The sequence below is a fragment of the Bdellovibrio sp. HAGR004 genome, assembly GCF_055397015.1.
The window spans coordinates 2948019-3169173 of the sequence record NZ_AP029176.1 but is presented as its reverse complement, the minus strand read 5'-3'; the positions used below and the strand labels follow the sequence as shown (position 1 = coordinate 3169173).

The following is a 221155-nucleotide window of genomic DNA, read 5'->3' as shown; positions in this document are numbered from 1 at the left end:
GAAAAGGCGTTATTCGCGTTATCTGCGAGAACCCTAAACATAAGCAAAGGCAGGGTTAATCATGGCACGTATTCTTGGTGTCGACTTACCTAGAAATAAGCGCGTTGAAATCGCGTTGACCTACATCTACGGCATTGGCCGCCCTCGTGCTGCCATGATCTGCAAGCAAGTTGGTATTCCTTCCGAACTAAGAACTGAAGGTTTGACTGATGAGCACATTGCTAAAATTCGTAGCATCGTTGAAGCTAACTTCAAAGTTGAAGGTGACTTGCGTCGTGAAATCGGCTTGTCCATCAAACGTTTGATGGATTTGAACTGCTTCCGTGGTATCCGCCATCGTAAAGGCTTGCCTGTTCGTGGTCAGAACACTCGTTCTAATGCACGCACTCGCAAAGGTCCTAAGAAGACGGTAGCTAACAAGAAAAAAGCCGTATAATTGAGGTCACGTAAATGAACACTGATAAAAAAGCTGTTGCTAAGAAAAAAGTAAAAAGAAACGTTCCTCAAGGGAACTGCTATATCCAAGCTGGGTTCGGTAACGTTATCGTAACGATGACAGATCCAACCGGAGCTACTGTGGCTTGGTCCTCTGCAGGCCACCTCGGTTTCAAAGGAAGCCGTAAAGGTACTCCATACGCAGCTCAGTCCGCGGCAGAAGACGCTGCTAAGAAGGCTATGGAAGCAGGTATGAAATCTGTGGACGTTTACTTGAAAGGTCCAGGCGCTGGTCGTGAGCCTGCAATTCGTGCATTGGCTGCTACAGGAATGAGAGTTTTGTCTCTTAAAGACGTGACTCCAGTTCCTCATAACGGTTGCCGTCCACCTAAGCGTAGAAGAATTTAATAGGAGTATATCGTGAGCTGCATTAACGAAAGCGTTTGTAAGCTTTGCCGTCGCGAAAACGTGAAACTTTTCTTGAAAGGTGACCGTTGTTACACTGATAAGTGTTCCTTCGAAAGAAGACCTTATCCGCCAGGACAACATGGCCAATCTCGTTTGAAGTTCTCTGAATTTGCGCTTCAATTGCGTGAGAAACAAAAAGCTAAGAGATACTACGGTGTTTCTGAGAAACAATTTGTAAAATATGTTGGAGAAGCCAACCGTTCAAAAGAATTGACTGGTCATGCGCTTCTTAAGTTCCTTGAGACTCGTCTTGATAACGTTGTGTACACTTTGGGGTACGCAAATTCACGTCGCGAAGCAAGACAGCTTGTTAAGCACAACCATTTCCTGTTGAATGGTAAAAGAGCTAACATTCCAAGCATTCTTGTGAATAAAGGCGACGTTATTCAAGTTGCTGAATCAAGCCGCGAAATGGCTAAGATCCAGTCTGCTATCCAAGCGGTGGCTAGACGCTCTGTGCCAGCATGGCTTGAAGCCGATCATGCGAAGTTCACTGGAACTGTTAAAGATCTTCCTAATCGTGAAGACGTAGCAGTTGCTGTTGAAGAAAACATGATCGTTGAATACTACTCAAGATAATTTTACCTCTCGGGGGAGCTATGCAAGAGCATTATTATAAGTTTTGGAGAGAAATGATCAAACCAAAGGGATTTGAGGTTGATCGTGATTCTCTTCGTGATGACTACGCTAAATTCATTATCCGTCCCCTCGAAAGAGGCTTTGGGGTTACCTTGGGTAACTCCCTAAGAAGAATTCTTCTTAGCTCCATGATGGGTTCTGCAATTACAGCTGTTAAGTTCGAAGGCGTATTGCACGAGTTCACTACGATCCCAGATGTTCTTGAGGACGTCACTGACATCATCTTGAACCTCAAAGAAGTGCGCTTTAAACAATATACTGCAGATTCTTTGACTCTGAAGATCTCCAAAAAAGGTCCAGGTAAAGTAACTGCAGCTGATATCCAAACTAGCGATAAGATCGAAGTTTTGAACCCAGATCTTCCAATTGCTACTTTGGGCGCGAATGCAAACTTCAATGCAGAAATCGTTGTTAGTTTCGGTCGTGGCTATGTTCCAGTAGAGAACAGAGAAACAGACCTTCCAGTTGGCTTTATCGGCGTTGACGCTCTTTACAGCCCAATTAGAAAAGTAAACTACAACGTGTCCAATGCGCGTGTTGGTCAAAGAACTGACTACGATGCATTGACGCTTGAAGTTTGGACTGATGGTTCTTTGAAACCTGAAGAGGCAGTAGCTCTTTCATCTAAAATCATGAAAGAACAACTGCAAATCTTCCTTACTTTCGACGAGACTATGGAGCCTGCAGAAGAAGCACGCGAAATGGGTTCTCCAACACTGAACGAGAACTTGTTCCGTTCTGTTGATGACCTTGAGCTGTCTGTTCGTTCTGCAAACTGCTTGAAAAACGCTAACATCCGTTACATCGGCGAGTTGGTTGTTCGTTCTGAAGCAGAAATGCTTAAGACCAAAAACTTTGGTCGTAAGTCATTGAACGAGATCAAAGAGATCTTGGGCGAAATGGGTCTTGGTTTGGGTATGAAGATCGAAGGCTGGCCTCCAGCTGGTTGGGACCCAAGTCAACCTCCTCAAAAGAGAGAGACTCAACAATAAAGAAAACGGTACCATGAATGGTGCTTGAACACGCGGCCCTGCGGGGCTGCGAGGGCACGGAGCCCTGAAAAGTAACACTCGACCAAATTAACAAAGAGTGTTCTATCGTGTTGATACCTGATACGGTCAGCACGTTTAAACCGGAGAATAAAATGAGTTCACACAGAAGAAGAGTTAAACATTTTGATCGTAAATCTGGCCCAAGAAAAGCTTTGTTGAGAGGTCTTGTGACTTCTTTGATCGAGCACGGCCGTATCACTACAACTGTTGACCGTGCTAAAGAAGTACGTCGTCACGTTGAAAAGGCGATCACACTTGGTAAAAAAGGTGACTTGGCTGCAACTCGTTTGTTGCTTTCTCGTTTCCCTAACAAAGAAGCAGTTGCGACTATCGTAAAAGATTTGTCTCCACGTTTCAAAACACGTCCAGGTGGTTACACTCGTATCATCAAAATCGGTCGTCGCCCTGGTGACACTGCTGAGATGGCGTTCCTTGAGTTCGTAGACTACGATTTCGAAGCTAAAACTGCGAAAACTGAAGAAGCAGCTCCGAAAGCGAAAAAAGCTGATGCTAAAACTGCGGCAAAACCAGCAGCTAAAGCAAAAAAAGCTTCTACTAAGCTTGTAGCAGCTAAGAAAAAAGCTGTTAAAAAGACTCAAAAGAAAGCAAGAGCAGCAGCTCGCGCTTAATTGAGACTCAAAGATACATCTTCAAAAGAAGGCTCAAGGAAACTTGGGCCTTTTTTATTTTCTGATAGCTATCATCGTCGGCCGCAATTTTCGACCAAGCCTGAAGCCTAAAGCGCTCTCTTTCCTTCCGATGAACGTCACAAATTTATCTTGTGGGCCATAATACTAAAAGTAGACGGAGCCCACGCAGGGCTTCCCCGGATTGCGTCTTGCCAACGGGGACGGGGGCTTCTATTTTGAAGTTGTTCTTGCCCATGTGTCGGAGGTTCTTATGAAACAACATCTAAAAGCATTTGTTATTGTCGCCGTTTTAGCGATGGCCGGACTGTGGGCGTATACCACCTACTTTGCCAACAAGCTGAACCAGGCGCCCTCTGATTATTCAACCATCGAGGCGATGGAAAAAGAGGGTGTCGCGAGCTTCGCGATGAAGAACCTGGATGGTCAAGAGTTCCAGCTTCAGGACTATAAAGGCAAAGTGGTCATTCTGAACTTCTGGGCTTCTTGGTGTGGACCTTGTATCGAGGAAGTCCCTTCATTGATCAAGCTGGTAAAGGAGTTCAAAGGCAACGTGCAGTTGATCGCGATTTCAGGTGACAGCAGTCGTGAGGATATCGACGTCTTTATGAAGTCTTTCCCGGAAATGAAAGGCGAGAATATTCATATCGTCTTTGACGAAGACCGATCATTGATGAAGAAGTTCCAAGTCGCAAGATTGCCAGAGTCCCTGGTGTTAGGAACGGATCATAAGCTGGTAAAAAAAGTTGTGGGATCTATTGAGTGGTATAACAAGGATTCGGTGGCCTACATCGAGTCCCTGCTAAAGAAGCAGGAGTAACCCCAGTAAAAGCATAAAACGGCCATTCTTGGCCGTTTGTCGCTTCAAGGCCTCTCAGTGGCCAAGTCTTATCATTCGATTCAACAGAGCCTGTTGTGGGGGCTCCAGCGCCAGCCCATTAAGGAATGCCTTCCAAGCAATCATATTGCAGATCGATTTTAGTTCCTTCGATCAGTGAATAGGTGAACTTCAGCAGATTTTTATCCACTTTAAAGTTCAGAATAGGAAGCCCGTCGATGCTGACTTTCAACGATGAAGGCACAGGTTGGCATTCCAAAGTCAGGTGCGACAATGAGTTTACGATCTTGTCTTTAAACGTGTTTAGGTTCGCGCTGTAGTCAGCATCACAGATACTGCCCACGCCCCCGTCGGTGAGTTTGGAGAGCTCTTCATAGACATGGCCCGCATGACTGGGGGAGGTGTCCTTATCCTGTTCGGCCTCGCAGACGGCATCACCCGGTTTCACGATGATGGAGCTGAAGGTAAAGCGAACGTCCTCGCCAAAGGTGGATTTGGATTTTGCCACCAGATTTTCCGGAAGATCTTCAGGTTCCATAGGTTGCAGGACGGCTGCGGCATCTTTTGCTTTCACGCGTGAAGCCACACCGCCGACAGATCGTTCGTCTTCGTCTGAAATCAGGATCACAGAAATCGCAGCTCCATCACGATAGCATCCATGTGCATCTTTGCTGGCAAAGTGATCATGGGCCGCCTTGATGCCACGTTCATCCCCCGAACTGCCGCCGCCGATGGTCAGCGTGTCAATGGTGGAGGTGAAGATGGTGTTCAGGTTGCCAGTGCCTTTTTTCAAAAGGTAAGCCGGAACCCCTGACGGAGGAGTATAGTTAGCCCAGTTATAGGGGCTGCCATAGGCCAGGCTGCCACCGGAGGAGAGGCCGCGAGTGGTCGTTAAACACATCTGCCAGTCGATATTGCTGGCGTCCAGAGAACTCACGAAGGTCGACATGCGTGCTGCCAGTTTTTTTAGTTCCGGTAACATGGAGTTGGAATCGTCCAATACAAACAGAAAGTCGACCTGCTTGTTGCCGTAGGCCACCACTTCCGTTGTGGAGACAGTCTTGTTGGGGGCTGGAGTTGGGGGCGGTGTGATCGCCGTTGACTCCTGCTCAGGGACGGGAGTGAAGTTCATCTTCGCGCATCCTGCAGTGAGAGTCATAACCACACAGCCCAGAACTATAAAATGTGTATTAAGCGATGCTTTCATACCTACCTCTTCGTCAAGACTAGCATGAAAATGAATGCTTAAAATAGAGGCAACATCAAAAAGCGAGGAAAATTGATAAGTGAAAACAAGAAGTTAGAAGTTAGCGTCGAAGCTTTCGACAGGACCTGTTGAAAGCTTCGACGAAAAAGACAGAGAGAAAACTGACTGTTTGAGAGCTAGTCAGAAATCCAAAAAAACTTACCAGCCGAATTTTTTCTTCAACTCGTCGACAGCTTTCTGTCCTTCTTTTTCGAGTTGTTTGCGGCCTTGGTTTTCTGCATCTTTCTTGGCTTGATTGATGCGGGCTTCGGCCTGTTTTTTCTGTTCATTCAGCTGAGTCTCAGCTTTTTTGATCTCGCTGTCGAACTGGCTTTTAAGCTTGTTGATCTCGGCTTCCACGCGGGCTTTTTGTTTGCCGATTTCTTCGTTTACGTAAGCTTCGATTTTCTTGCGAGCTTCATCAATCTTGGCCTGAATCTGTTTTTCAAAGCCTTTTTGCAGCTCGGGGCCCAGATTCGAGTTGATCGACAACGGCACATTCGGGAAGACGCCCTGACCATCCACGGTCAAAGTCACTACGGGGATGCCATTAAAGACGGCCTTCAGAATCTGATCGGCGATGTCATTTTTAGACGACACCTTATAGTCAATTTGTGTGAACTTATTGTCCATTGCCAAGGTCACGTTCTTAAGGGCCACCAGCTTGCCTTCGATGCCCAAAGCTCCTTTGGCTTTGTTGAAGGCGATCTCAACATCCGGTGTTTTCACCAGGTCCTTACCATCGATCGAATAGGAGTCGACTTTGAATTTATAGTCGATCACGCTGTCGGCTTTGGTGTTATCCAATGACAAGCGCACCAGGAAACCGAAGATTTCCTTGGAAGGGAAGTCCCCCGCCAGTGTTGCCACTGTGGGCTTTCCGATCAATGCCTGATTTGAGGTGATGTTCAGGATTTCACCTTTGATGTTACCCGCATCCGGAGTCAGACCGGCTTGTGAACTGACGGCCGTGCGTTTGATCCAAAACAGCGGATAAGAGTTCGGGCGACCAAATTCATAGCTGATACCTTTTTCGCGCGGATGAGGCTGAATAGCCACCTCGGTTTCTGATGGGGTTTTCTTCTTCATCAGATTTGGTGGAATGTATTTTTCAGCCATGGCTTTATAGCGGAAGAACTTGGCTTTGTAAGGTCCCAGATAACGGTTGAAGATTGCCATGGACAAAGACTTGGCATCCAGCTTCGGAATACGGAAGTGCTGTTCCAGACTTTTGATGTCCAGCTTCACTTGTTTTTCGATTTCCTTGTACTGCGTCTCCAGTCCTTTGAGATCTTTTTTCAGATCATCGCCAGTGGACTGAACCTGCTTGTACATCGCATCGCCATCCTTGAAGACCTTATCCAGCTCTTGCAGAGAGGTTTGCAGTTCTTGAGGAGTTTTGAAGTCTTTGGTTTTGATTTTTCCCAGACGGGCGTTCAAAGCCTCAATGTCTTTGCCCTGAGGCAGAGTTTTCAGGCGTGCGTCCCATTCGGTTTGTTTGCCTTTCAAATCCTTTTCGAACTTTTCCAGCATCGCTTTGGAGGGCAATGAGTCCTGCAGTTTTTGCAGTTGTACGTTGGCGTCCGTGCCTGTCAGCATCGCGATCACATCGCCGAGGACGTTGTCGCCAGCCTGTTCTTTGGCTTCTTGAATGGCCTGCTCTTTGATTTTTTCTGCCATGCCAGGTTCATTGGAGACGGGCTCAGGTGGAGCCACCTTTCCAGGGCGCTTTCTTTTGTTGCCGAATTCGATTTGTTCAACGGCGGCTTCGTTGACAACGGCTTTGGCGCGCAACAGGGCATCCCAAAGCATGGAGAAGCGAATGTCGCCAATTTTGATCGAATTGTGTGTCGGCTTTTCGGCGTCAGTGACCTCGATGCCTTGAATACGCAGGCTGGCATTAAAGAAGCTGGTTCTTACGCTGGCGATATTTACTTCCGCGCCGACAGCTTTGTATCCGGCCCATTCCATTCCACGACGCAGGTGAGTGTCGAAGAAGAAGTGGAAATACAAACCAATCAATGCACAGATAATCACAAAGGGAATGATGGCTTCCCAGCGGATCGGGCCTTTTTCTTTTTTCTTTTTTACGGGTGTTGTTTCTGGTGTTGTCATGATGCTGTCGTCCTATCCGTAAAGATTGTCGTAAGTGCAGTACCAGTTATAAAGCTTCGTGGCGGTGAAGGCCTTCCAGAACTTTGTGCCTTTGAATCGGGCCACAACGGTCGCACGATATTTCAGAATCGCGATCTTAAAGCCAAAGAACGCAAAAGGCAGAAGCAGAATGGAGACAATCATGGAGCCCATGACGATGGAGTTGTTAAAGCGGGTCATCGGCACAAACGGCATGTTGTACATGGTGACAAACAGCGGGCGCAGGGCTTCGTTTTCCAAAACAGCTTTTCCCAGGAAGTGGGCCGGCTGATCAAACAGGAAGGCCACAAACTTGAAGAAGAAGGCGGAAAGAAAAGCGGCGCCCAGTTGCACTCTGAAAAAGAAAATCAAGGCGAAGACTAAAAGTGTCTGAATGGAAATGAACGGGGCAAAACCCAGAATCAGTCCCAGTGAAAGTCCCCACGCGAGCTGATTGGTGCCGGTGTCCGAGTTGAGGAGTTTCAGAAAGTTGAATATCTGCTTGAGTAACGCTGTCATGGATTCCTCCTGCAGCGATTTTAATAAGCATAAATGCAAGGCGGCAAGTAGAAACCCGAGGACAGGGGGATTGGTCTGTTGTAAACTGGGGCCCTATGTCACATCCGTTGGAGCTTTTGATTCTTGAAACAGTTCAACTGGGAGGAAACCTGGTCTTCCTTGCCGATAAGGCTCCGTCAACATTGGTTACCTGGACTGAGTCCCTGCAGAAGCACTTTGGTGCCGAGATTCCCTTCACCATTCGACGCGTCCAGGATCTGGTGGCAAGACGCTTTGTGACTCGCTCAGAGGATTTGATTTTGTTCTTCAAGGAGCAGGAAAGTTTGCTGCCAGAGCTGGAAAGTCTTCTGTCCGGTCAAAGGGCTTTGGTGGGGACGGACGCGGCACCTCGACTGAAGGATTCCTGGGATTTTGTTTTTTCTGATGTGACGATCGAGATCTGGAGAGCTTTATTGCAAAGCTTGTACAATCAGTGGAATCAAACTTCAGTCCTGCAGGGATTGCCTGGGGAGCATCAGACTCCGTGTCTGTTCCTGGATCGAGACAATGTGGTTGTGAAGGATGTTCCTTACAATAAAGATCCAGAGGCTGTCGTGTTGATGCCGGGTATAGCGGATTTGATCAATCGTGCTCATGCTCTGGGCTGGTGGGTGGCCTTGGTGACAAATCAGTCAGGATTGGGGCGTGGCCGTATCGCTTGGGACGAATATCAGGGTGTGCATCAACAGATGCTGCGCCTTTTGGCGGAGCAGAATGCCTGGATTGATGACTGCGAGTGGTCAGCCTTTATCAGCGAATCCGTCACACTGCGCGGTCGTCTGTTGGCGGGCTTAAGAAAACCCCGCAACGGGATGTTCTTGAAAATCAATGATAAGCTGAAAGTGAATTTGGGTCTTTCCATGATGGTGGGGGACAGTGCTTCGGATTTGAAGGCTGCTTATGCTGCCGGGGTGAGGAAGTTATATCTGCTGGCCTCTGATAAAACCTCAAAGCAGGAGGAAAGCCTGAAAATCTATCAGACGCTTCATCCTGAGTTCTCTTACGACACCGTCGAATCTTTGATGGATATTTCTTTATAAATAAAAACCAAGGCCGGATTGAGTATCTGGCGGGTTCTTTTACATCTTTTCCAAAGCCGCCGTGCTGACGCGTTCTTTGATGCGCAGATAGAAGAAGGCTCCCGTCAAACTGACCACGAAAGTTGTGACCTGGAAGGCTGTGATGACGGTGGGGCCGACTTCAGAAGTATTTCCATTATAAATATTAAACAGGAAATAGAAGGCCGCTTGCCCGACGCCGACTCCAGCAGGAGAGATGGGTATTGCTGTGGCCATGTACCCCAGAGGAGCAACCAGAAAATAGGTCTTCGCTGCGATATCAGTGAAGCCTGCGGCATTGCCGGCCAGAATCAGGAACAGGATCGAGCAGACTTGGGACAAAAGACTGAGGCACAAGACCAAGACGAAACGTTTTCCGTCTTTGCCATACAGGTGCATACTTTCGTAAAGCTTCATGAACTTTTCAGACAGAGGTAACATGTGGATGATTTTTTTCAGAATGGATCTGTCATAGACCTTTTGTGAAAAGATCAGCGCCAGGGCGACGATAAATGCAAAGAACAGGCTAAGAATAAACCAGAACAGCGTGGTCAGTGCAGGCACGGTCAGGATGTGATTCAAGTCATAGACCATCACAAGCAAAGCCAGCAGCAACATTGCAAACAGCCCCAGCACCCGGTCCATCAGGACGCTGGTAACAGCAACAACTTTGGACCCGGGATTTTCCCGGGTAAAGTAAAAGGCCTTGATGACGTCGCCGCCGACTCCACCGGGCATGGCGAAATTAAAAAAGGACCCGATGAGGCTTAAGCGAAAGACCTTCAACGGACTGACCTTGAGCCCTTGGGACTTGATCAAGGCGCGCCAGCGTTCGCTGGCCAGGAAAAGGTTCAGCACCACCAAAAGCAAGGCCACGGAGGCCGCCGCCGGAGTCAGAAGATTTTTAAGAGCTGCAAAGTTCAGCTTTCCGGATTGGACCAGCCAATAGATGATACCGGCCGAGAAGAGAATCTTGGAAGTTTGAACCAGGAGCTTTTTGGTGTGTTTAACCATAGGGGTCTGTCTTACTTGAAAACAGATCAGAACTCCAGAGAAATGGCTTATTTAAGGGCCATCGGAGCTGCTATTTCAGAGGCTTTCTCAAGGGAACTCAGATTTTTGACGAATCGAGCCATGACGCGGCTAAAAATACTCACTCTCCTCGAATAGTGCTATAAAAGAGAGCTTATTTTGGAGGTCGTCTTGATACCAGTAATCCTATCCGGTGGCAGTGGAACGCGATTGTGGCCCGTATCCCGTCAGCAGATGCCCAAGCAATTCTGCGATATTTTTGGTGAGCCCTTGCAGACTCTGACGTTGAAGCGATGCCTTCGTATGGGAACGCCGTGGATTGTGACGTCCAAAGCCTTGCAGACCCTGACAGAGCTGAATCTGAAGCAAAACAAAGCCGACGGCGTTCAGGTGGTTTATGAGCCGATCGGCAAAAACACGGCCCCTGCGATTGCGGCCTTATGCAAGCTTTTGTTGGATCAGGGAAAAGGTTCTGAGGTCGTGGGTATTTTCCCTTCGGATCACTTGATTGCAAAAGATGATGTTTTTCTGAAAGTGGTGGATTTTGCCAACACTGTTGCAATGGAAGACCGTGTGGTGACCCTGGGGATCACGCCATCATACCCAGAAACAGGGTATGGTTATATTCAGACTAAAGCCGTCAGTTTGAAAGACGGCCCGGGCAGTTTGAAGGCCTATTCAGTTGTGAAGTTCCACGAAAAGCCGGATCTGCAAAAGGCCAAAGAGTTTATTGCCCAGGGCAGTTTCAGCTGGAATGCGGGGATCTTCGTTTTCAAGGTTTCCCATATGGCAAGTCTCTTTGAAAAACATCAGCCGGCCTTGTGGAAGCAGATTCTGGCTTTGAAAGCTGATGCCTCGAATCTGGGCGAAATCTACGCTCAGGTGCAGAGTATCTCCATCGATTATGCCATTATGGAAAAGCTCAATGATCAGGAGCTGGCGTGTATTCCGGCGGATTTTGGCTGGAATGACGTGGGCTCTTGGGATGCGGTGGCAGCCTTGCAAAAGGGCCAGGACATCATCAACGTCAAAGGTCAGGAAAATTTTGTTTTCGGGGATCCGGCAAAGAACTACTCCATGATCGGCATGGAAGATGTCATCGTTGTTGATACGAAAGATGCCCTTATGTTGGTGAAAAAGGGGCAGTCTCAAGATGTGCGCCACGTGGTGGAAAAGCTGACTCAAGCACAGTCACCTTTAGTGAAAGAGCACGTGTTCGAATATCGTCCTTGGGGTTACTTTGAGATTCTTAAAGACACAGAGAATTTTAAATCCAAAGTGATCCGTGTGAATCCCCATTCGCAGTTGTCATACCAGTCCCATGCCAAAAGAGAAGAGCACTGGACTATTACACAGGGTTCGGGGGAAGTGGTCCTCAATGATCAGGTGATTCCTGTGAAGGCGGGCAGCCATATTCATATTCCACTGGGAGCAAAGCACCGCATGCGCAACAACTCGGATGAAATGCTGGAGTTTGTAGAGGTTCAGTTGGGAACATACTTCGGCGAGGATGATATTGTCCGTTATCAGGATGACTATAAAAGAGAGTAGTCACTTGCATCGTCTGGATCTGAAATAAAAAAAGCCCCGAAGTTCTTTCGGGGCTTTTTTTATTTTACCTGGTGAGTTCCAAATCAGATTACTGCTGAGGTGCTGAAGCGGCTGACTGGCCCTTTCTGACGCTTTCTTCTTCATCTGGCAAATCCACGTCTTCATCGTCTTTTTCGCCGGATTGAACTTCCTGCAGTGTTGGATCTTTGGCGGCGACTGGGATCAAATCTTTGTGGTAAGCATAGATCAGTCCGCCTTCTTTAAAGTTATTCAGCATCTTTTTAATGATTCCAGGTGCCACTGCCGGACAGCCCCAGCTGCGGCCCAGGCGACCTTGGCTTTTCACGTAGTCCTCGGAAACATAGCTTGCAGCGTGTACGACGATATCGCGCTCTGCCGCCTTGCTGTTCGAAGCTTCAAGACCATACAGATTCAAAGATTCGCCATGGCCGCCATAATACGTATTGCCACCAAGATACATGCCTAAAGAAGACATTTTGGAGCCGTCGATATTTGAAAACTTGGCAGCCACGCGGACGCCAGAGCCTTTGCCGTGAGCGACGAAGTGTTTTGAGACAGCACCGTCTTTCAGATTCATCACATACAGGCGTCGTTCACTGGAAGGCTTTGAGAAGTCGATGACGGCCACGAAGTCGTTGCGGATCGTGACTTCACGGTCGTCCATGAAGGTTCTTTCTTTGCCACGGACTTTGGAACGGACCTTGATGGTTTTGCCGGCATTGACATCGAGGAACTCAAAAGTTCTTTGTAAGGCGGCCTCTGGGACGCCTTGCTTGATAAACATATCGTAGAGGCGAACGTCCTTGACCTTTTTGTCGTACAGACTTTCTGCGAAGCTCTGTGAGCTGATAAGGGTGACTACTAGGGCAGTGATAAACTTCTGCAATTTCATTTCAGGTCCCAACTTTCCAATTAACGTTCGGTTATGATTCCGTTGTTTCTCTATACAAGGCACGTGCCATAATTTGGGGGCTTATGGACCCCCTTAAATCGAATTGAGTCAGCCTGGAGTGCCGTATATTGGCTTAGTGTGCAGAAGATATTCAGGGGGCTTGGGCCTTGGCAATATGCTCTTAAACAGTTTTCCGAGTTCGTGATTGAGGCTCCGCCTGGGCTGGAGATATGACTGTTCGGGAGGTATGAAAGTCACTTCGCCCTGATGTTGAAGTCGTCGGGATGTGGAGCATTGTTGCCGCTTCGAAAGCTAGTTGATAGAAACGTAATTCATCTTACAGCAAACGAGATTGCTAGGGGAATCTTCCGTCGGCTATCTATTCTGATGCTTGATACATCAAGGTAGGTGCCAATGGCGATTTTTAAGAAGTCTTTGATTTCGGCTTTTATTGCGGTCCATGTGATCATGATGGTTACGGCAGCACTTCCGGATCGAAGTGCGGTGGGGGATCAGGTCTTAAGATTTTTGTCTCCCTACCAGGTGTTCTTTGGCCTGGATCAAACTTGGAGCATGTTTGCTCCCAATCCCGCCTCGGTGAACTCATATTTAACAGCGACTTTGACGTTTAAAGATGGCTCCACTGAACGCTGGACCTTCCCACGGGCTTCTCAGCTTGACCCGCTGGAGCGCTTCACTGCCGGTGAGCGATATCGCAAGTATCAGCAGGAAAATCTTTTGCCAATGGAAAAAGAAGAACTTTGGTTTGATCTGTCCCGCTATGTGGCCCGAGAGGTTGCGGCCATAGAGCAGCAGGGGCGTGGGCGTGAGCTGCAGGAGCTTTACTTCTATCGGCATTTCAATGTCGTGAAGCCTCCAGCACAATTGTTTATTCCCCACGGGCAGTTGAGCACCCAATACAATACCGAGACAGTTTTTCATTTCAAGCCCACGGGAGGGCCCCGCTATGAAGCTAGCAACAGTCACTAAGTCTTTAAATAATTTTTTCTTTAAGCCACAGCCTTCACACAGCGTCGCACTGATGAGGATTCTTTTTGGTGCGGTCTTGCTGATCAATTGGTACATGATCTGGAGTCACCTGGAAACTTTCTGGGGAATAGATGGCCTGTTTTCCATGGAAAGCGCTCTGAAGTACAGTCACCCTTATCGCTTCAGTCTGTTTGAGCTGCTGCCGCCGGATGCCCGGGTTCCTATCTTGCTGGCATTAGTGAATTTGGTGGCGTCACTGGGGGTCTTTTTCGGTTTGTTCACCAGAACTTCTATTGCGCTAGCTTTTTTTACTCTTCTTTCCTTTCACAACAGAAACGTCTTTATTTTAAACAGTTCTGATATCGTTATCAGGAACTTTGTCTTTTTGCTGTTCTTTACTCCCTGTGCGGATTTGTACTCTCTGGATCGTTGGATTGGGTTGAAGCGGGGGACTGTGCCTCGGATTCCGGTCGAAAAGAGTCCTTGGGCCTTACGTTTAATGCAGATCCAGTTCAGTTTAATTTATATTGCGACGGTGATGTTTAAAATGAAGGGAACAATGTGGGCTGATGGAACGGCTGTTTACATTGCGACTCGCTTGGATGAGTTTGTACGAATGCCTTTGGAAATTTTAAACAATCTGATTATCGTCAAGTTTTTGACTTGGTCCACACTGGTGGTGGAATTGGCATTAGGAACTTTAGTGTGGATCAAAGAACTGCGCTATTGGGTTCTTTTGGCTGGCATGGGACTGCATTTGGGAATTGAAGTCACGATGAATATCCCGATGTTTGAGTGGGTGATGATCTTTTCCATGCTGTGTATGGTAGATTCCCGTGATCTTCAGTCGTGGTTGCAATCTGCCAAGGAAGGCCGTCTGATTCAAAGAATTCAATGGCCTTCCTGGTCTTTACGCTACGCTAAGGATAAGTAGTTTTTAGGCGCTTTGGATCGTTTTCAGGCGCAGTCTTTGAAGGCGATCCATCCAGCTTTTTATGTCTCGAGAGTCCACCATACTGACCATAAGAACAATCATGGCCCATTCAAAGACCGGGATCGACATTGTGTATTCGATACCCAGATGAAAGCCGACTCCCGCCAACAAAACCCAGTAACGAAGTTCTTTGACCCATACCAGGGTGCCCAACGCGAATTCAATAGCCAGTGTTGCCCAGGTCATCACTTTGATGAAGAGCATGCTGTTAAGCAATGGAAGTTCGAAGCGGATAAAGTCATCCAGACGGGTGGCGATGTAAACAGCGGTGCCGTCAACCCAACGATCGCCTTTAATTTTAAATAGAACAGTAGCAATGTAGATGATGCAGAACTGAATCTGAATCAAGCGAAGAGCCCAAGGGCTCTTCTCTTCTGGTATTTCAGGAGCACGTCCTTGTTGCCGCAAGCGCCAGCGATCCACAGACAGCCAATCTGCGCAGTGTGTGAAAAAGAGAAAGAAAAGGAAGATCCTTAGCACCGAATCTGCACTGTTTAAGATAAAGCCGTTGCGGTGATGAAACGAAACAAGAGTCACAAAGGCAATAAAGATGGATGTGCGGGTCCAGGCTCCGACGATGATTCCCAGAACAGCCAAAAGATTTACAAAGGCCAGTGTGGTTGTCACTTTTGCAGTGTTCGGTAAGTAATCAAATAGGGAAAAGCGCAAAGGATTTCCAAGTTGCTGCGCGGTCTGCAAGGACACAATGCCGTTAGGTCCGTAAAGGACATCGAGGTCCGTATAGAGCATCACCCAATTTAGGAGTAAAAGCAGTCCCAAGCCGATACGGAGAAGGGCGACACTATAGACGGGCTGTGGAATAAAGAGAAAATCATCAATGGCTTTGCTGATTGTTTTGAGCTTCATAGCGAATCCTTTCATAGGTTGGGACGTAGTGGAAGACATGAGTGACGTCAAAACGTTGGCTGCGCTGGCCGTGAGGTATGAAGGACCCCTCGGGCGGTAGATGAACACGGCTTTCAAATCGTTTGAATTGAATCTCTTTCAGCAATCGGCCTGAATTTTTGCTGGTCTCTTGCTGCATGATTTCGCGGGTGATGTAGCGGGACAGGTCGAACCAGACCAGATCATTATGCTCAGGCAGTAACGTTTCCTGCCCCAGGATACGATAACGATCTCCGGTCAGAATTTTTCTAAAGAAGGGGAGGTCATTGGGGCGAGGAAGCTTCCAGACAGAAGTGCTTCCGTCGTCGAATCGGAGGTCGGCTTCTATGAACGCCGTTGTGTTCATGGGGTTTGGAGCAAACATCGACCAAGGCTGATACAGCATCGCCCACGCCTGATAGCGCGACACCAACGAGATGAATCTGCCCCCCAGGGCACTTTGATCCGGCAAACCATCGGCGATCATGATACCTACGTTCAGGGTAAAGAAGATCAGTATTAAAAGCTTCTTAATCGGAGGAATTAATGCATGGATCTTTTCAGATATATTCATTGGCCGGCTCCCGTGCGTTTAAGACCTTGAGTATTAACATAGATGGTTTGAAAAAGTGCTTTACGCTTTTGAAAGATCAGCAACTTTCCACCGAGGGGATATATTTCGGGGGAGCAAGAAATATGTTTTTCTGTGCGGATTACTTTTAAAGAGCAAGTTGTTTTTTGCGGTGTTTTCTCTATGAAAAGTGTTGTGATCGCTTGTTGTGGAGTCGCCAAGGATTGGGGAGATTCATTAATTCTGTCATTAGACAGACCAAGTTGTGTCAATTAAATGGATGAAATTATTGTTTATGTAAGTGTCCAAAAAAATGCGTGCGTTCTAAAAAACTTAGTCAGCTTAAACAATTAATAACGCCCTGAAGATGAGGCCGCGGGGGCGGCGTCGTCAGGGGTGTCAAACTAAGGAGAATGCAATGAGTGGGTCAAGGAAGGTTCTTTTCTTGGCGGGCTTGTCGATGCTGGCGAACGTCGCATGGGCGAAGACGTCGGCAACCGCAAACGCAAAGAATGAGTCGCATCAGATTCTATCAGACGTAAAAGGTCAGGGAGGATTTGTCAGCTTTAACTCGGCAGATGGTCGAGCAAGAAGCATGTGTTTGATTAACAAGACATGGGTTCCTTGTGAGGGAGCGCCTTCTGTTCAGGCCGTTAACGGAACAAATGGTAATAACGGCAACAACGTTAACAACGGGAATAACGGTAATAACGTAAATAACGGGAATAATGGTAATAACGTAAATAACGGTAATAACGGTAATAACGTAAATAACGGGAATAACGGAAACAACGGGAATGTAGTGCTCCCCATTTAAACCGGACATGACGGTCCGCTCCTAATGATAGGAGTATGACTATGAATAATGATAGTTCTTATGAGTTGCCCAGAGGGCGTAAAGTTGAGGTTATCACCTCGGTCCAGCGCCGCAGAAGGTGGGCGCCAGCAGAGAAAAAGCTAATGGTTGAAGAGACTTACGAACCTGGGCATACGGTCTCGTATGTGGCCAGGAAGTATGGTATATCTCCTGCGCAACTATTCAATTGGAAGAGGCAGATGGAAAACGGAGCTCTTACGGCAATCGACAAAGAAGAACGTGTGATTCCAGAGTCTGAGCTAAATAAGGCTCAAGAGCGGATCAAACGCCTTGAGCGCCTTCTTGGACAGAAAACTGAAGAAGTTGAAGTCCTTAAAGAAGCTGTTCGGATCGGTCGCGAAAAAAAACTTATCTCGCGCAAACCGTTGCCCGGAGTCGAAGATTTCGAATAACGACAGTTTGTCGTGCCCTCGAAGTCTCTCGGAGCCACTTAGCAGAGAAAATCAAAAACAATCAGGTTTTGAAAATGAAAAAGAAAATCGTAAAAGACGATGATAGTCGCCTATTGCCATTAATACGGGAAATTGTCGATCAAAGGGCTACTTACGGATATCGCAGAGTAACGGCTTTACTACGGAAGAAGGTCGACGAGAAGATCAACTACAAGCGTGTCTACAGAATCATGAAGCAGAACGGTCTCCTGTTGCAACGCCACACTGGCCGACCTATTCGAAGCCATGATGGCAAGGTTTCAACGATCAAATCAGATGTCAGATGGTGCAGCGATGCCTTCGGAATTCAATGCTGGAATGGGGAACAGGTTCAAGTGGCCTTCTCTCTCGATTGCCATGACCGAGAGTCGATTACATATGTCGCAAGCACAAGAGGAATTGATGGAGGTTTGGTTCGCGATCTCATGATGGAAACGGTTGAGCAGCGCTTTGGTAAAGTCAAAAGAGTGCCTCATGTCGTACAATGGCTAACCGACAATGGGCCCGGCTATACTGCGCATGAAACCGTTCGCTTCGGACATTCACTGGGTCTGGATATCAGAACAACTCCGAGCTACAGCCCAGAAAGCAATGGCATGGCGGAAGCCTTCGTGAAAACCTTCAAAAGGGATTACGTGTGGCTTGGGGATCTTTCGTCAGCAGCCCGGGTTATTGAGCAATTAGATGCTTGGTTTGAGGACTACAATGAAAACGCACCACATAAAGCATTGCGAATGAAGTCACCCAGGCAGTACAGAAGAGAAATTAACCGAGCGGTCTGACCTGTCCGTTTTTATAGGGGCAACTCCACATAGCATGATGTGCCGTCGGCCTGCTTCATTTGGAAGATCACCGCATTGCTTGAGCCTCCTGCCACAGCCCCTAGCCTGATAGTTTTTACAGTAGACCCATCGGGAAACGCCGCCGCTGCCAGAGGTTTTACTTCATTGAGTTGGCCCTCAGTTGCGCTTTGTGCATTTGCTAAAGATGGAACCAATAAGAACATTGCTAATAGTTTATTCATAAACACTCCTTTGTTTTCAAGCATCTGCAAAACATTTTTCTGTGTCAATTTAAAAAAACAAAAGTTTATTTATTTATAATTTGTCACCGAGCATTATGCGTACTGAAGGAGGAGAGTTTTTTGGATGATTAGAAAGTAGGGATGGTTTATGACCCTTTTATGGATCTTTTTTCTGCGTCCCAGGCCTCTACAGGAATATCCCCTTTGTCCGAGATTCTTCGCCCGAAGAATCTGGATGAAATCTTTGGTCAGGAAAAGACCTTAGGGCCGAAATCCAAGTTGGGCCAGATGCTGCGCAAAGGGTATTTGCCCAGTTTGATCATCTGGGGGCCTCCGGGAACGGGGAAGACCACTTTTGCGTTGGCTCTATCCCAGCATTTCAATGCGCACTATGTGCATCTCAACGCCGTGGATTCCGGCGCCAAGGCGTTGCGTGAAGTGGGTGAGGCCGGAAAAGATCGCCGCATTCAGTTCCAGCAAAAGACAATCCTGTTTGTGGATGAAATCCATCGCTTTAATAAAGCCCAGCAGGACGTGCTGTTACCGTTCGTGGAAAAAGGGGATTTGGTTTTGGTCGGGGCCACCACTGAAAATCCCAGCTATGAATTGAACCGGGCCTTGCTCAGTCGGTGCCGTGTGGTGGTCTTTGAACGGCTGTCCGATGACGATCTGAATAAAATCGTCACCCGGGCCGAAGCTCACTATGCCAAGTCCTTGGATCAGATCCTGACTGCGGCCGCACGACAGAATCTGATTGAGTATTCAGACGGGGATGCCCGTCGCCTGATCAACAGTCTTGAGATCCTGTACACCTTCACCAAGGATGAGGATCAAGCTGAGCTTCTTGATGTGAACGACATGCGTGAGCTGCTTCAGCAGAATCCGCTGGGTTACGACAAGAACTCCGAAATGCACTACGATACGATCTCGGCTTTTATTAAAAGTATTCGTGGCAGCGATCCGGATGCAGCCATGTACTATCTGGCACGCATGCTGGATGGTGGGGAAGACCCGATCTTTATTGCACGTCGTTTGATCGTGTTGGCCAGTGAAGATATCGGGAATGCAGATCCGCGGGCTATTTCTGTTGCTATTGCGGGCCTTCAAGCGGTGGAGGCGATTGGTCTTCCCGAGGGGGCGATCACATTATCTCAAGTGACGACCTATCTGGCATCGTGCCCGAAATCCAACGCGTCTTATATGGCTTTGCATAAGGCTCGCGAACTGGTTGAAAAGACTCGCACGCTGCCGATTCCACTGCACTTGCGCTCCGCTAAAACAGCCCTGGCGAAAGACTTGGGGTACGGCCGCGACTATAAGTATCCCCACAACTATCCTACGGGCTGGGTGGAGCAAAGCTATCTGCCAGACGAAATCGAAGAAAAGCCATCACTCTATGAACCCACCGCACGTGGCTTTGAAAAGAACATCAAAGAGTATTTGAACTGGATGAAGCTGAAGAAGGATCCCAAAGAATAGCCCTGCGGGGTTGTTCCTCTTAGGTGGTTGCCCTATGCTGGCAGTATGAATGACCATCCCGAGTTTCTTAATTTAAATATCATTGAAAAGTGCATACATGTGATCCCTATTTCTGAAGGGTGGTCCGGCGATCTTAAGTTTCAACTGGTCACCGATCAGGAAAGCTATCTTTTAAGGCTGACAGAGAAAGATCTCCTGGCAAAAAAGAAAGAACAGTTTAAGGCGTTGTTGCCCCTGCGGAAACTGGGACTTCCGGTGAGCACTCCCTTGGATTTTGGAATATGCCAGTATAGGGATCAAGATTACTGCTATACCTTGCTATCCTGGGTGCCGGGGCAAAGTGCGGGAGATGCTCTTCGGGGGATGGCAGCGGATTCGCAGTATAAGTTAGGTTATCAGGCCGGAAAAATTTTAAAGGCACTTCATTCAATCCCGATCGCACGCCAGTATCAGGAGCTAAATTGGGATCTCTATTTTAATAGAAAGCTGGACCGAAATATTCGAGTGTCCGGAGACTGTGTTATTAAGTGTGTCGGAAGAGACAAGATTATTTCCTATATAGAAAGCAACCGGCATTTGCTTATGGAGCGCCCAGTGAGTTTTCACCATGGCGACTATCATATTGGAAATATGCTTGTGCATAACCAGCAAGAGTTGGGGATTATTGATTTTAACAGGCAGGACCATGGGGACCCCTGGGAAGAGTTCAACCGTATCACCTGGTGTGCGAAACTAAGTCCGCCTTTTGCGACGGGTAGAATTAATGGCTATTTTGACGACGTTGTCCCAGAGGCGTTTTTTAGATTGCTGGCATTGTATATAGCCAGCAATCAACTTTCTTCGCTGCCTTGGGCCCTTCAGTTTGGACAAGAGCAGGTGAATGTGATGCTTGCTGAAATTGAGAGTGTGCTATCCAGCTACGATAATTTCAGCAAGTTTATTCCGGATTGGTACTTGGGGGAGTTTGGTTTTTAGATGGCTCTTTGAGCGCAAACGCTGACACAAGGTTCGCTGCCTTGAGCAACGTAAGAAAAGCGGGTGTTGCCCGGAATTTCCACGCGGTCCCCCGGGCGCAGAACAAACTGATTGCCAGAAACGTTGAAAATCATTTCCCCACTGATGATGACACGAACTTCAGCAAAGGGCTTGCGGTGATCGCTGATTTTTTTGTGGGGCTCCAGAATCTGCTCATAGGGCTCCATGCCTTCGGATTCCAGGATCAGATTTACCTGCTGTTTGTTCGGAACAATGGGTGCTTGCCAACGTGTGATGATCATAATAGTGCGCCTCTTTCGGCCCTCGTTATCTCAAATCGGCACAGGCTTTACAAGTCACGGTGCCGATGAATCTCGCCTTGAAACAGTATCACGAAAAAATATCCGAAATGCGACAGGATAAGAGGCCTGATTCTCAACTTTTTTTGTTTTCTCGTTAAGTCCTTTTGTGGATTGTCGATATCTCTATTGTTGGAAGGACCCTATTTATAGGGGAGGGTAATTTGAGCAGTTCTAAAACTAAGTCGACACACGCTGAGCTAGACAACATTCTGAATTTTGTCGATTCCTCTAAGGGTCTTAGAGCGAAGATTCACGAGTCTGGCAAAGTACAAATCCGCCAGGACCTCGATGGTAAAGTATTCTCCTTCAATACCCAGGAAGTCAGTGAGGTTTTGCATCGCGCGGACTCTGAAGGGAAGCCGTTTATTCAGGTGAACTTTAAGAATGGAACGAAGGTGCTACTGACGGAAACACTGGTGGGCTTTAAGCCGCTAGAGACCTTGGGATTGGATATGTCCCGTATTCCGAAAGTGGTCACAACCCCGGATCTTTTAAGTGTCTATGAAGCCATTGAAGAGTCCATGGGAGCTGATAATGGCCTGGATCATGAGGTCGAAATCCTAAAAAAGGTCTATACGGCGATTGTTTCTGGTGGTGAGAAGGTCGGGTTCGACCTTAGTTTTGAAAGAGCCTGGCTAAATAGACTTCTAGCGTCAAAATTCAAAGCAAGCGCTTAAATACACGTAAATTCAATAGTTTAGTAATGTATTTTGCCATAACCGAGGCCCCTGCCTCGGTTATTTATTGAGCAACTTCTGGTGGGTTATTAAAATTTCGAAAAAAAGCTATTGACCTTTTTCGGCCCTTACGAGAAAACAGCTCCACTTCGTTTGGGGGCATAGCTCAGCTGGGAGAGCATCTGATTTGCATTCAGAAGGTCGCAGGTTCGATCCCTGTTGCCTCCACCAAATTTCTCATATAAGAACTTTTCGAAGTTCCGCTGTATCGAGATTCTTTTCTTCTTTAAGACTTTTGTCTCGATGAAGAAAAAATAAAAAAGATTGTTGACGAGAAACAAGAAATCGATAAGATTGGTTCCTCTCGCTTCGATAGCGAAGTGAATGAAAAGAAATTTTCGCTCTTTGAAAACTGAATAGCTAGATAAAATAGATTTTTGGGCTCTTTGAATACTGAGTAATTAGTATTCACAATTTCAAAAAATATTCGAACAAACAATAGCGTAAAAGCTAGCTGTTTGCTTCTAACAGAATTTAAACTGGAGAGTTTGATTCTGGCTCAGAACAAACGCTGGCGGCGTGCCTAATACATGCAAGTCGAACGGGGTAGCAATACCTAGTGGCGCACGGGTGAGTAACGCGTGGATAATCTGCCTTAGAGTGGGGGATAACTAGTCGAAAGATTAGCTAATACCGCATAAGACCACAAGAGCTGCGGCTCAAGGGGTCAAAGGTTTTTCGCTCTAAGATGAGTCCGCGTAAGATTAGCTAGTTGGTGAGGTAATGGCTCACCAAGGCGACGATCTTTAACTGGTCTGAGAGGATGATCAGTCACACTGGAACTGAGACACGGTCCAGACTCCTACGGGAGGCAGCAGTAGGGAATATTGCACAATGGAGGAAACTCTGATGCAGCGACGCCGCGTGAGTGATGAAGGCCTTCGGGTCGTAAAGCTCTGTCGCAGGGGAATAACACAATGAATGTACCCTGTAAGAAAGGATCGGCTAACTTCGTGCCAGCAGCCGCGGTAAGACGAGGGATCCTAGCGTTGTTCGGAATCATTGGGCGTAAAGCGGATGTAGGTGGCTTTGTAAGTCAGGTGTGAAAGCCTGGGGCTCAACCCCAGAAGTGCATTTGATACTGCGAAGCTTGAGTGTCGGAGAGGTTACTAGAATTGTTGGTGTAGTGGTGAAATACGTAGATATCAACAGGAATACCGGAGGCGAAGGCGGGTAACTGGCCGAACACTGACACTGAGATCCGAAAGCGTGGGGATCAAACAGGATTAGATACCCTGGTAGTCCACGCCGTAAACGATGGATACTTGTTGTTGGAGGTATTGACCCCTTCAGTGACGAAGCTAACGCGTTAAGTATCCCGCCTGGGGAGTACGGTCGCAAGATTAAAACTCAAAGAAATTGACGGGGGCCCGCACAAGCGGTGGAGCATGTGGTTTAATTCGATGCAACGCGAAGAACCTTACCTAGGCTTGACATGTACTGGAAGATTGGCAGAAATGTCGTCGCCCGCAAGGGTCGGTACACAGGTGCTGCATGGCTGTCGTCAGCTCGTGTCGTGAGATGTTGGGTTAAGTCCCGCAACGAGCGCAACCCCTGCATTTAGTTGCCAGCATTCAGTTGGGCACTCTAGATGGACTGCCGGTGTTAAACCGGAGGAAGGTGGGGATGACGTCAAGTCCTCATGGCCCTTATGCCTAGGGCTACACACGTGCTACAATGGTAGTCACAGAGCGAAGCTAAGCCGCGAGGTAGAGCAAATCGCTTAAAAGCTATCTAAGTTCAGATTGATCTCTGCAACTCGAGATCATGAAGTTGGAATCGCTAGTAATCGCGGATCAGAATGCCGCGGTGAATACGTTCCCGGGCCTTGTACACACCGCCCGTCACACCATGAAAGTCGGCTGTACCAGAAGTCGCTGCGCTAACCGCAAGGAGGCAGGCGCCCAAGGTATGGTCGATGATTGGGGTGAAGTCGTAACAAGGTAGCCGTAGGGGAACCTGCGGCTGGATCACCTCCTTTCTAAGGATTATCCGGTCAATCTTCATCAAGACTTGTTCTTGATAAGTTAAAATGACCCAATCTTAGGTCAACTTACTCTTCCCGAGTAAGTGAGTCCCAAAAATCTATCTAGCTGTTTAGTTTTGAGAGAGTGAAGCCTAACGGGCCTGTAGCTCAGTTGGTTAGAGCACACGCTTGATAAGCGTGGGGTCGGAAGTTCGAGTCTTCCCAGGCCCACCAAGTTCTACTGACGGTTGAATGCGGTGTAAGTTAGAGTTTTACGTGAACAAGTTTTTGTTCTTTGACAATTGAATAGATTGATTTAGTTGATTTTTAGCGAGGTTAGTTCCATTTTTTTAAGCTACAAAGGGCTTACGGTGGATGCCTTTGGCACTAAGAAGCGATGAAGGACGTGGTAAGCTGCGATAAGCTTCGGGGAGTGGCACACACACTTTGATCCGGAGATTTCCGAATGGGGAAACCCACCATTTATGGTATCACTCAATGAATACATAGTTGTTTGAAGCGAACGAGGGGAAGTGAAACATCTCAGTACCCTCAGGAAGAGAAATCAATTCCGAGATTCCCCCAGTAGTGGCGAGCGAACGGGGAACAGCCTAAACCTTCTTCATTAATTTGAAGGAGGGGTCGTGGGACCGCGATGTGGGACCGGAGAAGTTAGAGTAACAGTCTGGAAAGTCTGGCAAGATAGGGTGATAGCCCCGTACTCGAAAACTTCGAAGGCCCTAGCGGCATCCCGAGTACCACAGGACACGTGAAATCCTGTGGGAATCTGTGAGGACCACCTCATAAGGCTAAATATTCCTTAGTGACCGATAGTGAACAAGTACCGTGAGGGAAAGGTGAAAAGAACCCCGAGAGGGGAGTGAAATAGAACCTGAAACCGTAAGTCTACAAGCAGTTAGAGCCCCTTAAGTGGGCGATAGCGTACCTTTTGCATAATGAGTCAGCGAGTTATGTTTGCATGCGAGGTTAAGCCGTTGCAGGTGGAGCCGTAGCGAAAGCGAGTCTGAATAGGGCGATTTAGTATGCAGGCATAGACCCGAAACCCGGTGATCTAATCATGGACAGGTTGAAGCGAGGGTAACACCTCGTGGAGGACCGAACAAGTTGAGGTTGAAAACTCTTTTGATGATCTGTGATTAGGGGTGAAAGGCCAATCAAACTGGGTGATAGCTGGTTCTCCCCGAAATATATTTAGGTATAGCGTCAGGTAAAAAATATCATGGAGGTAGAGCACTGAATGGGCTAGGGGTCTTTACCGGATTACCAAACCCAAATAAACTCCGAATGCCATAGATATGTTCCCTGGCAGGCAGACTCAGGGTGATAAGGTCATGAGTCGAGAGGGAAAGAGCCCAGACCAACAGCTAAGGTCCCTAAATGCACGCTCAGTGGAGAACGTTGTGGAGTTACTTTGACAACTAGGAGGTTGGCTTAGAAGCAGCAATCCTTTAAAGAAAGCGTAATAGCTCACTAGTCTAGTGACTCTGCGCGGAAGATACAACGGGGCTAAGCGTGTTACCGAAGCTTTGGATTAAGATATTTTATATTTTAGTGGTAGGGGAGCGTTCTAGTGTAGGATGAAGATTGACCGGTAGGACAGTTGGACGAACTAGAAGTGATCATGCTGACATAAGTAGCGTTGAACTCGGGTGAAAAACCCGGGCGCCGAAAACTCAAGGATTCCTGGGTAAAGATAATCTTCCCAGGGTTAGTCGAGCCCTAAGACGAGGCCAAATGGCGTAGTCGATGGCAAAACGGTTAATATTCCGTTACCTAATAAATCGCGCTTAAGGAATGACGGTGTAGGATATCACAGCCTCTTATTGGATTGAGGTGTAAGCATGTAGGAGGATCAGTAGGCAAATCCGCTGGTCGTAACTCTGAGGTGTGAATGCGAGGGACTTGTCCCGGAAGTGTGAAAAGCCATGCATCCAAGAAAAGTTTCGTAAGTTTAGTTTTATTAGCTCGTACCGTAAACCGACTCAGGTGAGTGGGGTGAATATCCTAAGGCGATGGGGTGAATTTTGGTCAAGGAACTCGGCAACTTAACACCGTAACTTCGGGAAAAGGTGTGCCCGCGAGAGTGTAAGGATTTACTCCCCAAGCTTTTTCGGGTCGCAGAGAAATGGGAGTAGCGACTGTTTATCAAAAACACAGGTATGTGCAAAGTCTCAAGACGAAGTATACATACTGACGCCTGCCCGGTGCTGGAAGGTTAAGAGGATTTGTTAGCGCAAGCGAAGCAGAGAATCGAAGCCCCAGTAAACGGCGGCCGTAACTATAACGGTCCTAAGGTAGCGAAATTCCTTGTCGGGTAAGTTCCGACCTGCACGAATGGCGTAACGACTTCTCCGGTGTCTCGACCAAATGCCTCGCGAAATTGAATTCTCGGTGAAAATGCCGAGTACCCGCAGAAAGACGGAAAGACCCCGTGAACCTTTACTGTAGCTTGGCAGTGATTTTAGAGTTGGCATGTGTAGGATAGGTGGGAGACTTTGAAGCAGTGGCGCTAGCCATTGTGGAGTCAACCTTGAAATACCACCCTTGGCACCTTTGAAATCTAACCTGCTGCTCTTTACGAGCAGAGGGACACTGTCTGGTGGGCAGTTTGACTGGGGCGGTCGCCTCCCAAAAAGTAACGGAGGCGCGCGATGGTCCCCTCAGCCTGATTGGAAACCAGGCGTCGAGTGCATTGGCATAAGGGGGCTTGACTGCGAGACCTACAAGTCGAGCAGGTGCGAAAGCAGGCCAAAGTGATCCGGTGGTCCCGCGTGGAAGGGCCATCGCTCAACGGATAAAAGGTACTCCGGGGATAACAGGCTTATTCCATCCAAGAGTCCATATCGACGATGGAGTTTGGCACCTCGATGTCGGCTCATCACATCCTGGGGCTGGAGCAGGTCCCAAGGGTTTAGCTGTTCGCTAATTAAAGTGGTACGCGAGCTGGGTTCAGAACGTCGTGAGACAGTTTGGTCCTTATCTTCTGTGGGCGTATGAGATTTGAGTAGACCTGTCCTTAGTACGAGAGGACCGGGATGGACGAACCTCTGGTGTTTCTGTTGTCGCGCCAGCGGCAATGCAGAGTAGCTATGTTCGGAATTGATAACCGCTGAAAGCATCTAAGCGGGAAGCAAACTACAAGATTAGATCTCACTGGGGCTTCGGCCCCCTAAAGACTCCTTGGAGACTACGAGGTTGATAGGCTGAAGGTGTAAGTGTGGTAACACATTGAGCTGATCAGTACTAATAGGTCGTGAGGCTTTTTTAAATTTTTTCTTCTCAGGCTTCGGCTTGACGAAGATTTCGTCTCAAAGACTTCCTTTTAAAGGAACGAGAGACTAGCTCTCTGAATAAGTAAGAGAGTGATTGATGGGACTAACCGTTAATCGCTAAAAATCAATTAAATCAATCATTCGATTGTAACTAAAAGAAGTAACTTCTCCATTTGTGTTGGAAGCAAGTTGCAAAGAACAGAAAGGTTAGTGTAAGAAGCTAACCACTTTGACTTAATAAACGCTTTGCTGGTGTTTATAGCAGAGGGGCCACACCTGATCCCATTCCGAACTCAGAAGTTAAGTCCTCTTGCGGCGATGGTATTGCATGGGCGACCATGTGGGAGAGTAGCACGATGCCAGCTCTTTTTTACTCGAACCCGACTTACGAAAGTAAGCCGGGTTTTTTTTGCCTAAAAATTGGATCTAGATATAAAAAAGCCCGGCAGTGCCCGGGCTTTTTCTGTTTTTGAATAGGTGTTTGTCTATCAAAGATGTCTTTTGAAGGCTTTCCAGAAGGCTGAATAGTCTTCGATGAAAGGCATGTGTCCAAGGCCTTTAAGTTCTTCCAGCTTTGCCTGCGGAATGAGGCGAGCGGCTTGTTTTCCTAGGGTGGGATAGTTTCCCATTTTCTTTTTCATCTTCTCTGGTGCCCAGGCTTTTCCTATCGCCGTTCTATCGCGTTGGCCGATAATCAGAACAGTTGGCACTTTAACATTTTTAAATTCATAAAAGACCGGCTGTGTGAAAATCATGTCAGCGGTTAAGGCAGAATTCCAGGCAATCACCGGATAGTCTGGCCCCTGAATCCATCCCGTGGGAATCTCCAACCACTTGTCATATTCAGACTTCCATTTTCCATCGTAGTAACTATCTAACTGGTACTGTTTAATTTTCTCAGCAGAGCTGGCAAGTTCCGAGCGATAGATGTCCTCCACTGGCCGGTAAGCTGTCATGGTCTTCCAATCCTCAAGACCGATTGGATTGACTAGGAAAAGTTGGCTGACAGATTCCGGGAACATTAACGCCATTCGGGTGGCCACCATGCCGCCCATCGAGTGTCCGAGAAGTTTGTATCTGTCGACTTCCAGATACTTTAGAAGATTCTGAGTGTTTTGTCCCAATGTGTGGAAACTGTATTGGTAGTAGCTGGGTTTGGTGGATTTTCCGAAGCCGATTTGATCAGGCACGATGATGCGGAAGCCTTCGGCCTTTAAAGAATTAATGAGCTGTTCAAAATAGGCTCCGGGAAAGTTCTTTCCATGAAGAAGAACAATAACACCTTTGCTTTCTTTTTCCGGCTTGATGTCCATATAGGCCATCTTCAGCTCTTGACCTTGCGACTTGAAGTTGTAGTAGCGCACCGGGAATGGATATTTGTACTGCGACAATACGGCATCGAAGCCCTTCGTTGGGGAAGTCTCTTGCTGAGTTATAGATTCTATTTTTCTTGGCTGAGATGCGCAGGCCGAAAGCAGCATCAAAGCGGGCAGAAGGAAGAGGCGCTTTTTCATCATAAAAGGTTCTCCTTGTTGATTTTTTTAACGAGTCACTGAGAAGGACTCGTTCTTTTAATAGCACTGACCGAAAAACTATTTCCGTGGTTGCTGCGGACTTTGGGGTGTTGGCGGAGCCGTGGTTTCTTCAACAGGGGCGGCTGTTGCAGTTGGAGATGTATCTGTTCCAGGGACATCTTGTAGAGAAGTTGTGGCGTCTTTTTTTGCCGGACCTTCAGTGGTTTTTTCCGGAATGATCTTGTTAAGATCATTCATCGTGTAAGTGCGACCGATCTCAAAGATTTTGTTTTTTGATTTGATATTGAACAGACTGGCTTGAATGATCACGCCGGGATTCTCGTCGTCAGGCAGATCCACGATTTCCAGCTCCAGATAGTTGGCACCTTGTTTTACCCGCTGGATGTTCGGGCGTTCTTTTCCAAGAATTGTTCGGGCGAGGGTGGAGTTCATGCGGATTTCCACGGTGGCGATGTCCTTCCACTCCGCTGGGAGTTGGCCTTCGGCTTCAAGATTCTGAAAGTCATCGTTGATCATTTTTGCTAGTTGCTGGGCCGGAGTCAGTTGCACGCAAACCGCAGATTCTTTCTTTCCGGATGTTTTAGGCAGATCCAGGTCCTCTTTCAAGATGGTATATCCAATCGTAAGGGCTGCCAGAATGATGAGTGTGCCAAGAAGCTTTGCGACCATGATGCCGACTCCTGTATGTAAGAGCCCTCTACCAATGAGCTTTGTGTAGGGGCAGAGAATATAGCTGCTCATTTATTATGTGAAAGAACGAAAGGCGCGACAAAGCCTTTACCCCAGACAGACGAAAATCGCTCCTTCGGCCTAGGCCTCCAGAAAAAACTAACCCCTTGAAATTGCAGTCAAAAAAGTGTCCTTCGCGGGCTTCTGTCAAAGATATCGACAAACCTGGAGGTGCAGGGGTCTTGAAATGAAACATAAAAATTCCAGTGATTTCAGTGGTTTGTAAAAAACACCCGGTCTTGGCACTGAGATTGGAAGTAAAGGGGTGAGAGAGGTGTGTCTATGAAAACACTCACTAAGATGGCTGCCATTTCCTTCTTCGTAGGACTTTACGTGGGATGTTCCCCTGTGAAGTTCTCTTTGGACGACAGCAAATGTAAAGACTCCGGGTGTGTGGTGGAGAACGGCAAGTACGCCTTTAATTACACGCAAACGGCGGGTCGTGGAAAGGTCGATATTTTGATCGTCAACGACAACTCCGCTTCGATGTCTTTTGAGCAGGCACGCCTGGCGCCGCGATTTAGAAACTTTATTGCGGAACTCGACAATCAAAAAATTGACTATCGTATCGCAATGACGACAACGGATGTGAGCGGTTCCCGCGGTGGAAATTTGATTTATTATAAAGAGGGGACTCCTTATATCACTCCGGCTCACACCGATCGTATGTCCCTGTTCGACAATACAATTCAGCGCCCGGAGACTTTGGCGTGTGAAAAGTTTATTGCAAAGTGGATTCGGGATCGTGGTGGTGATGTGAACTCCATAAACTCCTCAGAGTACTCCACGAAGTACTCTCAGAACTGTCCTTCCGGGGACGAACGCGGTGTTTATGCTGCAAATATGGTTGTGAAGAACAATCCATCAAGCTTTATCCGCAACGATGCTCACTTGGCGGTGATTTTCCTTGCTGATGAAGATGAGAGAAGCGGCCTTTATGGCGAAAACGGATATGTTCTGGATCAAATGGATCAGCCGAACTATCTGATCACGAATGTTAAAAACAGCCTGGGAGCTGACAAGTTCAACTCTTTGAGTGTGCACTCTATTGTTGTTAAAGATAATACTTGTTTGACTCAACAAAACAGCCAGGCGCTGGATGGATATGCTCCAACCACAGGCCTTGTGACTGGCAGCATTGGCAATGTCTACCTGTCCTTCGCAACAGCCGGTTGGGGTGTGGCAGCAGACATTTGTTCCTCTGACTATACTTCCCAGTTGGGTCAGATCCGATCTAAAATCACGGATCGTATCAAGGATATTATGCTGAACTGTGCAAATCCGAGTGATCTGATTGTGACGGTTTCAGGGACACCTGTGGGTTACTACCTGGATGGTAAAACACTGCGCTTTAATCAGTATCTGTCGCCGGGTACCAGTGTGAACTTGTCCTATAAGTGCGATGCCCTTCAGTAAGAAGAGGACGATTTAAAATCACCAAAAGGCAAAGCTGTAAATCGGCTTTGCCTGTTTTCATTTTGAGACTCTGCTCTGTAAAAGTCAGACTGCTTCTTTTAAAGACAGCAGGATCCACACAAAATGAGACGTTTTACAGTGAAGTTGTGTAAAAGTGATGAAATTCAAAACTTTGTAAATGCGAGTTGGTTTCAAACTGGATCAAACTTTTTTGATCAGACATTTTGGCGATCCAGGTGCTTTAGTCCTGCATTACGTTTCCGATAAACTAGATATGGGTATGTTAGACAGATACAAGAAAAAGGGCGGCTTTTATCAACTATTGCAACTTCTGGAAACTTCTCCAACGGCGAAGCGAGAGCAGTTCCTGGGGTTGATTGGCGGGGAAAGCCCAGCATGGGAAGAGGCACTTCGCAAGCGCATCCTGACGATCACACGCGTTTACAGCTGGGACGGTCAATACCTGGTGGAGATTTTCTCTCGCGTTCAGCCCCTGACGTTGGCCAATGCTCTGCATGGAAATCCTCAGGAGCAGGTGGACAGTCTTTTAAGCTGCCTGCCGCCCATTTCAAAAAGAAAAATCACTGATATGATGGCCGAGTCATCGCCAACGCCGGCGGAAAAGTCGACTTGTATTTCAAAAATGCTGTCGGAAGTTCGTGGCTTTGTTTCTCAAGGTATTATTCGCCTGGAGAAAGTGGATCCTGAACTGCACATTCCTGAAAACATCGAAGAGCTTCTGAGTGTGAATGCCTTTGCCACACCGACATTTGATGCGTCTGCGCCAACACCGGTCAAGTCTGACTCTAAACCCAATATCGTGGGCGAGTCAGATCCTGCGGCCCAGCAGGAAAATGAGTTCCTGAAACGCAAAGTGAATCAGCTTTCCTCGGAAATAAATGCCCTGAAGCATGAAAATTCGGTTCTTAAAGACAAGCTTTCGCAAATTAAGAAAATTGCATAGAGCACTTTCTAAAGATGAACATAAAACACAAAAACCGCTCTATAACGAGCGGTTTTTTGTTTCAGGATGGAGCAATTCCCGAGCACGGCTGGCACAGGGCCAACGAGTTTATTACTCAAATCCTGTCCTTTCATTATTGCCCCCTTTCTGGAATTGTTTGGGAAAATGTCGAGACTTTAGACAATCTGAGTTTTTTCTAAACAAGCTAAAAACCGCCCCCGATAAGCCTTTCGAAGTACGTGAGGTAGAAAAATGGCAACGCAGTTTAGCAGCGTGTTTATCGGTACGATGGCGGTGTTATCAATTTGTGCGGCATCTTTGGCTCAAGCCCAGGTTCCAACAGTCGATCTTGAAACTCAGTTCTATCAGGAGCTGGCAAAAGAGTCCGGTCAGGATGTCCCTTCTGCCAAAGGCCTCTTTGAGGAAGTGCCCGATGGTCTGAGTACGAAAGAGATCTCCCCAGGCTGTGATCCTCGTCGCTTTGAAGACAGTGTGGTGGGTCGCAAACTGACCACTGCTCAATACTACAATGTGGCGCGGGCGTATTTCAAAAAATGTTCAGGTGAATTGACTCAACGTTCTTGGACCGGAATGTTGGGCTTGCTGAAGTTTTCCAAGTATCAGTATCCCTTCCTGTCTCATCCACAGGTGAAAGAATTCACTGTGAAACTTCCGGATGGAACAAGAGTTCCAGGAATTCTGGCGCTGAAGCAGGATACTCGCCCACGTCCTTTGGTGATTGTGAAGTGCGGTGTCTTCTGTTCTGCGGCTCAGACAGCTTCCATGAAAAGCTATCTGATGCACTTGTTTGACCAGTCTCCTTTCAATGTTCTGTTGCTGGCGAATCAAACGGGCATGGACTATATCTATTTGAACAAACGTGTCACCTTGGGCGGATGGTCTGAAGGCTTCGAGGCCATCGAGGTGGGTAAATGGATGCTTCAGAAGTGGGAGCATAAGGACCGCATTTCCAGTCTGCACTTTATGGGAATCAGCCTGGGCGGCAATGCCGCTGTTCTGGGGGCTGCTTACAATGACAAGTATCTGTTGCCAAATGGTGGCAAGGTCTATAATTCGGTGACGGCGATTTGCCCGGTGATCAGTTTGCGTCCGACGTTGGATCATCTGTACGGGACCCAGACCGTCGGCCGAGCTTTTGCGAAAATGACCAAAGAGCATTTCAAAGAGGCCCGTAACTACGTCACTGATGTACCGGATCTTATCAGCGACAGTAAAATTCCCTCAAATCGCAGAGACATGCCGGACTATATTGCAACACTGGCCTCCACTTCATTGCAGCGTCGTGGGATTGCCAGCACGCCATCGGCCTTTATGAAAAGCAACAACTTCTGGAACTGGAAGGATGAGGTTAAAACACCTCTGATGATCTGGGCTTCCAAAGACGATATGGTTGTAAATAATGGCATCAACGCCGAAGTGATGGAGCATGATGATGTCTACGAAAAGTCCGCACAAGTGGGTGTCCTGAATCTTAAATACGGCAATCACTGTGGCTTCTCTTCCTCTTATGGTGCACAGGCTTCAGCGGCCGTGCTACGCACCTTTGTTCTGACCCACAGTCCTGAGTTTGTGGATAGCTATGATACCAAACAACAGCTTCCATGGAGCTGGGGTTTCAAGAAGCTGAGTTCCCAGTACGAGCATATTGGTCAGAACTGGCATTTCTTCTCTAACTCAAATCAGGCCAAGGTTGTCTTCCGTTTGTTCAATTGGAACGGGGGTCGTGACTGTGCGGAAAATGGCCCGTGGTCCGGCAATGGCACTTGCGTCAGCACTCGTGAATATTGGATTCCGATTTCCCAGCTTAAACAGATGGGGGCTCGTGTGCCTCGAACAGATGCTGAAGCACAGGCCTTGACCCGTGAGTTTAACACGAAAGTGGAATTCCGTATCAAAGGTCATCCTTTGAATGGTACATACAGTAACGACTTCTATATGACATGGAGAAGTCACTTCGAGTAATGAAAGAAAAAAGAATTCTTATCACCGGCTTTTTGCCCTTTCTGGGAGAAAGCATGAATCCCAGCCAAGTCCTTCTTGAAAGAATCAAGAGGGATTTGGCTTTTCAGGATCGGATCGACACCTTGCTGTTGCCGGTGTCTTTTCAACAGGCTAGTCCGTTGTTAGTGCGGCAGCTGGGGCTTCAAGGGTATGAAGCTGTTCTGATGCTGGGGCAAGCTGGTGGGCGCAAAAAAATATCTTTAGAGCAGGTGGCTCTGAATTGGATTGAAACCGAACACCCTGATGAAGACGGGTTTGTTCCCCATAGGGGAGTCATTGAACCTCAATCCGAAGGCGCCTATTTCACTGACCTGCCATTGCCTTTGTGGAAACTGCTGCTTGAAGCAAATCAAATCCCCGCAGAGATCTCCCTTAGTGCCGGGGGGTATGTTTGCAATCACCTGTACTACCAGACCTTAAAGACCATCCGCGACCGGGGTTTGTCCGTCCAGGCTTGTTTTATCCATGTCCCTTATTTGCCCGAGCAGACAGCAGACAAGGCTCCCGGGACGCCATTTATGGAGCTGGACCAAATGGAGAAAGCGATTCATTTAATCCTCAAAGCTCTTATAGAGAAGCCTATCTCAAAATAAACGCCACCGAATTTCCTGAACCTTTACTGAAGATGCTTCGTCTAAAGTTTCAATAGGAGGATAGACATGATGCAAAACCTCATAATAGCAGTCGCAATGGCCATGACCTTGAGTGCGGGAACAGCCTGGGCTCGCGGCGAGGGGCACGGCCGGGGTCATCACAAAGGGGATGAGATTTCTCCCTTGGAAAAGCATTTCAGTCCTAAGAACATGAAGGATCTGGGGCTGACTGACGAACAAAAAGAAAAATTAAAAGCCATTCGACAGGCAAATCGTGTGGAGTCCGAGAAGATCCGAGAGGAAATGAAGGCGGCCCGCAAGGCGTTCAAGGAGTCCCTACGCACCAGTGCAACAAAAGAGGATGTGACGAAGGCCTATCAGTTGATGTTGGATAAGAAGAATCAGTTGTCCAAGAGCCGTCTGGATTCATTGTTGAACGCTCGGGATATTCTGACGGACGAGCAAAAAGCCAAGCTTTTCGGCAAGACTGCAAAAGAGGATTAGGTCTTTTGTGAGTTTGCACGAGGCTGAACAGTTTTCCGAGTTTTATAAGGCCCATGCCACAAAAGTGCGGGGTCTTCTATTCCGTCTGGTCGGAGAGAGCGTGTTGAATGATCTGACTCAGGAGGCCTTTCTGAAGGCCTGGGAAAACCGTCATCGCTTTCGCGGGGACAGTGAGGCTTCCACTTGGCTGTACCGAATCACCTATAACTGTGCTGTTGATTATCTTCGTAAAAACAGGAAAAGCGCGGAGATTGAGACAGACGATCTTGAAGAGCGCTTGGAGCAGGACGTTTCCAATCGCGAAATTGTGGATCTGGTGCTGAGATCCCTGGAAACTGATCTGCGCGTCGTGGTTGTATTATTTTATCTGGAGGAACAATCGCTGCGGGATATCTCAACGATCCTGGATATTCCAGAGGGCACAGTGAAGTCGCGGCTGAACACGGCCCGACAAAGAATGAATGACCTTTTGCAAAAGAAAGGAGTCAAACTATGAGCGACGATCTTAAGATATTTTTGAAAGAAAATGCCTCGCCCGTGCCACCTAGTCCTCTGGGAGAGGACAGAGCCATATGGCGCAAGATTGAAGATAAAAAACGCAAGCGCAGGGGGGCTTGGCTGGTTCTGGTACCTCTTTTGACGGCCTCCATGGCTGTCGTGGTGATGGTTGGAAATCCTCGACCGGTAACGGCTCCTGAGGTTTCAGGGGAGGAGGATTATCTGTATCAGGAGTGGCAGGATTTCGCCAAAGAGGTGGATTCGGATTATGATCAGGAGATGATCATAATGTTTGCTGAAAAATAAAGACGCGACTCCAACGAAGGAAGTCGCGTCTTGTATTCTAAGATCTAGGTGACATTAACGAATTTCTGATAGAGCTCTTCTTAGAGCCTCTTCATCTTTAACTCCGACAAATATCAATTCAGCTCTGCGGTCACGGGACTTGATTCCGGTGGAATCGGTGGCCCCTTTACCCACGGCTTCAACGTTGGTGAAACCATTTCGCTCAATGATAGCTTTCACGGAATCAGCGCGGGCTTGGGAAATTCTTTGGTTGGTTTCTTCAGAGCCTGAAGCGTCGGCAAAGCCGTGAACCTCCACTCTTTCAACCAGGTCAGGATTTTCATTCAGTACCTTGGCCACCTGGGACAGCTTACGTCGGTCGGCGCCAGAGATCGCGTACTGAGAAGAACGGAACTGAATCGCACTGCCAGCACCGGCAATCATGTTCATGTTCACGTCTTTAAGGGCGGATTCTGGAGCCTCCATGGCGGCCACAGGACGCGCAGGCTCGGTTCGCTGGTATGTAGGTTCAGCAGGTTCTGCCGGCTCTGTTGCCGCAGTGGAGCGAACGGAGGTTTTGTAAGCGCCGGGGTTCCAACCGATTTGCAAATCGATCAGGTACATATTCACCAGACCATCAGTATTGTTGGTCAGGGACTCGGCACGCAGACCCAGGCGGGCCAGCCAGCTTGGCGTCATATTGAACTCTCGGAGCAGTTGCAGCCCGACGAAGTGAGCATCGGCCTGGTCTGCCAGATAGTTTTCCCCTTGATTGTACAGCTGGTTAGCAACCACACCCAGTTGCCAGCGGTTGTCAAATCTGTAGCGGGCCGCGAACTCCAGGGCGCCATCGGTGATGGCCGTTTCCTGGCCGTCGCCGGCTTGAGAGAACTGCTGGTTGTTCACGCCATACCCTAGATCCATCACCCAGGGACTTTCCAGATACCATGAACCCAAGAGTTTAATTGTCGATGGTGTCCCCTCTGCGGCACCGTTGGTGTCATAACCCGTATAACCACCGCCAAGGCCAATGAACGGAAGAACTCCGCGAGGTGCGACTTCAGCCTCCTCTTTGGAGAATTCCAATGCACTCGTTGTTGCTGAGTCTTGGTTGGCCTGTGCCGTCAGGCCGACACTAAGCAAAGCTGTTAGAATGATCGTTTTCATAGTCTTCTCCTTTTTTATGGAACGCCTTCAGTATTGATCTTGGGTTTCATGGGTCAATTTTTTGAAGGAAGATTGAGGTTATTTTGTCGAGATAAATAGAATTGGATATATCCAAAGTAGGGGCGTTGAGCCTATAATTGTTGAATGCCACATGTAAGATTTCGTGCTATTAAGAAAGAAGACGTCCAAAAACTCAGTCAATCCCTGACCACCGAATTGGCGCGTTCAATGAACACACCTCCGGACAATTTTACCTTTGAACTGGTGCAAACACAGTTTTTCAGTGGGGGTGGTGAGACTACATCCTATCCTTTTATTGAGGTGCTGTGGTTTGCACGCCCTCAGGAAGTGCAAAATGAATGTGCCGGGATTATCACCCGACAAATGAAGCAGCTGGGGCCCTATGAGGATGTTGTGGTAGTTTTCCACGTGCTGGCAAAAGAGGCCTATTACGAAAACGGCCGTCATTTCTAGGTCTCCCATAGGAAGTGTCAAAAGATTGGACAGGTCTTTAGAAGGCTGAAGGTGCCTTCATTGAGCTTCGTCAGGTATTTCTTTCATGGGGAGTGGGGCGGAGGCCCTCTAAATTCGTTTTCAAGATGCCATCTCTGTAACATGCTTCTTGCTCTACTGGCAGGTGCAAACGAATGGAGATGACATGAAAGCTTCTTTAGTTGGGGCCGCAGCGGCCGTACTTATGAGTGTTTTAACTGGCAGCTTTGCTGGAGCCCAGGACTCTGTGGCGCAGGTGGTGAGCAAGAGCCAGTTGATCGTTGGAAAGCAGTACTACATTTCTACTGACATGTTGAATGTTAGATCCAGCAACTCCACAACGGCCAGCAATATCGTTGGAAAACTAAATCGCAACGACGTGGTGGAGATCTATGATCTTTTAAATGAGGCCTCTCCTCTGGTTCAGGTGAAAATCATCAGCTCCTCGACCGTGTCCCCCTATCTGGCATCTGAATTCTACGTGTCTAAAGACTATCTTAGCGATAAGCAAATCACATTGCCGACATCGCGCTATTTCGTGATTCAGAATATTGCGACGGAAAAGACTCGTATCTATGAGCGTTGCACAACCTCCCCTGGGTGCCCGCACAAAATGGTTATGGAAACAGACACCGTGGTCGGTCGTCCTGAAGAGGGTGATAAAAATGATCCAAACGCCTACAAAACCTGGGTGGGACATTCTCGTATTTCTGAATGGGTAAAGTTCTATCAGGATGGCAAAGGTTTCTATCCGCGTTGGTATACTCCAGGGCAGTCCTTGAAAGACATCCCAGGTCCAGTGACAGACAGCATGAGTTTGTACATGGGTGCAAGAAAGTGGTCTGTTAGAAATGATCAGGGCAAATCCTCCATCCACGGTGCGTTTGGTTGGTATGCCGCTAAGTTGACGCCGGCGGGTGAAAACGGTGGAGTTAACTATCAGTGGATCCACGGTACCATTGGCTGGGGTAAAGATGGTGCCAAGCCCATTGAAATCACTCGAATGAAGATGATCAACTTCTTCAGCAACCCGGGTTCTCACGGTTGCACGCGTTTGGAAAATCAGGCCGTGGCCTACATGAGACACCTGTTGGGTCCGGGCACAGACATCTACCGTGTTTATGCGCGTGAGGCGACTCGTGATGCATCCTTGTCCAGATACCGTGATGCTCAGATCCCACTTCCTTGGGATTGGATGTTGTTGACGAACGGCGCGGCTCAGTCCAATGGTTTGACGGCGGATGCGGCGACGATTCGTGCGCAGGGTATCTCGGTTCACAGTGGTAACTTGATTGAAAAAGGGACATACCGTGTGGATCGTTATCCGACAGTGGCTGGTCTGAACTATAAGAAGTCCGCTTCTTCTGGCTTGTCAGGTGACCGCTATGAGATCGACGAGAAAGCGAAGAACGGCCAAACAAACTTCCGTGGCTACTTCCTGATCGATGAAGGTCGTTTCGTGGACTACGCTCATCCGAATTACAAAGCGACTGGCGGTGCGGTTCGTATCGGTGGTCTGCCTGACTTCACGAATTCTGTTCCGGAAATCCTGCAGTCGGCACGTGGCAATATCGTGATCCCTGAGGTTGTTCGCTAAGATTTCACTTACAGATGACTGCTGAAGGCCAAGGATGATGTCCTTGGCCTTTCTTATTTGTCCGAAGAGTTGTTAAATCCCATAAACAAAGTTCGCAGCAGGGTGCCTTTGGGAAATAACAAATTGAGACCCTTTCCGAGCTGAGGGACAATCAGGATTCTGGAAGGAGAGACCTCATGATCAGTCAAATCGATTTGCTGAGAAAGCGCAGTCATCCTGTCGACCAAGCCCTGGTTCCTGAAGAGATCGATCAGTATCTGGCGGTTCTGGATGGATGGGTTTTAATGGGCCCGCACATTGCCAAGACCTTCCACTTTAGCAATTACTACCAAACAATGGCCTTTGTGAATGCGATTGCCTATGTCGCGCACACGGAGGACCACCATCCCGAGTTGGAGGTATCCTACAATCGCTGCCTGGTAAAGTTTAACACTCACTCAGTCAACGAGGGCTTTGGTGGCCTTTCTGAAAATGATTTTATTTGTGCTGCCAAGGTGGATGCCGTGGCGGCAAGCCAATACGCGCCGGTGTCGCATTAGCGCAGTATTTTCTGCAACTGCAGGGCATCCCGGGGAGCTTTGATCTTCAGGTCGTTAGCGAAGTAAACGAAGGCGATTTTTACGTCGGGGAAAGACGTGCCGTCGTCCACATTTTGCCAATGACGGGGCCGTTGGTGATGCGCCCATGTATTCAGTCTTTGGGCCCAGAACTTCAAAGCCTCTGAGTCGTAGCCGTTCTGATAGAATGTTTCATCCCCATGCAGACGCAAGTACAAAAAATCACTAGTGATGTCTTCCATGTAAGGCCACTTGCCCGCCGTGTCTGCAAAGACCAGGGCCACTCGGTACTTGCGCAGAAGCTCAATGAAAGCTGGACTTTCAAAACTGTGGTGACGGACCTCCAGGGCATGACGTAAGGGTTGGATGGACTCGACGATCTCTTGAGGATAAGTCGCGGTGAAACGTTTGGACTTTTTCGCAAGTCTTGCGGCCTCAGAGAAAGTTTTTGGCAGTCTGCGGAAGAAGGATTCCAGACGTTGGCTTTTTTCCTCGTTAAAAACAAAACTGGGGGGCAGCTGCCAAAGAATGCAGCCCAGCTTTTCTTTTAAAAGCAATACACCCGAGGCCATAAAGTTACATAGAGAGTCTTCGACATTCTTCAGTCGGTTGATGTGGGTGATATACTGAGGCCCCTTCACCGAGAAGATAAAACTCGGCGGAGTTTCCTCATACCAGTGCTGATAGGTTGAAGGCTTTTGATAGGAGTAAAAGGAGCCATTGATTTCCAGTGAGGTCAGGTGACGACTGGCATGGAAGAGCTCCTTCTTTTGCGGAAGCTCCTCGGGGTAGAAAGTTTTTCGCCAGGGCGGATAAACCCAGCCGGACGTACCTATACGAATTTCCATTCTTCAAGTAATAGCTCATCGCATGATGGATGATAATTTCAATGAGCATTTCGAAGTAAGAAACAATCCGTCTGAAATGGGTCTTGCAGTCCTGCATTAAGCGCAAAAATTTGACGTTTTAAAATGAGGATTCTAAGCTTTCCAAACCCATGTGGAGGAAAATATGCGGTCTATAGTTTTTGCTTTTGTTGCCCTGTCTCTTGTTGGATGTGCGTCTCAACATAAGGCCAAAGATGTTGATACGAAGGTGGATATGTCAGCTCCAGTCCGTGGGGACTCTGTTGTCGGCGTCAAAGATGGTGATATGGTTTATCAGCGCAAAGTCGCCATGAATGAAGAACTGCGTCGTTTGGAACTGGATGTGTATAATCTGGAGGCCAATGTTTTTGGTGGTCCCCGTTATCTGGACAACCGCGGATTGTACGGAGTTTTGCGCGACTGCCGGGTTCAACTCGGAGACATTAAGAACGGTGGAGATGGCAAGGTTCGCTGGACCGAATCTCGGGAGTACGTGACTCCGGATGAGGATTTTTCCTCTATTGGTGTTGAGGATAAAAAGCGCATCGTCGGGGTTTCAGAGGAATTCCTGAAAGATCGTATGAACCGTTTCCGCGGCTACAAGGCCACGCTGGAAAAGCGCCAGGATGAGTACGAGACCAAAGTGAAAGTCTGCCAGATGGAGTTGACGGCCCAAAAACAAAAAGCCTCGCAATAGCGGGGCCTTTTTTTAGGAGAAAATCCTGGAGCAGCGAAGGATGAACTTGTCCTCGGCTTTAACCGGCTGTTTGCGGAACATTTCAAACATGTCTTTGAAGTATTCATTATAGAATGGGTCAAAGAGCCCGCCAGGGAGCTTGTTGTATTCCCATGAGCTGGGGCCAATCTTGGCAGCCCGGGTGATGTACATGCGAAGCTTTTTGTCGGAGGAAAAACCCAAGAACCGGGGCAGCCATTGATCCAAAAGAACGGGTTCACCCACGACCGTATCCAGTGCATACCAGCCATCTTTGTCTTTGGCTCTGACGATCGTGGCCACATGAAACTGCCAATTAATACCACCGGCCTTCATCGGTCCAACGACGAAGACTTTTTTGATTGAGGCGGCGTCGACTCCATGACGAAGAAGCTCCAGATGGGCATACAAAGCCCGTCCGAAGCAGAATCCTCGAGAACCATCAGGATCATATTTCCTGTCACCGCGAGAACCGGTGATTTCATTCTTACTGATCATAGATAAAATCTTTTGTGCCTGTACGAAGGTGACACCTTCTGCGCGGCCGTTGGAAGTGGGACGGAAGTTCTTAATTTCCTCAAGCAGGTCGGCATTCTTTTGGGCCACGTTCTCGCCGCGGGCGATTTCTTGGTCTCGTGTAAAGTAAAGATTTTCCCGATAATCGATCTTATCCCAGGAGTGTTCATTTTTTGCCTGGGCAAAGTGGGTCCCCAGAAGCAATGCGACGACGACAAGGAATTTTACCCGACGACTTTGCCGCTTTGTAAGAAAACTGCTTTGAAATGGTTTCTGAGGCATAAGAATCTTCTATCCAAGAGCCATGCCCGACGGGGATGCACCTTAAGGCTCCTGAGGTGTTAAAGCTTTTGACAGGGGAAACAAAAAGGCTCTGCCCTTGACGGGAAGGCAAGGTCTCAACTGCGGCAGATTGAATTTATTTAATTCTTGGGCCTTTGACTCTGGGGTGGGTCTTCCCTAAAGCTGATTTCCTAAAAAAGGAGATATGTAGTGAAACCATTGATTCAAAAAACTTTGTCTTTCTTGTTGGTCGGATCTTCCCTGGCAGTTGCCGCAGGCCTTATTACAAAGGAAGAAGTTAATAAACGAGTTTCCGCCATTACTGCGCCCTACAACAATCAAACCACCTCGATGGATCTGCAGTTCACGGATCTTTTGGTGGATGATGTGCGTGCTTTGGATTTTGGTGTGAAAGTTGCCATCACGAAGAAAGGTCCGGAGAACAGCCTGGCGTTGACCATTGAAAATGCGAAGTACCAGTATGGTGATGGTACCGCCCCGATGGCAACGGCGGATCTGTTAATGCAAGCGGATCTGAAAAAAGCCTTCGGTAAAGAGACTCTGGACCAGTTTGGTGAAGAGCTTGATCAATTGGCCGAAGAACTTGCCGCCGACTATATCAAAAAGTATGGCGAAGCGGCAGTGTTGGATATCGCCATGGAAGATGTCCAGAAGGACCAGCAGGGTCATTTGAAATCAGTCAGCATGCGCATGAATGCGACCATCGACATGGAAAAACTGCCAGCAGACATGAAAGTGGAGGATGTGGAGGTTCGTTCTATTCAGGCAGCATTGCGCATTTCCACCGGTGGTGCGCGGGGCTCGATTCAAGTTGCAATCAATCCCAAATACAAAGGATTTGAATCTGATCAGACTGGGATGAAAGAGCTGATTGAAAAGCTTTTGAACGAGGATCAAGAGACCTACAGTGTTCTTGCCAAGGTTGTGGAGTCATTGGATGGCTTCGCCACGTGGTTTGTGAATCAAAAAGCTGAAGAAGCCCCATAATCTTATGGTAAGTTCCAAGCCCTCTTAGAGAAGAGGGCTTTTTTCTTTTCGAGGATCTTCTCGATCAACGACGTAGCTTAAGCTGTGAACTTTTTTGTGCATTATTTGCTGCGAGCAAGAACCCTCTTGATCCAAGGCAGGGCATAGGAAACAGCAGCATAACCAGCCACTGAAGACCCCTGGGCCCGGAAACCAGAGCACGCGGAACCCCAACTGACCACGCCGACCTGCACATACCGGCCGTTCTGTTCAAGGAACATGGGCCCTCCACTGTCGCCTGGACAGGTGGACTTTTGATGTTGGTAGGTTTCAATGCAGAGTGTTTCTGGACCCAGCTCATAACCTCGTTTTTTGGGGAAGTCATCCAGAGCACACTGTGAGCGAGGTAATAGCAGCGCTTTAAGCTTTTGCAACCAGGCACTGTCTTTGTGGCCCTCACTGTCAGTCAGACCCCAGCCAGCCAGAAAGACGTTGGCAGTGGAGTTTCCCAGATCCTCTTCGTTCAAAGTGATCGGAGTGATGTCGGTCACCGCTTCCGCCAATTCGATCAGGGCAATATCAACCCGAGGCCAGACAAATTCAGGGTGGGTTTGAATGGAGCGGACCTTCAGTTCGCGGCCGTCGCGCCCGGATTGTTCGATACCGCCGATAAACAGTCTTAGTTTTCCTGGTGCAACTAGACGCTGACGGGTTTCAGATTCATCTTCTAAAACGCAGTGAGCGGCCGTTAGCACCCAACGGGAATCAATCAAACTGCCACCGCAGTGATGGGAGACATAGTTTTCTTTGGGGTCATTAAACCAGATATTCACCGTAAAAGGGAATTCCCCCAAAGCTGCGGGGGTTCCCCCAATGATGGCTTGGGGGTGGGCTGCCTCTGTGGTTAGCGGTTGCTTCGCTGGTTGGCAGGCTGTTAAGGCAAGGATAGGGATCAAAATAGGATAAAGACCGCGACGTAACATGCCATTGTCTTATTCGAATCCGGGAAAGACTTCACACGAAATGTTCAGGGCCTAGCTGGGTTCTGAATATTTTTCCAGACTTTTACGAGGTCTTTGGGCCCTGTGTTTGAATAGTCGGGTACGGACCGCCTTCTGCAGGCAGAAGTGTTAGAAAAATGATCTGAATCAATGAGACAGGTGATCATTAGAGCTAATCTATCCGCAGAGATAGAGGTTCGTCCGATGCATTATCCAAAACTTCCCGATTACATTACAGGACTTCCAGAAAGCCACTCTTTACGGGTTTACTTCGAAGAAAATGAGTTTATCAAAAGACTTCTGGTGGAGCTGCAAATGTCTCCACCACATCAGGACTTTCAAAAATTCGTGAATGTCTTTAATCATGTATGTGAAATTGAAAAGCGCTATGCACGTAAAGAAAACCAGTTATTTCCTTATCTGGAAAAGCGGGGATGGTTTGGTCCCAGTCAGGGGATGTGGTCTTTCCATGACAGCATTCGTGATATCCTTCGTACAATCCGCGGGCAGATAGACAACAAAGAAATCAAAAGCCTGAGCGAAAGCGTTCGTCTTCTGATTGAGAATATGCATCACATGATCCATGTCGAGGAAAACCGACTGTTCCCGAATGCTCTTCAGCTTTTGCAACCGGAAGACTGGGCAGCGATGACCACCGGGGATGAAGAAATCGGCTGGGTGGATCGGGATCGCCGTGCGACGACGGCACCAGCAACAGAGTCAATTGCAGAAAGATCCCAGACGGCGGCCGTAGAATTTCCGGATGTCTCCAAACTTAAAATGGATGAAGGAGTGTTGAACTTAGAGCAGATCAATCTGATTTTAAAGTTCCTTCCTGTGGATGTGACCTTTGTCGATGAAAACGACAAGGTGGCCTTTTACAACCGGGGAGAGGAGCGGGTCTTTCCGCGCAGTGCCGGGGTGATCGGTCGTGAAGTGCGTTTCTGTCATCCTCCGAAAAGTGTGGATACGGTTTTGCGTATTCTGGAAGAGTTCAAAGCCGGTCGTAAGGATGAAGCGGAGTTTTGGATTCAGTTTAAGGGCCGCACCATTCATATCAGATACTTTGCGGTTCGTGATAAAGAAAAGAAATATAAAGGTGTTTTGGAGATGTCCCAGGACATCACGGACATTCAGAAAATTCAGGGCGAAAAAAGACTGTTGAGCTGGGACCAATAGCCTTGTCGTTTTAAGCAGGGGGCCATATGGAAGACAGAATCATGATGACAGCAGAGGACATGAAGCAGCTGAAAATTCCGGTGCATGAGCCCTTTGCTCACTTTCTTAAGGCGGATCCAGAGGAGCACGCTTTTCCAATTTCACTCTTGGATGTGGTGCGGTTTGCCGGACATGCCTGTCCTTCGATGGTCGGGGCCTTTGTAATTTCTCAGCGTGCGGTCCGCGAGCTTTTTCCTGAAACAGGGGTGTTAGTTCGCGGTCAGGTGGCCGTGGAACTGGGCTCTTCCGTGGACCGGGGGGCGACCGGACCTATATCGAATGTGTTTTCAATGATTTTCGGAGCCTGGGAAAAAAGTGGTTTTGGTGGCATTCAGGGGAACTTTGTACGTCGGGGACTTCTTTCTTATCAGGTTCCGGATCTTCCTCCGGGCACATACCGATTCACACATTTGGGTACCGGGAAAAAGGTAGAGATCTTTTATGATTCCTCCACCGTTGATCTGAAGGGGGATCTGTCAGATCTGTCCTTTCAAGAAATCTGGCGAATGAAGATTCGAAGAATTGTGCTGGAGGCTGACAAGGTCTTGAGTGTTCGAATAATCCACCCGGGCGTTGGATTCCAGAAGTAAGGGATTTTGCTAAGGTGGGCATCTATGAAACACCAACTCGAAGAAATCGTGCCGTTATGCCTGTCCGAGGAAGCCGCCTTAAAGGGGCTTTTTCTGGGGCCACAGGCAGAAAACAGTCAGTGGGTTGCCACACAGATAAACACACTTTTAAATTCCTGGTTTGACTGGCGTCGCAGATTTCGACCTGGGGACGGTCAGGCGGTTTCCCGCAGTGACATGGAGTCCGCGGATTACATCAAACGTCGCCAGCACACAGCCGATGTCCTGCAAGAACTGGCATCACGCTTTGAACGAGAGATTCCCAAATTTTCCCCACGCTACATTGGGCACATGTTTTCCGAGACCTCTTTGCCGGCATTGTTTGGTCATATCCTGACATTGTTGCATAATCCGAATAACATCTCAGGTGAATCCTCTTGGGTCGGTGTTTCGATTGAAGAGGAGGCGATTGCGGCCTTGTCCCAGATGATGGGTCTGGAAAAAGCAGTTGGTCACTTCACTTCCGGGGGAACCATCGCAAATTTTGAGGCCGTCTATCGCGCCCGGACTCGCTGTTACAGCTGGATGGTAGCGGGGCTGGAGCAGGGCTGTTGTTCCGCTTTTGCCAGTGCCTCGATGGGGTATCGAAGTTATAAAGAGATCTCGGAGGCCGTCAAAGTTTCTGCGGAAAAGCTGAATCCGTTTGAAGGCAATCCCTTTATTGCAGCTCGTGCAATTTCCAAAAAAATCGGGCGCGATTTCCTTGGTCCGGTTCTTTTAATTCCTGAGCACAAGCATTATTCCTGGACCAAATCAGCCAATATTTTTGGCCTGGGGGCCGAGGCTCTTTGGCCTGTTCAGTTGGATTCTCGCGGGCATCTGGATTTGCGAAGTTTAACGGCACAAATTCAGCGCGCTCAGCGCGAGGACCGGCCGATCTTGATGGTGGTTTCCGTCCTGGGAACGACGGAACTGGGGATGGTCGACCCCATCCACGAAATTCAAGAGCTTCTGGATATGTATCGTCAGGTGGAAGGCTGGCACATATGGCATCACGTGGATGCGGCCTATGGTGGCTTCCTGTGTTCTTTACGGGGAAAGAACTCTGAAGTCAGCAGTGTGTTGTCATCACAAAGTTTAAAGGCGATTGAGGCCATGGGACGAGTGACTTCGGTGACCATTGATCCTCACAAGCTGGGGTATGTGCCTTATTCTTCGGGGGCCTTTATTGCCGCGGATGAAAGGGACTACTTCCAACGATCCTTCGGTGCGCCGTATGTGAACTTTGCTGTCAACAAAGACAAAGGACCATTTACTTTGGAAGGATCTCGTTCCGCAGCCGGAGCGGTGGCGACCTGGATGACAGCCCAATGTGTAGGTTTTTCCCAGGAAGGCTATGGGCGTCTGATCGCACGCACCATTCGCCTGCGAAAAGAGCTGGAGGATCGGCTGCACTCTGAAGTTCCGAATCTTCGCGTGGCTCCCAGCGGGGATGCCAATCTTCTGGGGTTCTGTGTGGCAAAGCCTGGAGACTCTTTGCAAGAGGTGAACGAAAGAACCCTGCGCCTTTTTGAATCTTTCGCTGCTGACAAAGAAAGTGACTTTTTCATCTCGAAGACGAAAATCTATAAAAAATGTTATGCGAAGTACTTTGAAAGTTTTGTCAGTTCGTGGCAGGGGAAAATGGATTCGGAGGAGCTGGTTCTGGCTCGAATCTGTATTATGAATCCGTTCTTTAAGACCAAAGAGATGAACGTGGATTTTCAAAATCTTTTCGTCAGTTCTTTGCGAGAACGCCTGAAAGCGCTCGACCGGAGTTAAGGCCCCTAGTTCAAGTAATGATGATATCCCAACATGTTGTTTCCAGCTGAAGCCACAGAGCCTCCTGGCCGTCCCATCGAATGGCGCTTATGTCGTTGGATAGAGGGGGCCGGGCGTGGGTTGTCAGGGGGCGGATCAACAGCGCCCAGTAAGGGGATATTTTTTTATAACTTAGTTGCTGTTCCAGTGCTGTTTCCCGATTCCGAAAATAGACGGAGGCGGGTAGGTCAAGACGGGAAATCCGTTCTTTTGCAGTAACCTGATCCTCAACTAAAAAACCTTCAAGGGTAAAATGAGGGGAATGCTTCGGCACGGGCTGGGGCAGGTTTTGCGCAAAGTCAGGCCAAAGTGGAAATTCTTTGCGAGGTTCATGCTGCGGAAGATGTCGTTCATCGATGATCTCGATAAAGCGTGAACAAAAAAGGCCCGTTTGAGAGTTGAGCCACAGATCACAAACCAGCAATCCATTGTCGTCGGGTCCTTGAGTCAAATCTAAGCCACAGGCTGCCATCACCTGATAGGCTCTCGGGGTAAAAGTGTAACTGTAAGTCAGATGACACATTTCCATTTCCCTTCTTTATGTATCCCTGAGGAGAAAATAGAATGAAACCATGAATCACCCTGCAATCAAGCTTGATCATGTCACAATTGTTTTGGGCGGAGAAGTTGTATTAAGTGACGTTTCTCTGGAGGTTGAGCGAGGGGAAACCCTGGTGATTATTGGGCCCAGTGGCGCTGGGAAAACGGTCTTGCTAAAGACCATGGCCGGAATTTACAAGCCCCAGCATGGTCATGTCTACTGCGAGGGAGAAGATTGGCAGGATCTGCAGTCCGAAGAGAAAATACGATTGGCCCGTAAAATAGGAATGCAGTTTCAAAAAAGTGCTCTTTTTGATTCGATGAACGCCTATGAAAATGTGGCATTTCCCTTGCGGGAGCACACTTCCATGACCGAGGAGGAAATTGAAGTGCGAGTTCGTGAATGTCTTGCTGATGTGGGACTGTCCCAGGCACAGAATATGATGCCCCATGAGCTGTCTGGTGGCATGAAGCAACGCTTGGGGATCGCCCGGTCTTTGGCGCTTCATCCTGAAATTATATTCTATGATGATCCCACTGCCGGACTGGATCCGATCAACACAGATATTCTTCTGGATCTGATCCTGAATCTGAAACGAGAGCATGGTTCGACTATCATCATGGTTACTCACAGCCTTTTGTGTGCTTATAAAATGGCGGATCAGATTGTACTTGTTGGCAATAAACAGGTCATCATGGCAGGAACTCCCGAGCAGGCCCGACAATCATCGCATCCACTGGTGCATCAGTTTGTTGAGGGGATAATGGAGGGGCCTTTGAAGTGGGATTGAAACGGAGTTAAAATGAAGACCATCTCTTTCGAAAACATCAAAGGACTTCGACGTCGGGATGGTGGCTTGACTCTAGCGGATGTGGCAGAGCAAAGGGAGCGCTTCGGACCCAATAACATTGTCGAAGTTTCCGGGAGCCCTTGGATCGATCTCCTGACTGATACATTGAAAGATCCAATGATTTGGTTTCTGCTAGCGGTCGGCTCGGCCTTCTTTTTGGTTGGGGAGCCGACGGACGGCATAACTCTGTATGTTGCTATTTTTCCACTCTTATTTATGGATGCCTTTTTACACTGGAGAACTCAAGCCTCGACGTCGACATTGAGGGGGCAGTTGTCCAGCCGTGTTCAAGTCTATCGTGAATCCAGGGAGATTGAGATTGATGCCCGGGATTTGGTGCCAGGCGATTTGGTGCTATTAGTACACGGGGTGGTTGTTCCCGCTGACGGAGTTTTTGAAAGGACCCAGGATATTCAGTTGGATGAATCAGTTCTGACGGGAGAGTCGCAGCCGGTCAAGAAAATGCCAAGCACTCTGGATCTCTTTGCGATGTCTGCTCTGGAAGAGGTCCGAGTTCCTTCTGAGACCTTGGGTTATGCGGGTACAAGAGTACTGACAGGCAGTGGTGCTTTGAGAGTCTTGCTCACCGGTTCCAGCACGTCTTACGGTGAAATTGTGCGCTCTGTGGTCCGCATGCCGCATGAGCGCACACCGCTGCAGGCTTCGATCGGGCGGTTGGTACAGATTCTGGTTGTGGGGTCGGTCCTGCTTTGTCTAGTTCTGGCTGCAGTCCGGATCTATCAAGGGCATGGCTGGCTGGATGCTCTGTTAAGTGCCGCAACGATGGCAGTGGCGGCGATGCCAGAAGAGTTTCCTGTCGTATTTACATTCTTCCTGGGAGTCGGGGTCTATCGCCTGGCAAAAAAGCGTGCGCTTGTTCGGCGAGCTGTCAGCGTTGAGAATATTGGTCGGATAACTCATATTTGCACGGATAAGACGGGTACAATCACGCATGGCCGTTTGACTTTGACACATTGGGAGCCGAACAAGGGGGATGTCTTGTCCCTGTTAAGGACGGCGTTGGCTGCATCAAGCTCCGATTCGGATCCTGTTGATACTGCCATCAGGCAGGTCGCGCAACAAATGAACTTGGACAGTCCATTGAGGTTGCGAGTCTTTCCATTTACAGAGGACAGAAAACGAGAAACCGTGCTGACTCAGGAATCCGGTGGCGATTTTATGGCGCATGTAAAGGGCTCCCCTGAGAGGATTCTTGCAATGTCCGGCCTTGCTGTGAATGAAAGAGCCTTGTGGGGGGAGCGAGTCTCTCAGTGGGCGAGAACTGGGCACAAGGTCATTGGGGTTGCCAAGAAGAGGTCTGCTGCGCTCTTTGAAAACGAACCGGAGGGGGGTCTGGAGTTTTGCGGCTTACTGGCTTTTGAGGATCCGGCGCGCCCGGAGGTTGCTGACGCCATGGCATACTGCCGCAGCAATGGCATCCGAGTGTTAATGATTACCGGGGACCATCCTGAGACGTCGGCTGCGATCGCTAAGGATGCAGGCCTGACCTTGACCGAGCCGGTTGTCGTTTCCGCGGAAGAGGAGTCTGAAAAGTTTCAGGAGGAGTGGCTGAATCACAATGCGGGCTATTTGAAGACCGTGGATGTAGTGGCTCGTTGTACTCCGATGCAGAAGCTGAGGATCGTAATGGCACTTAAGCGTTTGGGTGAGCTTGTCGCTGTTACAGGGGATGGCGTGAACGATGTTCCAGCCTTGAAGGCGGCTGATATCGGAATTGCCATGGGCGAAAGAGGTTCGCGAAGTGCAAAAGAAGTTTCGTCAATTATTCTGGCGGACGACAACTTTAGCACGATCATCAATGCAATTCGGGAAGGCCGACAGCTTTTTTTAAATCTGAAAATGAGTTTTGAATATCTTCTGCTTCTTCATGTTCCGCTTGTCTTAACTGCGGCTATTTTACCTTTGGCTGGGTATCCCTTGGTCTATCTTCCTGTTCATATAGTGTGGCTGGAACTATTAATTCACCCGACGGCACTTTTGGCTTTCCAAGCCGCAGCGACCGCAGCGCCAGAAGAGCCGAACAATCCAAAGATCTTTTCTTCTCAACAAATGATAAGCATCTGCCTTGCTGGGGTGCTTTTGGCCGGAGCAATGGGATGGGGATTCACGCATACTCTGGAAGAGTCCGGTGATCCCGAGCGGGCTCGCGCAATGGCGATGGCGCTTTTGACTTTCTGGAGTGGCGGAGTGGCTTTGTATCTCACTCGTTTCAAGTCCAAGGTTGCCACCGCTCTGGCGCTCACAACATTCCTTTCATCGGTGGGGCTTATTCACTTTTCGGATTCCCTTAGCTTCCTCCGGCTGTCTCCTTTGCGACCGGAGGATTGGGTTGTGACCAGCACGCTGGTGCTGCTTCTTTTAAGTGGTTTAATGTGGGTAAGAAAGTCGCGTCTGTAAGCTGGCAAACAGGCCGCATTTGATACAGGTCAGTCGTTTTTTATGGTTGGTTGTTTCTATGCAAATGCTGAGGAATTCTATAAAGAACTCCAGGTGTCTTGTTTTAGTCTACTGTCTAACCAAGGAGTTACTATGGTGAATCTACCAAGTTTATGGCGCGAAAGATCTTTAGCGAACCCATTTAGAGAGATGAGTCGGCAACAAAGTCGGATTGATCGTCTGCTGAACGAACTGATGGAGCTGAGAAGTGGGGAATTGGGTGAAGAGTTGAGTCTGATGCCCTCCAGCGAGCTTATTGAGGAGGATAAGAATTACCTTTTGAAGGTGGATCTTCCTGGCATAAAAAAAGAAGATGTGAAGGTGGAGGTCGAGGGTGATCGACTTACCATTCGGGCAGAAAGAAGGTCGGAGAAGGAAGAAAAAAGCAAAAAGAGATATTTCTCTGAGATTTCTTACGGTTCCTGCATGAGAAGTTTCACTTTGCCTCAGGCGATCGATGAGAAGAAAGTGGATGCTAAATTTGAAAACGGAGTGTTGTCCGTGACAATTCCTAAAACGGCAGAGTCCAAAAGCAAGCAGATTTCAATTCATTGATTGAAACGGCCGGATATGGATTGCATGTCCGGCCCTCGTGTCCGGGGGATCAGATGAAAAGATTTTGGGGCGTGATTCTTTGTCTCGTTGCTTTTAACGCCTCTTTTGCTTCGGCCAAAGAAGTTTTGCTTGATGTGCGCACCCCGGAAGAATATTCCCAAGAGTACTTGCCCGGAGCCATCAATATCGATGTGTTAAACAAGAGCTTTCGTCACCGGGTTTCAAAACTAAATCGTGAAGACAGCTATAAAGTTTATTGCAAAGGTGGGAAGCGAGCGACCCAGGCGGTGACGATCATGAAAGAGCTCGGCTTTAAGAACCTGACCAATCTGGGCGGGTACGAAGAGGCCCGAAAAGCCCTTCAGATGAACCCCGCCCTTTCACCTTGATCCCGGAGTCCTACCGTAAAGTGCTTCCGGGATAGTCGTACTTGCGCAAGTATTCGTAAAGTTCCTTTTTGTCATCCCCATGCCCCACAATGGTCTGCATTTCTTCCAGGGCGGCGAACATAATATTCAACCTTCTTTGATCGGCGTCCACCCCACTGGGAAGATTGGGAGAGGTTGAAGATATTGCGAATGCCGCCTTATTTTTATGTTCACCGGCGGCGTCGTGGATAAGTGGTCAGGTCTTAACGGTCAGCGGTGGCGGACATCAGGAACTGGACTAGGAAGAGAGCTAGGGTAAGGTTCAATGTCAGTCGAACCTATGTCCCAAAGCTCTTTGGCAGATGAGCTGCAAGTTAAAACTAGTAATGAAGAAGAATCTTTAAGACTAGAATTTAGAGATTTGATCAGCGTACTCCGGATGATCAATGAATGGATTGCGGTTTCCTTGAATTCTTTCAATGGCGTCATTGCGTTCAAGTTCTGCCTGATCTACGGGATCCAGCTTGTTCCAGCGGCGAAGAGTTTTCTCCAGAGCGGCTGGGATTGGGAAGTCATAGCGAACTGCAAAGTAAAATACGGCTCTAGCCACATTGCCCTTGTGCTTTGTGGGTGGCTCAAAAACCAGCTCACTGCCGCTGCCACTGCCCAGCTTTGATTCGGTGGAAATATCCTGTCTTTGTTCGTCAAAACATCTTGGTGTGTTTTTAACCGTATTCACTTCACCAAAGGCAAAGTTGCCGCGCATTGAGTTGGCTCTGGAGTCAGAAGGATAAAGATGGTGCAAGTCAGCCTTACCAACATTGAAGTAATGGCGTCCTTTAAACCAGGATTGTGCGACGGTGTGCTCAACGTTAACGATCGTTGAGGAAGGTTCTTTGCCAGGACCAACGCCGCTTCCCAGATGGGTTCGGCCATAGGGAGTCGAGCAATACACTTCGTCAATAGCATAAGAGCCGTCAGACAGTCGGATCAGCGAGACGTTCCCGAGGAGTTCGACTTGTGCTTTATCGTAAGAGATTGGGCGGTGTTCGGAAGTGATTTGTTTCTTTAGATCACCGCGAAGGTCAGCTTTGGCGGCAAAAGATGTTAAAACTAGCGCAATTGACAAAAATAACGAACGGCCCACAGTTCCCCCCTTGTAGACATTTCACGATTATCAAGCGGGTTTTTGCGTTTCAATCATGAAATACGGGATGTCTTGGTGCGGCGGACTATCAAAATGAAATCCTGACAAAGCGTTTGTTCGAATTGAAAACAGCCTCTGGGGGATTATCGAGATTTCAAACAGGCTAGGCTAACTAAAAGAATTGTTTTGATAGATGGAAAACGCACCGAACGTCAGTGCGTTTTTCAGCGAGCTATTTGTTCTGTTTAAAAATCTCGTCGATATTTGCATGAAGTTTTGAAGTGAGACTTTCCATCAGAGCTTTTGTGAAATCCTCAAGGGTGTCAGCGGATTCAAAATTTTCTTCAAGCAATTCAGCCTCCGCAGTCAGCTGCGAAGAAGAGTCCACCAACAAAGCATCATTTTTTGGATCCGAAGAATGAGACATAAAAAACTCCTTAACTTTGATTTTGGTGTTGCGCGAGGATGGAACTCGGGTCGTCGTGGCCCTGAAACGAAAAAAGCCTTTTAAAACTAATCGCTTTGCGATCACTTTTAAAAGGCTAAAATGGTCGGGGAGATTTTCCGCGACCTAAGTAACTGTAATTACTTAATATCGAATACCGCGAGTAGCATGAAGTAGCAAGGTTCTTTGAGTTCACAAGAGCCGTCCTGCCTCTATCTAAGAGACAGGACTTTGGCTCCTACAACCTCATCTGGAAGATCATAGCCAAGTTTCTCTGTGGCCCCCTGAACATCCACACCAGCCTTCCTAAGATAGCCATTGGTGGTCTTGATCTGGCTATGGCCTACGATTGCCATAACTCTTGCCAGAGACTCACCACGGGCTAATAGGTTGGTGATAAAGGTTGCTCTGAGGTCGTGAAACTTGACGGGCGTGATCCCTATTGCGGCGCAAAATTCTCGCGTGATCCGTGCCTGTTCGCCGTTCTCCCATTCGGGCATTTGCGGCAAGACAAACTCGCTTTGATTCCCAGCCTTGATTTTGAGTTCCTTTAGGAACTTCAAAAGCGCATTGGAAATCGGAACCACTCGGCTCCTTTGCGTCTTGGTGGGGCCAAACCCATTTTTGCTCGTCCACTGTTTAGAAACAGAGATGGTCTTTCCATCGAAGTCTATGTCTGTCCATTTAAGAGCAAACAACTCTCCCGATCTCATGCCCGTCATAAGGGCCATAGCCCAGACGGGATAAAAACGATGATTCGTTTGTTTTGCTTCTTGCAGGAAGATTCCGACTTCCGTTTTGGTTAAAACCTTCTGATCTACCTCCGGCACATTGACTCGGATTCCCGCGCAGGGATTCCGGTCTAAAATGCCTTCTTCAACGGCCATCTCGAAAATTCGGCGAACCATTTTCAGAATTGTCTTCCGTGTCCACGGACTGATTTTTGAATCTATGTCCGTGAAAATGGTGTCGTAAACTTTCTGTTTCGTGATCTTGTGCAAATCGAGATTATCCCAGTGAGGGTTAATCCATTTGCCCATCTGTGCAGTGTAGTTGATGACAGTTGAAGGGCGGTGAACGAGCTTCATTCTCTTCAAGCACTCGGAAAGCCACTCAGACCAGCGAAAAGGCACTGCCTCTTCTTTGAGTTTAGCCAGTTCTCGCTTTAGCTCGAACTCGGCCATCTCCGCTTTTCTAATTGTGTCTAATCCTTTCTTACGCCGTTGAACTCGAATCCCTCTGGAGTCGAATCCGTTGACGTAGATTTCATAGAATTTCTTTCCGTTCTCAATATAGGTTTTGATTGCCATGTCAGGCTCCTTTCTTTAGGAAAAGAGCCTTGCAATCCTTCAACTTGAACCTGAGTCGTCTTCCGAATTTATACGACTGAATCTGGCCTCGATAGACCATGATCCTTAAAGCGTTTTCGGTGATCGACAAATATTGAGCTGCTTCTTCTGTTGAAAGCCACTCGCGTTCTATTCGATTTTCAAAGAGCGATGAGCTAGGAAGCTCAAGAACTACATTCTTGGAGTTCATACTACTCCTTTACAGGCTGCCCAGCAAGGGCAAATCCTCATGGAAGTCCTGATAAAACTCTCAAATTATTGGAATCATTGAATTTATGTCGTATAGACAAATGCAATACGTTATGATATGGTGTATCTATAACCGTTTAAGCACGGTGAAAGAGGTTTACAATGTCAGTCGCAAGAAAAAGAAAGCCGCAGCTTTCCTTGAAGAAGGAAAGCACCGTCATGATCCGTACTGCTCCGCAGGATAAAGTTCTCATTGAAAAAGCTGCCGATCATTTGGGGCTTACGGTGAGTTCTTTCATGCTGCAAAACTCTCTTCGCGCCGCTCGTAAGGAACTGTCGGAAGTCGAGCGCACAAGCCTAACTGAACGTGATGCTCATGTGTTCTTTGCCGCTTTGACAAATCCTCCAGCTCCGAACGAAGCACTCAAAAAGGCTTTCAAGGACTACGCGAAGCAATCCAGAAAGTAATTTGTCTTTGTGAGCAACTTTGAATTTCACAACCTAGACAAGTCATTCGATCGTGCGCCGTTTGACTGTGGCTCGCCTGAGTTAAACGATTTTCTGAAAGCGAAAGCCCGCCAGAACCAAGCGGCGAATTTCAATAAAACTTTCGTAGCCATTCAATCAGGCGACAAGGGCAAACGCGTTCTTGGCTTCTACAGTCTCAGTATGGGCGAAGTGGATTTATCTTCGCTTCCCGAAGCCTTGCAGAAGAAGCTCCCTAAGCATCCCGTACCGGTCGCCCGAATGGGCCGACTGGCGGTTGATAATTCAACCAAGGGGCAAGGCTTAGGAAAGCTCCTTTTAGTCGATGCGATGAAGCGTGTTCAATCTGCCTCGGCTAATGTTGGCGTTTACGCGCTTCTGGTCGATGCAAAGGATGATCCCGCAAAGGCCTTCTATAAGAAGTATGGGTTCATCGAACTAACCGATGAACCCATGACCTTGTTTTTACCTTTGGCTTCATTCCCGCAATAATCAGGCAACGGAAGGAAAAGAATCAGTTTTCTTAGAAGACCTTTTCTTTTCCTTATCATCGACACCGTAATGAGCGCGGATCGCTTTTCGCAAATCTTCAGGAAGGTCGGCATCCGTTCGTAGAATGGAGCCGAGCATCTTCTTCTCGTCGAAATGCGCGACCCTAAGATTTTTTACGTCGGCTTCTGAAAAGAACTTATTCAAGTTCTGGAAGATATAGTTGGCAATGTCGGACTTGGTGAACTCTCCAGCATCGAAGCCTTCCGCGCATCGGCTTACGGCCGATTCCAACGCCTCGTTGGATTCCTTCGAGATAACCACGCGAAACACCTCACCCTGGGACGAGTGACTGACTCTGCTATTCCTCGGATCAAGACTCAGCGCCGTTTGAGCAGCACCATTACGGCCCCTACGATTGAAAACCGGCGCTTCTTCATTTACCACTTCACTTGTTTCGTTCTCCCGACCTTCGATGACACCCAAGGCCGTTTCTCCCTTCTCCTTATTATTAAAATTATTCATAAAAATCCTTTCAGACTTACCCACCGCCGAGATTTATTTTCTGCACCAGCTAGTGACCCCTTCCAACCAATGTACTCGTTGGGTGGGAGGGGTCACTAGCGATCAGGGGCAGATTTTATAAAGCGAGGCGGTGGGTAAGTCTTTGTTTTGAATTGAATTTCACTCAAATAGTCACTTGCCCGAAAACGCTCTCAACTAGCAAACGATTTGCTAGTGGTGTTGCTAGTGTTTAGCCAGCGCGTTCACGTTTTTCCCGCATCCATTGCTCGATGGACTCAACTCCACGGCTCATGTAGATCGGTGCCGTCAGAGGGTTTTTGAGCCACGCTTCCATCTCTCCAAATCCAACGGGCCGCTCCCACGAAGGATAGCTGACTTCCTTCATCGCGCGAGAAATGCTGTTGAAGATGTACTGTTGGTTTGCAATGAAAACGACGATCTCAATTTCCTTAGTGACGGCATAACTGTTCATCACCTTCATGTACCGATCAAAGGTCTTCTTCGATTGCTCGATCTCAAGAGCCACCGTGCGATACTTTGCGGGCTTGGAAAGCTGCAAAGTCAGGTCAGGAAACTTGGCATCTTTTCCATCCTGTGTGGTTTTCGTCCACAGCCAATTCTTGCGTTTGAGTTCCGCTTCCGTCGTAAAGCTATCCAACACTTTCCCTTGCTCAAGGCTTAAAATGATGTTGCCGGCCTTCTCGTCGTGGTCGAATTGACCGAGATGAGGCTTTGTGACGGCCGCGATCCCGCGCCGCTCAAGCTCTACCAAAGAGCGATTCCCTAAGATCAGAACATCCGGCAGCATCTTGGATTCGTGAGGACGGAAATATCCATCCTCGACGAAGCGATGCCAAATCCGCGAGTTCCGGCTATAGGATCGCGTGGTAAAAAACTTATGCCAAAGGGCTTTGCTCAAGAATCCCGTCTTCGCCGCGAAGCTGATCTCTTTCAGTGGAATGTGCTTTACACTCACTGCGCATTCCAGCGAGTCGGTTCCGTGATGATGTACTCGAAATGACCCTCGATATAGCGATTACCCACCACACGGCCCTCGATCCATCGGGACTCCACCTGGGCTTCGCGCAAGGACGGCATGGCTCCCGTTGCTTGACGAGGAGCCGATGCGCGTCCATTCGCGTAGGCTTTGACCTCTCGTGTTTTGATTTCATCATGGAGAGCAGAGCCAGCAATCAGACCCGCCATTCCGCCAATCGTCGCACCAACCACCACGTTTCGGGTTCGATATTCTCCCTTTTTGCCTGGGTCGGCGATGCCGCCCAAGGCGGCCCCACCAGTAGCTCCAATTAATCCTCCAAGTCCGGCGCTCTTGCCTTGGGTCGCGCATCCGTTAAGGATGAGTGCGAAAGCCAAGGTACAAAAAGTTACATACATTTTACGCTGCATTTTTACCTCCGTGAAATTGAGGCGTTTCAGTCTCAGGTAAATCCGCAAGTCCGGCTGATGCCGCTTTCTCAATTTTCAAAAATGGTTCAGGCGGTAGATCGTCAAATTTCTGAAACTTGATGTTGATGGTTCTACTTCCGGCCTCATGCGGAATGACCATCACGGCTTGGCCGACACCAAGTTCGTTTTTGAATCGGTTAGGATGGATGATAAATTCGTCCACCTCACGGGCTGACGCATCTCCCGTATCCTCTTGGGCGAAAACTCCTCGCTTCGTGCGCGAGGTGTATTTCATACTCTTGACGGTTCCGATCACCTTCGAGAAGTATTCTGCCGATTCAGGATCATTGCCGCGCATGAATACTTTGAGATTCGCATTGGTCAAAATCGAATTGGCAATGGCATCGCCCATCGTCTTAATGTCGCCCAAAGCTTGATGCGCGAAGACGATCCCGACATTGGCACTTCTTGATTTGTTCAAGATCGTGACAAAGCCTGGATAAAGATACTCAGAAAAGTCGTCGAGAAAGACCGAGTAAAACTTGTGATTCCGGTTTTCCCCACGGTGACGGTTCGCTACCGCACTTTGAAGGCATTGCAGAATCATCTTCCCAGATGCTTTCCCCAAGAAAGGTGAAAGCATCACGGGAAGCTGGAAGTACACGATCAGATTTTCCCTCAAGGCACGATCCAGGTCGATGCTTGGCTTATCCGTATTGAACAAAGCCGAGGTTTTTCCGAAAGCAAAGTGACTAAGCGCTGCTGTGAGGCCACTTGTCCTTTGCGCCGTTTCTGTCGGCGGCAGGCTCGCGTAATGCTTCGCCCAATTCTTCAAACCTTGGTTTCCGGTTTTCTCAGCCAGAGCCTTCAACTTGTTCGGTGTCGAAATGGCTTCAAAAACCTTTAAGAAGGTCGGAAGCTCCTGACTCTCCGAAAAAATTCTCATCACTTGAGCGAAGATTTCAAACTGAACGCTTCGGTAATACTCATTTTCAAACTCGAACGAATTGAAAACGCGCTCGGCCACCTCTTCAGGGCTACCGCCAAGAAGAGCGTTGAACTGGTGTGACTCATCTGGGCTACTTAGTGAAAACAAGCGAAAATCCCTTTGCCGCTTGTGTTTCACCGCATACGCCCAAAGTTTATCGAGAAGGCTTCGGTCTGATTTTCCATCAATAAGAATCAGGCCACGCCCTTGCTCAATATCTTGAATCGCCCAGGGCAAGATCACGCTCTCGGTTTTTCCGGCATTGGTTGTGCCGATCACTTGAGTGTGCATCGCTCGCTGGCGGGTTTTAATATGAACTTCTTCTTTCTTATCCGTGACCCCGCAGAAAACGGAGCCTTCGGACTTTCCGATGACCGCTTTCTCTTGATTTTGTTTCTTCAAATTGGATTCGCGTTTTCTTAGCATCCAGTAAAAGAGCGGCGTTAAGAGCAACACACAAAGGCCAAGGAGAATGATTTGGTTCTGAGGCTCTCTGATCCAGACGTTCAAAAAGTTAAAGACCTTATTCAAGACCATCAGGCCAAAAACAATTCCGGCTCCCCAAAGCAGCGTTTGATCGCTGACTTGGGAGCTTTCTTTCTTATCTGCCATAAGTAGTTCCAGGATCGCGGAAAGCGAAATTTGCCGTTAGAACGGCATAAAATTCCGTTTGATTTGAAATCTCAATCCATCGCTTCTCTTTCTTGAGGTCGTTCGCCCAACTTTCGGCTCGATCCGTCGCTGTTTCTGCAATGGCGTTTTTCCATCCATTATCGTCGCCGCCAGGGTTTCCACCCAAGGCTCCGCGCTGCATGGAGCCTTCCGCATAGGCTCCGATAAAGCGCGTAAGAGTTTGCCCTACGGTGTTCTTCAGGGCTTCAGAATGAACGCGACCAGAAACTCCAACCTGTCCATCTGAACCAACACCTATGGCCGCAAATTCACGCTCTCTTCCATCAGGGAATTGAACAGACTTCCAGCTGACATTGGCTCGATTCCCACCATCATCAAAGGTTACATCCCCAAAGAGCTTTGAGCCTTGAGGGATTGCCAACGAATCCTCGTGAATGTAATCGCGGGTGACTACGCCAATGACGGGCATCCCTTGATTCGCAACGATGGCTCGCTCATAGAGCCTGACTGAAATCCGACTTCCAGGAGGAAGTTGGGTTTTGCTATCTAAGCCGCCACGGGTAAGAATCATTGAGCTGTTACGCTCGTCACCGGAAGCGGCAGAACCGCCGCCGCTCCCGTAGGTCGGCGCATAGAGATGGCTCAAGTTTGATGGGGTTGATTTCGCATAGCCCTGGCCCACTCCAATCTGGCTCGCGGCTTCCCCCGTGGGATCACTGTTTGAAGCCGTTAAAGGGCGTTCTCCCAAAGGGGCCTGTTCGTGAAATTCACCAACAGTTTCCTTGGGTGCAGGAATCATCAAGATTCCCACAATGCCGATCACGAGTGCCACGACACCGCACTTAACCAGTGAAGCCCAGTTGATCTCCCTTCGTTTCAAAAAATAGACTTTCTCTTTGAAAGCGAAGTTTTTAATACGCTCCATGAAAGACGCTTTCACCGCTACTTCCATGCGACCCCCTTGGGAATCGTGAGATACGAGATTTTCTTTCTTCTCAGTTCGATCCGCAAAGGCTCCGCTATGGATGCGTCGTTCTTTAGAATCTGCATCACTCCCTTGATAGAGCGGCCACCTCCCAAGTCTTGCTCCGAAAGAGCAAGACTATGAATGGGTCGCGTGACTCCGCTTTGAGTGAGCCACAACCAATCGGGACGGAAACGCTCGCGGGCCTCGGAGCGAACTTCAAACTCGATCAAGAGAACACCATCAGCCGTATTTGCGAGTCTCTTGGTTTCAAAAACCAAGGAATCGTTTTTTAGGTGATTGCGATAGTTGCGCCAGCCAATCGCGGAACTCTTTATTTTCTCTTGTGGGTTTTCAAGATAGACGACGTAATCGGAAGCCATTTCAGGCCCGCTCACAAGCTGCACGTTGAAGCGTCTGTAATCGGTGTAGATATACAGATTGCTTCGGGCGCTCCCATGAAGCGGTTTGATTGTGATGGCTTGATCCAGATACTCAACTTTGAACGCAGATTGATTGCCAACCACAAGGCTGTTAGGTCGATCCGGCACTTGAATAATCGTTGCGACTCCAAGTGCCGTCCTGACCGTGACGATCTGATCCTTTTTGACTTCGACCGTTCGCACTCTGGCCCAGGTGCTTAACGGCAGTAGAAACATGAGAATTGCAAAAACAATTCGTGAAAACATAAAAGCCTCCGTGAAAGAGGGTTTTCATGTCTCAGATAGATTTTCGATTCGATAAATTGGAATACCGATTCTCAAGTCGTCTGAACAATATTAGTCTACTGACCAATAGTATGATGAGCGGTAGACGTACATTGACTTTTCGGACCACCAAACTTGCTCCCACATGTCGGTCTGGTCATGAAATTTTACGTTCTTTCCCATCACGTCGTATACCGATTTAGTGATCCAACTGGCGTAGCTTCCTTCGCGTTGTGAGCAGAGTTTAGCCGCTATGTTTGCGGATCTCCCGACCCATACAAGATCGTTGTTATTTCTGATGCCGGTTCGAGCGACAAACAGGGGTGAACTATCTATTCCAACCGCATGCTTCACGCGATAGGACTTTGAAGGATACTGCTTGCCAATTGCTGGGTTAATAATCTGAGTAACCGCATGATTGATAGCCAGAGCACTTCTTACGGCGTTCGTATTTTTTGAGCCACCAATAAAGACAGCCATTACTCGATCACCGTCGAAGGAAGTAATCTCACCTTCGTATCGACTTATAATCTTAGTCGCGCAGTGCAGGTATGTTTTATATATCTCAGCTGCAAACTCATCTGTCTCAGTTTCAACAAGGGAAGTCGACTCAGCTAAATCGGCATAAAGGACTACGCCATCCAATTTAACAGCATCGTTTGACAATTTTAGGTCTTCTGGATCTGGAACTGTCGTGCCATCTCTTGATGTCCAACGATCACCAAAAATCTTTGCAACTTCTGCTTTCAAATCGTCACTTAGGGCCATATTTACCTTGCGCCAAACTCATTTGCGGTCCGGCGAATATCCGAGCAAACTGCAGCAACCCGCACTTGCAGGTCTTCTGGTTTCCCTGGTTGGTACTGAAGCGGAGTTGTGCCCAGCAGATCCGTTGGAATCTTAATTTTGGACTTCTGTTCTTTGACTATAAATACACGGTCACGGCCAATAGCACCAATAAGCAAGCCAAGCTCGAAAATCACATTGTCTCTCGGCCCATCAAAAACTTCATCTCTGCTCTGAATTTTGTCGTCGGATCCAAGAACAAGTATTCCGAAATCCGAACTCTCGGCCGTAACTACGAGATTTTCAATTGAGGTCTTAGAAGCCTTAAAAACATCGTCAGTCCAAACCTGGGTTAGAAGCGGGTCATGAGCTAATCCGGTTTGGATCGCACGGGCTACGTCCAATCCTTCGACTGAAGAACCTATAAATATCCTCGGAGTCTCATTCTTTTGACGAACGAAGTTGCTGCGTTCTCGAAGTCGCTGGCCAAGAGTCAGAGCGAGGCGCCTCCACAATACTGGATGCTTAGTTGCGAGTTCAGAGAAATCAGACTCAGTAACGACCGCAACCACAGTTTCATCGAGAGCTGATACGGTTGCGCTGCGCTTTGCCGCCAGATCTATAAGCGCCATTTCGCCAATATGCTGACCAGCAGTTCTTCGGGCGATCTCACGATCCTTTATTCTGACTCCGACCAAGCCAGAGAAAATAAGATAAATATCATTGTCGGATGCACCCTCTTTAATTAAGACGTCACCGGGTTTGTACTCTCTAAGTTCAACAACTGAAGAGAGATCATTTGCGATATCCCCGTCATTATTAACTATAAACTGCCCCAGTAGAGCTTCTTGCATGAGCCTTAAGCCCGAATCGCCTTGAAACCGTTCGATCATAATGCATCTCCAAAGCGAGATTTATAGCACAATGCCAAAACCGTAGTCAGTATCGAAGGATGATTCTGAAGCATTTTGCGGCGCATCCGACAGTGAAATGGGCCTTTCTGAGGGCCTAAAATTGTTTACGAGTTCAGGGCGCTTATTGCTGGTACTCTTTCTCTTTGGAAATGTACACGCCCCACGGATTTTGTTCCGTGCGTGGGCCGGACTCAAAACCCAATTCCAAGCGTAAATCTCCAGCAGCTTTCAGCCCTTGAATGGAGGTGATTCGATCTCCCTCGATGACGGCAACGCTTTTCTTCAAATCCACACGGATTTCTACGGGGTAAGCTCGTTGTGCAACGATCTTATCCACGGAAAAGCGAATGACGTTTTGCATGGAGCCGTCAAAGGCTCGCTTGGTCGAAGACAGAATAAAGTCTCCTGCCTTTCCAACCTGGGCCGAAACTGTTTTCGGATTCCAGTTGTAGCGGTATTTCAAATACTCACGCAACGCTCGCTCGATCTCAACTTTAGGGTCGGGCTTCGGAGCTTCTTGGTAGTAAGAAGCATCCGGCGCAAGCGTTAAAACCGCCGTGGGTTTGATCGCTTGATAGAAGAGAAGCGTTACTAGCAGACCACAGATGAGGTATGCTGAAAACGCCGACATTTTCAAAAATTGATTCGAGTGAGAAAGTTCGGCAAGAGCTTTCGGTAATTTTCTAAGTTTTAGTTTTACGGATTCGTTCATAAATTCCTTTTTTTTTAGTAGCGGTACATATCCCGCTTACGTTTCTTCTCAGCTTGGTAATTCGCAATTTTATTTTTGGCATACCCATTCGCGCCGGAGTAAGCAGCTTTTCCTTTTGCAGCGAGCGACATTCCTTTAGTTGGAACCGCCGCCATTGCTGCCACAGCTTGCTGTCCGATTCCTGAAGACATGGCTTGTGCCCCTTGGCTTCCAAGGGATTTTACGAAAAGAGGAGTTGCGAGCATCGCAATCGCAATGACAAAATTCATCACGACGATGGTCACATAAGCACCTTCCGTCTTATACGCATCTCCAAAAGCCAGTGATGCGAGCATGGCTCCTAAGATCGCCCAGACAATTTTCCAACAAGCCACCTCGATCATTCCTCGAAAGAGATTGGCCGTAATGTTTCCCGTTGCCGGAAATAAATTGAACAGCAGCAAGAGCGGAGCCGACACCATGTAGAACACCCAAAAGAAGTGATACATGGCAATCATGAGGTAGCGGGCAATGAAAAGGATTAGGAAGCTCAAAAAAGTGAGTACTGCCATCAGAAGATCATTGAATCCGAGAAGGATACTCGCGCTTCCTGCTGGATAACTCTCGCTCTTCTCCTTTGCCATTTGAATCACGGCATCGAGCGTGTTCATGGAGTCAATCTTTTCTGCAATACCGTCGGCCACAAAGACAATGCTCTGACTGATCTCAGGGAAGGCAGCAAGAAGAAGTGTCGAAATCATTGCTCTTTTAAGTACATCAACAAAGTCAATGCTGCTTCCTGGTGAGCGTAGCCATGTGACCGCAATGGAAAGACAAAAGAATACGGGCAACATCAAGTAGTACATTCGCACGAACTCTTGGTGAAGATCGCGCATGAGAGAACCCATCAAATTAAAGTCTGGCATAGGCTAATCTCCCTTGAGGTTGCCGAGTTTGGTTTCTCTCGGAAGTTTGCCGAAGCCGTCAGATAGGCCGTCGTACTGCGCTCGGAATTGCGCCGATTGCAACTTTTCCTTTCGATTCTGAAGCGCCATGTTTTCGCCCATCGCTTTTAGCATCATCGAATTGGTACGAAGAACTTGCGTTGTGACTCCGATCAGAACCGCCATGCTCTGCGCGGTCAGTTTCGCGGCCCCTTGAGGGCTTACGTTCTGCGAGTGAGCAAAAATCCTTTTACTTTCCTCGTCGGCCTGGTCCGCGAATCGAAAGAGTGTTCCATTCATGGAAATACTTTCCGATGCGGATTGATCCTGCGCTTGCTGCAAGCGAATTTCTGCCGTCTGCGGGATCTTCCCATACAGATCGTCAATGATCCGTAGAACCTGATCGGCTGTCTCAAGATTCCCGTAGATTCCAGGGTTAAATCGCGGATTCATCATCTGCATAACCGTAAGACCGTCCTTGATCCCTCGGTTGATGTCTCGAAGCAATCCCAACGTGTCTCCACCCGTAGATAAGATTTTCTCAAGCTGTGCGAGTTGTTGAATCGCGTTTGCGAGAATCTGCATAAGTACCGCCACATCACCACCGAACAAATCCGCTTTCGCGGGTTTCGGAATGGTGATGGAGAGACACAAAAATCCCACGACAAGAATTTTCTTCAGCTTCTTCATGCTGCACTTCCTTTCACGGCTGCTTGAGCCACGCCGTTTGGATATACAAGTGCTGCTTTCTCAATCGCTTGAACCAAATCCAATCCCGAATCTCGAAGTGTTCCGAGATACGTGTTGTCCTGGGCATCGGAAGTCGATAACCAGTATTCAAATGGGCTTGGGTAGATTCGCACCACCTGGCGGTGATCTCCCTCGATCATAAAACCTTCGGAAAACTCACCTTTCTTCTGCCCAAGAGAGTGAATGAGGCCAAGTTCCTGATCATTGAGTTTCAGCGTTTCGCGCAGAATTTCCGAATCCCCACGTTGAAGCATGATGAACTTCGTAGCGGTGTTGTTGAGAATGGCTGGCCCGATAGGGCTTGCCACGATCTCCTCAACCCCTTGCGTGATAAATGTAATGCCCGAACCCGTTTTGCGAAGCGTTCTCGCACAATACTCCATGAAGGACGCCGCCGCGTTCGACTTCAGCAGTTCCCACGCCTCATCAAGAATGATCCGCTTCTTACTTGTTCGATCTCCCTCAACCTGAGTGAGAATGAAATCCGTCAGAATCAGAATCATCACGCTTTGCAGATCGGGATAAGCCGATAGCCCTTTCAGATCGAAGGTGCAGATCGAAGCATCCGTGCGAAGACTACCCATTCCGTCAAGAAGCCGGCCGTAGGGGCGTTCTCCCGTCCAGAGATAAAGCATCTTCGATACGGCCCGCATCGAATCTTCTTCGAACGCGGACAGATATCGGGCAAGATCGCTCAATGTAGGAACTTCCCCTTTGGCTCTGCGGCTCTTATAAAGCTCGATGATCGCTCGCTCTAAGAGAGCGCGATCGAGCTTCGGAAGTTTTGCTTTTTCATCCTCGCTGACCATGCTTTCCACGCAAGCGAGCAAAGACTTGATCTTCTGATTGCTCGGTTCCTGCGCTGGATCAGGAAGGTCGAACGGATTGATCCGGTATTGGTCAGATAGATTGATCTCAAGGTACTGACCTCCCAGAGACTCCGTGAGCTTCTTATACGATCCACCAATGTCGATGATGAATACGCGAAGTCCACGGGCCAGCTCTTGAAGCAGGATACAGTTGTTCAAGAATGACTTACCCGCACCTGATGATCCCGTGACTAACGAATTGTAGTTCGGCAAGCCTGGATCAAATGCGTTGAAGCTCACAAGACCGTTCAGGCGATTGCGAAAGAGAACCACCGGATCACGGTCGCCTTCACGTGGCCCGTAGACCGGAAGGAAATCCGCAAGATTGTTGGTTTTCATTTTCCGCGCTCGTTCCAAAGAGAGCGGAGCTGCGGGAAGATTGCCTTTTAGCACCTTCCACGCACCAACGCTTTCCTCCAAGCCTTCGGCCCCTTGCAGGGCACGAAATCGCGCCAAGACCTCGCGCACATCACGGTTCAGGCGTTTGGCACCCTCTGGGGTTGCCGGAGCCTTCAGCACGACGCTCAGTTGAACGGCGTAGATACGCTGGCCCGTGTTCAAAAGCTCCCGAATCAGCTCCTCGGTGGAAGAGAGCTTCGTTTCGCTCTCAAGATCACTGGCTTTGTTGCCCGAAGTGACGGCCATCGAGTGCGCCATCTTGCGCTTTTGATTCAGCTTCGCCATCTCGCTTGCCTGTGGCGGCACATCGAGCGACAAAATCAAGTCATAGTGAAACGGCAGACGTAAGAAATCCGCAATCATTCCGGCATAGGTGACTTCTGGCAGGGTTTTCAGAGTAATCACCCGATGGTAAAAGCCATCGAGAGTGATTTGCTCAAACCCCAAGACCAAATCGCCAAAGACCAGTTGCTCGCGTGGTGATTGCGTAGCCAGCCAATCCACTTCGAGAAGAACATCCTTTTCAATGTCGTTCTCATCGAAGGTTTTGACTAGAGGTGCGGGTTCACCAACGGATCGCTTGGGGTTCAAAAACTCATAGACATTCCCAAGAATCTCCTCGCGGGTTAGCTCGCGGCAAGAAAGGCCCAAGGATTCAAAACCAGAAACTAGCGTTTCGATGTTTTGCCCCAAGACTTCCAGCGTTTCCTCGTAGGCTTCTGCCGCCTTTTCCGAAAACAGGTCTTTCTTCTTGAAGATGCTAACAGTTTTAGCTTCTACCACCGGCACGCGCACATAGATGAACAGTTCCGGTCGGTACAGTTCACCATCATCCATAGCCTTCTTCAGTTTCTTCTCACGGTATTCCGCGATGGATTGAACGAGGGGATGGATGTTTTCAGTCTTCCCAGATGAGTGCGCTGTCAGTACATCAGAAAAATTCGATCTCACTCCAAGGACGAACTGTAAGCTCGTTCCTTCGGAGATTGAATTGAGAGCCGAACGAAGCCCCATCGTGAAGCTATTTGTTTCGGATTCATCGAAACACTCAACGTCAATCAATCCAACTTTGAGGCCGCCCACAAGGGAGCCATCAAAGAGGATCGCGTGGGCCTTCGGACCATCAATGAAGTCCCAATACGGCAGTTCTTCCGCAAGAGCGGCATCTTTTAGTTTCTTACTCATTTTTCTTTTCCCTTTTGAAGTAGCGGCGATAAAGCGTGTCGCCGCAACCAGCCGCAAAGTAGGCTGGACGGACATAGTGCTCGATTAGGTGTTGCAAAAAGTTGTCGGGCCTTCCGCGCTTCGCAAAGAAGAGGAACAACGCCAAGAAAAGCGTTGTTCCCCACACCATGAGATAGCGAAAGGACGTAGCCCCGAAAACAAGGTTCGTGACCGCGAGGTTCATAAAGATCAAAAGCAGATCAGATAGTTCGTATCCGAAAAGTTTTGATTTCATCTCCAACGCTCGCGGGACTCGGCTCGTTAGTAGTTCATCGTCCATTGTTCACCGTCCTTAGCGAACCGTTTGGGCGATGAAGTCCACGATGGCCTGTGCGCCGAAGCCGAACATACAGCCAAGCACCGCATAGATGATGTGCTGTTTGGCGTTCGGATTTCCGGTAAAGAACGAGATCGCGGCAATCGCAATCCCGATCACGGAAAGAAGCGGCAGGATCACTCCTGTCAGCTTCGACTTGATCCCGATGAGGCTTGATTCCAGACTCGCGTGTGCGAAGTCTGGAATCAGCATCATCGAAAAAACCATCAGGCCAAAGAGAATCAGATATTTTTCGTTTTTCATTTTAGCTCCTTTTGAAAAATCAAAGGAAAGCTCAAATGATCGCGCAGTTGGGTTCTCGAAAATCTACGCCGCCTGATCGAACGATTCAGGCTCCGGCAAATCATTTGCGTGGGCCGAAGGTTCGGGGTGGATGTTGACGTAGATAGGCTTGCTCAAAAGATCGAACTCAAGTTCGATAACGCCTTGGATAGAATCGACGGTGCCACTGCCGACGATGTTCCAGAAATATTTCGTGCGAGCCTTGGGACTCTTATTCGGCTCTCTGGTCATCACGAGATATTTGGAGGGATCGTTTTTGTGGGGAAGGATGTAGTATCGATCCCACGAAAACATCCACAGTCTGAGACTGAAAATATTTTGGCCGTCTTTGAGGTAGGCCATGCCCACGCTTTTTGTCTTTTTCAATTTTCCACTGATGTCTTTAATCGCTTGAAAGACCTGAAAGCGGAAATACTGGTTTGATTCGTTGCCATTTGTGGCAATAGTGTTCACTTGCTTTTCCATAGGAAAAACCTCTCTTTTATTAAAATTTTGTTTTCGTTTCTTTACGCGGCCAGTAGCCGCGCACTCATTTGATTCTTCAGAAACCCGTTACGCAGTTCTTTGATGGAGTTCTCAATAAGTTTGTTTGTCTCGTTCCACGAAAGGCCGAGAATTTTGGCAATGTCTTCGATCAATAGCCGCTCCCAGAATCGGAAGTAAATGGCTAAGATGCCTTCATCGCTCAAGGTCGGCATAAGTTCGTAGAGGAGTCGCAAATCCTTTTCTTTCTCAGGGCTTCTCTCGGGTAGAAGATCGGTTGCCTTTTTCAAGATCGTTTGTTTCATTCGTGCCCCCTCGTATGGGTGGGTTTTCGATCTCGAAACTCTAGGCGTTGCCAATCCTCAAACGTATATTCTTCCTTCTTACCCAGCTTCTGCCAGATGGCGGTTAGCCAGATGATGATTCCCTTCATCCGTTCCTCCCTTCGTGATCGAGGAATTTTCTTCCCCTTTCACTAATGGCGAAATGGCTGACACCCCTTTTAGCTGACGAGCCAGCTTGCGAAGAATTCGTTTCTTAAGCACATATATCGTTGATCTGGAAACTCGTAGCTCCTCGGCGATAAAACGCTCGCTTCGGCCTTCCCAGAAATTCATCTGGATAATTCTCTGCTGTTGAGGCGTAAGGAGCTTTAGGAGATCGGCTACAAAATCTTTTGCCTGATCATCCGCGCTCGATTGGGATAAGTCCCAACAGGTAATCTCCGCGTTTTCAGCAAGGTAATCGTATTCGTAAGGCTTTAGCTGTTGGTCAGACAAAGACCCTTCGAGAGAATTTAGATATTTCTCCCACGTTTCTTGATCCCAACTTTTAGATACTTCTTTGAGATCGTGGTCACTGACAGCGTGACCTTTTTCATTGAGCCAAGGCTTTTCCACATGAGCGGATGTTTGAGTCTCAATAGAGGCAATATGATTGATCGAATCCATTTTGGATTCCTTTCAGAAGTCCAGCCGATCAGATTCCTAAGTCTGATTTGGTTAAGGCCAACTTCACGGCTCCGCTTCCGTTGTGGTGGTCAGCGTCGCCTCTGCTACACATAGCCGCCCTTTTTAGGGTAGGCGCTCTCTTTAGTCTTTCACTTCTTCAACGACACGCTTTTCGATTTCGATTTTCGGACTCCATTTTCCGTTGTGGAATTTGATGGTTATACTTCCGAACTCGACTCCAAAAATCTCTGAGATCGCATTCAAAGCCTCCGATAGGCGCTTCTTCTTCGCATGGACTGCATCTTTTGACGATGCCACCGTGTTCTTGTTTTCCATTTTAACGTCCTCCCTGTTTCTGGAAATGACCTGATAATTCCAACGCTCGACGGTGAGCTTGCTCGATTTTTTCTTGTTCCATCGGTGGGACAAAAAGTGCGGTCCAAACCATTCGGAAAATTCTCGATATCACCAGAACGACCGCACGAAAAATTGCCGCCATTCTGCGCGGGACAGTTTCTCGACTCTGCTTTATGAATTTCATATAGTTTCCTTTCGGAGCTGATAATTCAGCTCTCGAAAGTATTCATATCAATGCCTGTGCCGAAACATCGAAGCAGAGTGACTTGGCCTAAGTAGCTGTTATCTATGAAAACTTTTAGATTCTACTTTTTGACGTATTGCTAATCAAATCAACGCGACTGCAAAACCTTGCAGAGGATGCGCGTAAACACCTGAAATCTAATGCATTGAGCGCACTGCAATTTTTAGGAGTGGCTACAGAATGTTGGCGGAAGTTTCCTGCTTTTGGGAAAGCGGAATGACTATCTCGATACAGGTGCCACTAACTCCATCTGAATTGATGGTCAGTCGTCCTCCGACGCCATCAAGCGTGTTTATGGCATGATAAAGGCCAAGCCCACTGCCATTCGCTTTTCCAAAAGTCTTTCCTTTCGCACCAAGCGTGGGAATTAGGTCCGGCGGGATTCCAACACCCGTATCTACAACGAAGAGGCGCACAGATTCCGTATCGCAGGACAGTTCCACTCGAATAAGTCCTTCGGATTTTATAGCCTCTGCGGAGTTATCGAGGATGTTCGACAAAATTCTGTTCAGTTCTCTTGAGTCCATAGCACAACTAAGATTTTGAGCTTCCGGCGAGACACGAGGATCGAAAGCAAGTCCGGTGCGATCTCGATATTGAATTTTCTTTTCCTCAATGGCGGCAATAACAATTTCTGAAATTCGATTTGGGATCTCACTTTTCGGAAGTCCGTTCTCTTCTGGCATTGTGACGGATTTTGAACGATTCAAGTCATTCGCAATATCGTTGATCCTCGTAATCGCACTTTGAATTAGCGCCTTTTTATCGGCTGGCAGGACAAGTGATTTGATGGTGTTATTCAGGGCTGCAAGTGGCGAGCGAATATCGTGTTTAACTTGCCTTGCCAATTCGCCCGAAGCCCGCGTTTCCGCATTCACTTCTGCCGCGTCCATGTGATAATTGATCTTTTCCCGAAGGTACGAAAACTCAGCAAGATAAATTGGCGTTTCTTGTGATGGGCGGCGCTCGCATTCGAGTATGATGGTCTTCAAGTCACGCTTGATAATTCGACTAGCAAACAACAAAATGCCCAAAACGAGAAGTGCTAGGGCCGAGTTTCCTACGGCCGCAAATTGAATTTTTTGACGAAGAGATTGGTAGATGTCCGAGTTGTCAAAGTAGAGCGTTACCGTCGCGGCGCTAACACTTTGCGCTTCGTCGTAAAATACTTCGTCCTTCACGGAGTAGAGGCCCGCTTGCCTTTCGGAATCCAACTCACAGTTAGTAACAGGAACATCTTTTGCCGTGATCGTTACACAAGCAACTTGAGAGTTCTGGATTATGCTTTGTGCTCGAAGTCGCGCTTCAACAAAACTGCCTTGAATCAGTGGTGCTCTCAAAGTCTGAACGGCAAGCTTGGAAACTACATTTTGGTGATCTTTGCGAGCGGCCTTCGCCTCTTCAAAATCACGATAAATCTGAATCGTCGTGGCAACGCCAGAGAAAATGATGACCACTAGGAATGCAACGATTCCAAAAAATTGGCCAAATCTGATTTTCTTAGGAAGGGCCTTCACGGAGTCCAACCTTATTTCGTGTACTTCACATTAATAAGCCGTGGCGTATATCTAAAGCCGATATTCTCTTCAGTAAGACCCGAGCGAGATACGGCATACATCGGCACCTTCCAGCCTGGGACCATTCGCTTCTGCTCAACAATCTTTTTATTAAACGAACGGAACAGGTCACTCCTCTTCGACCAGTCTTGTTCCACACGAGCTTGCAAATAGATTGGCCGTAAATCGCCGAGGTATTCCACGAAATCCACCCCTAGGAGCTGATTCAAAAGCGGCAAAAATCCCTCAGGATCGTTAAAGCCTCCTGCCCACGCCGCCATGACCACATCAGGCTTTTTCGAGCTGATAGTGCCAATATCAATAGGCTTAATGTTGATAACATTCACTTCGAGGCCATAGCTATCCGCTAAAATTTTTACCTCGTCACCCTCAAAGACAAAATCAAAAGCACCGACTACTACGACAGATAGAGTTTCTTTCTTCATCGATTTCTCGATTTCTGGCTTCTCGAACTTCACACGCTCGGGAAGGTAGCCTGAAATTCCTACTGGCACGATTCCGGTGGCTCGCTGGAATTTTAGATTTTTGGTTTTTATGCCTACGAGTTCATCCAAAAAGGCCATCATGCGTGACTTCATTTCGGCAGAGCCATAATGTTTTCCAGTGGGATGCCACCAGAGCGAAGTCTGAACGAAACTCGTTTGCTCCTTTGATTGAATGAGCGACTTTTTCTCTTGTGAGAGTTTCGTCAGCTCTTCAAAAATCGGCTGGCTTGCCATTGGAACATAGTCAGGAATTTCTTTGCCGACACTCAAGGTAGCGTCATCAGCAAAGTACACTAACTCCCACTTAGGAATTGTGACGTGGGCGGCTTTTGAGTGTCTATCGTTCTTGACGAAATACCATTTGCCTTCTGATTTTAATAACCGATATGGGCCAGAGCCGATGTAAGGCTCGATAGATTTAGAATCAAAAGTCCAACCATCAGGGACGATTCCAAGATGATCCCGCGAAAGCGCCTTCAAAATGGCAACATTCGCTTCCGATAGAATCATGGTGACTTCGTAAGGCGCAGTCTCCTTCACTTCTTTGATCGATTTCAGGAAATTGCTAGATTGTGTTTTTTCCGCAATGTGGCGATTGATGCTATATTTTACGTCTTTGGCCCGAATCGGATTTCCGTTTGAAAAGTGCTGTCCCTTTTCGATGAAGAAAACAATAGTCTTACCATCTTGCGAAACGCTCCATCTTTCGGCGATCCCGCGAGTCATATTTCCGAAGCGGTCGGCATCGACTAGCGGCTCTAAAATTTGAGCGAGTAAAACGTGTTCAGCAAACTGGTTAATTTTTATGATGTCGCGAGGAAACGATTGCGGCACATAGCCCAGCTTGGGAACCACGCCCGCATTTGCATTTTGTAAATTCATAAAAGCTCCCAGAAAGGTAATCATTACTTTTAATTTGAAAGAGGAGTTCAACCTAAGCATACAACCCTCCGATGTTTTTGCTCAACTTCAGTTCGCGTTTCAATGGCGCGAACAAGTTGTCTGGCAAAATCGGTAAGTTCAAAGTCTTGGAACGAATCAATCGTATCGAAAATAAGCTGTTGATGCCGTTCGTAGGGAAGGCCCGCCTGCTTTTCAAATTCCACCATTCTAAAAAGAGCATACAGTGAATGTAATCGACCAATAGGAGGTCGAACGATCCCTTGAAATGGCGCATGAACCAAGCTGTAGTCTGCGTTTTCTTCCACCAGACGATCCAGCAAATTGATTAGAAATAGCTCCTGATGGGCCATTTCGTGGACGATGGAAACGGCCAAATTTTTATAATCTAGGCGATCCATGCTCTCCCCGAAAAATATGCACCCAAATGCATGGGGACTCGAAGCCGAACGAAAGGACACATTTTCTACTAGAAGATACGAAGAAATCCATTTCTCAAGGTGTTGCCAAGTCTGCTTCGCGTGTTGTCCTATGAAACTTTCTGCATAGTGAACTTGTTCCTTGCGCCATGACGACAGCGAAACCGGAACAGCTTGCGGGAATATACTTTTCGAGAGACGCAACAAGGTTTCCCTTTGATCGGCGTCGGTTGTCTGCATATTCAAAAATCGGCCTGATCTCGGAAGGGTTGGAAGCGCATGCGAACCGACGCCATAAGATTGGAGTGTTAGCTCCATCATCGGAGAGCGCGAATCGTAGCCACCGTTTCCAATTCTCTTAGTTAGGCCCCCTTTAAAAAGAGGGCCTATAAGATCAAAGATCCAATCGCCCTTTTCGATAAGTACGAGGGTTTTATCCTTCAAACTCATTGCTGAACGATGTCCGCTCTTGCAGCAGAAAATTGAGCGTTATCGAAGATCGAAACGTCAATCTGATTTTGCTCATCGACTTTCACGGCCAAAAATTCGCCAGTAGTAGGCTGGAACTCTTTTACGAGAAAATCGTAATCAAGTGTCAACTTATCTGCCAATTCACGGGAAAGAACGTAGTAATGCCCACGCTCCATCGTTTTCTGAACTTCGGTTACTTGGCCGAACGCTGGTTGTACCAAAGCGATAGCAAGAGCTATCACCATTTTTCTAGCTTTCATTTTTTCCCCCTCTGTTTGGGTTTACGTTTGTTGTTTTGACGCCGAAACTATTTCGCAACAGCTTTCGACGCGACTTGCTTTCCTTCTTCCATTCTTAAAACTAATCTTCGATAGTTCATCGTATTGTGGTTCATTCCCAACAAAGCGGCTGCTGCACCTTTTTTGTTGTCGGTGAGGTCCATCGCTCGCTGCAACAGAATGCGCTCTTGCTCTTCGACACGACGAACGAAGTCTTCGTGTTTTATGATTTCACCTCTAGCAAGAATGGCCTCTATGTCATTTCCAGATGAGTCTCCGATGTCTTCGGCGAAAGCCTGTGGAGTTATTCGCACATCAGACATAACAAATGCCTTCTTTACCACGGCCTCCAGATCGCGCACATTTCCCGGCCACGAGTGGCTTTTGAGTTTTCGTAGCGCGCTGTCAGAGATCGGTTTTTTGAGTCCGGTTTTCTCTTCCATCTGGTTGATAAAGTAACGGACCAGAGGTTCAATATCCTCTGGTCGCTCTCTCAATGGAGCAACTTCAATGGTGAGGTACTTGAGCCTGTAGTAAAGGTCTTGGCGAAACGTACCATGCTCTGCGGCCTCGCGTAGATTCCTATGGGTAGCAGCAACGACCCGAAAATCAATTTTTCGCGGTGACAGCGACCCAACTGGCTGGATCGTTTTTTCTTGAAGCGCACGAAGAATTTTAACCTGAAGATCAAGTGGCATATCGCCAATTTCATCCAAGAAGATTGTACCGCCATCAGCGTGTTCAAAAAGTCCGATTTTTTTGTTCATTGCTCCCGTAAAAGCACCTCGCTCGTGACCAAAGAGTTCACTTTCGAGCAGGTCTTTTCCAAAGGCTGCACAGTTGATTGCAACGAACTTTTTGTGTTTGCGGCTTGAGTTTTCGTGAACTGCTTTCGCAATCCCTTCTTTTCCTACTCCGGATTCTCCAAGTATTAGTACAGGCTCATCAAATGCCGCGAATTTTGAAATCATGTCAGCGACCTGGCAAAGCTCACGCGAGCTTCCAACCATCTTTAAAGTGCAGCGAATACGTTGCTGTCTTTCGAGGTCGTTACGCGCATCAGTCTCTTCATCAACTTTGGGTAACATCGAAATCACGACTGCAATTAAATTTGATGGATCAAGGCCTTTGCGAATGAACTTCTCGGCTCCCGCAGCAAGGCACTTATTTACAATTTCCTGGTCCTCAACTCCTGAAACCATGACGATGCGAACTTCAGGCTGAATCTTCTTTAGCAGAACGGCAACCTCGTCACCATCCATTCCCGATCCATCTTTGTTTTTCATTTCAAAATCAAGGAGTACGGCAGAAAAACGATTCGGTTGTTCACGAAACAACGCAACTCCAATTTCACCTGAAGCCGCCGTTTCCACCTCGATGTCGGCGTCGTCGAAGAGCATCTTAATAGACATTAAGACGAGAGGATCATTGTCGATTGCTAAAATGGACTGCTTCATAAAAACTCCTGATCCGAATGTTCGGTCATAGGGGTCTTTAGCAAGGATGAAGCCAATCTTGTTTATCAAGCCATATAGCTTCTATTTAGCTTATATTGTGGTCTCCCTCGTCTAACGAGGCCATTCGAATATCGAGAAGCGATGCGCGATCAAGCGGTCTTCTGGTTCATTTTTCTCTTCGCAAATTCTTTCGGCGTCAAGTTGCCAATCGATGTGTGCGGTCGCCATTCATTATAATCGATGCGCCATTTTTCGATTTCGTTTCTCGCGTGTTGCAGCGAACTAAATGCGTTCACATCCAAACACTCATCACGAAATCTTCGGTTAAACGCTTCGATGTGTCCGTTTTCTGTCGGCTTTCCAGGACGAATAAAATGTATTTTCACCTCTTTCATATATGCCCATTGCTCCATTGCGTTCGATGTAAACTCGGATCCATTGTCGACGCAAATCACTTCGGGATATCCACGTTCACTCGCTACGTGATTGAGGACGTCGATGACGCGTTTGGATTGCAGCGAATAATCGACCTCGATCGCAAGTGATTCACGACTCAACTTATCAACCAAATTTAGCGTCCGAATTTTTCTTCCGCACGCCAACTGGTCATGCATAAAATCCATCGTCCAAACTTCGTTCAATTTTTTCGGTGTTGGCGGTGGAACACGAAGCTGAGCGATGATCTTGCGGCGACGTTTTGGCTTCGTACGAACAAATAACGTTTCCTCCTTATAGATTCGGTGAATTCTGCTTCTCGCATCCTTCCAACCCTCACGACGAAGTAAGATCCAAAGACGCTCGTACCCATACCGAGGCCTTGCGTGAGCAAGCTCAATCAATCGCGCGCGCACGGGCCGATCCTCACGCGGATGCGGATCATAGTAGTAAGTACTCCGCCGAAGATTTAAAAGCCTGCACACTCGGCGCTCGCTCACGCGAAAGCGCTCAACCAAAAAGTGGCCGAGCGATCTTCGCTTGGCAGGCTTTAAAGCTTTTTTGCGATGACCTCTTGAAGCATCTGCTTGTCGAGCATCAGATCTGCAACGAGACGTTTTAATCTCGAGAGCTCTTCTTCTTGGCTCTTAAGCTTTCGAAGTTCTGGAACACCAAGCCCCGCAAACTTCTTCTTCCATGCGTAAAACGTCGCTTCCGTGATTCCGATTGAACGAGAAATTTCTTTCGCGTTCTCTCCGGCCTCGTTGCGTCTGAGCGCGTGGATGATTTGTTCTTCAGAAAATTTCGATCGTTTCATAGGTCCTCCTCTTTCTTCGATTCGAGGACCACTTGTCACGCCGCTTCTCGGATTTCGTTTGGCTTAGTTATGTCGAGGGAGACCAATTGCTGTTTGACGGAACTTAAGTTGATTCCCCCAATTGCGAAGCTCCCGAGCTACGAGTTTCCGTAGCTCGCGATGATAAATATAAATGGTTGAGCATAAGGTATTGAAAAATAAGGCATTTGGAGATGGAGCAATGTAAATCTTGTATTCCAAAATTTCGTAGAAATTCGTCTTAATTTACAGACAACTATTGGTAACTACGAGCGAAAACGGTCATCTGCAAATTCTTGGAACTCATGTAGATATATCCCGTCGGCATATATTTTTTTCATGGTGAAATATGCTGATTCGGACATTTTGATACCAGTAGAAAGCCACCGGAACGGGGAATTGAAAAGTGAACTTAACAATAGATGGAGCCACCAGCCGGAGAGAAGCTGGCGGCCCCGAGAAAGATACTAACGATAATTGCTGGTGAGATCGTCGAGATTGTAATTGCTTGCGCGAAATTCAAGATCAATACATCGCCCTTGCATCGGAAAATCCAGAATTTCGCCCTTCGGAGCAACATGCCAAAGATCTTTCGTAATACAGAGTTGCGCTCCACCGTTGGCTTTTTTAAGAAGGCCGCCAACATAGAAGTTCAACTTATTTGAGCTTGTTCGCTCCCAATAACTGTCTTCCACGACGTAGTGTTTGAGTTGGTAGTTGGGATCTGTCATGTCCACTCCGATGATGAGCAAATGGAAGTCGCCATTTTTGTGCAGAAAGAGCTGCAAACCATTGACGTAAAATGATCCGGCTTGAAATTGTTGGCCTTGCATAAGTTGAAGCGAACTCATCTTGATACTTTCAAGCTCACTTCTTGATGCGAACGCTGAAAAGTTCCCAAGCTGGTTTTCTGCTTTCGGGCAAACCTCACGATAAGATTTTGTTCCAGACGAAGTTGACCAAACCATCGCGCCTTTTACCGTCATTCCAGCAACACCGGAAGTAACGACATCACGGAGAAAGGTTGCAGTTGCTTTCACGCGGCCTTCTTCCATACGAGCATTGATCTTCAATAAATCGCCCAAGATAAGCGTGTGGTTGTCGATGGTCCAATATCCAGAAACGATTCTCGCTTTATTGCGTTTGTGCGTGTAGCCATTCGCGGTGTAGCTTTCGATTTCCTTTTCCTTATACTGCGCAACGAACTTGCGATCCGGCGTAAGTACGACTCGTACTTCCGCCAAGAGATCATTTCCTCTATCCGATTTTCCAACCATTGTATCTTCGGTCAAAAGATACTTAAAGTAGATGCCAGATTTGTCTCCACAGGTTCCTTGCTCGGTATACATCATTTTATTGAAATCGAATTTATCCTGCGGAACATAGTCGTGCTGCTGACTCGGCACAGGCGACGGATTACTCCTATTTGTAGACTGCGAATGTCCCATTGATTTTTCGGAGCAAGCCATAAGGCTCACGCTCAACAACATTAAAAACGTAACGATTGCTTTTTTCATTTCACACCTCTTAGTGATTTTTGTTTCGGCCGTTGCCAATCAACGACTTTCGATGACTGCTTATTTCAATGAGCGGGCCAGGCAACGATAACTGGAAGAAACCCGATCTAACTGCCGATAAATACAGAACGTTTTTTTGTTTTAGGGAATTTCGTTATTCTTTTTCAGGGGCGGAGGCGTTTACGAATTTTTGTAGGGGAAAAGGCGAATCACTAGGCGTCACATAGACTTAACCGACCTACGGAATTTTGGATGCTCTACGAAAGATCGGACCCATCTTTAACAAACGGGAAAAGGAGATAGATAGTTCTTGAGATTACCAACGAGCTAAGAAAGCGGACTTCGTTCTTGGTCGTTCTAATTGTAAGTAGATATACATCAAACAGAGTCGTTTCTTATGAAGAAGACTCAATTTTTGTTAGACGAGATATATGCCGACCACCATCAAAGGGAGTTATGAGCCACGCGTCTACGATTTCGAGCAATTGATCTTCGGGAATAATTCGTTGACCTAACGCCAGCGCATTCGAGTCATTGTGCATCCGCGCAAGCTTCGCTAACTGTACGTTCAAGCAAAGACAGCATCGAACTCCTCTGAATCGGTTAGCGGCCATAGCCTCGCCATTTCCTGATCCCCCGAGAACGATAGCTCTATCTACCTTTTGATCCCGCAGTGCTTTTGCGGCAGGAATCACAAAATCAGGATAATCACATTGAGCTTCTGAATCTGTTCCGAAATCAAGGACTTCATAACTCTTACGAGCCAGGTGTGCTTTAACGAGTCCCTTATACCTAAAACCAGCATGGTCTGAAGCGACGGCAATTTTCATCTATATATCTATCTCGGCTATTCGCACATGGAAGTGTCGTGCTCTTGGCAGACTGCGATTTCCAGCGCCGATCTTGTTTCGGGTAACTTCTTTGCAAGATCCCTAAGCGCTGTTCTTAAACCCTCCTCTACAACGGGATGGTAGAAAGGGAGGCGTAGCACTTCTCCGACGGTCATTTTTTGAGAGATCACCCACGCTAGTGAGTGTGCGATATGCTCACCTGAAGGAGCGAAGAGTTCAGCACCCAATAAGCGGTTGGTTTTCTTATCACCATATACTCGAAGATGACCTTTTTCGCTGAGCATGACGATGGATCGGCCTTGCCCTTCAAAGCTGACCTCGCCATATTCAAAATCTATTTTCTCCATGATAAGATCACTGTATCGTTTTCCGACTGTGGCTATGTTTGGAGATGAGAACGCGATTCCCAACCAGGTTCTTCTTTTGTACTCTTCTACTTTTTCCTGACAGGCATTGTATCCAGCAATCGCACCATCGTCCGCCGACTCATGCAAAATTGCTTTTGAGCCGTCAACATCACCGGCTATAAAGATGTTATCCGCATCGCGTAGTTGGCAGCTTTTTTCGTTAAAGTAGGGGATGCCTCGGTCATCAAGATCGAGTGCGAGATTTTCTAATCCAAGGTTGGACAAATTAGGTTTTCTGCCTACAGAAACCAGAGCTTTTTCTACAAGATATTCTTTCTCGGCGGTTCGGATCATCAGCTTTTGATCTTTACGCGCGAGATTTTGAACACCTGAAAAATCAATATCTATTTCTTGGCCTAACTTCTGCGAAGTGTATTCAATAAGCTTCGGATCGCTTAATCCCGCAATTGCACGACCCTGAGAAATTCCGATGACTACTACCCCCAGCCGATGCAAAGCCTGCCCGAGTTCTATCCCGATAACACCTAACCCAATAACCCCGATAGATTGAGGAAGTTTTTGAAGTTCAAAAAAAGAGTTCGTATCAATGAAAAAGTCAGAAAACTCCTGCCAAGGTTTTGGAATTATCGGACTTGATCCCGTCGCTATAATTATCTTCTTCGCTTTGATTTTCTCGCCGTCGACATCAACGACATTCCTATCGACGAACCGAGCTCTCTTACCGATGAAATGCTTTTCTTTCCACTCATCCATGCCGCCGAGTACTGATTTAACGAAGCGGTCGCGGAGTTTTCGAGTGTGAATCATCAATTTTTCAGAATCTACCTTTAACGATTCTGCTCCTGTGATGCCCAGTTCTCGGAACGAATTTCTTCGATGGAAATCATTAGCAACCTGAATGAATGCTTTTGAAGGCATGCATCCGACCCGAGCACAGGTCGTTCCTAGAATTCCGTCATCAATGACCACATAGTTTTGCGTGTATTTCGAAACAACTTTCCTCGCAGATAAGCCAGCGGTACCTGCTCCAATAATTGCTACATCGTAATTTTTCATTTTGATCCCTCAAATTTATTTGAAGCGGAGATTTATTGATCCGCGATAAATTCTAAAACTCAACCAACTCTGTAAGCCTTCTGCATTTCTGGAGGCAGCTTCATTAGCCATTGCGAAAGGCTTAGGCCTTTTCTTTCATCGGCGTTGAGTTTCGTGAAATACAGATGCTCGTCCCATCGAGAGCCAAAATCCAATTTTGCGAGGTTCACGAATTTTTCGTTTCTCCGCAGACGATATTTTTGATGATAATCTTCAGCGGTCCAGAAATAACCCTTCTGCTCTCCAGCCTCGACGACCTCCGGAGAATTTTCATTTCCGAGCGCTCGAACCAATTCCTCGGCCACGTTTTTTTGATCCCTATCAAATACAAACAGAATCGGGCGATACTGACCTTGTTTCTTTCCCGGTACAAACCAGGACTCAAAATTTCCAAGGAGATCTCTGTAAGAGATTAGATCCTTATCGAAGATAACTCTTACAACTTCGGCATGACCCTTTAGGTCGCGGTACGTCGGTTCCAACGTTGATGCTCCAGCATATCCGACGCGAGTTTGAACAACGCCAGACATTCCTCCAAAATTTGCATCAGGTCCCCAAAAGCAACCCATAGCGAAGATAGTTTGACTCAACTGTCCTTTTCTAACGGCCTCTTCGATCCCTTCCGGACTCGCAAACTTATAGTTCTCAACCACGTCTTCATTGTTCACTCTTTGTTCCAACATATTTTTCTCCTTTTAACTTTCAAGGATGGTTGCGACGCCCATTCCTCCTGCTGTACAGACTACGATAAGGCCGCGCTTTCCAGGCCCAGCCTGGTGCAAAATCTTCGCTAGGACCGAAACAATCTTAGCCCCTGTGGCCGCGAACGGATGACCAAGAGCGACACTGCTGCCGCGCACGTTAAGTTTCGAGCGATCAATCTTTCCCATTGCTTCGGGCCGGCCAAGGCGTCTTTTGCAATATTCAGGCGACTCCCACGCTTTCATTGTGCATAACACTTGCCCCGCGAACGCTTCATGAATCTCATAGAAGTCAAAGTCTTGGAGTTTCAGATTATTGCGCTTCAACAGCTCACTGACTGCAATGGTGGGAGCCATGAGCAACCCTTCTCCCGCAACGTAGTCAACTGCCGATGTATGTGAGTCCACGATCTTTGCTAACAACGGCCAATTGTTCTTTTTGGCTTCTTCCTCAGAGGCCAAAAGAACGGTGGAGGAGCCATCAGTCAGAGAACTGGAATTCCCCGCTGTAAGAGTGCCGCTTTCGGTCCTATCAAAAACCGGCTTTAACTTCTTCAGTTTTTCGATTGTTGTGTCATCACGCAGAATTCCATCCGTGCTTTTACCTAGGTACGGGAAAACCAGATCATCGTAGAAACCCTGCTTATATGCTTGAGCCGCGTTTTTGTGACTCTTCAAAGCAAGCTCATCTTGCTCTTGCCGAGGAATGTTCCATTCCTTAACCATAAGTTCGCAATGTTCACCCATAGATTTGCCGGTTCGTGGCTCAACGACCGCAGGCAGCACTGGCCTTAGATCACTTGGTCTAAAGCTCAAAACGATTTTCATTTTCTCGCCGAGCGTTCGTGCAGAATTCAGCGCCATCAATTTTTGCGAGAGTCTACGGCTGATCATTATCGGCAGATCGCTATTGCTATCAACACCGCCCGCAATGCCACTTTCAATTTGGTAGCTTGAGATTTTGTGTGCAATTTGGATCGTATTTTCCAAGCTCGTCCCGCACGCCCGCTGCACGTTATACGCGGGTGTATTCGGATGTAGACCCGAAGACTGGACAACTTCACGGGCAAAGTTCCAATTCGCCGAACTGTGCATCACGGCGCCCAGGGCTACGTCACCGACCGTCTTTCCCGCAAGATTATACCTATCCACCAAGCTTTTTAAGCTGGCAGTCATAAGATCGGTGGTAGTCACATCTTTGTAGGTGGTCATCGATTTCATAAACGGAATGCGGGCTCCGCCGACGACATATGCAGTTCTTGTTTTCATGTTTTCCTTTCGGGCTTCGTGTGCCGCTCAAAAACTTCTCCGACTTTCACGTCGTAAGACTCGAAAATATATTCTTTGCCTAGCATCTTGGCTTTCTTATGCTCAGGATGCGTATCCCACGCGAGAAAAGCTTCTTTGGTGAGGAACTCAACAATCAGAACATCGTCACCATTTACGGAGGTGAATCTTTCGTGTGTTCCGTATCCGGGTATGGCCTCGACCAGTTCTGACATCTCGGCATACCTTCTTTCAAATTCCTCAACGTGTTCCTTTGCTACACGACTGCGAAAAATTGCTATAACCACTATCTCTCTCCTTATAAACTAAATTTAATGAATTATGCTAATTCGCTAAAGATTCTAGCCACTTGTCAAGTTCATCGAACTTTGGATTTCTCAACTTCTTTGTCCCAATGAGTATGGTTGGAAAATTCAGCTTTCCCGTCGTATAAAGGGATCTCAACTCGCTTGCGGCTGCATCATCTTCATGGACATCCAGGAAAACGAATTGGACCCCTTTTTCTTTCAAGTACCGCTGGTAAGTCTGAGTCTTGTGGCAGTCTTTATGGCCGAACAGCTTAATCAACAAGCTCCGCTCCTTTTTGTTTACTGAAGAGCTTCGCGTATTCGCCATATCCCTCCGCTTCAAGTTTCGCCCTTGGAACGAATCGGAGCGAGGCCGAGTTCATGCCATAGCGAAGACCGGTTGACTTGGGACCATCGTTAAAGACATGGCCCAGGTGCGAGTCACCGTGTTTGCTTCGGACTTCGATGCGAGCCATCCCGAGCTTTCTGTCGGATTTTTCAACAAGGTTTTCTTTCGCGATGGGACGGGAGAAGCTCGGCCACCCGGTACCCGAGTCGTATTTGTCGAGAGAACTAAAGAGCGGTTCGCCGGACACCACATCAACGTAGATGCCTTCCGACTTATTATTCCAGTGCTCATTCAGGAACGGCCGCTCCGTTCCTGATTCTTGAGTGACGTGATACTGCATGGGAGTCAGAGTCTTCTTGAGCTCCTCTCGGGACGGTTTTTTTGGATCTTTCCCATCCCACGCCAAGGCGATTTGAGTTATGATGATCGCCATTACGACGAACGCCATTAAAAAATTTATTTTCATAAAGCCTCCATTTTAAAAAGTTATTCTACGAACTTCAAAGCTTCCGAATTGATGCAGAAACGAACTCCGCTCGGCTCCGGCCCATCTGGGAAGACGTGACCTAAGTGAGCGTCACATACATTACAAAGAACTTCGATTCGACGACCGTATGTCGTGTCCAGTTCATACTGGATGACGTTGTCTTCGACGGGCTCAGAGAAACTCGGCCATCCTGTGCCCGAATCGAATTTGAGATTAGAGTCAAAAAGTTCGGTATCGCAACCCGCGCACGCATACCTTCCGGGCTCATAAAAGGAACAAAGCTCGCCCGTGTGGGGACGCTCGGTGCCTTTTTTTCGCATGACGTGAAATTGCGCCGGTGAAAGAATTTTCTTCCATTCATCTTCACTCTTCTCGACTCGTCTTGGTGGCGCGGGAGTGCCGTTGTCGAGATGGTGAGTGATACTTTTCCAGGTGAACATAGATTACTCCTTTAATTGCTTTTAGTTTCTGGACATCTATTAGCCGTCAATCCACGAGAAGAAGTCCGTAGCTCCTCCGATGAATTTTCCATCCACAAAGATTTGCGGAACGGTTTGATGATTTGTTTTTTCTTTCAGCTCCATATAGATTTTCGGGTCATCGTCTAAACGCACTTGTTTGAAATCGACCTTCTCAGAAGTCAGATAGTTTTTCACTCGCGTACAAAACGGACAATGGTCTTTCGTGTAGATCACGACATCCTTTAGTTCTTTCATCTCTTTTTCCTCACTCGTTATCTTCATTGTTTAGTCTCTTTCAAAGTGGCAAGAATATCCGTTTGGATGCTTCTGCAAATAATTTTGATGATATTCTTCAGCGTCATAGAAACCTGATTCCTTCGCCACGCTAGTCACCACAGGATTCTCGAAACGACCCAACTCGTTGACTTCCTCAATGACGTCTTCAATCGTCATTTTTTGGACCGCATCTCGGTAAAACACTGCAGAACGATACTGAGTTCCGATGTCGTTACCTTGGCGGTTCTTCGTAGTCGGATCGTGGATCTTAAAGAAGTAGTGGAGTATTTCCTTTAGAGAGATCTCGTCTTCGTCGTATTCCACGCGGACTGCTTCGGCGTGTCCGGTCGCACCTGTTCTGACGTCCGCGTATTGGGGATCGTCAAAATCGCCGCCGCTATATCCGACTTTTGTGGCTGTCACGCCGTCTAAATTTCTTAAGAGGTCTTCGAGACCCCAGAAGCAACCTCCAGCAACGATCACATAATTCAGTTTCATATAGCCTCCTTCATTATTAGCCGTTCACTTATAGAATTGACTTTAAGGCATAAAAGAGGGATATAACATGCTCAATAGTTCGGACAATATGACTTATACGCCAATCCGGGCAGGAGTAAGTATGGATGTCCTCAGCGATATTTTAGATAAAGTCCAGCTCACCAGTAGTTACTGGTATCGGACTTCTTTTGCCGGCGACTGGGGAATCAATCTTCCAAAGGAAGACAATTTCGCTAGATTCCACATCGTGACTCACGGCGAATTTTGGTACGAAGTGCCCAAGCTAAAACTCAAAGCCCTAGCAGAGCAGGGAGATATCTTGATCCTGTTTAAGGGAATGGAGCACACAATGACAAGTGCTCCCAAGATCAAGGCTGAGACCGCTGTTGAATTCAGATCCAAAGGTCATCTCACTGAGGCGCAGGTCCTAGAGTACGGCGATCAGAGTAAGCTGAAAACGAATCTCGTTTGTGGACACTTTTGTTTTAACGGTGGACCCGATCACCCATTTCTTAATTCCCTGCCACAAATTGTTCATGTCAAAAGCGTGGAGAATGCCCATTCGCCATGGCTCGCAATGCTTTTAAGTATCGTCGAGCATGAAGCCAAATCGGGCCTGCCGGGTAGTAACGCCCTAGTAAGAAAATTGACCGAAATTATTTTTGTTCAAGCGCTAAGAATTCACATGCATAAGGCTAACAAAAAAACAGGGTTCTTTCGGCTGATTGAAAATCCTCAGATCAGTAAGACGCTTGAAGCAATCCATCAAGGTCTAGAGCAGAAATGGGGACTCGAAGACCTCGCTGAAATTGCCGGAATGTCTCGCACCAACTATAGCGTCAAGTTTAAGGAACTGTCCGGAATGACACCTCTTGATTACCTCACATATTGTCGTCTTGAAAAGGCGAAGCAACTTTTAACGGAGTCCACAAAATCCGTCCCTGAAGTAAGTGAGGCAGTTGGTTATCCCGCTCACGAGCATTTTCAAAAATTGTTTAAGAAAAAAATTGGGCAAACACCGAGTGCTTATAGAAAAGCGAACGCTTGAAAGGCTAAAGTATGATTAAGAAGTCCACACCAATTAATACCATCGCTTTCTGGGTGATTCTTATCGGAGGCGCATTCTGCCTGCTGATTCCAATGATTGCGCCGATGCTGCCTATTCAATACTTGAAAGGATACGGTGATATTGGAAGCGCCATTGGAGGTATATCAAGCCCGTTCGTGCAGATCCTTGGGTCGGCGGTTCTATTCCTAGCCTTGAAAGCACAGATCGATGCAAACGGCATTCTTCATCTTCAGATAGAGAAGGAGAATAAAAAAGAGCAGTTGAGACACGAGATAAATCAGCTTCATGAACTTTATCTGTTCGTGGAGAGAAATATTAAAAATTTTAGCTATGATCAAAAAACGACAATTGATGGTAAGTCGCAAAAAACGCTCTTACACTCACGCCGAGCTATTAAATGCTTCATCGAAGATTTAGAAGATCTGGAGGTTGATATTCATAACGACGCCGATGTGCTGATGTATGACGGAGTGAAAGAAATTATGAGTATCTTAAACAGCGTTGAGCTTTTTTTCGAGAAGATTAAAACCAGCAGCATCGAAGCCTACCACAAAAATTTTCACAGAACCCTGATGCAACACGAACTTTTGTTTAGCATTTTTCCGTATCAAGAATTAGATAGCAAAGCGCATTTAAGACAGGAGCCGTGCCCAGAGTGCGGTGAATATCACGCGAACTATCCACCTCTCATATATGATCGTTTACAGGAGATTAAAAAACGTTTCTTTTGAGTCTATTTAAGTACGGGATGCTAATTCGGCACGCTTATGGCGTTACTGCTAAAAGAACTTAGCGTCCCGAAGAAAACTTAAACTTTTCAAAATAGGTTGCTCGCATGGCTTCAGATGAACTGCGCTCTTTGTTTTGTACAGATTCAAACTGATATGATCATTTCCGCCAGCCTCTTCCGCAAATAACTTAAAGCTATTCCCTTCGTTAAAAGTACTTTTGGTAACAATATAAAGTCGATTTGCAAACGTAGCTCTTGATGTTCCCTCGGGAATCATGAGGATTTTTTGATAGAACCAAGTTGATGGGAATGACTCCATGATCTGATTATCTCAAATTAACAATTAACTAGCAATCGCTTACAAGAAAGCTGGGCAACCCTTCAGAAATTACGTTCTTTTTCATATGACGGTCGTCGTCGGAAATCTAATTTTTTGCGGCCTGTGCCATGACTGAGAATATTGCCATTCAGTAAGTTTTTTGTGCGATAAGAAGAGTTACAACTAACTTTGGCATCAGGCCACCTGACGAGGCGAACCGTACCAGGCGACGAAAAGACGGCTCTTAAAAAGGAGCGTCTTATGTCTACAACATGGGCTTGGGTTATTCTTGGTATCGCTGGACTTTTAGAAGTCTGTTGGGCAATCGGATTAAAATACACCGATGGGTTTACGAAATTCGAACCAAGTGTCCAATCCCACGTAGTTTGACCGGTTTCAAGGGGGGCAAATCCCACGTAAGTGGACCGGCTTTGGGGGAAGTAAATCCCACCTAATTTGACCGGGCAATTGCTTACGTTTTCAGCACATTTTCTCCATCTGATCCCATGCGCTAAGCTGCTGGTTTAACAACCAGACTACAGCAAGGAATACGCATGCGGAAACTCAGAAAAAAGGACTTGGAGAAAATCACAGTGGACCGAAAAATCGTCGAAGGCCTTCGCGAAGGACACTCACTCACCGCACTGACTAAATCAACTGGTAAAGGCAAAGGTTACGTCATAAAAATCCGCGACCAGGCGATAGAGCATGGCTATGTAGCCGTCGCAAACCCAGAGAAGAAAATCTACTGCAAAACCTCAAAAGAAATCCCACCTTACCCAGAGGCGCTGTTTCCGCTGCGCGATGGTCGCAGCGAGAAGGCCATTGAAACGGATGCCATCTTAGATCCCAAGCGCGAATGGATCAAGGAGCGCATTGAACTTGGCTGGAGTCCGCAAAGTATTTTTGAAGAGCTTCCGCTCTCTGTCCCGCGATCTAACTTCTACCGCTACATTCACCGCCACAAACTTATGCGATCCGCACCTGCGCGCAATGTGATGGAGCTTGTTCACTCACCGGGGGAATGTCTGCAGGTGGACTGGGGAAAGCTCTTTGACGTCGTCGATCCTGTCACAAAAAAGAAAAAAACAATTTGGATTTTCGTTGGCGTTCTTGGGCATTCTCGTTACGAGATGGCCCGAGTTGTAGAGAAACTCGACTTTGAAACAACTGCCGAAGTTTTAATAAGCATGTTTGAGGAACTTGGCGGAGTCCCTCGTAAAGTGACTTCTGATAATCCCAAAGTCTTTGTTCATGAGGCATCAAAGCACGAGCCGACGTTGAACCCGGCCTTTGAAAGACTGGCCTCGCACTACGGGTTCGTTGTCGAGGCATTGCCGCCTTATTCTCCAGAGAAAAAAGGCAAAGTGGAGCGAATGGTTCCAATGAAGCGTCGCCTTTTTGAATCCTACGATAAGTCCCAATATTCACTGAGCGGCGCACAGTCACACATGAATAAAAAGATGAGTATCGCCAATGAGAGAAAGCACGGGACTCACCTACAAAAACCTTTGGATGTGTTTCTTAACGATGAAGCCTCGTTGTTAAAGCCTCTTCCTTTATTACGCTACGAAGTGGAAACCATCACTCGCTCAACAGTGAGGTCTGATGGTTATGTTCGCTTTGCAAACAAGTACTACCGAGTAGACACAAGACTCAAAGGCGAAATAGCTTTGGTGATTGGTAATTCAGTTCAAGTAAGTATCTACTGCAACGGTCGACTGTTAGAAGTTTACGAGCGCATCCAAGATAAATTCACAAGTAAAGCCTGTAAAGATCATTACAAGGAGTCTTGGGAGAAGACTCTTCAAGATCATGGTCACTATCTGAAGCAAGCAAAAATTATCGGCGTCAATGTTGAGCGCTTTGTAGGAATTATTTTGGCTCGAGGCGAAGGTTTTGTTGATACACGCAGCGTATGGGGTCTTCTGACGCTGAACAAGAAGTACAGCAATGCCGACATCGACAAGGCCTGCCTTTCAGCGCTGGAGTTATCACAGGTAAATTTAAAAACAGTTCATCAACTATTGAATATTATGGCAAAGCCAAAACCCAAAGCTCCTCGTCATGAGGAGGTTTTATCCGCGCAGACGGTGGGAGGTAAGTTTGCGCGCGACATGAGTGAGTATAAAAACCATTTACGTCTGGTTCATAGCAACCAGGCCCACTGAAAGGAAAGACAGTTATGACAATAGATGTGATACGCGATCAGTTAAAGCAGTTACGAATGCCCGCGGCATCCGCAGAGATCGAGGGTTTAGTTCAAAAAGGAAAACGCAGCCAGGATCTTAAGTGGCTCAGTGAGCTTCTATCCACGGAATTAGATGCAAGGGCAGATAACGCCGTAGAAAAAAGGATTAAGAAAGCGGAGTTCCCAGAGCGAAGAAGCTTTGAGCAGTTCAATTGGGATTTCAATAAAAAACTCCCGCGCGAAAAAATCGAGGATCTGAAAGATTTAAAGTTTATCGAGAACAACGAAATTGCATTGTTTTTGGGAAGTCCCGGCACGGGCAAGAGTCATCTTGCGATTGCTCTTGGGATGAGCGCTGCGCAGGCTGGTCACAGTGTTTTTTGTACGAGTGTAAAAAGACTTGGGACAAAGATCCGTAAAGCGCGCGAGAACAATAAGCTCGATGTTTTATTCAAACAAATTCTAACATCAAAGCTATGGATCTTGGATGACTGGGGCGTCGTAACAATGCCACGAGACGTGAGTGAGGAGATCTTCGATTTATTTGATCGACGCAAGCACAATTCGGCTATGATCTTAACCAGCAACCGCGACGTTGAAGAATGGCCACAAGTTTTTACCGATCCGATCCTGGCAAGTGCTGCCATCGACAGGATGTTCGAGAATGCCCATATTTGCATTTTTGAAGGCCCCAGTCACCGCATGAAGGGACGAATAACTTTCAACGATATTGACAGCGAGTAGAAAGACCAATAAACCCTCAAAAATCAGGTGGTCAAAGTATCTGAAACGAACCCGGTCAAACTAAGTGAAACGGAACAAACCAAGTATTTTCACGCTCACAACACTTGCCGCGAGTATGTATCTGCTTGCTAAAGTAAGCCAGGTGCTGCCGATTGGAACAGCCTATGGCGTATGGGTAGGAATCGGGGCGATGGGTGCCGCGATTCTTGGGATTTTTCTTTTTAACGAGGGTATCTCACCACCTCGTTTGCTTTTTTTGGGACTTTTGCTGGTAGCGATCATTGGTTTGAAGCTCACTTCCAGTTAACGACTTACCAAGCCATGTCTTTTCCGAAGCGATATACCATGCACCACTGGATGTATTCTTTGTGCTCTTTTTTAACTTCGCAAATGTCTGCAATAGCTCGCTCTACTTCGTCGGTGGGAGTACCGATCCCACCAAAGGCCATTCCAGAGGAACAGTACTCGAATATCTTTGAAATGTCGGTTTCGAGATCAGTCAGGAATTGCTCTGTGATTGGATAAAAATGTCGATAGCTCGGATACCGATGTAGTTTGAGAATGTCTGGGTGTTCGTTAAGGCGAGAGCAGAGTTCTTCCAGTGATAAGCCGCTAAATTTCCTTACCAGAAAGCAAAATCGCTGGCGGAAGGGTCGTACGCTTCGGAGGAATCTATGCTCAGGTGTGCAGTCGTCGTCCCTCAGCATATCCTTCCGAAGCTGGCGTAGTGAGCGTGAGAGCGTTCCATGTAGGTGTTCTACAGTTCCGAAAGAGCCTAGTTCTGGTTGTTGGACTTGATAAGCCATAGTTTGGCGAAAGTTTGAAAGCTGCAAAATATTGCTCAAAAGAATCTCCTTTAGCCTGTTTATGGAGCATGGTGTCTGGTGAAGAGCTGTATCCATGCGAAAGGAATAAATAAAATCGCATATAAAGTACCATATATGAGCCTCATATAAAAGGCTCATATATGGCCGCTCATTGGCTTGGGTTATGAATAACCTAAGTCCATGAAACCACGCGAGAAAAATTCCACCTTACCCCGATCCGACGCAGAATTTCGTCTTCTTAGGAAAATTGGGCAGCAGATTCACAAGAAACTACATGACTTGGACAAGCCCGTTGAATGGCTGGCATGGGAGAGCGAAACTTCTAGGGCCACGGTGCGAAGAATCTTTGATGCCGAAGGAAATGTCGGATTGCTGACCCTGGATCGAGTGGCCCACGCTCTCGGTTACAAAGATGGGGTTATTGGACTACTCAACGATCTTTAAGAAAGGGCTATGCCCCTTCTTGTTCGATGAAGTCTTCAACAGATTGGATGCTGAAGTAAGTAGAGCCATTGTCGAAGGAAAGGATATTGCCTTCGGATTCTTCTTCCGATTCGTAGTCACACAGCGCACAACGCCAGCTTACGGGATCATTTTCTTTCATCAGAGTTACAGTGTCGAAAGTCATCCAACCAACTTTGGTTTCTTCAGGATAGCACTGACGAATTGATTCCTCGAAAGCCTCTTCAAGATCGGCGGCGTCAATTTCGGTTTCCAGGATGTGCTTGATGATCCAGTGAGTTCCGTACTCGCAGCCCACTCCAGGCAGCAAGCGCATGAGGTCATCGCTGCCACAAGATTCACAGCAGGCCGTGGGAGCTTCTTTGTAGCATCCATAGCAGAATGGGATGGAGCGGTTCAGGGCAATTTGTTCGAGTTTTTGTTGGATTTCGTTCTTCATGGTCATCTCCTCTTTAGAGTTGTCGTTTTCCCCCGTTGTGAGGGCTTCTTCGCCCCGCCTAGGAAGCCCGACGGGGGAAAAAGGAAGAGGAGGCAAAGTCCCTCGGCCCGACCAAGCGAATGCGGCAGAACGAGTGACAGGAGTGCAACGGATGGCGCGAAGTCTGCGGGGGGACGAATCAGGGAATTTGCTGGAGCGACCGCCAGCAATGCTAAAGGAGTCAGGAGATGCCGAACGAATCCGGCAAATCCTCGTTCTTGCCCGCTGCTACTTCTTTACTGGTAGGAGCATGGGTTTGCCCCACTTGGACGCTTGCGAGTCCTTGAGGAGCTGATACTGAGCCACGCGCACTTGCTGGATGAACTTCGGGAGCTGTCCAGTAGCGGCGGCAAAGAGAGCGGCAGCAACGGCGGCTTGAATGAGTTTGTTAGGGATAGACATAGGAACCTCCTCGGTTACGGATGATTGGTTTGATTTGTAGAATGTTGATCTTGAGCTGCTAGAACAGCAGTCTTAAGAATCTGAACTTCAGAGGGAAAACGCCTAGAAAATCGGGTTTTTCTCTCTGGGCGCAAGTAGCAATCAAGTAGCAAAAAAGTAGCAAACTCAGGACATTTCGTGAGATTTCACGACAGATTCAAGAGAAGGCCGCAAGGCCCTTTTCAATGATTTCAAGTGTTTATGATTGTTGGGATTTTTAATTTTTCTGCGACTGCGGTATTCAAAAATTGGTCGGGGAGATAGGATTCGAACCTACGACCCTCTGGTCCCAAACCAGATGCGCTACCAGACTGCGCTACTCCCCGACAGAGAAAGGAAACTACATAATGGTGGGGCCAGTTGTCAAACTACTAGATTCTAACGCGCAATATAAGCTATCCTTTTTTCCATGGAAAACTTTTTGAACTCGTTGCCGAAGCCTGTCCTTGCCATCCTGGTCCTGGCAGTCGCTATTGTTGTGTTTATGGTCATGAGCCCGCCTCACTCTGTGTGCGATACGCAGGCGGAAACCTTTAAGGAGTTGCAAAAAGGCAACATCTTCCCAACCCTTTACAAGAAAAACAAAATCCCACCGACGATTGTGCGTGCAAAAGAGGCATGTCAGCTCGGGAACAGTGCGGGGTCTTGTTATGAGTACTTCACGATTCTGCGTCAAGTGGCTGAAGGTGTTGGGAAGGCGTCGGCGGAGTGCACGCCTCAGCTTTATGGTCTGGCCGAGGTTCGCTCGGCCCTGAATGATGGTTTGGAGTTGATGGCGCGGCTGGCGTGGGGGACAAAGCCCCCAGAGCCGGGGTTGGAGAGATTCGGATGGATGCAAGACGCAGAAATCGCGATTTTTTGCCGTTTGAAGAGTATCTACACGCGCGCCAATGGCGAAGAGTCCTGGGTCAGCTTCCGCAGAAAAGTTTACGAAAAGCTTCCTGGTGAAGAAATTCCGCCATCTTCGGATCCAAACTACGTGGCGGCAGAGCCTCGTAAGGCCACTCTGGTCCTGTCCGAGCAGGATATCTGGAATCGCAGTCTGTTCTCTGTGCGCTGTGAGGTTTACTAGGTCTTTAGAGTGAGATTTCCAAAGACTTCCAGCGAGGGCTTTGGTTGCGATATTCTATCTGCCCATACAGTACCAGATCGTGGTCCTCGCGATGTTGGATGCGGAAGCCGAAGTTTTGAATCTTGAGCAGGCTCCATTCGGCAGGATTCAGGCCAAAGTTTTTAAGTTGGTTTTGTAGAAGCAAAAGATTGAGTGCATAGAGTTTCATGGTTCCCCCATTGTTTAAGTTGTTGAAAGACCCCTAGTGCAAGGCGGGGGCCGGGCGGAGTCGGAGGTCTGCTGCAAATTAAAGGGGTTTCGGCTGCCCTGGGTCTTGAGTTGTCTTCGAGGCTGGTCTAGCTTCTTGGATATGAGACGAAATGCCTTTCTTGGATATTTGATCGCCCAGTTCATTGTTATCATCTCTGTGATGGCCCTGTTCCGGGGTGTTGAAGACCGTCAGGTTGCGGCCACTCTGGCTGGGATCTTGTTCGTGGCGCTTCCGGTTGTTTTGATGACTTGGGAGTACCGCCGGGCTGAACTCAGTCAAATGCTGTGGTTTGTCGTGGTTATGCAATTTTGGACGCTGTTTGCGTTGCCTATTTTGGGGATTCGGCTGGCGAACTGGGGGGTGCCTTTTGAGCAACTCTCATTTATTGGGATTCCGGGTCCTGCGCTGCATCAATGGTCCAGTAAAAGTTACATGGCGATGATGGCGGTGACGGCCTGGTGCTGGTGGAAATTGTCCCGAAAAAAGTCCTAAGGGCTTAAAATCAGGTTCAAAACGCAAAAAAGCCGGTTCATCACCGGCTTTTTTGTCTTCCCAATCAGGAAACCTATCTACAAGTTCAGATCGGATTAGATCTCGAAAGGAACTGGAGAAATTGCTTCTGCTCTGTGGAATGTATCGTAAGAGTCAGAGCCAGAAGGCAATAGACCCAAGTTACGGGACTTCTTTACAGCTGCAGCAACTTTTTTCTGTTGAGCAACGGAAAGTTTAGAGATTCTGGATGGAGTGATTTTACCACCGTCACCGATGAAACGAGTCAAAGATGCTGGATCTTTGTAATCGAATACGTGGTCACCAGAGAATTCCTGACGGTATTTGCTACGAGTTGTCTTTTTCATTACTATCCTCTTTCGATTTCCTATTGGTTAGCGAGTTCTTGTGTATACGAGAAAAAACAGTTGCCATCAAGTGTCTTTTTACTTTATATGGTTGTTTCTTGTTTTGCCGCGCCAATAGGCGCCAATCCAGACTTGTAGCCAGTTAGCGGGCCTGAGGCCTGCCTGTAAGAGATGAGCCAGAGGAGCTTAGAATGAGCAAATGTGAAGTAACGGGAAAAGGCCCCATTGTTAAGAACTTGGTGAGCCACTCCAACATTAAAACGAAGTCAACTGCTCTACCAAATGTTCAGAAAAAACGCATCTTTAGCCGCGTTCTGAACCAAATGGTTAGATTGCAAATCGCAGCAAGCGCTATCCGTGACATGGAACACGTTGGCGGTTTCGACAACTTCATTCTTAATCAAGATGACTCCAAGCTTTCTAAAAGAGCTTTGGCAGTTAAAATGAGAATTAAGAAGAAAATTAAGAACTAATAAGGCTGGCCGACATGAAATTGAAAATCAAAAAAGGCGCGACAGTTCAAGTTATCACAGGCTCTGACAAAGGTAAGAAGGGTTCTGTTCTTGCTGTTGACGCAAAAGCTATGAAAATCCAAGTTCAAGGTGTGAAAGTACAAACACACTACGACAAAAAAGACGGTCTTTTGAAAAAAGAAGGCTTCATCGACTACTCCAATGTGAAGTTGGTTGAAGGCGCTTCTAAAGAAAAGAAGACTTCTAAAAAAGCGACTAAGTCTAAATCTGCATAGTCTTTCATCCGGTTGTTCTGACGAGATCAACCGGGCAAAGTTTGCCTAAGACAAAGTCTAAATTTGGTCCTTAAAGCGATCTCTTCGTTTTAGTCTCTTACATAGCTGCGTAAAATCTAAGTTGAGTTTAGAAATGTTAATTTCGGCCAACTTGTTAAAAGAGGAGAGCAGCTTGAAACAGGACCAAATCTTTAAAGCAAATAAATTAAAAGCACTGTTCTCGGCAACGATGACGGTGCTTTTTTTTTTCGTCCCTAGGTCAGGCTGCTGAGCTGGGCGAGTCCTTGGTTTTATGCAAACACAATAAAACAGTGCGCACCCTGCGTGTTGAGATCGACAAAGATCAAATTTGTCGAACGATTTACACCAAACAAGGTGTGGATGAAGTGATTGGCTCAGGCCAAAATCATCAGTCGTGCAGCGAATTCGTCACGAATGTCAGAAAAAATCTTGAAGATGCCAAATGGAGCTGCCGCGAGGTCAAAGAGGCCCGCACTTCCAATGTTCTGCTTAATGCAGAGTAAGAGAGGATTTTCATGAGTGCTGAACTGGTTGTTGCTGCTATTCAAATGACATCTGTGGATGATGTCGCAACCAACCTCACTCAGATGGAAAATCTTCTGCAAGAGGCCTTTCAGAGCGCATCACCGCGTTTCGTGAGTTTCCCGGAAAATTGTCTTTATCTGCGTCTTAAAGAGGGTGAAAAAATTGAAGGCCTGACGGTCAGTCATCCAGCCTTTGTGCAACTCGCGGATCTTGCAAAAAAATATAATACCTATCTGCATCTGGGGTCGGTGCCTTTGTATTTGGAGGGGCATCTCTACAACTCCTCAATGTTAATTACTCCTGAAGGGGAGATTCGTCCCACGTATCAAAAAATGCACTTGTTCGATATTCAGCTTGATGGACAGGCGCCGCTTCGCGAGTCGGATGTATTCCGTCACGGGCAGGCTCCCAGTGTGATTGAGGTGGATGGATTTAAGATCGGTGAAGCCATCTGTTACGATGTGCGCTTTGCGGAGCTCTTTTCCCAGTACGCCCGTCAGGAGGTCGATGCGATCTTGCTGCCAGCGGCATTTTTGGTAAAAACCGGGGAGGCGCATTGGGAAATCCTGCTGCGCGCCCGTGCGATTGAGAATCAATCTTATGTGATCGCGGCCGCTCAAGGGGGGACTCATCTGGGTCTTCGTGGTGGCACTCGCGAGACCTATGGGCACAGCTTGATCATTGACCCTTGGGGGACTGTGGTTGGTCAGGTCGAAAAGCGGGTTCCGGGGGTCACTGTTTCCAAGCTGACCCGAGACCGCATCGATTCTGTGCGCCGCCAAATACCTATGAAGTTTCACCGTCGCCTGCCAGTGGGCTAGTTGCGGCTCTTCCGCGCGCTTTGTAAAAACTAAGTCCTAAAGTGCACTTGAAAACTGGACGGAGTCCGGGATTTCCTGCAATATTTCAATGACAACTTTCTCAGTTAGCTTTTAATATGCGCCCCGAGCGCAGAAGATGGAGCTGGATATGATCCGAGTTTTCTTATGTTTGTTTCTGCTATCCTCAGTAGGTGTTCAGTCGGCCCTGGCTCAGGATGCCACAGAGCCCCAGTACGATGAGGCTCGCGAAGCAGAGATCGCCACGAAGGCTAAAAAACGCCTTTACCCTGGCGGTCGGGATGAAGAGGACTTGAAGGTGCAGTCTCAGCTGTCGACGCCGCCAAGAAAACTGGCCCCGCAGGCGGAAGTCAAAGACGAGCCGATGGAAGAATAGGCCTTTTGCTAGAAGTTGTTTTGAATTGAATGGAGAGAATATGTCTGTAAACGATCAACTACCTGAAGGTGTTACACGCGAAACGATGGACGTCGATGTCCTGATCGTCGGTGGTGGTGCCGCTGGATTGTCTTGCGCCCTTCACTTGCAAAATCAAATTCAGAAACACAACGAAGATGTTTCTGCGGGTCGCAAACAAGGTGAACAAATCCCTGAACAAATGATCGTAGTTCTGGAGAAAGCCTCTGAGATCGGTGCGCACAGCTTCTCGGGTGCGGTTCTGAATCCAAAAGCCCTGCAAGAGCTGGTTCCGAACTTCAAAGAAGAGGGCTGCCCTCTGGATTCTGAAGTTAAGAAAGACGCCGTTTATTATCTGGGCTCCGATTTCTCTTTCAAACTGCCAATCACTCCGCCGCCGTTCCATAACGAAGGCAACTACATTGTATCCTTGAGTAAGTTCAACCGCTGGTTGGGCGCTAAGTGTGAGGAAAAAGGTATCAATATCTTCCCGGGCTTTGCCGCTGTGGAAGCGTTGTACGAAGGCAATAAAATCGTCGGTGTTCGCACGGGCGACAAGGGGCGCGATAAAAACGGCAATCCGAAGGCCAACTTCGAGCCGGGTTTGATCCTGAAATCGAAAGTTGTGATCTTTGCGGAAGGCACGCGTGGATCTTTGTTCAAACAGGTTGAAAAGAAACTGGATCTTCGCGCTGGCAAAAACAAAGAAGTTTTTGAAGAGGGCGTGAAAGAAATCATCCAGATGCCTCCGGGCACGGTGGAAGCTGGTCAGGTGATCCACACCATGGGCTTCCCGCTGTCCAAATCCATCGGTGGGACGTTCATCTACACTTTGCCGGGTGATAAGATCATCGTGGGCTTGGTGGCTTACTTGGACACGAACGATCCTTTGCTGGATCCACACCGCGAACTGCAAAAATTGAAAACTCATCCGTTCCTGAAAAGCATACTGAAAGGCGGCAAAGTGATCGCTTACGGCGGTAAGACTTTGCCGGCCGGGGGCTGGTACTCTATGCCGAAGCTTTATGGCGATGGCTTTATGGTGTGCGGCGACTCTGCCAGCATGGTGGACGTTCAGAAGCTAAAAGGTATCCATTTGGCGATGAAGTCTGGTATGCAGGCGGCTGAAACCATCGTGGATGGATTGGCTAAAGGGGCTGATTTCTCTGAATCTGTGACCAAGGGTTATTCCGACCGTATTGAAGCCGGTTATGTGAAATCCGAGCTTTATCGCGTTCGTAACTTCCACCAGGCGCTCAGCAAGGGCATCGTGGAAAGCATGCCTTTGTTGGCTCTTCAGGAGCTGACGGGTGGCCGTGGTCTTCAGGACCCAATGCCTATTGAACACACAGATGCGGAAACGACCGAAAAGGTTGTGGATATCTGGGGTCCTTATGGTTTGGATCACGAGGACAACAAGCTTCCGAAGCCGGATGGCGAACTGTTCTTTGATAAGCTTTCCAGTGTTTATTTGACGGGCACCATGCACGACGAGGACTCCCCAAACCACCTTATTTTGAAGGACGGGGATATCTGCCGCACCGTATGTGAGCCACAGTACAAATCACCATGTAATCATTTCTGCCCGGCCTCTGTATATGAGATGGTTCCGTCCACAAAAGAAGCAGGTAAGAAGGACTTACAAATCAATTATACGAACTGTATTCATTGCAAGACTTGTGATATTAAGTGCCCATTCGAAAACATCGAGTGGACCGTTCCTGAAGGGGGCGGTGGACCACAGTACCGCGAAGTCTAGGATTCCCTCAGGGGGTCCTGACTGGCGGTAAGGAAAGCCCAGCGCATAGGGACTGGGCTTTCTTAACCAACAGAAAGGACTGCCCCATGCCAGAGTTTTTTGCCTCCACAGCCCGTGGACTTGTAGAACCACTAGAACAAGAATTGAAAGATCTAGGACTTAAAGTCACCAACCGTTATATCGGTGGAGTGTTCTTTGAGAGCAACTGGGAAGGCTGCTACAAAGCCAATCTTCACTCCCGTCTTGCCAGCCGTATCCTGAAGCCCGTTTTGGATTTCACGGCTTATCAGCCAGAAGAGTTGTACAATCAAATTCTTCGTCACGACTTTACCAAGTACATTAAGCCGACACAGACAATTTCGATTGATGCCAGCGTGTCTGATTCCAAAATGCGCGATCAGCGCTTTGTTGCGATGAAAGTCAAAGACGCTATCGTGGATCAGTTCCGTGAAAAATTCGGTGTCCGTCCTGATGTTGATAACGAAAACCCGTCTTTGCGCATTCATGTTCGCGCGATCAAAAACCAATTCAATGTGGCGATCGACACTTCGGGTGACAGCTTGTTTAAGCGCGGTTACCGCAAGGAAGTGGGCGATGCTCCTTTGAAGGAAAATCTGGCGGCGGGTCTTTTGTGTTTGTCCGAATGGGACAAACAAACTCCGCTGGTGGATTTCATGTGCGGCTCCGGAACCTTCCTGATTGAAGCTGCGATGATGGCGATGAATATCGCGCCGGGTGTGAACCGCAAACGCTTTGGTTTCCAGAACTGGCTGAACTATGAAGAAGACACCTGGGAAAAGGTTGTTCAGGAGGCTATGGATGCGGAGAAAGAAGAGCTTCCGTTTAAGTTCTATGGCTTTGATATCGACAAGCGCGTTTTGATGAACGCCAAAGACAACGCCAAGCGTGCGGGTGTTGATGAGGTGATCGAGTTCAAGAAAGAATCTGTTGCGACGGTGGAGCCACCGGTTGAAAAAGGTCTGATCATCGTGAATCCTCCATACGGTGCGCGTATCGGGGATGAAGATAATCTGCGCGACGTGTATCGCGACCTGGGTTTCACACTGAAGCATAGATTCAAAGGCTGGGATGCCTGGATTCTTTCCGGTAACAAAGAGCTGATTGCTGATTTGAAGCTGAAATCCACGCGTAAGCACTTTGTGTTCAACGGCAATATTGAATGCCGATTCCTAAAGTACTCAATGTTCTAGTTATTTTCTCCGGGGGGCGCTTTGAAGTGGCCGCCCGCCGAATCCTGAGGGGGATTTTTGTGAAGATTTTTTTGCTGTTGATGAGTTTGTTGCCGGGTGTGGCCTGGGCGGGATTGACCTCTAATGAAGTGGTTCAGAAGGTGGAATGCCGTCTGTTAAACGATGGCGTGGTGTTGAAAGAAAAAGAAGCGTACATGATGAATATCGTCATTGATCAGGAATACGGGAAGTTCATCCAGATCCAGTTCGGTGATGAGAGTACTCTGATTCAGTATCAGCTTTTGATCGAAAACGATCCGGAGGCTTCTGTTCCTGGTTCCATGATTTTTCTGCAAAACCTGAAGGTCGGCGAGCGTGAGTCGTCTCAGGAGTTTTCAGCGCAGCAGGTGAACTGGGTGCGTACGACAAACGAAGGTTACATGGTTCAGTGCAACCTTCCAGAGCCAATTCAGTAAGACTTCAACCGGTTTTTATGGGGATAGAAATGAAACGTTGGGTGAGTGCAGTTGTTTTGATGTTTTCCGCAGAAAGCTTTGCCGCGAAATCATATGTCTGTGAAGGCAGGACGGCAGAACAGGCTCCGGTTCGTTTGGAGATTTCGGTTGATAATAACGATTATGCGATTGTGAAGTTTGCCGGTGCCGACCACGAAAATGAATGGGTGGGTGAAAACACCCGAGTCTATCGCACCATCGGTGGTCGCACTAAAATCACTTCGGCCTACGGCAGTCGTACAGAGTATTTCGTTTCTTTGGAGGTATCTGACGACGGCACGGCCAGCCTGGTTTATGAAGAAGATGATTCCGGCTGGGAATACTTCGTGGAAGCAAAAGTGGTCTGCAAATAAAAAAAACCGAGGCTATGACCTCGGTTTTTTGTTTTTTGTCGGTTGTGATATCTTTAGAAAGGCTTGTTGATTGCGAAGATCGCTGCCGTGGTTCCCAGAACCAAAAGCAAAATCGCAATCGGCCAGCCGATGTAGCCTTTTCTTTTGATCAAAGAAACAGCCACGCCCAAAAGGACCCAGATCAGAAGTTTGCCGTACAGCCAGCCTGGCATGCCGCCCATGATGCCAAGTTTGGCCATCATACCAAAGCCACCCACCAGCAAAAGCATCAAACCCAAACCGTGGGTTGCAAAGCACATGATGCGAGCTTGTTTGTTCAGCTGCACGCGAGCATAGTTCGCCACCAGAAGACCCCCAAGGCCAAAGAACAAGGTCATAAGACCCAGGAAGTGCATGATTTTATAGAATTGATACGTCATTGAGGAATCTCCTTGTTAATCTTCTTTAAGGCCAAGATGTTTGATCACACGGGCAAGGTCTTTGCGGATGCGTGTGATGTGGGTTTTGTTGGTCAATGTTTTAAGAGCATCACGCAGGGGTTCCAATGGATAGCCGCCGTATTGGCCGGGTTCTGTGATATTGAAGGTCACAGCTCCGCGCCCAGCGATGATCACGCGATCCGTGATGGTCACATGGTCTGAAACAGCCACTTCACCACCGAACATGCAGTTGTTTCCAATTTTGCTAGAGCCAGCCACGCTGAACTTGGCGGCAATTACGCAGTTATCGCCGATGGTCACGTTGTGGGCGATATGACAGAAGTTATCCATCTTGGTGCCGTTGCCGATACGGGTTTCCGTCAAAGCTGCACGATCAATCGCACAGTTGGCTCCCAATTCGACATCGTTTCCGATCACCACGCGACCGATTTGTGGGATCTTCTTCTGATGCCCTTCTTTGGTCATTACAAACGAAAAACCGTCGGATCCGATGGTGGTGTGGGGGTGGATCTCGCAGCGAGCGCCCAGGGTGCAGTGTGAGCCGACAAACACGTGGGGATGCAGCAGGCTGTGGTCGCCCACTTCGGCGAAGGATTCAACAACAGTGTGAGCTCCAATGGTTGTGCCGTCACCAATCTTGGCCTGTTCGCCAATGACCACATAAGGTCCTAGGCAGACATTCTTCCCTAGGTGGGCAGTCGGATGAACGATCGCTGTCGGGTGGATCTTTTCCGTCTGATTGAAGCGATTCATCTTTCCATCGAACAGTGGCAGGATGGCTGCCATGGCAAGTTGGACAGAGTTCGCAGAAAACAGCGTCGATGTGCTGTCGGGCGGAAGCGCCAGGGACTTGTGAGCCACGACGACCGGTGCTCGAGCCGCAAGAGCGGCTGCCAATTGCTCTGGTTTTGAAACAAAAACCAGGCTTTCAGAGTCGCAGCTTTCTGGCGGAAGAACCTTGGATGCCACGGCATCGAGGGAGCCAGAAACGAAGTTGATGTCAGAAGAATTTAGCTCAGTAATAACTTGTGCTGTAATCATAGTGATGCCTCGCGCTAACACTTTACTATTATTTTTTTGATGTCAAGACACTGGGTGATAGTATAAAGCTGCTTATATAGACACTTTTTGATTCTTTCTCACCTTTAATTTTGGAGAGGAAACGAGATGGCGAAAAAGGCTGCGAAAAAGGAAGCACCTGCGGCAAAAGCAAAGAAGACAGCGAAGCCTGTAGCGAAGAAAGCTCCGGCAAAGGCCCCTGCAAAGGCCCCTGCAAAGGCGGCTAAACCTGCCAAGCCTGCTGCGAAACCTGCTAAACCTGTGAAGGAAGTGAAAGCAACGAAGGCTCCGGCAAAAAAAGAGGCCAAGCCCGCTGCTCCAGCCAAGCCTGCTCCGAAAGCTGCAAAACCGGTTGAAAAGACTCCTGCTGCCAAGGCTCCGAAGGCTGAAAAGCCTGAGAGAAAGTTGAAGTTGGTTGAAGAAGCTCCGGTTGAAGAGGTTGTCGAAGCTCCTAAAAAAGAAAAGAAAGTCAAAATTGATAAGACCGGCCTGTCTGAAGACCAGGTGAAATGGCATGAGCTTCACGAGAAGTACAAGGCCATGAAAGCCCCTTCCTACAGCATTTCGGGTCAATTTGAGGCAAAGACTCCGATTCAGCATAAAATCTTTGGTTGGGGCTTTATCCTTTCCAATGAATATGACCGTTTGGAAGTCCTTTTTGAGGATGGAAAACGCATGCTGATCAGCAATAGAAAACTGTCTTAAGTAAGTCCAAAACTCATGTTTCGGGGTGCGACGGGCAGAAAAGTATTGCAAGGCCCCGGAAACTGACCTAGAAATTTATCTGCATGGCAAAAGACGATTTGGTACAAATTGACGGAAAAGTGATCGACGCCCTGGCGGGTGGTCTATACAAAATTGAACTTGATAATAAAGTTATCATTAACGCAAAGCTTTGCGGAAAAATGAGACGCTTTAATATCCGTGTGGTTGTGGGCGACCGTGTGAGCGTAGGGGTTTCTCCTTACGACCCATCTCATGGCTTGATCCAATTCCGTCATAAATAATACCGATTTAATATCTTCTAACATTTCCAATTAAATCTAGAGGTTCTATGGATCAGGCTCTTCAGAGTTATTTGGCTCGCATTGCTCCAACCGTTCCCGTTAAGTCAGCACAGGCTGTGATCGAACTAGCGGCAGAAGGAGCGACCGTTCCGTTCATCGCACGTTACCGTAAAGAGAAAACAGGCAATCTGGACGAGGTTCAGATCCGTGCTGTGATCGAAGGTCACGAAACTTACAACGAAATCGTCAAGCGTAAGGCGTTCCTGATTAAAGAAATCGGCGAACAAAACAACCTGACGGCGGAAATCCAGAAGCGTATTGAGCTTTCCTGGGATCTGGGTGAGTTGGAAGAAATCTACAAACCATTCAAAAAGAAAAAGAAAACCAAAGCGACCATCGCGCGCGAAGCGGGCTTGGAACCTTTGGCAAACTGGATCTGGGAAATGGGCCATGGTTTGATCAAAGACGATCAGACGATGGAGATGAAGGCGAAAAACTTCCTCAATCCAACTGCAAAAATCAACACCTACGAAGAGGCGCTTAAAGGCGCGCAGGATATCATCGTCGAGAAAATCGCCAATGATGCGGACCTTCGTGCGATGGTGGCGAAAAACTATAACGACAGTGGTCGTGTGATTGCCAAGGCAGCCAAGGGCTACAAAGCAAACTCCAAGTACGAAATGTACAAGGAATTTGAAGAGCCGGTGAAAAACCTGATGGATGCGAAAAACAATCACCGCTATCTGGCGATGAGACGTGGCTGGCAGGAAGAAGAGCTGACCGTTGACGTTAAAGGCGACGATGAAGCGATCTTGAAATCTTACGAAAACTTCGCGACATCCACTCCGGATAATGCGATCGGCGATTACCTGAAACAGTGTGCTCGTCTGGCTTTGAATGTTTACGTTCTTCCTTCTGTTGTGAACGAAGTTCACCGTCAGTTGAAAGAAAAAGCGGACCAGGATGCAATCACGGTCTTTGCTGAAAACGTGCGTAAGCTTTTGTTGGCTTCCCCGTACGGACCGAAGTGTGTTCTGGGCGTGGACCCTGGTTTGAGAACAGGCTGTAAAGTGGCCCTGATCGATAAATCTGGTGCGTTCATTTCTCACACCGTTCTATACACTTTGGGTGACGATGCTGAACGTAAAGCGAAAGTTTTGTTCGGCGACGTGATGAAACAGATCCAGATCGAAGCGATTGCTGTCGGTAACGGAACTGCCGGTCGTGAAACTGAAGCCTTCCTGCGCAAAGTTTTGAAAGACCTGGGCAAAAACATCCCGGTAGTGATGGTGTCTGAGTCCGGAGCTTCTGTGTACTCAGCGTCTGAAGTGGCTCGTGAAGAGTTCCCGGATCTGGATGTGACTGTCAAAGGGGCGATCTCTATCGCGCGCCGTTTGCAGGACCCATTGGCTGAACTTGTTAAAGTCGATCCGAAATCCATCGGTGTGGGTCAGTACCAGCACGATGTGAATCAGTCCCAGTTGAAAAAATCCCTGGAAGCAGTGGTTGAGTCCTGCGTGAATAACGTGGGTGTTGACGTGAACACAGCTTCGGCGGCGTTGCTGTCGCACGTGGCGGGTATTGGTCCTGCTTTGGCGAAAGGTATTGTTGAGGCTCGTAAGAAGGCCTTGTTCAACGACCGTTCTGAGCTTTTGAAAGTTCCTAAGTTCTCTGCAAAAGTTTTCGAACAAGCTGCAGGGTTCTTGAGAATCCCACAAAGCAAACAGGTTTTGGATTCCACAGGTATTCACCCTGAGCGCTATCAGGCCGTGACAGATATGGCGAAGGACCTTGGTGTTTCTTTGTCTGAAATCATCGGCGAAGGCGCGAAGAAGTTGATGGCGCAAAGAACCAAGTGGGCACAATTGGTTGGTGAATTCACGTTCGATGACATCGTCAAAGAATTGGAAAAGCCAGGCCGTGACCCTCGTGATCCGTTCAAAGTGTTCCAGTTCCGTGATGACATCATGGAAGTAAAAGACCTGAAAGAGGGTATGATCTGCCCGGGTATCGTTACGAACGTGACCAACTTCGGTGCGTTTGTGGATATCGGTGTTCACCAGGATGGTCTGGTGCATATCTCTGCATTGTCGCACAAATTCGTGGATGATCCTCGTAAGGTGGTGAATCCGGGTGACCATGTGACAGTGAAGGTTTTGAAGGTGGATGTTGTTAAGAACCAGATTTCATTGACCATGAAAATGGATGATGCACCAGAGGCGACTGCGCCACGTGGGGAACGTCGTCCTGAAAACCGTGGGGCTTCCCGCCCAATGGGTCAGGGTCAGCGTCCTCCGGCAGGAAAACCTGCTCAGGCGCCGATGAAGCCTGCAAATCCGTTCAACAATCCGTTTGCAGCTTTGATGAACGTTCCGACTAATAAAAAATAATAAGGAGAACTAAAATGGCAGCTAAAGGAAAATCCAGAAAAGGTATCCGTCACAGAAAAAAACGTATCTTGACCAAGAAACGTATGTACAAAGCAAAAATCCGTAAGTAGTTTTTGCCAAGAAAAAAGCGCCCCGAAAGGGCGCTTTTTTTGTTTTCAAATCGATTCAGAAAAGACTACGGCTGCTGCTGGGCAGTTTGTTGCAACAGGAGAAGATCCTTGTAAGTAAAGATGCGGTCTTCTCGAGATGTGTGCAGATCCTTGTCAGTCACATTCGAATAGGACGCGGCAAACAAACTGGCACCCAGGTCTTTTCCTTTCATCTCAATGGTTCTTGAGGCAAAGCGGATGCCTCCTTCACGTAAAGCCGTCAAGCTGGTGAAGCGAGCGGCGGCCACAGACGGCAGCGTGCTGAGAGTCGTCACCAGACTGGTTTCAATGGCCACAATGGTGTTACCCACGGATTGTCCGGCAAAGAACAAGGCCAGGGTAGAGTACAACACGCGTGCTTCGGCGTTTTTCACTGCCGCATGGCTTTGCGCCCCTGTCAGCCACAAGGCAAAATTGTCTTTCATTTTATGATAGTCATCGTAAAGCTGTTTTCCTGTGATCGCAGTGACGGTTCCACCACAGGCCAAGGACACCGGCCATGCCTGCAAGACCGCAGCGACCAAAGAGCAAGTTGAAAACGCCGCCAATTTGATGCTTGGAGAATTTCTTTCGATCCAGGCTTTCAGACCCACGGAGTGTTTCTGATCTACCAGCATCAGTTGAACCATACGTTGTTTGACCGGATTTCCGGCCACAACACTGGCAACAATGGGTTCATAGACCAGGAAGCTTATCAGAGGATTTTTCTCTGTGTCGTAAAGCTCGCCCAGGGTTTTTTGCACCCGTTCGATATATTTCCCCAGGGCTGTTGCGACTTGCTGATCCGTCGGTTTGTCATTGGGAAGATAAATCACAAACGGCACCTGGTGGATGATCAGCAGAGCCTGCATGCGATAAAACTCCGCCGCTTGTTTCAGCTCGTTTTCAATGGCGTATCCTGTCGGATCAAAGCGAGGGCTTTTTGGAACGTCCTGATATTTTAAGGCGGCCTTGTCGGCGATAGCCTGATAGTCTTCCTTATAAAGGCTACGCAGTAACTTCAGCTCGGTCTGGTCCTGATCGAATCTTTTTTCGTAGTGTACATAGGGCAAAGTCATGCCCAGTCTGGCCGAGGTGTTGGTGGAGTAAATGCCCTGTCCTGCGATGCTTTGGCCATTCGCAAGCCCCACCAGCAGGCGATATTCCTCGGACTTCTGTTTAATGGCGGAGCGAATCAGAGGAAGCTTGGCTTTAATCTTTTCGTCGCACAAGTTAGGGAATGCGAAACATCGGCGCAGCTTCTCGGCCTCGCTTTTTTGTTTTTCCACCAGGTCGATGGTTTTTGCTTTGATCTCTACAAGAAGTGCTTCTTGAGATTCGCTTAAAGATGGTTGAGTGCTGGCAGTGGCGGAAGCTGACAGCATCACGGCGGACAGAATCAGTGTTATCACGTTCATACAAATTCCTTACAATTCCTCAAATTCTCGAGCCCTGCCGGCAATAGTCATCACCTTGTCAAAGGGCTCGACATTGGAAGGGGTTTAATTTGAGTTGAGAGTTCATTCGTTACTCCTGCGCAGGGAGTCTTCAAACCCTGTTCCATAAGTTCCCAAATGAAAAGATCCATCTGGCGATACTCTGGGGCGTGTCGGCACGACCTGTGGGGTTTTTCGCTTTGGAGGAGAACTCAGGTAGGATACTCTTGAGGTTCTTAAGGAGGTCCTCATGATCGTTCAACCTCATATCCTGACAAAAGCTCTGGATGCAGCTTTGAGTACAGGGGCTGATTTCGCTGATATCTTTTTGGAAGATACTTATTCCTCTCAATTGAGTGTTCTGAATTCCAAGCCCGAGCAGGCCATCGTAGGTCAGCTTTATGGGGCGGGCATTCGTCTGTTCTTTGGTCATGAGATCGTCTATGTGACGACCAATGATCTTTCTGAAACAGGCCTGGTGAAGGCGGCGTTGAATGCGGCTCAAAGCCGCGGTTCGGGAGCTGCATCCAAATCGATGCCTTTGATGCAGGTGCCTTTTGATACGATCCACACCTATGGTGAAAAACCTTGGGAGATGAACCGTGACCGCAAGTTCCGCTGGTTAAACACGATCGACCAGGTGTCTCGGGCGCGCAACTCGGCAGTGACTCAGGTCGAAGCGGGGCTGAACGAAAAATTCCAGCGCGTGCAAATCGCCAACTCGCGCGGATTGATGGCTTATGATGAACGCGCTTACACCCGCATTCGCATGCAGACCTTTGTTGAAAATAATGGCGTGAAAGAAAGCGCTTCTGAAGACGAAGGCCACATGGGAACTTCGGAGATCTATGATCAGGTGGATCTGAAATCTTTGGCCGAGCAGTCCGTGGATCGCGCCATGATGTTGACGACTGCGGCTTATGCGCCTGCGGGTGAAATGCCGGTGGTGATTGATAATGCCTTTGGTGGGGTGATCTTCCATGAAGCCTGCGGGCATGGTCTTGAAACGACTTCTGTTGCCAAGGATGCTTCTGTGTTCTGCGGAAAGCTGGGGCAGAAAATTGCGCATGAAAGCGTGACGGCGATTGATGATGGAACGATCGAGAATGGCTGGGGCTCTTTGAACATGGATGACGAGGGCAATAAGACCAAAAAGACGACGCTGATTGAAAACGGCGTTTTGAAATCCTATATCGTCGATGAGATGGGGGCGCGCCAGACCGGTTACGATATCACGGGCAGTGGTCGCCGCCAGTCTTACAAATATGCTCCGGCGTCCCGTATGCGTAACACCTATATTGCCGCCGGCAAGGATAAGTTCGAGGACATGATCCGCGATGTGGATTATGGCCTTTATGCCAAGAAGATGGGTGGTGGCTCAGTGAATCCGGGAACGGGGGATTACAACTTCCAGGTCGGTGAAGCCTACATCATTCGCAATGGCCGTATTGAGGAGCCTGTGAAGGGCGCCTGCCTGATTGGTCGCGGAATTGATACTTTGGGAAAAATCACCAAAGTGTCTGATGACTTGAAGCTGGCGCGCGGAATGTGCGGATCAGTTAGTGGCTCTATCCCGGCAGCCGTGGGTCAGCCGCAAATTCTTGTTTCCAGCCTGATGGTTGGGGGGAGAGCGAAATAATGGATACTGTTAAATCAACCTTCCAAACAATTGTTGAAAAAGCTCGCCAAGATGGCGCGAAGGTCGAGATGCTGATCTCTGGCGGTGAAAGTCTGAGTATTGGTTATTCTAAAAAGAAATTGGAATCTTTCGAGTCCACGCAATCCCAGATGGCGGGTTTGCGTGTGGTGCTGGGGGCCAGTCAGGGTTATGCCTACACCGAGAACCTTTCTGAGGACTCTTTGTTGCGAACCTATGTGGAGGCTTTAAATAATGCCAAGACCGTGCAAAGTGGTGACACGGCGGTAGTGGAGCTGGTGAAACCTCAGACTGTGAAAGCGATGAATGATCTGTTTAAGACAGAACAAGTGGCGATGGACAAAAAATTGGAAGTTGCGCGCTTGTTGGAAGAAAAATGTCTTGAAAAAGATGCGCGTATCACAGCAGTTCCTTATTCTGGTTTCAGTGAAAACATTAGCTTCAAGCGGATTCTGAATTCGGAAGGTCTGGATCAGGAATTCAAGCAAAGTTATTATTCCGGCTATGCTTATCCATTGGCGAAAGAGGGCGAAAGCTCAAAAATGGGCGGCGAAGGTTTCTTTGCCCGCAGTTTCACGGACATCAATGCCGAGAAAGTGGCGCATGAAGGCGTCGATAAGGCGGTTTCACGTTTGGGCGCGCAAAAGCTGGCGACCGGCAACTATGCGGTTGTGATCAGCCGGGATGAGTTCCCGATGGTCTTGCAGATGATTTATCAGTACTTCTCTGCAAAGGAAGTTCATGAAGGGAAGTCCTTGTTCAAGGGGAAACTGGGTCAGAAAATTGCCAGCGAAAAATTTGAGCTTGTGGATGATCCTTTTGAAACTCGTGGTACAGCCGTGCGTCCGTTTGATGATGAAGGGGCTGCTTCACAGAAAACGGTCTTGTTCGAAAAAGGTGTTCTGAAGAACTTCCTGTCTAATTTGGAATACGCGAAGAAGATGAATCTTCCGCACACAGCGCATGCTCGTCGCAGTCCGGCTTCTCAGCAGGCGATTGGGCCGACGAATTTGGTGGTGGCCAAGGGTGAAAAATCCCTGCAGGAGCTTTTGTCTTCCCACGACAAGGTTGTGTATCTGACAGAATTCTCTGGTGGCTTGCATGCGGGCTTTAAAGAATCCACCGGGGATTTCTCGATGCCAGCGGAAGGTTTCTTGTATGAAAACGGACAGAAGATTGGACCAATAGATCAATTTGTTATGTCCGGAAATGTCTTGGACCTGCTTCGTGATATCGAAGCTTTGGGGAATGAATACAACAAACCAGGCAGCTCCTTTATCTGCCCGGATGTGTTGGTGAAGTCCCTGAGCTTTGCGGGTGCCTAGATGAAGTCCGTTATTGCGGTTGTATTGTCTGTGTGGATGTTGGTCAGTGGGCTGGGATGTGCCAGCCTGCTGGGTTATAAAGAAGAACCCAAAGTCCAACTGCACGAGGTCTATGTCAAAGACGCGGATTTGGTGGGGACGATGTTGGTGTTTGTGATCGACGTTGAGAATCCCAACGAACGCGACATTAACGTTGATGAGATCACCTACAAGGTCTTCTTGTCCGGTAAAGAGCTGACGGAAGCAAAGACTGAAAAACCTGTCACAGTTCCAGCGAAGCAATCGGCGAAGGTCGAGGTTCCGTTACCTGTGAAGTATTCAGCGGTTCTTGGCAATATCGGCAGTATCCTGATGGCTCGTGAAGTGAGCTATCGCATCGAAGGCGATGCCAAGCTCTCGTTCTTTAGAATTCCCTTCTCCAAAGAAGGCAAAGTGGAGCTTCGCTAAACCCAAAGGTACGGCCTTACTTCTGGTAGTGCATGGGCGTTAGACGCGCCATTGCTACCAGAAGTAAGGCCGTACCTTAAGGGAGACTTGCTAAAATTGCTTTGGCAATTTCAGTGAAACCCAACCCACCTCGGTCCTTGGAGACATAGGTGGGTTTGTTTTTTATCTGATCGATGAAGTTTTGAATGTTGGCCACGGCGAAGCTGTGCGGGAAGTAGGCGAACATGGGTTCATCATTCGGGGAATCGCCCGAGAATCCGCAAACTCTTTTAGCGTCTTCCGCAGTCACGCCGAATTCTTTTTCCAGAAATCTTAGAGACATGGTCAGTTTGTCATAGCTTCCGAACCAGCCATTCACATGAATGGAGCTGACTTTGGCTTGGGCTCCATGCTGATGGAAGATGTCCACGATCTTTTGCACCTCGGATTTCGGCAGGGCAGGGACGTCTTCGCAGAAGTCGATGGCCAAATCCATCAATCGGCAGAACTGATCGCTGGCCAGATCGCAGCCGGGAACCTTCTGCAGAATTTCTTTTTCAAGTTGCTGAAGTTTTGTGCGATTTTCTTTTTGAGTTTTTTCATCAAAGAAGAAATGGCGATGCATGGTTTTGTTGTGATAGCGGAAATAAAAGCCACCGTTTTCACCGACAATACCACTGACCGGCCAGACGCGGGCGATCATTTCACACCATCCGGCAGGACGTCCGGTGACGGGGATGACGTGAATGCCGGCACGATGAAGAGCCCACAGGGCTTCGTAAGCTTCTGGACCTAACTGTCCTTCGTCAGTCAGAGTGTCATCGATATCAGTCAGCAGAAAGCGCAAAGGGCTGGAAAATTCAGAGGCATTTTTCATCCTTGCAGTATAGCCGGACATCGAGCCAAGGTCTAAGTTGATATGGCTCGTCAAAGTTTAGACTTGCGCCAGGACGCTTTCACCTTCATGTTTTGTCTATTATATAGGGGCCGCTACAGCTTCTCATCTTGATGACGGCCCCTAGACGAAGGGCTTAAAGTCATGGCAAAAAAAAGCGACGCATCAGACGGAATCAAATTAGTCATCGTGGAGTCTCCCACGAAGGCTAAGACCATCCGTAAGTTCTTGGGTAAAGATTATGTCGTGGAATCCTGCATGGGACACATCCGCGATTTGCCTCAATCTGCCAAAGACATCCCTGAGAAGGTCAAAAAAGAAAAATGGGCTCAGTTGGGTGTGAACGTCGATAAGAACTTCGAGCCGCTGTACTGCGTCCCCAAGGACAAAACCAAAGTCGTCAAGAATCTCAAAGACAAACTTGAAGAAGCCTCAGAGCTGTATCTGGCAACGGATGAAGACCGTGAAGGGGAATCCATCAGCTGGCACTTGTTGGAAGTGCTAAAACCGAAAGTTCCAACCAAACGCATGGTGTTCCATGAGATCACCAAGGACGCGATTCAAAAAGCTTTGAAAGACACCCGCGAAATCGACTTCAACCTGGTGCGCGCCCAAGAGGCTCGTCGTGTGCTGGATCGTTTGGTGGGTTATACGATTTCTCCGCTGCTGTGGAAAAAAGTAGCTTACGGTCTTTCCGCCGGCCGTGTTCAGTCCGTGGCGGTGCGCCTGATTGTGGAAAGGGAACTAGAGCGCGTGCGCTTTAAAAAGTCCTCTTACTGGGGTGTGCTGGCGGAACTCAGCAAAGACGGGGTGAACTTCGAATCCCGCCTGCAACAATACAAAAATCAGCGTGTGGCGACAGGGAAGGATTTTGACGGTCTGACTGGTCAGTTGACCGCGGGTAAAGACGTTCTGGTGCTGGATGAAAAAACGGCTGGCAAGTTGTCCATGGATTTGAAATCCGGCAACTGGCAGGTGACAGATGTCGAAGAAAAACCGACCTTCCGTAAACCCGCACCTCCGTTTATCACTTCTACTTTGCAACAGGAAGCCAATAGAAAGCTGGGATTGAGTTCCCGCGAAACCATGCAGGTTGCGCAGAAATTGTACGAACAAGGTTTCATCACCTATATGCGTACGGACTCCACCTTCCTGTCCAACGAGGCTATTACTGCGTCCCGCGAGTGCATCCAAAGCAAATACGGGAAAGAGTATCTGACTCCGCAGCCGCGCAATTACGCAGCCAAAAAAGTCAAAGGTGCCCAAGAGGCCCACGAAGCGATCCGTCCTGCCGGCAACCAGTTTATGGATCCGGATGAAACAGGTCTGACTGGCACTCAGTTCCGTTTGTATGATTTGATCTGGAAGCGCACTATCGCTTCTCAGATGGTGGATGCTCGTCAGAAACAAGTCAGCGCGAAGATCACTGTGGGTGATGCGCTGTTTGGGGCTTCCGGTATGACGATTGAATTCCCGGGCTTCTTGCGAGCTTACGTGGAAGGCAGTGATGATCCAGAAGCGGATTTGGCAGAACGCGAAGTGCGTTTGCCAGCGTTGAAAGTCAAAGACGCTGTGAAGTGTGCGAAGCTGGATCCGACTTCTCATGAAACAAAACCACCGGCTCGATACACCGAGGCCAGCCTTGTTCAGACAATGGAAAAAGAAGGCATCGGCCGTCCTTCCACGTACGCGTCTGTTATTGGGACCATCATTGATCGTGGCTATGTTCGTAAGAACGGAACGGCGCTGGTGCCGACATTCACGGCGATGATTGTTTCCAAATTACTAAGTCAGTATTTGTCCCAGTACGTGGATTTGGGCTTCACTTCTGAAATGGAGCAAAGCCTGGATAACATCGCTGATGGCGAATTGGACTGGGAAAGCTACTTGGCCTCCATTTACAAAGGGCCGAAAGGTCTTCGTGCCTTGGTGGACAGTCAGGGTGACAAGATTGATCCGAATGAAGCCCGAACCATGACCCTGGAAGGCATGGATAAGTATAAATTCCATGTTGGTCGTTACGGTGCTTATGTGACAACTCAGCGTGATGGCGAAGATGTGAGCGCATCTTTGCCGGATAATGAGTCTCCGGCGGATATCACTCCGGAAATCGCGGAAAAACTGATCGATCAAAAAATTAACGGCGCAGACTCTTTGGGGAATGATCCAGAGACTGACTTGCCGGTGTATGTCTTAAATGGCCGCTATGGACCTTATGTGCAATTGGGGGATGTGACTCCGGAAGACGACAAGCCAAAACGCGCGTCGTTGCCTCCTGGAACTCAGCCGGAACAAGTGGACCTGGCCATGGCGTTAAGCCTTCTTTCTTTGCCAAAGACTTTGGGAACTCACCCGGGCACAGGCAAAGAAATCAAAGCAGGTTTGGGTCGTTTTGGTCCATTCGTGGTTCATGACGGGGATTATCGTTCGATTCCTAAGGGTGAAAGCATCTTCAACATCACCTTGGAAAAAGCTCTGGAGATGCTGGCGCAACCGAAAAAAGGACGTGGCCGTGCGGCTCCACTGAAAGAGCTGGGCGTGCATCCGGAAACGGGTGATGCGATTCAGGTCTTCAACGGTCCTTATGGTCCTTACATCAAATCTGGTAAGGTCAATGTTTCATTGCCGGAAGGGTCAACTCCCGACACGGTCACTTTGGAACAGGCCGTGGCCTTGATTAATGAAAAGGGCCCGGCTAAGGGCAAAGGTAAAGGGAAGGCAAAAGCCGCCCCGAAAGCCAAGGTTGCCAAGGCAGCTGGTGAAAAAGCGGCTCCTAAAAAGCCGGCTTTGAAGAAAGCGGCCACGGCGAAAGAGAAAGCCGAAGCCTTGGGTGTCAAAAAAGTAGTCACTCGCAAGGCGAAGAAGTAATTTGTTCAGGCCCCTTTTCGGGGCCTTTTTTATTTGGTAAATTCAACCCACTGTTTAGCTTGAAAAACTTGGAAGGAACGGTCGGTATGAGTGACAGTCCCCTGAAGGGACAATTGGAACTGGGGATTAATCGCCCCAAAGAGAAGGATAGAAACTTCCATCTTGGAGGTCGCAGTTTCTATTTCTTCGATTTCGACGACAATATTGCGTTCCTGACCACGCCTTTGATTTTATTCCATAAGAAAGATCGCTCTGAAGTGCAAATCTCCAGCGGGGACTTTGCCCAGTATCACCAGTCCATTGGTGAATCCGGTCCTTTTGCCGATTACCAAATTGATTTCTGTGATGCGACTGGCACCTTTAGAAATTTCCGCGATGTCCATTTGGATGAGCTGGAAAAAATGAACGGTAAGAAGCAGATTTTTGTTCAAGACGTTGCTGCGGCCTTGGGTTTTCCGGACTTCCAGTGGAAGGGACCTTCCTGGGAATGTTTCTACCACGCCGCCTTCAATCAGCGTCCACTTTCCGTGATCACAGCCCGTGGTCATCATCCGGAAACTCTCAAGGATGGCATCCGCGTCTTTGTGCAGAATAAAGTTTTGCCGCTAGAGCCCAACTATCTCAGCGTTTATCCGGTGAGCCACAAAGAGACGCGGGTCTTGCTGGGTGATTCGGACTTCAAAGCAGGTACAGCGGAGTTGAAGCAGCGGGCTATTCGCGCCAGTGTTGAGCAGGCCATTGAAACTTATGGTTACAATGCCCACCATCGATTCGGGATGTCTGATGACGATCCCAAGAATATCCAGCTGATCGTCGAGGAAATGACCCGACTAAAGGCTAGGTATCCGGAGATGTCCTTCTTCATGATCGAAACTCAACACGGAAGCTTTATTAAGCACGAAGTCAAATTGAGCGGGCTTCGTGGTGACAAAGTGGACAACCTCTCACAACTGTCTTTCTTTGAAGAAGATCGACGAAAGTCTTAAGAATCCTTTCTACGTCCTAATTTATGACGAGCTTCATAAATTGAATGCTCTCTGCTAAATCTTTGATAATCTAATGCAATTAGGATTGCTCCCGTTCGGGGAGTCACGGAAGGATCATCATGAGTTCATTCTCGAAAGGCATTAGAGGTTTGGTTGTTGCTGGTTCATTGGCAGTTTCTTCACTGGCCTCCGCACAACTTAAAGAGGGCCTAGAGTGCCGCTATCTGACAGTCATTGAACAAGGCTTTTTGGCGAATCACGTTAAGTACACGAATCGAGATACAGATCTTCAGAATCGCGTTGTTGAGCAATACCTGAAAAGACTTGATCCTTCAAAAATCTATATGACCCAGGCTGATGTGGATGCAATTCGAAAAGCGGCCGGGAATGTTTTTGAAAAAACAAAAAATCGTGACTGTTCTTTCCTTGATCAAGCACAAAAGATCGTTCTTGAGCGAGTGAAAGACCGTGCTGAGTTTGCAAAAAAGTATCTGGGCAAAGACTTCAAGTTTGATGAAAAAACAGAATTTGTTTTTGATCCGGAAAAAAAGGCCTGGCCGAAAGACGCCAACGAAGCCAACGAATACCTGAAAAAGTACATTCAGTTCCAGATCGGGAACTACATGGCAACAGACATGAAAATGGATGAAGCCAAAAAGAATGTGATCAAAAACTACGAACGCGCGGTGAAGAGAACGCAAGAGACAACCCAGGATGACCTGTACTCTGGTTATCTGGACTCTTTCGCTCGTGCTTTGGATCCGCACTCCAGCTTCTTCTCACGTGACGTTTTGGAAGACTTTGAAATCCAGATGCGTTTGTCCTTGGAAGGTATCGGGGCGACTCTTTCCTCTCAGGATGGTTTCACAGTGGTGGAACAACTGGTTCCAGGTGGAGCTGCAGCAAAATCCGGTTTGATTGAGCCACAAGACAAGATCATTGCTGTAGGTCAGGAAAAAGGACCTATGGAAAACGTGATCGATCAGGATTTGAAAGACGTTGTTAAAAAAATCCGCGGGAACAAAGGTACAAAAGTTCGCCTGACCATCTTGAGAAAATCCGGCGAGGGGAAGAAGCGTTTCGACGTTACTTTGACTCGTGAAAAAGTGAACTTGGAAGACGAAGCAGCTTCCATCATTTATCAGGATCGTGAAATCAACGGTCAGAAGAAGAAAGTGGGTATCATCAACTTCCCATCTTTCTATGCTGACTCCCGCCGTGGTGGCAGATCTTCTGCGGCTGACATGAAGAAACTGATCAAGGAAGCCAACGAAAAGAAAGTGGACGGCCTGGTGTTGGATCTTTCCAACAACGGTGGTGGTTCTCTTGAAGACGCGGTGAAAATCGCCGGTTTGTTCTTCCAGACTGGTAACGTGGTGAAGCAGTCTTCTAAAAACGAAGGCCGCGCCGAATCGGCTTTGCGTGATACAGATCCCATGGTGGATTGGGCAGGCCCACTGGTTGTACTGACCAGCCGTATATCAGCTTCAGCCTCTGAGATCGTGTCCGGTACTTTGCAGGATTACAAGCGTGCGGTGATCGTTGGTGGTGACCACACTTATGGTAAAGGCAGTGTTCAATCTGTTCTTCCTATCCCGAACAATCTGGGGGCGATCAAAGTAACAGTGGGCATGTTCTTCATCCCGGGTGGTAAATCCACTCAACACCGTGGTGTGGATGCCGACGTGGTTCTGCCTGGTCCGTTCAGCACGGATGATATCGGTGAAAAGTACATGGACTACTCTTTGCCGCCAAAAACAATCGAGTCCTTCCTGTCTCCGGATGCTTACGTGAAAGAAGGCCCAGGGGCTTGGAAAGAGATCAAGCCGGAGTGGCTGAAGTCTTTGCGTGAAAGATCTTCTGAGCGCGTCGCGAAGAACGATGAATTCAAAAAGATTGTTGATGAGCTGAATAAGGCAAAATCCCGCGGTAAAGTCATCCGCGTCAGCGAAGTTCTTAAAGATAAGAACGAAAAAGAAAAGAAAGAAAAAGCTAAAAAGACCGCTAGTAAGGCGAAGAAAAATGAAGAGTACTTGAAGCGTCCTGATATTCAGGAAGCGGAGAATGTTCTTCTGGATCTGATTCAGTTGGAAGAGGGGAAAGCCCTTGTCCCGCAGAAGCAGGCCAATGCCAAATAGTGTGACTTAATAGAGAGCGATACGTTGTTGTTGAAAAGCCCGGGCAAAAAACCCGGGCTTTTTTTATCCGCGAGTGGTGAAAAGGGCCCATCTCCTGCGTTGTCGGGGCGCCTTCTCGCTCCGACGTGCAGGGAGCACGCCTGCGCTGCGAGGGCGCCCCTCCGCCTTGGATATGGACCCTTTTGACCACTCGCTCTTTCCCGGTTTCGGGGGACTAGCTGGGCGGCCCTTCGGGCCTTGCCGCCGCCTTTGGGGGAGGCAGAGGGGGCGGTGGTGGTTGGGGGACGTGAGTTAGCTTATTTTTTGGGCATTTTTTATGGGTTTTATAGGGGGTGGGGCTTGTTTATTGGCTTTGGGGCAAGGGTGGTTTTTGAGGGTTGATTGGGCGTGACAAAGGGTTGTGTTTTCGCTTAGATAGACGCGATTAATGGAGGCCCTAGAGATGTCTAAAAAGACCACTGTGAAAACAGGGGGTAAGGCAGCTGTTGGTAAGACAACCAAGAAAGCTGCGAAACCTGCTGCGAAGTCCACTGTGAAAGCTTCTAAGAAAGCTGCTGCTCCTGCGAAAAAGAAGCAGAGCTTTGGTGGATTGTCTGAAGAAATTCTTTTGCGTATGCATGACCTGATGGTCAAGTCGCGCGTTCTGGAAGAGCGTTTAATCAAAATCTACAAAGCTGGTGAGGCTTACTTCTGGATCGGTGGTCCTGGTGAGGAAGCTTGGGGTGTTCCACTCGGAATGCTCGCGCGCAAAGGCTCTGGTCCCGAGAACGACTGGTTCCACTTGCACTATCGTTGTACGCCAACGATGGTCGCATTGGGCATGGACATGATCGACTCCATTCGTTTGATGATGAATCGTGCGACGGATCCATCCACAGGTGGTCGTAACTTCTCCAGTCACTACTGTTTCCCGAAGTGGAATGTGGCTCCGGTGACTTCTCCGTTGGAGGTTCAATATCCGATCGCTTGCGGTACGGCTCACGTGCAAAAGCGTGTGGGTAAGGGTGCCATTTCCATCGTGACTGGCGGTGACGCTGGGACTGCCGAAGGTGACTTCGCGTCCTGTTTGATTCTTGCGTCCCGCAAAGGGCAGGAGCTTCCGATGTTGATCACCGTTCAGAACAACGGTTACGGCATTTCGACTCCGTACGAAGGTCAGCACGGTGAAACGAACATCGCCGACCGCGCTGCTGCGTTCAACATCCGTTCCCGCGTGATCAATGGCAATGACCCGATTGAAACTTATCTGGCTCTGAAAGAAGAGATGGAATACATCCGTAAAACCGGTAAACCATCCTTCATCGAAGCTAGAGTGACTCGTTTGTACGGTCACTCTTCTGCTGACGGCGCCAATAAAAAGCCACACTTGTTTGATCCGGTTCTGACTTTCGAGAAAAACCTGATCGACGCTGGTATTCTTGATCCAAAGACGGCGAAGAAGATCTGGGAAAATTATGAAGCCGAAGGCGTCAGCGCCCAGGAACAAGCCCGTCAGGAACCGGTACCGACTCCGGAGTCTGTTTGGGATCATGTCTTTGTTAACAACGAAAATGCAGATTGGAGAAAATTCTAATGGCAAGTATTGCTCAGGCCATCAGAATGGCCCTTCACTATGGTGAAGCCAACATGGGAGTTAAAGACATCTTCGGTCAGGACGTGGGCGCGCCATTGGGTGGTGTGTTCACGGCGACTCAAGGTTTGGAAACTGCGTGGAACTCCACACTGGATGAACGTGGGATCATCAGCATGGCGATGGGTATCGCGATGGCGGGTGACCGCTGTGTGGCTGAAATCCAGTTTGCGGATTATATTTTCAACACCATCGATCTTTTGAAAATCGCCGGCAACACTTTGTGGTGCACCAACGGTCAGATCCAACTGCCAATGGTGGTGATGACTCCGGTGGGTGCGGGGATCTTTGGTTCCGTTTACCACTCTCACTCTTTCGATGCGTGGGCCTCCCGCCTGCAAGGCTGGAAGATCGTGATGCCGTCCAACCCGTTGGATGCCTACGGTTTGATGCTTTCTGCTATCGAAGATCCAAATCCGGTTCTTTATTTGAAATCCAAGGCGTTGATGCGCCATAAGGGCGATGAGCTGATCCCAGGTGAACCTGCGGATGAAAAAGAGCTCAAAGCCATGATCGACAAACCCGTTCAGAACTCTGAAGGCTGGAAGCCTCGCTGGCCGGAACTTGAAAAATACATGGTTCCAATCGGCAAAGGTAAGATCACTCACGCGGGTGAACATATCACGGTTGTTACTTACAGCCGCATGGTGCACTTGTGTGACGAGGTGGCGGTAAAGCTGGCGCAAGAAGGTATCTCAGTTGAGGTGATCGATCTTCGCTCGATCTATCCGTATGACTGGCCGATGATTAAAGAATCCATCGAAAAAACCGGTCGCGTGTTGTTCGTGAACGAGGACACTGAAGTGACCAACTTCGGAGAGCACTTGGCTTATCGTGCGACTCAAGAGTGCTTCTATCATCTGATGGCGCGTCCACGTGTGCTGGCGGGTAAAAACCTGCCGGGTATTGGTTTGCATCCGAATCTTGAAAAGAACTCTGTGCCACAGTTGCAGGATATTGAAACTGCAATTCGTGAAGTCGTTGCGGAAGTGCCTTAATGAGTAAAAAAGATCTTTCCCATCGCAAGAAGGTTCGTCGCCGGGTTGCCAAGAAAACCTCCAAGATGCAGTTTGATAAATACGAGCTGTATCGCAAGGCCGTGCAGTCGGCGGAAAATGACGTGCAGTTCATCCAGAATACATACCGGGAACTGAAGGGGAAAGCCCCTCGTCTATTCCGTGAGGACTTCTGCGGGACCTTTGCGTTGTCGACTGAATGGATTAAGCTTAATCCACGTCATGAAGCGATTGGGATTGATCTTGATCCGGAGCCAATGGCTTACGGAAAAAACAACTATCTGACCAAGCTCAAGCCCGAACAGCAGCGCCGAATGCGTTTGATCGAAGGCAATGTTCTGGATCCGAACCTGCCGAAGGCGGATATTGTGGCGGCGATGAATTTTTCATACTTCTGTTTTAAACAGCGGGAGTTGATGAAAAAGTATTTCACCAACGTCTATAAAACCCTGAGCAAAGACGGCATGTTCCTGGTGGACATCTTCGGCGGAAGTCAGTGCCACGACGCCATCGAAGACACGATCAAGCATGAAGGGTTCACCTACTATTGGGATCAGACGAACTTTGATCCTGTGACCAATGAAGCCCTTTTCCATATCCACTTCAAAGTGGGTGGGAAGAAGCTTGAGCAGGTGTTCACCTATGACTGGCGCTTGTGGACGATCCCGGAGATCAAGGACCTGATGCAGGAAGTGGGTTTCCGCAAGGTGCATGTGTTCTGGGAAGGCACCGCTCCGGATGGCTCCGGGGATGGCAACTTCACTCGGGTGGATCACGGCGAGGCTTGTGAAAGCTGGATTGCCTACGTAGTGGGTGAGAAATAGAAAATTGATCTGAAATGATATCTAATAAGGCGCTGATGGGGGACCCTCAGCGCCTTTTCTTTTGGCGCTCTTCTTGCTTTCTCGAGGATATGTAGATTGATAACAGGTTTAACCGCAGGTGGTGGCATCGAAAGACGCTGGACGGCTCTGGCTGTCTAGAACTTTGTCACTTCCGCCGGGGGCCTTTAAATTGATTCCAGATAGGAGCACCGGATGAAAAAGCTTGCAGTACTCTTGGCGGGAATGTTGGTTTCTGTCTTTGCCGAAGCCAAGGTTTTAGTGGTTTCCGATATCGATGACACCCTGAAGGTGTCCCATGTCCTTTCCAAAAAAGGGGCAGCGACTTCGTTTTTGGACGACGACAGTCTGTTTGTGGGAATGCCGGAAATCTTCCAGTTGTTAAACTATCAGCACGAGGATATCGAATTCCACTATGTCAGTCTGGCGCCCAAGGTTCTGATGAATGATCAGCACTCGGACTTCCTGGAAGAAAATGGTTTCCCGATCACTCAATTACACATGAACTCAGGAGTGAAACAAGACCCGGAACTAAAGCAAAAAGTCATTCGCAAGCTCTTGGCCACGAAGAAGCCGGAGCTGGTGATTTACTTTGGTGATAACGGGCAGTTTGATGCCATTGTCTATGATCAGATGGTCAAAGAGTTCCCGCAGATTCCGGCGGTGAGCTACATCCGCGAAGCTTACTCCCGACTGGATCGCTCGAAATATCCAACGATGGAAGGTCAGATTGGTTTTGTAACCAGTGTTGAAGTGACGATAGATCTGATTTCCAGAGGTCTTCTGTCCAAGAAAGCCTATTTGCCTATTGAAGGAATCGTTTACAAGCGCCTGCTGCGTGATGACGATCACGAAAGATTCGGTGAAATGGTGTTCCCATGGTGGCAGGACTGTCGTGATTTCAAATGGCAGTGGAACATCAAGAACCCATCCCAAAAACTGCAGATCATCCAAGCCGCCATCGAAAAGAAATGCGGAGGATAGTTTATGAGACGCTCGATCCTGCTCCTTTCTATTGGAATGACTTCACTGCTTTCGGCCTGTTCTTTTCAGAAGAACCCGAATAAGGAGCCCGTGACGAAAGTTATTGCCGTGGAGAAAGAAGTCAAGGTCGGGATGACTAAAGAAGAGCTCTATGAAGATGTTCAGGCAAATAAAAAACTTGGTTCTTCCGAGGTTCTTGTGCCCTTACGCCGGGTAGAGTTCAAGTTTTCCGCAGTAGAACAAGATCGCGATTCGGTAGTTGGCAAAGTTTCTGAAGCCACGAGCATTGGCTTTGATGGATTGGATCTTCGAGTTGAACCCCTCCATCATCGCGTTGGTGATGTGGTGGCGTAAGTAGGTCAAGATGTTGTCGAGATGCCGGCGCATGAGCTTGGCGACGTCGCTCATCGGTTTAAGCCTGGAGTGCGTCGCCCACCAATACCATCGGTCGAAGAACTTTCTCGCCGAAGCTTGATACGTGTAGCTCCAAAACTCCGAGAACATCTCCTTCATCGACCACGCTCGCCCTGATTTAAGTTTATCCATGCGAAGCTCGTTGAACCGAGAGGTCTCGGCATCGCTCATGTTCTCGGGGTTTTTCAGAAACAGATATTTCGCACCTTTGAGTGTCTCGACATCGTCTTTCATAAACGCCCGATGCTCTTGGCGCCTCACTTTGTCGACCGCATCGCCCAAGTATTTTGAGATGTGGAACTTGTCGTGCACGATGTCGGCTTGGGGCGCATTCGTCTTTGTTGACGTGATGAAGGCGTCCCACATATCCATCGCAACAGCATCGATGCCGGATCTCGTCTCCTCTGGAAGCTTCTGCCAGAGTGAGTCTGTGGCCTCAAGTGTTCTGCCTTCGACGACATCTAGAACGCGTGCACCACCGATGTCGGTCATCAGTGAGGCGTACTTGTGACCTTTCAAAAAACTTTTCTCATCGATACCGACGTGTTTGATCTCATCAAGCTTGCGACGCTCAAGACCGCGTTCGACCGCGCGCTTTTGGATGTGATGGACCTGGTCCCACGAAAGCCCTAAAAGCCTTGCCGCCTCTTTGAGGCTCTTGGCGGCAATCATGACGTCAATCGCGAGCCTCTCAAAAAGCAGAGTGAAGCGAGAGTTCGGACCAGCCCATGGGACGTTGATTGTCTTCGCCCCATGCTCCTTGCAATCTGATCTTGGTACACGTGAGCGAATGATCGTTTGAAATTGCATCGTGTCCAAATGCCGCCACCTGCGCTCCTCGCGGTGATCTTTGATCGAACACGATCGCCCGCACTCGGGGCACTCCGGCTCGTGGCCTTTCGACCACTCGACATCAACCTCGACGAGACGATTTACGGTATCAAGGTTGACGTTAGTGACTGACCACGGCGGCACAAGACCGAGAAGCTGCTCGAACAACTGGTGTGAATCGGATGGATTTCTCATCCGAAAATCGAAGCTCATAAATTAAGCGAATTCAATTCGTGCGCGCCGGGCTACCCACAAAAAACTCGGAATACCCAAAAACTTAGGTTCCCGGATAAGCTTAAATTAGCTTTGAAGAACGATGATGAAGAGCTTTTCGAGAAGCTGTTGCGCGAGGTGAAGAGCCACGAGATCAATGAGCTTGGAGAAGATGGTGACACAGCACTTTTGATGCTTCTTAAAATGGATGCCGATAAGGAGTATATTTTTAGCCTACTGAGAAACGGAGCCTCTCCCTATACACCTTCAAGAGGAGTGAGTGTAAGTTCATTTGATCTTTTAAAAGATAAAGACTCGTCCTGGGATGACATAAGGGCTCAGTTGCCATTTGTCGATGATGAGCTGCATAGATCTTTGGCGGCCAGTCTTTACCATACAGGGTTTATTATTGAGAGATATTTTCAAATTCGCTTTCCCTTTTTGAAAGAAGTAAAAGGGCGACCTTCAGCTTTAGAGCAACTGATGACCTTCCATTTTCAACATCGAAGAAATAACCAAGAGAATATTTGTCCAGAGTCAATGAGACCATTCTTGGGCTTAATAGAAAAGCTTGAGGGGCCAATTCAGGCAAAAGATCCTTTCGGGATGACATTGACCTTTTTTGTCATGGAAGACATAGGTGGATTTGATTTCTTTAGAGCAAAAATGGGAAGAGATTTTTCTGCAGAAGAAAGAGTTCTTTTATTGTCTTCTCTAAAGGATGCTAGTTTGACCTGGGTGCGAGATGCGCATTTCATTTTAAGTATCACTGATGACGAAATGAATCTTGTTAAGGATGCGTTGGAAAAAAACATCAGCAGCCGTAGTAAGAAACTCCTAAAAAAAGAGTTTCAGCGGGATACGGTGGAGCAGATGTTAAGGGAAAAGTACCCAGAATCCCACGAACAGTTGTTTGGCAGGCTAGAGTTAAATGAGATACAGCTTTATGCTGATAACGAATGTGGAGCATGTGAAGTTTTGAAGGAAACTAACTACGTCCGTAAGACTGAGAAATTGCATGACCTTCTGTTGAGGGAAGGTCATTATTACCCTGAATGCTTTTTAAAATAACGCAGTTAGCGCACGCCTGCACCGCCGCCGGAAGATGGCTGCTTTTTCAAGCCTGGAGGAGTTGGGTTGGAGAAGGGTTTGGGTTGCGTCTGATGTTCAGAACCCTTTGAGCCCGTGCAGAAATCCAGCTTGATATCACAAGCACTTGCCATGGATTTACAGAACTCCTGATTTTCGGCTGTGTTGTTTAGGAATGAATTTAGAAGAGGATCTCCTGCGCCATTTTGAATGCGATTGACCTCTTCAAGGCATGTATCAAGGCCGTTGGCCTTGTCTTTGGAAGCGATTATTTTTTTCACGTCGGATTTTCTTTCGCCCGAGACGTCATATTCGCTGGGGAATGCCTGCGATAGGCGTTCTTTAAAGCGGGATCTTCTTTCCTGACTTTTTTGATCAGTATAAAGAGGGTACTTGGCGTTAAAGTCTTCTTCCCCTTGTTTGTAATTACGATGAGGTTCAGGGCTACCAGCGATAAGGAAGTTCATTTTTTCCCCTGCATCCCATCCCCAGAAGCTGTCGTCGAATCCATAGTATTTACCCAGCTTGTTAATGGCGCCTTTATCTACACCTGAGCTGCGTGTAGTTGCCGGGTAGATGTAGGCTCTCCATTCGTCAGCCTTGATGTCTGATCTTGTCGGATCTTTAGGAGTTTTTGAGTTAGAGTAGTTCTGGCAGAAGCCGTAGTTACGAAGCATGGAAATAACCACTTTTTGGTAGTCTTCTTTCGCAGCATCACTTTCTACAATTGTTTTATTGGCTCCGCCTAATTTAAAGTTCTGTACAGCACTGGTGCCCAGCAACGCCAGCCACTTTTCGGAGGGTACGACCTCTCTATTGGGAGCTTTCTTTGCGAAGTACTTTTGAGCTCCGCAGGTAACGCATTGAAGATGGGCAAGTTTAAGATTGCCGCTGGAGCGGCAGTCGAACTCGTCATACCCCGCAACGGCTGTCGATGTGGCGAAAACAATAGCTGTGCCTAAAAGTGCCTTAGAGAACTGTTTCATCTTGTCTTCTCCTGATAAGATAAACCAGTTCTCTGTATCGGCTAAAAATCGGATTTCTTGAAGAGCGGACGAAGGTCCAGCCCGATCTCAGTCAGCTTGGGCTCAGGGAAGGCGGGGCCTCGGTGGATCACACACAAGACTGTGGAAACCTTCGCACCGATCGAGCGCAAATCCGCAGTGGAAAGAACCACCTGGCCGCCGGTGGTCACGACGTCTTCAATCACGCAGACGTTTTTACCAGAGATCTCAAGCCCCTCTGCGAACTTACAGGTGCCGTATTCTTTGGCTTCTTTACGAACGAAAACACAAGGGATGCCAGTTTCCAGGGACAGGGCCGTGGCGATCGGGATTCCGCCCATTTCAAGTCCGGCCAGAACTTCAGTGCCGGCGGGAATCAGAGGGGCCATCTGTTTTGCGATCTCGCGAAGCAAAGTGGGTTGTGCCTCAAAACGATACTTGTCGAAGTATTCGTTGGAGATTTGTCCGGAGCGCAATTTAAATTCTCCCGTCAGATGGGCAATGTCATAGATCTTCTTGGCAAGTTCTTGTCGAGTCATCGAGATAAGCCTTTTGCTAAGGGTTGGTGCCGGCGCGAAAAGTCTCTATTGCGCCCGCACTCCCAAAAGTAAGTCTGTACCTAGGTTTCTTCAAGCCACTTCTTGTATTCGGGATTAATTCCAAGGACGGGGAGAGTCATGATGCAAGGGACATCGTAGGGATGAAGCTCTTTGACTCTTTTTGTGACTAAGTCCTGTGCGTCAGAGGTTTTCAAGACTTTCAGGATCAAGATATGCTCAGAGCTTGTTTCTATTTTTCCTTCCCACCAGTACATCGATTCCATTCCTGGAATGATGTTGGCGCAGCCGATCAGTTTTTCTTCCAAAAGAGTTCTGGCGATCTTTTCGGCGCACGTTTTGTCAGGGCAGGGGATATAGAACAGGATCACAGCCTAGCTCCGGCGCAGTTTTTGTTTGCGCAGTTGCCATTGTTCCAAAGCGAACTTGCGCATGTCTTCCACGCTGTCCAGTTCGTCGACGATTTCAACACCCAACAGAGTTTCAACCGCGTCTTCCAGACTGACCAGGCCGGCGACGATGCCATATTCATCCACGGCCAAAGCCACGTGTTCTTTTTCTTTGATGAAGAAGTCCAAAACCTGGGACACGGTCATGCGTTCCGGGATGCTGGAGATCGGAGTTACAATATCACCGATCACTTTGTCGTGCTGGTCATTCGACAGGGCTTCGTGGATCTTGTAGCGATAGGTCATGCCGATGATGTTATCCAGGCTGCCATCGTAAACCGGAATGCGTGAGAAACGCAGCGGACGGTATTTGTTAAACACCTCTTCCACGGTTTGATCCTTGTCCAAAGCAAAGAACACGGATCTTGGGGTCATGATGTCAGACACATAGATCTTATCCAGCATCAGCAGGTTCTTGATGATGTTGGATTCTTTACCTTTTAAAGTTCCTTCTTCCACGCCGATTTCGGCGGTCATCAGGATCTCTTCACGGGTCACTTCCGGGTCTTCAGAGGTCTTTGCAAAAAAACGACCCAGCCATTCCGACATGATCACCAATGGATACAATATCAGGATCATGAATTGGATGGTGTAGGCGGCAAAGGGAACCAGGGCTTTCCAGTGGGCGGCGCCGACAGACTTGGGAATGATCTCAGACAGAATCAGGATCATGAAAGTCAGGGCAAAAGAGGCCACAGTGACGGCTTCTTGTCCGTATTGAATCTGAATCTGGTAGGCGATGGCAGCGGAACCCAAGGTGTGGGACAGGGTGTTCAGGGTCAGGATGGCAGAGATGGGGCGGTCGATGTTTTCTTTCAGATGTTCAAGAAGCTTTCCGCTTCTTTTATTCTCTTTGACCAGCACCCCGATGTACGCAGAGGTCGAGGTCAGAAGAACAGCTTCGAGCATTGAACACAAAAACGAGATACCGATGGTACTGATGAACAGAACAATAATAATTGTCATAGAGTGATGCTTAATTCAGAGAAGTTAAATGTGACGGGCCTAGGCCTATGATATTCCATATGAGGTCTTAGTGTACCACGATGGGGAAGGCCCCTGTCTATAACGCAACTTGCAAGAAGTCCTGTTATATTTGATTTAATTGAGCTTTTTGTGACTCGGCACTCCTTAAATGGGTGTTTTTGACCTTTCTAAGACCCCTTCATAGACTTTGGTAAAGTAAGAGGGAGTTCAGATGAATCTACGAAATTTAATGGTGATGGCCGCAATCATATTGTCCGGCGCGTTTGCAAGAGCTGAGGTGAAGGCCGAAACTGTGGAATACAAAGACGGCAAAACCATCCTGGAAGGATTTTTGGCCTATGACGAAGCGATCAAGGGCCCACGTCCGGCCGTCATTATCGTGCATCAGTGGATGGGTCTTACGGATCATGAAAAAAACAGTGCGCGTATGCTGGCGGAAAAGGGGTATGTCGTTTTAGCGGCTGATATCTATGGCAAGGGCAAGCGTCCCGGAAATCAGACAGAGGCCGGAAAACTGGCGGGTGAATACAAGGGGAACACCAAGCTTTTCCGGGAGCGTGAAAAGGCCGCGTTTGAGTTCTTGAAGAAAAACAAAAACGTCGATGCCAAGCACATTGTGATCATGGGCTATTGCTTCGGCGGGACCGGGGCTTTGGAAGCCGCTCGCTCGGGTCTTCCTGTTGTGGGGGCGGTGAGTGTGCATGGGGGATTGGCTTCGGGAAAACCTGAAGAGGCAAAGAATATCAAAGGCAAGGTTTTGGTTCTTCATGGAGCCATAGATCCCTATGTCCCCACCACCGAGGTGGAGGGATTCATGAAAGAGATGAACGATGCCAAAGTGGACTATCAGTTTATTGCTTACTCGGGTGCCGTTCATGCCTTTACTCAGAAAGAGGCTGGCAATGATCCGAGCAAAGGTGCTGCCTACAATGAAGCTGCGGCTCGCAGGTCCTGGCAGGCTTTGTTAACTTTCCTGGACGAAGTGGCGCCAGTGTCAGTTAAAAAATAAGCGTCTTTAAGCTGTCTAGAAACTGGACAAGCATGAAAATATGGCAAGGGTGGTGTCGTGGAATGGCTCTCGGGACCACCTTGTGCTAAAGACTCGTTTTGAAGACAAAAGGAGTCTAAGAATGAAAACTATCTTGTTGGCAGCCCTGCTTTCCGTAGCCTTTGCGGCCCCTACTTTCGCCAATATCACTTCTGGTGATCAGAACGTTGTTTCTGCAAAAAAAGGAAAAGGTAAAAGTGAGCCAGCTCCTAAAGACGGTGAAGAGCGTGGTGAGGAAAAAGATCCTCGCGAAGAAACTTACGAAGGCAATGACCGTGGTGGTGGTTCCTTTGATGGTGGTGGCTACGGCAGTGGCGGCTTCGATGGAGGCGGAGGCGGAATGATCGGTGAGATCTTCTCTGTGCCAAACTCCAAAACATATCCTGTGACATCCTCTACAAAAGTAGAAGATCGTGGTGATGTTCTAGTTTACACAACCCACACTCAAGAAGATATCAGCTATGATGAAACTTGCACGACCATCTCTGTGCTTGTTGTGGCTAAAGCTACAGGCAAAGTGATCTCTTCTGAAAGCCAGGAGTTCTGTAATCGCTGGCCGATGTAAAAGCTTATCTGTAAGAGTTCTCATTGAAAAGGGCTGGTATCGCCAGCCCTTTTTCATTTCTGAACACAGTAAAAAAGAAGCGGGTCCTTAACCCGCTTGCTGTTCTTGTTTTTCGTTTCTTTTGTTCTGGCGTTCTTCAATGTAGTCCATCACTAGCAGGGCCACGGCATTTTCCAGGGCACCACTTTGCTTGGGTGGGGCGGGACGTTCTTCAAAACCCAGTGCTTTTAACCAGGTCTTGCGGTTTAAGCTGTAGGCCAGCACACCGGCAGAGACCACAGTCATACAAAGATAGACAATCATCCCTCCGGAGATTTGAAACTCTTCGCCTTTATCCAATTGACCGGCGATGCTTGCGATGAACAGTGACAGCCCCACGCAGCTCAGAGCCAGCGATCCTATGGTGGAAACAAGGACAAAGGTGATGGCCCGCAGATGCAAAACAAGTTGTTGAGTGATTGCGGTTCCAGGCTCTTTAAAAAGGCTTTTGGCGTTACCAATAAAGAATGAAAGAATCGGCAAAAGAAAGTTCATTTAGTCGTCCTTTCTTTTGTAAAGCATGCGAGCAATCACAAAGCCCGCTAAGGCAGCGATGCCGACGGACACCCACGGATTGTCTTTCACCTTTACAGTTAAAGTGTCCTTAAGATCTTTCATCTGTTCACGGTGTTCGGCCGGGACCTTGTCCTTCAGGGTTTGAGTGTACTGCTTCATTTCCTCTTGCAGTTGCTTTTTGATTTCGGCGATAAGCTGATCGCGATCCATGCTGGCTGTCCCTTCAAGAAGTTGCTTCGGATTAATACGCAGGACTTTTCGGCATGCTTGTAGGGATTGTTTAGGGCGTGCGAGGCAGATGAAGGCTTAGGTCGGGGGATAACCAAGGTCCAGAGTCTTTTTGGATATAAAAAAGCCCGGTGTTTCCACCGGGCTTTGAAGTTTGCTTGTCCGCCGAAGCCTGGGCAAAGGCGGAAAAAACTTTGAAAATACCATCCGCCATCGCTGAAGCTATGGCGGTATAAGCCTTGCGGCTTACTTCTGCTCAGCTGCGCGCTTCGCTTGGTATTTCTTCGCAAGTTCTTCCTGGATGTTGCGAGGTACTGGAGCGTACTTCGCGAATTCCATAGAGAACTCACCTTTACCTTTGGTCGCAGAACGAAGATCTGTGGAGTAACCGAACATTTCTGTCAGTGGTACTTCCGCTTCGATAACTGCGTTTCCTTCGAAGGCAGTAGTGCCCACGATAGAACCACGGCGTTGGTTGATTTGACCAACAGCTGCACCTTGGTATTCGTCTGGAACTGTTGTCTCAAGCTTCATGATTGGCTCAAGAACAGTTGGTTTTGCGTTCGTGTAAACTTCACGAAGAGCCGCCATACCAGCGATTTTAAACGCCATGTATGAGGAGTCGACATCGTGGTACGCGCCGTCTTCCAGAACAACTTCAACACCAACAATTGGGAAGCCGATAAGAGGACCTTTAACAGTTTGCTCTTTGAAGCCTTCTTCAACCGCAGGGATGAATTCTTTAGGAATACGACCACCGACAACTTTGTTTTCAAATTTGAATACAGAGCCGTCTTCTTGTGGTGGAAGTGGAACGATCTTACCAACGATTTTCGCGTATTGACCGGAACCACCAGTTTGTTTTTTGTGAGTGTAGTCGAACGGAGCTTCAACGGAGATAGTCTCACGGTAAGCAACCTGAGGTGCACCCACGATAACTTCACAGTTGAATTCACGCTTCATACGCTCAACATAGATCTCCAAGTGAAGCTCACCCATACCAGAGATGATAGTCTCGTTGGATTCCTCGTCACGGTGAACGCGGAAAGTAGGGTCTTCCTTACGGAACTTTTGAAGAGCTTTGGAGAAGTTGTTCGCTGCAGCTTTGTCTTTCGGCGCAACTGCCAAGCTGATAACTGGTTCAGGAACGTGCATGGATTGCATGGACGCCTGGATCTTGTCATCACAGAAAGTGTCACCGGAAGCACAGTCGATACCGAACAATGCAACGATGTCACCAGCGTAAGCTGTGTCGATATCTTCCATCTTATCAGAGTGCATACGCACCAAACGAGGAATCTTAACAGATTTCTTGTTTGACTGATTGATAACGAAGTCACCTTTGGACATCTTACCTTGGTAAATACGCATGTAAGTCAACTGACCAAATGGAGTCTCTTGAAGTTTGAACGCCAAGGAAACCAATGGTTTGTTGTTGTCTGGTGTAAGGTCGAACTTCTCTTCGTTCTTAGTAAGATCAAGAGCTTGCTCTTTTTTCTCAGCAGGGGACGGAAGATAGTAAGTAACAGCGTCGATAAGACGTTGAACACCTTTGTTTTTGAACGCAGAACCGCAAAGAACCGGAACAAGTTTCAAGCCGATAGTGCCTTTACGGATAGCAGCGCGAAGCTCTTCAAGAGTTGGTTCTTCTTCCATCAAGAATTTCTCTTCGATGGTAGGATCGATATCAGCAAGTTTGCCGATCATGATCTGACGGTATTTCTTAGCTTGATCAACCATGTCTGGTGGGATCTCACCGCGGATAACGTTTTCACCGTCTTTACCTTCGTTGATGTAAGAGCACATTTCCACAAGGTCAACGTGACCTCTGTGTTGGTCTTCTAGACCAATTGGAATAGTGATCATAACAGCATTCAAACGAAGCTTTTCGATCAAAGCGTCAGTTACACGGTAAGGGTTGGCACCTTGACGGTCCAATTTATTTACGAAAGCCAAACGAGGTACGTTGTAACGTTTCATCTGACGGTCAACAGTGATGGACTGGGACTGAACGCCCGCAACACCGCAAAGCAAAAGGATCGCACCGTCAAGAACGCGAAGAGAACGCTCAACTTCAACTGTGAAGTCCACGTGCCCCGGTGTGTCGATCAAGTTGATGGTATAGTCTTTCCACTGAACTTGAGTCGCAGCAGAAGCGATCGTGATACCTTTTTCTCTCTCTAGATCCATGGAGTCCATTGTCGCGCCGACGCCATCTTTACCACGAACTTCGTGGATAGCGTGGATCTTACCTCCATAGAACAAAATACGCTCAGAAGTGGTCGTTTTCCCGGAGTCGATGTGCGCCGAGATACCGATGTTTCTGACCATATCAATATTCCAATTTTTGGACATATCTTTACCCTTCGTTTATATGGTTTTAACCGCTGTTTTCATTAGCAAAATTTATGAAAGCAATCGAATTATCATCAAATACTACTAAGTGCAAAAAAAGATTCTAGCCCAGATTCACGACGCACCGCAACTATCTAGGATGGGAAGCCTTCCGAGCGCCTTCTTCGTAGCGTAAACTGATCGGCACTATGACCGATCTTCTTCACCTTTTAAAAGCGAACTTTCCTTTTACTTCCTTTCGGGGCGAACAGGAGTCCATTCTGCGCAAAGTTTGGGCAAATGAAAACCTGCTGGCTTTGATGCCCACGGGAATGGGAAAAAGCCTCTGTTTTCAGTTCCCAGCCAAGACTCGAGACGGTCTGGTGGTCGTGATCTCGCCCTTGATCGCTCTGATGCAGGATCAGGCTCAGAAAGCCCAGGAGTTGGGGATCTCTGGCACATTTCTAAGCTCCACCTTAAGCCGCGAGGAACGTGAGTCGCGGCAGGAGCGCTTGGCCCAAGGTTCTTATAAACTGATCTATGTGACCCCCGAGCGTTTTCGTAAATCAGAGTTCCTGCGCGCCATCGAAAAGCGTAAAATCCAGCTTTTGGCCGTGGACGAGGCTCATTGTATCTCTCAATGGGGCCATGACTTCCGCCCGGACTATTCGCGGGTGGGGGAGTTTCGGGCCATGCTGGGGAATCCTCCGACCCTGGCTTTGACGGCGACAGCAACCCCCGAGGTCCAAAAGGACATTCTTAAAAAGCTAAACATCGAAGAGGCGCCGATTGTTTCGGCCGGGATCGAACGCCCCAACCTGGCTTTGAATGTGCATGATATCTACGGACTGGATGAAAAAATTCGGGCCATCGTGGGTCTTCGTCATCAGGTTGATGGCGCCGCCATTATTTATTGCTCTCTGATTCAGACGTTAAAAAAAATCTCGTCTTCATTAAGTCGTATGGGAATCAAGCACCTGGTTTATCACGGCGACTTGCCTCCTCAGGATCGCAAGCGCAATCAGAAAGCCTTCCAAAGTGAACAAGCTCCGTTGATGATTGCGACGCCTGCCTTCGGACTGGGGATTGATAAAAGCAATGTTCGTCTTTTGATTCATGCGGAAACTCCGAACTCATTGGAATCCTATTTTCAAGAGGTGGGGCGTGCCGGTCGTGACGGACAGGAGTCCTTCTGTCACTTGTTGTACGATCAGGACGATGTCAGCATTCAGATGGAATTTTTGAAATGGTCTCATCCCGAGCCTGAGTTCATTCGAAAAATCTATCAATTGATAGAAGACAAAAGAATGCAGGTGGATCAGGGGGGATTTGACTTCCTTCGTGAACAAATGAATTTTAGAAATCGCCGGGATTTCCGTTCTGAAGCGGCGGTCAGTATTTTGGAGCGCTGGGGCTGTCTGCAAAAATCCGACGATCCGTTCCCATATGCTTGTATACAAGCGCCGACGGATGAACAGTTCCTGGCGGAAAATGGCGAGGCCATTTTGCGTGCTCAGAACACCAAGCTTTTACAAATGGTGCAATGGGCGAATCAGGACAGCGAGTGCCGGATGAATCGCATCTACAGTTATTTCGGGCATGAGCACGAAACACCTTGTGGTAAGTGTGATGTCTGCTTGGTGAAAATGGAAAATAGGGAATAGAAAAAATAGAGATTCGAAATTTGAAACTTGAGATTGGACTTGGGAGGGCGCGTGAGGGTGGTTTTACTTTTGTTGGGATTGCTTTTTAGTTCGCTTTCTCTGGAGGCAGCGTCGTTGCCTTTGGATAAATTAAAATTGCCACCAGGCTTTGCCATTTCTGTCTGGGCTCGGGTTCCGGGGGCCAGGTCCCTGACGCAGGCGCCAGATGGCCGTGTGTTTGTGGGGTCTCGCTCGGGCGATAAAGTGTATGTCGTTAAAGACGGAAAAGCCCAGGTCTTTGCGCAAGGATTAGAGAGCCCTAACGGGGTTGCGTTTAAAGATGGCAAGGTGTATATCGCCGAAATTTCAAGTATTCATGAGTATGACGGCAGTCCGAAGGCCAAGCTGCCGTTAAAACCTTTGCGAACTTTGCCACAGAAGTTTCCGTCCGATACGCATCATGGTTGGAAGTTTATTCGTTTTGGACCGGATGGCAAACTCTACGTTCCTGTTGGTGCCAATTGTAATATCTGTGATCCTGGGAAGGACTATGCACGCATCTATCGTATTGATGTGAACGGGACCTCCAAGGAAGAGGTCGCTTCGGGAGTGCGCAACACGGTGGGATTTGATTTTCATCCGGTCAGCAAAGAACTGTGGTTTACAGAGAACGGCCGTGACTGGATGGGGGATGATCGTCCCCCTTGTGAGGTCAATCGGCTGACGGTGCAAGGGCAGAACTTTGGTTTCCCTTATTGTCATGGCAAAAACATCGTGGACCCCGAGTTCGGCAAAGGTAAAAAGTGCTCCGACTATGTGTCTCCGGTGGTAGAGTTGCGGGCCCACGTGGCCCCGTTGGGAATGCGATTTTACACTGGTAATATGTTCCCGGCAGAATACCACAACAGCATTCTTCTGGCAGAACATGGCTCCTGGAACCGTTCGACTCCACAGGGGTATCGTCTGACCTTTGTAAAACTCAATGGGTCTCAGGTTGAAAAAACGGAAGGCTTTATTGAAGGCTGGTTGCAGGGCGACTCGGCCTGGGGGCGTCCTGTGGACGTTGAGGTTTTGCCAGATGGTTCCCTCCTGATTTCCGACGACAAGGCCGGGGTGATTTATCGACTTACTTACAAGGCTCAGAAATAATGCAGGGGAAGTTTCGTTCTTCGGTTGATTTTCCAGATGCCCGCGACACTTTGGCAGAGGGGATTATCGCCATCGGGGGAGTTCTCGATGTCGGCACCCTTTACACCGCTTACAGCAAAGGCATCTTTCCGTGGCCACAGCCGGGGCTTCCCATGCTGTGGTTTTCCCCCGAGCAGCGGGGTATTTTGGATTTTCAGGACTTTCACGTGCCGGAAAGTTTAAAACGCTTTCGTCGGCGTCATTCTGAAATAACTTTCACAGTGAACAAGGACTTTCACCAGGTGTTGGAGGAATGCTCCAAGCAGCCGCGTCCGGGTCAGGAAGGAACCTGGATCACGGCGCAGATGAAGCGGGCGTACCTGGAGTTTTTCAAAGCGGGTTATTGCATGTCAGTCGAGGTTCGCGAGAACAACATTCTAATCGGTGGGATCTATGGTGTTCTGGTGGAAGGTGTCTTCAGTGGGGAAAGCATGTTTTATAAAAAGCCCAACGCCTCGAAGCTGGCTCTGTGGCGGCTGGTCGAAGTGCTTTCAGAGATGGGACATCAGTGGATGGATGTGCAGATGGTCACGCCAGTTGTGGCCAGCATGGGTGGCAAGCTTGTGGATCGTGAACAATATCTGGAAATGTTGGAACAGAGACATTTTCAGTACGAAACCACATGATAGGTTTCGTACTGAATTTTAGTTCGAAAGGACTTATTTAAGAAGAACCTGGGCCGCTTTTCCGTCTTTGATTTCATAGACCGAAGCTGTACCCATATATCTTTCAACCTGAATGCCGATCTTCTTTCCCAGTTTTTTTGCGTGCTCGCCATCCGCGGGCAGAACATACAAAGGAATGCCGGATTCAGCCGGTTTTGATTTATCAATTTTTGGCAAAGTGGTGGACTTGATATTGGCAATATTCCAGGATTGAATTTCCACGGCTTGCCATTTGTTATCCTTTTTAGTCAACGCGACGGCATATTGGCGATGCAGATCGCTGCCAAGAAGGACGATATCTTTTTCGCCGTTATTATCCAGGTCTGCAATAAAGGCCATAGGGACACCCTGAGGCTCAACTTCTTTGACCAGACTCAAAATAGATTCACTGTAGTCTTTCAGATCGAAAACAAGAAACTCCGGATTCCAGGAGATCAGAGCTTTTTTTGCTTCTGCTGGCAAAGAGATCTTTGCGTTTCCGTCATTGACGATGACTTCAACCATGCCGGTTTTGGAAACTTCCACGGGGGCGGCATAACAGAAGGTGCCAATCAGTAGGGTAGCAATAAACGGTTTTATCATTAGCGGACTCCTGTGCTTGTTTTGCTGCTGCCACCACTTGATTTTTTCTGTGATGTTTTTCCGTTGGCTCCAAGCTTTTTAGGACAGGATTCGCCACGGGGAACCAGGAATCTGTGATTTCCGATCGTCCCGCAACTGGTCATGTGCCGAGCCCAGTAAGGCCGGGCTACGTCGGGATTATAATAGTAGATAATATCATTGGGTCCTTCGCTGACGGCAAGGCTGACGGCCTTCTTGCATTGCTCCAGGCCTTCGATATCTTCTTCCCGGCTGGGATTGATGTTGTTGGAGTATCTGTCCTGAGTCCAACTGAATTGGGAGTCTTCATACACCACGCCGCATGCACTGTCGGGGTGAGAATCAGCCTCCATACGGGACAGGACCACCTTTGTAACGGCCACCATGCCGTCGAAGGATTCACCACGGGATTCGTGATAGCAATTGCAGACCATGCAATTGGTGGCTGACTGCTTCCTGTTGCAGGTCATGGAGGCGGCCAAGGCCTCGGAGTTAAAAAGGGAAACGCCAATTATTGAAGTCAGTAAGGCAACGATCTGTATTCTCATTAACCTCATATTAACTGTGAAAAGTTGAATCGGAACATTTTTTTGATCTTTAGCAGGATCTTGACTGCTTTACTGTTCCAAACCTTGGGCTTTAGTCCTGGCATCTGGTGGAACGTGAAATGTCACCGTGGTTAGAGGATTTACACTGATTTGCACCTGGACCCACGGGCATGTGGGAACAGGGCTTGCAGCTAAGCGCAGCGATGGAAATGTCAGGTCGTTTTGTCATGTCTGGATTCTTTGCGCTGTTGCTGCTGGCAACGGCGGGGTGTTCTTTTAAGAAGAATCCTGCGCGTACCACCCAGGTGACATTCGTTGAGGAAAAGGCCTCACCTGTGGTCGTTCCAAGTATTGAAGAGATCATTGCCGGAGAGGACGAAGAAAAGTCTATCGAGCAGCTTGCTGAACGTAGGGTGGAGGTTGAAAGGCTTGCTAAAAACATCTCAGCGAGCGCCATTGACTTGGCCATTAAATACAAGAAAACCAAGATCCTGAGTTATCTGCTGGTCAATGGTCACAGTCCATTTGTGTTGAACCAGGACAGCCGGGAGAAGATTGGCTATGACCGTGACCTGAGCATTTTTATGCGATCTGCTCAGCACAACATATTCGAAGATATTTTGAGTCGCTACCATAGGTTTGGTGGTGATGAATCGAAGATATCGGAATTGGATCTTAATAAGGCTTTGGAGGACTATCAGTTTGGGTTTCGGGGCTGTGAAGACCTTGCTGACACGATTATGGAGGCGATGTATCTACAGAGCAAGCCAAGGTCTCCTTTTATGTTCTCTGCACTAATTGGAACGAAATACTGTGCCGCCTATAAAGACTATTTTTCTTCCGATAGAATTTCCAAATGGATTGGATTCGAATACGTATATCAGTATCAGTCTGGGTTCCGAGAGATCAACTTTCTTAAAGATCTTATGTCTTTGAAAAAGAATATTACAATCCGTCTGGTGCTTCCAGCGGGTGGCTTGCATGCCGACTATAAGGGCCTGATTTCAAGTCATGTGCTCGTTGATCCCATAGGTATGTTGATGTTAAAAAGACCATGCTTCGAGAATGCCGATTTATTTGATGAATGGATGCTCGTTGCCAAGAGCTTGATTGACTCCGAAGGCCCGCGACCCTCTTCTCCTTACCTGTTTGCTGATGAAATTGATGGGCTTGGTGAAGCTTGTGGAGATGAAGGAAATTACTGCTCGGAGAATCTCTCTAATGTTGACAGTCTGTGGACGCTCTATCGGTATGAGTTTCCTGAAAGTCGTTTTTCATGGGCTCAGTTCCGCAGCCTTTACATAGGCCGTGCGGTCAATGAGAGTGAATATAAGGTTTTCCCGAAAGAGCTTAAAATATTCCGCGAAGAGCTGTGTCGGGTCCCTGAAAGGAGAGTTTTATGATCAAGGTGGCTTTCTTGATTCTTCTCTTTGCTCTTATTCAGGGGTGTTCTTTTGGGAAAAAGACAACGGAAGCAAATAATATAACAGCCAGGGGAGAGAGGGGTACGCAAGGCCTGTCAATGCCGCAAAAGAATCTGCTGGCGGCGGTAAAGTTGGGTAATCTTTCGTTGGTAGAACAGGCATTTTCTAAGTTGCAGTTGACGGAGTATTCATTCGGAGGATCGGCCGAAACTCCGCTAGGCATTGCCTTACGAACCAATAATCTGGAAGTGGCCAAGTTTTTAGTTGAAAGAGCAGTTGATATATACAACTTGGGAGATATCCAGTCTTCTTTTGAGGAAGATCTCCTTAAAAATCGCAACCACAAGCTTATGACTCAATTGGGACACGCGAAGATTGCTCAGAAAATGCAGATTAGCTTTAGTGAAACTGAGCAATTCCTTTCTAATGTTTACGCAAACAGTGTTAGCGAAATCCTTGCTAAAATAAAAAACGGAGATATCCGCGGATTCACAGCCAGGGTAGGTCTGTATGGTATGTCCTGCTTGCTTCTGAAAACCCAACTGATACAAAGTGTGCAGCTTGGGGAGCTTTCTGATATGGGAAAGGCAGTCGAATTTATCGAGAGGTTGCCCTGTGATGAACAGTTAAAGTCCGGCAGCTTACATATACTCTACGAGGCGGAGCTCATCCGTCAATTCCAGAGGCTGTTCGAAGATCCTCGTCTATTGGGTTACTTGAGCCGTCAACCTCAGCTTAAGACAACAATGTGGGATATCGATTCGTCTGGAATTTTGATGCATCCTAATTTGCTATTTAGGATTGCTCTCTCAGAGGATAATCTTTTTTTGAAGGGAGATCAGGTCTATCCTTGTGGCCGCACTGAGGATGATGAGGATTATGATCAGGAGCTTTGTGACGCCAAAATGAAGATCTTTAATGAGGCCGGAATCAAAGCTTCGGATTTTGAGTTGATAGAAACCCGAAATGGCAGAATCGTTAGATCTTATCGTAATGTCTACAGATATGTACGCTCCATACTGGCAGAGGCTGATGCTCTGTATTTTCTTGTCAGCTTTTATATGTCGGGAAAACCGGATATGGCAAATATTAGCGTACCGTTCGTTCAGGATATAGAAGTTGAAAAATTAGGAGAGTCAATTCCGTGGAGTCTTGTTCGTCCATCCCGACCCAAACCAACAGTGCAGATGACTGATGAGTATGACGAAGAGGAATGGTACACCAAGCAGCAGCGGTTGAAGCGCGAGAGAGAGGACAGGGAAATTGAGGAGGAGAAAAGAGAAAGTATGGTATCCGAAAAAGATAGCGTATCTCAATAGGTTCAATTTCAGCTCATTAAATGCCCAATTCTTGTGTCTCAGTTTGAGACAGTACTCATGGTTCAGTCATAGAGCCTATTTATGAATAAGGTTTATGAAAGCGACTTTCCGACGGGCAAGATTTGTCCTGTGATCATTCTGTTGACAAGATAAACGTGCTTAACTCGTCGTAGTCTCCGGCATAGTACTTGCTGCTCATTATTTTGAATAAATTAACCATGGGAGTGGTCATGTCGAAAGTAAAAGCAGTTGCGAAGAGTCTAGTCACGCTATCTCTATTAACACAACATGTGTCGATGGCAGAGGCCAACTCACGCGTGGAACGCCCCCCTCAGTTCGTTTTGCTTGCATTTGATGGTTCCTACGAAAACTCCTTTTGGAAAGAATCGCGTAAATTCGCTCAGGATATGAAGTATCGCGGTGTTGATATGAAATTTACGTACTTCATATCAGGCGTTTACTGGCTTCATGAAAAAAATTACGCTCTTTACATGCCACCACACAAAGAAGTTGAGTTTTCATCTGCGCGACAGAGACAACGAGAGGTTGAACGTCGTAACGAGGAAGCTCGAGATGAGTCTATATCTTCGGCAACACGTAAACGTATCCGTGGCCAGTATTCAGATATTGGCTTCGGGGACACACCTCAAGATGTGGCAGTCCGTATTGACGAAGTTAATGCTGCCTATGAAGAAGGGCACGAAATTGCATCTCATGCTAATGGTCACTATCAAGGTGGAGACAGGGATAAAGGGAAAAGTCGTCGTTGGACCGTCGATCAATGGCGTTCCGAGTTCAAACAGTTCATTAATCTGATATTCAATGCTTTTGAGAATAATGGAATTCAGAATCGTACAAAGTACCGTACTGGCTATGCTTTTGGCCCCAAAGATATTGTTGGGTTCCGTGCACCAACTTTGGATACGAATTCAGCTATGTTTGAAGCATTAAAGGACTATAAATTTAAGTATGATACATCCGGCGCAAAATCGGCACCGGAATTTTCTAAGTGGCCAGAGAAAAATATGCATGGCACCTGGTTGTTTCCGTTGGGTTTAATTCAGGTTGTCGGAGCAAGCTATAAGACTGCCTCTATGGACTATAACTTTTATGCGAATCAGTCGGGTGGAATGGATGATAAGGCCAATGCAGATAAATATCGTAAACAGATGACTAAATCGTATTTAAAATATTTCAATGACAACTACTATGGGGACAGATCGCCGGTACATATAGGTCACCACTTCTCTAAGTGGAATGGCGGTGCCTACTGGGAGTCCATGAAGGAGGTTGCTGCAGAGATTTGTGCAAAACCTGATGTTCGATGTGCAACTTATTCCGAGTATGTGAAGTGGCTGGAGTCTCAGGACAAGGCAGATCTTGCGGCTTACGCGCGTGGGAAGTTTGATAAATTGTCAGCTCCATTGAGTTTAAAAGCTGAAGAAGTTGTGGGGCAAACTGAAGTGCGCCTTTCTAGGGAAGGGAATTTGTTTAAAGGCGCCTTTAAAATGGATCGTCTATCAAAGATGTTAGGGTATCAGACAGGCTTACAGGTAAATAATGCACTTCAGTCCGATGCAAGTATAGATTTACAGAAACTGCGAAGCTCATCACTAAAAGGGTCTGATGTGGTTGTGAGTGCAGTTGTAATGAATAAACAAGGAATGAAGGTTAATTCCTACTCCTTAAAGATTCGAAACTTGGGCTTGGATAGCGAGATGATTGATGAGAAAACCATCGAAGAGCGTGCAATGCTTGGCGATTTACCAGAGGCGCACATGCATGATGGACATGAGCATGAGGGGCATTAGAAAGAATTTTCAGTTTATACTGTTTGGATTTGTCCTGGGGAGCCTAATTGGCTGCTCAGGACAGCCTGATTATGCCACCTCTATTGGTGGGCAAGGAATAATTGGTGGGGAGTTTGTCGACCCGACTGATCAGGTGTCCCACCACGCAACAATGCTGGTAAATCTTGAAACAAATGAAATCTGCTCCGGAGTGCTGGTTTCATCAAAGGTCGTTTTAACTGCGGCCCATTGCCTGCCTTCTGAGAGAGAAAATATCAAAGCCTACTTCTCTAATAGCCCATTAAATGAAGATGCAGACGTCGAGTTTCGTGAGGTAAGTAGAGTTGTACAGCATCCACAGTATTCAGCAGACAAAGAACTGGATTCGGTGGACTTGGCCGTACTAATTTTGGCGGTCGACGTGCCAGCAGGCTATCTGCCTGCTTCAATAGATGATTATGATGAAATAAAAATAGGGACCGAAGTCATATTGACAGGTTATGGTAATAGCACGGCCACCAGCTCTGAGGGCTTTGGAGAACTTCGTAAAGTTGCCACGAATATTTCTAAAGTAACTGGGCCCCTTTTTTTTGAGATTGATCAGGTGAACGGCAGAGGGATTTGTGACGGTGACTCGGGTGGTCCTGTGTTTAGAGTTAATACGGGCAAACTGACCCTTATTGGTATTAATAAGCTTACATACGATAAAAATGGAACTGGCTACGCGAGTTGTTTGACCATGAGCCAGTATACGTCTCTACAAGACCGCGCGATAAAGCGCTGGATTATGGAGCTTATTCGCAAGCATCGCTGAATTCATCGTTCCGATCGAAAAAATTCTAGCGGATATCAAGAATCAACTGTAAGTTGGGTCATGCTTCTTATTAATACCCATAAATTAGAGAAATCCTTTGCAGGCAAGGTCCTGTTTAAGAACGTCAGCCTTGGAATTGAAGAAGGTGAGCGTGTTGGTCTGGTCGGCCCCAATGGAGCCGGTAAATCCACGCTGCTGAAGATTCTTGCCGGACGAATGAGTCCCGATGCAGGGGAAGTGACGGCAAAAAAAGGTCTGCGCCTGGGATATCTAGAGCAAACTCCTGTTTTCAAGCCCGGTGAAACCATCCTGGAAGCTATTTTGAGTAAATGTCAGGACGAGCACGAATCCATCGGGTCCGCTTATGAGTGGATTGCCCGCTTGGAACTTTCCCAGTTTGGCGAGAACTTCCTGGTTCAGGATTTGTCTGGTGGTTGGAAGAAGCGTGTGGCCCTGGCTCGCGAACTGGTGCTGGGTCCTGAATTGCTGCTGCTGGATGAGCCGACGAATCATCTGGATGTTTCCAGCATCATGTGGCTGGAGGAGTTCCTAAGTCGCGCTCCGTTTGCGACATTGACGATCACGCACGACCGTTTATTCTTGCAGCGAACGGTGACCAAGATCTTTGATCTGGATCCAAAGAACCCCAACTATCTGATTTCCACAAATGGTGGATATCTGGAGTTCTTGGAAGCAAAAGAGATTTTGCTGGCTGGACAGGAGCAAAAAGAGCTGGCGATGAAGAACACTCTTCGCCGTGAAACTGAATGGCTTCGTCGAGGAGCCAAGGCGCGTCTGACAAAACAAAAAGCACGAATTGAGCGGGCCGGTACCTTGAAGGAAGATGTCGAAGAGCTTTCTGCCAAGAATACCGCTCGCAAAGTAAAAATTGAATTTAAGGAAACCGATCGCAATCCGCAAAAGCTGATCGAGGTGGATCATGTCACGAAGTCTTACGATGGTCGCGTGCTGTTTAAAGACTTTAGCTATTTGGTGACGCCAAAGACTCGTTTGGCTTTGTTGGGGGACAACGGTTCAGGAAAGTCCACCTTGATTCGTATTTTGTTGCAGCAGGAGCAGCCGACCTCGGGACGGGTGGTTCAGGCCGACAAGTTGAAGATTTCCTATTTCGAACAAAACCGTGAAACCTTGAAGCCCAAGGAATCAGTTCTTAAAAACATCTGCCCTGACGGGGACTATGTTCATTATCAGGGGCAGTACGTCTTTGCGCGCAGCTATTTGGAAAGATTCCTGTTTAATCGTCAGCAGATGGATCTTCCGGTCGAAAAGCTTTCTGGTGGTGAACAAAGCCGCCTGCGTATCGCCCAGTTGATGCTCAACGAAGCCCAGGTTCTTATTCTGGACGAGCCGACCAACGATCTGGATGTGGCAACACTAACCGTGTTGGAAGAGTCCTTGAAGGAATTTAACGGGGCCGTGATTTTAGTCACGCACGATCGTTTCTTTATGGACCAGGTGGCAACAGACATCCTGGCCTTCCATAAGCAGCCTGACGGCGAAACCACCATGGAGCGCTTTGCGGGTTATCTGCAGTGGGAAGAGTGGTTTGAGGAGCAAAAAGAACTTCAGGCGCAGGAACTGAAGAAGGAAAAGAAAGTGGAAAAGGCGGCAGCTGCAAGCAAGCCAGTGAAACTTTCTTTCAAAGAAAAGTTCGAACTGGAGAACATGGAAACCACGATCTTTGATCTTGAAGCCAAGCTATCCGACCTGCAAGCGGAAGCAGGCAAGCCGGAAGTTGTTAGTCAGGCCAGCAAGGTTCAAGAGCTGTATGCGCAGATTTCAGCTTTGCAGACAAAGATAGAAGGTTTGTACGCGCGCTGGGCTGAGCTGGAAAAGAAGACCCAGGGTCCAGGTTAAAAAAAAGGGGGAGAGCAAACTGCCTCCCCTTCAAATCAACTATTGTTATATCAATATTTAAGGTTGTTTTTCCAGGGTGAACTTACCACCACCGAAACCAACACTTGTTGTCATATCACCGACAAAAGCGCCATTTACAACTGTGCCATAAATACTGGCTTTGTAGTTGGAGCCAGGGTTGAAGCGCGGAGTACCTTCCAGTGTCAAACGCGGAGGGTTTGATTCAAAGTCGTATTCGCCCTTCAGGTTCAAAGCCACGGTTCCGCTGGCGTCATCAGCACGGTTGAAGTCACCGATCAGTGTCGGAACAGTGATCGCACCGTTTGGAACTTCCTGAATGTAAAGTTTCACGGTGATACCCACGGATTTTCCGTCAAAGGTGCCACCGACCTGTTTCAGGGAGCCTGTGTAAGTGCCCACGATCGTGTTCAGCTTTGCACGAATACGCTCGTAGTAAGCGACTTCTTCGCGACCTGAGTTGTTGCCGGAATTTTCACGAGTTTTCAAGACCACGTCCAGAATTCCAATGGAACCAGCGATGCCTTTGGCTTCACCCACGATTTTATCGCCATTCACGCGAGCATCGATGGTTTGAATGTCATCGCGACCCAAGCCGGATAGATCTTTTAGATTTACCATTGAGATTGCACCCGTTTCTTCGGTCAACGCCACGATAAAGTCGAAGTTGCCGCCAGCTTTTTTCAAAGTCGCGTGAAGCTGGGAAACCAAACGAGTCGAGCCATCAGAGTTTTTGCCATTAGCCACTTTGAGGTCGAAGAAAACCAGATCCACTTCCTGAGCGCCATCCGCTGTGGTCAGGGTGCCTTTGTAAGTCCCGATCACAGGCTTATAGCTTTTTTGCAAAGCTTGATTTCTTTCGTTCTCGCGTTGTTTGTCAGCGTTTTTGTCCTGGTCAAAAGCGCAAGCGGACAAGCTAAGAACTGTCATGGCAAGGATAAGATTTTTTAACATGGTAACCCCTCTTTAAAAATTAAAAACTATTTGTCAGTGGCCGGAGCATCATCCGGGATCAGTTCGTCCCGGCTGGCGGCCCACTCATTCAATGCGATGGCGTAATCACCCAGCGCACGGATGTACTGTACTTCTGAGTCGAAGTAATTGTTCATCGCCGTGATCAGAATGGAAATATCAGTACGGCCCTGGTTGTAGGATCGGTTCAGCTCTTGAGAAGCCTTTTCACGGTAACCTTTTTGTTTCAGGGCACTTTGAACAACGGCATAAGTTGATTGAACTTTGCGTTGCGCCTGCAATTCGGTGTCTTCAGCCTCCAGCAGCTGACGGCTCAAGCGAGTCGCCTCAAGATCTTTGGTCAGCTTACGGTTGATGATCTTTTCGTTCTGAACATCAGAACCGAATTTGTACTCAAAACGCAATCCCATATAATATTTCGGACGGGAACCCGATACGACATCAGAATAGGAACCTTCGGAGTTCTCATCCACACCTGTGGTATATACTTTTCCGACAAAGTTCAAAGTCGGATAGCTTTCAGATTCAGCAGCAGACAGGGATTCAGCTGCAGCTTCCACCTTGAGTTTCTGTGAACGAACGGAACGCAAGTCTTCCACCTTTTTGGTTGGAAGTTTCGGTACCGGGGGAATGCCTTCCGGGATCTGGAATTTGATCTCTGTGCCTGGCTCCAGGGAAAGCAGGGTGATCAGATTTTCCAGGTTGTTCAGGTATTCAGTGGAAGAGGTTTTAACTCTTTGTTCGCGAGTTTCAAATTCGGCCTGAATTTGCGGCAGATCGCCTGGGTTTGAGTAGCCCAAAGAGGTTTTGCGTTTGACGGCATCAACCAGCTTTTTTGTGCGATCACGGGAGGCAACAGATTCTTTGAAGTTCTCCTGCGCAACATAAGTGTTCCAGAACTGGCGGATTGCATTGAGTACAACGTCTTCCAGATCATTGGCGCGGGTGATGGTCTGCGCTTCGTAAGTCAGCTCCGCCGCGTTCACGTTGCCACGGTCGGCAACCCCGAAGAAGTTACCCAATAGAGCCTGTTCCAGCAACAAACCGGCACTGTCCAAAGTCTGCTCGCTAGGCGGTGGGTTGGTGGGAGAGCCGTCATAGTCAGCCTTTTGTGACAAGCGACTTAGCTCCAGACCCAGCGTCGTTCCGGTGGTGAAAGGTTTGTTCAGACTGACGGTGGTTTTATAGCGTTCAAATTTGTCTTCTTTGATATCGGAAGAAGTCAGCAAAGAGGCCGACTTGTCATATTCAAATCCGCTTTCCGCTTTCAAGGTCCAGTCATACTTGGACAAGGCCTCGGCCGGAGCCAGACGGAACTGCTGGTACTTCAGATTGACTTCCTTGGTTTGAAGTCCCTGCTTCAGAACCAGTTCTGCCACCGTTCTTTGATTCAAAGTCATTTCTTTGGGAGCTTGGGCATAAGCTCCCGACATTGCAGTCGTACTGAGGAGGGCGAGAAAAACTTTTACCATGTTACTTTTGTCCCTAATTCAAAGTTGTCTTTTTGAAGTGCGATTTCAGAGCTGTCTTTAAGAGATCGTTGTGTCCATTCAGTGAAGACCGACCATTTGCTCCCGATCAGGAAATCAAACCCATAGGTCATGGCATTGAAGGATCCTGTCTTGGAGAAAGTCGCAAAGTCGTTGGAGCTGGTCTGTGTGTAGCTCAGGCTGCCGATCTGTGGAGAAACATTCAGAGACAACCAGCGCAGGCGATCCCAGGAAACATTCAGGACCGGGCCACCGCTGAACAAAGTTGTGTTCAAGCGAGCATCGTTGATTTCAAATCCAGAATTCAGAGTGACAGACGTTTCTTGGGACGCCAGATGGCCTTTGGCGCGCAAGCCGACTTTCCACAAAATCTGCTTGGTTGCGAAAGCGGGACTTAGAACACCCAGCTCCAGACCTGGCATCACGGTTGTGCCATTTTGACCAAGATCAAATGTGCCTGAACCCTCTTTGGTGGCGAAACCCTCGGGCTGGAAGTTTTGAAGAGAAAGGGCTGCGGAATACTTCCAGCTGCGCGTGATGATTTCCGGGCGCGGATCTTTCAGTGTCAGCATTCCTGGAACTTGCGCATCGGTGGCTGTGGCTTTTTCCAGTCCTTCAAACTTCGCTTCGGCAACGGCTTGCTGTTTCAGGCTGAGTGCGCTGCAAACAACGGAAGAGAAAAGAACGGATAGAAAAAGACCCCATTTCATACTGTCACCCCTGAATAAATGTGCGTCAGAAATAGACTGCGGGTAGGGGGCTGTCAACCCTCCATTGACTTGCTTTGGCGTCCTTTATAAATCCTATCATTTCAAGGCTTTGAGAGCGTTGTGTTGAAAGAAAACCAGATGACTAATTTCAACGCTTTACCTACAGTGGCTAGGAATTTTTAAGGGGTGAGCATGAGGTTATCCGATATTTCTATTAAGAATCCTGTATTTGCGTGGATGTTAATGTTCGGTCTGATGATATTCGGATTGATCTCATTCTCACGCATGGGTGTCAGCCAGATGCCGGATGTGGATTTCCCTACCGTGACTGTCAGCGTCACGCTGAGTGGTGCTGCTCCTGAGGTGATGGAAACCCAGGTGGTGGATCCCATTGAAAGTGCCCTGATGACGGTGGAGGGGATTGAATCCATCAAATCCAACAGTAAAACGGGGACCGCCAGCATTACGGTGGAATTCGACCTGGATCGCAACATCGATCTGGCTGTTCAGGATGTGCAGGCAAAGATTTCCGGTATTCAGCGCTTGTTGCCGGATGATGTGGATCCTCCGACAATCTCCAAAACCAATCCGGATGATCAGCCAATCCTGTGGTTGGCTCTGACTTACGATAAAAACGATCCCGAATTCATGATGCGTTATGCGCGTGACTATCTGAAAGACCGCTTCACCACAGTCGAAGGTGTCGGTGACATCTTCCTGGGGGGATACACCGATCCGGTGATGCGCGTGCATGTGCGCCCGAAAGATCTTCTTCGTTATAATATTTCTGTGAACGACGTGATGGATGCCATCCGCAGCGAGCACTCGGAAGTACCGGGCGGCTATATCCAGACTGAAAAAAAGACCTTCAACGTTCGCACGATGGGTGAGGCGAAAACGGAAGAGGAGTTCCGCAACATCGTCGTCAGCAAGCGTGGTGGTCGTGCGGTGGCCGATCCCACGAATATGGTGCGCATCTCCCAGGTGGCCGATGCCAGCATGGGTTTGGACAAAATTGAAAAGATGTCCCGCTTTAACGGCAAGACGGCACTGGGCCTAGGAATTCGTAAACAGCGTGGAACGAACGCTGTTTCTGTGGCCCGCGCGGTAAAAGAAAAAATTGTCGAGATTCAAAAGCAATTGCCCGAAGGCATGAACATTCAGGTGAACTTTGACAGTACAAAGTTCATCGAACAATCCGTGGGCGAGCTGAACAAACACTTGGTGCTGGCGGTGATCTTCACGTCCATCGTGTGCTGGATGTTCCTGGGAAGCTGGTCGGCCACCTTCAACGTGCTATTGTCGATTCCGACCTCGCTTTTAGGGGCGTTCATCGGTCTTTATTTCCTGGGTTACACGCTAAATACATTCACCTTGTTGGGTCTGACATTGGCGATCGGTATCGTCGTGGATGATGCCATCATGGTTCTGGAAAATATCTTCCGGTACAATGAAAATGGGCGGGGGCGCATTGAATCCGCTATTCTGGGTGCGCGCGAAATTTCCTTTGCTGCGATGGCAGCAACGGCCGCCGTTATTGCGATCTTCCTTCCGGTAGCCTTCATGAAGGGGATCATCGGGAAGTTCTTCATGCAGTTCGGGGTGACGATTTCCATCGCGGTCTTCCTGTCTTTGGTGGAATCCCTGACGATCACGCCGATGCGTTGTGCAGGGTTTGTTCACCATGGTGAAAGAAAAACGAAATTGGGTAAGGGCTTTGAGGCCTTCATGGAAGCCACGCGCCTGGGTTATGATCGCTGGTTGCGCGTGACCTTGCAGCATCCGTGGAAAGTTTTGATCGGATCTTTGGTGTTTGTTGCTGTGTCCTTTATCTCGATCAAATTCCTGAATAAGGAAATGAGTCCGGCGCAGGATCAAAGCATCTTCATGGCCCGTTTGATCATGCCGGTGGGAACGTCCCTGGCTTACACGGATCAGCAGACACAAAAAGCTGAAAAGTGGCTGTTGTCCCGTCCGGAAGTGAAGCAGGTCTATGCCGCTCTTGGTGGCTTCGGCGGTGGTGCTTCGGATGCCAACGTCACGATGATGTTTATCACCCTGAAGGAAAAGAAAGAGCGTGGGGCGGATCCGGAAACAGGCAAGGTTCTGTCGCAGCAGGAATTCATGCAGGTGGCCCGTACCAACCTGGCAAAAATCGAAGACATGCGTCCGGTCCTGATGGACTTGTCACAGCAAGGTTTCTCAGGTGGCCGCGGTTATCCGATCGAGTTCACGATCCTGGGATCGGACTGGGATAAGCTGGCGAAGTACACAGAACAGATGATGAAGGCGATGTCCGACAGCGGTCTGATGGTCGACGTGGATTCCAACTATCTGTTGGGTATGCCTGAAATTCAGGTGAAGCCGGATCGTATCTCGGCGGCTCATCACGGGGTCAGTATTGCTTCTATTGGCTCCACGGTCAGTGCGTTGATCGGCGGGGTGAAGGTCGGAGAATATCCGCAAGGTGGGCATCGCTATGACATCAAGGTGAAACTGGTCGACCAGGGCAATCCTCTGGATGAGATCAAAACTTTGTTCGTCGGTAACACGGTCGGAAATCTGATTCCTCTGCCACGAGTCACCAAAGAAGAAGTGGGTTCAAGCCTTCAATCTATTTCGCGATCCAACCGTCAAAGAGCGATCACTGTGACCGCCAATATGAAGCCGGGTGTGTCCCAGCAGGCGGCCATGGCCTATGTTGAGGAAACAGCCCGAAAGATCCTGGAGCCGGGTTATATGATTGATCAGGGCGGAAGCTCCAAGACCTTCAAAGAATCCTTCCAGAGTTTGATCTTTGCTTTGGTCATGGGTCTGGTGATCGCCTACATGGTTCTGGCCAGCCAGTTCAACTCGTTCATTGATCCTGTGACGATCCTGATGGCTTTGCCGTTCAGCTTCAGTGGCGCGTTCTTCGCCCTGCTGATTACGGGTCAGTCGTTGAATATGTTCTCGATGATTGGTTTGTTGTTGTTGATGGGTATCGTGAAAAAGAACTCGATCCTGTTGATTGAATTCACCAATACCGTTCGTGATCGCGGAACAAGTGCCGCCATGGATGCGCTGATTGAAGCGTGTCCGACGCGTCTTCGTCCGATTCTGATGACGTCGGTGGCGACAATTGCAGCGGCCATCCCTTCGGCTACAGCGCGCGGAGCCGGTTCTGAAACCATGCGCCCGATGGCAATTTGTCTGATCGGTGGGGTTGTGGTTTCTACAGCCCTGACTTTGTTCGTTGTTCCGGCTGTTTACCTGCTGATGGATAAGTTTAAGAAGCGTGATGAAGTGCGGGAAAAAACCAAGCAGGCCTTCGCGGCCGTGGGTAACGAAGCCCTTGATGTCTAATAAGAAAAAGCCCGGGACAGTGATCTGTACCCCAAAAAGTGGACAGATAAATAAAAGGGTCCTCTAAGTGAAACCTCGGCATTCTGCCGGGGTTTTTCCTTTTAAGCCCCATTGGGGACGTTCGTTATTGTAGTAGTTAATATAACGGTCTATCTCTGCTACCAATTCCTCAAACGTATGGCAACTTTGAAGATCCACTTCATCTTTTAAATGACCAAAAAAACTTTCTATAGGCGCATTGTCCAGGCAGTTGCCTTTTCTGGACATGGACTGGGTGACACCCCACTTAGACAAAAGATCTCGATACGTCTTGGATGTATAGTGACACCCTTGGTCCGAATGCATGATCAAACTCTCTGGCTTTCGGCTGAATAGGTCTTCCAGGCCTCGAATCGCAACGTGTAGTCCAGCTCCAGGAGAAACCGTATAGTGGACGATATCTTTCACTGCCAAGTCTTTTACGGCTGACAGATAAGCCCTGTTTCCTTTGCCATAGTCTAAGTAGGTAATGTCTGTTGAATAAACTGTGTCTTTCTTTTCAACATTAAATTGCCTGCTTAGGATGTTCGGACTTACCCGGTGTTCCTCACCTGATGCCCAGCCTTGCTTGTACTTATTCTTACGTCGGATAGTCGCCTGAAGGCCGTACTTCTTCATTAACCGTCTAATTTTCTTCAGGTTCATGTTGATCCAGAAGTGGCGTTGCAAAAGCATCTTTATTGTCCTAGCGCCGGCTTTACCCCTTCTATACGCAAAAATGATTTGCACCCATTCCGCGTCTGTTGTGATGACCTGGGGAGATGCTCTTTGGGCAAACCAGTAGTAATAGCCACTGGTACTGACTTGAGCCTGAGCGCACAGCCTGCTGAGACATAGATCAGGCCGATGATTGACCGCCTTGCTAATCAACGCGAACTTTTCTTGTTTGCGTATTTTGCCTCCAAGGCGCGGAGCTTTTTTAGGAAGTCGTTCTCCGCGCGAAGATAAGCGATTTCATCTTCTGCTGATTTAAGCTTTTTTCCCTTGGGTCGACCTGTAGACTTAGAACCTCGGCGGTCTTTCTTTAATCCACCTTCTTGGGTAGACATCTTTTCCCAACGCTGAAGGCACTTCTTGGCATAATCCACACCAAATAAGGATAGGTTAATACCAGCATCTTTAAAAATTTGACTAGGAGTTTGTCCCTCTTCCCGAAGCCTTAAGGCCCTAACCTTAAATTCGGGGGTATAGGCAACATTGGACTGCGTTACCTTTAGAACATTCGGATTCTTCTCAAGATCTCGGCGATCTCTTTCGGACAGTGAGCCCATGATCTGCTTCCTTTTTATACGAAAATACCCCAAAAATGGGACAGGGTCTTTTATTTTCCTGTCCGAAATTTGGGGTACAGATCAACAGCCCGGGCTTTTTTATTTTCTAATCTTTTCCAGAAGAATCCGGCCTCCGGTGCCTTTTTTCCCGTACTTGTCCTGAGGGTTGCGCAAAAGGGCAGGTTGCCGCTATCTGGCTGGCTGTCGCCAAGCCTGTGTTCTAACGACTCCACATTACGGAGCGCATGGACAGCGCTCCCATCTCGAATCCTTCATACGGATAGCTGATCGAGTCACTTTCTGTGGAGGCTCCGTAAGCATACAGAAGCGGCAGATAGTGCTCAGGGGTTGGAACGCTCAGCGTGGCGCTTTCGCCCAGATCTTCATAGCCCGTCAGGGTTTTGTCATCGCGCTTTTCCAAGGCATCTTTGATTTTGGCATCAAACTCTTCCGCCCAGGGCAATCGAGCTGTGGGATTTCTCCACTGCACTAGGCGCAGGTTGTGGACGATATTGCCACTGCCGATGATCAGCACACCCTGTTCGCGCAGGGGACGAAGTTTTTTTCCCATCTCGATGTGTTGTTCTGGCGTCTTGGTGACATCCAAACTGACTTGAAAGACGGGGATATCCGCATGCGGGTACAGGTGAGTCAGAACAGACCAGGTGCCGTGATCCAGGCCCCATTTGTCATAGAGTTCGGACTTGGGAAGAAGGCGTTGGGCGTCGTGGGCAAGATTAAGAGGCCCCCGAGCAGGATACTGCACATCAAAGAGGGCCTTGGGAAATCCATAGAAATCGTGAATCGTGGGAGGGTCGGGGTGATACAGAACCTTGGTTCCTTCTGTCTCCCAGTGGGCAGAGACAGAAAGAACCGCCTGTGGCCTGGGCAGGGATCTGCCCAATTGGTTTAAGCTTTCCGTGAAGGGATTCTTGTCGAGCGCATTCATCGGAGAGCCGTGGCCAAAAAACAGCACAGGCATCAGGGAGGGCATATATTAACCTTTCTTGGCAGCAGGTTTAGCAGCTTGGATCTTTAGAATCAAAGTCACTTCGTCACCTACAACCGGACCTGCCTCAACAACACTGCTCCAGTTCAAACCGAAATCTTTACGGTTGATTTTGCCTGTCGCAGAGAAGGCCACCTTGTTGTTACCGTAAGCGTCGTTCACGTCGCCCAGATATTTAACATCCAAGGTCACTTCTCTAGTTTTACCTTTGATTGTCAAATCGCCAACGATTTTTAGGGCCTCTGGCGTGCCAATCACTTTTTTAGTGACGAATGTCATCTTAGGGTTTTTTGCCACATCGAAGAAGTCCGCACTTTTCAAGTGATCATCGCGGTCTTTGTTTTCGGTACTGATGCTTGCCACATCCACATTCAGGCTGGCTTTGGATTTTTCAAGCTTTGAATCGACAACCAAAGAACCATCAAACTTTGAAAAGCGACCCTCCACGGTCGAGATCACCAAGTGAGGAATCTCAAATCCGATTTTGGAGTGAGCGGGGTCAATATTGTAGCTGCCCGCGGGAATGCTTTGGCCCGCAAATGCAGAAAGACTTGCCAGTGTTACCAGGGAAGAAAGAATAAGTGATTTCATGTAAGGTCTCCTTTTTTTTGTTTGTTCGACCCGTTTAGTATCGAGCGATTTTGATTATTGCGTAAGGTGACACATTCGAGATAAACTGTTGCGTATATGGAACAATTTGATCTCAATCAGATACGGACATTTGTAAAACTCGTGCAGGCTGGAAGCTTTACCAAGGCGGCCGAAGTTATCAAACAACCCAAATCCCGCGTCAGTCGAAGGCTGTCGGCGTTGGAAAAGGAACTTGGGGTTCAGCTGATTTATCGAACCACGCGTCAGTTTCAGCTGACGGAAATGGGGCGGGTTTATTACGAGCGGGCCCGGGGGTTGATTGAAGGTCTGGAAACATTAAGTGGCGAAGTCAGTGAATCCACCTCGGAAATTTCCGGAGTGATCAAAGTCACAGCCTCGGATGATATGGGCGTCAAGCAGTTGCCTTTGATCTTGGATGAATTCACCCGTCAGTATCCTCGGGTGCGTTTTGATCTGTACCTGACCCAAGCCTATGTGGATCTGGTGAAAGAATCCGTGGATGTGGGGATTCGCATCGGGAATCTGAAGGATAGCTCCTTGAAGGCGCGAAAGGTTGGAACAGTTCGCAGTGTGCTGGTGGCTTCACCTGGTTTTTTGGAGCGTTACAGGGTTTCTGAGGATTTGGAAAAACTCAGTGCGGCTCCGTTTCTGGCGATGACCCAGAATCCTAAGCTGGAGGTGGTGCGGACCTCGGATGGAAAACGACTGAGTTTAAAAACCAATCCCGTTCTCAGTGCCAACAATCCGGCCTTGTTGCTGAAGATGGCCGTGCTGGGGAAGGGTTATGCCTACATCCCTGAATTCCTGTGCAAAGAAGAACTGCGCGACGGACGTTTGATTCATATTCATAAGAATCTGCGCAGCGAAGAAGTGCCCGTCAGTCTGGTTTCGCCGGATACGAAAGAAACCTCCCAGAAGGTGAAGCGCTTTATGGACTTCGCCTATAAGCGCCTTAAAGAGGAATATTTTGGTTAGTTTCGCGCGAAACACGCTCTAGCGGTGACGGTTCTTGCCTGGTGTGCAGAGTTTAAACAGGAGAGGGAGTCTCAGATCTCACTAAGGGGATCCTGCTTTGCTTTTGGGTGGTAAAGAAATTGCTTTATTGGGCTCATGTCTAAGTAAAGGAGTTTCTATGAAAAAGGCACTGCTGGTTTTGGCTCTTGGTGTGTTGGGCTCACAGATGGCGATGGCCGAGTCCATGATCTGTCAGAGCGCGGATAAAAAGGTCACTATTGAACTTGGGGTCATCGATGGAGAGATCCGTGGGGCTCTAATCACCGGTACAGAGAGCGAAAATGCGGATATCATGGTGGTAGAGACAGAAAGAACCGCTGCATCCTTGAAAGTGATGATGCTGGATCTCACCAATGCAAAGGGGATTGAGTTGAATGTTGCGGGCGAGAATCAGAAGCTTGCTGGGACTTTGACGGATATGGGTGCACCTGGTAACGCGGCCACAGAATATGCTGTTACTTGTGAAGTGAAATAGAAGCGGTTTTTTAGGAAAACCAGCCAAGAATCATTTTATAAAGTCCGACGTATTCATATCGCAGAAGCATCCAGATGCTGGCGCACCAAAGTGTTGCCAGCATTCCCATCACCACAAGCTGAGGCAGACTGGCCAGGCTTAGATTGCTGCGGGGGCGATTCAGAAGATCGTCAATCTGACCGCGCTCCTGGCTTTCCTTGAACCGACGGGCCAGACCCTGCGCCAATACAATTCTTTGTTGCATTTCGAGTTTGTAGAAATGAATTCCCACAAGCATTTGAGAATCTGAAATGTTCTCCAGGCGAGTCACGATACCGTAGCAGGCCATCTGTCGGGAGCCCGGCGGTGTGAATTGAATTTTAACGACTTCTCCCAGCAGAGGGCAAAGGTCATCCGGTGCCGTGAAGGCCAGTCCGGTCAACGAGACATTTTTGATCTCGGTGCCTTCCTCCCAGGGGATTTGTTTGGGGCCCGCGACACGAACCAGGCTTTCATCCTCAGTGTTGAGAATGTAGCGAGGTGATCGGCCATGATATCGGGCAAGACTTGTCATGCAAACCTTATCGGTTCAACCAGACCTTCTCTGAAGTCAAACAAGTGTCTTGAATTGAGATTTTAGGTTACTTGAAATGCCGCCATCCTTTGAAGTCGGTGATTTCCTCCTGGCCCTTGGCGAAAGTCAAAAAAACACCGGGCTTCTCTGTGAACTGTCCGACCATATGCCATCCTGAAAAATGGTCATAATCATCAGGGGAAATCGCCATTAGGAGTTCATAGTCCTCGCCTCCCCACAGAGCAAAATCAGAGACAGGCATACCCAGCTCCAAAGCCATTTGCTGGCTTTCTGTGTGCACGGGAAGATTTTCAGCAAAAATGTGAAAGCCTCCCCCTGGGGGTGTCAGTTGCATGGCATCGTTGATCAGGCCATCACTGCAATCCATCAGGGCATGCACTCGGGCGTGATGTGTTTGCAGGCCCTTGACTAAATCCAGGCGCGGGCGTGGGCGCAAATGTTTTTCTTTCGCGCTTTCAAACCCGGGCAGATTCTTTTGCAAAGCAGTCAGTCCGGTGAACGACAGCCCTAGCGGTCCGCTGGACATCAGCAGATCACCGGGACGAGCTCCTTTGCGGGTGATGGGATGTTCGCAAGAGCCGTGGACACTGACGTCGACAACCACTTTGTCGGGGGACGCGGCAAGATCTCCACCGACAATCTCAGTTCGCCAGTCGTCCGCCAGCTGAGCCATACCTTGATAGAAATCGTCGGGCCAGGATTCGTTCAGATTCGATGGCAGGGCCAAGGATACCTGAGCATAGTGTGGTTGGGCTCCCATCGCGGCAATGTCACTCAAGTTGACCGCCAAGGCTTTAAAGCCCAGGTCAAAGGCGCTGGTGTACTTTAAATTAAAATGAACGTCTTCAACCATCATGTCCTGGCAGATCACGGAATATCCGGGATAGTTCTTAAAAACGAAGGCATCATCGCCTAACGGGACGATGTTGTGTTTGTTTTGACGCTGGACCCGAAAACGGATCTTTTCAATCATGGACCATTCTTTGGGAGTGTTTTGCATGTCGTTGTCCTTGGGAAGACATTGCTTAAGATGTCACTTTATTGTGAAATAGAAGCTTCAGGAGTCAAGGAGGATTCTTTGAACACACCGAAGGCGACATCGCCAAAGCGAACATCTAAGAAGAAATCAACACGGAAACCAAAGGTTGTCGAACATCCTCTGTCATCTGAAAGTCTTTTTTCCAGCCGTGAGATCGGATGGCTGAATTTTAACAGACGCGTTCTTGCTGAAGCCGAGGATGCACGCAATCCACTTTTGGAGCGTGTGAAGTTTCTCAGTATCTCGGGCTCCAATCTGGATGAGTTTTTTATGAAGCGGGTTGGGGGGCTGAAGCGCCATGTGGCTTACGGAGTGTCTCCAAAATCGGCGGACGGAAAAACCCCGATGCATCAGTTGCAGGAAATCCGGCAGTTCGTGATTCCGATGATTCAGGATCAGGCGCAGGTCTTTAATAAAGTTCTGAAGCCCGCCCTTGAAAAAGAGAACATCTTTCTACTGGGTTGGAAGGATCTCAGCGACAAAGAAAAAGAGAACGTAAAAAGATATTACAACAAAAACGTCTTTCCGGTTTTGACTCCATTGTCGGTGGATCCGGGGCATCCTTTTCCATTTATTTCAAATCTTTCCATTTCTTTGGGTGTGACTTTGAAGCATCCCCATGTGGATGAAAAACTTTTTGCCCGGGTGAAGATCCCCAAAGTGTTGCCACAATGGGTGCGCACCGAACCTGAAAGCGGATCTTATCGATTCATCAGTTTGCTCGATGTGATTCAGGAAAATCTGGCTGATCTGTTTCCGTCCATGCAGGTGCTGGGGGTGATGCCGTTTCGTTTGACTCGAAATGCGGACTCTGACCAGGATCAGGAGGATGCGGAAGATCTTCTGGAGGCGATCGAGGAAGAGCTGCGCCAGCGCCGTTTTGCCGAAGTCGTGCGCCTGGAGCACGGGCCAAATCCTGATCCGTGGATGTTGAAGTTTTTGATGGAAGAGTTGGAGTTGATTGAAGAGGACATCTATGAAACTCCGGGTCTTTTGGATTTCACCGATTTGTCGTCCATCTCTGATGTGAATCTGCCAAAGTTGAAGTTTGAACCTTACAATCCAGTGATTCTGCCTGCCTTTGCTGAAGACGGAGCGGGCATGTTCAATGCCATTAAGATGAACGATCAGCTGGTGCATCATCCTTACGAAAGCTTTGCGGGATCGGTGGAAAAGTTCATTCGTGTCGCCAGCGAAGACCCGAAGGTCCTTGCCATCAAGATGACGTTGTACCGCACCGGGGACAACAGTCCGTTTATCAGGGCCATGATTCGTGCAGCAGAGCAAGGCAAGCAAGTGGTGTGTCTGGTCGAGCTGAAAGCGCGCTTTGATGAAGAACGCAACATCTACTGGGCGACCGAGCTTGAAAATGCCGGTGTCCATGTGGTCTATGGGGTGGTGGGATTGAAAACCCACGCCAAAACCGCTCTGGTCGTGCGCCAGGAGCAAGAGGGATTGCGCTGTTACTGTCACATTGGAACGGGCAATTATAATGTGGCGACCTCGCGCTTTTACACAGATCTGGGGCTGTTGACCGCCCGCGAGGAAATCACTTCCGATGTTGTGGAGTTTTTTCATTACCTGACAGGAAGATCTTTGAAGAACAATTATCAGAATCTGTTGATTGCTCCGGTGAATATGTTTACCAAATTTAAAGCTATGATTGAGCGGGAAGCAGAGCACGCCAAGGCAGGGCGTCCGGCGCGGATCATCGCAAAGTTTAACAACTTTGAAGAAAATGATATCGCTGTGGCTTTGTACGCGGCTTCACAAAAAGGCGTGGACATCGACATGATTGTGCGTGGTTTCTGCTGCTTGCGTCCGGGGGTTCCGGGCATGAGCGAGCGCATTCGCGTGACTTCGATCATTGGTCGCTTCCTGGAGCATTCCCGCATTTTCTATTTCCGAAACGGGGAAAAGGACCCGGTGGATGGCGAGTTCTTCCTGGGATCTGCCGACTGGATGTATCGCAATTTGCATGCTCGGGTGGAGGCCATCGTGCCGATTCTGGATCGTACTTTAAAAGAAAAGTGCTGGGAGATCCTGAATCTGTGTGTGAAAGAGCAGCGACAGTCCTGGGAGATGAAGGCTGACGGGACTTATGTGCGTCAGAACTCCACAGATGTGGGAATTCATCAAACTCTGATGCAAATTGCAAAAGCCCGGGTTACATTTGTCGAGGACAGCACCAACACATCCTCAGATTAGGGTCGGAGTTAAAGCAGTGGAGTTGATCATCATCCGGCACGCAGTCGCCGAAGACAAAGAAGAGTTTGCTAAAAAGGGACAGGAGGACTATCTGCGTCCTTTGACCTTGAAGGGGCGTAAGCGGATGCAGAAGGTCTGCGTGAATCTGCGCGACTATATCAAGGAATTTGACCTGATTGTCTCAAGTCCTTTGACCCGGGCACGCCAGACGGCAGAAATCGTGTCCCAGATTTACTATGAAACCAAAGTTGTGGAGGCGCCGGAGCTGGTGCCTCACAGTCCGCCGCAGGCATTTCTAAAATGGTTGCGCGTGCAAGGGAAGAATCACAAGCGAATTGCCGTTGTCGGCCATGAGCCACACTTAAGCACTTTTGCCAGTTACATGCTGTCACTGAGATCTGAAAGTTTTATTGATCTGAAAAAAAGTGGCATCATCGGTTTGGAGCTTGAATCCTTTGCCACAGCCGAGGCTGGGCGGGCGCAGTTGTTATTTGCAATTCCACCGAAGTTTCTGGCGGATTAGCTCTGCAGCATCGACCAGATCAGGCCATCTCGAAGCCCCACAGACGGAATAAGGATTTTATGTGTTTCTGCCTGGCGCATGATGGTCTCTACCAGCATGGCGGCAGGGACGATGACGTCGGCACGATCCGGGCGCAGATTCAGTTTTTCAATGCGCTCTTTGATCTTCAAAGCGCGCAGTCGCACGATGATTTCTGAAAGCTCGGGCAGCGTCAGGAAGGTGTGCGGGGACTTTTTTAGAAGCTGGACTTTCAGTTGCCCCAGACATTCCAGGTTTCCACCTGTTCCGATGGCAAAGTCCACCGGGTCCAGATCGCAGTTCTTGTAAATGTGTTCGCCCAAGGCGGTGATGAACTCTCCCATGATAATATTCAGATGGTTTTCTGTCAGATTTCTTTTGGCTAAGTTTTCCAGCACGCGGACTGTGCCCATCGGAAACGATTTTGTGGCCAGCATGGTGGCGCCTTGAGAAAAGGTGACTTCGACGCTGCCGCCTCCGATATCGATCAACATGGTTTTGCGATTGTCCAGATCCAGTTCGCGGCGGACGGCCAGATGGATCAGTCGCCCTTCTTCAGTGCCATCAATCACTTCGATTTGGATGCCGGAAGTTTTATAAATGAGATCGACAAATTCCTTCTGGTTTTTGGCTTCACGGCTGGCCGAGGTGGCCACGGCCCGGCACTGTTGCACGCCGAGCTCCTGATTGGTCAGGGCATAGCGGTGAAAGGTGGCTTTGGCGATTTCCAGAGAGGCCGGGGTGATCAGTCCTTGGGTGAAGACATCATGCCCCAGTCGAACCGCTGCCCGGAATTTTTTAACAATGTGCAGGTGGGGGGCTTGCGGATGAACATCGGCGACCATCATACGTATGGCGTTGGAACCGATGTCGATGGCGGATACTCGACGTGACACGATAAACTTCCCTTTCCTTGGCAACAGTATATAAAGATGGCAGCATGAGAGCATGAAAAAAATCGTTCTGGGCTCTTTATTTTCTGTTTTTGTTTGCTCGCAGGCTGTGGCTCTTTCTGAGATCGAGATTTCCGGCGAACTGGATGTGACGGCATCGGTTTGGACTCTGCCTACAGGAGAGCGTGGAAACTCATCCTTTAATGTGCCCTCCATGTTTATGGATATCAATGTGCCGCTGAAAGACGACAATCTTCTGGTACTGTCTTTTGAAGGCTCTGAAGAAAAAGAAACCAGCCCGAACCGTTTCGATGTGGGACTTCGCGAAGCCTACTTGGATGTGGTCAGCACCTTTAGCGGGATGAAGGCTTTGCGCTTGGGTTTGATTCCTCAAACCTGGCATGAGGCTCAGTATCAGTCCAGCAACTATCGTTTCCTGGGGCGGACGGCGTGGGCCATCACTGAAAAATGGAAGTATCTTTCTTATTCGGATTTGGGGGTGTCCTTCATGTCCGAACTGCCGCATGACTACGGCGAATGGGCCGTAAGCCTGTCTAACGGGGAAGGTGCTGAGGAGGAAGAAAAAGGTCCGCACAAAGAGGCGGCCTTGTTTGTTCGGTTCTTCCGCTGGTCCCCCTGGTCCCTGAGCTTCAATTATGTGCGTGGAAATTATGAGGTCTATGGCGGAAGCGTGGGGTTGAAAGAGCGTGTACAGGCTCTTATCAGTTATGAGGAACAAGGCCGCTGGTCGGTGGCTTTGGAGTTTTTGGATTCCAAAGATCCTGCTGATGCCATTAGCGACTTTAAGATGGCCGATGGCGTGGATGTGACTTCCTTGAGTGGGGAGTCTGTGCACGGACAGGGGGGCAGTCTTTACGCGGTGGTGCATACGGGCCCTAAAGCGGAGGTGATGCTTCGTTATGACTATTTAAACGCGGCTGTCGGTGAAAAAGGCAAAGACCTGCAAACGGGCCTCCTGGCCCTGGGATATCAGGTGACTGAGGATATTAAAGCGGCTGTTGCTGTGGATTATACTCGTTATGCCGAGGAATTTGCCCCCGGAGTGCGGGACCGATCCCGAGTCGAATTTGCGGCCCAGGTCCTCTTTTAAAGTGTGTTAAGTTTCTGTTAGAATCCATAGAGATGCCGTGTTAAGCGGTGTCTTTATTTCTCAAATCATTATAAATCAAGCCAAGCGCTAATAAGGTGGATGCCATGGAAAGAGCGATAGACATTCAACTGGAAGACCTCAAAAAAATGATTCTTTTGATGGGTGGCCATGTTGAAAAGTCGCTGTCTTTGGTGACAGCAGCATTGTTGTCTCGGGATCTGGAAATGTTCGATGGCGTGCATGCGATCGAAAGACAAATCAACGAAGACCATATCCGGGTGGACAATGCCTGCATGCATCTGCTAGCTAAACAGGGGCCGGTGGCCAAGGATCTTCGTTTGATCATTTCTGTTTTGAAGATCAACAATGATTTGGAGCGCATGGGGGATCAGGCCGTGAATATCTCTTATTCCGGCAAGGACTATCTGGGGCGCAAGCCGATCCAGTCGCAGCTCGGTGATATTCAGAAAATGTCTGAGATCGCCGGTCGCATGGTGAAAGAGTCTTTGGATTGTTTTGTTCGTGGTGACGTTGAACAGTCCAAAAAGATTCTTCTGATGGACGATGAAATCGACGCGTTGAAGAACAAGGTCTTTAACGAAGCGATGGCGCACATGAAGGCCCACTCGGAAGATGTGGAAGCCGGCATGGATTTGATTTTGATTGCAAGAAATTTGGAACGTCTCGGGGATCATGCGACGAATATCGCCGAAGACGTGATCTTTGCCTTCACCGGCAAAGATGTTCGACACGGGGGAAAGTTTGGCTGACAACTCAGTGCAAGTGTTAGTGGTGGAAGATGAGCAAGAGATCCGAGAGCTGATGGCTCTGCACCTTTTGCGGCAGGGTTACCGAGTGACCGAATGTGCTTCCGCCGAAGAGGCTTTGCAGGAATTGAATCGCCAGAGTTTTTCTTTGTTCGTACTTGATTGGATGCTGCCGGGTCTGAGCGGCGTTGAAATCGTTGATAAAATTAAATCAAAAAATCCTGGAGCTTCGGTTTTGATGGTGACTGCCAAGACCGAACCTCAGGACATCGTCTCGGGCCTTGAAAAGGGTGCTGACGATTATATGACCAAGCCCTTTAACCCTTCCGTGTTTATCGCGCGGGTGAAAGCTCTTCTGCGCCGGTCTCAGGTGCAGGCGGCTCCGGCAAGTGATGATGGGGAAGTGTCCCTGTTGGGGCTTAAGATCAACTTTAAATCCTATGAAATTTCCTATAATAACGAGCCGTTGCACCTGACGCCTTCTGAGTTCAAGCTGCTGGGGGCTCTGGTGCAGAATCATGGTTGTGTTCTGACTCGCGAACAGCTTATTGAGAATATTCAGGGCGAGGGCATCAATGTCGTTGGACGCACTATTGACACCCATGTCTTCGGATTGCGCAAGAAGTTAGGCGAGTGGGGCGACCGTATTGAGACTATCCGTGGCGTCGGATATAGGGTTAAAGTAGATATCGCATGAAGCGATTTATCCGTTTTCCTTGGCAAGTCTATTGGCGCTACTTTTCCTGGCAGGTTGTAGCTTTTAACGGTCTTTTTCTGGCCGTGATATCTGTCATCGATGTACGCTATGGCGTGCGTCCGTTCGTTTATAACGAAGCCCTTTTGAATTTCTTTGTTTTCAGCATTTTGGTCGCGGCTTTGACCTCGTACCGTTTTGCCAAGCCCATTCATCGGGTGATTTTGAAGGCCCTGCGCATTTCCAGCAAGCGCACGTTTGGGAATTTGGTGGAAGGCCAGGATGATGATCTGCTGGATGATGAAACCGCTGACATCTCTGAATTGGAAGTGGCTTTAGATCACATCCACCGTAAAATGAAGCGTCGTAAGGCTCGTTATCTGCAGGCGCAAGAGGAATCACAGGCCTTTATGAGTGCCGTGGCCGAAGGCTTGGTCAGCGTCAGTCTGGATGAAAAGATTCTTTATTTTAACTCTCAGTTTGCAGCGCAGTTCCTGTCCTCCAACCTGATGGATGGGCAGGTCTTGCGTCTGAAAGATGCAATTCGGTCTTCCGATGTTCTGGAAGGCTTTGCCAAGACAATCCAAGTGGGCAAGGTTCAACGTTTCACCGTGAAGCTTCCGACCTTGATTGACAATCAGCCGCGTTACTTTGCCGTGTCGGTGAATCCTATTCGCAATGAAAAGACGCGCGAAATCTATGGCGTTGTGGGGATCTTCCATGACATCACGGATATGAAGCGGGCCGAGCAGATCCGTATGGATTTTGTTGGCAATGCCTCTCATGAACTGCGCACTCCTTTGACGTCCATTAAGGGATATGTGGATACGCTGAAAGAGGACGTGAAAACCGGCCAGATTCAGCAGGCCGGAAAGTTCCTGGATATTGTTTCCCGCAACATTGATCGGTTGATGGACCTTGTGAATGATATGCTGAGTATCAACTCTTTAGAGGCCTCCAATTCCGAGCTGAAGCTGGAAATGATTCACCCGCTGTCCATTTCAGAACACGTGGTTTCTGAGCTGGCGGTGATGGCTGCGGAAAAGAATATTTCAATTCACGTGAACGGGGATGTGCCTCCGTTTATGGCAGATGCGCGTAAGGTTGAGCAGGTTTTGCGCAATCTGGTGTCCAACGCCGTAAAATACATTCCTGCGGGGAAAACAATTCGCATTCGTTGGGAGCGCGATATCAAGGAATATATCATTTTACGTGTGATTGATGACGGCCAGGGGATTCCGGAGCAGCATCTGGATCGTCTGTTTGAACGTTTCTATCGCATTGACCGGGGGCGCACCCGTGATGCGGGCGGTACCGGCCTGGGGCTGGCTATTGTGAAGCATATTATGCAAAGTCATGGCGGGACCGTCGCTGTGAAGAGTATTATCGACCAGGGCTCTGAATTTATTTGCTCTTTCCCAATCCGAAAGTAAAATCCGGGGGATGAACGCCGATCATCCCTTTTATCGTCATTTTGAAAAAGTCTATGCTTCCCGCTGGCCCGCGCTTTTTGCGGCCCTGCAAACGCGTGAGCAACAAGTGGCTCGTGTTAACGCCTGGAGCCCTTCTGACTTAAAAACAAAATCCTGGGCGACCTTTCCTGAAAAAGCCGAGCTTCCGGGTTGTCATTGGCTGACACCGTCGCATGGCTGTCAGCCCGAGCGCAATGCGGATGAGCTTTTGGATATTTATATCATGGATCCGGCCAGTGTGATGGTGGCGAAAGCCTTGGATGTGCAGCCGGGGGATCGATTGTTGGATATGTGCGCGGCTCCGGGCGGGAAAAGTCTGGTGCTGATTGAATCCTTCGGTGAAGACGGTGAGATCTTCTGCAATGATCTTTCCCCGGAGCGTCGCGAGCGTTTGAAGAAAGTCATTCAACAGTATGTGCCTCGCGAGGTGCGCAACCGGGTGTGGGTGACAGGCAAGGACGGTGTTCAGTTTGGTTTGAAAGAACCCTCCAGTTTTGATCGTGTGTTGTTGGATGCCCCGTGCTCTGGTGAAAGACATATTCTGGAAAATCAAGCGGCACAGGATGAATGGAGTCCACGCCGCACCGAACATCTTGCTGCCAGACAGTACTCTTTGTTGGCGGCGGCCTTCCTGGCAGTGAAGCCCGCCGGGCGCATTGTCTATTCAACCTGCTCCATCAGTCCGGCGGAAAATGATGACGTCGTTCGCAAGCTTCTAAAAAAGAAGAAGTCGGCGGTCAAATTGCTGGAGGCCCCTTTGGGAGTTGGTGGCGAGCGGACGGAGTTGGGAGTGGCCTATATGCCGGATCAATGCGGCTTTGGTCCATTGTACTTTGCCGTGATTGAGAAGGTCGAAGAGTAGTTCACCAAAAGGGCCTCTGATAAGAAGCAGATAACAAACTTGAAATTATCTCTGGCGCAAAAAGATCCCTACACTAGTGCCTCCAACAAAAATTAAAAGGAGTCATGGATGAGATCTTTTTTCGCGGTCTTGGTGTTTATTGCTGCGTCTTGTTTGGTCGTTTTTTCACAGGCGCGGGCGGAAGTGTCGTGCGGTTCCTGTGGTGGCCGCAATCCGGTGGAAAAGCTGTGCGGTCAGGTTCGTAAGGATCTGAAATACACTGCGGCCTTGCCTGAAAAACAAACAGTTTCAGAAGTGGAGTTGTGTCTGGATTTGGCGTCGGGAGGGGTTGCTTGTGGAGTCACTTCGGACACTTTGCTATTGGCCTCTTTGAATGCCATGAAGGTGCTGGGGGTGGAGGAAGTGTGCATGAAGTTTGACACTTCCGTCAGTCCGCGCCGAATTTTATCGGCGCAAAGTCGTTTGTACTAGTTGTCGTCTTTCTGACGGAATTTGTGGCGACGGTATTCTTCCAAGGTCAGGAAGCCGTAGGTTTTCTTGCGATAGATTTCCACGGCTTCAGCCTCAATGTCGGTCAGGACCTCGTCCATAAACTCCAAAGGAATGGTGCCGGTCTTCATCAGTTGCAGGGTGTAGAGGTGAACCACGCGGCGGATAAAGTCATGGCTTTTTTCACGCAGGTTGGCGGTCTCTTGCAGCTGGGTTTCAACGATCTTGATTAGCATGTCTGTATTCATACCCTAGAAATATCGGCTTTCCTTTTACGAACCTGAGCATCAGTGATGGAAAATTGGTCCAAAGAATGAGAGACTTGGAGGGATGAAAGCCCTGACTCAGCAAGAACTACAGCATTTTGTCCGTTACTTCGCACCAATTTTGGACGGTGCTCAATTGCAAGAGGTGCAGGCCAACGACCGAGGTCTGGCCCTGGGGTTCCACCTGCGTGGCAGTATGTTCTGGCTGATACTGGACCTTGTGCCAAACACTCCGATGATGCTGTGTTTTGAAAACCAGTGCCCTTTTAAAAAGGCCCCCAAGGGCAAGCCCGTCAGTCTTTTTTTGAATTCCCATGGACGCAATCTCTTCTTTGCCGGCATGTCGGTGCGAGAAGAGTTCGGTCGTGTGGTCGAACTTCATCTTAGAAACTCCTCGTCGGATTGTGATCTGGAGATTCGCCTGATTCCCAAACAAAGCAACCTTATCGTGAAGGCTCAGGGCAAGCAGATTTCCTGGGATCGTCCCCTGGAGCTGACTCCGGCTCCGCATGTGGAAAATCCTCCGCAGCCCCGGGACTTGGTGGCTATCCACGAAGAATGGCTGGCTGAGCAGGGGGCTGGATCCAAGAAAACGATCTTGGATCCGGCCGAGCAGTGGGAGCGGCAAAAACAAAAGGATCTGGAGAAAAAACGCCGGGCGCTTGCTGAGATTCAAAAACAAATCGAAAGCGATCGCGAACAGGTGTGGTATGAAGCGGGTCAGTTCTTGAAGGCCCATGGCACTCTGGAGGTTCCAGAGAATCTGCAGTCCTGTGTTGATACCAAGCAGAGTCTGAGCTGGAATATCGAAAACTGCTTTGCCAAAGCCAAGCAGTTGGTCGGAAAGAAAGAAGGTGCTCGCGAACGCCTGGATGAGCTGGTTCGTGAAATCCAGAAGCTGGAAGACAGTCGTTATTCTGAAAAGCAGAAGAAACCCGCCTTGGTCGACCTGATGAAAAAGGCCGATGCCAGAGGGCGCAAGTTGCATCTGGATTCAGGTGCTTTGGCCTATTGTGGGAAGTCCGCGGCGGACAATTTGGCGCTGCTTCGTCAGGCCAAAGCTTGGGATTACTGGCTGCATCTGCGCGACTATCCGGGGGCGCACGCTATTATTCACAGACAACGTGATCAGGAAATCACGCCGGCAGAAATTCAAGAGGTCTCCGCCTGGGTGGCCCGAGAGTCGTTATCGGCAAAATCCCTGATGGTCGGTCAAAAGGTGGCCGTGGTCGTCGTGGAATGCCGCTTCGTTCGTCCGATCAAAGGCGACAAGCTGGGGCGCGTGACTTATCACTCCGAACGCACGTTAAATTTCGCACTCTCCTGACGCTACGGCGCATCGCTTCTGCAAAAGTAAGCAGGTACCTTTTGGATTGACTGGTGACAGGCTCAGCCTAAAATTTTCATTTAGACTACAGAGGAGATTGCACCATGATTCAAGTCAAAGATCTCACGAAGGATTATGGTCCAAGACGGGCCATTGATAAGTTAAACTTTTCTATTTCCAAAGGTGATGTTGTGGGCTTCCTCGGCCCCAACGGCGCAGGCAAATCCACGACTATGAAAATCATCACCGGCTTTATGGCTCCCAGCCAGGGCAGTGCTTCAGTAGCAGGATTTGATGTTTTTGAAAATCCTTTGGAAGTTAAAAAACGAATCGGCTATCTGCCGGAGATCCCGCCAGTCTATGCCGACATGTATGTGCAGGATTATCTGCGCTATGTGGCAGCCTTGAAACAAGTGCCGAAAGAAAGAATCGAAAGCGCAGTCAAAAATGCCATCGAAAAAACCAATCTGGGCGATGTGCAAAAGCGCTTGATTCATCACTTGTCCAAAGGTTTCAAACAGCGTGTGGGGATCGCGCAGGCTATTGTCTCGGATCCTGAGGTTCTGATTCTGGATGAGCCGACGGTGGGGCTGGACCCCAAACAAGTGGCCGAGATCCGCGAGCTGATCAAAGCCCTGAAGGGGCAGCACACGATTATTCTTTCCACGCATATTCTTCCCGAGGTGGAAGCAACTTGCGAAAAAGTCATCATCATCAACAAAGGCCGCATTGTCGCGGAAGACAGCATTCACAATCTGGCGACCATGGAGCAAGGACAGATCCGTCTGCATGTTCGTTTGCGCAAAGGCGTAGAAGACATGCAAAGTGTTTTGTCCGACGTGGGTTCAGTGATCGGGGTTCATTCCGGAGCTTCGGCGAAAGAATGGGACATTGATATCAAGGGCAGCGAAGAAGCGGTGGACAATATCTCTGCACTTCTGGTGGGCAAAGGCTATGGTCTTTTGGAACTCACCCCCGCCAAGCGTGATCTGGAAGATGTGTTCTTGAAACTGACTTATGGACAACAGGAAAAAGGAGGCCCGGCATGAGCGGCACTCTCGTGATCTTCAAAAAAGAACTAAAAGGTTTTTATCTGAATTCGACTTTCTGGATGATTTGTTTTTTGGTCAGCCTGGTGTTTAGCTGGGTGTATCCGATTCAGCTGAATCTGTTTTCGCAGTTGTTGATGAACTATGTGATGCAGCAGGGGGTTCCGCAGAATCAGTTGAACATTCACTATGGTGTGTTCCTGCGTCAGCTTTCATATCTGAATCTACTTTTGATTTTCGTGGTGCCGGCGTTGACCATGAAACTTTTTGCGGAAGAAAAGAAGCTTCGCACCTTTGATCTGCTTTTGACCTCGCCGGTGACGTCGTTCCAGATTGTCATGGGTAAGTATATGGCGGCTTTAGGTGCTGTCGCGGGCATCGTGTTTTTGGCACTGCTGTATCCGCTGGCAACTTCGCTGTTGGCAACTGTGAACTGGGGCCCGTTGTTTATTGCCTTCCTGGGCATTTTCCTGGTGGGTGGGGTTTATGCGGCGATGAACCTGTTTGCGTCTTCGCTGACGGAAAACAGCATCGTGGCCTATGTGGCGTCGGTGATCTTTAACATTTCTGTCTGGTTCATTGGAATCGGCACCGAAGTGGTGGACGGGGAGCGCGCACGGAAGATCTTTGAGCACGTATCCCTGAGCAGTCACTTGTCGGGATTGGTGGAAGGCACCGTGCGAACCAATGGTCTGGTTTTCTTCCTGAGTATTATTGTGTTGTTCTGCTTCCTGGCAGAGCGTGTTGTTGAATCCTCACGTTGGAGATAATAATGAGCAAATTAGGTAAAATTTCATTTTTGTTTGCTGGTATCTCATTGGTGGCGATGATCATCACCCGTTACCTTTTGGGTGAATGGGTGCCTTTCTGCTGGCTGTCTTTGGGGATGGCGGTGTTGTTCCTGATTGTGGGTCTGGCTAAAGACCGCGGCTTTTTCAAGGAATTCTTTACTATGAAGACCACCAAAGAAGGCATGAGCATGGGGGTTTTGATCCTGCTGACTCTGGCTCTGTTGATTGTGGTGAACTACATCGGGGTTCGTCATACCAAAACCTGGGACTTTTCTTTAGCCCAGACCAATACTTTGTCGGATCAGTCGATCAAGCTGGTCAAGTCGTTGGATTCCGATCTGAAAGTGTACTTCTTCTATAAGAAGGGTGTTGAGGGCAACGAGGAAAATCGTCGTCTTTTCCGGGAACTGATTAAGAAGTATCAGGATCAAAGCTCAAGAATCCAGCTGGACTTTGTGGAAGTGAATGAACGTCCGGATCTGTCTCAGGAATTTGGCGTGGATAAAGGCAGTGGTGTGGTGTTCCTGGATTACAAGGGGCGCCGCAATCGCATCGAAAAAATCGATGAGCAGGACTTCACAAGTGCTCTGGTTAAAGTGACGCGTGAAAAAAACAAGACAGTTTATTTCACGGTCGGTCACGGAGAAAAGAACCTCAATGACAACAAAGAAGGCCTGGGGCTGGGTTCCTTGAAGTCCCTGCTGGAAAACAATCGCTATCTGGTCAAGGAACTGCCGTTGATTCAGAATCCGAAGATTCCTGAGGATGCGGATGTGATCGTGATCGCGGGGCCGGTTCAGGGGTTCCAGAGTTTTGAAATTGAAGCGCTGGAGAATTACCTGAAGGGCGGCGGCAGTCTTTTGCTGGCCCTGGAGTCTCAGAATTCTGCGGGTCTTGAAAAATTGACCTCCAAGATGGGATTGCAGTTGGGGAACAACTATATCCTAAATCAGGTGGAAACAGTCATGGGCCGCGGGATCAATCAGGGGCCGACCTTGGGTGTGATTTTCTCGATGAACAACAAGATCACCAAACCATTTGGTCGCAGCGAAGCAACCTTGTTCCGTTTTCCGCAGTCTTTGAAGAAAGTGGAAAGCGTGAAAGGCATCGTGGTGGATGAACTTGTTTCTACAGCGCCGAACGCGATGGCATTCCCTTCTTTGCAGATCAAAGGAGAAGGTGTTGAGGATGCCTATGCACTGGTGGATGAAGTCAGCGGTAAATGGGGCGGCGATGAAAACGCCAAAGACTTCACGGCCATTGTCGCCGGAGATGTGGACTTCCTGACAAATCAGATGCTTTATCAGAATTTGAATCGGGATCTTGTTCTGAATTCGATAGCGGCTCTGGCTAAAGAGGAAAACCTGATCAGCATTACGCCGAAAGAACCTATGGCGACACAAATGCTTATGACAGAAACCAAGTTCGGTGTTTTCTTGTTTGCTTTCATCATTCCACTGCCTATTCTTTTGCTGGGAACCAGCATTGGGCTGTGGCTTAGAAGGAGAAATGCGTAATGAAACTCAAAGGGCGTACAATACTTGTCATTTGTCTTCTGATTTTTGGCGGTTATGCCGTGTATGACTTCTTCAGTGAAAAGAAGGCTGAAGAAAAGCGCGCCATGGACGCCCGTCTGATGACCGTGGAGTTCGATCAGGTGGATCAGATCGAAGTTGAAAAAGGTAATCAGAAAATCGTTCTGAAGCGCAGCGTGGACGGATGGTCCATGCTGGAGCCGTTGAAGGACGCGGCTGACAATACCGCAGCGGATGACTTTGTCAAAGGGGCTTTCCCAGAGCGTATCATCGAAGTGGCCAAAGAGGGTGAGGGAATACAGTGGGCCCTCTATGGGCTGGACAAGCCTTTGGGGAAAGTCACTTTCAAAAGCACGGCTGGCACTCAGGATGTTTTTGAAATTTCGGAAAAACGCAACTTCGAGGATAATACTTTTGCCCGTCGCAATGGTGAAAACCGTGTTCTGCTGGTCAACTCTGTGTGGCAGAACCGTGTGAATAAGACGGTGATGGACTTCCGTGAACGCCGCTTCCTACGTCATAAAATTGCCAGTGTCGATGAGATCAGTATCAAAAACGACAAGGGTCGTTTACTGATCCGCCGCGAAGATGGCAAGTGGCTGGCGCCGGACAAGAAAGATCTGACACTGGATCAAAACAAAGTGCGTGAACTTCTAAGTCAGATCGCAGATGCCAAAGCCTCTGAAATTGTGGAAGGAAAGCTTCCCGCACTGAAAAACCTTTTCACCATGGAATTGGTGATGAAGGATGTGAAATGGAAAGCCGAGGTCGGGCAGGCGCAGGATCTGGGGATTTATGCCAAGGTTTCCGAACCGGCCCAGCAGATGAAAATGGAAGCGGGGGCTTTGGATCGTTTTATAAAAATTGTCCTGGCGGACTTGCGCGAAGAGGAAGCTCCGAAGGATAATAAAAAAAGCACGTCGGATGAGCAGCAGGCCATGATGGCCGGGCAGAAAGAAAAGTAATGCAGAAGATTGTCGTTAAATCTCCCACACGCGTGGATTTGGCAGGGGGCACACTGGATTTGTGGCCCCTTTATTTGTTTATCAATGGAGCTTCCACCGTGAATGTGGCCATCGATATTTATACCGTGGCGGAGCTGACCCCTCACGACGATGCGACAATCGTATTGGAGTCCGCCGATCTGAAGATTCGCAAAGCCTATAACAATCTGGTGGATGCTTTATCCGATCCGGATCCTAAGATGGTTCTGTTGCAGACTCAGCTTCGCTATTGGAAGCCTGAGCGAGGTTTCACCCTGAAGACCTCTTCGCAGAGCCCGGTGGGAGGCGGCCTTGGTGGCAGCTCAAGTCTGACAATCAGTTTGATGAAAGCCTTTTCACAATTCTGTGGGAAGCCGTTTCGTGATGTTCATCATATGGTGCAGGTTGCTCATAATATCGAAGCGGAGATTCTGAACACGCCGACCGGAACACAGGACTACTATCCAGCGGCTTCCGGGGGGCTGAATGTCCTCCATTATGGCTATGATGGAATCCAACAAAGTGTATTGCCGGTATCCCAGTCTCCATTGGCTGAAAAGTTCATGCTGGTTTACACGGGGAAGGCTCATCACTCGGGATTGAATAACTTTGAGGTGATGAAAGACTCTGTGGTGAAGGATGCCCGGACTCTTCAGGCCTTGCGTGATTTAAAAAGCATTGCCATTGAAACGGAGCACGCGGTCCGGTCTGAAAACTGGAAAGAGCTGGGACCCTTGTTTAAACGTGAGTTCGATGCCCGAGTTCGTTTGGCCCCGGAATTTTCAAGTCCTGAGATCTACAAGCTTGCTGAAGTCTCTTTGCAGAATGGGGCTGAGGCTGTTAAAATTTGTGGAGCTGGGGGCGGCGGATGTGTTCTGGTCTGGTGTCCTCCGGATAAACGTGAGGGAGTAGCCAACGCATGCCAAAAATCCGGCTTCCAGGTGATGGACGCAAAGCCCGTCGATCCCCTGTAAAGAAAACGACGAAGAAGAAGACCGCAGCTCCCAAAAAAGCTGCGGCCGAGTCGTCGTCACATGCCGGAGAGGTGCATCGTTTTATCGGCCTGTCCCTGGGGGGCGGCAAATCCGACAAAGCCTGCGTGGCTGTCCTGGAATACTATCCCAAGCACAAGAAAATCTTTCTTTCCCGTCTGGTTGAAAAAATCAAAAGTGATGAAGTCCATTCAGCGGATTTCAAAGTTCAGCAAGTTATCGATCAGTATCACAGTGAAGTCGATATGGTGGCCTTTGATGTGCCCTTCCGTTTCCCGGTCTGTCTGGAGTCCAAAGACTGTTGTGGGAGTATAGAGACCTGCAAGAAGCCGCATGTGCAATGGATGTGGGAATACACTCGCAAACTGCACAAGAAGAAGAAACCACGTAAGCTCTTCACGCCGTACACACAAAGATGCGTTGAGATGTACCTGTCTTCTGAGCTGGAAGAGCCATTTATCTTGCAACATGCGATGGGTGCAAACAGTGCCCCGTTGTTGGCGCGTGCCATGTTCTTGCGCCGTCATTTGAAAATGAAGTGTGTGGAAGTCTTTCCAAAGCTTTCCGTCTGGCGCATCGGGCGCTCGTTAAATGTAATGAAAAGCCACCTGCGTTTCCATAAGCATGCCATTGGCGGGGACGAAAGCCGACGGGAGATCTTACACGCGTTAAGTGCTCACAATGTCGCCTTCGTCTATGATCAGGACGTGAAGTTGATGATCGAAAACAATCACGCCTTCGAGGCCTTTATCTGCGCCTTGACTGCGTTCCTAAGTTTCAAAGGTGGCACCGAGCCTCGTCCAGAAGGTTTTCCCCCTTCCGAAGACTGGATTGAATTCCCCAAGATCAACGTGCGTTGGGATGGGTTCTAGTTCTTTAGACTTAGGTCTAGTTCCCAGTGTCCATCTGCGTACAGGTCCTTGTGCCCAAGGACAACAAAACTATTTGCCGTTTGTGTGATTCGAGGACACAATTTTTTCAGGCAAATCCAATATACTTCGGAGGTTGAAATGAAGTTGGTTAAATTTGTTGTTGTAGCAATGTTGGTTTCTGGTGTGGCTCACGCTCAAAAGAAAAAAGGTCTTTTGGAAGAAGTGTCTGGTCAAGGTTATGGCTCTGCAGGTTGCGGTCTGGGCTCTATCGTAATGGGTTCTGGTGGCAATCAGGTTCTTGCTGCAACTACAAACGGTACTTCTGGTAACCAAACTTTCGGTATCTCCACAGGGACTTTGAACTGCCAGCAAGATGGTATCTTCAAATCCGGTAAAGAAGTTCCAGCTTTCATCGAAGTGAACAAAGTGGCTTTGGCTAACGATGCTGCTCGTGGTGAAGGTGAGACTTTGGCGGGTCTTGCAAACTTGATGGGTTGTGATTCCAAAGCTATGGGCACAACTTTGAAAAAGAACTACAACAAAATCTTTGTTGAAACAAACATGCAACCTGCTTCTATCGAAGCAAACATCAATGCAGTTGTTTCCCAAAACAATGTTTGTGGTGCTTAATATCTAGATCTCAATATTTGAGAATCTATCAAAACGCAGTGGTCACCCCACTGCGTTTTTTATTTTCCTGAAAATTGGTTTTCATTAGATTTTCAAAATCTCATCAATGAAGAACTAATAAGGTCACTAAGTTGTATATTCACTTTGAAACCGTTATCCAGTGGCCATGAAAAGAGTCGTTCACAAATTCATGTTATGGTCCCATCGCTGGTTAGGGATCGTCGTTGGCTTTCACTTTGTTCTTCTGGGATTGACGGGAAGTTATCTGGTTTATACCGAAGAAATTGATGCCTTGATGAAGCCTGATTTAAAAGTGGCTTCGGCAGCGCCGGTGGTGCCGGATCTGGATCAGATTGTTCAAAATGCCCGTCAGGGGTTGGGCGTGGATTCCAACCCAATGCGCATGACTATTGCCTCTGAAGATTCTCGCTACAATCACCGCATCATGTTCAACGTTCCCAAAGGGGAGCAAAAGCGCCGTTTTGTAACGGCTTATGTGGATGCCGCAACGTTTGAATTCAAAGGCTCCGAGGTGTTCAAAGAAACTCTGGGGGGATTCTTCTTCGTCTTCCATCACGATTTGTTTTCAGGTGGCACGGGTCGCACGATCGTGGCGGTGACGGGAGTTTTAAGCATGATTCTTCTTTTGGGGGGATTGTACTTGTGGTGGCCTGGTCAGGGAAAAAGTTGGAAGCGCAGTCTTCGTTATAACAAACAAAGATCCTTTCTGGGATTCAATCTGGAGCTGCATAAGTTTTTGGGTTTTTATTCCTTGATTCTGATGTGTATCGTGACGTTCTCGGGGATTTATCTGGCAAGGCCGGATTGGTTCTTCCCGCGTGGTCCCGGTGAGGGAGGCGGTCCCGGGGGTGGGGGGCCTGCGACTTCAGCGCTCTTGTCTTTCTCTGTCGTGCAGCCGTCGTTGGTTTCTTTGCTGGAAGAAGATCAGATTGCGCAGTTCCGTATTGATATGAAGGATAATAAGCTGATGGGTTTGGCGCGAGATCCGGAGCATGGTATCAGCGGCTGGGAGTGGGATCTGGCCACGGGGGAGCTTTTGAATACCAAGCTGGTCAAGGACCGTGACTTCAAGAAAAAATTCGGGGACTTGCAGCGAGCCTGGCACGTCGGTGATTTCTGGGGCGAACTGGGAAGATTCCTGGTGTTTGTATCAGGAATTCTGCCGCTGGTGTTTTACGTCACCGGCACCTATTACTGGTGGAAGAGGAAAAAGAAGGCTTGATAAAAATGCATGAACCCACAAAGATGGGTTTATGCGTTGGATTTTCTTAGCTTTTGTTTTGATTTTTGGGGCCTCGCAAGAGGCCTTTTCTGCCTCTGCTGACTGGGATTTAGTACTAAAATCCATTCGTGATCGCCGACTTGGCAACCAGCGGCAGTGGCATAAGCTTTTGCACTTTGAAAAAGATTTTTTCCGTATTCAGGAAAGTCAGATCGACAGTGATTCCTTCTTCTATTCACCTGTCGGGAAAAAGAATCCTGTGGCCGAACTTGAAGCCACGGCACAGAACTTCTTTCGAGGGGAGGCCAGTGATGTCAACGATCGCGCGCAATGCCGCTTTCCGGCCCGCTATCGTTGGTTGAAGGGACAACTGAAAGATCTCAAGATTCAGTGGCCGGATCTTTCCTGCGAACGCTACGAGGCGTTTGCCAAGGGTCTGCAAGGCGAGTCCGTCTCTTTGGTGTTCTCCAGTTATTACATGAACAATCCCTCTTCGGCTTTTGGTCATACGTTTTTGCGCATTAATAAAAAGCCCTCCGCAAAGGATGGTCAGCGCCACGAGCTTTTGGACTATGGCCTGAACTATGCGGCAGACACAGACACCAACAACGCTTTCCTGTACGGATTTAAAGGCTTGTTTGGAATGTTCCCGGGCACCTTCCGCGCGATTCCTTACTATTACAAAGTTCGTGAATACAACAATGCAGAGTCGCGCGATTTGTGGGAGTACGAACTGCGCCTGGGACCTGAAGCCGTCGCGATGCTGGTGGCGCATGTGTGGGAACTGGGACCGGCCCGGATTGATTACTGGTATCTGACTGAAAACTGCTCCTATCACATGCTGAGCATTCTGGAAGCCGCAGATCCGAGTGTGGACGTACTCAGCAAGCTGGATCAGTATGTGATACCGGCAGACACCGTGCGTGTTCTCTGGACGAAAACAGATCTGGTGAAGTCCTTCGCTTATCGTCCCTCTGTGCGGGAAGTTTTTTTTGTGCGCTGGAACCGGCTGACAGACAGTGAAAAAGATCAGTTGTCTTGGTTGGCGCATCAAATCACGGTGCAGGATGAAATCGTCTATTCACAGGAGTTTTTGAAAAGTCCCGCAGCTTCGCAGGCGCGTGTTTTGGACACTTTTATCGACTTCATTGATTTTCGATACTCCAAAGAGGTGCAAGAGGCGAGTCGCGAAGGTCAGTTGAAAATGCGGGTGCTTGGTAAGCGCAGTGAAATTGAACTGGCTCCGGAAGCTGTGACGATAAATCCACTGCCGCAGGATCAACCTCACCTGGCGCATCCTTCAGGCCGTTGGGGCCTGGGTGTCAAGCACGATACGGCGGAACGCGATTATCTGTTGTTGTCCCATCGTTTCGCTTTACATGATCGTCTGGATCCGGCGTGGGGCTATCCACGCTATTCCCAGATTTCCTTTTTTGATTTGGATTTTTCCTATGGAGAATCCTATTCCGAACCCGATCGAAAGAAGTTTGATCTGGAAAACTTCTCGGCCTTTGAGTTGATCTCTGCCAGTGAGTGGACGTCCTTGTTGCCGGAAAACTCCTGGAGATTCAAGTTGGGGGTGGAACGCACTCAAAATGAAAACTTCAACCCCGTCCATGAAGCCGTGGTTCGTCTGGGCTATGGCTGGACTTTTGGTCTTGGAAAGTTTGATTTAACAGCCCAGTTGCAGGGCGAAGTGCATTACGGCGCAACGCTGTCAGAAAACAATTTATGGGGCGGTGCCGGTCCGCTGGTGGATTTGCATTATCAGGTGAACTCATATTGGTCTGTAGAGGCTTTGGCGCAGTACCGCCGCGACTCATCATGGGACCGACAGGACTATCTAAAAACCCAGATTCAGACGCAATGGAGTTTCAGCAAGACTTGGGGACTTCGCGCTGTGTACCGTAACCAGAGATTCCTTGAGGAAAGCAGTCTGCAGCTATTAAATTACTATTGAGGTGTTTAATGGCTGATTTTCCTTACCTGCATGGTTTTACCGCGGAAGAACAAGATCGCCTGCGCAAACAGGCGCGCTTCGGCGAGCACACGGTTTACCAGAATATCAATTTGTCCAATGTAAAGGATTTGCTCGAGGTCGGCTGTGGAGTCGGGGCCCAAAGTGAAATCCTTTTGCGCCGTTTCCCCGATCTGCAATTAACCGGTATTGACCGCAGCACCAAACAACTGGCGGCAGCTCAGCAAAGACTTTCCAGTCTGCCTTTTGCACAAGGGCGTTTTCACTTACAGGAGATGGATGCCACCTCCATGAAGTTCCAGTCGAACTCTTTTGATGGCGCTTTCTTGTGTTGGATTTTGGAGCACGTTCCGGATCCTATTCGTGTTTTGTCAGAGGTTCGCCGTGTCCTGCGCCCAGGGTCCGTCGTGTACGTGACAGAAGTGATGAATGCGTCTTTCTTCCTGGATCCTTATTCTCCGAATGTCTGGAAGTACTGGATGGCCTTTAATGAATACCAGCTCGAGCAGCGTGGTGATCCCTTTGTCGGTGCGAAGCTTGGGAACTTCCTGATGCAGCTGGGATACCATGATATTCACACCGAGATCAAAACCTGGTTCCTGGACAACCGCTATCCCCAGGCGCGCAAGGATTGCATCGAGTATTGGACCGAACTTCTTCTGAGTGCCAGTGAACAGTTGATCGAAGCTAAATGTATTTCTGAAGAAGTCGTGCAGGGGATGAAAGATGAAATGGCCCGGGTGGCCAATGACCCGAATGCAGTCTTTTTCTATTCGTTTGTGCAGGCACGGGCTCGGACCTAATTTCGGTCAGAGCTCGTCTTTCTTCAACCAGCCCTTTTTGTAGATCCAGTAAGTGATTCCGATCACCACGAACAGCATAAAGCTGAGCGTGACATAGTAACCGTTGGGCTGATGCAGCTCGGGCATGTTTTCGAAGTTCATTCCATAGACTCCGGCAATGAAGTTCAGTGGCAGGAAGAAGATCGAGAACACGGTCAACACCCGCATCACTTCATTGGTGCGGTACGAAGCCTCGTTCGTCTTTTGTGACATCAGGGAAAGATGCAGGCTTAAGAGTCCGGTGATCTCTTCATAGATGTCATCGGCATAGAAGCTGAGCTTTTCCAGGGGCTCGCGCACCTGTTGAAGATCTCGCAGGGGCAGTTCTTCGTGCTGATGAATTTTGTTAAAGACATCCAGGGTGAACTTAAAAATCTTACGGTACGAAGCGGCTTTGCGTTTGATCTGATAGCCTTCCCGCAGAATGCTTCGGCGTTTCAGGGTGAAAACGCGCTCTTCGATAACATCTGTTTTAGCATCGAGTTCATCCAAAGGGGCATCAAAGCTTTTCACCGTTTGCAGGCAAAGGGATTTGACCAGGGCCAGCAAGGGGATCTGTTCAAAAGCCACTTTGTCTTTTTTGATGTTAATGCATTCTAGGGGGGCGCGATGAATGGTCAGGACAAAGTCTCGTCCGACGAAGAACGCGATTTTGGTGGTTAAAGATTGAATGGTTCCGGCCTTGGGTTTTGCCGTAGCATCGTGGTGGCGCAGAATGAAAAAGCAGGACTTTTCAAAGAACGTGCAAGAGGGGAGATGTTCCGGATCCAGACAACTCATCAGGGCATTTAAAGGGATTGGAAACTCTTCGGCCAGCTTTAAAAGTTCCTCTTGCGAAGGAGCTTCGCAGTCTACCCACTTATAGTCTTGCCATTGATGTTCAAATCGTTTCATGATTTCAGTATGACAAAGTTTTCCAGGCTTCGCCGTTTCTTTTTCGGATGCATTGCGACGATATCTCTGACGGGATGTCAGTCGTTTTTTTATTATCCAATGAAAGAAAAGCTTTTTGATCCGGCCAAGGTCAAAATGCAGCCAGAGGATGTCTTCCTAAAAACCCAATCGGGCAACACGGTCCATGGTTGGTATTTTGCCTCTGCACAAAAAGACAGTCGTGGCACGATGCTATTCTTTCATGGCAATGCGGAAAACATCACATCACATTTTTTGATGTTTCATTGGTTGCCAGCCCAAGGCTACAACTACTTCATCTTTGATTACCCCGGTTATGGTCTTTCTGATGGCAAACCCAGTCCGGAAAGCACCGTCGAAGCGGGGATAGCCGCTGCGGAATGGTTGCATCAGAAAAAAGATTCTCGCCCTTTGATTATTTATGGCCACAGTCTTGGGGGGATTGTGGCATTGAAGACCGCTGAAGAAATCAAAGACCACATTCCCGTGCGCAACATTGTGATCGAAGCCAGTTTCCGCTCTTATAAGGGTATGGGCCGTGATGTCTTAAGTCGTCGTTGGTGGACATGGCCGTTGCAGCCAATGACTTATCTCGCTTTAAGTGATGAGTATGCCCCGGCCTCGCTAAGCCAGTTTTCACCGATTCCGATGCTGTTTATAACAGGGTCCGATGACAAGGCTGTTGAGCCGGAAAACACTCACAGGATGTTTGCAGAAGCGGCGGCCCCCAAAGAGATCTGGGTGATCCCCGGGGGACATCATGGCGACCTTTACGAGCTGGGCAACAGGGAGCTGCGGGAACAATTCACGTCCTATCTATCTAAAACTTCGACAGTCCTGAAGTAGCGGGTACTGTTTAATTTCAATACAAAGTGCGTCTCCTTTGGGACACGTTTTTGCAACGTATTCGGCAGGATGAAGTACTTTACCAAGACACTCACCATTTTAGTTTCCTTTGTTATGATGACCACCGGTTGTGCGCCAGATTCCCGTGAGCAGGGTTCTGAGGTGAAAACCACCTACGAACCCGCCCAGCCGAATATTCAAGATGAAGAAGGATACAAAGTCGTTCGTGGCTCAACCCGTGTTCAGGATGTGAGTGTGAACTTCGATTCCACCACCAAAGGAATGACCTTGAAGGGGCGTGTGGAGTTTCTTCCCGTACGAAGCAAGACTGTGCAGACCGTGGATTTGAATCTGGCGGGTGTCCTGGATGCAAATGGTTTTATCGTGTTAAAACCTCTGAACCCTGCACAGGCGCAGTCCGAGTCCTTGAAAGTGGCCGCCAAAGCTACGTGTTTAAGCGAATCCGGTGACTGCCGTTCGTCTTTCATTGATATCTATGTGTACCACAATGACATCGTTTATCATCATCAGGTCGAGTCCATTCAGGATGATCTGACAGCCGCTGATCCAGAGGAAGAGCAGCTTCCGGAGGAAGACTTGGAAACCGAAGGCGGTTCTGATGATGTGGAAGGTGAGCCAGGTCGTTACGTCGGTGACGTTGTGGACGACATCGAAAAAATTCTGGAAGTAAAAAAGCCGGAAGTAAAAAAAGAAGAGCCCAAAAAAGAAGAACCAAAGCAGCAGGAGCCCAAAAAAGATCTGCCAAAACCAGAGACTCCGCCGCGCAAAGAAGAACCTAAAAAAGTGCCACCTAAGACGGAAGCTCCTCCTAAAAAAGAGGAACCCAAAACAGCTCCTCCCAAAAAGGACGAGCCTAAGAAGGAAGAACCTAAAAAAGAGGAGCCCAAGCAGGAGCCCAAGGACGAGCCTAAGAAAGAAACCCCTGCGGCAGGACCCGTTATCAACAAGGTCAGTCAGGCCATCGGAGCTGTGAATGCCGGTCGCTTGGAAAATGCGGCTAATATGCTGGTGTATGAAAAGAATCATCAACCGGCGGGTTTCCACGTGATCCGTCCGGAACGCAAGGCTCACTTTGCGACCAATGAACTGGCTTACATCATCGTGCAAATGGCAAATCTTACGAAAAAGGATATGCCTGGCTATGAGCTACCCATCGGCGACTTGTCCCGAGAAAAGGGTGGGAAACTGGGACGTCATAAATCCCATACCAACGGTTTGGATGCGGACGTGGCTTTTTATTTCGACAATAAGAATTTACAAGGCGCTTTCACATCTGCTGTGACCATTAATAAACCTCATCCGAACTGGATGATGAAGCAGCAATGGAAGCTCTTTAAGGAAGTTGTTAATACTCAGTTGATCGATCGTATCTTTATCCACGGTACTTTGAAGAAAGCCCTGTGTGAACATGCGATTGCTACAGGAGAGCTTATAAAAGGCGATATGCAAAGCCTGGCGGCGCAAACCCTGCGTCGTCTGATCTCTGAAAAAGACCACCACAATCACTTCCACCTGCGTGTGAAGTGTTCTAAAGCTCAGGTTCGCTGCCGTCAGATGGCGGAGCCCGTAAACACTACCGGTTGCTAGCCGCAGCTTGTGAAAAAGGCCCATCTGACTGCGTTGTCGGCAGGCCTTCTCGCTTCGACGTGCTTGGAGCACGCCTGCGCTGCGAGGGCCTACCTCCGCCTTGCATCTGGACCTTTTTGACAAGCCGCTTATTCGTTTTTAAGCTGGCCCTTCTGGCGCCGCGTTTTTTTTGGAGGGTGTTTGCTTGCTCTCTGGGGTTGGCTGCTTCAGAATCTTGGTATGGCGGATTGGCGTGATCGAAGCGAGATGAATGGGGATGTGGTGTTCTTTCGGTATGTTTCCGAAGGGATGGAGAAAAGTCACGAAGAGGTCTTTTTGTGGGATCTCGATAAGACTTATTTGGATACGACCATCGATTCTTTGTCCGGGTTGATGACAACCATTCTGGAGCGGGCTCTCAATAAAAAGAACATCCCTGGGACCAATGTTTTGCTGCAGTCTCTTTCCCAATTCCGCAAGCAGCAAAAAGGTTACATGTATTTCCCGATCTATTTCATCACGGCGTCACCTCCGCAGATGGAAGAGCGGATCTCTGAAAAGTTCGCACTCGACAATATCCGTCCGTTTGGTTGTTTTTATAAAGACAATCTGGCAAATCTTCGCCCGGGGCGGTTCTGGCGCCTGACCAAGCAGGTGGGTTATAAGCTGCAAGCCCTTTTGCAGTTGCGCACTCGTCTGGCTGAAAATGTCCGTCAGATTTGCTGGGGTGATGACAGCGAAACCGATGCCATCATATATAATTTGTATTCGGATATTTGTTCGCGCCGATTGGGGCCGAGTGATATCCGTTCGATCTTGGAAAAGCTCAACGTCACAGGCGAGCAGGTCAATACGATTCTGGAGCTACAGGCGCAGATTCCGGAAAACGATCCGGTTGAAAAGATCTATATCAATCTGGCGACGGACACGGATCCTGATTATTATCTTAAATTTGGCCGCCGTACCTTGGCGACTTACAATACTTTCCAGGTGGCTTTGGATCTTTATCAGGATCATCGTTTGAATTTGGAAGCCATCTACAGCGTGGTTCAGGATATGGTCTATAACTACGGCTATACTCCGGAAGAATTGATGAAAAGCTTCGACGAATTCATTCGTCGCGGGGTTCTGGGCGAAAGAGCTTACCTGGAAATTCGTCCGTTCTTTATCGAAAAAGGTCTGCTGCATTCTTCTTACGAGCCCAGCGTCGCACCACTGAAAGAAAAGCTGGTGGATGAAGGGCACGTCTATGAGATGGAGGGCGTGCATGAGCCCTGGATTCCTGATCGCATTGATTACATTCACGACTACAGATAGGTGCGAATTTTGAAGCTGCTGGAGCGTCTGCCAAAATCCTTGCGTCCCTGGCTTTTTGCCGTTGCCTGGGTGTTTGTCTATGGGGGCGCAGTCAATCTGGGGTTTTCAGATTTCTTTATGGCGCTTCCGTTTGCCTTGTTTGTGATCTATGCCGCTGCCAAATGGGGACGCCAGTATGTGTTCTTCACCGTGCTGTTGGTGATGGTGGTGGTGCCCCTTTATTATCTTAAGAAAACTCACAGCTCTGTTTTTTATCCAGCAGTCGGTCAGATGTTCACGGTCAGCGAGGATGTCTGTTTGGTTTTACATAAATCCAGTTATTCGGGCAGCGAGTTTGTGTCTGTGTCCTTGATCACGCCGGACAGATCTTGCGGATCGGATAAAGACAGCGATGCGGTGAGGTGGGTGACCTTGAAGGCTCAAACCCCATTGCAGATTCGACAAATCAAAGTGTCCCACGCCGATATGGGGGAATCCTATGTGATTCACACGGACTCGGAATTGGGTGATGTCGCTTTCTATGGCAGTGAGTACACCGTGTGGCCGGATGGCCGACGGATCGAGCAACGGGAGCTTCGCCGGGCGATATTCTATATTCCATCGATTTTGATGTACTGGCCGACGGGACCGATCATGCTGATGGCCCTGTTCAAGCAATAGCGCTATTCAAAACGCAGTGGGAAGACGGTGGAAATTGGATCGCCACCAAAGGTCTTAAACTCCACACGGCGAATGGCTTCCAGCAGACATTTTTTAAAACCCGGATCGTTGAGGTTGCTGCTGGCAATATCGGCCTGATGAACCTTGCCGGTTTTTTCAATTGTAAAGCTGATGGAAACCTGTCCGACTACACCCGGTGTTTTTTGCAGCAACTGCGTGTAGCACTTAAAGAATGAATTGCGATGCGTGCGCAAGGTGTCCTGAATAAACTCCGAGGTCAGACCTTCCGCTTTGGCAACGGGGGCGGTGGGAACTCCGGTTTCCGCGGGAGCCAGATCCGGCAGAGTTTCTGTCGGGGCTTGCTTCTTGTAGTTCATTTCATAATCGGTGGCCGTCCAGCGCACACCATCTTTGGAAATATAAACGCTGCCTTCACGGCCATAGTTTTCGACCTGCACATCGCCGCGTTTAATGACCAGAACAATGCGTTCGTTTTCTTCATCCAAAGTGATGAGTGAGTTTTCCAGAATGCGGATACGATAGGCCGAATCAAATTCCATCGTGGCATCGCCATCCACACTGGTTTCAACCGAATCCAGGGCGAACAGTGTGGATTTGCGAGTCAGGGTTTCCTTGGAAGTCATGTTGTTGCGAAGAACAAAGACTTTTCCCAGATTCAATTCAAGACGGGCCAAAGGGCGTGCGCCAGGTTTGCTTTTTTCAGTTTGTGAAGCGATGAAGAGAGAAAGTGCGACGCTTATAACGCCAATGATAATCAGAGATGGGATCAGCCAGTTGTTCTTCGCCATAGAGAAACTATAGCGAAGAACCTGTAAGGAATGTACTAAAATTACTTCTGAGCAGGAGCTGCAGTCGCAGCAGGGGAAGCCGCAGGAGTTGCCGCTTCAGCAGGAGTCGCAGCAGGAACAGCGGCCGCACCCGCAGCAGCGTCAGTTCCTTCAGTTGGGAAGTGCTCTTGAGAAGGAGCTGTTGGCAGCGGAAGGCTATCAACAACAGATTTAGTTTTGGAAGAAGTCATTGTCGCCAAAGCCAAGCAAGTCACAGCGAAGATGATGGCTGCCCATACTGTCATTTTGCCAGCCAAAGATTGTGCGCCAGTTGCACCCAACAAAGAGTTAGAACCGCTGGAACCACCCATGCCCAAAGCTCCGTCGCTTTTAGAGTCTTGGATCAAAACCAAAACGATCAAAACGAGAGCAACGATGATATGCAAAACGCCGATAAATGTAGTCATTTTCTGTAATCTCCCAAAGACCCCCAAATATATGGATATTGAAGGTTTTCGTCCACCCCAAAGTGACCCAATCCCAGCGACTTGATGCGCATAGTCATGGGTGTGTTGAGTCTCGCGGCCTTCCCGGTCACCATAGAGTCTATGAAAAAGATCAGCTTTGTGATTTTGTGCCTGTTTTTTGGGCTTCTTGGGGGATGCACTTCTCAAGAGGGAAAAATTGAAAAGAAAGCTCAGGAGCTGGGAGAAAGAAAGTTCCAGGAGCTTCTGCAGCAGGAAGCCGATGAAAACATCAAACAATCCGATTGGCTGAACAAAGCTTATGTAGAGTTTATGACGGAACGATCCGAAGTTATGGTCAGTGAAGTGAAATTACAAAGCCAAACCCGGGCCACGGCGGCTGTGATCGTAAAAAGTTATCCGGTTTCCCTGCGCCGGACTTTGGCGAAGATCGCCGGGGGCATTGAAAACTCGCGCAGTCGTCGCTTTAATTTTAGCGAGGCTTTAAGTCTGGTGGGCCAGCAAACCGGCGGCACGGCAGAAACTGTCGAGCAGCCTTTGATCACCTACAAGTTCAATAAAACATCCGCCGGAACTTGGGTGGTGGAGTTTTAATCCTTACCAGATTCTACCGGGGCATTTTGCAGTGAAAGTGTCATAGCGAAGTGAGTAGGCGCAGCTCTTGTTGCGAGCCTCATCACGCAAACCATCACAGTAAGCATTCAACGAGTTGAAAGTCTGTTTCCCGGTGTCGCAGCCGTTATAGCTGAACTGATAACTAAAGCTTTCGTCTTTGCTTTCCGCAGAGCAGGCAGCCAACATCCATAGAGTCCCAAGAATCATCAAGGCTTTCATAAATTCTTTCATAGTGGGAGGAGACTTCCAGAAGCTTCGGGGACCGTCAAGGGTCGGCTGAACCAAGGGCAGAGCAGACTTGGGCTCGCTGTCTAAGCCCTAAATAGAGAAAAATAGAGGAATCAAATAGTTAGCAATGTAAAACACCGGGTCTTGGGTTTGCAACTGCCGCCCTTAAGATGAAAACTCTACTTGGTTCCCTTTTGTTGGCGTCCGCTTTGTTAGCTCCTTCCCTCCCGGCGTGGGCTGGTCTGTCGTCTTCAATTGAGACAGTCGAAACCGAGGTCATCGAAACAACCCTGGAAAAGGTGCAGGCTTCAGAGCAAGCCGAACGCCTGCGTATTCAGATCGGTCAGGGTGAGCGGGAGCGGGTTTTCGAGTTCGAAACAACACCGGACCGCGAGGCGATGAAAGAGGCCCTGGGACTGAAACTTCCAGAGAAAGTCAAAGCCGAGATCCTGGCCCGTGGTGGTTCGATTGAAGAAGCCGATCCGATGAAGGCATTTGAAAGTCTGCCGGCGGATCGCCAGAGGAAGTTTCAGGAAATGCGTGTTCTCTTCCTGACCAATGCTGCTCGTATTTTGAACGCCACCAAGTTTGTCTATGGGGCGGGCAGTGTTGTCGGTGACGGTCTGAATTTCGTTAAAGTAAAAGCCAAACAAGCTATCGGTAAAGAAGTGGAAGCTGAAACTCGTGTTCAGCGTTCGTTCCAGGTTCGCAGTCACGAGGCCGCTCAGGCGATCTTACGTGGTTTGGATTATAAGCTGTGGTCACAAGCTCCGCTAGTGATTGATTCCAATGAATTTGGTCTGAGTATTTCTGCGGGTATTGTCGCCGAAGCCGGTATCCTTCATAAAGGCGGCGGTGGCGCCCAGGAAGTGGGTTTTAGCTTGGCTTACAATAAAGCCCAGAAGGCCTTTGTGTTTGAACTGTTTCATAATTCAGAACGCTTTGATAACTCGAAAGCGGCGGTGACGGTGGCTGGAATCGTCGGCAAAATGGGCGTGAGCATGGGACGCAGGCAAGGGGCTGAAACCCTGAAGGGCAGTTCATTTTATCCTCCGGCGATTCCGGGTTACAGCACTTCTTCGCCAGAGTTTTTCGCGTCGGGATTAAGCTCCAGCCTGGGGTTTCCGCCTCCGCCTTTCGCAGATCTTTTGACCTTTACCAACCGCTTTGAACGACATTCTTTGATCCGCATTACGGTGTCCCCGGTGGTTCCTGGCTTTATTCGTATCCAAATCGCCGATGTTCGCGGTGGAATGCAGCTTGTTGCGATGCGATTTGTTGACGTCTATCGTGCAATATCTGAAAAAGTCCACTTGGGCGGACGCCGCGCGTGCGGCCCCGTATTTAACTAGATATTGCGGTGCGAAATGAAATTTCTGGTATTCGAGGGGCTTGATGGCTCCGGCAAAAGTTCTTTGATGGCAGCTTTGGAAAAAGAGCTGCAAAAACGCTCCATTGAGTTTCATCGCACGCGTGAACCTGGCGGGACTCCGCTGGGGGATGAAATCCGCCACATGATTTTACGCAAAGAAGGCCCGGCCCCCACGGCGCGCACGGAATTGCTGCTGTATGAAGCCAGCCGTTCCCAGCATGTCGATCAGGTGATCCGTCCGAAGCTGGCTCAAGGCTTGTGGGTCTTGTGTGACCGCTTTGCTGCAAGCTCTGTCGCTTTCCAAAGTGGTGGGCGTGAAATTTCTGAAGCTGACGTGGTCATGCTGAATAACTTTGCCACCAGTGGATTGAAGCCCGATGTGACAGTGCTTTTGGATCTTCCTGTGGAAGAAAGCCGTCGCCGTCGTCAGGGCCGCGGGGCTCAGACGGGTGAAAGCGAAGACCGTATCGAGTCTGAAGCCGACACCTTTCATGAAAAAGTACGTCAGTCCTTCCTGCAACAAGCTCGCGCTGATGAAGCCGCGTGGTTGGTTCTGGATGCGCGTGAAACGCCGGAAGTTCTTTTCAAACAACTTCTTCAGGCTTTGTCAGACAGAAAAATTTTGAACTAAAAGGAATTGCAACCTGTGGCACGTATGCTCGATTTCGTCCTGGGACATCAGGAGACAATCAAAAAAATGGTGGAGTCTTTCGAAAACGGAAGACCGGGCCAGACGTTTTTGTTTGTCGGTCCCGGCGGTATCGGTAAAAAGCTGACCGCCATGGGGTTTGCACAAGCTCTGCTGTGTCCTTCCAGCAAGCGGGGCTGTGGCAAGTGCCCGTCCTGCTTCCGCCTTTCGCAGGGGCATCACGAGGGACTGAAAGTCATTACTCCGTCCGGGGCGAACATCAAGATGGAACAGGCCAAAGAGGTTCTGGAATTCCTAAGCTTGAAAAGCCTGACGGGCAATCGTGTGATCATCATTGATCAGGCACAGACCCTGAATCCGCAAGCCGCGAACTCTTTGCTGAAAACTTTGGAAGAACCGCCTGAAGGCACCTTCTTCTTTTTGATTGCGCCAAGTGTGGCGGGGATTTTGCCAACGATCCGTTCGCGTTCCCGTATTGTGCAGTTCCGTCCATTGACTCAGGAAGATCTGGGCAAAAAAGTGAAAGCTCCGACCTGGGCTTTGAAAGCCGCCGGTGGCAGTTTTGAAAAACTGGCGCAATTGCAGGAAGGTCCCGAACAGGAAGTGCGCGAAAAAGCGGTTGAGATTCTGACGTTGTTTATTCAGGACAGTGATTTCCTGCTCAATGAACTATGGCGTACAGAGTTCAAAGATCGCGCTCAAGGTCAGCGCATGATTGCTTACTGGATCGGCTTTGTGAAAGACGCCATCTGCCTGCAAGAGGGCGCAAAGACCCAGATCGTGAATCTGGATCAGGCTCCGTTAATCAAATCCCTGGCTGAATTGGATCGTCAGTATCTGCTAAGACTCGTGCAGAAAGCTTTGCAAGTAGAACAAGCCTTCGGCGCCAACCGCGACCCGCAATTGGTTGTGGAAGAGTTTTACATTTCCACGCGTCCTTAGTTATTTTAATTGGAAAAAACAAGCTCACCGACATTGATGCGGTTGTAAAACAAAAAGGACCGCCCTGCGGCAGTCCTTTTTGTTTTTCGTGAACTTTGCGACGCCCGCGATTCTATCAAGGGCTTTGCGAAAGCTTATTTCTTATTAATCGACATGAACAGCACCATGTTCTTACGGTTGAAGTCGCGGAAGGCGCAGATGCGTTCAGAGTGGTTCAAAGCCTGTTGCATTTGTTTGCTCACGCCTTTGTCGTTCAAGTGGCTGGTCAGTCGCTGATCGTAGGACATATCGTAACCTGTGACGCCTTTGAACGGGGACTTCAGGACGGTGCCGTTACAGATCGTTTTCAAAGCTCTTTGATCGTTAAAGGCCAAAGCCTGTACACACAGTTGCGCTTGCAGGTAAGAGGATTCATCGAACTCACTCTGCGGTGACGTCGTGCCTGTGCTTTTCAACGGATAGCGGTCCGCATGTTTGAAGTAGTACATGTAAATGCCCAAAGCAGACGTCGGATTCGTGATAAGATCCCAGTCATCCTTCATAAAGTCCAGCATCAGGCGGTGAGTGGAGTCCACCATCGTGCTCATGCGGCCCGTGCGACCGTCGCTGACGCGTTTTAGCGTTGCGATGTTGGCAATGATGTTGTCCTTTAAAAGTTCTTCCAGGGCTTCCAGATTTCCTTTGTTGATCTTCAAAGCCATGTTCAAGTCAGACTGAATGTTGGCTGGATTCCCGTTATACATTTGCAGCATTCGGTCCAAAGCCGCCATGCCGGCCTGGATGAAGATCTCCTTTTGCTTCTCTGTGAAGTTTTCCTCTGACTTCAAAAGCTGGATATAGTCCTGATAAACGAAGTTCACCAGGCGGTTTGCCAGGAAGCCAGAGCGAGCCTGCATCACCATGAATTCATCGAAGACCGTGTTGATCAGCTTTTCTGCTGCTGTCGCTGCTGATTTGATGTCCTCTTCCGTCAAGTTGCGAGCGTTCACTTTCGACGCAAAGGTTTTACCGATACGCTCGACCTCATCGAAACTGTTCAGAATACGGCTGATACGGGACTGGGTGTCCATGATGGTGGACACCACAGAGGCATCACCGGATTTTTCCACGCGCACCTTCACGATATCCAGATAGTCATGGATCACACGCAAGCTGTCTTTCACAGTGTAGTTTACATCCGTCAGGGCTTCGTTCACCAAAGCCTGCTTATCAACGATGTACCAGTTGCTGAAGTAGGAAATAACCGAGATATTGGCTTCACGCCCCAGATCCTGCATGTTGCGACCAATCGTTTCAGCCAAGGTCACCGGGTCTTGGAACTGTTTAAGTTCCATGTAGTGTGCCTGCAACCAGGCATCCGCTGAAATCGGCATCATTCCCACGGCTTTACCGGCGACCTGATCCGGAACCTCATCCATACCGATTAGGAAGAATGGGATTTTCAGCGGAGTCTTATTCATGGTGAAGAAGTTCGTACGGCCTTCACCGCGGAAGCCTTCACCGTTGATCATGGCTTCGGAAATTGTTTTAACCAATTTCACCACGGCATTTTGTTTGGCTTCCAATGACGGAAGCTGTTTGATGGTCATCAAAGTGGAGTTATATGTTCCCAGCAAAGTCTTTAGACCTTTATAGAAGTCTGCCACTTCCTGCTGGATGCGGTTTTGGAAGTCTGCATCGGTCGGAAGTTTCGGGTCCACCCCGATCTGGATCTTTTGCATCCATTTGGTGATGTTCGGAATGTGGGTATTTAGAACGTAATGGCCCAGGAACGGATTTTTTGCATCCACTTTGCTGCCTTTTTCCTGGCGCCATTCGATATTGTTCATGCCATCTTTGAATAAACTCATGGCATCGCGGGCCTGACAGTAGGATTCACTGGTGACTTCCATCAAACAGGACATGGAAGCCAGGAATTCCTGTTCGTTGAGTTTTCTTAGAACTTTTGAAAATTTGCGTTCGCGCACGACGCTGGAAAGTTTGGACACCAGGGTGGCCATCTGGCTGCCTGTGGAATCCTGTCCTGAGCCCGCAAAGGCTGTCGCCACCTGAATCGTGGAGGCCAGGAAATTACCCATCACTTGCTGGCTATCGCCCATCAAACACTGATCAAGTTGGGGAAGACTGTCGACGACTTTATTGAGGATACCAATACCAGCTTTGGTGCTTCGTTGAATTCTTTCGCCAAAATCTTCCAGGCGACTGGACATGTTTTGCGCCATGGCCGTACTGGCGTTGTCAGCGCCCACTTGTGCGGAAAGGGTTGCGCCTTCAATCGATCGATTCATCATCAGTTTCATGACCTGATTTTTCATCTCAGGACTGCTGGTGGCAAAGGTGCGCAGAGCTTCGATTTCGGCCGGGATCTGTGACAGACGGGCCGAGCGTTTGGGGCTGTCAGAGACGTTTTTCACCTGTCCTTGAAGTTCGTCGATAGCCGCTCGGGTGGCATTTCCCAGGGCCTGACAGTTTGGATCATCTTTTAACTGCAAAGTGATTTTGCGTAAATTCTGTGTGGCGGAAAGAGCATTCTGAGTCCAAACCCCTTGGGAGGCACAAGCTCCACCGAACGCATAAGCAGAACTCAGTCCGCTGGCTTCCTGGGCTTGGGCCGCGAGGCTGGAGGAAACGAGAATAGCGCTAATAAGGGCCTTTTTCATAATGCTCCCTGATGTCTCAGAATGAGACTCAATAAATAAAAATTCACTCAGAGTTCTTAAAAGCAAAGGCTGGGCCTGTTTGTCTGTAATATAGGCGATCTCAGCAGGCCTGGTGACAAAACAGGCTAGACAGTTGTTAGAGGTGTTGAATATACTGCGCCCCATGGAATGGATTGATATTCACGCACATTTGAACATGCTCGAAGAAGGTGTTGATGCCGCTATTCAAAACGCCAAGGCCGTCGGCGTGAAGAAGATCATCACGATAGGAACTCAGCCCGAAGATCATCCCATCGTCCTGGACATCGCCCGCAAATACTATCCCGAAGTGTACTGTACCCTTGGGGTTCATCCGCATGACGGAGGCACCTACACCGAAGCGGCAGGGAAGTTTATTGAAGAGCACGTCAGCGAGCCTTGTGTGGTGGCTGTCGGTGAAATCGGTCTGGACTATTATTATGACAATTCCCCGCGGGATCTGCAAAAAGAAGCCTTCCGGGCTCAGCTAGAGATCGCCAAACGCACCAAGATGCCTGTGGAAATCCATACGCGGGATGCGGAAGAAGACACGATTGAGATTCTGAAAGAGTTCAAAGGTGAAGTGAATGGTCTGATTCACTGCTTTACCGGGACGGAGTGGCTGGCGCGTCAGGCTTTGGACGTCGGATTTAATATCTCTATCAGTGGCGTTGTGACTTTCAAAAGTGCCGACAGTCTGCGTGAAACCGTCAAAATGCTGCCGCTGGATCGCATTCATGTGGAGACGGATTCTCCCTTCCTGGCGCCGATTCCAATGCGCGGAAGAAAGAACACGCCGGCTTATGTGCTTCACACCGCCAAGTTCGTGGCGGATCTCAAGGGGATCAGCCTTGAGCAGCTATGTGAGCAGACCAAAATCAATGCGCTAAAGATGTTTCCAAAAATTCAGTGGTAGTAAAACACCAAGAGTTTATTCGACAAACTCTTGGGACATACTCAGCAGCTTGGTGCGTGTTTTTGCAATCCATCCGGCAAATGGTGCGACCTTCGTGGCCTGGCCAATACCTTTGCAGCTGCTGAAACCGTTAGGAAGTTTCTTACCCAAGACGGCCGAGTTCACGCCGATCACCTTCAAAGTGCCCCCTTCATGAAAGAACTGTGGCCCCCCGGAATCGCCCTGGCATATAAAAGACGGCACTTCCGAGTTCAGCCAGTAGCGATCGGCAAATCGGCTGTAGGTGTTTTCAACCTTCATGATTCCTTTGTGGAGCTGACCGATAGAGGCCCACGAATCTTCCCCCGGACGCCCGGTATAGTCTTTCGAACGCCCATATCCATAGACATAGACCGTTTTGTTCGCATAGTTGGCCTTGGTGTCCATGTCGATATCCACATAGCCATAGCCTTCGGGGATGCCTCCTTGGAAGGTGGCCACAGCAATATCATGGTCATAGCGTAAGGTGGAGTTGTAAGTGCCATGACGCTGATAATTCAAACCTTTGCGGGTGACCGAGTTGGAGATATCGTAGTTATTCGTAAAGCGCACATCAAAGCCTGCAAAACCCTTGATACGACTTTCATCAAAGCAGTGGGCTGCAGAAAGAATCGTCTGAGGCCCGATCAGGGTGGCCGTGCAGAAACCCAAGGATTGGCCAAAACGATTTTTGATATCAAGTAAAACCACACTGCGAGCCGCCTGGCTGGCACGCTCATATACTGGTGTACCACCGATAATATCAAAAGAAGAATTTTCGTTGGAACTCGATAACGAGGCAGAGTTCGGGCTGCAAGCTGTTGCGCCCAGAACAAGGGACAAGCTGACGGTGGCAAGCAGTGGAAGTGCTTTCATATAATGTGGCTCCTTGATGAATCTCCAATTGCTATCTTGAGAATAGTCTGTTTGCCCGTTGCGGTTATGTAAACTGCAAAAAGACAAAAAGGGGCAAGCTGACAAACTTCTGATCAACTTCTTTTTTCGAACGCGGAATTAAGTGGAACTCATTTTGGTATGTACCTTGCTTTAGGGAGGTTGTTCAAAAAATGAGTTACTTGATGGGAGTCCTTGCTATGGAACGTAGGTTAGTGGCGACGGTGCTTTTGGCGCTGACAATGATGCAGGCATCTGCCTATGCAGAAGTGATTTCTGATTTGCCTGTGCCCGGAGAGTCCGGCGAGATGACAGTCACTGAAACCGTGACCACAACTCAACATTCCGGTCCAAAAACTCCACCACCTCCTGTGGCGGAAAATGTAAGTCGTCAGTACACGGGACAGGTTCAGGTCAAAGAGCTGTCCCGCAAAAAAGACGGAGAAATCCGTAAGGTTACTTTGCGTGAACCTATCACTTTGCAGAATCTTGAAATTAAAATTTTGAAGAGCCGCTTGAAAGTTCATGAAGTGACCTTGCTTCTGGCCGGTGGACAGCGAGTGGACGTGCGAGAACTACGCAATTCTGCTGTCGCCAACACGGGCACCACACTTTCTTCCGGGAACCTCAATGTCAGTGAAAGAGTCGCGGCGATCGAAATCCGTGCAGAGTCCTATGGTGTGGAAAGTGATCTGTTGCTGACAGCAATGTCCTATGCTGGGGCGCTGAATATGACGGCGCAAGGACCGGCTGTGAAATCATCCACACCGGCACCACTGCCTGCTCCGGGCAACCATGCGGAAGAGTTGGCGGTGATCCGCGTCGGTGACAAAGTTCATTTTGACAACGGCAACGACTATGTTGGTCAGGTGCTTGAGATCTTTGAATCCGGCAAGGCGCGTGTAAAATTTGAGGGCTATTCTGAGCCATCCATAATAGATGTCAAGAACCTGGGGCGTTCCGTGAATTGTAAAAATGGTCTTTGCGTCGGGGACCGGGTTCTGTTCCAGAATTCCTCAAATAGCTATGTTGGTGTGATCACGATGTCGTTTGCTGATGGCAAACATCAGGTGCGTTTCCCGGGTTACAGCTCTCCATCTTATATCAGATCAGCAAGCCTCAAAAAGTCTGTGAAATGTGCAGACGAGATCTGCAGCGGAGATCGCGTGGTCTACAAAAGTGGTTCCAATCATTATGCGGGCACAGTTCAGGAAGTGTTTGCCGGTGGTCAGGCTTCAGTTCGCTTTGATGGGTATTCCGGCAATGATTACGTCACCACCCAGAGATTGAACAAGAATAAATCCTGCGCTTCGGGCATCTGTGTGGATGATCGCGTACTTTATTACAACGGCAGCAACCACTATTTGGGGCGCGTGGCCGAGATCTTCGGTGATGGTTCAGCCAAAGTCCGTTTTGATGGATACGGTGGTTATGACTACATCAAAGCCGACCGTTTGACGAAGCCGGTTTCTTCTGTTGGTGGCTTCTCTGTGGGAACAAGAGTTCTATTCGCGGGCAGCAGTGTGTACGTTGGTACTGTCCGAGAGATTTTTGCCAATGGCACAGCGGCGGTGCGCTTTGATGGATACTCTGGCAATGATTACATCGAGACCAAACGTTTGGGGCACGCCATGAATTGCTCCGGTGGGATCTGTGTTGGAAATCGCGTGATCTACAACAATCAGTACACAGGCACGGTCAGAGAAGTCTTCAGCAATGGATATGCCTCTGTGAAGTTCGACGGATACAGCTCCGTGGACCATGTCACGATTCGCAATCTGGTGAAATAGTTTTTTAAATTAAATATTGAAACGATTTGATAGGTAGATAAAAAATATGGAACGTAAACTTGTAACGGCAGTTTTGCTGGCTCTGACAATGATGCAATCTACAACTTACGCCGAAGTCATTTCGGATCTCCCGGTGCCTGGGGAATCTGGCAGTCATGTTGTATCCTCCACAGTGACAACAGTGTCATCCGGACCAAGAACTCCGCCGCCACTTCCGCCGCCGGTGTCCAATCAGCAGCAGGAACGCTCTGGTTCTGTCGTCATTAGCAGCCTTTCCCGTAAATCCAATGGGACGACTTATCGTATTTCATTGTCACAAGCGACTGTATTGAGTCGCCTTGAGCTGCAGGTTCTTAAAAGCCGTCTGAAGGTTCACTCTGTAAAGGTGATCACTGAGCGTGGACAGGCGCTGTCTGTGCGGGAACTGACGAATACAGGCGTGCTGAACTCCGGCACCACCTCATCGTCGGAAAACCTGAATCTGTCAGATAGAATCACAGCTATTGAAATCGTGGGCGAGTCCTATTCCGCAGAAGCTGATATTCGTTTGATTGCCTTTAGTATGTATTCCAGTCCTCAAATGACTTACCGTCCAGTGGTTGTTGAAAACGGCAATGGGGGGCACTCTGGCTCCGGTTCCGCCGAGGTTTGTTCTGCCAGCACACGCGGTGATGTTTTGATTAAAGCGCGTCTGGATGAAATCGCGGTGTGGAGTCGTCGTATGGACAGCGCACCGGGTGGAAGCACACAGGAAAGTTTTGCTGCCAAAGAACTGGATCGATATGTGAATGATGTTTTGTTCATTCTGCAAAACAATCACAACCAGTTGTCTTTGGCCTACATGCAGGAATTGTTTAAGTTCTATAATCAGAAGTACAATTCTGCTCCGTCAGGCAGTCGTCCCGAGGCTGTGTATGCGAAGCTCGCTCGCGGCTTCAGCGATGCCAGTGTGAAGGTCATGAATCGCGAAATGGACTGCACGATCGCGAGAATGAATGGTTCTTCCGAGCAGATTCTGAATATGCTGACAGGCTACATCGCAGCCTATAACAGAGCTCCTTCGGGCAGTCGTGAAGAAGACAACTACCGCAAACTGATTGTGGCTGCGAAAGCTAAAGTCATTCCGGCATACGAAAAGGAGCTGGAAAGAAAATACAACTTCCGTCAGGTTGTGGCGGAGCTGGAAAATTTCGTGGCCAAATACAACGCAGCACCTTCTGGAAGTGTTTCCGAGGACGTGTATCGTCAGATGATTTTGAAAGCGCGTCATCGTGCCTTGGATATCCTGAAAAATCAGGTGTCTTCCATGAATGCAGAGCAAAAGTATTCTTTGATAGAGGAATTTGAAGGCAAATACCGCCGAGCTCCATCCGGCAGCATCGCCGAAGGTTTTGCCCGGGATGTTTTGGCGGTTGTTAACAGATAATAAGGAGGGGACTGGTCCGGTCCCCTTTTGACACTGTTTTTCTTGGCACAAAGTTTGGATATAGGCTCAACGGATTCACTATTCAGTCTTTAAGGAGACGTTTATGAAAAAGAACCTCATTCTAGGATCAGTTATTGTCGCCTCCCTTGTACAATATACAAGCCCGGCGTTCGCGGATAAGGAAACCATCGGTGGAATTATCGGTGGTATCATCGGTGGTGGTATTGGTACTCAGATCGGTAAAGGGAACGGCAATAAAGCGGCAATTATCATTGGTGCTATTGCCGGGACGATGATTGGCTCTAAAGTCGGCAGGGACCTGGATGAGGCTGATCGCCGTGCCTTGGCAGAAGCGCAAAGACGCTCGTTGGAAGACCGCCTGGGCAGTCGTCGTGACTGGGATGGTCGTGACTACGGTTCCCGCACGGGCGCTCGCGGAAGCTTCACTTCTACACGTGAAGGTTACAATAACCGCACTGGTGAATACTGCCGTGAATACACAAGCGTGATCTACCTTCGTGACCGTACTGAAGAAACCCGCGGTATCGCGTGCTCTCGCCGAGACGGTTCTTGGTATGAAGTGCGTGAAACCGAAGTTCGTTTTGACAATCGCGGCGGCTACGGTGGCGGTGGACGTCACAATGATGGACCGGTAAGACCGACGTACCCATCCCAGCCAACTCGCCCGACACCTCCACCTCCTCCAGGCCAGCATGGTCGTGGTTACGAAGGTTCTGTGCAAATCAGCCAGATCACTCGTCGTTCCGGCGGGGAGTGGATCCGTGTGACTCTTCGTTATCCAGTGACTTTGGAGCGTATTGAAGTTCGTGCGCTGTCTGCAGGCGTGAAAATCCATGAAGCGATGGTTTACACAGCCTCCAACCAGCCAGTTCGCATCAACTACCTGTCCAACACTCGCACAATTTATGCGGGTCAATCCGAAGTTTCCGAGAATCTGAACATCCGTGAACGCATCCAGGTCATCGACCTTCGTGCGGAATCCATGGGTGGAAATGCCGATATCTCGGTGAACGCGATTTCTAATCAGGACCGCCCGTCCTTGTCTGTAGGTCGCTAGAAAGCTCGGGAAGCCTGAAAACGGCCTAGGGGCCTGAAATTTTAAGGAAATTTCACTAAAAGCCAGTCTATGACAAACAGTGTCTAGACTGGCTTTTTAGCGTTCAAAAGCAGATATTGAGTGGGTTTAAAACAAGGAGCTCACTCATGTCTAAGTTGCGTGTTGGTATCAACGGTTTTGGTCGTATTGGTCGTGTTCTTTTCCGCGCGGGTTTTGAAAAATTCGATATCGTCGGAATCAATTCTTTGGACAGCATCGAAGGTGATGCTCACTTGCTGAAATATGACTCTGCTCACGGTGTTTTCGGTGCGGATGTTTCCACGGAAGGCCATAACCTTGTTGTGAATGGCAAAAAGATTCACGTTTCCAAAACTCGCAACCCGGCTGAAGTTCCTTGGAAGGACTGGGGCGTTGATTTGGTTCTAGAGTGCACCGGCGCTTTCAAAGACAAAGCAGAATTCATGCAACATATCGCGGGTGGTGCAAAGCGTGTTCTGGTTTCCGGCCCTGCGGAAAAAGGTGCGGATATCACGATGGTTTACGGTATCAACCATGAATCCTATGATCCCTCCAAGCACATGGTTGTCTCCAACGCCTCCTGCACGACAAACTGCCTGGCTCCTTTGGCAAAAGTTCTGAACGACACCTTTGGTGTTGAACACGGAACCATGATGACAGTTCACTCTTACACGAACGATCAAAAAATCCTGGATGCTCCTCACAAAGATTTGCGTCGTGCACGTGCGGCTGCGGTCAGCATGATCCCGACAACAACGGGTGCTGCGAAAAACGTGGGCTTGGTCTTGCCAGAGCTGAAAGGCAAAATCGACGGTATCTCCGTGCGTGTTCCAACTCCGAACGTGTCTTTGGTGGATTTCACATTCACAGCGAAAAAAGACGTGACGAAAGAGTCCGTGAACGAAGCCCTGATCGCGGCTTCCAAAGGTGCTTTGAAGGGCATCCTGGCTGTTGAGCACAAAGAACTTGTCAGCGTTGATTTCAACGGCAATCCGCACTCTTCTATCGTGGATCTGGCTTCCACAATGGTTGTGGGTCCTCGCATGGTGAAAGTTCTTTCCTGGTACGATAACGAAACAGGGTTCTCTAACCGTATGGTGGATGTTGCTTTGTACATGCAGCAGAAAGGTCTTTAATCCATGGCTAACGGTCTTAAAGGCATCAAGACAGTTCGTGATTTCGAGTTGGCGGGAAAAGTCGTTTTCCTGCGCCTGGATCTGAATGTTCCAATGGAAAACGGCAAGATCACAGATGAAAACCGCATCACGGCTTCTTTGCCGACAATCAAGTATTGCATGGAAAAAGGGGCGAAGCTGGTTATGGCGTCCCATCTGGGTCGTCCTAAAACAAAAGACGACACAGAGTTTTCTTTGGAGCCGGTAGCCAAGCGCCTGCAGGATCTTTTGAATGCTGAAGTGATTCTGGTGGAAGAACCAGATTCAGATGCTCCAAAGCATCTGCTGCCATCTTTGAAGCCAAATCAGCTGATCCTTCTTGAAAACGTTCGTTTTGAAGAAGGGGAGACCAAAGACTCTATCGAGTTCGCACAAAAGATTGCCAACTACTGCGACGTTTATATCAACGACGCCTTCGGGGCTTCTCACCGTGCTCACGCAACCATTCATGCTTTGCCTTCAGTGATGAAGGATAAGGGCATTGGTTTCCTGATCGAAAAAGAAATCACCATGCTGGATTCTTTGCTGCAAAATCCAAAACGCCCGTACATCGCGGTGATGGGTGGTGCGAAGGTTTCTGACAAGATTGCAGTGATCGAACGCCTGATGGACGTTGTGGATGGCTTTATCGTGGGTGGCGCGATGGCGTACACTTTCCTGAAAGCTCAAGGTTTGCCAGTCGGGAAGTCTTTGGTTGAAAATGATAAACTTAAATATGCCAAAGAAATGATTGAGCGTATTGAAGCTCGCAACAAAACTATTTTGTTGCCAGTGGATCACGTGGCTACCAAAGGCATCACGGACACGGCACACGCGCATGTGACCAATGATGTGGCGATTGCGGAAGATGAACTGGGCGTGGACATCGGTCCTAAATCCATCAAGAACTTCTCTGCGGCTTTGCGTGAAGCGGGCACTATTTTCTGGAATGGTCCTATGGGCATCTTTGAAAATCCGGCCTTCGCAAAAGGCACTTTCGGTGTGGCGGCAGCCATCGCTGAAAGCAACGCGATCAAAATCGTGGGTGGTGGTGATTCTGCTGCGGCGGCGGAAGCTTCCGGCTTTGCAGGTAAGATGACTCATATCTCCACTGGTGGTGGTGCTTCTTTGGAATACCTTCAGGGCGATAAATTGCCAGGTTTGGAAATACTAAGAACCCGCATCCGCTAAGGGCGGCGGGTGAAAAGGGCCTGCCCTTGGCCCTTCGGGCTAGCGCTCAAGAATAGCATCCTGCTATTCTTGTCAGCGGACCGTCACCCTAAGCATCTGGACCCTTTTGACCAGCCTTGGTTTGGTCTGTCTTCCTCTCAATTTTCAAAGGATGAAATTAATGAAAAAGATTTTTGCTGCTAACTGGAAGCTTTTTAAATCTCCCAAAGAAACGCGTGAGTTCTTTGCTCAGTTCAAAGAGCTGGCGGGCAAAGCTACCGGCGAAGTGGTCTTTTTCCCTTCGGCGATTTCCCTGGAAGCAGCCAGTGAATCCTTAAAAGGCACCGCCATAAAGTGGGGCGCGCAGAACGCTTACTTCCAGGCGCAAGGGGCTTTCACGGGTGAAAACTCAGCACAGGTGGTGAAAGAACTGGGCGGCAGCTATATCCTGATTGGCCACAGTGAAAGACGCAGTCTGTTCGGTGAAGGGGATGCTTTGGTCGCTGAAAAGGTGGCCTTCGTGCAGGGCTTGGGACTGACCCCCATGTTGTGCATTGGTGAAACCCTACAAGAACGTGAGTCCGCAAAAACCTTCCGTGTTTTGGAAACCCAACTGAACTTGGGTTTGGCCAAAGCCGACAAAACAAAACCGGTGGTGATTGCCTATGAGCCAGTCTGGGCCATCGGGACGGGGAAGGTTGCAACACCGGAACAAGTGGCAGAAACGCACACTGACGTGTATTCAATTTTGAAAGCTTTAGGCTTTGAATCTGCGCCGATTCTTTACGGAGGCAGTGTCAAGCCGGACAATGCTGCGGGACTGATCAAGCAGCCACACGTGAATGGTTTCCTCGTTGGAGGAGCTTCTTTGGAAGCAAAATCCTTCAGCGAGATTGCTTCCGTTTGACGGGATTTGATTTCTTTCAGCCGTCGCCAATTTTTTTCTGGCGAGCGGCATCTTTGACGGCGCCTTCAACCAGTTTGGCGTCTGATGTGGAAAGCTTCTTGAGATTGTTCAGGAAGCTTTTTTTGTTTTTCTCGTACAAGGGCAGAATCACTTCACCCGCATACTGGGTCGGATCTTTTTTCAGAAGCACAACGGCCGCTTTAATGATCTCGTCTTGCAGTTCATCGGTGCCGGATTCTTTAATGGCTGTGGCAACAGCTGCCTCCAAAGCCGCAAAGGCTTTGTCCTGGGCTTTCATATCATCTTCAGAAAGCTTGGTTTCTTCTGTGACTGTGACTAAGGAATCCACTTTGGCGGCTTGAAGCTTTTCGATGGCTTCACGCACGTCATAGAACGCCGCTGTTGCAGGGAAGGCAAAGAAAGAACAAAGAATCAGAGTCATCAGTTTTGTTTTCATTTGGCTCTCCTTCCTATGGTTTAATCATCACGCCGATCATTCGGTAAGGCTTTCCTTGGGCGGCATATCTGCGGGCCTTCGGAGAGCTTAAGAACGAATTGCCGGAATAGAAGTCACTAAGGAACCCGCCGTTGTTACCCCAGTCCGTTTTGATCTGAACGTCGCCGGATTCCTTGGTATTGTTATGATAGACGATGACGGCTCCTTTGGGAACGTCCGCAGGACTTTTGATCATGTCGCGGTATTTGGGATTGTCCAGCAGATTGATCATGCCCTGAGCTTTCAAATCACGCACGGCCTCGCGAGCATGACCCCCCGGAGGATAGCGGTCAATCATGTCACCACCCATCAAAGCACGTTTGACAAAGCGATAGCAGTATTTCGTCGATCGGGGACGTTTGTTTCTCATCCCATAGCTGATGGAGTTTTTAACTTCTTTTCCTTCAGAATAGCGCATGATCATTGGATCATCGGCCCATTTGCCAGCCGCTGCATTGCGGGGGATGGACTCATCAGAAGAACGTTTGATTTCAGTGCCGACGTCTTTGATGTTCTGAATATTGCGCTCAGCGGGATCCGTGGTTTGCGACACGGAGCAATTGATACAGATGTCACCCTCTGTTTTTTTGGGGTCTGTATTTTTAGCTAAATTGGGATCAACGGACGGCAAGGGCTTTTGATTGGCTTTGACCAGTTCTTTTGTTGGCAAAGTCGGATTGGCGACAGTTCCTTCAATGGGAAGACCTTCCCCATCACGGCGTGCGCGCGAAGTCAGGGCCACTTCCGGGTCTTGAACTTCAGATCCTTCTTTGTCTTTGAATTCCAGCCAGGGATCTTTTTGAGAGAAGTACACCCAGACTTCATCACCGACTTTGGCGGAGTTTGTTCCCTTGGCGGTGCCCACTTTTGTAAGGCGCACTTTCAGGCCATACGAGCCGGTGCGTTTCAGCTGTCGGGTCTCAAGAATGGTGGCTTCCGAGTCCTTGGGGACAAGGGATGTGATATTGCGGGCATTGGAGCGGAAGTCGACGGAGGAGCGGCCGTTCAGGTCTCCGGAGAAAACCACGTCCTGAAGCTCCTGGGGGACTTCAGCCAAGGCTGAGCTTCCCAGCAGGGTCAGTGCGACAAAGATGCGAAGAACGCGATTCAATAAACTCAAATTAATATTCCTAAAGGGCTCTTCGGACTTTTGTTTAAAATATGAAGCTGATCATCTTTAAACAAGTCGAAGGTCCTGCTGACTTCGTGGTGTCTTCAAGTTGTCTCGGTCTGAGATCGATTCTTGGCAGTGAACGAAGCATTCCAAAAGTGGATTCAATATCTGTACCCGGGCGGAGGACACTACAACGCAGTTGGAGCGGCTTTCGTTGTCAGGGGTGGTGAATTCGTACAGGAGATGAACAGGGCTTTTCAGTAGGAGGGAGTCTTGGAATGAAACAAAGGGAAAGTAAAAAGGAGGCTTGCGCCTCCTTTTTGCTTTTTAGAACAAAGCGTTCTTTGGTGTTCGTGGGAACGGGATTACATCGCGGATGTTACCCATGCCGGTGATGTACATCATCATGCGTTCAAAGCCCAAACCATAGCCCGCATGCGGGAAGGTGCCATAGCGGCGCAGATCCGTATAGAAGGAATATTCTTCCGGATGCAGACCCACTTGTTTCATGCGCGCCTCCAGAAGTTCCAGATTGTCTTCACGCTGAGATCCGCCGATGATCTCGCCGATTCCAGGTGCCAGCAAGTCCATCGCGCGCACGGTTTTTCCATCCGCATTCAACTTCATGTAGAAGGCCTTGATTTCTTTTGGATAGTCCGTCACGAACACCGGCTTCTTGAAGTGCTCTTCAGCCAGGAAGCGTTCATGTTCAGATTGCATGTCGATGCCCCACTGTACAGGGTACTCGAACTTCTTGCCGGATTTTTGCAGAATCTCGATGGCTTCCGTGTAAGTCACGCGGGCAAACTGGTTGTTCAGAACATTGTTCAGTTTGTCGAACAGACCTTTTTCCACGAACTGATTGAAGAACTCCATCTCTTCCGGACATTCCTGCATCACATAGCGGATGATGTACTTGATCATGTCTTCAGCCAGTTCCATGTTGGCTGTTAGATCCGCAAATGCAATTTCGGGTTCAATCATCCAGAACTCCGCCGCGTGGCGGGAGGTGTTGGAGTTTTCCGCACGGAACGTCGGACCGAAAGTATAGATGTTACGGAAGGCCGCGCAGAACGTTTCGCCGTTTAGCTGACCGCTCACAGTCAGGTTGGTTTCTTTGCCGAAGAAGTCCTGGCTGGCATCGATGCTGCCATCTTCTTTGCGTGGAGGTTTATCCAGCTTCAAAGTGGTCACACGGAACATCTCACCAGCGCCTTCTGCGTCAGAGCCGGTGATGATCGGGGTGTTCACGTACACGAAGTTCTGATCATGGAAGAACTTGTGAATCGCAAAAGCCAGCACGGAGCGTACGCGGAAGACGGCCGAAAAGGTGTTGGTGCGTGGACGAAGGTGGGCGATCTCACGCAGGAATTCCATGCTGTGACGTTTGTTTTGCAGAGGATATTCCAGGTCGGCTTTCTGTACGATTTCGATTTTGGAAGCCATCACTTCAAAGCTTTGGCCAGCGCCCTGGGATTTCACCACTTTGCCGGTCACGTAGATGGAACTTGAAATGGAAAGCTTTGCCACTTCCTCAAAGTTGGAAAGATTGGTGTCAAAGACCACTTGAACCCCTTTGAAGAAGGTTCCGTCATTCAATTCAATGAATCCGAAATTCTTTTGATCGCGAATTTTGCGAACCCAGCCGGACAGAAAGACTTCCTTGTCCAGGTGCTTTTCGGTTTCTCTAAATAGTGATTTTACCAATGTTGTTTCCATAAAGGCCCTTTCAGCAATCCAAATAACCTATCTCTCTTCGGGCTGGTGCGCAAGAACCTGCGGTCTCGCTTCGAGGCGATTGCACGAGATCTTTTCGGGAAGCTTATGGGGGGACTCAAAATGCGCATAACGCGAAAAGTCATTGAGCAGCTAGTTTCCTGATATCAATAACTTAAATTGAGACCGCGTCTTGCTGGGGGTCTTGGGGAGGCCTAGAATAAGGATGGCTTCAGGAAGGAGTCCTTATGGCAACCCGAACTCATTTTCGATTGTGTCATATTTGCGATACGGTGAACTCGGCGGAAGCCGAGCTTGTGACGGCCTGTGAGTGCTGTGGAAAGCACCTTGCACCCTTTTACTTTTTCGACGAGAGTAAGGCCATGGGCATGACGGAATCGAATTTTTACTCCAGTATCAGCGGGGTGAAAGGCACGGCGTCTGTCCTTCCCCATAAGGAGTATCCTCCGATATTGGGGTTAACTGTGTATTGGGAGCCCTGATCCAAAATGAAAGTCAGCTTTGCAGACATCAAGAAAGCCCGAGAGTTATTAAAAGACATCATTTGCCCCACCGAGCTGAGCCACTCCATCAGTGCCAGCAATCTTCTGAAGAGCGAAGTCTATTTTAAATTTGAAAACACCCAGCGCACCGGAAGCTTCAAGTTCCGTGGTGCGTATAACAAGATCTCCAATCTGACAGCGGAAGAAAAAGCCCGCGGCGTGGTGGCCAGTTCTGCCGGAAACCACGCACAAGGGGTGGCGTTGTCGGCGAAACTTGCGGGTGTAAAGTCCACCATCGTGATGCCTGAAACGGCGTCCATCAGCAAAGCCTCGGCAACTCGCGACTATGGAGCCAATGTTGTTCTGAAAGGCGAGATCTATGACGAGGCCTTCGAGTACGCCCAGAAGCTTGAAAAAGAACATGGTTATACTTTCGTGCATCCGTATCAGGATCCGTATGTGATTGCGGGTCAGGGGACTATCGGAATCGAAGTTCTGGAGAAGGTGCCTGATCTGGAATCCATCATCGTGCCGATCGGTGGTGGCGGTTTGATCAGTGGTGTGGGCTTGGCAGTTAAGTCCATCAACCCGAAAGTACGTGTGATCGGTGTGCAAAGTGATCGTTCACCGGGAATGGCGCATCTATTTAACAAGCAGCCGCTGTCCCAGGCCAAAAGAGCCGCAACGATTGCCGATGGGATTGCGATTAAGAATCCGTCTCAGGTGATGCTGGATAGTTTTATTTCCAAGTACGTGGATGAAGTTGTGACCGTCAGTGATGACGAAATCGCAGAGGCGATTGTGTTCCTTATGGAAAGAGCCAAAACTGTGGCCGAGGGCTCGGGAGCGGCTGCCATGGCCGCAGCCATGTCGCGCAATTTGAATCTGGGTAAAAAGACCTGCGTGATTATCAGTGGTGGAAACATTGACTTGAATATCGTTTCCAAGATCATAGATCGCGGTCAGATCCTGCGTGGGCGCCTGTGTGAGCTGTCTGTGATCGTGGACGACCTTCCAGGTAACTTGAGTCGTTTGACTCAGGCCATTGCCGCTCAGAAAGCCAACATCCTGGAAGTGCGTCACGACCGTGTTTCCAAGGGATTGTCTTTGCGTGAAACCCGCATCGACTTCGTTCTGGAAACTTCAAGCATTGATCATGCTGAAAAAATTAAAGTGGCCTTGGAGCAAACAGGTGCCAAAGTGGTGGCAGGCTCGTAGGGCCTGCTATCTTAGGCCTCCGGATACAGGGTCATCAAATTGTGTGAGGCCCTGGGCTTTGCAGTGCTTTTCTCAGAAGCATTTTTCTCCCCCGAATCCAGCGACAGGTACTTTTGTGGGGATTCTTTCCAATCGTGCAGATTGTACTTATTCAGAATGCGCTGCAATTCTCCGTTGCGACGAAGTTCTTCCACACCTCTACTGAGGATGTCAGCATAGGTTTCCGAATGGGGATTGTTGGGTGAAAAGGCGATAAAAAGGTCCACAGCCTCGTCTTCGACCCAGCCAGCGATCTTGTAGTTTTCGAATTTATGGTGGTTTGTGTGGGTCAGGTACTGAAGTACCAAAGGGTTTTCGATAAATCCATCCAGACGCCGGGCATTGAGCATGCGAATCATCTGTTCTAGTGGACGGTCCCCAGAAAAAGGAATGAACGTGCGATGGCGGTGACGAATCAACGGATCCACACTGCCACCATAGGCATAGCCGTTGATGACCCCAATGCGCTTTCCTTGCAAAGAGCTGCGACCGGTGTATTCCCACTGTGAATCCTTGGGGACAAAGAAGGCATTCTTCATCAAGCCCAAAGAGTTTTTCGGAAAGATGAAGTCGGGCGCATCTGCCACGCAGGCCCCCAAGATGCCCTGGGCCTTGTTGGCGCGCGCGTCTTTCACAGAACGAGCCCAGTTCGTCGTGACAATTTGAATGTGATGGCCTTGGGGCTCAAAGACGGCTTTGGCGATTTCCACCATATAGCCAGGTGTGGAGGATTCGGGGTTGCAGACGTAAGGGCACCAGTAGTCCGAGCGCAGGACAATCACATCCGCTTTCGCACCGGAGGCAAATAACAGAATGAGGACTGTTAGAATGACCGATTTCATAGGGCCCCTCTCATTACTTACTCCTATGCAATACTGTGCTGTCCAGCAAGTTGCACGGATAAAAAAGGACCTTTCTTAAATGTAACCTAAGTTACTTGAACTCGATCTTTCTTTCGAAATGGCAGGTGTATCCACCCGGATTCTTCTGTAAATAATCCTGATGATATTCTTCAGCGCTCCAGAAGTCCGCAGCTTTGACGATCTGGGTGACGACGGGATTTTTCCACGCGCCTGATTTTTCCACACGTGCGCGCACAATTTCCGCTTCATCTTTTTGTTTGTCAGAGGTGTAGAAAATAGCGCTGCGATACTGAGTGCCGATATCGTTGCCTTGACGGTTGCTTGTGGTTGGATCGTGGATCTTAAAGAAGTAAAGCAACAAATCCTGATACTTCAACTTTGTCGGATCAAAAGTGATCTTCACGGTTTCAGCGTGATTTGTTGTGCCGGTTTTGACAATGTTGTAAGTGGCATTTTTGGTTTCCCCACCCATGTAACCCACCTCGGTCTGAAGCACACCAGGTAGTTTGCGCAATAAATCTTCCATACCCCAAAAACAGCCGCCGGCAAGGTAAGCCACTTCTGATGAACTCACGTTGTTTCCTTTCTTGGGCTTGGTTGTCTGTGCAAGGCAACTCAAGCTGACACCCAATGCAATAATTAAAGTGATCAGTGCTTTCATGGCAATGAGTTTAGCACCGACATATTTGACAAGCCAGCATCTGAATGGATTTGAGTATGTCAAAAAACAAAGACCGACAAGGTGTCGGTCTTTGTGAGGAAGATTTGCTATTCAGATCGACCGTATCCGCCACCCGAACCCGAGCACAGAGTCAGGATGTCTTGTTTTGCGAATTTCTGCTGTCCCAGAACTGGCAGATGTTTGGCGGTCTCACCAGTTTCAACCACCACCTCGCACGGGTCACCGTGGGAACAGTTTTTCAAAAGGCGGGGACGGTGCAGAGTCAAGTCGGTCAGCCAGGTGGCCTCCGCCTCTTCACGCATTTGCAGCTTGAGAATCAAGCCACGACCGCCGTTGAACTTGCCTTTGCCGCCATTGGATTGGCGTTGATCCACGCGCAAAACTTTGACTGGGAAGTCTCGCTCCAGCTGCTCCAGGGAAAAGGGAGTCAGGGTGGCGCAAGAACCATCACGGTCAGCCCGGGCGGATTCGCCCCCAGGAAGACGCAACAATTGGTGCTTGTCGCCGGAGCGCAGATCAAAGTGCAAGGCACAGTGGCTGCTTAAAGAGGTTTCTTGTTTGTGATGAATCTGTGCTAAGGCCAGTTCGATTGCAGCCTGTAAAGCCGCCACCCCGCACGTCATGCCCTTGAAGGTGGGGGCAGGATATTTTCCAACCAGCCAACAACCAGTGGGTTTGGTGATTTGTAAAACGGCGAAGGACCCGCTGTTGGCCAAATCTGTGAAACCATAATGACGGCTGATCGCATGGAAGCAGGCGCCGTAAGTCGCAGACTCGGTCAAAGAAACAGTTTTTGCAGCACTGGTGCCGCTGAAATCCATGGACACTTTTCCATCCTGAATCTCCAATGTCAGACGCAGAAGCTCACCGCTGTCCAGCACCACGTCCACACGTGCTTCACCCGAAGCGCTTTCAGAAATTTTCTGAGAAGCGGCCTGCTTGCAAAGTTGCAAATAGTCTTCGATCAGTTCACCCGTGATGGTGAAACCGGTGAACTCGATGGCTTCGATCAGTTTTTGTGCACGCAAGCTCAGATCCTGAACTTGCTCTTTCAGCCAATCCACAAAATGTGCGGGGCAGGCCGGGTGGGCCTGCATGGCCGTCAGGATCATTTCGTTGACCTGATTTTTCTGGCGTAAAGGCATGGGCGGAATGCGCAAGCCTTCTTCTTCCACGGATTTTACCAGAGTGATTTTGGTGTCCAGTGCACGACGAGTGACCCACAACAGATCTTCAGACACGGCCATGACAAAAGTCATCTCTGAAAGCAGGCTGCCGCCGCTGTAAGGGTCATTCAGAAGAGCGATGTCGCCTTCCTGCAGATTTAAATATTTCGCAGCCGTGGTGGCGGCTGTGGTCAGGGTTCCGTAAGTCACGGGCATTTGCCCGCGCACAGCCAGAACATCGCCGTCCAAAGTCATCAGTGCGGATTCACCCACCAAAAAGTCATTCAGCAGGGAATGCAAAAGTTCAATTTGATAGTTCATGACAAGGCCGCCTTCAGGGCTTGAGCGCCCCACAATGCTGTGGATTCAGATTCGCAGAATTCTTGCTCGATGATGGTGGTGTGCGGATCTTTTTTGAAGATGTTCGCAAACAAAGGCGCCAGCGGGCCGGTGACTTTCAATTTCTTGGTCTGACGGCGCAGACGGCTTTCCATCGCCAGTCGCTGTACGCTCAGGCTTTGCAGTTCCTTGGTCAGGTGATGCAAGTCCGTGTCGCGCAAAGAGCTGATTTTCGAAAGAGTCAAAAGTGCGTTTTTAAAGCGCTGAATGCCTTGTGCGGAAACACGGTCTTCAAGGCCTGCGATTTTTGCCAGCTTCGAGTTGTCAGACCATACATCCAGCAAACTCATCTTCTGACCACGCCCCAGGAACATCGGGCCTGGTTCCCACGCTTCCTGTTGGTTGGAAAAATCAAAACGGCCAAAGCTGTTGAGCTGAATGCCAAGTGTTGGTTGAATGCCCAGGTTGTGGGTTTTCAAACGTCGCACTTCGACTGGTCCCCATGGACTTTGCCATGCAGATTCCCACTGTGAAGGGGAGATCAGGGCGAACTGCTCAAGTCCCAGATAAAGAATATCAGCGGTGTTGGACGCGTCGGCCAACCCCAGAGCAGACAGCGACGCAAACAGGCTTCCCACTTCGCGCTGGCTTTCTTCCTGGAAAAGATCCCCGGCACTGTCCAGGAAGTGGATGTTCTTTCTGTCGATGGCGGCTTCCAAGCCGGCATACAGCTCGCTTTTGATTTCCGCAAAGACGCCGGAAAGTGTGGCGTTCAGGGCATTTTTGGTCCAGCGACTGACTTCGTGTGGATTGTCAGATTTTTCCGGGACAAAGACCTCCAGGCCTTTCTCCTGGAAGATTTTTTTAGCTTGCTCCAGGTGAACCGGATTCGTCGCAGAGTGCAGGAAGTTCAGACATACTTTCTTGCAGTCCATCAATTGCACCTTGGCAGCGATGGCTTCAACCTCTTCAACTTGTAAAGGCAGTTCAACCTGACCGTCGGCCAAAATGCGCTCGCGCACAGAGAATTGCAGGTCTTTGCTGGTCAATGTGTGTTCCGGGGATCCACAGATATTGAGCCAGTGCTCAACACCTTCCGTGCTGACGTGGGCCACAGCGCCGCTCAGGCGGTGGTCCAGAAGTTTTTTAGGCACGCGCAGGCTGATAAATGCCTTGGCAATTTGTTGCTCTTTGTAGGGGGCGACGAACTGGGTCAGCGACGTCTTAAGGTTCTCACGCGAAAGATAGACTCTTTTCTGCGCAAGGGAAGTGGAATCTGACAGGAGAGAGAATTCGGCGAAAGAATCACCGACACTCACTCCCAGCAAAAGGCTGTTATGCATTTTAGAACGCTCTCTATTGAATTTACACTGGAATTAAGTTAGGCGATCAGGTATAGCAAAATATTCTCTCTAAGAAAAGGATTCTAAAGTGAAGATTTCTCCCGAAATTTTGAATCTGGTGCCGTATAAACCTGGTAAACCGATTTCCGAGACACAACGTGAGTACGGGCTCACGACAGTGTATAAGCTTGCAAGTAACGAGAATCCTTTGGGTACTAGCCCCAAAGCCATGGTGGCGGTGAAAGCGGCCCTGGAGCATCAAAATCTGTATCCAGATCCTTCGCATTATGAGCTTTTGCAAACTCTGTCAAAAGAATGGGGCTTCCCGACAAAACAACTTGCTATTGGCAATGGCAGCGACGAGCTGATTGACCTTTTAACGCGCATTTATTGCGAACCCAAAGACGGTGTTTTGACATCCGTGGCGGCTTTTAATGCGTATGAAGTCAGCGCACCGGCCAATCGAGCGGTTATTCACAAAGTGCCCATGGCAGCAGGCTATCGCTTTGATCTTCCGGCGGTGGCGGATTACTTCCTGTCTCATCCGGAAAAAAACATCCGCTTGATTTTTGTTTCTAATCCCAACAATCCGACGGGCACCTATGCCACCAAGGCTGAGATCGAAACTTTCTTGGAAAAGGTCGGAAATCGTGACGACGTGATGGTGATTTTTGACGAGGCCTACAATGAGTTTGTGCGTGCTAAAGACTATGCGTCTGCACAAAGTTATATGGGGCAGTATAAGAACCTGATTGTTCTTCGCACTTTCTCTAAAATCTATGGCCTGGCGGGTTTCCGCATCGGGGCGATGATTGCGCCGGCAGAGACGATTGAAGTCTTTAACCGGGTGCGCAAACCATTTAATGTCAACGATTTAGCGCAAGTGGCTGCAAATGCGGCTCTGCAAGATAAAGAATTTATTGAGCGATCGCAGCAGATTTGCTGGAAAGGGCTTGATTACTTCTACAAGAAGTTAGAAGAATTAGGCCTGCCTTACATTCCATCTCAGGGAAATTTTGTCATGTTTGACACCCTCCGCGACGCCGCCAAGGTGAACGAAGCCTTGTTACGTCGTGGAATTATTATGAGACCGCTATTGAACTACGGGTTCAAGACGCATTTGCGTTTGAGTGTAGGGTTGGAGCATGAAAATGAGGCCGCTTTGAAGGCCTTGGCAGAAGTTCTAAAAGAAATTCCGCCGCTGTAGTTTTGGAGAATTATGGGAATGGTTATTACGATTGATGGCCCTGCGGCCTCTGGTAAATCTTCAGTAAGTCGTGAGCTGGCTCGCCGTTTGGGCTGGCAGTGGGTTTCCACAGGTGCTTTCTATCGTGGTTTGGCGTTTGCCGCTCTTCAACTGCAAATTGATCTTGATGACGTCAAAAATCTGGCTGAGTTGACTCACAATCCCGTGTGGAGTGTGAGAATGGACCAAGACCGCACCCGCGTGTTCTTCCAGGATCAGGACGTGACAGATCTGATCGCTCATGAAGATGTGGGTAATTTTGCCAGTAAGGTCAGTCATTATCCAGAAGTGCGTAAAGCCCTTTTGGATGCCCAGCGTGGTTGCTCTGAAGGCCCCCATGGTTTGGTGGCTGAGGGCCGTGATTGCGGCACTGTGGTCTTCCCAAAGGCGGAAGCGAAGGTTTACCTGACAGCCAACTCTGAACACCGCGCCGCTCGTCGGGCAGCGGAGCTGGGGCTGGATCATGGTGATATGGTGAAAGCACAGCAACAGCGTGATTTGCAGGACTCCACACGTAAAGTGGCACCGATGGCGATTCCTGAGGATGCTCTGGTCGTGGACACGACGACTTTGAACCTGGAACAGGTCGTTGATAAAGTCGTCGATTACGTTAAAGGAAAAATCTAATCAGAACCCGAGGGATCTATTTCTTAGATCCCTGCAATAGTGTCTTGGAAATTCCCAGCCCCAGCGCGGCGCCAAAGCACACTTCACCCCAGTCGGTTCCACCTTCCACAAAGGCTAAAAAGCCTGAATCTTTTCTGCCCACGTATTTCAAGCGCGGCAAATTCTGATCATACGAATAGTAATAACAAGGTCCCATTTGCAGGCCTGCCATTTTTAGCGGTGTCACGTCGTAGCCTTTGTTTTGTAACGTGGCTGCGGCTCTTTTTACCTGGAAGATGCCTCGTTCTGTCATTTTCGTGAAGTCATAGTATTTATCCTTACCTGCCGGCCAAGTGCCCATGTCAAAGTATTCGCCCCAGCCCTTCATCAGGCCCATGAAAATCTGACGCCCTAACTGATCGCCATCGTTGCCGCCATTGAGCTTTCCCAAAGCTTTGACGGGGGCCCAGGTGTAAAAAATGCGTCTCATCTGTGTGCTGTCGCTTTTTTCCACGATGCCCCCACCACGGAATCTCCACATGATGGAGCTGATGTACATGGTGATAAACTCACGATCCGCGTCGCTTAAATTGGGATAAGGCAGACGCGGGCGGTGCAGTCCCTGTTTTGTGATGGCCTGCCGGTCTGCTTCTGCCTGCTGACGGCCTTTTTGATCAATGTCGATCAGGTGTGCTTCGGCTTGTTGGATCTCCTGTTGTAAAGTTTCGAGGGTCTTTGCCAGCTCAGCGCGTTCTTGCGGGGACAGAGTCAGGCAGTTCTTCGAATCCAGCAAACTCAGGATCTGCTGATAGTCCTTTTTCTGTTTTTGCACTTTATCCAGCAACTCGGTCATGCGAACTTTGCTCAGCATCAGGCGTATTTTTTCCAGAAGTTCCGGCGTCACCAGATTCGCAGCAAAGTCCACGTATCTTAGCGGGGCGGCGATCGCCTGGGCCAGTCCGCTTATCTCGTCCATTTTTGAGTAGTGAATTTCGCCCGGTCCCAGATCGTTCACGTAAAGTTCCGGCTGATAGGCCTCTTCACAGGAGGCGCGCAGGTTTTCCGCCGAAAAAACTTTGGCGAAGGTCACGCGCGGGAACACGCAATGGTTTTTAATTTTCTGCAGGTGTTCTGTTTTAAGACCCTTGTGGCTTTCGCAGAGGTTCGTGGCCGGCAAAGGGCGCCAGCGGGTGTTGCTGGGATTGTTGACCGTATTCAGCAGTTCAGTCAGCTCATTGAAGAAATAGAGGTCCACATCAGCCAGTGTCACGAGAGACACGGAGTCATTGTGCTGACGGGAAACCTCCAGCGGAAGCTTTGGAAATACCTCCACGATGTCCGCGCGATTGTAGAGGGAGGAGTCCCTGTAGATAAAGGAATGATAGGTTTCAGCTCCGGAAGAGCTGGTGAAAGCCAGGATGCTGGTTAATAAAAAGTAACGCCATCTCACCACGTACCACCTCGTGCGTTTTTAAGTTCAAGAGTGTTTATTTACATGCAAGCCCATGCCAGCTCCTTTCAGGAGCGTTTTCGTCAAATAACTAGCCAATCAATGCGGAAAAACGTCAGGGCTCTTTCGGGCCAGTGTTGGAAATCACATAGGGATGCGACCTGGGGCTTTGTTATCATGAAGCAATGAAAGCTCTGGGTTTTGCTATTTTCATCCTTCTTGTGAACTGTTCGATTTTTGCTGCCGAAAAGCCGGGCGCAGAGACCATTCAATGGGCGATGACGGATTTCCCGCCGTTTATTTTGCTTTCTTCCGATGGCGCTAAGGTCGATATTCAAAAATCTCAAGGACCGTTTGCTGAGATTTATCGTGAACTGGAAAGGTCCCTGCCGCAGTACAAGCACACATTTGTCAGGGCTTCTTTTTTGCGTGCGGAAAGATTGTTTTTATCAGGACGACATTTTTGCACATTGCTTTTGCAGGACACGCCCGAACGTGCCCGCTATTTGATTTTTGGAGCGGAGGTGGCCAGAGCCTTGCCTATCGGTCTTGTGATGTCCTCCACCTCGTACAACAAGTTTCAGCAGTATGAAACCTCCGAAGGCATGGAGCTGGCCAAGCTGGTACAGAGGGGGGAGTTCCGGCTGGGGGTTGTGCAGGGGCGTTCCTATTCCAACAAAATTGATGAGGTGATTTTGAAAGCGAAAGACTCTTACCGCCACGTCAGCGATCAGGCGGTGGGTGGTCTATTCACCATGCTGGAAAAGAACCGGCTGGACGGGGTGCTGTCGTATTACCTTGAAGAATGGAATCATCGCAAAGGACAGGGATCAAATTTGCTGAAGTATCTTCCGGTGAAAGAGGCTCCCCCCTATATTTCGGTCAGGGCCTCTTGCGAAAAGACCCCTTGGGGTGAGGTCACGATCAAAGAGATCTCAAAAGTTGTGGTGGAAAAGAACGTCCGGGGCCGAATTTTTGATTATTTTCAGAAATCTTTGCCGAAAGAGATGAAAGGAAAAGTCCGCGAGATCTATCGGGGGCTTGTGCCTTGAAGGAGCTCAGGTCCAATAGGTTTGATCTGAAGGAGTGCTGGTCTAGGATTGCCCCAGAGGATGTGCGTTCGCATAATCCGGGAACTCTTAAATCTCTGCCAAACCGCGTAAAACCTTTGACTTCCAGCCCCTTAGGTCGCTAAACCAGTGATTCGCCTTAAGTGCGAAGAAAGGTAACGGGTAGGGTCCATGAGATCTTACTACGTGGGAGGTTTACAAAACACGATATGACAAAACAATTGAACAAAGCCGAATTGGAAAAACAGAAAGTTCTAGCTTTCTTGGATGCAGAGGACTCCAAAGTCCCAGCAAATCCTGGCATTTTGAATGCAAAATCTGAGAAAGGTGACTTCGACTCTCTATTCGAAGCATCCATGAAAGAGCAAGACTTCAAAGTCGGCGACGTTGTAACAGGTACTGTAGTTGAAGTTCAGTCTGACTACGTTCTTGTTGATATCAACTACAAGTCTGAAGGCTTGATCGCGATCAATGAATTCCGTATCGTTGACGGTGTTCGCGAAGTGAAAGCTGGCGACAAAGTAGAAGTTTTGATCGACCGTATCGAAAACGAAAACGGCATGATCGTTCTTTCCAAGGATAAAGCAGACATGCTTCGTGCATGGACTGATATCTCCAAAGCGGCAGAGAACGAAGAAGTTATCGAAGGTACTGTTGTTGCTAAAGTTAAAGGCGGCTTGAGCGTTGATATCGGCGTTAAAGCATTCTTGCCTGGTTCTCAAATCGATTTGCGTCCGGTTCGCAACATGGACGTATACTTGGGCAAAAAGTTCAAATTCAAAGTTATCAAATTCAACAAAAAGCGTGGCAACATCGTTCTTTCCCGCCGTGCGCTTCTTGAAGAAGAACGCGACAGTTTGCGTTCTCAAACTTTGGACACTATGGCAGAAGGTTCTGTGGTTACTGGTGTTGTTAAGAACATCACTGACTACGGTGCGTTCATCGACCTTGGTGGTATGGACGGATTGTTGCACATCACTGATATGTCTTGGGGCCGCGTAAAACATCCTTCTGAGATGTTGAACGTTGGTGACGAAATCCAAGTTAAAGTTCTTAAGTATGACAAAGAAAAAGAACGCGTATCTTTGGGTATGAAACAGCTTCATGCAGATCCTTGGGAATCTGTTAAGGCTTCTTATCCTCCAGGCACTAAGCTTAAAGGAAAAGTTGTTTCCTTGGCTGAGTACGGTGCATTCGTTGAGCTTGGTGAAGGCATTGAAGGTCTGATCCACGTTTCTGAAATGTCCTGGACTAAACGTGTAAAACACCCTTCTCAAATCGTAACTGTTGATCAAGAAGTTGAAGTAGTGGTTCTGGAAGTTGACACTGAAAACCGCCGCATCAGCTTGGGCATGAAGCAACTTCAAGCCAACCCATGGGTTGAATTGAAAGAATCTTATGCTCCAGGTACAATCATCGAAGGCGAAGTGAAGTCTGTAACTGACTTCGGTATCTTCATCGGCATCGAAGAAGGCATCGACGGCTTGGTTCACATCTCTGACTTCTCTTGGACTAAACGTGTAAATCATCCAAATGAGCTTTACACTAAAGGCCAAAAAGTTCGCGCGGTTGTATTGGGCGTAGACATCGAGAACGAAAGATTCTCTTTGGGTATCAAACAGCTTGAGTCTGACCCTTGGTCAAACATCGAGAACAAATACGCTATCGGCACTCAGCACGATGTTAAAGTAACGAAAACAGCTGATTTCGGTGCTTTCGTAGAGCTTGAGTCTGATATCGAAGGTTTGATCCACATTTCTGAACTAACAACAGACAAAATCAACTCTGTTGAAGAATTCATTAAGCCAGGTCAATCTGTAAAAGCAGAAGTTATCTCTATCGACAAAGACGCTCGTAAGATCGGTTTGTCTGCAAAACTTGTTAAACTTCGCGAAGCAAAAGCGGACGTTGACGATTACGTTAAAAAAGCAACTGCGACTTCCAAGTCTACTTTCGGTGACTTGTTCGCTGACCAGTTGAAAAACGTAAAAACTGACAAGCAGTAATTCGATCAAGACCAAAGGCTGATCCGCAAGGGTTCAGCCGGTCGAGGACGATTGACTGACAAGTCTTAAAAGGGGACCCTAGTAGGGTCCCTTTTTTTATTTGAAAAGGGACCTTTTTCATCCATCCGCTCGGGGGCCGATATGAAGGGCAGCTTTTTCAAAAAATTGGTAATCATCTTTTTAGTTTTCGTGGGTTTGGGCGCTTTGCTGAAAATGGGCGGCGATTTCTTCGGAAGCCCTGACAAAAAGGTCACGGCCAAGAACACCATTCTGCATCTGGAAATGAACGGCGTTATTCTTAACGGCAAAAAGTTCATTAAGAATCTTAAAAAATATCGTGATGATGACAAGGTGAAAGCGATCCTGATCAGCATCAACTCACCAGGCGGCTCTGTCGGACCTTCCCAGGAAATCTTTGCTGAGATCAAACGCGTGCGCGATGAAATCAAAAAACCTGTGATCTGTGTCAGCACGGGCGTGATGGCCAGCGGGGCTTATTATGCGGCCGTGGCTTGTGACAAAATCGTCGTGGCTCCGGGCTCTTTGGTGGGTTCAATTGGTGTGATCATGGAGTTCGCCAATCTGGAAAAGCTCTATGACTGGGCAAAGATCTCTCGCTATTCCATCACTTCCGGCAAATTCAAGGACTCCGGGGCTGAGTACCGTCCCATGCGTGAAGATGAAAGAACTTTGTTCCAAAGCATGATTGATGAAGTCTATGCCCAGTTCAAAGGAACTGTCGCAAAAGAGCGCAAGCTTCAGGAAGATGTTGTTGCTGAGTACGCGGATGGACGTGTCTTCACGGGCGCCACGGCAGTAAAAATGGGCTTTGCCGATCAAGAAGGGTACTTCGAAGATGCGGTGAAATTAGCGGCGGAAACGGCGAAGCTGGGTGAGCACTATGAAGTCTTTGAGATCCCGAAAAAGAAAGTCAGCATCTTTGACCTGGGGGGCGGTGAAACTGAAGACGACCTCAACAGCTTGGCGGAGTTCGCGGACATCATGAAGGGGAAATCCTTTGGTGCGGACATGGAAGGTGCGATGAAGTACATCCTGCGTGCGAAGTATTTGAATCAGCCGCTGATGTTGATGCCGGGTTACTGGGAGTAGGTCATGAAAGCTCTAGGTTTCTTTTTGCTGACATTGTTTTGTGCAGGATGGGCCCAGGCCAACCCTCAGGATCCTCGTCAGCCCCAGTCATGGTTCGATATTCGTTGGAAGGGATATTACTATCTGACGGCGGATATTGAGCCAGCGCCGGGTGTGATTTTTAAGACCGGGCAGAAGTTTGAATTTGTCGGAATCACCGGGGGTGGTGGTTATGTGCCTGTCACTGTATTTGAGCTGAAACCTTTGGTGTGCGAGACGCCGCAGCTTGAAACAGAATTGGTTTTGTTGAATCCTGCGGGTGGAAACAAAACGGAAATTGGCTTTGAGATGCGCAAGAACTGCGTGATGGTTTTCTTTGTGGAAAATCGTCTTGTTGGCACCTCCAGCTATTTCACTGACAGCACGGAGTAATCATGGCAGCCAAAAAGGCTCGTAAAAAGACACCCTCCACCAAGAAAGCGCCGATCAAACGACCGGCAGCGACCCACGGGAAAATTCAGATCGGCAAAGATGTGTGGCCGATGGAGCGCGATGTTCTTTTTCGTCCTGACCGCATGAAGTATGTGCGCAAGCTGATCAAACCCGAAGGCTGCGTGTTCTGTCGGGCTTCGGAAGAAAAAGTCAGCTTTGACACTCTTTGTGCGTTTAAAAGCAAACATTCCATGGTGGTGTTGAACAAGTTCCCCTACAACAGCGGACATCTGCTCGTATTGCCAAAGCGCCACTGTGGCGATCTTTTAAAACTTTCTGATGAAGAATACATGGATCTGCAGAACACCATCCGTTTGGTGATGAAAGCTTTGAACGAGCTTTATCAGCCAGGTGGCATCAACGTGGGTTTGAATCATGGGGCGGTGGCCGGGGCGGGTATCCCGGAACATTTGCATTACCATGTCATTCCACGCTGGACCGGGGACCTTAACTTCTTCCCTTTAATTGCTGAGACCAAGGTCTTGGTTGAAAGTCTTGAGCAGACCTACGAGAAGGTTTGGAGTATTTTAAGAAAATATGAATAGAGGCGTGACTTTCCAAACAGCTCCACTGACACCGGCGGTGAAGTGGTTGCTGATCATCAATGTGGCTATCTGGTTTGTCTTCCAAGTGATCATGGAAGGTTTTCTGCGTGTTCCTTTCACGTCGATCTTCGGTTTGTTCCCGGGGAAGGTTCTGTTTGATTTCCAGATCTGGCAGTTGGGCACCTACATGTTCCTGCACTCAATGCAGGTCACACATATCTTGTTTAACATGCTGATGTTATGGTTCTTCGGGGCCGAGCTGGAGCAGCGCTGGGGTTCAAAGTTCTTCCTGGTCTATTATTTCGTGTCCGGCATTGGCGCGGCGATTTTGTACTGCCTGGGGGTTTGGATCTATGCCTTGACCACGGGTTCTCAGACCGGATTGATTGTGCCGGTGGTGGGGGCTTCCGGGGCCGTGTTTGGTCTGTTGTTAGCTCAAGGGTTGATCTTTGGTGAGCGTATTGTTTACTTCTTTATGCTTTTCCCGATGAAGACCAAGTTCTTCGTGGCTTTAATGGGCTTGGTGCAGTTGGCCTCTCTGATGACCTCCAGCGTCAGTGGCGGGGAAGTGGCTTACTTGGCCCATCTGGGGGGCATTGTTTCGGGCTTTATCTGCCTGAAAACCAAGGGCTGGCTGGATCGCAATGACCTTCGGAAGAAGGCTAAAAACAAGGGGCGCAACCTGCGTCTGGTCGTTAATAACGAAAAGAACGATAAAAACGACCGTCCCCCCAAATATTGGAACTAACTTCAGAAGCCTTGTGAAAATCAAGGCTTCTGGTGTTTTATGTGGCATCCTCCGCTGGACGGGGCGGGGATTTTGCGCTATAAAAAAGGGCTCGATCGCAAAAGGGAGTTTTTATGTCTTTGGCTCAGGCTAATAAGAATTTGAAATATGATAAGCGTATGACTGAAAACAAAATCAACGCAGGTGAGTTGTCCAAAGAAGAATGGCAGAAGCACCTAGAGCAACTTCCTGATCTTTCTCACAACGTAGAAACGTTCACTATGGACGGTAAAAATACGAAGGATGAAGACTCTCACTAATTCCCGGTGATCTGATCCGCCCCAGCTGAAAACTTTTGGGGACTAAGAAGCACAACCATCAAAAGTGGTTGTGCTTTTTTTATGCCCAAAAGACCACGCCCGTGAAGGGGTGGGTCGGGATGAAGAGCTACTGTGTTTTGTTTGAAGAGGCGGTCATGGAGTTTTCCCGAGCAATGGCTGCCGCGACTTCGTTTTGATTGAAGGGGGCCCACTCTTCACGGATGATTTTGAAAGAGTCACCGGATTTCAGCGCATAGATGGTTTTAACGCCGTAGTCGATGTGCTTGTCGGATTCATAACGTTGAAGCGTTTTTACCAACAGCTGATCGTTGTGCTGAACGATATAAGGTTGGGACAGGTGAACCTTGATGTATTCGTACTTGGATTTCAGGCTCTTCTTGTGATTCTTCCAGGAGTTATAATTAAAACCCGGAGCTTTAAAGCCCGCATCGTAGTAGGACATGTACTTTTCGATGTCCTGGGTTTCCCAAGCCTGTCTCCAGCTTTCAACGAAGTT

Annotated in this window: 224 protein-coding genes, 3 tRNA genes, 3 rRNA genes, 3 pseudogenes and 1 riboswitch (2 of these 234 only partly in view); of the genes and pseudogenes, 131 read left to right on the top strand and 102 right to left on the bottom strand. The window is 48.5% G+C overall.

Annotated elements, in window-relative coordinates; genetic code table 11:
• From rpmJ to ACZ5ZV_RS15815, 7 genes are all read left to right on the top strand, one after another.
• On the top strand, positions 1–59 hold the 3' portion of the coding sequence (gene rpmJ, locus ACZ5ZV_RS15845; RefSeq protein ID WP_011165332.1) for a 50S ribosomal protein L36. 55 nt of this gene lie to the left of the window's left edge; 59 of the gene's 114 nt are visible here — the last part of the coding sequence; the start codon falls outside the window, past its left edge; its stop codon occupies positions 57–59.
• A gap of 2 nt (positions 60–61) precedes the next feature.
• Positions 62–436, top strand: coding sequence for a 30S ribosomal protein S13 (rpsM, locus tag ACZ5ZV_RS15840; RefSeq protein WP_464118155.1), 375 nt, complete (start codon positions 62–64; stop codon positions 434–436).
• Between the two features lie 14 nt (positions 437–450).
• Positions 451–843, top strand: a complete 393-nt coding sequence (gene rpsK / locus ACZ5ZV_RS15835; RefSeq protein WP_464118154.1) for a 30S ribosomal protein S11 — start codon at positions 451–453, stop codon at positions 841–843.
• Between the two features lie 12 nt (positions 844–855).
• Entirely contained in the window at positions 856–1482 is a 627-nt protein-coding gene (gene rpsD, locus ACZ5ZV_RS15830; protein ID WP_464118153.1) for a 30S ribosomal protein S4, read from the top strand.
• A 20-nt stretch (positions 1483–1502) separates the two neighbouring features.
• Positions 1503–2534: a DNA-directed RNA polymerase subunit alpha gene (locus ACZ5ZV_RS15825; RefSeq protein WP_347358345.1), complete on the top strand. Its 1032-nt coding sequence runs from the start codon at positions 1503–1505 to the stop codon at positions 2532–2534.
• Positions 2535–2641: 107 nt separating this feature from the next.
• Complete coding sequence (gene rplQ, locus ACZ5ZV_RS15820; protein ID WP_464118152.1) at positions 2642–3223, top strand: 50S ribosomal protein L17; 582 nt, start codon at positions 2642–2644, stop codon at positions 3221–3223.
• Positions 3224–3494: 271 nt separating this feature from the next.
• Positions 3495–4061 carry a TlpA disulfide reductase family protein gene (locus ACZ5ZV_RS15815; RefSeq protein WP_464118151.1) on the top strand — a complete coding sequence of 189 codons (567 nt, stop codon included), beginning with the start codon at positions 3495–3497 and terminating at the stop codon, positions 4059–4061.
• 118 nt (positions 4062–4179) lie between these two features.
• Here ACZ5ZV_RS15815 and ACZ5ZV_RS15810 read toward each other — a convergent pair whose 3' ends face one another.
• The 3 genes from ACZ5ZV_RS15810 to ACZ5ZV_RS15800 all read right to left on the bottom strand — a co-directional run bounded on the left by ACZ5ZV_RS15810 (position 4180) and on the right by ACZ5ZV_RS15800 (position 7977).
• Positions 4180–5286, bottom strand: a complete 1107-nt coding sequence (locus ACZ5ZV_RS15810) for a hypothetical protein (RefSeq protein WP_464118150.1) — start codon at positions 5284–5286, stop codon at positions 4180–4182.
• A gap of 198 nt (positions 5287–5484) precedes the next feature.
• Positions 5485–7440: a TIGR03545 family protein gene (locus ACZ5ZV_RS15805; protein ID WP_464118149.1), complete on the bottom strand. Its 1956-nt coding sequence runs from the start codon at positions 7438–7440 to the stop codon at positions 5485–5487.
• Between the two features lie 12 nt (positions 7441–7452).
• Positions 7453–7977, bottom strand: a complete 525-nt coding sequence (locus tag ACZ5ZV_RS15800) for a TIGR03546 family protein (protein ID WP_464118148.1) — start codon at positions 7975–7977, stop codon at positions 7453–7455.
• A 95-nt stretch (positions 7978–8072) separates the two neighbouring features.
• Here ACZ5ZV_RS15800 and ACZ5ZV_RS15795 point away from each other — a divergent pair, with 95 nt between their 5' ends.
• Entirely contained in the window at positions 8073–9056 is a 984-nt protein-coding gene (locus ACZ5ZV_RS15795) for a D-glycero-alpha-D-manno-heptose-1,7-bisphosphate 7-phosphatase (protein ID WP_464118147.1), read from the top strand.
• A 39-nt stretch (positions 9057–9095) separates the two neighbouring features.
• Here ACZ5ZV_RS15795 and ACZ5ZV_RS15790 read toward each other — a convergent pair whose 3' ends face one another.
• Entirely contained in the window at positions 9096–10088 is a 993-nt protein-coding gene (locus tag ACZ5ZV_RS15790) for a lysylphosphatidylglycerol synthase transmembrane domain-containing protein (protein ID WP_464118146.1), read from the bottom strand.
• 189 nt (positions 10089–10277) lie between these two features.
• Here ACZ5ZV_RS15790 and ACZ5ZV_RS15785 point away from each other — a divergent pair, with 189 nt between their 5' ends.
• On the top strand, positions 10278–11657 hold the full coding sequence (locus ACZ5ZV_RS15785) for a mannose-1-phosphate guanylyltransferase/mannose-6-phosphate isomerase (protein WP_464118145.1): 1380 nt from the start codon (positions 10278–10280) through the stop codon (positions 11655–11657).
• Positions 11658–11745: 88 nt separating this feature from the next.
• On the opposite strand, the gene ACZ5ZV_RS15780 is transcribed toward ACZ5ZV_RS15785, so the two are convergent.
• Positions 11746–12570, bottom strand: a complete 825-nt coding sequence (locus ACZ5ZV_RS15780) for a murein L,D-transpeptidase catalytic domain family protein (RefSeq protein ID WP_464118144.1) — start codon at positions 12568–12570, stop codon at positions 11746–11748.
• Positions 12571–12984: 414 nt separating this feature from the next.
• On the opposite strand from ACZ5ZV_RS15780, the gene ACZ5ZV_RS15775 reads away from it, so the two are divergent.
• On the top strand, positions 12985–13560 hold the full coding sequence (locus ACZ5ZV_RS15775; RefSeq protein ID WP_464118143.1) for a hypothetical protein: 576 nt from the start codon (positions 12985–12987) through the stop codon (positions 13558–13560).
• The gene (locus ACZ5ZV_RS15770) at positions 13538–14494 is read left to right on the top strand and encodes an HTTM domain-containing protein (protein ID WP_464118142.1); all 957 of its coding nucleotides are present in this window, start codon (positions 13538–13540) and stop codon (positions 14492–14494) included. Before ACZ5ZV_RS15775 ends, ACZ5ZV_RS15770 begins: the two co-directional genes overlap by 23 nt.
• Before the next feature lie 3 nt (positions 14495–14497).
• Here the strand turns inward: ACZ5ZV_RS15770 and ACZ5ZV_RS15765 are convergent, their stop codons facing one another.
• Positions 14498–15421 (bottom strand): HTTM domain-containing protein, encoded by a 924-nt coding sequence (locus ACZ5ZV_RS15765; RefSeq protein ID WP_464118141.1) that lies wholly within the window; start codon positions 15419–15421, stop codon positions 14498–14500.
• A complete protein-coding gene (locus tag ACZ5ZV_RS15760; RefSeq protein ID WP_464118140.1) occupies positions 15390–16013 on the bottom strand; it encodes a hypothetical protein in 624 nt (207 codons plus the stop codon). The genes ACZ5ZV_RS15765 and ACZ5ZV_RS15760 overlap by 32 nt, the downstream gene beginning before the upstream one ends.
• A gap of 415 nt (positions 16014–16428) precedes the next feature.
• Here ACZ5ZV_RS15760 and ACZ5ZV_RS15755 point away from each other — a divergent pair, with 415 nt between their 5' ends.
• Positions 16429–16827: a hypothetical protein gene (locus ACZ5ZV_RS15755; RefSeq protein WP_464118139.1), complete on the top strand. Its 399-nt coding sequence runs from the start codon at positions 16429–16431 to the stop codon at positions 16825–16827.
• A 41-nt stretch (positions 16828–16868) separates the two neighbouring features.
• A protein-coding gene (locus ACZ5ZV_RS15750) for an IS3 family transposase (protein ID WP_464118138.1) occupies positions 16869–18100 on the top strand; the annotation gives its coding sequence in 2 pieces (ribosomal slippage) (positions 16869–17226 and positions 17226–18100; 1233 coding nt in all).
• Between the two features lie 11 nt (positions 18101–18111).
• Here ACZ5ZV_RS15750 and ACZ5ZV_RS15745 read toward each other — a convergent pair.
• Complete coding sequence (locus ACZ5ZV_RS15745; protein ID WP_464118137.1) at positions 18112–18342, bottom strand: hypothetical protein; 231 nt, start codon at positions 18340–18342, stop codon at positions 18112–18114.
• A gap of 141 nt (positions 18343–18483) precedes the next feature.
• Here ACZ5ZV_RS15745 and ACZ5ZV_RS15740 point away from each other — a divergent pair, with 141 nt between their 5' ends.
• Positions 18484–19821: a replication-associated recombination protein A gene (locus ACZ5ZV_RS15740; RefSeq protein ID WP_464118136.1), complete on the top strand. Its 1338-nt coding sequence runs from the start codon at positions 18484–18486 to the stop codon at positions 19819–19821.
• 45 nt (positions 19822–19866) lie between these two features.
• Entirely contained in the window at positions 19867–20796 is a 930-nt protein-coding gene (locus tag ACZ5ZV_RS15735) for an aminoglycoside phosphotransferase family protein (protein ID WP_464118135.1), read from the top strand.
• Here the strand turns inward: ACZ5ZV_RS15735 and ACZ5ZV_RS15730 are convergent.
• Positions 20793–21098, bottom strand: a complete 306-nt coding sequence (locus tag ACZ5ZV_RS15730) for a cupin domain-containing protein (RefSeq protein ID WP_464118134.1) — start codon at positions 21096–21098, stop codon at positions 20793–20795. The two genes, ACZ5ZV_RS15735 and ACZ5ZV_RS15730, sit on opposite strands and share 4 nt — an antisense overlap.
• 221 nt (positions 21099–21319) lie before the next feature.
• On the opposite strand from ACZ5ZV_RS15730, the gene ACZ5ZV_RS15725 reads away from it, so the two are divergent.
• The 6 genes from ACZ5ZV_RS15725 (at position 21320) to rrf (ending at position 27519) form a co-directional block, all read left to right on the top strand.
• A complete protein-coding gene (locus ACZ5ZV_RS15725; RefSeq protein WP_464118133.1) occupies positions 21320–21835 on the top strand; it encodes a hypothetical protein in 516 nt (171 codons plus the stop codon).
• 155 nt (positions 21836–21990) lie between these two features.
• A tRNA-Ala gene (locus ACZ5ZV_RS15720) sits at positions 21991–22066 on the top strand.
• A gap of 305 nt (positions 22067–22371) precedes the next feature.
• Positions 22372–23876 (top strand): 16S ribosomal RNA (locus tag ACZ5ZV_RS15715).
• Positions 23877–24018: 142 nt separating this feature from the next.
• Positions 24019–24095 (top strand) — tRNA-Ile (locus tag ACZ5ZV_RS15710).
• Positions 24096–24209: 114 nt separating this feature from the next.
• Positions 24210–27150, top strand: a 23S ribosomal RNA gene (locus ACZ5ZV_RS15705).
• A 252-nt stretch (positions 27151–27402) separates the two neighbouring features.
• A 5S ribosomal RNA gene (rrf, locus tag ACZ5ZV_RS15700) occupies positions 27403–27519 on the top strand.
• The 16S, 23S and 5S rRNA genes sit together here with 2 tRNA genes alongside, the layout of an rRNA operon.
• 123 nt (positions 27520–27642) lie before the next feature.
• Here rrf and ACZ5ZV_RS15695 read toward each other — a convergent pair.
• Positions 27643–28668, bottom strand: coding sequence for an alpha/beta fold hydrolase (locus tag ACZ5ZV_RS15695; protein WP_464121428.1), 1026 nt, complete (start codon positions 28666–28668; stop codon positions 27643–27645).
• A gap of 78 nt (positions 28669–28746) precedes the next feature.
• Complete coding sequence (locus ACZ5ZV_RS15690) at positions 28747–29358, bottom strand: hypothetical protein (RefSeq protein ID WP_464118132.1); 612 nt, start codon at positions 29356–29358, stop codon at positions 28747–28749.
• Positions 29359–29700: 342 nt separating this feature from the next.
• Between ACZ5ZV_RS15690 and ACZ5ZV_RS15685 the strand changes: the two genes are divergently transcribed.
• From ACZ5ZV_RS15685 to ACZ5ZV_RS15655, 7 genes are all read left to right on the top strand, one after another.
• Positions 29701–30834, top strand: coding sequence for an MIDAS family adhesin (locus tag ACZ5ZV_RS15685; protein ID WP_464118131.1), 1134 nt, complete (start codon positions 29701–29703; stop codon positions 30832–30834).
• 280 nt (positions 30835–31114) lie between these two features.
• Positions 31115–31798: a FliG C-terminal domain-containing protein gene (locus ACZ5ZV_RS15680; protein WP_464118130.1), complete on the top strand. Its 684-nt coding sequence runs from the start codon at positions 31115–31117 to the stop codon at positions 31796–31798.
• A 252-nt stretch (positions 31799–32050) separates the two neighbouring features.
• Positions 32051–33781, top strand: a complete 1731-nt coding sequence (locus tag ACZ5ZV_RS15675; protein ID WP_464118129.1) for an alpha/beta hydrolase family protein — start codon at positions 32051–32053, stop codon at positions 33779–33781.
• On the top strand, positions 33781–34413 hold the full coding sequence (locus ACZ5ZV_RS15670) for a pyroglutamyl-peptidase I (RefSeq protein ID WP_464118128.1): 633 nt from the start codon (positions 33781–33783) through the stop codon (positions 34411–34413). Before ACZ5ZV_RS15675 ends, ACZ5ZV_RS15670 begins: the two co-directional genes overlap by 1 nt.
• A 66-nt stretch (positions 34414–34479) precedes the next feature.
• On the top strand, positions 34480–34917 hold the full coding sequence (locus tag ACZ5ZV_RS15665) for a Spy/CpxP family protein refolding chaperone (RefSeq protein WP_464118127.1): 438 nt from the start codon (positions 34480–34482) through the stop codon (positions 34915–34917).
• Between the two features lie 7 nt (positions 34918–34924).
• Positions 34925–35413 (top strand): RNA polymerase sigma factor, encoded by a 489-nt coding sequence (locus ACZ5ZV_RS15660; RefSeq protein WP_464118126.1) that lies wholly within the window; start codon positions 34925–34927, stop codon positions 35411–35413.
• Positions 35410–35721 (top strand): hypothetical protein, encoded by a 312-nt coding sequence (locus ACZ5ZV_RS15655; protein ID WP_464118125.1) that lies wholly within the window; start codon positions 35410–35412, stop codon positions 35719–35721. Before ACZ5ZV_RS15660 ends, ACZ5ZV_RS15655 begins: the two co-directional genes overlap by 4 nt.
• A 54-nt stretch (positions 35722–35775) precedes the next feature.
• Here the strand turns inward: ACZ5ZV_RS15655 and ACZ5ZV_RS15650 are convergent, their stop codons facing one another.
• Positions 35776–36867, bottom strand: coding sequence for an OmpA family protein (locus ACZ5ZV_RS15650; protein ID WP_464118124.1), 1092 nt, complete (start codon positions 36865–36867; stop codon positions 35776–35778).
• Positions 36868–37011: 144 nt separating this feature from the next.
• Here ACZ5ZV_RS15650 and ACZ5ZV_RS15645 point away from each other — a divergent pair, with 144 nt between their 5' ends.
• The 3 genes from ACZ5ZV_RS15645 (at position 37012) to ACZ5ZV_RS15635 (ending at position 39495) form a co-directional block, all read left to right on the top strand.
• A complete protein-coding gene (locus ACZ5ZV_RS15645; protein WP_464118123.1) occupies positions 37012–37341 on the top strand; it encodes a DUF1904 domain-containing protein in 330 nt (109 codons plus the stop codon).
• Between the two features lie 184 nt (positions 37342–37525).
• On the top strand, positions 37526–38956 hold the full coding sequence (locus ACZ5ZV_RS15640) for a L,D-transpeptidase family protein (RefSeq protein ID WP_464118122.1): 1431 nt from the start codon (positions 37526–37528) through the stop codon (positions 38954–38956).
• Positions 38957–39132: 176 nt separating this feature from the next.
• Positions 39133–39495, top strand: a complete 363-nt coding sequence (locus ACZ5ZV_RS15635) for a 4a-hydroxytetrahydrobiopterin dehydratase (protein ID WP_464118121.1) — start codon at positions 39133–39135, stop codon at positions 39493–39495.
• Here ACZ5ZV_RS15635 and ACZ5ZV_RS15630 read toward each other — a convergent pair.
• The gene (locus ACZ5ZV_RS15630; RefSeq protein WP_464118120.1) at positions 39492–40361 is read right to left on the bottom strand and encodes a DUF72 domain-containing protein; all 870 of its coding nucleotides are present in this window, start codon (positions 40359–40361) and stop codon (positions 39492–39494) included. The genes ACZ5ZV_RS15635 and ACZ5ZV_RS15630 overlap by 4 nt on opposite strands.
• A 163-nt stretch (positions 40362–40524) precedes the next feature.
• Here ACZ5ZV_RS15630 and ACZ5ZV_RS15625 point away from each other — a divergent pair, with 163 nt between their 5' ends.
• A complete protein-coding gene (locus ACZ5ZV_RS15625; protein ID WP_464118119.1) occupies positions 40525–41076 on the top strand; it encodes a hypothetical protein in 552 nt (183 codons plus the stop codon).
• Positions 41077–41088: 12 nt separating this feature from the next.
• On the opposite strand, the gene ACZ5ZV_RS15620 is transcribed toward ACZ5ZV_RS15625, so the two are convergent.
• Positions 41089–41892: a hypothetical protein gene (locus ACZ5ZV_RS15620; protein ID WP_464118118.1), complete on the bottom strand. Its 804-nt coding sequence runs from the start codon at positions 41890–41892 to the stop codon at positions 41089–41091.
• A gap of 210 nt (positions 41893–42102) precedes the next feature.
• Between ACZ5ZV_RS15620 and ACZ5ZV_RS15615 the strand changes: the two genes are divergently transcribed.
• The gene (locus ACZ5ZV_RS15615; RefSeq protein ID WP_464118117.1) at positions 42103–42900 is read left to right on the top strand and encodes a hypothetical protein; all 798 of its coding nucleotides are present in this window, start codon (positions 42103–42105) and stop codon (positions 42898–42900) included.
• Between the two features lie 101 nt (positions 42901–43001).
• On the opposite strand, the gene ACZ5ZV_RS15610 is transcribed toward ACZ5ZV_RS15615, so the two are convergent.
• Positions 43002–43862 (bottom strand): S1 family peptidase, encoded by an 861-nt coding sequence (locus ACZ5ZV_RS15610; RefSeq protein ID WP_464118116.1) that lies wholly within the window; start codon positions 43860–43862, stop codon positions 43002–43004.
• 222 nt (positions 43863–44084) lie between these two features.
• Between ACZ5ZV_RS15610 and ACZ5ZV_RS15605 the strand changes: the two genes are divergently transcribed.
• From ACZ5ZV_RS15605 to ACZ5ZV_RS15595, 3 genes are read left to right on the top strand one after another with little or no spacing between them, the layout of a single operon-like run.
• Positions 44085–45059, top strand: coding sequence for a DUF438 domain-containing protein (locus ACZ5ZV_RS15605; RefSeq protein ID WP_464121427.1), 975 nt, complete (start codon positions 44085–44087; stop codon positions 45057–45059).
• A 26-nt stretch (positions 45060–45085) separates the two neighbouring features.
• Positions 45086–45688, top strand: a complete 603-nt coding sequence (locus tag ACZ5ZV_RS15600) for a hypothetical protein (RefSeq protein ID WP_464118115.1) — start codon at positions 45086–45088, stop codon at positions 45686–45688.
• Positions 45689–45712: 24 nt separating this feature from the next.
• Entirely contained in the window at positions 45713–47488 is a 1776-nt protein-coding gene (locus ACZ5ZV_RS15595) for a pyridoxal phosphate-dependent decarboxylase family protein (RefSeq protein ID WP_464118114.1), read from the top strand.
• 10 nt (positions 47489–47498) lie between these two features.
• On the opposite strand, the gene ACZ5ZV_RS15590 is transcribed toward ACZ5ZV_RS15595, so the two are convergent.
• Entirely contained in the window at positions 47499–48056 is a 558-nt protein-coding gene (locus tag ACZ5ZV_RS15590) for a hypothetical protein (protein WP_464118113.1), read from the bottom strand.
• 43 nt (positions 48057–48099) lie between these two features.
• On the opposite strand from ACZ5ZV_RS15590, the gene ACZ5ZV_RS15585 reads away from it, so the two are divergent.
• From ACZ5ZV_RS15585 to ACZ5ZV_RS15565, 5 genes and pseudogenes are all read left to right on the top strand, one after another.
• Complete coding sequence (locus ACZ5ZV_RS15585; RefSeq protein ID WP_464118112.1) at positions 48100–48858, top strand: ATP-binding cassette domain-containing protein; 759 nt, start codon at positions 48100–48102, stop codon at positions 48856–48858.
• A 12-nt stretch (positions 48859–48870) separates the two neighbouring features.
• The gene (locus tag ACZ5ZV_RS15580) at positions 48871–51336 is read left to right on the top strand and encodes a cation-translocating P-type ATPase (RefSeq protein WP_464118111.1); all 2466 of its coding nucleotides are present in this window, start codon (positions 48871–48873) and stop codon (positions 51334–51336) included.
• A 189-nt stretch (positions 51337–51525) separates the two neighbouring features.
• Positions 51526–51930, top strand: a complete 405-nt coding sequence (locus ACZ5ZV_RS15575; RefSeq protein ID WP_464118110.1) for an Hsp20/alpha crystallin family protein — start codon at positions 51526–51528, stop codon at positions 51928–51930.
• Between the two features lie 53 nt (positions 51931–51983).
• Entirely contained in the window at positions 51984–52319 is a 336-nt protein-coding gene (locus tag ACZ5ZV_RS15570; protein WP_464118109.1) for a rhodanese-like domain-containing protein, read from the top strand.
• 149 nt (positions 52320–52468) lie between these two features.
• A pseudogene (locus ACZ5ZV_RS15565) lies at positions 52469–52600 on the top strand (SDR family oxidoreductase); the annotation flags it as partial.
• A gap of 104 nt (positions 52601–52704) precedes the next feature.
• Here ACZ5ZV_RS15565 and ACZ5ZV_RS15560 read toward each other — a convergent pair.
• The 4 genes from ACZ5ZV_RS15560 to ACZ5ZV_RS15545 form a co-directional block, all read right to left on the bottom strand.
• Positions 52705–53445, bottom strand: a complete 741-nt coding sequence (locus ACZ5ZV_RS15560) for an endonuclease I family protein (RefSeq protein ID WP_464118108.1) — start codon at positions 53443–53445, stop codon at positions 52705–52707.
• A gap of 232 nt (positions 53446–53677) precedes the next feature.
• Positions 53678–53872, bottom strand: coding sequence for a hypothetical protein (locus tag ACZ5ZV_RS15555; protein ID WP_464118107.1), 195 nt, complete (start codon positions 53870–53872; stop codon positions 53678–53680).
• Between the two features lie 230 nt (positions 53873–54102).
• On the bottom strand, positions 54103–55200 hold the full coding sequence (locus tag ACZ5ZV_RS15550; RefSeq protein ID WP_464118106.1) for a tyrosine-type recombinase/integrase: 1098 nt from the start codon (positions 55198–55200) through the stop codon (positions 54103–54105).
• Position 55201: 1 nt separating this feature from the next.
• Positions 55202–55429, bottom strand: a complete 228-nt coding sequence (locus ACZ5ZV_RS15545) for a helix-turn-helix domain-containing protein (protein ID WP_464118105.1) — start codon at positions 55427–55429, stop codon at positions 55202–55204.
• A gap of 161 nt (positions 55430–55590) precedes the next feature.
• Between ACZ5ZV_RS15545 and ACZ5ZV_RS15540 the strand changes: the two genes are divergently transcribed.
• Positions 55591–55896, top strand: coding sequence for a type II toxin-antitoxin system TacA family antitoxin (locus ACZ5ZV_RS15540; RefSeq protein ID WP_464118104.1), 306 nt, complete (start codon positions 55591–55593; stop codon positions 55894–55896).
• A gap of 9 nt (positions 55897–55905) precedes the next feature.
• Complete coding sequence (locus tag ACZ5ZV_RS15535) at positions 55906–56406, top strand: GNAT family N-acetyltransferase (protein WP_464118103.1); 501 nt, start codon at positions 55906–55908, stop codon at positions 56404–56406.
• On the opposite strand, the gene ACZ5ZV_RS15530 is transcribed toward ACZ5ZV_RS15535, so the two are convergent.
• The 35 genes from ACZ5ZV_RS15530 to msrA (ACZ5ZV_RS15360) form a co-directional block, all read right to left on the bottom strand.
• The gene (locus ACZ5ZV_RS15530) at positions 56407–56928 is read right to left on the bottom strand and encodes a hypothetical protein (protein WP_464118102.1); all 522 of its coding nucleotides are present in this window, start codon (positions 56926–56928) and stop codon (positions 56407–56409) included.
• A 229-nt stretch (positions 56929–57157) separates the two neighbouring features.
• Entirely contained in the window at positions 57158–57904 is a 747-nt protein-coding gene (locus tag ACZ5ZV_RS15525) for a hypothetical protein (RefSeq protein WP_464118101.1), read from the bottom strand.
• The gene (locus ACZ5ZV_RS15520) at positions 57901–58212 is read right to left on the bottom strand and encodes a hypothetical protein (protein WP_464118100.1); all 312 of its coding nucleotides are present in this window, start codon (positions 58210–58212) and stop codon (positions 57901–57903) included. Before ACZ5ZV_RS15520 ends, ACZ5ZV_RS15525 begins: the two co-directional genes overlap by 4 nt.
• A 112-nt stretch (positions 58213–58324) precedes the next feature.
• Complete coding sequence (locus ACZ5ZV_RS15515; protein ID WP_464118099.1) at positions 58325–59935, bottom strand: type IV secretory system conjugative DNA transfer family protein; 1611 nt, start codon at positions 59933–59935, stop codon at positions 58325–58327.
• Complete coding sequence (locus ACZ5ZV_RS15510) at positions 59925–60908, bottom strand: TrbI/VirB10 family protein (protein WP_464118098.1); 984 nt, start codon at positions 60906–60908, stop codon at positions 59925–59927. Before ACZ5ZV_RS15510 ends, ACZ5ZV_RS15515 begins: the two co-directional genes overlap by 11 nt.
• Positions 60899–61609 (bottom strand): TrbG/VirB9 family P-type conjugative transfer protein, encoded by a 711-nt coding sequence (locus tag ACZ5ZV_RS15505; RefSeq protein WP_464118097.1) that lies wholly within the window; start codon positions 61607–61609, stop codon positions 60899–60901. The genes ACZ5ZV_RS15510 and ACZ5ZV_RS15505 overlap by 10 nt, the downstream gene beginning before the upstream one ends.
• A 90-nt stretch (positions 61610–61699) precedes the next feature.
• On the bottom strand, positions 61700–62377 hold the full coding sequence (locus ACZ5ZV_RS15500) for an adenylate/guanylate cyclase domain-containing protein (RefSeq protein ID WP_464118096.1): 678 nt from the start codon (positions 62375–62377) through the stop codon (positions 61700–61702).
• 20 nt (positions 62378–62397) lie between these two features.
• Positions 62398–63306 carry a TIR domain-containing protein gene (locus ACZ5ZV_RS15495; protein ID WP_464118095.1) on the bottom strand — a complete coding sequence of 303 codons (909 nt, stop codon included), beginning with the start codon at positions 63304–63306 and terminating at the stop codon, positions 62398–62400.
• Positions 63307–63448: 142 nt separating this feature from the next.
• Positions 63449–64039, bottom strand: a complete 591-nt coding sequence (locus ACZ5ZV_RS15490) for a hypothetical protein (RefSeq protein ID WP_464118094.1) — start codon at positions 64037–64039, stop codon at positions 63449–63451.
• 14 nt (positions 64040–64053) lie between these two features.
• Positions 64054–64944, bottom strand: a complete 891-nt coding sequence (locus ACZ5ZV_RS15485; RefSeq protein WP_464118093.1) for a hypothetical protein — start codon at positions 64942–64944, stop codon at positions 64054–64056.
• A 3-nt stretch (positions 64945–64947) separates the two neighbouring features.
• Positions 64948–65652, bottom strand: coding sequence for a hypothetical protein (locus tag ACZ5ZV_RS15480; RefSeq protein WP_464118092.1), 705 nt, complete (start codon positions 65650–65652; stop codon positions 64948–64950).
• Positions 65649–68165, bottom strand: a complete 2517-nt coding sequence (locus ACZ5ZV_RS15475; RefSeq protein ID WP_464118091.1) for a TraG/VirB4 family ATPase — start codon at positions 68163–68165, stop codon at positions 65649–65651. The genes ACZ5ZV_RS15480 and ACZ5ZV_RS15475 overlap by 4 nt, the downstream gene beginning before the upstream one ends.
• On the bottom strand, positions 68158–68484 hold the full coding sequence (locus ACZ5ZV_RS15470) for a hypothetical protein (RefSeq protein ID WP_464118090.1): 327 nt from the start codon (positions 68482–68484) through the stop codon (positions 68158–68160). The genes ACZ5ZV_RS15475 and ACZ5ZV_RS15470 overlap by 8 nt, the downstream gene beginning before the upstream one ends.
• Before the next feature lie 12 nt (positions 68485–68496).
• Positions 68497–68784, bottom strand: coding sequence for a TrbC/VirB2 family protein (locus ACZ5ZV_RS15465; protein WP_464118089.1), 288 nt, complete (start codon positions 68782–68784; stop codon positions 68497–68499).
• A 63-nt stretch (positions 68785–68847) separates the two neighbouring features.
• On the bottom strand, positions 68848–69288 hold the full coding sequence (locus tag ACZ5ZV_RS15460) for a hypothetical protein (RefSeq protein ID WP_464118088.1): 441 nt from the start codon (positions 69286–69288) through the stop codon (positions 68848–68850).
• Between the two features lie 41 nt (positions 69289–69329).
• Positions 69330–69611 (bottom strand): hypothetical protein, encoded by a 282-nt coding sequence (locus ACZ5ZV_RS15455; RefSeq protein WP_464118087.1) that lies wholly within the window; start codon positions 69609–69611, stop codon positions 69330–69332.
• Positions 69612–69689: 78 nt separating this feature from the next.
• The gene (locus ACZ5ZV_RS15450; protein WP_464118086.1) at positions 69690–70256 is read right to left on the bottom strand and encodes a sigma-70 family RNA polymerase sigma factor; all 567 of its coding nucleotides are present in this window, start codon (positions 70254–70256) and stop codon (positions 69690–69692) included.
• 141 nt (positions 70257–70397) lie between these two features.
• Positions 70398–70592, bottom strand: coding sequence for a hypothetical protein (locus ACZ5ZV_RS15445; RefSeq protein WP_464118084.1), 195 nt, complete (start codon positions 70590–70592; stop codon positions 70398–70400).
• A gap of 438 nt (positions 70593–71030) precedes the next feature.
• Entirely contained in the window at positions 71031–72374 is a 1344-nt protein-coding gene (locus ACZ5ZV_RS15440; protein WP_464118083.1) for a sensor histidine kinase, read from the bottom strand.
• 11 nt (positions 72375–72385) lie between these two features.
• Positions 72386–73861, bottom strand: coding sequence for an ABC transporter substrate-binding protein (locus ACZ5ZV_RS15435; protein WP_464118082.1), 1476 nt, complete (start codon positions 73859–73861; stop codon positions 72386–72388).
• On the bottom strand, positions 73849–74688 hold the full coding sequence (locus ACZ5ZV_RS15430; protein ID WP_464118081.1) for an aKG-HExxH-type peptide beta-hydroxylase: 840 nt from the start codon (positions 74686–74688) through the stop codon (positions 73849–73851). Before ACZ5ZV_RS15430 ends, ACZ5ZV_RS15435 begins: the two co-directional genes overlap by 13 nt.
• Positions 74685–74969, bottom strand: a complete 285-nt coding sequence (locus ACZ5ZV_RS15425) for a hypothetical protein (protein WP_464118080.1) — start codon at positions 74967–74969, stop codon at positions 74685–74687. Before ACZ5ZV_RS15425 ends, ACZ5ZV_RS15430 begins: the two co-directional genes overlap by 4 nt.
• 47 nt (positions 74970–75016) lie before the next feature.
• Entirely contained in the window at positions 75017–76444 is a 1428-nt protein-coding gene (locus ACZ5ZV_RS15420) for a sigma-54-dependent transcriptional regulator (RefSeq protein WP_464118079.1), read from the bottom strand.
• A 149-nt stretch (positions 76445–76593) separates the two neighbouring features.
• Positions 76594–77696 (bottom strand): IS3 family transposase gene (locus ACZ5ZV_RS15415; protein WP_464118078.1). Its coding sequence is split into 2 segments (ribosomal slippage): positions 76594–77441 and positions 77441–77696, totalling 1104 coding nucleotides; the frame shifts between segments, so codons are not numbered across the junction.
• Positions 77697–78181: 485 nt separating this feature from the next.
• Positions 78182–79231 (bottom strand): hypothetical protein, encoded by a 1050-nt coding sequence (locus ACZ5ZV_RS15410; protein ID WP_464118077.1) that lies wholly within the window; start codon positions 79229–79231, stop codon positions 78182–78184.
• Between the two features lie 395 nt (positions 79232–79626).
• A complete protein-coding gene (gene rpiB, locus ACZ5ZV_RS15405) occupies positions 79627–80061 on the bottom strand; it encodes a ribose 5-phosphate isomerase B (protein ID WP_464118076.1) in 435 nt (144 codons plus the stop codon).
• A gap of 17 nt (positions 80062–80078) precedes the next feature.
• Entirely contained in the window at positions 80079–81506 is a 1428-nt protein-coding gene (locus tag ACZ5ZV_RS15400; protein WP_464118075.1) for a dihydrolipoyl dehydrogenase, read from the bottom strand.
• Positions 81507–81565: 59 nt separating this feature from the next.
• The gene (locus tag ACZ5ZV_RS15395) at positions 81566–82228 is read right to left on the bottom strand and encodes a peptide-methionine (S)-S-oxide reductase MsrA (RefSeq protein ID WP_464118074.1); all 663 of its coding nucleotides are present in this window, start codon (positions 82226–82228) and stop codon (positions 81566–81568) included.
• A gap of 12 nt (positions 82229–82240) precedes the next feature.
• Positions 82241–83515, bottom strand: coding sequence for an acetyl-CoA C-acetyltransferase (locus ACZ5ZV_RS15390; protein WP_464118073.1), 1275 nt, complete (start codon positions 83513–83515; stop codon positions 82241–82243).
• Positions 83512–83820, bottom strand: a complete 309-nt coding sequence (locus ACZ5ZV_RS15385; RefSeq protein ID WP_464118072.1) for an antibiotic biosynthesis monooxygenase family protein — start codon at positions 83818–83820, stop codon at positions 83512–83514. Before ACZ5ZV_RS15385 ends, ACZ5ZV_RS15390 begins: the two co-directional genes overlap by 4 nt.
• A gap of 37 nt (positions 83821–83857) precedes the next feature.
• Positions 83858–84148, bottom strand: a complete 291-nt coding sequence (locus ACZ5ZV_RS15380) for a glutaredoxin family protein (protein WP_464118071.1) — start codon at positions 84146–84148, stop codon at positions 83858–83860.
• Complete coding sequence (msrB, locus tag ACZ5ZV_RS15375) at positions 84093–84635, bottom strand: peptide-methionine (R)-S-oxide reductase MsrB (protein ID WP_464118070.1); 543 nt, start codon at positions 84633–84635, stop codon at positions 84093–84095. Before msrB (ACZ5ZV_RS15375) ends, ACZ5ZV_RS15380 begins: the two co-directional genes overlap by 56 nt.
• 20 nt (positions 84636–84655) lie before the next feature.
• Complete coding sequence (msrB, locus tag ACZ5ZV_RS15370) at positions 84656–85096, bottom strand: peptide-methionine (R)-S-oxide reductase MsrB (protein ID WP_464118069.1); 441 nt, start codon at positions 85094–85096, stop codon at positions 84656–84658.
• 39 nt (positions 85097–85135) lie between these two features.
• Positions 85136–85372, bottom strand: a complete 237-nt coding sequence (locus ACZ5ZV_RS15365) for a glutaredoxin (RefSeq protein WP_464121426.1) — start codon at positions 85370–85372, stop codon at positions 85136–85138.
• Positions 85373–85402: 30 nt separating this feature from the next.
• Positions 85403–85891 (bottom strand): peptide-methionine (S)-S-oxide reductase MsrA, encoded by a 489-nt coding sequence (gene msrA, locus ACZ5ZV_RS15360; RefSeq protein WP_464118068.1) that lies wholly within the window; start codon positions 85889–85891, stop codon positions 85403–85405.
• Between the two features lie 121 nt (positions 85892–86012).
• Here msrA (ACZ5ZV_RS15360) and ACZ5ZV_RS15355 point away from each other — a divergent pair, with 121 nt between their 5' ends.
• From ACZ5ZV_RS15355 to ACZ5ZV_RS15330, 6 genes and pseudogenes are all read left to right on the top strand, one after another.
• Positions 86013–86939, top strand: a complete 927-nt coding sequence (locus ACZ5ZV_RS15355) for an AraC family transcriptional regulator (RefSeq protein WP_464118067.1) — start codon at positions 86013–86015, stop codon at positions 86937–86939.
• Between the two features lie 11 nt (positions 86940–86950).
• Complete coding sequence (locus ACZ5ZV_RS15350; RefSeq protein WP_464118066.1) at positions 86951–87691, top strand: hypothetical protein; 741 nt, start codon at positions 86951–86953, stop codon at positions 87689–87691.
• Between the two features lie 504 nt (positions 87692–88195).
• Positions 88196–88256: riboswitch (guanidine-III (ykkC-III) riboswitch) on the top strand.
• Between the two features lie 14 nt (positions 88257–88270).
• Positions 88271–88381 (top strand): annotated as a pseudogene (locus ACZ5ZV_RS15345) (SMR family transporter); the annotation flags it as partial.
• 182 nt (positions 88382–88563) lie between these two features.
• Positions 88564–90180: an IS21 family transposase gene (gene istA / locus ACZ5ZV_RS15340; RefSeq protein ID WP_464117241.1), complete on the top strand. Its 1617-nt coding sequence runs from the start codon at positions 88564–88566 to the stop codon at positions 90178–90180.
• 14 nt (positions 90181–90194) lie between these two features.
• Positions 90195–90944: an IS21-like element helper ATPase IstB gene (istB, locus tag ACZ5ZV_RS15335; RefSeq protein WP_464117240.1), complete on the top strand. Its 750-nt coding sequence runs from the start codon at positions 90195–90197 to the stop codon at positions 90942–90944.
• Between the two features lie 79 nt (positions 90945–91023).
• Positions 91024–91251, top strand: a pseudogene (locus ACZ5ZV_RS15330) (DMT family transporter); the annotation flags it as partial.
• A gap of 4 nt (positions 91252–91255) precedes the next feature.
• Here the strand turns inward: ACZ5ZV_RS15330 and ACZ5ZV_RS15325 are convergent.
• From ACZ5ZV_RS15325 to ACZ5ZV_RS15310, 4 genes are all read right to left on the bottom strand, one after another.
• The gene (locus tag ACZ5ZV_RS15325) at positions 91256–91789 is read right to left on the bottom strand and encodes a hypothetical protein (RefSeq protein ID WP_464118065.1); all 534 of its coding nucleotides are present in this window, start codon (positions 91787–91789) and stop codon (positions 91256–91258) included.
• A 433-nt stretch (positions 91790–92222) separates the two neighbouring features.
• Positions 92223–92672: a hypothetical protein gene (locus ACZ5ZV_RS15320; RefSeq protein ID WP_464118064.1), complete on the bottom strand. Its 450-nt coding sequence runs from the start codon at positions 92670–92672 to the stop codon at positions 92223–92225.
• 267 nt (positions 92673–92939) lie between these two features.
• Positions 92940–93113 carry a hypothetical protein gene (locus tag ACZ5ZV_RS15315; protein WP_464118063.1) on the bottom strand — a complete coding sequence of 58 codons (174 nt, stop codon included), beginning with the start codon at positions 93111–93113 and terminating at the stop codon, positions 92940–92942.
• A gap of 288 nt (positions 93114–93401) precedes the next feature.
• Positions 93402–93478, bottom strand: a tRNA-Pro gene (locus tag ACZ5ZV_RS15310).
• Positions 93479–93561: 83 nt separating this feature from the next.
• On the opposite strand from ACZ5ZV_RS15310, the gene ACZ5ZV_RS15305 reads away from it, so the two are divergent.
• On the top strand, positions 93562–94224 hold the full coding sequence (locus ACZ5ZV_RS15305) for a hypothetical protein (RefSeq protein WP_464118062.1): 663 nt from the start codon (positions 93562–93564) through the stop codon (positions 94222–94224).
• Between the two features lie 4 nt (positions 94225–94228).
• On the opposite strand, the gene ACZ5ZV_RS15300 is transcribed toward ACZ5ZV_RS15305, so the two are convergent.
• A complete protein-coding gene (locus tag ACZ5ZV_RS15300; protein ID WP_464118061.1) occupies positions 94229–94432 on the bottom strand; it encodes a hypothetical protein in 204 nt (67 codons plus the stop codon).
• Positions 94433–94573: 141 nt separating this feature from the next.
• Between ACZ5ZV_RS15300 and ACZ5ZV_RS15295 the strand changes: the two genes are divergently transcribed.
• Entirely contained in the window at positions 94574–94966 is a 393-nt protein-coding gene (locus tag ACZ5ZV_RS15295; RefSeq protein ID WP_464118060.1) for a hypothetical protein, read from the top strand.
• A gap of 95 nt (positions 94967–95061) precedes the next feature.
• Here the strand turns inward: ACZ5ZV_RS15295 and rpsR are convergent, their stop codons facing one another.
• Entirely contained in the window at positions 95062–95331 is a 270-nt protein-coding gene (rpsR, locus tag ACZ5ZV_RS15290; RefSeq protein WP_464118059.1) for a 30S ribosomal protein S18, read from the bottom strand.
• Positions 95332–95522: 191 nt separating this feature from the next.
• On the opposite strand from rpsR, the gene rpmB reads away from it, so the two are divergent.
• The 9 genes from rpmB to ACZ5ZV_RS15245 all read left to right on the top strand — a co-directional run bounded on the left by rpmB (position 95523) and on the right by ACZ5ZV_RS15245 (position 101675).
• Positions 95523–95804: a 50S ribosomal protein L28 gene (gene rpmB, locus ACZ5ZV_RS15285; protein ID WP_262554330.1), complete on the top strand. Its 282-nt coding sequence runs from the start codon at positions 95523–95525 to the stop codon at positions 95802–95804.
• A gap of 14 nt (positions 95805–95818) precedes the next feature.
• Positions 95819–96079 carry a KOW motif-containing protein gene (locus tag ACZ5ZV_RS15280; protein ID WP_464118058.1) on the top strand — a complete coding sequence of 87 codons (261 nt, stop codon included), beginning with the start codon at positions 95819–95821 and terminating at the stop codon, positions 96077–96079.
• Between the two features lie 284 nt (positions 96080–96363).
• On the top strand, positions 96364–96603 hold the full coding sequence (locus ACZ5ZV_RS15275; protein WP_464118057.1) for a hypothetical protein: 240 nt from the start codon (positions 96364–96366) through the stop codon (positions 96601–96603).
• A 12-nt stretch (positions 96604–96615) separates the two neighbouring features.
• The gene (locus ACZ5ZV_RS15270; RefSeq protein ID WP_464118056.1) at positions 96616–97446 is read left to right on the top strand and encodes a carbon-nitrogen hydrolase family protein; all 831 of its coding nucleotides are present in this window, start codon (positions 96616–96618) and stop codon (positions 97444–97446) included.
• A 148-nt stretch (positions 97447–97594) separates the two neighbouring features.
• Complete coding sequence (locus ACZ5ZV_RS15265) at positions 97595–97840, top strand: hypothetical protein (protein ID WP_464118055.1); 246 nt, start codon at positions 97595–97597, stop codon at positions 97838–97840.
• A gap of 40 nt (positions 97841–97880) precedes the next feature.
• The gene (locus ACZ5ZV_RS15260; RefSeq protein WP_464118054.1) at positions 97881–99617 is read left to right on the top strand and encodes an electron transfer flavoprotein-ubiquinone oxidoreductase; all 1737 of its coding nucleotides are present in this window, start codon (positions 97881–97883) and stop codon (positions 99615–99617) included.
• Between the two features lie 86 nt (positions 99618–99703).
• On the top strand, positions 99704–100828 hold the full coding sequence (locus ACZ5ZV_RS15255) for a THUMP domain-containing class I SAM-dependent RNA methyltransferase (protein WP_464118053.1): 1125 nt from the start codon (positions 99704–99706) through the stop codon (positions 100826–100828).
• A gap of 59 nt (positions 100829–100887) precedes the next feature.
• Entirely contained in the window at positions 100888–101283 is a 396-nt protein-coding gene (locus ACZ5ZV_RS15250; protein WP_464118052.1) for a branched-chain amino acid aminotransferase, read from the top strand.
• A 29-nt stretch (positions 101284–101312) separates the two neighbouring features.
• Positions 101313–101675, top strand: a complete 363-nt coding sequence (locus ACZ5ZV_RS15245; RefSeq protein ID WP_464118051.1) for a polyketide synthase — start codon at positions 101313–101315, stop codon at positions 101673–101675.
• Positions 101676–101728: 53 nt separating this feature from the next.
• Here ACZ5ZV_RS15245 and ACZ5ZV_RS15240 read toward each other — a convergent pair whose 3' ends face one another.
• Together ACZ5ZV_RS15240 and lpxD are read right to left on the bottom strand one after the other, a co-directional pair.
• Positions 101729–102094 (bottom strand): hypothetical protein, encoded by a 366-nt coding sequence (locus tag ACZ5ZV_RS15240; RefSeq protein WP_464118050.1) that lies wholly within the window; start codon positions 102092–102094, stop codon positions 101729–101731.
• A 15-nt stretch (positions 102095–102109) separates the two neighbouring features.
• A complete protein-coding gene (gene lpxD, locus ACZ5ZV_RS15235; protein WP_464118049.1) occupies positions 102110–103156 on the bottom strand; it encodes a UDP-3-O-(3-hydroxymyristoyl)glucosamine N-acyltransferase in 1047 nt (348 codons plus the stop codon).
• Between the two features lie 126 nt (positions 103157–103282).
• On the opposite strand from lpxD, the gene ACZ5ZV_RS15230 reads away from it, so the two are divergent.
• The 3 genes from ACZ5ZV_RS15230 (at position 103283) to ACZ5ZV_RS15220 (ending at position 106571) form a co-directional block, all read left to right on the top strand.
• Positions 103283–103879 (top strand): hypothetical protein, encoded by a 597-nt coding sequence (locus tag ACZ5ZV_RS15230; RefSeq protein ID WP_464118048.1) that lies wholly within the window; start codon positions 103283–103285, stop codon positions 103877–103879.
• A gap of 83 nt (positions 103880–103962) precedes the next feature.
• On the top strand, positions 103963–104181 hold the full coding sequence (infA, locus tag ACZ5ZV_RS15225) for a translation initiation factor IF-1 (RefSeq protein WP_011163494.1): 219 nt from the start codon (positions 103963–103965) through the stop codon (positions 104179–104181).
• 47 nt (positions 104182–104228) lie between these two features.
• A complete protein-coding gene (locus ACZ5ZV_RS15220; protein ID WP_464118047.1) occupies positions 104229–106571 on the top strand; it encodes a helix-hairpin-helix domain-containing protein in 2343 nt (780 codons plus the stop codon).
• Positions 106572–106746: 175 nt separating this feature from the next.
• Here the strand turns inward: ACZ5ZV_RS15220 and ACZ5ZV_RS15215 are convergent, their stop codons facing one another.
• A complete protein-coding gene (locus tag ACZ5ZV_RS15215; RefSeq protein WP_464118046.1) occupies positions 106747–108117 on the bottom strand; it encodes a hypothetical protein in 1371 nt (456 codons plus the stop codon).
• A 268-nt stretch (positions 108118–108385) separates the two neighbouring features.
• Here ACZ5ZV_RS15215 and ACZ5ZV_RS15210 point away from each other — a divergent pair, with 268 nt between their 5' ends.
• The 3 genes from ACZ5ZV_RS15210 to ACZ5ZV_RS15200 are packed head-to-tail and all read left to right on the top strand — an operon-like array spanning position 108386 to position 111564.
• Positions 108386–109774, top strand: coding sequence for a TldD/PmbA family protein (locus ACZ5ZV_RS15210; RefSeq protein WP_464118045.1), 1389 nt, complete (start codon positions 108386–108388; stop codon positions 109772–109774).
• Positions 109774–111117 (top strand): TldD/PmbA family protein, encoded by a 1344-nt coding sequence (locus ACZ5ZV_RS15205; protein ID WP_464118044.1) that lies wholly within the window; start codon positions 109774–109776, stop codon positions 111115–111117. The genes ACZ5ZV_RS15210 and ACZ5ZV_RS15205 overlap by 1 nt, the downstream gene beginning before the upstream one ends.
• Positions 111118–111564 carry an LEA/WHy family protein gene (locus ACZ5ZV_RS15200; RefSeq protein WP_464118043.1) on the top strand — a complete coding sequence of 149 codons (447 nt, stop codon included), beginning with the start codon at positions 111118–111120 and terminating at the stop codon, positions 111562–111564.
• A 76-nt stretch (positions 111565–111640) separates the two neighbouring features.
• Here ACZ5ZV_RS15200 and ACZ5ZV_RS15195 read toward each other — a convergent pair whose 3' ends face one another.
• The gene (locus tag ACZ5ZV_RS15195) at positions 111641–112420 is read right to left on the bottom strand and encodes an HAD family hydrolase (RefSeq protein WP_464118042.1); all 780 of its coding nucleotides are present in this window, start codon (positions 112418–112420) and stop codon (positions 111641–111643) included.
• Between the two features lie 162 nt (positions 112421–112582).
• Between ACZ5ZV_RS15195 and topA the strand changes: the two genes are divergently transcribed.
• The 7 genes from topA (at position 112583) to ACZ5ZV_RS15160 (ending at position 122902) form a co-directional block, all read left to right on the top strand.
• Complete coding sequence (gene topA / locus ACZ5ZV_RS15190) at positions 112583–115306, top strand: type I DNA topoisomerase (protein WP_464118041.1); 2724 nt, start codon at positions 112583–112585, stop codon at positions 115304–115306.
• 86 nt (positions 115307–115392) lie between these two features.
• Complete coding sequence (locus tag ACZ5ZV_RS15185) at positions 115393–116292, top strand: hypothetical protein (protein ID WP_464118040.1); 900 nt, start codon at positions 115393–115395, stop codon at positions 116290–116292.
• Positions 116293–116411: 119 nt separating this feature from the next.
• The gene (locus ACZ5ZV_RS15180) at positions 116412–118430 is read left to right on the top strand and encodes a S41 family peptidase (protein WP_464118039.1); all 2019 of its coding nucleotides are present in this window, start codon (positions 116412–116414) and stop codon (positions 118428–118430) included.
• 442 nt (positions 118431–118872) lie between these two features.
• Positions 118873–120003: a thiamine pyrophosphate-dependent dehydrogenase E1 component subunit alpha gene (locus ACZ5ZV_RS15175; protein WP_464118038.1), complete on the top strand. Its 1131-nt coding sequence runs from the start codon at positions 118873–118875 to the stop codon at positions 120001–120003.
• The gene (locus ACZ5ZV_RS15170) at positions 120003–121058 is read left to right on the top strand and encodes an alpha-ketoacid dehydrogenase subunit beta (RefSeq protein WP_464118037.1); all 1056 of its coding nucleotides are present in this window, start codon (positions 120003–120005) and stop codon (positions 121056–121058) included. Before ACZ5ZV_RS15175 ends, ACZ5ZV_RS15170 begins: the two co-directional genes overlap by 1 nt.
• Positions 121058–121900, top strand: a complete 843-nt coding sequence (locus ACZ5ZV_RS15165) for a class I SAM-dependent methyltransferase (protein WP_464118036.1) — start codon at positions 121058–121060, stop codon at positions 121898–121900. The genes ACZ5ZV_RS15170 and ACZ5ZV_RS15165 overlap by 1 nt, the downstream gene beginning before the upstream one ends.
• 213 nt (positions 121901–122113) lie before the next feature.
• Positions 122114–122902, top strand: a complete 789-nt coding sequence (locus ACZ5ZV_RS15160) for a phosphatase domain-containing protein (protein ID WP_464118035.1) — start codon at positions 122114–122116, stop codon at positions 122900–122902.
• A gap of 204 nt (positions 122903–123106) precedes the next feature.
• Here the strand turns inward: ACZ5ZV_RS15160 and ACZ5ZV_RS15155 are convergent, their stop codons facing one another.
• Positions 123107–124342, bottom strand: a complete 1236-nt coding sequence (locus tag ACZ5ZV_RS15155) for an ISL3 family transposase (protein WP_464117565.1) — start codon at positions 124340–124342, stop codon at positions 123107–123109.
• Between the two features lie 111 nt (positions 124343–124453).
• Between ACZ5ZV_RS15155 and ACZ5ZV_RS15150 the strand changes: the two genes are divergently transcribed.
• Entirely contained in the window at positions 124454–125431 is a 978-nt protein-coding gene (locus ACZ5ZV_RS15150; protein ID WP_464118034.1) for a hypothetical protein, read from the top strand.
• Positions 125432–125436: 5 nt separating this feature from the next.
• Here ACZ5ZV_RS15150 and ACZ5ZV_RS15145 read toward each other — a convergent pair whose 3' ends face one another.
• The 4 genes from ACZ5ZV_RS15145 to ACZ5ZV_RS15130 form a co-directional block, all read right to left on the bottom strand.
• A complete protein-coding gene (locus ACZ5ZV_RS15145; RefSeq protein WP_464118033.1) occupies positions 125437–126435 on the bottom strand; it encodes a hypothetical protein in 999 nt (332 codons plus the stop codon).
• A gap of 41 nt (positions 126436–126476) precedes the next feature.
• Positions 126477–126992: an orotate phosphoribosyltransferase gene (pyrE, locus tag ACZ5ZV_RS15140; RefSeq protein WP_464118032.1), complete on the bottom strand. Its 516-nt coding sequence runs from the start codon at positions 126990–126992 to the stop codon at positions 126477–126479.
• Positions 126993–127072: 80 nt separating this feature from the next.
• Positions 127073–127381 (bottom strand): divalent-cation tolerance protein CutA, encoded by a 309-nt coding sequence (gene cutA / locus ACZ5ZV_RS15135; protein ID WP_464118031.1) that lies wholly within the window; start codon positions 127379–127381, stop codon positions 127073–127075.
• A 3-nt stretch (positions 127382–127384) separates the two neighbouring features.
• The gene (locus tag ACZ5ZV_RS15130; protein ID WP_464118030.1) at positions 127385–128425 is read right to left on the bottom strand and encodes a CNNM domain-containing protein; all 1041 of its coding nucleotides are present in this window, start codon (positions 128423–128425) and stop codon (positions 127385–127387) included.
• A 232-nt stretch (positions 128426–128657) separates the two neighbouring features.
• Between ACZ5ZV_RS15130 and ACZ5ZV_RS15125 the strand changes: the two genes are divergently transcribed.
• Together ACZ5ZV_RS15125 and ACZ5ZV_RS15120 are read left to right on the top strand one after the other, a co-directional pair.
• Positions 128658–129455: a dienelactone hydrolase family protein gene (locus tag ACZ5ZV_RS15125; RefSeq protein WP_464118029.1), complete on the top strand. Its 798-nt coding sequence runs from the start codon at positions 128658–128660 to the stop codon at positions 129453–129455.
• Between the two features lie 121 nt (positions 129456–129576).
• Positions 129577–130059 (top strand): hypothetical protein, encoded by a 483-nt coding sequence (locus ACZ5ZV_RS15120; protein ID WP_464118028.1) that lies wholly within the window; start codon positions 129577–129579, stop codon positions 130057–130059.
• An 87-nt stretch (positions 130060–130146) separates the two neighbouring features.
• On the opposite strand, the gene ACZ5ZV_RS15115 is transcribed toward ACZ5ZV_RS15120, so the two are convergent.
• From ACZ5ZV_RS15115 to fusA, 3 genes are all read right to left on the bottom strand, one after another.
• On the bottom strand, positions 130147–130593 hold the full coding sequence (locus ACZ5ZV_RS15115; protein WP_464118027.1) for a hypothetical protein: 447 nt from the start codon (positions 130591–130593) through the stop codon (positions 130147–130149).
• Complete coding sequence (locus tag ACZ5ZV_RS15110; protein ID WP_464118026.1) at positions 130594–130824, bottom strand: hypothetical protein; 231 nt, start codon at positions 130822–130824, stop codon at positions 130594–130596.
• Between the two features lie 264 nt (positions 130825–131088).
• Positions 131089–133197, bottom strand: coding sequence for an elongation factor G (gene fusA / locus ACZ5ZV_RS15105; RefSeq protein WP_464118025.1), 2109 nt, complete (start codon positions 133195–133197; stop codon positions 131089–131091).
• A 188-nt stretch (positions 133198–133385) separates the two neighbouring features.
• Between fusA and ACZ5ZV_RS15100 the strand changes: the two genes are divergently transcribed.
• The 3 genes from ACZ5ZV_RS15100 to aat are packed head-to-tail and all read left to right on the top strand — an operon-like array spanning position 133386 to position 136633.
• Positions 133386–134840, top strand: a complete 1455-nt coding sequence (locus ACZ5ZV_RS15100) for a RecQ family ATP-dependent DNA helicase (protein ID WP_464118024.1) — start codon at positions 133386–133388, stop codon at positions 134838–134840.
• A 57-nt stretch (positions 134841–134897) separates the two neighbouring features.
• Positions 134898–135968, top strand: a complete 1071-nt coding sequence (locus ACZ5ZV_RS15095) for a PQQ-dependent sugar dehydrogenase (protein WP_464118023.1) — start codon at positions 134898–134900, stop codon at positions 135966–135968.
• The gene (gene aat / locus ACZ5ZV_RS15090) at positions 135968–136633 is read left to right on the top strand and encodes a leucyl/phenylalanyl-tRNA--protein transferase (protein WP_464118022.1); all 666 of its coding nucleotides are present in this window, start codon (positions 135968–135970) and stop codon (positions 136631–136633) included. The genes ACZ5ZV_RS15095 and aat overlap by 1 nt, the downstream gene beginning before the upstream one ends.
• 33 nt (positions 136634–136666) lie before the next feature.
• On the opposite strand, the gene ACZ5ZV_RS15085 is transcribed toward aat, so the two are convergent.
• Together ACZ5ZV_RS15085 and ACZ5ZV_RS15080 are read right to left on the bottom strand one after the other, a co-directional pair.
• Entirely contained in the window at positions 136667–137254 is a 588-nt protein-coding gene (locus ACZ5ZV_RS15085; RefSeq protein ID WP_464118021.1) for a hypothetical protein, read from the bottom strand.
• Positions 137254–137820 (bottom strand): cell wall hydrolase, encoded by a 567-nt coding sequence (locus tag ACZ5ZV_RS15080; protein WP_464118020.1) that lies wholly within the window; start codon positions 137818–137820, stop codon positions 137254–137256. Before ACZ5ZV_RS15080 ends, ACZ5ZV_RS15085 begins: the two co-directional genes overlap by 1 nt.
• A gap of 170 nt (positions 137821–137990) precedes the next feature.
• On the opposite strand from ACZ5ZV_RS15080, the gene ACZ5ZV_RS15075 reads away from it, so the two are divergent.
• From ACZ5ZV_RS15075 to ACZ5ZV_RS15055, 5 genes are all read left to right on the top strand, one after another.
• Positions 137991–139223, top strand: a complete 1233-nt coding sequence (locus ACZ5ZV_RS15075; RefSeq protein WP_464118019.1) for a hypothetical protein — start codon at positions 137991–137993, stop codon at positions 139221–139223.
• Positions 139220–140563, top strand: a complete 1344-nt coding sequence (locus ACZ5ZV_RS15070) for a hypothetical protein (protein WP_464118018.1) — start codon at positions 139220–139222, stop codon at positions 140561–140563. The genes ACZ5ZV_RS15075 and ACZ5ZV_RS15070 overlap by 4 nt, the downstream gene beginning before the upstream one ends.
• 230 nt (positions 140564–140793) lie before the next feature.
• Positions 140794–142374: a polysaccharide deacetylase family protein gene (locus ACZ5ZV_RS15065; protein ID WP_464118017.1), complete on the top strand. Its 1581-nt coding sequence runs from the start codon at positions 140794–140796 to the stop codon at positions 142372–142374.
• On the top strand, positions 142346–143167 hold the full coding sequence (locus tag ACZ5ZV_RS15060) for a S1 family peptidase (RefSeq protein ID WP_464118016.1): 822 nt from the start codon (positions 142346–142348) through the stop codon (positions 143165–143167). Before ACZ5ZV_RS15065 ends, ACZ5ZV_RS15060 begins: the two co-directional genes overlap by 29 nt.
• 60 nt (positions 143168–143227) lie before the next feature.
• Positions 143228–145045, top strand: a complete 1818-nt coding sequence (locus ACZ5ZV_RS15055) for an ABC-F family ATP-binding cassette domain-containing protein (protein WP_464118015.1) — start codon at positions 143228–143230, stop codon at positions 145043–145045.
• A gap of 57 nt (positions 145046–145102) precedes the next feature.
• On the opposite strand, the gene ACZ5ZV_RS15050 is transcribed toward ACZ5ZV_RS15055, so the two are convergent.
• The 3 genes from ACZ5ZV_RS15050 to ACZ5ZV_RS15040 are packed head-to-tail and all read right to left on the bottom strand — an operon-like array spanning position 145103 to position 148235.
• Entirely contained in the window at positions 145103–146017 is a 915-nt protein-coding gene (locus ACZ5ZV_RS15050; RefSeq protein WP_464118014.1) for a hypothetical protein, read from the bottom strand.
• Between the two features lie 26 nt (positions 146018–146043).
• A complete protein-coding gene (locus ACZ5ZV_RS15045) occupies positions 146044–147507 on the bottom strand; it encodes a TolC family protein (protein ID WP_464118013.1) in 1464 nt (487 codons plus the stop codon).
• Positions 147501–148235: a hypothetical protein gene (locus ACZ5ZV_RS15040; RefSeq protein WP_464118012.1), complete on the bottom strand. Its 735-nt coding sequence runs from the start codon at positions 148233–148235 to the stop codon at positions 147501–147503. The genes ACZ5ZV_RS15045 and ACZ5ZV_RS15040 overlap by 7 nt, the downstream gene beginning before the upstream one ends.
• 192 nt (positions 148236–148427) lie before the next feature.
• Here ACZ5ZV_RS15040 and ACZ5ZV_RS15035 point away from each other — a divergent pair, with 192 nt between their 5' ends.
• Positions 148428–151580 carry an efflux RND transporter permease subunit gene (locus tag ACZ5ZV_RS15035; protein WP_464118011.1) on the top strand — a complete coding sequence of 1051 codons (3153 nt, stop codon included), beginning with the start codon at positions 148428–148430 and terminating at the stop codon, positions 151578–151580.
• Between the two features lie 63 nt (positions 151581–151643).
• Here ACZ5ZV_RS15035 and ACZ5ZV_RS15030 read toward each other — a convergent pair whose 3' ends face one another.
• From ACZ5ZV_RS15030 to ACZ5ZV_RS15015, 4 genes are all read right to left on the bottom strand, one after another.
• On the bottom strand, positions 151644–152489 hold the full coding sequence (locus ACZ5ZV_RS15030) for an IS3 family transposase (RefSeq protein WP_464117088.1): 846 nt from the start codon (positions 152487–152489) through the stop codon (positions 151644–151646).
• Positions 152486–152890, bottom strand: a complete 405-nt coding sequence (locus tag ACZ5ZV_RS15025) for a transposase (protein WP_464117089.1) — start codon at positions 152888–152890, stop codon at positions 152486–152488. Before ACZ5ZV_RS15025 ends, ACZ5ZV_RS15030 begins: the two co-directional genes overlap by 4 nt.
• Before the next feature lie 220 nt (positions 152891–153110).
• Positions 153111–153884, bottom strand: coding sequence for a 4,5-DOPA-extradiol-dioxygenase (gene ygiD, locus ACZ5ZV_RS15020; protein WP_464118010.1), 774 nt, complete (start codon positions 153882–153884; stop codon positions 153111–153113).
• Between the two features lie 3 nt (positions 153885–153887).
• The gene (locus ACZ5ZV_RS15015; RefSeq protein ID WP_464118009.1) at positions 153888–154490 is read right to left on the bottom strand and encodes a YceI family protein; all 603 of its coding nucleotides are present in this window, start codon (positions 154488–154490) and stop codon (positions 153888–153890) included.
• 96 nt (positions 154491–154586) lie between these two features.
• Here ACZ5ZV_RS15015 and ACZ5ZV_RS15010 point away from each other — a divergent pair, with 96 nt between their 5' ends.
• The gene (locus ACZ5ZV_RS15010) at positions 154587–155486 is read left to right on the top strand and encodes a LysR family transcriptional regulator (protein ID WP_464118008.1); all 900 of its coding nucleotides are present in this window, start codon (positions 154587–154589) and stop codon (positions 155484–155486) included.
• Between the two features lie 157 nt (positions 155487–155643).
• Complete coding sequence (locus ACZ5ZV_RS15005; protein ID WP_464118007.1) at positions 155644–156000, top strand: hypothetical protein; 357 nt, start codon at positions 155644–155646, stop codon at positions 155998–156000.
• 10 nt (positions 156001–156010) lie between these two features.
• On the opposite strand, the gene ACZ5ZV_RS15000 is transcribed toward ACZ5ZV_RS15005, so the two are convergent.
• The gene (locus ACZ5ZV_RS15000) at positions 156011–156553 is read right to left on the bottom strand and encodes a PilZ domain-containing protein (protein WP_464118006.1); all 543 of its coding nucleotides are present in this window, start codon (positions 156551–156553) and stop codon (positions 156011–156013) included.
• 67 nt (positions 156554–156620) lie between these two features.
• Positions 156621–157574 carry a thiamine-phosphate kinase gene (gene thiL / locus ACZ5ZV_RS14995; protein ID WP_464118005.1) on the bottom strand — a complete coding sequence of 318 codons (954 nt, stop codon included), beginning with the start codon at positions 157572–157574 and terminating at the stop codon, positions 156621–156623.
• A gap of 78 nt (positions 157575–157652) precedes the next feature.
• Between thiL and ppk1 the strand changes: the two genes are divergently transcribed.
• Both ppk1 and sixA read left to right on the top strand, forming a co-directional pair.
• Positions 157653–159821 (top strand): polyphosphate kinase 1, encoded by a 2169-nt coding sequence (gene ppk1, locus ACZ5ZV_RS14990; RefSeq protein WP_464118004.1) that lies wholly within the window; start codon positions 157653–157655, stop codon positions 159819–159821.
• Between the two features lie 16 nt (positions 159822–159837).
• Positions 159838–160344: a phosphohistidine phosphatase SixA gene (gene sixA / locus ACZ5ZV_RS14985; RefSeq protein WP_464118003.1), complete on the top strand. Its 507-nt coding sequence runs from the start codon at positions 159838–159840 to the stop codon at positions 160342–160344.
• Here the strand turns inward: sixA and ACZ5ZV_RS14980 are convergent.
• The gene (locus tag ACZ5ZV_RS14980) at positions 160341–161258 is read right to left on the bottom strand and encodes a Ppx/GppA phosphatase family protein (protein ID WP_464118002.1); all 918 of its coding nucleotides are present in this window, start codon (positions 161256–161258) and stop codon (positions 160341–160343) included. The genes sixA and ACZ5ZV_RS14980 overlap by 4 nt on opposite strands.
• A gap of 52 nt (positions 161259–161310) precedes the next feature.
• On the opposite strand from ACZ5ZV_RS14980, the gene ACZ5ZV_RS14975 reads away from it, so the two are divergent.
• From ACZ5ZV_RS14975 to ACZ5ZV_RS14950, 6 genes are all read left to right on the top strand, one after another.
• Positions 161311–162366 (top strand): hypothetical protein, encoded by a 1056-nt coding sequence (locus tag ACZ5ZV_RS14975; RefSeq protein ID WP_464118001.1) that lies wholly within the window; start codon positions 161311–161313, stop codon positions 162364–162366.
• Positions 162367–162470: 104 nt separating this feature from the next.
• Positions 162471–163136: a phosphate signaling complex protein PhoU gene (gene phoU / locus ACZ5ZV_RS14970; protein ID WP_464118000.1), complete on the top strand. Its 666-nt coding sequence runs from the start codon at positions 162471–162473 to the stop codon at positions 163134–163136.
• Positions 163129–163830 (top strand): response regulator transcription factor, encoded by a 702-nt coding sequence (locus ACZ5ZV_RS14965; protein ID WP_464117999.1) that lies wholly within the window; start codon positions 163129–163131, stop codon positions 163828–163830. Before phoU ends, ACZ5ZV_RS14965 begins: the two co-directional genes overlap by 8 nt.
• Positions 163827–165260: a sensor histidine kinase gene (locus ACZ5ZV_RS14960; RefSeq protein WP_464117998.1), complete on the top strand. Its 1434-nt coding sequence runs from the start codon at positions 163827–163829 to the stop codon at positions 165258–165260. Before ACZ5ZV_RS14965 ends, ACZ5ZV_RS14960 begins: the two co-directional genes overlap by 4 nt.
• A gap of 10 nt (positions 165261–165270) precedes the next feature.
• On the top strand, positions 165271–166161 hold the full coding sequence (locus ACZ5ZV_RS14955; RefSeq protein WP_464117997.1) for an RsmB/NOP family class I SAM-dependent RNA methyltransferase: 891 nt from the start codon (positions 165271–165273) through the stop codon (positions 166159–166161).
• Positions 166162–166269: 108 nt separating this feature from the next.
• The gene (locus ACZ5ZV_RS14950; protein WP_464117996.1) at positions 166270–166632 is read left to right on the top strand and encodes a hypothetical protein; all 363 of its coding nucleotides are present in this window, start codon (positions 166270–166272) and stop codon (positions 166630–166632) included.
• Here the strand turns inward: ACZ5ZV_RS14950 and ACZ5ZV_RS14945 are convergent.
• Positions 166629–166886: a DNA-dependent DNA polymerase gene (locus ACZ5ZV_RS14945; protein WP_464117995.1), complete on the bottom strand. Its 258-nt coding sequence runs from the start codon at positions 166884–166886 to the stop codon at positions 166629–166631. The two genes, ACZ5ZV_RS14950 and ACZ5ZV_RS14945, sit on opposite strands and share 4 nt — an antisense overlap.
• A gap of 94 nt (positions 166887–166980) precedes the next feature.
• On the opposite strand from ACZ5ZV_RS14945, the gene ACZ5ZV_RS14940 reads away from it, so the two are divergent.
• The 11 genes from ACZ5ZV_RS14940 to ACZ5ZV_RS14890 all read left to right on the top strand — a co-directional run bounded on the left by ACZ5ZV_RS14940 (position 166981) and on the right by ACZ5ZV_RS14890 (position 179119).
• Positions 166981–168243 carry a DUF814 domain-containing protein gene (locus ACZ5ZV_RS14940; protein WP_464117994.1) on the top strand — a complete coding sequence of 421 codons (1263 nt, stop codon included), beginning with the start codon at positions 166981–166983 and terminating at the stop codon, positions 168241–168243.
• A gap of 104 nt (positions 168244–168347) precedes the next feature.
• Positions 168348–169292 (top strand): ABC transporter ATP-binding protein, encoded by a 945-nt coding sequence (locus ACZ5ZV_RS14935; RefSeq protein ID WP_464117993.1) that lies wholly within the window; start codon positions 168348–168350, stop codon positions 169290–169292.
• Positions 169289–170062 carry an ABC transporter permease gene (locus tag ACZ5ZV_RS14930; RefSeq protein WP_464117992.1) on the top strand — a complete coding sequence of 258 codons (774 nt, stop codon included), beginning with the start codon at positions 169289–169291 and terminating at the stop codon, positions 170060–170062. The genes ACZ5ZV_RS14935 and ACZ5ZV_RS14930 overlap by 4 nt, the downstream gene beginning before the upstream one ends.
• A gap of 2 nt (positions 170063–170064) precedes the next feature.
• Positions 170065–171600: a GldG family protein gene (locus tag ACZ5ZV_RS14925; RefSeq protein WP_464117991.1), complete on the top strand. Its 1536-nt coding sequence runs from the start codon at positions 170065–170067 to the stop codon at positions 171598–171600.
• A complete protein-coding gene (locus tag ACZ5ZV_RS14920) occupies positions 171600–172583 on the top strand; it encodes a DUF4340 domain-containing protein (RefSeq protein WP_464117990.1) in 984 nt (327 codons plus the stop codon). The genes ACZ5ZV_RS14925 and ACZ5ZV_RS14920 overlap by 1 nt, the downstream gene beginning before the upstream one ends.
• Positions 172583–173575 carry a GHMP family kinase ATP-binding protein gene (locus ACZ5ZV_RS14915; protein ID WP_464117989.1) on the top strand — a complete coding sequence of 331 codons (993 nt, stop codon included), beginning with the start codon at positions 172583–172585 and terminating at the stop codon, positions 173573–173575. The genes ACZ5ZV_RS14920 and ACZ5ZV_RS14915 overlap by 1 nt, the downstream gene beginning before the upstream one ends.
• Positions 173521–174465, top strand: coding sequence for a DUF429 domain-containing protein (locus ACZ5ZV_RS14910; protein ID WP_464117988.1), 945 nt, complete (start codon positions 173521–173523; stop codon positions 174463–174465). Before ACZ5ZV_RS14915 ends, ACZ5ZV_RS14910 begins: the two co-directional genes overlap by 55 nt.
• Positions 174466–174603: 138 nt before the next feature.
• On the top strand, positions 174604–175095 hold the full coding sequence (locus tag ACZ5ZV_RS14905; RefSeq protein WP_464117987.1) for a DUF3015 family protein: 492 nt from the start codon (positions 174604–174606) through the stop codon (positions 175093–175095).
• Positions 175096–175285: 190 nt separating this feature from the next.
• Positions 175286–176338 (top strand): PepSY-associated TM helix domain-containing protein, encoded by a 1053-nt coding sequence (locus ACZ5ZV_RS14900; protein WP_464117986.1) that lies wholly within the window; start codon positions 175286–175288, stop codon positions 176336–176338.
• A 31-nt stretch (positions 176339–176369) separates the two neighbouring features.
• Positions 176370–178298, top strand: a complete 1929-nt coding sequence (locus ACZ5ZV_RS14895; protein WP_464117985.1) for an Lnb N-terminal periplasmic domain-containing protein — start codon at positions 176370–176372, stop codon at positions 178296–178298.
• 8 nt (positions 178299–178306) lie between these two features.
• Complete coding sequence (locus tag ACZ5ZV_RS14890; RefSeq protein ID WP_464117984.1) at positions 178307–179119, top strand: methyltransferase domain-containing protein; 813 nt, start codon at positions 178307–178309, stop codon at positions 179117–179119.
• A gap of 6 nt (positions 179120–179125) precedes the next feature.
• Here the strand turns inward: ACZ5ZV_RS14890 and ACZ5ZV_RS14885 are convergent, their stop codons facing one another.
• Complete coding sequence (locus ACZ5ZV_RS14885; protein ID WP_464117983.1) at positions 179126–180052, bottom strand: CorA family divalent cation transporter; 927 nt, start codon at positions 180050–180052, stop codon at positions 179126–179128.
• A gap of 9 nt (positions 180053–180061) precedes the next feature.
• On the opposite strand from ACZ5ZV_RS14885, the gene ACZ5ZV_RS14880 reads away from it, so the two are divergent.
• The 4 genes from ACZ5ZV_RS14880 (at position 180062) to ACZ5ZV_RS14865 (ending at position 184480) form a co-directional block, all read left to right on the top strand.
• Positions 180062–180916, top strand: a complete 855-nt coding sequence (locus ACZ5ZV_RS14880; protein ID WP_464117982.1) for an alpha/beta hydrolase — start codon at positions 180062–180064, stop codon at positions 180914–180916.
• 69 nt (positions 180917–180985) lie between these two features.
• Positions 180986–182524 carry a penicillin-insensitive murein endopeptidase gene (locus ACZ5ZV_RS14875; RefSeq protein ID WP_464117981.1) on the top strand — a complete coding sequence of 513 codons (1539 nt, stop codon included), beginning with the start codon at positions 180986–180988 and terminating at the stop codon, positions 182522–182524.
• 180 nt (positions 182525–182704) lie between these two features.
• Positions 182705–183820, top strand: coding sequence for a phosphatase domain-containing protein (locus tag ACZ5ZV_RS14870; RefSeq protein ID WP_464117980.1), 1116 nt, complete (start codon positions 182705–182707; stop codon positions 183818–183820).
• Between the two features lie 9 nt (positions 183821–183829).
• Entirely contained in the window at positions 183830–184480 is a 651-nt protein-coding gene (locus ACZ5ZV_RS14865) for a hypothetical protein (RefSeq protein WP_464117979.1), read from the top strand.
• Between the two features lie 2 nt (positions 184481–184482).
• On the opposite strand, the gene ACZ5ZV_RS14860 is transcribed toward ACZ5ZV_RS14865, so the two are convergent.
• The gene (locus ACZ5ZV_RS14860; protein ID WP_464117978.1) at positions 184483–185289 is read right to left on the bottom strand and encodes an AgmX/PglI C-terminal domain-containing protein; all 807 of its coding nucleotides are present in this window, start codon (positions 185287–185289) and stop codon (positions 184483–184485) included.
• 41 nt (positions 185290–185330) lie between these two features.
• Positions 185331–185735 (bottom strand): preprotein translocase subunit SecG, encoded by a 405-nt coding sequence (gene secG, locus ACZ5ZV_RS14855; RefSeq protein ID WP_464117977.1) that lies wholly within the window; start codon positions 185733–185735, stop codon positions 185331–185333.
• A 141-nt stretch (positions 185736–185876) separates the two neighbouring features.
• On the opposite strand from secG, the gene ACZ5ZV_RS14850 reads away from it, so the two are divergent.
• Positions 185877–186347 (top strand): hypothetical protein, encoded by a 471-nt coding sequence (locus ACZ5ZV_RS14850; protein WP_464117976.1) that lies wholly within the window; start codon positions 185877–185879, stop codon positions 186345–186347.
• Between the two features lie 3 nt (positions 186348–186350).
• Here ACZ5ZV_RS14850 and ACZ5ZV_RS14845 read toward each other — a convergent pair whose 3' ends face one another.
• A complete protein-coding gene (locus ACZ5ZV_RS14845; RefSeq protein WP_464117975.1) occupies positions 186351–186599 on the bottom strand; it encodes a hypothetical protein in 249 nt (82 codons plus the stop codon).
• Between the two features lie 167 nt (positions 186600–186766).
• Here ACZ5ZV_RS14845 and ACZ5ZV_RS14840 point away from each other — a divergent pair, with 167 nt between their 5' ends.
• Genes ACZ5ZV_RS14840 through ACZ5ZV_RS14830 form a run of 3 tightly spaced genes read left to right on the top strand, consistent with a single transcriptional unit; the run spans position 186767 to position 189559 of the window.
• On the top strand, positions 186767–187948 hold the full coding sequence (locus tag ACZ5ZV_RS14840) for a hypothetical protein (protein ID WP_464117974.1): 1182 nt from the start codon (positions 186767–186769) through the stop codon (positions 187946–187948).
• 15 nt (positions 187949–187963) lie between these two features.
• Positions 187964–188599 carry a dTMP kinase gene (tmk, locus tag ACZ5ZV_RS14835; protein WP_464117973.1) on the top strand — a complete coding sequence of 212 codons (636 nt, stop codon included), beginning with the start codon at positions 187964–187966 and terminating at the stop codon, positions 188597–188599.
• 24 nt (positions 188600–188623) lie between these two features.
• On the top strand, positions 188624–189559 hold the full coding sequence (locus ACZ5ZV_RS14830) for a DNA polymerase III subunit delta' C-terminal domain-containing protein (protein ID WP_464121425.1): 936 nt from the start codon (positions 188624–188626) through the stop codon (positions 189557–189559).
• Positions 189560–189693: 134 nt separating this feature from the next.
• Here the strand turns inward: ACZ5ZV_RS14830 and ACZ5ZV_RS14825 are convergent, their stop codons facing one another.
• The gene (locus tag ACZ5ZV_RS14825; RefSeq protein ID WP_464117972.1) at positions 189694–192219 is read right to left on the bottom strand and encodes a hypothetical protein; all 2526 of its coding nucleotides are present in this window, start codon (positions 192217–192219) and stop codon (positions 189694–189696) included.
• Positions 192220–192331: 112 nt separating this feature from the next.
• On the opposite strand from ACZ5ZV_RS14825, the gene ACZ5ZV_RS14820 reads away from it, so the two are divergent.
• Entirely contained in the window at positions 192332–193153 is an 822-nt protein-coding gene (locus tag ACZ5ZV_RS14820) for a TatD family hydrolase (protein WP_464117971.1), read from the top strand.
• A 15-nt stretch (positions 193154–193168) separates the two neighbouring features.
• Here the strand turns inward: ACZ5ZV_RS14820 and ACZ5ZV_RS14815 are convergent, their stop codons facing one another.
• Complete coding sequence (locus ACZ5ZV_RS14815; RefSeq protein ID WP_464117970.1) at positions 193169–194047, bottom strand: S1 family peptidase; 879 nt, start codon at positions 194045–194047, stop codon at positions 193169–193171.
• Between the two features lie 218 nt (positions 194048–194265).
• Here ACZ5ZV_RS14815 and ACZ5ZV_RS14810 point away from each other — a divergent pair, with 218 nt between their 5' ends.
• The 6 genes from ACZ5ZV_RS14810 (at position 194266) to tpiA (ending at position 201608) form a co-directional block, all read left to right on the top strand.
• The gene (locus ACZ5ZV_RS14810; RefSeq protein ID WP_464117968.1) at positions 194266–195855 is read left to right on the top strand and encodes a beta-sandwich domain-containing protein; all 1590 of its coding nucleotides are present in this window, start codon (positions 194266–194268) and stop codon (positions 195853–195855) included.
• Between the two features lie 46 nt (positions 195856–195901).
• Entirely contained in the window at positions 195902–197281 is a 1380-nt protein-coding gene (locus ACZ5ZV_RS14805) for a beta-sandwich domain-containing protein (RefSeq protein WP_464117967.1), read from the top strand.
• 103 nt (positions 197282–197384) lie between these two features.
• A complete protein-coding gene (locus ACZ5ZV_RS14800; protein ID WP_464117966.1) occupies positions 197385–198359 on the top strand; it encodes a beta-sandwich domain-containing protein in 975 nt (324 codons plus the stop codon).
• Positions 198360–198505: 146 nt separating this feature from the next.
• Positions 198506–199513, top strand: coding sequence for a type I glyceraldehyde-3-phosphate dehydrogenase (gene gap / locus ACZ5ZV_RS14795; RefSeq protein WP_464117965.1), 1008 nt, complete (start codon positions 198506–198508; stop codon positions 199511–199513).
• A gap of 3 nt (positions 199514–199516) precedes the next feature.
• Entirely contained in the window at positions 199517–200722 is a 1206-nt protein-coding gene (locus ACZ5ZV_RS14790) for a phosphoglycerate kinase (protein WP_464117964.1), read from the top strand.
• A 160-nt stretch (positions 200723–200882) separates the two neighbouring features.
• Entirely contained in the window at positions 200883–201608 is a 726-nt protein-coding gene (gene tpiA / locus ACZ5ZV_RS14785) for a triose-phosphate isomerase (protein ID WP_464117963.1), read from the top strand.
• 16 nt (positions 201609–201624) lie between these two features.
• Here the strand turns inward: tpiA and ACZ5ZV_RS14780 are convergent, their stop codons facing one another.
• The 4 genes from ACZ5ZV_RS14780 to ACZ5ZV_RS14765 all read right to left on the bottom strand — a co-directional run bounded on the left by ACZ5ZV_RS14780 (position 201625) and on the right by ACZ5ZV_RS14765 (position 205389).
• A complete protein-coding gene (locus ACZ5ZV_RS14780) occupies positions 201625–202065 on the bottom strand; it encodes a phosphoenolpyruvate carboxylase (RefSeq protein WP_464117962.1) in 441 nt (146 codons plus the stop codon).
• 13 nt (positions 202066–202078) lie between these two features.
• Positions 202079–203224 (bottom strand): hypothetical protein, encoded by a 1146-nt coding sequence (locus ACZ5ZV_RS14775; protein ID WP_464117961.1) that lies wholly within the window; start codon positions 203222–203224, stop codon positions 202079–202081.
• Positions 203225–203545: 321 nt separating this feature from the next.
• Positions 203546–204937, bottom strand: a complete 1392-nt coding sequence (gene asnS, locus ACZ5ZV_RS14770; protein WP_464117960.1) for an asparagine--tRNA ligase — start codon at positions 204935–204937, stop codon at positions 203546–203548.
• Positions 204938–205149: 212 nt separating this feature from the next.
• Entirely contained in the window at positions 205150–205389 is a 240-nt protein-coding gene (locus tag ACZ5ZV_RS14765) for a hypothetical protein (protein ID WP_464117959.1), read from the bottom strand.
• A 54-nt stretch (positions 205390–205443) separates the two neighbouring features.
• Here ACZ5ZV_RS14765 and ilvA point away from each other — a divergent pair, with 54 nt between their 5' ends.
• On the top strand, positions 205444–206655 hold the full coding sequence (ilvA, locus tag ACZ5ZV_RS14760; protein WP_464117958.1) for a threonine ammonia-lyase: 1212 nt from the start codon (positions 205444–205446) through the stop codon (positions 206653–206655).
• 11 nt (positions 206656–206666) lie between these two features.
• On the opposite strand, the gene ACZ5ZV_RS14755 is transcribed toward ilvA, so the two are convergent.
• From ACZ5ZV_RS14755 to ACZ5ZV_RS14740, 4 genes are all read right to left on the bottom strand, one after another.
• On the bottom strand, positions 206667–207536 hold the full coding sequence (locus ACZ5ZV_RS14755; RefSeq protein ID WP_464117957.1) for a substrate-binding periplasmic protein: 870 nt from the start codon (positions 207534–207536) through the stop codon (positions 206667–206669).
• A 91-nt stretch (positions 207537–207627) separates the two neighbouring features.
• Entirely contained in the window at positions 207628–208218 is a 591-nt protein-coding gene (gene msrA / locus ACZ5ZV_RS14750; RefSeq protein ID WP_464117956.1) for a peptide-methionine (S)-S-oxide reductase MsrA, read from the bottom strand.
• 107 nt (positions 208219–208325) lie between these two features.
• Entirely contained in the window at positions 208326–209726 is a 1401-nt protein-coding gene (locus tag ACZ5ZV_RS14745) for a hydantoinase B/oxoprolinase family protein (protein ID WP_464117955.1), read from the bottom strand.
• The gene (locus ACZ5ZV_RS14740; RefSeq protein ID WP_464117954.1) at positions 209723–211087 is read right to left on the bottom strand and encodes a hydantoinase/oxoprolinase N-terminal domain-containing protein; all 1365 of its coding nucleotides are present in this window, start codon (positions 211085–211087) and stop codon (positions 209723–209725) included. The genes ACZ5ZV_RS14745 and ACZ5ZV_RS14740 overlap by 4 nt, the downstream gene beginning before the upstream one ends.
• 88 nt (positions 211088–211175) lie before the next feature.
• On the opposite strand from ACZ5ZV_RS14740, the gene hisC reads away from it, so the two are divergent.
• Positions 211176–212294 carry a histidinol-phosphate transaminase gene (gene hisC / locus ACZ5ZV_RS14735; protein ID WP_464117953.1) on the top strand — a complete coding sequence of 373 codons (1119 nt, stop codon included), beginning with the start codon at positions 211176–211178 and terminating at the stop codon, positions 212292–212294.
• 18 nt (positions 212295–212312) lie between these two features.
• Positions 212313–212960: a (d)CMP kinase gene (gene cmk, locus ACZ5ZV_RS14730; protein ID WP_464117952.1), complete on the top strand. Its 648-nt coding sequence runs from the start codon at positions 212313–212315 to the stop codon at positions 212958–212960.
• A gap of 16 nt (positions 212961–212976) precedes the next feature.
• Here the strand turns inward: cmk and ACZ5ZV_RS14725 are convergent, their stop codons facing one another.
• Complete coding sequence (locus tag ACZ5ZV_RS14725) at positions 212977–214389, bottom strand: FlxA-like family protein (RefSeq protein ID WP_464117951.1); 1413 nt, start codon at positions 214387–214389, stop codon at positions 212977–212979.
• A gap of 185 nt (positions 214390–214574) precedes the next feature.
• On the opposite strand from ACZ5ZV_RS14725, the gene ACZ5ZV_RS14720 reads away from it, so the two are divergent.
• From ACZ5ZV_RS14720 to ACZ5ZV_RS14690, 7 genes are all read left to right on the top strand, one after another.
• Complete coding sequence (locus tag ACZ5ZV_RS14720) at positions 214575–215441, top strand: TIGR02285 family protein (RefSeq protein ID WP_464117950.1); 867 nt, start codon at positions 214575–214577, stop codon at positions 215439–215441.
• Positions 215442–215668: 227 nt separating this feature from the next.
• On the top strand, positions 215669–217465 hold the full coding sequence (locus tag ACZ5ZV_RS14715; protein ID WP_464117949.1) for a 30S ribosomal protein S1: 1797 nt from the start codon (positions 215669–215671) through the stop codon (positions 217463–217465).
• Positions 217466–217606: 141 nt separating this feature from the next.
• Positions 217607–218575: a signal peptide peptidase SppA gene (sppA, locus tag ACZ5ZV_RS14710; RefSeq protein WP_464117948.1), complete on the top strand. Its 969-nt coding sequence runs from the start codon at positions 217607–217609 to the stop codon at positions 218573–218575.
• Positions 218576–218578: 3 nt separating this feature from the next.
• Positions 218579–218986, top strand: coding sequence for a hypothetical protein (locus ACZ5ZV_RS14705; RefSeq protein WP_464117947.1), 408 nt, complete (start codon positions 218579–218581; stop codon positions 218984–218986).
• A gap of 2 nt (positions 218987–218988) precedes the next feature.
• Complete coding sequence (locus ACZ5ZV_RS14700; protein ID WP_464117946.1) at positions 218989–219591, top strand: HIT family protein; 603 nt, start codon at positions 218989–218991, stop codon at positions 219589–219591.
• Positions 219584–220339 carry a rhomboid family intramembrane serine protease gene (locus ACZ5ZV_RS14695; protein ID WP_464117945.1) on the top strand — a complete coding sequence of 252 codons (756 nt, stop codon included), beginning with the start codon at positions 219584–219586 and terminating at the stop codon, positions 220337–220339. Before ACZ5ZV_RS14700 ends, ACZ5ZV_RS14695 begins: the two co-directional genes overlap by 8 nt.
• 113 nt (positions 220340–220452) lie before the next feature.
• Complete coding sequence (locus tag ACZ5ZV_RS14690) at positions 220453–220638, top strand: hypothetical protein (protein ID WP_464117944.1); 186 nt, start codon at positions 220453–220455, stop codon at positions 220636–220638.
• Between the two features lie 127 nt (positions 220639–220765).
• Here the strand turns inward: ACZ5ZV_RS14690 and ACZ5ZV_RS14685 are convergent, their stop codons facing one another.
• Positions 220766–221155, bottom strand: the 3' portion of a protein-coding gene (locus ACZ5ZV_RS14685; protein ID WP_464117943.1) for a L,D-transpeptidase family protein. The gene runs 609 nt beyond the window's last position; the window shows 390 of its 999 coding nt (coding positions 610–999); its start codon lies off the right edge, out of view; the stop codon is at positions 220766–220768.

Excerpts from the sequence above, each read along its gene's own strand:
- rpsM (WP_464118155.1), top strand. The coding sequence starts at position 62 with ATGGCACGTATTCTTGGTGTCGACTTACCTAGAAATAAGCGCGTTGAA.
- rpsK (WP_464118154.1), top strand. The coding sequence starts at position 451 with ATGAACACTGATAAAAAAGCTGTTGCTAAGAAAAAAGTAAAAAGAAAC.
- ACZ5ZV_RS15825 (WP_347358345.1), top strand. The coding sequence starts at position 1,503 with ATGCAAGAGCATTATTATAAGTTTTGGAGAGAAATGATCAAACCAAAG.
- ACZ5ZV_RS15815 (WP_464118151.1), top strand. The coding sequence starts at position 3,495 with ATGAAACAACATCTAAAAGCATTTGTTATTGTCGCCGTTTTAGCGATG.
- ACZ5ZV_RS15810 (WP_464118150.1), bottom strand. The coding sequence starts at position 5,286 with ATGAAAGCATCGCTTAATACACATTTTATAGTTCTGGGCTGTGTGGTT.
- ACZ5ZV_RS15805 (WP_464118149.1), bottom strand. The coding sequence starts at position 7,440 with ATGACAACACCAGAAACAACACCCGTAAAAAAGAAAAAAGAAAAAGGC.
- ACZ5ZV_RS15800 (WP_464118148.1), bottom strand. The coding sequence starts at position 7,977 with ATGACAGCGTTACTCAAGCAGATATTCAACTTTCTGAAACTCCTCAAC.
- ACZ5ZV_RS15795 (WP_464118147.1), top strand. The coding sequence starts at position 8,073 with ATGTCACATCCGTTGGAGCTTTTGATTCTTGAAACAGTTCAACTGGGA.
- ACZ5ZV_RS15790 (WP_464118146.1), bottom strand. The coding sequence starts at position 10,088 with ATGGTTAAACACACCAAAAAGCTCCTGGTTCAAACTTCCAAGATTCTC.
- ACZ5ZV_RS15780 (WP_464118144.1), bottom strand. The coding sequence starts at position 12,570 with ATGAAATTGCAGAAGTTTATCACTGCCCTAGTAGTCACCCTTATCAGC.
- ACZ5ZV_RS15775 (WP_464118143.1), top strand. The coding sequence starts at position 12,985 with ATGGCGATTTTTAAGAAGTCTTTGATTTCGGCTTTTATTGCGGTCCAT.
- ACZ5ZV_RS15770 (WP_464118142.1), top strand. The coding sequence starts at position 13,538 with ATGAAGCTAGCAACAGTCACTAAGTCTTTAAATAATTTTTTCTTTAAG.
- ACZ5ZV_RS15765 (WP_464118141.1), bottom strand. The coding sequence starts at position 15,421 with ATGAAGCTCAAAACAATCAGCAAAGCCATTGATGATTTTCTCTTTATT.
- ACZ5ZV_RS15760 (WP_464118140.1), bottom strand. The coding sequence starts at position 16,013 with ATGAATATATCTGAAAAGATCCATGCATTAATTCCTCCGATTAAGAAG.
- ACZ5ZV_RS15755 (WP_464118139.1), top strand. The coding sequence starts at position 16,429 with ATGAGTGGGTCAAGGAAGGTTCTTTTCTTGGCGGGCTTGTCGATGCTG.
- ACZ5ZV_RS15745 (WP_464118137.1), bottom strand. The coding sequence starts at position 18,342 with ATGAATAAACTATTAGCAATGTTCTTATTGGTTCCATCTTTAGCAAAT.
- ACZ5ZV_RS15740 (WP_464118136.1), top strand. The coding sequence starts at position 18,484 with ATGGTTTATGACCCTTTTATGGATCTTTTTTCTGCGTCCCAGGCCTCT.
- ACZ5ZV_RS15735 (WP_464118135.1), top strand. The coding sequence starts at position 19,867 with ATGAATGACCATCCCGAGTTTCTTAATTTAAATATCATTGAAAAGTGC.
- ACZ5ZV_RS15730 (WP_464118134.1), bottom strand. The coding sequence starts at position 21,098 with ATGATCATCACACGTTGGCAAGCACCCATTGTTCCGAACAAACAGCAG.
- ACZ5ZV_RS15695 (WP_464121428.1), bottom strand. The coding sequence starts at position 28,668 with ATGAAAAAGCGCCTCTTCCTTCTGCCCGCTTTGATGCTGCTTTCGGCC.
- ACZ5ZV_RS15690 (WP_464118132.1), bottom strand. The coding sequence starts at position 29,358 with ATGGTCGCAAAGCTTCTTGGCACACTCATCATTCTGGCAGCCCTTACG.
- ACZ5ZV_RS15685 (WP_464118131.1), top strand. The coding sequence starts at position 29,701 with ATGAAAACACTCACTAAGATGGCTGCCATTTCCTTCTTCGTAGGACTT.
- ACZ5ZV_RS15680 (WP_464118130.1), top strand. The coding sequence starts at position 31,115 with ATGTTAGACAGATACAAGAAAAAGGGCGGCTTTTATCAACTATTGCAA.
- ACZ5ZV_RS15675 (WP_464118129.1), top strand. The coding sequence starts at position 32,051 with ATGGCAACGCAGTTTAGCAGCGTGTTTATCGGTACGATGGCGGTGTTA.
- ACZ5ZV_RS15670 (WP_464118128.1), top strand. The coding sequence starts at position 33,781 with ATGAAAGAAAAAAGAATTCTTATCACCGGCTTTTTGCCCTTTCTGGGA.
- ACZ5ZV_RS15665 (WP_464118127.1), top strand. The coding sequence starts at position 34,480 with ATGATGCAAAACCTCATAATAGCAGTCGCAATGGCCATGACCTTGAGT.
- ACZ5ZV_RS15655 (WP_464118125.1), top strand. The coding sequence starts at position 35,410 with ATGAGCGACGATCTTAAGATATTTTTGAAAGAAAATGCCTCGCCCGTG.
- ACZ5ZV_RS15650 (WP_464118124.1), bottom strand. The coding sequence starts at position 36,867 with ATGAAAACGATCATTCTAACAGCTTTGCTTAGTGTCGGCCTGACGGCA.
- ACZ5ZV_RS15645 (WP_464118123.1), top strand. The coding sequence starts at position 37,012 with ATGCCACATGTAAGATTTCGTGCTATTAAGAAAGAAGACGTCCAAAAA.
- ACZ5ZV_RS15640 (WP_464118122.1), top strand. The coding sequence starts at position 37,526 with ATGAAAGCTTCTTTAGTTGGGGCCGCAGCGGCCGTACTTATGAGTGTT.
- ACZ5ZV_RS15635 (WP_464118121.1), top strand. The coding sequence starts at position 39,133 with ATGATCAGTCAAATCGATTTGCTGAGAAAGCGCAGTCATCCTGTCGAC.
- ACZ5ZV_RS15630 (WP_464118120.1), bottom strand. The coding sequence starts at position 40,361 with ATGGAAATTCGTATAGGTACGTCCGGCTGGGTTTATCCGCCCTGGCGA.
- ACZ5ZV_RS15625 (WP_464118119.1), top strand. The coding sequence starts at position 40,525 with ATGCGGTCTATAGTTTTTGCTTTTGTTGCCCTGTCTCTTGTTGGATGT.
- ACZ5ZV_RS15620 (WP_464118118.1), bottom strand. The coding sequence starts at position 41,892 with ATGCCTCAGAAACCATTTCAAAGCAGTTTTCTTACAAAGCGGCAAAGT.
- ACZ5ZV_RS15610 (WP_464118116.1), bottom strand. The coding sequence starts at position 43,862 with ATGTTACGTCGCGGTCTTTATCCTATTTTGATCCCTATCCTTGCCTTA.
- ACZ5ZV_RS15605 (WP_464121427.1), top strand. The coding sequence starts at position 44,085 with ATGCATTATCCAAAACTTCCCGATTACATTACAGGACTTCCAGAAAGC.
- ACZ5ZV_RS15600 (WP_464118115.1), top strand. The coding sequence starts at position 45,086 with ATGGAAGACAGAATCATGATGACAGCAGAGGACATGAAGCAGCTGAAA.
- ACZ5ZV_RS15595 (WP_464118114.1), top strand. The coding sequence starts at position 45,713 with ATGAAACACCAACTCGAAGAAATCGTGCCGTTATGCCTGTCCGAGGAA.
- ACZ5ZV_RS15590 (WP_464118113.1), bottom strand. The coding sequence starts at position 48,056 with ATGGAAATGTGTCATCTGACTTACAGTTACACTTTTACCCCGAGAGCC.
- ACZ5ZV_RS15585 (WP_464118112.1), top strand. The coding sequence starts at position 48,100 with ATGAATCACCCTGCAATCAAGCTTGATCATGTCACAATTGTTTTGGGC.
- ACZ5ZV_RS15580 (WP_464118111.1), top strand. The coding sequence starts at position 48,871 with ATGAAGACCATCTCTTTCGAAAACATCAAAGGACTTCGACGTCGGGAT.
- ACZ5ZV_RS15575 (WP_464118110.1), top strand. The coding sequence starts at position 51,526 with ATGAGTCGGCAACAAAGTCGGATTGATCGTCTGCTGAACGAACTGATG.
- ACZ5ZV_RS15570 (WP_464118109.1), top strand. The coding sequence starts at position 51,984 with ATGAAAAGATTTTGGGGCGTGATTCTTTGTCTCGTTGCTTTTAACGCC.
- ACZ5ZV_RS15555 (WP_464118107.1), bottom strand. The coding sequence starts at position 53,872 with ATGTCTCATTCTTCGGATCCAAAAAATGATGCTTTGTTGGTGGACTCT.
- ACZ5ZV_RS15550 (WP_464118106.1), bottom strand. The coding sequence starts at position 55,200 with ATGGCAATCAAAACCTATATTGAGAACGGAAAGAAATTCTATGAAATC.
- ACZ5ZV_RS15545 (WP_464118105.1), bottom strand. The coding sequence starts at position 55,429 with ATGAACTCCAAGAATGTAGTTCTTGAGCTTCCTAGCTCATCGCTCTTT.
- ACZ5ZV_RS15540 (WP_464118104.1), top strand. The coding sequence starts at position 55,591 with ATGTCAGTCGCAAGAAAAAGAAAGCCGCAGCTTTCCTTGAAGAAGGAA.
- ACZ5ZV_RS15530 (WP_464118102.1), bottom strand. The coding sequence starts at position 56,928 with ATGAATAATTTTAATAATAAGGAGAAGGGAGAAACGGCCTTGGGTGTC.
- ACZ5ZV_RS15515 (WP_464118099.1), bottom strand. The coding sequence starts at position 59,935 with ATGGCAGATAAGAAAGAAAGCTCCCAAGTCAGCGATCAAACGCTGCTT.
- ACZ5ZV_RS15510 (WP_464118098.1), bottom strand. The coding sequence starts at position 60,908 with ATGGAAGTAGCGGTGAAAGCGTCTTTCATGGAGCGTATTAAAAACTTC.
- ACZ5ZV_RS15505 (WP_464118097.1), bottom strand. The coding sequence starts at position 61,609 with ATGTTTTCACGAATTGTTTTTGCAATTCTCATGTTTCTACTGCCGTTA.
- ACZ5ZV_RS15495 (WP_464118095.1), bottom strand. The coding sequence starts at position 63,306 with ATGATCGAACGGTTTCAAGGCGATTCGGGCTTAAGGCTCATGCAAGAA.
- ACZ5ZV_RS15490 (WP_464118094.1), bottom strand. The coding sequence starts at position 64,039 with ATGAACGAATCCGTAAAACTAAAACTTAGAAAATTACCGAAAGCTCTT.
- ACZ5ZV_RS15485 (WP_464118093.1), bottom strand. The coding sequence starts at position 64,944 with ATGCCAGACTTTAATTTGATGGGTTCTCTCATGCGCGATCTTCACCAA.
- ACZ5ZV_RS15480 (WP_464118092.1), bottom strand. The coding sequence starts at position 65,652 with ATGAAGAAGCTGAAGAAAATTCTTGTCGTGGGATTTTTGTGTCTCTCC.
- ACZ5ZV_RS15475 (WP_464118091.1), bottom strand. The coding sequence starts at position 68,165 with ATGAGTAAGAAACTAAAAGATGCCGCTCTTGCGGAAGAACTGCCGTAT.
- ACZ5ZV_RS15470 (WP_464118090.1), bottom strand. The coding sequence starts at position 68,484 with ATGGACGATGAACTACTAACGAGCCGAGTCCCGCGAGCGTTGGAGATG.
- ACZ5ZV_RS15465 (WP_464118089.1), bottom strand. The coding sequence starts at position 68,784 with ATGAAAAACGAAAAATATCTGATTCTCTTTGGCCTGATGGTTTTTTCG.
- ACZ5ZV_RS15460 (WP_464118088.1), bottom strand. The coding sequence starts at position 69,288 with ATGGAAAAGCAAGTGAACACTATTGCCACAAATGGCAACGAATCAAAC.
- ACZ5ZV_RS15455 (WP_464118087.1), bottom strand. The coding sequence starts at position 69,611 with ATGAAACAAACGATCTTGAAAAAGGCAACCGATCTTCTACCCGAGAGA.
- ACZ5ZV_RS15450 (WP_464118086.1), bottom strand. The coding sequence starts at position 70,256 with ATGGATTCGATCAATCATATTGCCTCTATTGAGACTCAAACATCCGCT.
- ACZ5ZV_RS15445 (WP_464118084.1), bottom strand. The coding sequence starts at position 70,592 with ATGGAAAACAAGAACACGGTGGCATCGTCAAAAGATGCAGTCCATGCG.
- ACZ5ZV_RS15435 (WP_464118082.1), bottom strand. The coding sequence starts at position 73,861 with ATGCTTAGGTTGAACTCCTCTTTCAAATTAAAAGTAATGATTACCTTT.
- ACZ5ZV_RS15430 (WP_464118081.1), bottom strand. The coding sequence starts at position 74,688 with ATGAGTTTGAAGGATAAAACCCTCGTACTTATCGAAAAGGGCGATTGG.
- ACZ5ZV_RS15425 (WP_464118080.1), bottom strand. The coding sequence starts at position 74,969 with ATGAAAGCTAGAAAAATGGTGATAGCTCTTGCTATCGCTTTGGTACAA.
- ACZ5ZV_RS15420 (WP_464118079.1), bottom strand. The coding sequence starts at position 76,444 with ATGAAGCAGTCCATTTTAGCAATCGACAATGATCCTCTCGTCTTAATG.
- ACZ5ZV_RS15410 (WP_464118077.1), bottom strand. The coding sequence starts at position 79,231 with ATGAAAAAAGCAATCGTTACGTTTTTAATGTTGTTGAGCGTGAGCCTT.
- rpiB (WP_464118076.1), bottom strand. The coding sequence starts at position 80,061 with ATGAAAATTGCCGTCGCTTCAGACCATGCTGGTTTTAGGTATAAGGGA.
- ACZ5ZV_RS15400 (WP_464118075.1), bottom strand. The coding sequence starts at position 81,506 with ATGAAAAATTACGATGTAGCAATTATTGGAGCAGGTACCGCTGGCTTA.
- ACZ5ZV_RS15395 (WP_464118074.1), bottom strand. The coding sequence starts at position 82,228 with ATGTTGGAACAAAGAGTGAACAATGAAGACGTGGTTGAGAACTATAAG.
- ACZ5ZV_RS15390 (WP_464118073.1), bottom strand. The coding sequence starts at position 83,515 with ATGAAAACAAGAACTGCATATGTCGTCGGCGGAGCCCGCATTCCGTTT.
- ACZ5ZV_RS15380 (WP_464118071.1), bottom strand. The coding sequence starts at position 84,148 with ATGGCGAATACGCGAAGCTCTTCAGTAAACAAAAAGGAGCGGAGCTTG.
- msrB (WP_464118070.1), bottom strand. The coding sequence starts at position 84,635 with ATGAAAATAAATTTTTTAATGGCGTTCGTCGTAATGGCGATCATCATA.
- msrB (WP_464118069.1), bottom strand. The coding sequence starts at position 85,096 with ATGTTCACCTGGAAAAGTATCACTCACCATCTCGACAACGGCACTCCC.
- ACZ5ZV_RS15365 (WP_464121426.1), bottom strand. The coding sequence starts at position 85,372 with ATGAAAGAACTAAAGGATGTCGTGATCTACACGAAAGACCATTGTCCG.
- msrA (WP_464118068.1), bottom strand. The coding sequence starts at position 85,891 with ATGAAACTGAATTATGTGATCGTTGCTGGAGGTTGCTTCTGGGGTCTC.
- ACZ5ZV_RS15355 (WP_464118067.1), top strand. The coding sequence starts at position 86,013 with ATGGATGTCCTCAGCGATATTTTAGATAAAGTCCAGCTCACCAGTAGT.
- ACZ5ZV_RS15350 (WP_464118066.1), top strand. The coding sequence starts at position 86,951 with ATGATTAAGAAGTCCACACCAATTAATACCATCGCTTTCTGGGTGATT.
- istA (WP_464117241.1), top strand. The coding sequence starts at position 88,564 with ATGCGGAAACTCAGAAAAAAGGACTTGGAGAAAATCACAGTGGACCGA.
- istB (WP_464117240.1), top strand. The coding sequence starts at position 90,195 with ATGACAATAGATGTGATACGCGATCAGTTAAAGCAGTTACGAATGCCC.
- ACZ5ZV_RS15320 (WP_464118064.1), bottom strand. The coding sequence starts at position 92,672 with ATGAAGAACGAAATCCAACAAAAACTCGAACAAATTGCCCTGAACCGC.
- ACZ5ZV_RS15315 (WP_464118063.1), bottom strand. The coding sequence starts at position 93,113 with ATGTCTATCCCTAACAAACTCATTCAAGCCGCCGTTGCTGCCGCTCTC.
- ACZ5ZV_RS15305 (WP_464118062.1), top strand. The coding sequence starts at position 93,562 with ATGGAAAACTTTTTGAACTCGTTGCCGAAGCCTGTCCTTGCCATCCTG.
- ACZ5ZV_RS15300 (WP_464118061.1), bottom strand. The coding sequence starts at position 94,432 with ATGAAACTCTATGCACTCAATCTTTTGCTTCTACAAAACCAACTTAAA.
- ACZ5ZV_RS15295 (WP_464118060.1), top strand. The coding sequence starts at position 94,574 with ATGAGACGAAATGCCTTTCTTGGATATTTGATCGCCCAGTTCATTGTT.
- rpsR (WP_464118059.1), bottom strand. The coding sequence starts at position 95,331 with ATGAAAAAGACAACTCGTAGCAAATACCGTCAGGAATTCTCTGGTGAC.
- rpmB (WP_262554330.1), top strand. The coding sequence starts at position 95,523 with ATGAGCAAATGTGAAGTAACGGGAAAAGGCCCCATTGTTAAGAACTTG.
- ACZ5ZV_RS15280 (WP_464118058.1), top strand. The coding sequence starts at position 95,819 with ATGAAATTGAAAATCAAAAAAGGCGCGACAGTTCAAGTTATCACAGGC.
- ACZ5ZV_RS15270 (WP_464118056.1), top strand. The coding sequence starts at position 96,616 with ATGAGTGCTGAACTGGTTGTTGCTGCTATTCAAATGACATCTGTGGAT.
- ACZ5ZV_RS15265 (WP_464118055.1), top strand. The coding sequence starts at position 97,595 with ATGATCCGAGTTTTCTTATGTTTGTTTCTGCTATCCTCAGTAGGTGTT.
- ACZ5ZV_RS15260 (WP_464118054.1), top strand. The coding sequence starts at position 97,881 with ATGTCTGTAAACGATCAACTACCTGAAGGTGTTACACGCGAAACGATG.
- ACZ5ZV_RS15255 (WP_464118053.1), top strand. The coding sequence starts at position 99,704 with ATGCCAGAGTTTTTTGCCTCCACAGCCCGTGGACTTGTAGAACCACTA.
- ACZ5ZV_RS15245 (WP_464118051.1), top strand. The coding sequence starts at position 101,313 with ATGAAACGTTGGGTGAGTGCAGTTGTTTTGATGTTTTCCGCAGAAAGC.
- ACZ5ZV_RS15240 (WP_464118050.1), bottom strand. The coding sequence starts at position 102,094 with ATGACGTATCAATTCTATAAAATCATGCACTTCCTGGGTCTTATGACC.
- lpxD (WP_464118049.1), bottom strand. The coding sequence starts at position 103,156 with ATGATTACAGCACAAGTTATTACTGAGCTAAATTCTTCTGACATCAAC.
- ACZ5ZV_RS15230 (WP_464118048.1), top strand. The coding sequence starts at position 103,283 with ATGGCGAAAAAGGCTGCGAAAAAGGAAGCACCTGCGGCAAAAGCAAAG.
- infA (WP_011163494.1), top strand. The coding sequence starts at position 103,963 with ATGGCAAAAGACGATTTGGTACAAATTGACGGAAAAGTGATCGACGCC.
- ACZ5ZV_RS15220 (WP_464118047.1), top strand. The coding sequence starts at position 104,229 with ATGGATCAGGCTCTTCAGAGTTATTTGGCTCGCATTGCTCCAACCGTT.
- ACZ5ZV_RS15215 (WP_464118046.1), bottom strand. The coding sequence starts at position 108,117 with ATGAACGTGATAACACTGATTCTGTCCGCCGTGATGCTGTCAGCTTCC.
- ACZ5ZV_RS15210 (WP_464118045.1), top strand. The coding sequence starts at position 108,386 with ATGATCGTTCAACCTCATATCCTGACAAAAGCTCTGGATGCAGCTTTG.
- ACZ5ZV_RS15205 (WP_464118044.1), top strand. The coding sequence starts at position 109,774 with ATGGATACTGTTAAATCAACCTTCCAAACAATTGTTGAAAAAGCTCGC.
- ACZ5ZV_RS15200 (WP_464118043.1), top strand. The coding sequence starts at position 111,118 with ATGAAGTCCGTTATTGCGGTTGTATTGTCTGTGTGGATGTTGGTCAGT.
- ACZ5ZV_RS15195 (WP_464118042.1), bottom strand. The coding sequence starts at position 112,420 with ATGAAAAATGCCTCTGAATTTTCCAGCCCTTTGCGCTTTCTGCTGACT.
- topA (WP_464118041.1), top strand. The coding sequence starts at position 112,583 with ATGGCAAAAAAAAGCGACGCATCAGACGGAATCAAATTAGTCATCGTG.
- ACZ5ZV_RS15185 (WP_464118040.1), top strand. The coding sequence starts at position 115,393 with ATGAGTGACAGTCCCCTGAAGGGACAATTGGAACTGGGGATTAATCGC.
- ACZ5ZV_RS15180 (WP_464118039.1), top strand. The coding sequence starts at position 116,412 with ATGAGTTCATTCTCGAAAGGCATTAGAGGTTTGGTTGTTGCTGGTTCA.
- ACZ5ZV_RS15175 (WP_464118038.1), top strand. The coding sequence starts at position 118,873 with ATGTCTAAAAAGACCACTGTGAAAACAGGGGGTAAGGCAGCTGTTGGT.
- ACZ5ZV_RS15170 (WP_464118037.1), top strand. The coding sequence starts at position 120,003 with ATGGCAAGTATTGCTCAGGCCATCAGAATGGCCCTTCACTATGGTGAA.
- ACZ5ZV_RS15165 (WP_464118036.1), top strand. The coding sequence starts at position 121,058 with ATGAGTAAAAAAGATCTTTCCCATCGCAAGAAGGTTCGTCGCCGGGTT.
- ACZ5ZV_RS15160 (WP_464118035.1), top strand. The coding sequence starts at position 122,114 with ATGAAAAAGCTTGCAGTACTCTTGGCGGGAATGTTGGTTTCTGTCTTT.
- ACZ5ZV_RS15155 (WP_464117565.1), bottom strand. The coding sequence starts at position 124,342 with ATGAGAAATCCATCCGATTCACACCAGTTGTTCGAGCAGCTTCTCGGT.
- ACZ5ZV_RS15145 (WP_464118033.1), bottom strand. The coding sequence starts at position 126,435 with ATGAAACAGTTCTCTAAGGCACTTTTAGGCACAGCTATTGTTTTCGCC.
- pyrE (WP_464118032.1), bottom strand. The coding sequence starts at position 126,992 with ATGACTCGACAAGAACTTGCCAAGAAGATCTATGACATTGCCCATCTG.
- ACZ5ZV_RS15130 (WP_464118030.1), bottom strand. The coding sequence starts at position 128,425 with ATGACAATTATTATTGTTCTGTTCATCAGTACCATCGGTATCTCGTTT.
- ACZ5ZV_RS15125 (WP_464118029.1), top strand. The coding sequence starts at position 128,658 with ATGAATCTACGAAATTTAATGGTGATGGCCGCAATCATATTGTCCGGC.
- ACZ5ZV_RS15120 (WP_464118028.1), top strand. The coding sequence starts at position 129,577 with ATGAAAACTATCTTGTTGGCAGCCCTGCTTTCCGTAGCCTTTGCGGCC.
- ACZ5ZV_RS15115 (WP_464118027.1), bottom strand. The coding sequence starts at position 130,593 with ATGAACTTTCTTTTGCCGATTCTTTCATTCTTTATTGGTAACGCCAAA.
- ACZ5ZV_RS15110 (WP_464118026.1), bottom strand. The coding sequence starts at position 130,824 with ATGGATCGCGATCAGCTTATCGCCGAAATCAAAAAGCAACTGCAAGAG.
- fusA (WP_464118025.1), bottom strand. The coding sequence starts at position 133,197 with ATGTCCAAAAATTGGAATATTGATATGGTCAGAAACATCGGTATCTCG.
- ACZ5ZV_RS15100 (WP_464118024.1), top strand. The coding sequence starts at position 133,386 with ATGACCGATCTTCTTCACCTTTTAAAAGCGAACTTTCCTTTTACTTCC.
- aat (WP_464118022.1), top strand. The coding sequence starts at position 135,968 with ATGCAGGGGAAGTTTCGTTCTTCGGTTGATTTTCCAGATGCCCGCGAC.
- ACZ5ZV_RS15085 (WP_464118021.1), bottom strand. The coding sequence starts at position 137,254 with ATGATAAAACCGTTTATTGCTACCCTACTGATTGGCACCTTCTGTTAT.
- ACZ5ZV_RS15080 (WP_464118020.1), bottom strand. The coding sequence starts at position 137,820 with ATGAGAATACAGATCGTTGCCTTACTGACTTCAATAATTGGCGTTTCC.
- ACZ5ZV_RS15075 (WP_464118019.1), top strand. The coding sequence starts at position 137,991 with ATGTGGGAACAGGGCTTGCAGCTAAGCGCAGCGATGGAAATGTCAGGT.
- ACZ5ZV_RS15070 (WP_464118018.1), top strand. The coding sequence starts at position 139,220 with ATGATCAAGGTGGCTTTCTTGATTCTTCTCTTTGCTCTTATTCAGGGG.
- ACZ5ZV_RS15065 (WP_464118017.1), top strand. The coding sequence starts at position 140,794 with ATGTCGAAAGTAAAAGCAGTTGCGAAGAGTCTAGTCACGCTATCTCTA.
- ACZ5ZV_RS15060 (WP_464118016.1), top strand. The coding sequence starts at position 142,346 with ATGATGGACATGAGCATGAGGGGCATTAGAAAGAATTTTCAGTTTATA.
- ACZ5ZV_RS15055 (WP_464118015.1), top strand. The coding sequence starts at position 143,228 with ATGCTTCTTATTAATACCCATAAATTAGAGAAATCCTTTGCAGGCAAG.
- ACZ5ZV_RS15050 (WP_464118014.1), bottom strand. The coding sequence starts at position 146,017 with ATGTTAAAAAATCTTATCCTTGCCATGACAGTTCTTAGCTTGTCCGCT.
- ACZ5ZV_RS15045 (WP_464118013.1), bottom strand. The coding sequence starts at position 147,507 with ATGGTAAAAGTTTTTCTCGCCCTCCTCAGTACGACTGCAATGTCGGGA.
- ACZ5ZV_RS15040 (WP_464118012.1), bottom strand. The coding sequence starts at position 148,235 with ATGAAATGGGGTCTTTTTCTATCCGTTCTTTTCTCTTCCGTTGTTTGC.
- ACZ5ZV_RS15035 (WP_464118011.1), top strand. The coding sequence starts at position 148,428 with ATGAGGTTATCCGATATTTCTATTAAGAATCCTGTATTTGCGTGGATG.
- ACZ5ZV_RS15025 (WP_464117089.1), bottom strand. The coding sequence starts at position 152,890 with ATGGGCTCACTGTCCGAAAGAGATCGCCGAGATCTTGAGAAGAATCCG.
- ygiD (WP_464118010.1), bottom strand. The coding sequence starts at position 153,884 with ATGCCCTCCCTGATGCCTGTGCTGTTTTTTGGCCACGGCTCTCCGATG.
- ACZ5ZV_RS15015 (WP_464118009.1), bottom strand. The coding sequence starts at position 154,490 with ATGAAATCACTTATTCTTTCTTCCCTGGTAACACTGGCAAGTCTTTCT.
- ACZ5ZV_RS15010 (WP_464118008.1), top strand. The coding sequence starts at position 154,587 with ATGGAACAATTTGATCTCAATCAGATACGGACATTTGTAAAACTCGTG.
- ACZ5ZV_RS15005 (WP_464118007.1), top strand. The coding sequence starts at position 155,644 with ATGAAAAAGGCACTGCTGGTTTTGGCTCTTGGTGTGTTGGGCTCACAG.
- ACZ5ZV_RS15000 (WP_464118006.1), bottom strand. The coding sequence starts at position 156,553 with ATGACAAGTCTTGCCCGATATCATGGCCGATCACCTCGCTACATTCTC.
- thiL (WP_464118005.1), bottom strand. The coding sequence starts at position 157,574 with ATGCAAAACACTCCCAAAGAATGGTCCATGATTGAAAAGATCCGTTTT.
- ACZ5ZV_RS14975 (WP_464118001.1), top strand. The coding sequence starts at position 161,311 with ATGAAAAAAATCGTTCTGGGCTCTTTATTTTCTGTTTTTGTTTGCTCG.
- phoU (WP_464118000.1), top strand. The coding sequence starts at position 162,471 with ATGGAAAGAGCGATAGACATTCAACTGGAAGACCTCAAAAAAATGATT.
- ACZ5ZV_RS14960 (WP_464117998.1), top strand. The coding sequence starts at position 163,827 with ATGAAGCGATTTATCCGTTTTCCTTGGCAAGTCTATTGGCGCTACTTT.
- ACZ5ZV_RS14955 (WP_464117997.1), top strand. The coding sequence starts at position 165,271 with ATGAACGCCGATCATCCCTTTTATCGTCATTTTGAAAAAGTCTATGCT.
- ACZ5ZV_RS14950 (WP_464117996.1), top strand. The coding sequence starts at position 166,270 with ATGAGATCTTTTTTCGCGGTCTTGGTGTTTATTGCTGCGTCTTGTTTG.
- ACZ5ZV_RS14945 (WP_464117995.1), bottom strand. The coding sequence starts at position 166,886 with ATGCTAATCAAGATCGTTGAAACCCAGCTGCAAGAGACCGCCAACCTG.
- ACZ5ZV_RS14940 (WP_464117994.1), top strand. The coding sequence starts at position 166,981 with ATGAAAGCCCTGACTCAGCAAGAACTACAGCATTTTGTCCGTTACTTC.
- ACZ5ZV_RS14935 (WP_464117993.1), top strand. The coding sequence starts at position 168,348 with ATGATTCAAGTCAAAGATCTCACGAAGGATTATGGTCCAAGACGGGCC.
- ACZ5ZV_RS14930 (WP_464117992.1), top strand. The coding sequence starts at position 169,289 with ATGAGCGGCACTCTCGTGATCTTCAAAAAAGAACTAAAAGGTTTTTAT.
- ACZ5ZV_RS14925 (WP_464117991.1), top strand. The coding sequence starts at position 170,065 with ATGAGCAAATTAGGTAAAATTTCATTTTTGTTTGCTGGTATCTCATTG.
- ACZ5ZV_RS14920 (WP_464117990.1), top strand. The coding sequence starts at position 171,600 with ATGAAACTCAAAGGGCGTACAATACTTGTCATTTGTCTTCTGATTTTT.
- ACZ5ZV_RS14915 (WP_464117989.1), top strand. The coding sequence starts at position 172,583 with ATGCAGAAGATTGTCGTTAAATCTCCCACACGCGTGGATTTGGCAGGG.
- ACZ5ZV_RS14910 (WP_464117988.1), top strand. The coding sequence starts at position 173,521 with ATGCCAAAAATCCGGCTTCCAGGTGATGGACGCAAAGCCCGTCGATCC.
- ACZ5ZV_RS14905 (WP_464117987.1), top strand. The coding sequence starts at position 174,604 with ATGAAGTTGGTTAAATTTGTTGTTGTAGCAATGTTGGTTTCTGGTGTG.
- ACZ5ZV_RS14900 (WP_464117986.1), top strand. The coding sequence starts at position 175,286 with ATGTTATGGTCCCATCGCTGGTTAGGGATCGTCGTTGGCTTTCACTTT.
- ACZ5ZV_RS14895 (WP_464117985.1), top strand. The coding sequence starts at position 176,370 with ATGCGTTGGATTTTCTTAGCTTTTGTTTTGATTTTTGGGGCCTCGCAA.
- ACZ5ZV_RS14890 (WP_464117984.1), top strand. The coding sequence starts at position 178,307 with ATGGCTGATTTTCCTTACCTGCATGGTTTTACCGCGGAAGAACAAGAT.
- ACZ5ZV_RS14885 (WP_464117983.1), bottom strand. The coding sequence starts at position 180,052 with ATGAAACGATTTGAACATCAATGGCAAGACTATAAGTGGGTAGACTGC.
- ACZ5ZV_RS14880 (WP_464117982.1), top strand. The coding sequence starts at position 180,062 with ATGACAAAGTTTTCCAGGCTTCGCCGTTTCTTTTTCGGATGCATTGCG.
- ACZ5ZV_RS14875 (WP_464117981.1), top strand. The coding sequence starts at position 180,986 with ATGAAGTACTTTACCAAGACACTCACCATTTTAGTTTCCTTTGTTATG.
- ACZ5ZV_RS14860 (WP_464117978.1), bottom strand. The coding sequence starts at position 185,289 with ATGGCGAAGAACAACTGGCTGATCCCATCTCTGATTATCATTGGCGTT.
- secG (WP_464117977.1), bottom strand. The coding sequence starts at position 185,735 with ATGACTACATTTATCGGCGTTTTGCATATCATCGTTGCTCTCGTTTTG.
- ACZ5ZV_RS14850 (WP_464117976.1), top strand. The coding sequence starts at position 185,877 with ATGAAAAAGATCAGCTTTGTGATTTTGTGCCTGTTTTTTGGGCTTCTT.
- ACZ5ZV_RS14845 (WP_464117975.1), bottom strand. The coding sequence starts at position 186,599 with ATGAAAGAATTTATGAAAGCCTTGATGATTCTTGGGACTCTATGGATG.
- ACZ5ZV_RS14840 (WP_464117974.1), top strand. The coding sequence starts at position 186,767 with ATGAAAACTCTACTTGGTTCCCTTTTGTTGGCGTCCGCTTTGTTAGCT.
- tmk (WP_464117973.1), top strand. The coding sequence starts at position 187,964 with ATGAAATTTCTGGTATTCGAGGGGCTTGATGGCTCCGGCAAAAGTTCT.
- ACZ5ZV_RS14830 (WP_464121425.1), top strand. The coding sequence starts at position 188,624 with ATGCTCGATTTCGTCCTGGGACATCAGGAGACAATCAAAAAAATGGTG.
- ACZ5ZV_RS14825 (WP_464117972.1), bottom strand. The coding sequence starts at position 192,219 with ATGAAAAAGGCCCTTATTAGCGCTATTCTCGTTTCCTCCAGCCTCGCG.
- ACZ5ZV_RS14815 (WP_464117970.1), bottom strand. The coding sequence starts at position 194,047 with ATGAAAGCACTTCCACTGCTTGCCACCGTCAGCTTGTCCCTTGTTCTG.
- ACZ5ZV_RS14810 (WP_464117968.1), top strand. The coding sequence starts at position 194,266 with ATGGAACGTAGGTTAGTGGCGACGGTGCTTTTGGCGCTGACAATGATG.
- ACZ5ZV_RS14805 (WP_464117967.1), top strand. The coding sequence starts at position 195,902 with ATGGAACGTAAACTTGTAACGGCAGTTTTGCTGGCTCTGACAATGATG.
- ACZ5ZV_RS14800 (WP_464117966.1), top strand. The coding sequence starts at position 197,385 with ATGAAAAAGAACCTCATTCTAGGATCAGTTATTGTCGCCTCCCTTGTA.
- gap (WP_464117965.1), top strand. The coding sequence starts at position 198,506 with ATGTCTAAGTTGCGTGTTGGTATCAACGGTTTTGGTCGTATTGGTCGT.
- ACZ5ZV_RS14790 (WP_464117964.1), top strand. The coding sequence starts at position 199,517 with ATGGCTAACGGTCTTAAAGGCATCAAGACAGTTCGTGATTTCGAGTTG.
- tpiA (WP_464117963.1), top strand. The coding sequence starts at position 200,883 with ATGAAAAAGATTTTTGCTGCTAACTGGAAGCTTTTTAAATCTCCCAAA.
- ACZ5ZV_RS14780 (WP_464117962.1), bottom strand. The coding sequence starts at position 202,065 with ATGAAAACAAAACTGATGACTCTGATTCTTTGTTCTTTCTTTGCCTTC.
- asnS (WP_464117960.1), bottom strand. The coding sequence starts at position 204,937 with ATGGAAACAACATTGGTAAAATCACTATTTAGAGAAACCGAAAAGCAC.
- ACZ5ZV_RS14765 (WP_464117959.1), bottom strand. The coding sequence starts at position 205,389 with ATGGGGAAGGACAGACGCCGTGCCTTTCACCCCGCTGATACTGGAGTA.
- ilvA (WP_464117958.1), top strand. The coding sequence starts at position 205,444 with ATGAAAGTCAGCTTTGCAGACATCAAGAAAGCCCGAGAGTTATTAAAA.
- ACZ5ZV_RS14755 (WP_464117957.1), bottom strand. The coding sequence starts at position 207,536 with ATGAAATCGGTCATTCTAACAGTCCTCATTCTGTTATTTGCCTCCGGT.
- msrA (WP_464117956.1), bottom strand. The coding sequence starts at position 208,218 with ATGAAAGCACTGATCACTTTAATTATTGCATTGGGTGTCAGCTTGAGT.
- ACZ5ZV_RS14745 (WP_464117955.1), bottom strand. The coding sequence starts at position 209,726 with ATGAACTATCAAATTGAACTTTTGCATTCCCTGCTGAATGACTTTTTG.
- ACZ5ZV_RS14740 (WP_464117954.1), bottom strand. The coding sequence starts at position 211,087 with ATGCATAACAGCCTTTTGCTGGGAGTGAGTGTCGGTGATTCTTTCGCC.
- cmk (WP_464117952.1), top strand. The coding sequence starts at position 212,313 with ATGGTTATTACGATTGATGGCCCTGCGGCCTCTGGTAAATCTTCAGTA.
- ACZ5ZV_RS14720 (WP_464117950.1), top strand. The coding sequence starts at position 214,575 with ATGAAAGCTCTGGGTTTTGCTATTTTCATCCTTCTTGTGAACTGTTCG.
- ACZ5ZV_RS14715 (WP_464117949.1), top strand. The coding sequence starts at position 215,669 with ATGACAAAACAATTGAACAAAGCCGAATTGGAAAAACAGAAAGTTCTA.
- sppA (WP_464117948.1), top strand. The coding sequence starts at position 217,607 with ATGAAGGGCAGCTTTTTCAAAAAATTGGTAATCATCTTTTTAGTTTTC.
- ACZ5ZV_RS14705 (WP_464117947.1), top strand. The coding sequence starts at position 218,579 with ATGAAAGCTCTAGGTTTCTTTTTGCTGACATTGTTTTGTGCAGGATGG.
- ACZ5ZV_RS14700 (WP_464117946.1), top strand. The coding sequence starts at position 218,989 with ATGGCAGCCAAAAAGGCTCGTAAAAAGACACCCTCCACCAAGAAAGCG.
- ACZ5ZV_RS14695 (WP_464117945.1), top strand. The coding sequence starts at position 219,584 with ATGAATAGAGGCGTGACTTTCCAAACAGCTCCACTGACACCGGCGGTG.
- ACZ5ZV_RS14690 (WP_464117944.1), top strand. The coding sequence starts at position 220,453 with ATGTCTTTGGCTCAGGCTAATAAGAATTTGAAATATGATAAGCGTATG.